This window comes from Microbulbifer elongatus (genome assembly GCF_020524885.1).
Taxonomy (GTDB): Bacteria; Pseudomonadota; Gammaproteobacteria; order Pseudomonadales; family Cellvibrionaceae; genus Microbulbifer; species Microbulbifer elongatus_A.
This window is the reverse complement of the sequence record NZ_JAIVKJ010000002.1, coordinates 57,672-288,357: the sequence shown is the minus strand read 5'-3', so window position 1 is coordinate 288,357 and position 230,686 is coordinate 57,672. Positions and strand designations below refer to the sequence as shown.

Below are 230,686 nucleotides of genomic sequence, written 5' to 3'. Positions count from 1 at the left end.
GCGCTCACTGGAACCGGAGCTGGATCACCCCATCTTCCATCCGGACGGATACTACAGCTATTTCTTCGATTCTGGCACACCCCACGAGAATGGTGTTGCCATCTATACCCGTGCCCAGCCCAAGGCGCTCATCTACGGCATGGGCTTCGCCAACGGCGTGGACATGTACGGCCGCTACCTGCAGGCAGACTTTGAGCGCCTCAGCGTCGGCTCCCTGCTGGCACCGGTAGCCACCGATGAAGCCTCTCTGGAGGTGAAGGTCCAGTTCTTTGACGACATGCAGGCGCACCTGGCAAAGATCAGCCGCAAGCGTCGCGACTTCATTTTCTGCGGTAACTGGGGCATGGCCCACCGCCGCGCCGACGTGCAGAACTGGCAGGACCACCAGGACACCCCCGGATTCATGCGTCACGAGCAACGCTGGCTCGACCAGCTGTTCAACGATATCGGCTATATCGACGCCTTCCGCCGCGTGGTCAAAGACGCCGACGAATTTACCTGGTGGCCAAGCGGCGAGCCGGGCAAAGGGGATGGCTGGCGCACCGACATGCAGATCGTGTCGCAGACGCTGAAAAACAAGATCGAATACGGTGCCATCAACAAGAACGTCAACTTCTCCAGCCACCTGCCATTGATCATGGATTACGACCTGGAAGTCTGACCTCAGGGCTGGCTGTGAATACGCAGCGGGCTTTCAAAAAAGGGCGCACTGACCTGTTCAGCGCGCCCTTTTTAGTTTGTGGTTGTCTTAACCAGCGAGGTTTCGCTAGTGGATACGCGAGGAAGTCAGCTTCACATCCGCGTCCCTCCAGGCCTTGGTAAAGCGCGCCTCGATCAATTTCGCCTTGTCGGTTTTATCCTGCTTTTTCAACGCTTCGGCCAGGCCAAAAAGCGCCCAGCCACTGTTGGGGTAGCGGTCGAGCACCTGCCAGTAAACCGTCTCTGCCTCGGCGGGACGGTCCGCATCCATTAACACTGCACCCAGAGCCAACCTCGGTGGATAGTGCCATTCTGTCGGTTCCGTATACACCAGCCCGTCCTCGAGTCGCACGGCCCGTGCCAGGTGCGCCGCCGCCTTTTCGTAATCACCCTTGGCCGCAGCCAGCTCACCGGCGAGCACTTCCGGGCCTATGGCGATGATGCCAGCCGCGGTATTGGGGGAAAACATCGGATAATCCAGCGCCGGGTTCACCGCGATCTTGTTCAGTGCTGCCAGTTCTTTTTCCGCAGCCCCGGTATCGCCCTTGCCGATAAACGCGAGGCCACGCACATAGTGCCAGGCGCCGGTCAGAAACAGGTCCTTTGCCGGCTTCGGCAGCGCCAGTATCTCGTCCCACTTGCCGAAGCGCGCCAGCGCCCAGTATTTCACGACACGGAAGCCCGCCAGCATTGGCATCTGCTCAAGGGCTTCGTCACTAATCTGTTCTCCGGTCTTGTTCGCCGCTTCAATCGCAGCTGCACTGCGCCCCTGCGCGGTAGTCGCAAACCAAAGGAAGTGGATATTGTGCGGGTAATACGCCATGGGATAGATACCCTGCGCACGGCACTGGCTGATATAACTTTCATCCGCGGCAATGGCGCGCACATTGGCTTTTGCCGAGTCGGCGTAGCGACCCACGCGCTGGTAGATGTGCGCCGGCATATGCACGATATGCCCGGCGCCCGGCATCAAGCCGGAGAGTGCGTCCGCCGCTTTTTCCGCGCGCTCTGGATTTTTTGTTGGTTCAATCAGGTGAATGTACAGATGCAGTGCGCCCGGATGTTTTGGGTTACGCGTCATCACCGATTCCAGCAGTGCGACGATTTCCTCAGTGCCCTCATAGGGCGTGCCATCACGCATCCAGTAATTCCACGGGCGCAGATCCATCATGGATTCGGCGTACAGGGTCGCGATATCGAGATCATCCGGAAACTGCTGAGCCACCTCTGCCATTGCCTGCGCGTATTCCTGATCTCGTGCCTTGCGATCTGCGGAGTCCCCCGAATAGCGCTTTGTCAGCGCTTCGATCAATGCCTTTTCGCGCGCACTCGCGCCCTTGCTTAACGACTTTGCTTTTTGTGCGAGCTCATAAGCCTGAGGTTCCGTATCCGGGTCCATCGGCGCATTGATATTGGGGCCCAATACCAGTGCCTGCCCCCAATACGTCATGGCGCAGTTGGGCGCGAGACGTGCGGCTTCACGGAAAGACCTGCCAGCCTCGGCGTGATTGAACGCGTACGCGAGGTTTACCCCCTGATTGATAAACGGCTGCGCCTTTTTCGACGCGCAGCTGACAGGGAATGTATGCTTGCCCAGGTCTTGCAGACGCGGCGCCAGGGCACCTGAAGGCGCGGGCTTGCGGGCCTCGGGGGATTCGCGGTAATGCTTGTGTTGCGGCTCGGACCCAACGTCGGCTTCCTGCGCGGCGACAAGCCCTGACATTGATAACAGAATCAGGCCGCTGATCAGCTGTCGGATTTCCATGCCGGTTTTCCTCACATGCATTTTTGTTGTGAGGAGTAGCTTATGCAGCCATGCTGCCAGCGCGCGCAATTACTGTGGTATTTGGTGCCTGTTTTGGAAAACAGAGGGAATCGCCCGCCGAAGCGAAAGGCTTTCGCTTCGGCGAGTGGCGGTTTACTCCGCCAGCGCTTTTTTCTGCAGCTCGATCAGTTCCCGGATCCCCGCCTTGCCCAGCGCCAGCATCTCGGCAAACTGATGCTCGGTGAAAGGCACGCCTTCCGCGGTACCCTGCACCTCGATCATGCCGCCGTCTTCTGCCATCACCAGATTCATATCGGTATCGGCATTGGAGTCCTCCGGATAATCCAGGTCCAGTACCGCCTCACCTTCATATATACCCACGGAGATCGCCGCCACCATATTGATCAGCGGATCGGTGGTAATCATTTTCTCCCGCTGCATGAAACGGATTGCGTCCACCAGTGCAACACAAGCACCGGTGATAGAGGCGGTACGCGTGCCGCCGTCTGCCTGGATCACGTCGCAGTCGAGGGTAATCTGGTTCTCACCCAACGCCTTGAGGTCTACCGCTGCGCGCAGGGAGCGACCTATAAGACGCTGGATTTCCACTGTACGCCCGCCTTGCTTGCCTCGCGCCGCCTCGCGTCCCATACGGGAGCCAGTGGAGCGGGGCAGCATACCGTACTCCGCAGTGATCCAGCCGCTGCCCTGGCCCCGCAGGAAACGCGGCACTTCCGCCGCCACCGAGGCATTACACAGCACCTTGGTGTCGCCGAACTCCACCAGGACAGAGCCCTCCGCGTGGCGCGTGTATTGGCGGGTAATGCGCACATCGCGCAGTTGTTCCGGTTTGCGGCCGCTGGGTCGCTGCATATTGCACCTCTATCGTTGATTCAGATTCCTTAAGGCCCGGCATTATAGCCGTCTAAACCGCAAATCACCCTGTGCTATGATTTGCCGCTGTTTTTTATCATCGAAAATTCATCACCCAGCGTTTGTGGAGCTCGGCAGTATGGCCAATAACAAAGTGCGCAGCATGACCGCCTTCGGGCGTGCAGAAGTCAATTACTCTACCGGCACCGCCGTATGGGAAATGCGCTCGGTCAATCATCGCTATCTGGAGCCCCACTTCCGTCTGCCGGAAGCCGGGCGTGCGCTCGAACCCAAACTCCGTGAGGTGCTGCGCAAAACCCTGAACCGCGGCAAGGTCGAAATGACCTTGAACCTCAAGGTCAACAGCGGCGAGGTAGCCGGCATCGAAGTCAACCAGGCACTAGTGAACGAACTGGTGAACGCGGCACAGAAAGTCGCGCCGGAGAGCCAGCCACTCAACCCGCTGGAGGTATTGAAGTGGCCAGGCGTGATCGCAGAGCCGGAAACCGATGCCGAAGAACAGGCTGGCGCAATTCTCGATGGCTTCAAGCAGGCGCTGAAACAGGTAGTGGATAACCGTGAGCGCGAGGGCGCAGAACTGGCTGGGTTTATCGAAGCCCGCCTCGCGGGCATCGACGAGCAGGTCACTACCGTGCGTGCTCTACTGCCGCAAATTTTGCAGAACCAGCGCGAGAAACTAAAAAACCGTCTGCTGGAACTGCTGGAAGAGATCGACAAGGACCGTGTTGAGCAGGAAATCGTTTTGCTCGCGCAGAAAGCCGACGTAGACGAGGAACTTGATCGACTGGAAGCCCATATCACCGAAACCCGCCGTGTACTCAAAAATGGAGGCCCCATCGGCCGCCGACTGGATTTCCTGATGCAGGAATTCAACCGCGAGGCGAACACGCTTTCATCAAAAGCAGTGGTCACAGATACAACGCAAGCAGCGGTGGAATTGAAGGTTTTGATCGAGCAGATGCGGGAACAGGTGCAGAACATCGAGTAATGTCTCAGGGTATTCTGGCCAATCTAAAGCAAAGCGCTGAATGCCCCGTCTTTCCTGACTTCCCGCCCAATTTCCCTCTAGACTAAGCTAACGCCAACTGGCGATAATCCAGCCTAATCTAAGCATAAGGTTGTACCAAAGCTTGTACCAAGTATTCTATCTTTGGTTTTGGTACAACTATTGGGCACTAGGCAAGGATCGCCATGGGAGCACTGAACGACGTGGATCTTCGGCGCAGGAAAGCGCAAGGGACCTACACGGAAGGCAAATCAGACCAACAGAACGGTCTGTACTGGGTCTTCCGTAAAACCTTCAAGAATCCCAAGTGGCGGCTGCGCTATAACTTTCGCGGTGCAGCCCGCACCATGTGGCTGGGCGATTACCCCGCCATGACTCTTGCTGAGGCTCGCAAGGAGGCTAAGCGTCTGCGTGCCCGAGTCACCTTGGGGCATGACGTCGCTCAGGAAAAGCAGGAGCGCATCCAGGAGAGCCGCGCCAAGGCTGAGGCCGATCGCCTGGCGATGACCTTCAGCCAGCTCGCCGACGACTGGTACGACCGTAATATCTGGCAGCGCCACCTCAAAGGTAACTACAAACATCCCCGGCCCGTTCGCCGGCAAATCGACCAGCGGCTGCTGCCATTTATCGGTCACCTAAAGGTCGAAGACGTTAAACCCCACCATATCGATGCCATTCTCACCAGTGCAGCCAAGGATGCCCCAACCGTCGCCAACCGTTTGTCCGGCATGCTCAAGGCAATATTCGACCACGCCATCAAGCGCCACATTGTCGATTCCAATCCCGCGCAACCGTTTGGTATCGAAGATGCTGGCGGCAAGCGAAGTGCTAGAAATCGCTGGCTGACTAAAGCGGAGCTAACTCAACTTTTCCAGGCTATGTATCGGACTGACAGCCTGGGCAGACAAAATGAGCTAGCCATCAAGCTATTGATCCTACTAGGTGGTCGGAAAATGGAGCTCCTAACCGCCCGCTGGGAGCACATCGACCTAGATGAAGGAGTTTGGCTTTTACAGGCGGGCAACAAGTCCAAGCGAAGTATTGCTATACCCCTACCTGAACTCGCCGTTGAATGGCTTACGGAATTAAAGCGCTATGCAGGCCGAAGTGGCTGGGTATTCCCCGCCCGCAAAATGCAGCAAAAAGGCACCCCGCATATTTCCTCTGACACCCTCAACCGGGCTCTGGACCGGATTAAAGCCAACCTGCCGGACATGGAGCACTTCACCATTCACGATCTGCGACGCACTACCCGAACGCATTTGGCCGGCCTAGGGGTGAAGAGGGATGTAGCTGAAATGTGCCTAAACCACGTAATTAAGGGTATCGAAGGCGTCTACAACCAATACACATATTTCAATGAGCGCTCAGAAGCTTTGGTGTCTTGGTCGCAAGTTTTGTCAGTACTCGATAACCGTTCATTAGATCAGGAGCACAGTTAATGCCTGAGATCCATCATTTGAGCCCGGTCCGTATTCGTGATGTTCATAACGATCAACCTGGATTTAACTTGCGCAAATTACTTGCGGCTCTGTGCGATAGCAAGATCAAGCTTTATCAGCTTATTCCGCCTGGCATCAGTGTTGATCAATATCCCAAAAAGGACACGATTATCGATATAACTGGTTTTCTTGGTGATGAGAATGTTCAGGAATGGCGCCGAACACCAACTCGAGTTTGGCCTGCTAGCGATCAACTACGGGACGGTCCTTTCGCTGTTCAGATTTCACCAAATAGCGTGGTGAATATGGCCAAAGAGGTACTCTATGAGTTGGTAGAGAAGGGATTAGCAGCACTTGAGATCAACGATTTTTTCGACCCATATTACGTTGCTGACAACGGATCAGAACTAATACTGGTTAAGACTTGCTACCCGATTCTTGACCTTGGACCAAACGATCCTGCTTTTCTGAGCCCCAATATGCTGAAGTTCGGCACAATTTACTTCGAGGCAGAGCGACTAGTGCCCACGTTCGGGGATCTCGTAATCTCTCAAAATGATCTCGACACGCTAATTCACTGTCCCGAAAGGCTAACTCCCAAAGAACTTACCGTCGAAACGCGAAACAAGAGCTCAATCAACCACCCAGCAAAGGATCCCTCTCTCGACATTTATGCACCAGAATTACGTCTGGCCCTAGAAATCTGGGAAGCTTTTTATCTGCGCCAAGAAAAGCCTGAGCATCTTGGTCATACACGGGCAGCCGTCAACTTCGTCAGAAAACAATTCCCAAGCATGGAAATCAGCGAACAATTAATCAAAGATAGAATTGGACCAGTAAGCAACATTAAAAAGAATAAAAGTTCCGGAAATCGAGGCAAGGGCCCTAACGGCCCAAAATGACGACTTATCTTGCTATCTAATCTCGGCGTGGTCGGACCAACATAGTGGGACCATTTTCTTAAGTCCCACCTCTGGACTCGGACCATAGCCTAGGCAATATCTTTGTAAGCCTTCAATCCAAGTAAGGCTTACACCATGCACCGAGATAACTACCCTTCCGAGCCGATCAACCCTGACGCCATGTACCGAGCACCAGCCTGTGCAAGGCTATTCGGAATTGGACTTTCAACCTGGTGGTACTGGGCCAAGATAGGAAAAGTCCAGCGCGGCCTACGGATAGGTCCGAAAATGACGGTTTGGCCTGGCGAGAGCCTTTTGGCGCTAAGGGCGAAACTTATCGAAGAAGCCGAATCTCTGGGGCATTGAACGTGTGCCCTCAAGATTCCACAGACATTTATGCTCCAGATCCCAGCTCTGTGACTCCGTTGCCCAATCCATCGATAGTGGCACGCTTGCTCTGTCGCGGCGATCGAATGGAAGTGGCTTGCGGTCGCCTCATGATTACTCCGTCGTCAGGCCAGCCGGTCCCTAGAAACTGGCTTAATCGACACTTTGAGCAGCTGGTGTCAGAGACTGCCCTTCAGCTGGGCGAAAGACTTTACATCTTTGAAAGCTACAGCACAGGTCGCTTCGACAAGGGTCGGTATAAGGGTGTGCAGCTGCAGCTCACCTGTGCCCTCACTGGAGCAAGCCGCTTCGTCATCTTCAATGCGGAGATTGAGCGGCAGCGTAAAACCAAGCACGGGCGGCCGGGATCAATTCTTCCCAACCATCAATTCAAAGCAGGCAAAAAAAGTGCCTTTGCGAAGTTTTGGCGAAATGCGGGACTCCCCAAGCCCCAGCGCAAGGGCTGGTATAGCAATCTAATGGGTAAGCTCAAGGGCGTGATCTTTACCGGTGCAGTGTTGACGGGAGAGAAGCTAGATAAACTGTCGTTGCTGCCACTAAATTTAGCTCATGGCGCGCTCTTAGAGCTTTTTGAGATCACCAAACCGAACATCTCTCAAGCAAGCCCCGAACAAAACCCAAGCAAATCCCAAACAGTTTTCCCAAACACAAGATTGCCGGAAACCCAGGTACAGCAACGTGTTCAGCTCGATAAAACTACGGGCGCTCCGAACTGCGGTAATACGGTAATCAGGCAATGCGGTCATCAGGGAAGTAGCAGGTCCCCTTATGAACAAACAGATGAGGAATGGCTGGCAGACTACAATCGCCACGACTCTAGAGCGGCGAACGTTGATGCTAAGCCACCCCAAAGCAAGGGGGTCATATTTTGATCAGGTGGAATTTTGGAGTCGTCGCTTCTGCGTTGTGCGCTATTTCAGCCATATTCACGGCGCTACTATGTATATCGTTTGCAAGCACGCCCTTTTTGACCGTGGTTAATGCTGCTGCCGGACTTGCGCTCGAGCTAATGAAATTCTCGCTATTTCCGGCGGCACTGACCCTTTGGCGGCACGGACGATCTCTCATTGCGCTACTTTGCTATACGCTAGGTTCAACGCTTGTCGCCGCTTCCTTAGCTGCATCGTGGGCTTATTTTTCAGAAGCGCAAGATACAAAGACGTCTGTGCAGCTCAGCAAGAGCATGAACTTTAAGATTTGGCAAGACCAAGTCTCAGCTGTTAGCAAGCAAATTTCCCTGCTACAGCAGTCCGCCTCAAAAGACCTGGAAAATGGCTACCGAGCACGCGCCAATAGTACTTTGGCGAAACTTCGGGAGCAGGATCGGCTGCGCTCTCAACATCTTGCAGGACGCCCTGAAAATATCGTGTCTAGCGCAATGCCAATCGAGCCAAAATTGATGTTTGCGATCCTGGCGACACTAATAGAACTTTGCGCCATTGCAGCACTGATGCTTCCTCGCTTGTTAAAGAGACACCAATCCACTGAAATTCGCCCCAGCGCCAACATCAAGCCTGATTCAGGAAGGAGCCACCCGGAAACTGGTCCGCCCAAAAAACCCTATAAAACTTTATCTTCCACTTATGGGTCGCCCGCCGCTCAATTACAGCTCAATATTTAGCCACCCACTATCCCTTGCCACAAAACCCACAGCTATTGTGGGTTTTTCTACTTTCTACTCTACAAATCAGTACATCGCTAATGCCTGTCGACTTGGGCGGCGTGAACTTCATCACGTTTGTCGGTAGTATCGTACGGTTGTCTTAGGTAGCCCTAAAAAGCAGGGAAGGCCATAAGCTCTAAGGGGGAATAGTGAAGGGCACTAACACTGCGCAGTCCGCAAACTTCGGTTTCCTGGCCGAACACGACGAGCTATTCGTTCAGCTGGCAAGCGCCGCCGAGCGATCCTTTTCCAGTGACCCCAATACCACGCTGATCAAGCTACGCCAGCTTGGCGAGGCCATAGCACAGCACATAGCTGCGCGTGTGGGCGTCGAGGTAGATGAGCAAACCAGCCAATCAGACCTGCTATACCGCCTTAATCGGGAAATACGCCTGGAGCCGGTGGTGAAAGAGCTGTTCCACACGCTGCGTATCGAAGGCAACAAGGCTACCCACGAATTCCGAACCCAGCACCGGGAAGCCCTGGACGGGCTGAAGGTCGCTCGAGCCCTGGCTATCTGGTTCCATCAGTCCTTCGGCGGCGCGGGCACCAAGTTCAAGCCCGGCCCCTTCGTCGCCCCTGCAGACCCCAGCAGCCATCTGCGTCAGCTTCAGAGCGAGATCGACAAGCTTAAGCACGATCTGCAGGAAGCCAACGTACAGCTCGACTCCAGCCAGCAACTAAACGACCTGATTGCCAAGGAAAAAGCCGAGTACGAGGCTTTGGCACTGGCCATGGACGAGGAATCTCGAGCAAAGGCCGAGGAGGCCGCGACGCACGAGCAGGCACTCACTGCACAGCGACAAGAGTACGAACAGAAGATCAAGGCCCTACAGCAGCAACTGGCCGATCAGGGTGACAAGACCGTCAGTGCCGAGCGCCAAAAGGTCGCTAAGCAGACCCAGGCCGCCGGTCAGCACATCGTACTGAACGAGGAGCTGACCCGCATCCTGATCGACCAGCAACTGGTGGAGAACGGCTGGGAGGCAGACAGCCAGGAGCTGACTTACCAGAAAGGGGCGCGGCCCGAGAAAGGCGTTAACCGCGCTATTGCAGAATGGCCCACCCAGAGAGGCCCCGCAGACTATGTGCTCTTCGCCGGCCTCACCCCCGTCGCAGTGGTGGAAGCCAAAAAAGAGAACACCAATGTCGCCGGCAAGATCCGCCAGGCGGAGCGCTATAGCCGGGGGCTTCAGATCGCCGCCCCGTTAATTGGCGCCTGGGAACTCGCTGGTCGCACCGTGGCCTGGCCAGACGAAGCTGACGGGTACTTCAAGGTGCCGTTTGTCTATTCCTGCAACGGTCGACCCTATATCCCGCAGCTGGCGGAACAATCCGGGACTTGGTTCCGGGATGTCCGTGAGCCAAGCAATATCCGCCGCGCACTGCAAAAGTTCCATACCCCGGCCGGTCTGCTCGACCTGTTGCAGCGCAGTAAAGAAAAAGCGGAACAACAACTGGAGCAGGAGCCGTTCGGCTACCTCAAGTTGCGTGACTATCAGCAAAAAGCCATTGTCGCTACCGAGAATGCGCTGGCTGCCGGTGTCCGACAGGCGCTGCTGGCCATGGCCACCGGCACCGGCAAGACCCGCACCATCATCGGCCTGATGTACCGGTTCCTGAAAGCCGAGCGTTTCAAGCGCATCCTGTTTCTGGTGGACCGCACCGCCCTGGGCCAGCAGGCAATCGATGCCTTTAACGAGGCGCCACTGGAACAGAATCACACCCTGTCCAAGATTTACAATGTAGCCGAGCTCGGCGATATGGCCGCCGAAGCGGAAACCCGCGTCCAGGTGGCCACCGTGCAGGCGATGGTTGCGCGAGTATTCAGAAGCGACACGCCACCGCCGGTGGACCAGTTCGACTGCATCATCATCGATGAAGCCCACCGCGGTTATACCCTCGACCAAGAGATGACCGAGGGCGAGCTGGCCACCCGCGATGCCAGCCAGTACCTATCCAGCTATCGACGCGTACTGGACTACTTCGATGCGGTAAAGGTGGGGCTCACCGCGACGCCCGCCAAGCACACCAGCGAAATCTTCGGCAAGCCGGTGTACACCTACTCCTACCGTGAGGCGGTGGCCGATGACTGGCTGATCGACCATGAGCCGCCCATCCGTTATGAAACCCTGCTAACCCAAAAGGGTATCCAGTTCGAGAAGGGTTCCGCGGTACAGGCCATCAACACCCAGACCGGTGCCGTAGAAACCGCAGAACTGGAAGACGAACTGAACTTCGAGGTGGAAGCTTTTAACCGCCGCGTGATCAACGAGAACTTCAACCGGGTGATCTGCGAACAGCTGGTACAGGAGCTGGACCCCTTCGGGGATGAGAAGACCATGATCTTCTGCGCCACCGACCTGCACGCCGACATGGTCAAACGATTGCTGGATGAAGCCTTCAAAGACCTCTACAACGGCGAGTACAACCAGGCCGCCGTGGCCAAGATCACAGGCCAAAGCGACAAGGTGAGCCAGCTGATCCGCGAGTACAAGAACGAGCGCTACCCCAATATCGCCATCACCGTGGATCTGCTCACCACCGGCATCGACGTACCCAAAATCTGCAATCTGGTGTTCCTGCGTCGCGTTCGCTCTCGCATCCTGTACGAACAGATGATCGGCCGCGCCACCCGCCGCTGCGATGAGATCGGCAAGACTGTATTCCGCATCTACGACCCGGTGGATATCTATGCGGCGCTGCAGGATGTAAACACCATGAAGCCGCTGGTGAAGGACCCCAATATCAGCCTCGAACAGCTGGTGGACGAGCTCACCGATCCGGAGCAGCTGGAACGGGCCCTGAACAGCCCCGGCGAGCAACAAGGGGAAACCCATGCCGACGCCGTGCTGAGCCAGCTCAGCCAGAAACTGATGCGGGTGCTGCGCAAAGCGGACAACAAGGCCGACAGCAAACCGGCACTCAAGCAAAAGCTGGGCGAGCTCGAGCAACAGTGGGGCGTCGCACCCAAGTCACTGCACAAGCACCTGCACGACCTCGGGCCCAGCCAGGCAGCCGAATTCATCCGCCAGCACGCCGGCTTGCTACATCAGCTCACCGAGGTCAAAACCCTACTCGGCAGTGACAAGATTCCGCTGATCTCGGAACACGAGGATGAAATCCGCGAGCGCACCCAGAGCTATGGCGCACACAAACGGCCTGATGACTACCTGGATAGTTTCAATCAATTCATCAAGGAACAGCTCAACCAGTCCGCTGCCCTGGCAGTGGTGGTGAACCGACCCCGAGACCTCACGCGGGAGCAGCTGAAGGAAGTGAAGCTGCTGCTGGACAATCACGGCTACTCGGAAGCGAACCTGCAAAGCGCGGTGCGCAACCAAACCAACCAGGATATCGCCGCCAGCATTATCGGCCATATACGCCGTGCAGCGCTTGGGGAGGCGCTGGTGCCGTTCGAGCAGCGGGTTGCCAAAGCCATGGACAGGATCTTCACCCAACACCCCTGGACCCCTGCCCAGCGTAAATGGCTGCAGCGCCTCGCCAAGCAGCTGACCCATGAAGTGGTTATTGATCGCGAAGCCATCAACCAGATGCCCGCCTTCGAGGGTGGCGCCCGCCGGCTGGATAAAATTTTGAACGATCAGCTGGATACCGTACTGGAAGAATTCAAAGCGGCACTCTGGCCTGCCGCCCAGACCGCATAACAATTTAGATGTAAGGAAGTACCATGAACAACAACGACATCGTGCAGAAACTCTGGAACCTCTGCGACGTGCTGCGCGACGACGGTATCAACTACTCGGACTACGTCACCGAGCTGGTGCTGCTGCTGTTTATCAAGATGGTGCACGAGAACACCGAGGCTGGCACCCTGCAGAAGCACCCGCTGCCAGAGGGTTGCCGCTGGAGCGACCTTAACGGCAAGTCCGGCATTAACCTGCTGGACGACTACAAGCGCATCCTGCTGACCCTCTCCACCGGCAAGGACGGCGACGGCAATATCGTGCACGAGGACCCGCTGATCAGTGCCGTCTATGCCGACGCCCAGACCCGTCTTAGAGAACCGCGCCATTTGGAGCAGATGGTCAAAACCTTGGACCAGATCGACTGGTTCAGCGCGCAGAAAGATGGCCTCGGCGACCTGTACGAGGGCCTACTGCAGAAAAACGCCAACGAGACCAAGTCCGGTGCCGGCCAGTACTTCACCCCGCGCGCGCTGATCAACTCCATGGTGCGCTGTATCCAGCCGCAGCCGGGCGAGGTGATCCAGGACCCCGCCGCGGGCACCGCGGGTTTCCTAATCGCCGCCGACCAGTACATCAAGGAGCAGACCGACGACCTGTTCGACCTCACCGCCAAACAGCAGGCGTTCCAGAAAAGCCAAGCGTTTGTCGGTATCGAACTGGTACCCGGTACCCGCCGCCTGGCGTTGATGAACTGTCTGCTGCACGGCATGGAAGGGGACGACGAGGGCGTGGTGCACTTGGGCAACGCCCTCGGCCAGGCCGGCGCCAGCCTCGCCAAGGCGGACATCATCCTCGCCAATCCACCGTTCGGTACCGCCAAGGGCGGCGAGGCCAGCATCACCCGCGACGACCTCACCTATAAGACCAGCAACAAGCAGCTGGCCTTCCTGCAGCATATCTACCGCAACCTGAAGCCCGGCGGCCGCGCCGCGGTGGTACTGCCGGACAACGTACTGTTCGAAGCCGGCGTCGGCACTGAGGTACGCCGCGACCTGATGCACAAGTGCAACCTGCACACCATCCTGCGCCTGCCCACCGGCATCTTCTATGCCCAGGGGGTGAAGACCAATGTGCTGCTCTTCACCAAGGGAAGCGCCAAGGACAAACTGCAGGAAGAAAACTGTACCGAGAATGTGTGGGTCTACGACCTGCGCACCAATATGCCCAGCTTCGGCAAGCGCACCCCATTCGGTGAGCAGCACCTGAAGCCGTTCGAAGAGGTCTACGGCAAACAGGCAGACGGCACCAGTAAACGCAACGAGGGCGAATGGAGCTTCGGCGCCGAGGAGATCGACCTGGCACCGGAAGCGAAAAAGGCCGATGAGAATCAGGATGTGGACGAACGCCTGACCCACAGCCGCTGGCGCTGTTTTACCAGAGAGTGGATCGCCGAACACAAAGGCGATTCGCTGGATATCAGCTGGCTCAAGGATGCAGATAGTGTGGATGCGGCCAACCTGCCGGAACCCAGTGTACTGGCCGCGGAGGCGATGGGTGAGCTGGTGCAGGCGCTGGGGGAACTAGACGGGTTGATGCGGGAGCTGGGTGCCGGAGATGAGGCCGACGCTCAAAAAACCTTACTGAAAGAATTCTTTGGTGAGGTGCAGTAATGAGTCTTGGCTATATTGGTGACTCTTTACCTAGTGAATGGAGCAAACCGCTCCTGATCGAGTTAGTAACACCTAAACAGTGGAAAACGATCCCGACAAAAAAACTGATTGATGAAGGGTATGTCGTTTATGGGGCAAACGGGAAGATCGGATTCTACGACTCATATACTCACCCGAACCCTACGGTAATGATCACCTGTCGCGGCGCAACTTGCGGCAACCTGCACATTTCAGAGCCATTTTCCTATATCAATGGCAACGCAATGGCTTTAGATCATCACCCTACAAATCTAGTTGGGCTTAAGTTTCTTTATTACGCTTTAGCAGCCCGTGGCTTAGAAGACACGATATCGGGGTCAGCCCAACCTCAGATCACCGGCAAAGGCCTTTCTGGAGTAAGGGTTCCGCTACCTCCAATCGCCGAACAAAAAGTCATCGCCGACAAACTCGATACACTTCTGGCCCAGGTAGAAAACACCAAAGCCCGCCTCGAGCGCATCCCCCAAATCCTCAAGCGCTTCCGGCAGTCTATTATCGCCGCAGCCACTAACGGAGATTTAGGTGGATTTGGCGTCGACTCTTGGGAATCGGTAAAGCTTGTTGATGTAGTGAAAGAAAAACCGAGGAATGGAAAATCGCCAAAAGGAGTGGATCAGGAAACAGTCTTTAAAAACTTAACTCTTTCGGCCACAACGAGTGGAAAATTCAAAGAAAATTGCTTCAAATACGTTGAGCTAGATATTGACCACAGCTCATACCTCTGGGTAATGAATGGGGACATCCTAATTCAACGCGCAAATACGCTTGAATATGTTGGCGTTAGTGCCCTTTATGAAGGGCCAGACCGCCGGTATGTATATCCCGACCTCATGATGAAATGCACTCCAAATGAGAGGGTTCTTGGCAAGTTTCTGCATTTATCCCTTCTGTCAGAAAAATCCAGAAAATATTTCAGGGATAATGCCACTGGCACCGCAGGAAACATGCCAAAAATCAATCAGAAAACTGTCTCTGATCTAAATATTTCACTGCCAAGTATTCAAGAACAAATTGAAATTGTTCGCCGCGCAGAGCAACTCTTTTCCTACGCCGACACCATTGAAAAACAGGCCAACAACGCCCTGGCGCGGGTCGAGCACCTCACCCAGTCCATTCTCGCCAAAGCCTTCCGCGGCGAACTCACCCAACAGTGGCGAGTGGAAAACCCGGATCTGATCAGCGGCGACAACAGCGCCCAGGCGCTGCTCGAGCGCATTCAGGCCGAGCGGGCCGCGGCCAAACCGGCGAAGCGCACCCGCAAGAAGAAAGCAGGAGCCTAAGTCTGCCACCTGTTAGTAGTGTGAAATATATAATAAGTGATACCACATGAAGATTCTGGAGAAGCTATTCGCCAATACCAACGCCCACACCGCCGAGGATGAACTGATCTACAGTCTGGTGGCGCAGGAACTCGAGCAGGGTTCCTTGCTGCAGGGATTGTGGGCCAGGGCAAACGCGCACTGTGACTTTGACGAAGCCAAGGCCAAAGGCTACTACATGCGCCGACGCGCCGAGCAGCTGTCGGACAACCGCGACAAGATTGCCCTGTACCTGAAGACCAGTGCCGAGCTCGCTGACCTGCGGGTACAGCTGGCGAAGTTTGACCAGAGCGAATTGCACTCCATCAAACGCGACCTCGCCGCGGCTGACGACAAGCTGAATGATATTCAGCGACAGGCAACACAGGCCGGCGACACCGCGCGCGCTCACGCCATCGCCCGCGCACAGAAGACCCGCAAGTACGTGCTGCTGACTACCGCTTTCCTAGTGCCCTTCGCATTTCTGGCACCTTTTAGTGCCGAAACCGCATCGGCACTAAAAAGTTTCGCGGTGCTCACGACAATCGCCGTGGGAATATACTGGAACATCTCAAGGAAAGCCCAAGGAGATAGCGCCGCCTTTGATGCCCGACACGAAGCTATGCGAACGCTCGGACACAGCAAGGTAAAAGAGAGAGCAGACCAGCTGCAGCAGCGCCTCAAGGAGCTTTTCGGCAAAAATGGAAATCTCGAAGAACAGATCAACGTATTACGCCAACGTCAACAACAAGTAATACAGGAGCTGGGCCCACTGTTCCCCTACCTAGAGCCAGAACTTGTGTAACTATTTCACGGTCGACTCGCATATCAAGCGTAAAAATAACTGCGAGCAAATTCTTCACACTACATATTGAGAACTAATAAGATCCTAAGTCATATCAAAACTTAAAAATGAAACATTGATCCCTTGTGCTTATGACAGATGAAGAAGAGCAAATTCAGGCAAGAGCGATAACCTTTGCGAAGGCTAACAAAACGCAAATAGCCAGAAAATTAACTTGCAAAGAGGAGTACCCCAGGAGCCCTGTAGCGACCTCCGTGTTCATGGCTGGCTCCCCAGGGGCTGGTAAAACCGAAACGGCCACTGAAATGGCGGCAATGGCGATGTCGAAAGGAGCGCCAAGCATCCATATCGATACTGATGCTATGCGGCCTTACTTCAGTGAATACAACGGGGCTAATAGCTGGCTATTCCAGTACCCAGCATCGATTCTAGTAGACAAGATTCATGATCTTGCGTTAAAAAATGGTCAGAACTTCTTCTTTGATAGCACTTTCTCAAATTTTGAGAGAGCCAAGAAGAATATTGCTCGCTCCATCAGGAAGAACCGAGTAGTCATCATTCTTTATGTCTACCTAGACCCCAAAGTTGCTTGGAATTTCGTCTTAAAACGAGAAAAAGCAGAGGGGAGAAACATCCCAAAAGAGAGCTTTATTGAGCAATATTTTAACGCAAAGGACACGGTTAATAGGATAAAGCAGGAGTTTGGCAAGAAAATCATCGTGGAACTCCTCCACAAAAAAGAGGATTTCAGCCCCAAAAGCACCAAATTCAATATTGACCAGATTGACAATCATATTGGCGAAAAATACACTCGCGCCGGCTTGTTGGAGCTGTTACCGTCCAACTACACTTAAGGGGATGAAGAAAATGTTTAGCTCAGGAGCAACTGCTTCCGCTTCACTGGCGGATATTCTTACCGCATCTTCCAAAGAGAAGAAGCGACTCTATGAGCGCGTCCTGCAAAAGGCTGCTGAGCGCCAAAGAGCAGTGCTTATTGAAGCCGAAAAAGCTGCGGCTCATAAACACAAAGAATCGCTCGAGTAATCAAAAAGGCAGCGTGTCGCTGCCTTTTCTGAGTCCCTTTGCGCCCCTACTGCCCGCCCACTCTACGGCCTCCCTTAAGGCGACGATCTGAACTCGAATTCAAGTCAGCTGTATTAGCTCGTGGCACAAAAGCCTCTTCAGTTATTTTATCTCGCCGCTGAAATGTGAGGCCCTCTCTAACTGTCAATTTCAGTAAGCCCTACCTCTTCTCTTCTCTGCCTAGCTGCCTTTTTTTCTGATAATCGTGAAAAAAACCCTACGAGCAGGCAAAGTAAAGATGCACCTACGATCAATACTTCTTTTCCATCTCGGTACATCATTGCAATAAGTGCGACCCAGAAAAAGGGAGCTACGCCGATTACTCCGGACTTAAGGATACGACGGGTTTCAACATCTACCCTTGCACGCTGACTCTCTTGTTGCCTCTTTGCAGCAGCCTCTGCATTCCTGTCATTTCTCTGGCGGGTATTCTCTTCGTCTAGCAACTGAGCCGTTATTAAATCACCAGAGGCGGATCTATCAAAATCACGTAAATTTGGCCAATGAGGGAAATAGGCAATATTACTCTTTGACAGGCTCTCAATGGCCCTAACGCCTTCTTCTGGGTCGACCTTAAAGAGCTCCCTTCCCCTTATCGGTCGGTTTTGACTAAGCGAGCGGTGGACAGCTTGCTCTACCACATCACATTGCGGGACCAACCTCTGATGGTGGACCTTCCAATACCCCGGCACGCCGGAAGTCGAGAGTTCTTTAGCTCTTATTGCGGGATCCCGATGTGTTTTTCCGATCTTTACGTAACCTGGTATCTCTGGATTCACCAGTAGATATACGTAGCCAACATCTAGGCTATTCATACTCCAAGACCAACCTCAGGGTGCTTAATTATGTGTCCGAAAAATCATAGTCCACCCGCGAGCGCTCTCTGCGCATTCGACAAAGACCCGACACCTGTGTGTTAACCAATCAACATACGTGTCGGGCTGATATAGAATTGGAAGGTATGAGATTTAGCGGCGAAACTGGCATCCTCACAAAACGCGTACAGCGCCAGCACATTAATGACCTAGATATGTCTGGAGTTAGAGTTGTACCAAAGCTTGTACCAAGTGATTTTAGCCACCTAATGCATACCAAGAAAATCAAGGGCTTAGCAGCCCTTGTCCGCATTTAGGTGCAGAACATCGAGTAGCCGCGACCGGCAAGTCCACAAAAAGGTATCTCTGTGCCTTCAGTTACATGCATCCGGCAAGGTGTACACAATATCCCGTACAAACAGCCATTGACTGGAGGCCGACTCGCATACTATATAGCCGCGCAGTTCAAGCACATACGCGGATATATAGTGAATTGCTGATGGCAATATCACCACTAAAACCAGCCCCAAAAAAATTACTTTACCCATTTGTCGTTTTAGGCTTTCAGGAACGGGGCGGTGAAGCAAGGCGTTATAGCTACCATCCACCAGTAAACCCGATAGCGCGACGCCCACGCCAAAAAGATAAAAAACACCTTTGTTAATCAGAACGGCGTCTGCAGTTCCAGATATCTGCCCAGCCATCTCTAAAAAAGAGGCAACCGGCAATAGCATACAGACCACTGCCACAGCCAAAAATATGGATAAGATCAAGACTGCAGCTGGGCGCGATACTGGCGTTATAGTTTCCACCTTATCTACCATTGTGGAATTCTCTTCGGTAAGTAGTGCCTAGCGGTATTTATCAGGATACGCCTTGCTTCATCCACCGCATAATCGATAGCACCACCCACGAGCTCGCCGGAGAAATCAACGGTGTTTTTTTGTAACTTTTCTAAACCGACGTTTTTCCGTTGCTCTAACTCATCTAGCGCTGCGATCAACTTCGTGGTTATCTCGTAATGGTCATCCAGCTTCGATAGCCCGTAAGAAACCAGCAATCCGACTCCAATTGCTGCAATCGTAGGGCCTATTGCCACAGTAAAAACCGCAGCAGCCCCGACCGCTGCGACAATAGACGCACCGGTCGCAATGCCGATTTTCACGACATCTGTCGCTAAAGTACCAACCAGTTGATTCAGTGTCATCTGGTCGGTAAGGATGTAATCCGCGATTCTAAATGCACTGACGAGAATGATGGTTAGAATGCCACCACTTCTCGCAGCAGTGACAGCGCCACTACGGCCGATACCCATCTGGACAACTTTAGCGTTTTGAAGCCCATATCGCGTGCCAGTGAAAATTTTACGCAAAGCGGGACTCCCCTTAAAAATCACGTATGGGCGTCCTTTATAGTATTTTATATACGCCTTGGTTCCTGAAAAGCCAAGATCTGCGAATAACTTCGTTAGCGTGCCCACATCTTTACCGGTCGCTGTGTAATTCGCGCCAACCTCCACACCGCGCTTAAGAGCCTCCCAGGTCGATCGCTGTGATGCGTATTTATCGGACTCAGCCATAACTTTAAAAGTACGGTCAAATTCCTCTAACGATAGGGCGTATAACTCATGGGAGTTGTGACGAATAGTATTTCGCGTTAATGACTGATCCGCTTGATTCATTACCCTGCTCTTCCGTGACTACCAGTTGGAACTCGCCCGCCGTTATTTCGGCCGCTCGCTTGAGAATATGAAAAGCAATTCGCCTGTACAACCAAATATCGAGGCACGGTGGTACCAACTGGACTGGCCAGTACAACTGCAAGGTCATGGTGGTTTCAATCACTATACGTTTATACGCAGCCCAAATGTTGTAACAGCTCCAGATCTCCATGGATCAGCCGCAAATGATCAACTGTGTGGTATCGAGGCGACGCAAAAAGAGAGGCTGCGTGTTTCAGCTTCTTTTCGCACACCTCGTTGAACAGTATTTGAACAGCTTTTCTTGGCTTGCGGCTTAACTGCTTGAAAAGTATTACCTCACCAATGAACGCCGCCCCAGAACGGCGTGAGCTTCATCGCATTTGTCGGTAATATCGTAGGATTGTCTAACACACCGCTGAGAAAGAAAGGAAGCCTCGGATCTCAAAGAGGGACTAGTGAAGGGCACTAACACTGCGCATTACGCAAACTTCGGTTTCCTTGCCGAACACGACAAGCTATTCGTTCAGCCGGTAAGTGCCGCCGAGCGAGCCTTTTCCAGTGACCCCAGTACCACCCCGTACAAGGGACTTGGGTACCGTAGGTACAAGCCTGCCCCCTTTTGTCGCCCTTCTTTTGCGGGTAACCAAGAGCCAAAATCTTAAGCTTGATTGGAGCCAAAAATTACGCTTTACCAAAGGTTGTACTAAGTGATTCTAGTCAACTCAATCTTTTCCCAAATTTAAATGCCTAAAGAAGCCAGTTCGGTATTTAGGCTCAAAACATCGAGCAACCCACAATGTCCCGCGATACACACAGAAAGTGCGCGCTACTCATCGCCAAGCAGTGGCCCGAGCCCGCCTCTACGGCTGCCGGACGGCGCACCCTGGATATCCTCGACCTGCTCGCCGAGGCGGGCTACCGGATCGAGATCGCGAGCCCGGCACAGCCAACACCATTCCAGGCCAAAACCGGTTACGGTGAACACCAGATCAAAGTGAACGAATCCAGTTTTGATGATTGGGTGCGTGCACTCGATCCTTCGCTGGTGATCTACGACCGTTTTATGGTGGAAGAGCAGTTTGGCTGGCGAGTGCGAGAGCAGTGTCCGGGAGCGGTTACGCTGCTGGATACAAGCGATTTCCACAGCCTCCGGGACGCGCGCCATCAGGCGCTGAAAAGCGGCCAGCCACTCAATCTTTTTCAACCCGTTGCCGAGCGCGAAGTGGCAGCCATAGCGCGCTGCGATCTCACCATCATGATCTCCCAGGTCGAGGTGGATCTGCTGAAGCAACACTTCTGCCTGCCGGACTGGCAACTGCACTATCTGCCTTTTCTGGTTAAGGAAATACCCGCCCCAGGTTCCACACCCGGTTTTGGTGAGCGCCAAAATTTGGCCATGATCGGCGGTTTCAAACACGCGCCAAATCGCGATGCGGTTGTCTGGCTGGCAGAAGCTATCTGGCCGAAGCTGCGCGCTCTGCTGCCCGGTGTCGAATGCCACGTGTACGGCGCTTATGCAGATCACGCCATGCAGCGCTTCCACAATCCCAAACAGGGACTGCGCATTATCGGCCGCACCGACGATGCGCTCGCCACGCTCTCACGCTACCGAGTGAACTTAGCGCCGCTGCGTTTTGGCGCCGGGCAAAAAGGAAAGGTGCTCGATGGCTGGCTCTCTGGCACCCCAACGATTACAACACCCATAGGTGCGGAATCGATGGCAGAAGCGGAAGCCTGGGGATATCCCCTGACAGATGATGCCGGTCAGCTTGCAGAAATTGCGGCACAGGTTTACCGGAATGAAGCTGACTGGACGACGGTGCGGGATGCCAGCCTGTCAGCGCTGGCATCCGGCTTTTCCTACCGACCACACGCCGAAGCGCTTATCGAGAGACTGGATTCCATTGCACGCGACCTCGATACACACCGCAATCGCAATATCTGGGGACGCATCCTGCGGCGTACAGAGCACCGCGCGGAAGAGTTTATGAGTCGCTGGATCGAGGCAAAAAACAAGCTGGCGGGCAGCTAGCGCGCTGCCGTCAAGCCACAGTTACTTAAATCCAATGTAACTAGAAACCAAAGTAACTAGAAACCAAAGTAACTCAAAACCAAAATAACTACGACCCGCTATCCTTTTTCGGGTCTTGCGCCTCGAGCAGGGATACAAAGGATCGGAAGCGCGCTTCGATCTTGCGGACATAATCTACCGGCTCCTGGCCGCGCGCATAGCCGTACTGTGCTTTTTTATAGTAATTGGGGTCGGAGAGAAGGAGCATCGCCCGCTCCACATTTTCGAACCAGACGTTGCGATCCCAGCCTTTTTTCTCTGCGAGATTCTGTGCATCGTACACATGCCCGAGACCGGCGTTGTAGGATGCCAGGGTAAACCACATTCTGTTATCCGGCGTTATTCCCTTGTCTTCGAATTTCGCGTACAGCCACCGCATATATTTTACACCTGCTCGCACGCTGGTTTCCGGGTCTTCCAGATCCGTTTCACCTACCTGTTTGCCGGTATCCGGCATGACTTGCATCAGGCCCCGCGCGCCCACCCAGGATCGCGCCTTGGGATCAAAGTTGCTCTCCTGATACATCTGAGCAACTAACAAGCGCCAGTCAAAACCATGTTCTTGCGCGTAACGACGCACATATTCATCAAACGGGGAAATTTCCCCGGCCTCTGCCAACTCTTCAATTTCCGGTCGCGTGCGCTTTGGTGTTTTAAAATAGCGCGCTAGCAGTTGTGGCAAAGCCTTGTCTGTTTCATTTTTGTCAAAAAACTGGTTGATCGCTTCAAGTAACTTCGGGTTTCCATCCCGCACCATCCACGCGTAGCGACTGCTTTTATCCGGCAGGTCAAAGGCAAAAGTCACATCATCCCGCCATGTCTGCTCCAACTTTACAGAAACTTCATCCGCAATTGCCAGGTCGCATTGCTGCTCCACCACCAGATCGATGACACTCTGGATATCCAGGCTACTGTCCACCTCCTGAATCTTCAGTCTCGGAATGTTCTGCTGAAGTTTTTGTGCGACCTGGTACTGGCTGCTTGCAGGGCGAACACACACCGTGCGACCAGACAGGTCCTGCTCGTCATTGATCTTCTCGCCCTTGCGCCCCACGATACCGGTACTGCTTTCCAGGTAAGGCGAGGAAAAGGCCATCCCCGATGCCTTCCTCTCATCGGTGATTGCGAGGAGGCTTGCAGAGACATCGGCGTCGCCATTTTCGAGAAGCCTTACAAAATCTTCGTGGGTTTCTGCCACGGTAATGGCTAGGCGCACATCGAGGCTGGCGGCAAATTTTTCCAGAAGGCTGAACTCAAACCCGAGCAGCTGTCCTTTCCACATAAAAAATGTGCCGGGGTGATTGCGCGTCACAGCGCGCAGCACACCGCGCTCCTTTATCGCATCCAGATCACCAATGGAACGCTGCTCGGGACGAGTAAGGCGTATCAGCTGCACCTGTTTTTCGAGGGCCTCACGCAATTTTGGCGAATTCTTGCGAAGTGCCCATGCGAGAGCAAATTCTCCCTCGAAAATATGATTGGCTTTTATGTCATCGCGAAACTGTTTTACCAGGTCCAAGACTTCTTGGTCGACAATCGTAAAGTCAATGTTCCCATCGGCCACTTTAACCAGCAGATCCACGTAGTTATCACGAGTCAGCTCAATGTTAAGCCCTGGGTTACTTTCCCCCAGCGTGCGCGCCTGCTGTTCAAACGCCGTGCCTTCGGTGACCACCAAAGTCTTGCCCTTGAGGTTGCGCGCTCCGCCTGTGTCGGGTGTATCGACAGCTGAGACAAGAACAATTCGCGTCTCTGCTGTTGGCGATGTGAAGTCGACCTTCTGTTTGCGCGCGTCTGTGACTACCAGGTTGTTTGCAATCAAGTCACCTTTGCCCGCATTGAGTGTGGGAATCAGATCCGGGAATGCGTCGACTTCCAGCACCACCAGGGTCAGGCCCAGGGCTTTGGCCATCCGCTCGGCATGGGATATTTCCACATCCTGTTGCGTGGCGGCGCGATGTAAAGCACTGGCACGGCTGGGGTCTACCAATAAACGCAGTTTGCCGCGCTTGCGGATCGCATCCAGGTCACCGGTTTCGACATAATTCTCAAACTGGGCAATTGGCGTGACGTCAAAGTTATTTACCCCTGCATCAGTCAGGGTTTCTTGTTGAGTCGCTTCAGGCTGCCGACCTCTTTCCTGGCCACAGCCAGCAGTAAGAAACTGCGCCAACAAAATGAAAAGTACGGAAACTTTCCCGGGTTTTCCCATGCTCTTTCACACATCTGCAGATTAAATTTGTGCTGAAAGACTAGCTCCAAAATGGGAAACTACCGGGTTTATGCGCCGCGATTGCCGTTAACATCCATGCGATTTTTTAGCCCCATTACCATTATTGCCGCAGCACAACTTCTTGGCACTTCCCTTTGGTTCAGCGCCAACAGCGCAGCTGATGGACTTGCGCTGAGCTGGCAGGTTACGGCCACCGACATCGGCTGGCTGACCAACGCGGTTCAGGGCGGGTTTATTCTGGGTACCCTGGTGCTCGCCCTCGGCGACGTCGCCGACCGCTATCGCGCAAGCCATATCTTTATTGTCAGTGCCCTTGCGGGAGCGTTTTTCAATGGATGCTTCGCCTGGTTTTCCGAAGGCTTGACCAGTGCATTGGTATACCGCTTTATGGTGGGTCTATGTCTTGCGGGCATCTATCCAATGGGGATGAAACTGGTGGTGAGCTGGGAACCGGAGCGCGCCGGTGCCGCACTGGCGCAGCTGGTGGCGATGCTCACCCTGGGAACCGCTCTACCACACGGCCTGCGGGAAATTGGCGCGGGGTTGCCATGGCAGTGGGTGATCTTCGCGTCTTCGGTGTTGGCGGTGGCTGCCGCAGGGTTGATTTACCGTCTCGGGGACGGTCCGCATCTGCCGCGCCCCGTAACCAGAACACCACATAGCACCACACGCCGCCTTTTCACGCAGCCCGCTGTTTTCCAGGTATTTCGCATTCCGCAGTTTCGCGCGGCCGCCTTTGGATATTTCGGGCATATGTGGGAGCTCTATGCGTTCTGGGCGATAGTGCCGCTATTGGTTTCAGGCACTTCGCTGTTCGAAGAGAGCTCTGCCCTGGGCGTTCCGGGTTTGTCATTTGCGATTATCGCTATCGGCGCGCTGGGCTGTATTGTTGGCGGTTTGTTGTCTCGAAAAATGGGTAGTGGCCCGGTTGCTCTGGGCGCGCTGGCGGCCTCCGGCAGCTGCGCACTGATTTTCGTTTTGTTCTGGGAGACATTGCCAAGCATCTGGTTGTTAGTACTGCTTCTGGTTTGGGGGGCAACGGTAATCGCAGACTCCCCGCAATTTTCTGCTCTTTCTGCCGCCGCGTGCCCACGGGAAATTGTGGGCGCAGCACTGGCGATCCAGAATTCCATTGGCTTCTCGATCACCCTCGTTTCAATTGCTGGTATCAGTGCGCTGTTTGAGCTGACGGGTCCGGCCTCGGTCTGGCTACTACTGCCCGGCCCGATATTCGGTCTGCTTGGTTTTATCTTAACCACGCGCGGTTTTACGCCCGCCCGAGAGCAACAAAGTTAAACACTCGCCTCAAAATTAAATCGGTGCCACTCGCCGAGACTTCTGTCACACGCGGTTTTTGATGTGTGACGAACGTACCAGTCATAAACTAAATTTGGCGCAGATTCCAAAGAGTTGTCCCGCTTTTCCTTTGCGGGCGCAATGAAACTTCTCGTTAAACAAGAACCTTGGGAAATAAATCCGCAACAAAATTGCGCGACCTGTCCCGGGGGTGCCGCGCAGGAGTTCCGCGGTGGTTTAACGGCGGCTCTACCCAGCTCCGTCGATAAAAATAAATATGGAGAAATTCGCAACAATGAAATTATCAGCATTATTGAAAGCCGGGCCCGGCTCTGTTCTGGGCACCGCGACACTGCTGCTTAGCGCTACTTTCGGCGCGAGCTTTTCTGCACATGCGGTCGAGCCGGAACTGTCGGCCATGTCAGTGGCAGCAGAAGAAGTAGTGACCGATCGCATTATCGTGAAGTACAAAAGCACCCTCGCCGGTGCAAATTCCATGGCCATGTCGCAAACCGCTATTGACCGCATTGCACAGACCGCCGGCCACCGCTTCAAGCATATGCGCCGCCTGGCCACCGGTGCGCAATTGATGAAACTGGAAAAGCGCGCGAGCAAAGTGGAACTGGATGCGATTATTGCGCGCCTGCAGCAGGATCCGCAGGTTGAGTACGCGGAGCCCGACCGCTTGATGCAACCCATGGCCACCCCCAACGACAGCAACTACAACCAGCAGTGGCATTACTTTGAGGCCACCGGCGGCCTGAATCTGCCAGCGGCGTGGGATGTGACTCAGGGGGAGGGCGTTGTAGTGGGTGTGATCGACACCGGTTATCGCCCACATGCCGACCTGAACGCCAACCTGCTGCCAGGCTATGACATGATCTCCGATACCACGGTCGCCCAGGACGGTAACGGCCGTGACAGTGATGCCAGTGATCCTGGTGACTGGTCGCCGGCGGGCGCCTGTGGTGCCGGGCAACCTGCGCGCAATAGCAGCTGGCATGGTACCCATGTGGCCGGCACCATCGCCGCGGTAACCAACAATGGTACCGGTGTGGCCGGCGTTGCCTATAAATCAAAAATTGTCCCCATCCGTGTACTCGGCCGCTGTGGCGGTTATACCTCGGATATTGCGGACGGCATTATCTGGGGTGCGGGCGGTAACGTCAGCGGCGTACCAGCCAATGCCAACCCGGCGCAGGTATTGAACCTGAGTCTCGGCGGTGGCGGGAGTTGTGACACAACCACACAGAATGCGATCAATACCGCGCGCAGCCTCGGTACCACCGTGGTGGTGGCCGCAGGTAACTCCAATGCCAACGCCAGCAATTACAGCCCGGCAAGCTGTAACGGCGTAATTACCGTAGCCTCCACCAATCGCGCCGGCAGTCGCGCCTATTACTCCAACTACGGTAGCGTGGTGGATGTCGCAGCTCCCGGTGGCGAAACTTCAGTAAGTTCCAACGGCGTTCTTTCCACTCTGAACAGTGGTACCCAAGGCCCGGGCAGCGACAACTACGCCTTCTACCAGGGCACCAGTATGGCTGCACCTCATGTCGCCGGCGCTGCGGCACTGCTGTATGCGGTGGACAGTAGCATTACCCCCGATGAAGTGGAATCCAACCTGAAGAGCACTGCGCGCAGCTTCCCCGGCTCCTGCAGCCAGTGCGGTAGCGGTATCGTTGATGCAGCGGCGGCGGTCGACGCTGCCAATGGCGGCGGCGGTGGTGATCCGACTCCGGGCGATGGTGAACTGACCAACGGCGTTGCTGAGTCCGGTCTTTCCGCCAGTACTGGACAGGAACTGCGCTTTACTTTGGAAGTGCCTGCTGGCGCCAGCAATCTGAGCTTCCAGATCTCCGGCGGCAGTGGTGATGCGGACCTTTATGTGCGGTATGGCAGCCAGCCTACAACCAGCAGCTATGAATGCCGCCCGTATCTGAACGGCAACAATGAAACCTGCTCTATCAGCAATGTGCAGGCTGGCACTTACCATGTGATGGTGCGCGCCTACAGCAGCTTCTCGAACGTGAGCCTGGTTGGCAGCTTCGACGAGGGTGGCAGCGGCGGCGGTGGTGCGACCGGCTGGACTGAGAGTAACCTCTCCGGCAATAGTGGCAGCTGGCAGCATTTCACACTTGATGTGAACAGCGGCATGGGGTCACTGGAAGTACTCATGAGTGGTGGCAGCGGCGACGGCGACCTGTACGTGCGCTACGGCAGCCAGCCCACCACCAGCAGCTACAATTGTCGCCCCTATCGCTACGGCAACAACGAGAGCTGCAGCTTCAGCAATCCGCAAGCGGGAACCTGGTATATCAGCATCCGCGGATACAGCGCCTACTCTGGTGTGACTCTGCAGGCCGAAGCGGCCCCCTGATACAAAAGGTAAGAAGCAATCCCTCCTTGATTGGCCGGCATTTGCCGGCCTTTTTTGTTTGACAGCGAGGACGACGGCGACGATTCACCCAGCAAGCTGTGCCTGTTGTTAGCTACAGATCCAACGGATCAGCCTTGTAATGGCGATCGCGACACTTTGGAGGCGCGAACGAACAACATTTTGACGCCCACAGGAGTTGATAGGACTCCTCGACGATCAATCCTCAAATTCCACTTCTGCGCAAGGAACGCCATTGACATCAACAATGTGAACGACATCAACGGGGGTGCCAGTAATTGTTGCGGAAAATTCTGCGTACAGCACTTCCAGCCCAGGGGGGAGCAGCCCCTCTCTAAACGGATATCGCAGTGGAAGCTCCTCCAGCGGAATGGACGTATTCCGTTGTTGATCAGCCACTTCTTTACACAATGGCAACAGGTGCGAGTAGACGCCCAGCGCATCATTGGCGGGGTCAATGTTGTTCAGCACAAATGCCTCCAGGCTTTTGGCATCGCGCGCAAGCTTTTTGGGGTCAATATCAATAAACCTTCCGCTTGCCGGATCAATGCGAACGAGTTTTTTCATTTAGGGAAACTTCCTGCCGGTCGCTTTCGGTTGTGAAAATTTAGTGCGGTTAATAATCAAGGTTTGCCTTCCCCCGCCAGGCTGGGAGTATCCGTTTTGCGTCGTCGGCGCTATGGTAGATTGATACACGGTGACGTCCTCCAACGCTTCCACTTCCATCAAATCAAACTTCAGGGTTTGCTGACTTTCGAGCGGGATACCAATGGCATCGGTGATCTCGTCGTAACTCACGCCTTCAAAACCATGGATATCCCGAGCCTCGGCAAAGTAAGCAGAATATGGTCCCGGCTCCTCTCCCGCGGGGACCAATTTGTAGAGCTTTTGCCCTTTTTTATTTGTTTTTTTCACCGGAAGCTCACTTCCGGACGCAAGGAATTCCTGGGCTTTCATCACCGCCTGGGTACGAGACATCCCCTGCGACTCCAACACGGCAACCATTTCCCTACCGACTTCGCTCGCCATAGGTGTTTGCACAACACCGTGGGTTTTATAGGTCTGCCAGTTGTCCGGTTCCGGTCTCGACCTTTTAGGGGTTTCTGAGCGGTTGTTTACTGGCGCTTTCGCTGTGCGCTTCTCAGGTGTGGCTTTGGCCTGTGGTGGATCATTCACGGGGGTGGTTCTGGTCTCGACCACTACCTCATCCCGCGGCAATATTGTGAAATCGTTTGCTCCTGCACCGCTACCCACGCCGGTTCTGCGTTTTCTCTTTGCAGCTTCGGCCACTTCGCGCGCATAGCGTTTTAGAAGGTCTCCGACTTTGCGGAACCTGACCAAGTGGCGCGCTTGACCAGTGACCCCAGCTGCCGCCCCAATACCTGCCGTTACTGCTGCCAGCACAAGGGTAAACAACACTTCAAATACCGCTGCACCGGAAAACTCGGCCAATTCCAGCGTGTGCTGGGCCCTTACGTAATCCACCGAAAACCGGCGAATATCATCCTGCAGTGTCGGGTCCTGCCAGATCAGATCGGCAATTTCCAGGGCGTTATCGAATTGCGCGCGGGTAATGCCGGACGGATCAAACCCAAGTGCTTCCACCAGCTGCCGCTTCTCTGCGGTCAACTGTTCGGCGGCGAAGGCTTTCAGATAGTTCTCACCGGTTTGGCTACTGCGCTCGCCGGCACGAATACTGATCTGAAGGCTGCGCAAAATCCGCTGGGTGGGATTTACCACATCATTGACTTGTTTGAGCCACCGGGCGAAATCTACACCAGCGCCCCACAACCCGTTGAAGAAGGCACCGGTGTAGATGAGCCCTCGTGTTATCCCTGCCTCGCTTGCAATAAGTTGTGCGTGACCTGAGGCTTCCGCGCGCTCCTGAGCAACGATCTCGGCGAGCGCCAGGCGGATTTTCACCCGCAAGGCATTACGCTCATCTACGGGTTGACTGCGCACCGCCGACTCGAGTGCCTCCAGCTTCAATTCACCTGCGCGAATCGCTTCCAACAAAATTTGTCCGGAATCCGGCGGGGCGGCAACCGAAAGGCCGGGCCGAGTGCAGGAAGACTCTGGTGCACCGCGGTGCAAATAGGGGTAGGCGCCGGTACCAGAACCAGAACCAACACCAAAAAAATGGTGCTCGGCCAAAAACAGCTGGTGAGCTTCCGTATTCGCAAGCAAATTTTCGGCACGCAAAAGCTGGTGCGGATCTACCCAGGGGGCAGAAAAGCAGATATCTGCGGTCAGGCGATAGCGCTTTCCCTGCCGGTCGCTGAGATCAAAGTAGGGCATTTCCCTGTCCCGTTCATGTGGTTGGGTCAAATGCTACCGAAAACAGAAATCATCAGAAAGCGCCAACAAAGGTACGCCCGTGCCAGTCTCACTACGGGTGGTTGGGCTTCGCCATTATTTGCCGGCTTCCAGCACGATGCGGTATCGCGCCTCACCGCTCTCCAGTCGCCTGAACGCATCATTAACCTTGCTCATCGGAAAATGCTCCACCTTGGGCGCAATATTGTGGCGCGCAGCGAATTCCAGCATATCGGCAATGGTGGCCGGGCTTCCCACCGGGGAGCCTGAAACCTGGCGCTGGGCCATCAGCAGATTGAAGACATTGAGATCCAACGGTGCAGTGGTGGCGCCGACAAAATGCAGGCGACCGCGGGGCTTGAGGGTGGTGAGATAGGTATTCCAGTCGAGCTTCACATTGACCGTGGAAATAATCAGGTCGAAGCTGCCGGCGGCGGCTTCCAGTGCTGCCGGGTCACGGCTGTTCAAGGTGTGATGTGCCCCCAGCTCCTGCGCCTCCTGTTTTTTGCTGTCGCTCGAGGTAAAAGCGGTCACCTCGCAACCCCAGGCATTCAGGAACTGAAGCGCCAGATGGCCAAGACCGCCAATACCGATAACCGCGACGCGGCTGTTGGGCTTGATGCCGAACTGCACCAGTGGGTTATACACGGTGATACCTGCGCAGAACATCGGGCCCACTACCTTGGGATCGAGGCCGTCGGGAATCGGCACCACACTGTCTGCACTGGCGCGCACTTTGTCGGCAAAGCCGCCGTGGTGGCCAATAATCGTGGGCTGGGCCTCGGCGCAGAGATTCTGGTTGCCGGTATCGCACTCGCCGCAATGCCCACAGAATCCCGAATGCCAGCCAAGGCCGACGCGCTGGCCTTTCTCGAGATGAGTTACGCCGTCCCCCATCGCGCTCAAACGACCGACGACCTCATGGCCCGGGACCACCGGAAAGGCAGTCATACCCCATTCGTCGTTCACCACACTCAGGTCACTGTGGCACAGACCGCAGTATTCGACATCGATTTCCACCTGCCCCGGCGGCAGTTCACCCGGGTCGTAGCTGAAAGGTTTCAGTTCGGCGCCGGCACTGTCGGCGGCGTAGGCGTTGATCATGTTGACTCCCGATGGATGACTATTGGTACAGATACGTCGACAAAAAGCTCACGGATTTCGGAATCCGGTCTCCCAGGACATTGTTCACGTCGCGGCCTGTGGCAACATTACCCGGGAGGTCAGAACAAAAACATATAGACAATTTCCGAGGTGCCCGTGGGCCTAGTCACTGCCGCCATTCCCTTTTTCCTGCTCGCCGTGCTGATCGAACTGGCGCTCGACCGCTGGCGTGGCTGGGGCCTTTACCGCCTGAACGACGCCATCGGCAGTCTCGGCGCCGGTATTCTGAGTCGTATTCTCGGGCTGGTCAGAGTCGGCATACTGATGCTGCTGTATATCCCGCTGTATCAATGGCTGGAGCCTACCTACCAGAACCTCGGGATCCACTGGTCGCTGGAAAATCCCTGGCACCTGATCGTTGCCGTGATCGCCTACGATTTCTGCTACTACTGGAAGCACCGTATCAGTCACGAGATCAATATTTTCTGGGCCGAACATCTGGTGCACCACCAGAGCGAGGACTACAACCTCACCACCGCCCTGCGCCAGTCCAGTGACCTGGTGCCACTGGGCTGGGTTTTTTACCTGCCACTACTGCTGATCGGCATGCCTCCAGAGGTGCTGATCACTGCCGGAGCCATCGACCTGATCTACCAGTTCTGGGTGCACACACAGAAGTTTCCCAAGGTGCGCTGGATGGAGTGGATCTTGGTGACTCCGTCCAACCACCGGGTGCATCACGCCCAGAACAAGGTATACGTAGACCGCAATTACGGGGGTGTGCTGATTGTGTGGGACCGCCTGTTCGGCACCTACCAGGAAGAGCTCGAGGACGAGCCCTGTATCTACGGCGTGCGCAAACCTCTGAACACCTTCGACCCGCTCGCGGCCAACTTGCAGCACTTCAAGCGCATGTGGCTGGACGCGCTTTACACAAAAAGCTGGAAGGAAAAACTTACTTTGTGGTTCCGCGCCACCGGCTACCGACCGGCAGATGCCGAGGCGGCAATGCCTGTACCGAGTAGCGATCTCGAAGACTTTCACCGCTTTGACCCGCAGATTAGCCGCGGCCAACGCTGGTACGCACTGACCCAGCACGTGATCTTCTCTGGCGCTACGCTCGCGCTACTGGGAAGTGCCAGCGATCTTTCCTACGGTGTGCTCTCGGTCCTGGTGCTTATGCTGGTGATCGGCCTGGTGGTCAATGGCCGCATTCTGGATGGCGAGTTGCGCAGCCGACACTGGGAACTCGCGCGCCTGGCACTGCTGGCGGCGGCACTCCCGGTTCTGCCAGCGGCCATTTGGCTCCCGGTCATTGGCTACTGCCTGGCCAGCGGTTTCGTCTGGTGGGTGTTGGTTTTTGGCAGCAAAGACGCTACAGTCAGCCACGTTCGCGATTAGCAACTGGAATCCGCGGTAGCCCGAGCCCTCCCCAAGGGCGAAGGGTTGAGATTCCGCAGGTACTCCCGGCCGGGTTCGGGACGCCTGCCTCCCCGAGGCAGGCCGACCGGAAAAGCCCAACACTTTGCCCCCAGCACCGGCCGGGGGACTGCCTGTCTTCCTTTCGTTATAATCCCCGCCCACGACTCTCACTCACCAACACAGCAGCAGGGTTCGCCGTGTCTACAGGTACTCTTTATACGGTCTCCGCGCCCTCCGGCGCCGGCAAAACCAGTCTCGTCAAAGCGCTGATCGAGGCGGACACCCAGGTCACCGTATCCGTGTCCCACACCACCCGCCCCATGCGCCCCGGTGAGATCGAGGGCATCAACTATCATTTTGTGGATCGCGACGAGTTCGTGGCGATGCTCGGGCAGGATGCGTTTCTGGAGCACGCCCAGGTGTTCGACAACTTCTACGGCACCTCGAAAGCCTGGGTGCAGGAAACCCTCGCCAGCGGCCGCGATGTGATCCTGGAGATCGACTGGCAGGGCGCGGCACAGGTACGCAAGCTGATGCCGGAGACCGTGGGAATTTTCATTCTGCCGCCGTCCCAGCAGGCACTACTGGAGCGCCTGACCGGGCGCGGCCAGGACGACCAGGCGGTGATCGACAAGCGCATGGCGCAGGCGATCGATGAAATGTCCCACTATGTGGAGACCGATTTCCTGGTGATCAATGACGACTTCACCACCGCACTGAATGAACTACGCGCCATTATGGTGGCGGAGCGGCAGCGCCTGACTCGGCAGCAGGAGCAACACAGCGCCTTGCTGCAATCGTTGCTTCGCAGCCAGTAAAGGCCTGAACAGACCCTGTGGCGGTGGCGCTACCGGGTATGGGTTCGTGAGACACGGGCTAGGCGCCCCCCCGTTAACCCATCCATGGGGGCTCGGCTGCGGCCGTCCTGGCCGCAGACGGTCTCACAAACCCATACCCGGTATCACCACCTTCGCATCTCAGTTCGAGCGCGTTAAGCCACTGTTCGATTTGCGTACACCGCGCGGTCCGGTAGAATAGAGGGTCCCCGTCTGTGCAGGTACTGACCGCTCAGACAACAGAATTTGCCAATCCTCGCCCAGCCGGGCGAACTTACACACTGGAACAGAAGATTTATGGCACGTATTACCGTTGAAGATTGCCTCGACCACGTAGACAACCGCTTTGAGCTGGTAATTGTGGGCAGCAAGCGCGCCCGCCAGATCGCCACCGGCGGCCGCGACCCGATGGTTGCGGAAGAAAACGACAAGCCCACCGTAATCGCCCTGCGCGAGATCGAAGAAGGCTTCGTTGATGCCAGCATCCTGGACGAGCCGGAAGAAGAGCCGGTACAGCACTCCGCACCTGCGCCGGTATTCCTGTCCGAACAGGATATGTAATCCCGGTTGATCGACAGATTCAGGAACTGCTGGAAATTTAAGAGGCGAGCGCGGCTTTGCACACCATAGACAGTCTGGCCCATCGCCTCTCGTCCTACCTTCCTCCCGATCAGATCCAGTTCGTCCGCCGCGCATACTTTTATGCGGAACAGGCCCACGAGGGCCAGAAACGGCGTTCGGGCGAGCCCTATATCACCCATCCCCTCGCGGTTGCCACCGTCCTGGCCGGCATGCATATGGACGCCCAGAGCCTGGCCGCGGCCATGCTCCACGACGTCATCGAAGACACCGGCATCCCAAAAGCGGCGCTGGCGGAACAGTTTGGCGAGGAAATCGCGGATCTGGTGGACGGCGTCTCCAAGCTGACCCAGTTCGAGACCGACAGCCCGGCGGAAAAGCAGGCGGAAAACTTCCAGAAAATGGCCCTGGCGATGGCGCGGGATATCCGCGTGATCCTGGTGAAGCTCGCCGACCGCCTGCACAACATGCGCACCCTCGGTTCACTGAAGCCGGAAAAGCGCGCGCGTATCGCCCGCGAGACCCTGGAAATCTACGCACCTATTGCCAACCGCCTGGGCATGAACGATGTGCGGATCGAATTTGAAGACCGGGCCTTTTTTGCGATTTATCCACTGCGCGCCAGCCGCTTGCGCGCAGCGCTGGTGGCCGCCAGAGGCAATCGCAAAGAGCTGCTGGAGAAGATCCAGAATGCCATCGAGCTTCGCCTGGACCGGGAAAATATCGACGCGCTGGTAATCGGCCGCGAAAAACACCTGTACAGCATTTACCAGAAGATGCGCTCGAAGAAGAAGTCGTTCCGGGAAATCATGGACGTCTACGCCTTCCGCATCATCGTCGACAGCGTGGACACCTGTTACCGGACCTTCGGGGTTATCCACAACCTGTACAAGCCGGTGATCAGCGAATTCAAAGACTATATCGCCATCCCGAAATCCAACGGCTACCAGTCCCTGCACACCGTATTGCTCGGTATGCACGGGGTGCCGATCGAGGTGCAGATCCGCACCAAGGAAATGGACGAGATGGCCAACAGCGGTATCGCCGCCCACTGGCTGTACAAGTCATCCGGAGATGAAGTACTGAACACCGGCGGCACCAGCCAGGTGCGCGCGCGCCGCTGGGTGCAAGGCCTGCTGGAGATGCAGCAGCGCGCCGGCGACTCGCTGGAATTTATCGAAAACGTGAAGATCGATCTGTTCCCGGACGAGGTTTACGTATTTACCCCCAAGGGCAAGATTATCGACTTGCCGGCAGGTGCCACTGCGGTGGATTTCGCCTATTCGGTACACACCGACGTGGGCAACTCCTGTGTGGCGGTGCGCATCAACCAGCGGCTGGCGCCGCTGTCGCAACCGCTGGAAAGCGGTCAGAAGGTCGAAATCCTTACCAGCAAGAATGTGCAGCCAAATCCAAACTGGCTCAATTTTGTGGTCACCGCGAAAGCGCGTAGCGCGATTCGTCATTACCTGAAACACCAGCGTCATCACGACTCCATTGAACTGGGACGCCGGTTGCTGGAAAAGGCGCTGGTCAAATTCCACCTGAAAATATCTGAGCTGGACGAGGCGCAGATTCAGCGCGGCGTAAAAGAGGCCCGGTGCGAGAGCTTTGACAACCTGCTGGAAGAGATTGGCCTCGGCAACCGCGCGGCATTCTCTGCGGCAAAGCTGTTGATACCTCCGGGTACTGTGGAAACCGAGGCGAGCAATATCTCGTCACCGCTGACCATCGACGCCCAGGAGGGCATGATGATCAGCTTCGCGCGCTGCTGCCGGCCAATTCCCGGCGATGCCATCATGGGGCATATCAGCTCCGGCAAGGGTGTGGTGGTACACCGGGATACCTGCCGCAATGCGGCGGAACTGCGGGAACACCCGGAGAACATCATGGCGGTAGCCTGGTCCCCAGACGTGAAAGGCGAGTTCCTCGGCGATGTGCGGGTGGAGGTGGAATCCGAGCGCGGCATCATTGCTCGCCTGGCCACCCGCATCACAGAAGAGGGCGCCAGCATCGAACAGATACACGTGGACGAGAAAGATGCGCAACACAGCGTGATTGCGCTGACCCTGGAAGTGACCAATCGTGTGCACCTGGCTCAGGTCATGAAGCGCCTGCGCAACCTGCCGGCCGTTATCAAGATCGCCCGTCCCTGATCCAACAGCGACATACCGCGTCCCGTCTCATCGATCGTTCTGACCCCGATGTTTTTGCGGACGCAAATTTCGACAATACAGTGAAAGCCGATAGGGTTTTGCTGGAAAATTTCCAGATTGTGGACAGGCTCCGCATATCGTTAATGCGCCCTTGCCGCCGCTCCCCAAACTCCGAAAACCGCGCTATATTCTCCCGCTTTCTTTTTCAGTAAGCAGGCCGTATCAGGCCCGGAGAGAAGTAACCATGCCCAATCGCGCCGTGATAAAAACCGATAAGGCACCGGCTGCAATCGGCAGCTACTCGCAAGCCGTGAAAGTGGACAACACCATTTACCTTTCTGGCCAGATTCCTCTGGTACCGGAAACAATGGAACTGGTTTCCGACGATTTTCGCGAGCAAGCGGTACAGGTGTTCAAGAACCTGCAGGCGGTCTGTGAAGCAGCCAATGGTAGCCTCGATGATCTGGTGAAATTGAATCTTTACCTGACCGACCTGAGCAACTTCGCCATCGTTAACGAAGTGATGGAGGAGATGTTTACCAAGCCATTTCCGGCCCGCGCTGCTGTAGGCGTGAGCCAGTTACCCAAAGGTGCTCAGTTTGAAGCTGAAGGGGTGTTGGTGATTTAAGCGGGTCACTGCTTACACCGATTGCTAAGGCGCCGCCTGTGAATGGCGGCGCGAACAGAACGGCTTTTGCTGTTCAGTCGTTTTCCAGCAGGGTGCTGTAGCCAGCGCGGTAGTCGGGGTACAGCATTTCATAACCGCTATCCAGCATGCGCTTGTTGCTCATTTTCTTGGAGCGGCGCTCGCTGGTAGCCACTTCCTCGCGCAGATGTGCGCTGGTGTATCCCATCGACTTGGCCAGCCAGCTCTGCAATTCATACATCGGCACCGGCGTGCAGTCCGCACCGATATACAGCTTCTCCAGCGGCATTCCCTTCTTCTGCCCCTCGATCAGGTGCGCCAGGAACCCGACGGCATCGTCCACATGAATGCGGTTGCTGAATTGCGGTGGAGAGGGCGGTGCGCAGCGGCCGGCGCGCACCTGAGACAGTAGGCGATCACGCCCCGGGCCATAAATGCCCGCAAATCGCACCACGCAGGATTCTGTAGCCGAGGATTGAATAATCTTTTCTGCAGCGAGCAAGGCTTCGCCCTGGTAACTGCCGGGCAGGGGCTGAGAGCGCTCATCCAGCCACTGGTCGCCACTTTGGCCATAGACACGGGTTGAGGATATCCACAGCAACAGGCGAGGAGGTTTTTCCATGGCCGCCAGGGCATCACGCAGGGTGGAGGCGGTTTCGACGTAGGCGCGCTGGTAGGCCTGAGGCGTACTCGCCCCGGGCGTGAAGGTGGCTATGACAATATCGGCACCGTTACTGAGATGCCGCTGGATGTCTTCGAGTTTGGTGGCATCGCCGCGGCGCCAGTTGACCACGTCTGCACGGCGCTTGCGCGAAAGTGCCTGCAGTGGATTGCGTCGCACACCAAATACATCGTATGCCTTGCGATCCAGCTTCAATGCCAGACGAGTCCCCAGATCGCCACAACCGAAGATCCAGACTTTTTCCTTTGCCATAACTGCTCGAGTCAACCCCCGGGTACCGCAACTGGCCCCACAATACACGATGCCCGGACAAAAAAGCATCGCGTCCAAAAAGTTTTATGAATTACTGCGAATTATCAGTCAGCAACAGTGTTTATAACCTGTTTGCCAACCATATTCTGTGAACAGGGCCCACAGAAGCTGCGGGCCCCTGCAACCGAAGTGCAATCAGGCGACGTCAGCTGCGAGATTTCACCATACGGTAAATAAACAGCAGGACGACGGCACCAACCACGGCGGTGAGAATGTCTCCGAGCGAAAAGCCGGTGACCGGACCACCAATACCCACCAGGGAGCCCAACCAGCCGCCGATGAACGCACCGACGATACCGATAACCATGGTCACGATCCAGCCACCCGGATCTGGGCCGGGCATGATCCATTTGGCCAGTGCACCTGCAATCAGGCCAAGAATAATCCAAGACAAGATACCCATAGAGCGTTTCTCCGCTTTGCATGTTTTGAACACTTGCCCTTACACGTATAGCAAAAAAAGCGCCACACCACCGCCTGCGCCGGCATGTTAATAGCAAATTTTACTAACTATAAGCCTTGTTAATAGCATTTTTTGTCGGATTGAGACATTCATACGCGGTATCCCCAGTTTTACTGGCCGCCCGGGGGTGTTTATGAATAAACTCTATCGCCAAGTTTTTTCTAATTGCGTTTGCCATGACACTGAACGAATTGCGCTACATCGTCACCCTGGCCCAGGAACAGCACTTTGGCCGCGCCGCCGAGCGCTGTTTTGTCAGTCAGCCGACCCTTTCCATCGCCGTGAAAAAGCTCGAAAAAGAGTTGGGCGTGGCGCTGTTCGAGCGCTCGAAAACCCGGGTGCAGGCTACCCCGCTGGGTGAACGCATTGTGGCGCAAGCACAGCTGGTGCTTGAGCAATCCGCGGCGATCAAAGACATCGCCAGTGCCGGCAAGGACCAGCTGAGCAGCCCGCTGTCGGTGGGTGCCATCTTCACCATCGGCCCCTATCTGTTCCCGCACTTTATTCCCCAGTTGCAACAGCGCGCACCGCAGATGCCGCTGTACGTGGAGGAGGGCTACACCTCCACCCTGCGTGCGCGCCTGCGCAAGGGCGAGCTGGATGCTGTGATCCTCGCGCTGCCGTTTACCGAGCCAGACGTGGTTACCCAGCCCCTGTACGACGAACCGTTTGTGGTACTGATGCCTTCGGACCACCCGCTCGCGCAATACGAGGCACTGACACCAGACCAGTTGTGCGAGGACAATGTGCTGCTACTGGGCGAAGGTCACTGTTTCCGCGACCAGGTTCTGGAAGCCTGCCCGCAACTGCAGCAGTCCATCGAGAAAGAAGCCGGCAGCGGGCATATTCGCACCGCCGCGGACGGCAGCTCCCTGGAAACCCTGCGCCATATGGTTGCCTCGCGTCTTGGCATTACCGTGCTGCCACTGTCTGCGGCCGCCGCCTCCCAATACGCTACCGGCGTGCTGGTCACCCGCCCGTTTGTGGCCCCAGCCCCGCAACGCACCGTAGCACTGGCATGGCGCGCCAGCTTTCCGAGACACCGCGCAATCGATATGCTGCGCGACGCTATTAACCAGTGCCAACTTCAGAGTCCGTGAAGCAGACACACAAACAACCCCAAAAAGCCCTGGCAGAAATCCCCGTCACCGCCCTGAAAGGGGTAGGGGCAAAACTGGCGGAAACACTCGCCAAACTGCACATCAGCTCCCTGCAGGACCTGCTATTCCACCTGCCTGCGCGCTACCAGGATCGCACCAGAGTCATTCCCCTTGCGGGCCTTCGGCCCGGAATGGACGCGGTCATTGAGGGGGAGGTGCGCGCCGCCGATGTAGCCTTCGGGCGACGCCGCAGCCTCGCAGTGCGCCTGCAGGACAGCACCGGCAGCATCACCCTGCGTTTCTTTCATTTCACCGCAGCACAGAAAAACCGCCTCGCACCTGGCACCCGGGTACGTTGCTATGGCGAAGCCCGCCGGGGCAGTGCCGGCATTGAACTCTATCACCCGGAAACCGAGATTTTGGGTGAAGGAATTTCTCCCGTAGCGGACACGCTCACACCGATATATCCCCTCACGGAAGGTCTGGGACAGGGGCGCCTGCGCGCGCTGATCGGCCAGGGGCTGGACTGGCTGGCCGAGGGAAATGTCACCGAGCTGCTCCCCACAGAGTTATTGCCACGCGCGCTTCAAATGCCACTAGCAGGCGCCCTCATGTACCTGCACCGGCCGCCGGCCGACGCGGATCTGTCACAATTGGCCGAAGGGCAGCACCCCGCACAACAACGCCTGGCAGTGGAAGAGCTTCTCGCCCACCACCTGAGCTTGCTGGAATTGCGCCGCAACGCATCCGCGGTTGCCGCGCCGCCACTGCAGGCAAGCGCTGCTCTGGAACGGGACTTTCTCGCCCGTCTGCCTTTTGCCCCCACCGGTGCGCAGCAACGGGTGGGCAAAGAAATTGCCAGTGACCTCGCCAGCTCAGCCCCCATGATGCGCCTGCTGCAGGGCGATGTCGGCGCCGGTAAAACCCTGGTGGCCGCGCGCGCCGCGCTACAGGCTATCGGCGCTGGCTTTCAGTGTGCGGTAATGGCGCCCACGGAAATTCTCGCGGAGCAGCACCGCATCAACTTCTGCGGTTGGCTGGAACCCCTCGGCATCAGCGTCGCCTGGCTAACCGGCAGCATGAAAGTGGCGGAGCGTCGCGCGCAACTGGAGGCGATCAAAAACGGCGATGCACAGCTGATTGTAGGGACCCACGCCCTGTTCCAAGAGGGGGTGGAATTCCATCGTCTGGCGCTGGTGATCATCGACGAGCAACATCGTTTCGGGGTGGCCCAGCGCCTGCAGTTGCGAGAGAAGGGCGCTCAGGAGGGAGCTCCTGGCAAACAGCAGCGCACACAGCCCCACCAGCTGATCATGACCGCGACCCCAATCCCCCGCACCCTTGCCATGTCCGCCTTTGCCGACCTCGACTGCTCGGTGATCGACGAACTGCCCCCCGGACGCCAGCCCATCAATACCGTAGCCATCTCCAATGAGCGCCGCTATGACGTGATGGAGCGAGTGCAGAGTGCGGTGAGGGAAGGGCGCCAGGCCTATTGGGTGTGCACCCTGATTGAGGAGTCGGAGACCCTGCAGGCTCAGGCCGCGGAGTCTACCGCAGCGGAGCTGGCAGACACCCTGGACGGCGTGCGCGTGGCACTGGTCCACGGGCGCATGAAGCCCGACGCCAAGGAACTGGTAATGAAGGCTTTCAAGGCCGGCGAGGTGGACCTGCTGGTGGCTACGACCGTGATCGAGGTCGGCGTAGACGTGCCCAATGCCAGCCTGATGATCATCGAAAACCCCGAGCGCCTGGGGCTCGCCCAGCTGCACCAGTTAAGGGGGCGCGTCGGCAGGGGTAGTATCGCCAGCCACTGTGTCTTGATGTACTCCACACCACTTTCCGCCAATGGTCGCGCGCGCCTGCAGGCCCTGCGCAGTCATTCCGATGGATTCGCCATTGCCGAAGAGGACCTTCGCCTGCGCGGTCCAGGAGAAATCCTCGGTACCCGCCAGACCGGCGAGATACAGCACCGCATTGCCGACCTGCAACGGGATGCCCACCTTCTGCCACAGGTCCAGAAAATTGCCGCATCCCCGCAACTCACCGCAGAGTCTCGGGCCGCGCTGGTGCGCCGCTGGCTGCACAACAAACCCCGCTTTGCCGAAGCCTGAGCACGCTTCACAGGTTTGCACCTCCCCGGGCAGCCGGCCCCCGGAAATTTCGGACATCTCGAGGAATTTGCGAACTGCTGCCCGAATTTAAGTGGCGCCCTACATTGTCAAGACCAATTGGTCACTGGCGGTCACTAATAATTTTGCACTCCTGATCGCGCGGTGGCAGCCTCACTAAAGAGAGCTAATTGCACCTGCAGTTGCGGCCACCCCGCGGCTCGCAAAAGGGCGCACCAACATCAAGAGCGAACATCAACGGAAGATCCCTTGAACAGACATATCAAGCACACACTGGCCCTGATCGGGCTGTTGCTCGCCACCCCCGGATGGGCACAGGGCCTGTTTGGTGGCAGCGATACCCCCGCCCCCCATATCACCCTCGCCCACACCGAAATTACCGCAGAAATCCCCACGCCCCTTGAGGGCAACGACTTCGATGCCCTGCTGGCACAGGCAACCTCCGACGAGGGCCTCAGCGCCACTCGCGAGAAAGCCATCAGCGCCTTCAGCGATCAGTTGCGAGCGAAGCTGAACTTTGCACTGCGAGAATTCTTCACCGACGAGGATGTGCCACTGATTACCGACAACAGCTCACTGACCCTGCACAACAGCATCGATATTTCCGTGGTGAAACAGTTGAGTGGGCTGAAAAACAGCGGAAGCTATGAGGTGGAGCGCGGCAACCTGACCGCCAGTGGCAGCTACGGGTTTCGGCTGAATGCCCCCGATGGACGCGTATTGAAAGAGCAGCGCCTGGACATTGCCGAACTGCGTCTGAAAGGCAAGTACCAGATCAAAACCCCCCTCGGCAACGGGGAAGCGGAAGACAACACTAACGAGCAGCTTCAGAAAATGGTCGATCAGCTGGTGGTGCGGATCATCGATCGTGTCGAAGACGACCTGGAAGCAGACAGCCTGCGGGAGCTTTCCGGACGGGGCTGATTTCCCCCTGGCAATAACAGCGATCATTCAGGGGGCTGGTCCGGCCCCCCGTCACCACATTTTTAGCCCGCCTGCTGATTCCCCAGCCAAACCGTCGACGCTTACCTCAATAAAACGGCCTACGCCGAGACCAATTTCACAAAAAAGACTGCTACTGACGCACAGGTCACGGAATTTTTTTGCTCTCCGCTCTAATAAGTGGCAGCCTGTCACAGTAATTTCATAAATATAGAGCGAACCCATTCGCCGCTGATTTACGAATATCCCGGTATAAAAAAGAAAACAGGGAATAGATGAATGAGAACTTCAAAGTTACGCCGACTGGCCCTGGCCGGTCTGCTGGGTATTGGTATGTGCGCGCAGGCCAAGGCCCAGTTTTGGGGAGGTGACGAGCACACCCCCAGCCTGGTCATTGCGCCCTCCAATATCCAGTTAGATGTACCGATGCCGGTTTCCAGTGGCAACCTGCAGCTGATGCTTGCCCAGGCCACCAGTGGCGGCGGGCTCGCAGAACTCAAGCAGCAGGCGGTACGCAACTATACCCAGCACCTGCACAGTGAATTCGCGCGCGAGCTTTATGAACACCTCGAAGACGAAAAAGTACCGTTAGTAGAAAGTGAGGGCGTGCTTACCCTGCAGAACGCCCTCGATCTCAAGGTAATCAAACACCTGAGCTCCATGAAACCGAAAGGTGACTACGATATCGAACAGGGCGAGGTGGCCCTGAGCGGAGAGTTCCGCTACACGCTTTCAAATCGCGGTGGTACCCCCCTGCGCGAACAGCGTATCGATATCAGCGAGCTGGATATCCAGGAAAAGTATCTGGTGCGCACCTATCACGACGGACGCGCTACCGAAGACACTACGGAAGAAGCCATCAAGGACGCACTCAGCGAGTTGGCGGAAGCGCTACTGCAAACGATGGAAGACAATCTGGAAGCAGATCAATTGCGGGAAATGGCGTCTCTCTGACGCCCGCTATCGTTGCGATCCACACCAACAAAAAAAGGGCGAGCTGTCACCAGCTCGCCCTTTTCTGTTTATCGTTTCTTGTTAGTTCTTATTGTTTCGCGATGCGAATCCGGTCAGGAGGTAGCCCGCCGACCTTCACCGTTGTCCACCACGCTGTTGTAGTTGTCGTCTTTGAAGGTATCCATATGCAGCGCGCCTTCACTCTTCGCCACAATGGTACTTACCACCGAGTCCCCGGTGATATTCACCGCCGTGCGCACCATATCCAGCAGACGATCCACACCCATCACAATGGCGATACCCTCAAGCGGCAAACCGACCTGTTGCAGCACCATTGCCAGCATGATCAGGCCAACCCCGGGAACCCCGGCAGTACCGATGGAGGCAAGGGTCGCGGTCAGGATTACCGTGAGGTAGCCCATCAGGCCAATCTCGATACCATACAGCTGGGAGATGAAGACCGTAGCCACCCCCTGCATGATCGCCGTGCCATCCATATTGATGGTGGCTCCCAGGGGAACGGTAAACGACGCCACCTTGTTATCTACACCCAGACGCTTCTCCACCGTCTGCAGGGTGACCGGTATGGTGGCCGCAGAAGACGCCGTACTGAAAGCAAACACCATCGCCGGGCGCATCTTCTTAAACAGCTTCAGCGGGCTCAGGCCAGAAAGCAGCTTCAGCAGCAGCGAATAGACACCGAAGGCGTGCAACAACAGCGCACCCAGCACCACCAGGAAGTATTTCAGCAGCAACAGGATCGTATCGAAGCCAAGCTGCGCAATCTTGTTCGCCAGCAGTGCAAACACACCGTAGGGTGCAAACACCATCAGCACACTCACCATGCGCAGGATCACTTCATTCAGGTCGTTGAAAAACCCTGCAACGCGCTGGCCCGGCTTGCCACTGCGGGAAATGGCATAGCCCATCAGCAGCGCAAACACGATGATCTGCAGCATATTGCCCTTGGCCATCGCATCCACCGGGTTGGTGGGGAAGATGTTCACCAGCACCTCTGACAGCGGTGGCGACGGCTTCGGATCAAAACTCGCGTCCCCCGCAATCGCTTCCATACCCACCCCGGGCTGGAACACGATGGCCAGCAACAGTGCCAGCGAAATCGCTGCCGCGGTCGTAACCAGGTACAGCAGCACCGTCTTGCCCGCCAGCACCCCGACCCGGCTGCCCTCGGAAAGCGCACAGGCACCACAGATCAGCGACACCAGTACCAGCGGTACCACCATCAGCTTCAGCGACGCGATAAAAATCCGCCCGACGATATCGAACAGGCCATTGGTCAGGTAACTGTTTATAAAGCTGGTCACCCGAGCTCCCAGCACCTGGCTGGTATCGAGGAAATTAAAAATCAGGCCAACTGCGATGCCCGCAATCATGGCCAGTACAATTTTTTTGGTGAGCCCCATGGTCTGTCCTGTTGTTATCTACCTGCACCCGGTAGCGGCACCGCCACCTGATATTTTTCAGCGTCACTATATCCGCAGCACGGGAGCGGGGCAAAAATCCCCCGGTTTCCCCCTGCCGCCGGTCAGGTACAATGCGGCTATTTGAACCTGCGCGGAGTCTGCGTTGTACCACCCCCAGCACCCGTCCCAGTACCATTCACCTTACGAGTCACCCTTCCTGACTATCGGCGACTGGCAACCGCTGGAGAGTCTCCACGGACACGCGCCCCCGGAGCGCCTGCTGCCCTGGCTTTTGCACCCCGGCTCCCTTACCGCCGCCCTCAAACACCTCAGCAACGGCGAGTTTAGCGTACAGATCCTCAGCCAGGGCTGGCAGCAACCACACCTGGAAGAGCGCCGCGCCCTCAACCTGAAAGAGAGAACCCGCGCACTGGTGAGGGAAGTTCTGCTCTACGGCAGTGACGAAAACCCCTGGGTCTACGCCCGCAGCGTACTGCCCGAGCGTACCCTCGCCGGCAAATCCCGCTACCTGCGCACCCTCGACAACCGACCCCTGGGCGAACTGCTGTTCAGCCAGCCCGACATCCGCCGAGGCCCTATCGTTCTCAACCGTCTCGAGCGCAACCCGCGCTGCCGACAGACCGAGCTGGACGCCATCGAACCCAGCGCCTGGGGTCGCCGCTCCACTTTCTGGCTGCACGACAAGCCGCTACTGGTTGCAGAGACCTTTCTCAGCAGTTTCAATCCACATAAACCGCCCCTGACCTGAGTAAACCACACGGCGTATCACAAGAGAAAAGCCATGATCAGCCAACAGATCCAGCAGCGCTGGCCCGCCGCACTCCCGTACTGGCAACTTGCGCGGCTGGACAGACCCATCGGCTCACTGCTTTTACTTTGGCCCACCTGGTGGGCACTGTGGATCGCCGCCAACGGCTGGCCGGGACTGCACCTGTTTGTGGTGTTCACCCTAGGTGTCATCCTGACCCGCGCCGCCGGCTGCGCCGTCAACGACTTCGCCGACCGCAATATCGACGGCCACGTAAAACGTACCAAACAGCGTCCACTGGCCACCGGCGCCGCCACACCTAAAGGCGCCATGCTGCTGTTCGCCGGGCTGATGCTGCTGGCCTTCTTGCTGGTTCTGACCACCAACAGGCTCACCATCCTGCTGTCACTGCCGGCACTCGCGCTGGCCTTCTGCTACCCCTTCGCCAAACGCTATACCCATCTGCCACAGGTCGTGCTGGGCGCGGCATTCAGCATGGGCATCCCCATGGCATTTGCCGCGGTCACCGGAGAGGTGCCCGCAGTTGCCTGGCTGCTGTTCACTGCCAACCTGCTATGGACGGTGGCCTACGATACGTTTTACGCCATGGTGGACCGAGACGACGACCTCAAGATCGGAGTCAAATCCACGGCAATCCTGTTTGGGGACATGGACCGGGTGATGACCGCCAGCCTCCAGGTGATGGTGATTCTGGCGCTGCTGATGCTCGGCAGTCGCGTTGAGCTGGGCGCCCTCTACTACGGCGGTGTCGCCGCGGCAGCGTGCCTGTTCAGCTATCAGCAGTGGCTGGTGCGGGATCGGCAACGGGACAACTGCTTTAAAGCGTTTTTGAACAATAACTGGGTCGGCGCGGCGGTTTTTTGCGGACTATTTTTCCATTTCCTGACCAGCTGACTGGCGAGTGGCCGCGCCGGATTCGCGATCGTCGGGCGCCTGTCATATATTTGTCACCAAAGTGACGTTAAATGGCCACTCTAAGAAGGAAGTGTCAGCGGAGTGACACGCTCATCAGTTAGGGTACGGCAGGCAGATGCACAACAAAACGATTCTCATCGTCGACGACGAAGCCCCGGTAAGGGACATGTTGCGAATAGCCCTGGAGATGGCGGATTACCGCTGCCTGGAGGCGGAGAATGCCCAGGCGGCACACGCACTGGTCATCGATGAGAAGCCGGACCTGATTCTGCTGGACTGGATGTTACCGGATGTCTCCGGAGTCGAGCTGGCCCGCCGCCTGAAACGGGATGAGCTGACCGCTGCCATTCCAATCATTATGCTGACCGCGAAAGGCGAGGAAGACCATAAGATCAAAGGGCTGGAGACCGGTGCGGACGATTACATCACCAAACCATTTTCTCCCCGTGAGCTGGTCGCGCGCCTGAAGGCCGTACTGCGTCGCGCGGGACCGAGCACGCCGGAAGAACCTCTGACAGCAGGTGGTCTGGTGCTGGACCCGATCAGTCACCGGGTGACGATCAATGGCAACCCGGTAGATATGGGGCCGACGGAGTTCCGGCTACTGACCTTTTTCCTCTCGCACCAGGAGCGCGCCTATACCCGCACCCAGTTGCTGGATCACGTCTGGGGCGGCAACGTGTATGTCGAAGAACGCACCGTAGACGTACATATCCGCCGCCTGCGCAAAGCGCTGACTGTGGACGGCCACGAGCGCTACATCCAGACCGTGCGCGGGACCGGCTACCGTTTTTCTGTACAGACCGCAGAAAGGGTGTAACCTAACAACCTATCGAATTTAGCGCTGCTAGCCCTCAAAACAAGATGGCCCAACCATCATGCTCGATCGCAGTATTGGCGAGTTCTCGCGTTTTATCGTTATCGCCCTCGGCACCACAATTTTCGGCTTTACCACCAATCACTGGTGGCTGGCACTTTGTGCCGGCCTAATCACCTATCTGTTCTGGCTGCTGTATCAGCAGAGTCAATTCGATCGCTGGCTCTCCAACGGCCGCCGTGGCCCCGCGCCGACCAGCTTCGGCGTGTGGGGTGATATTTCCGACGATTTCTACCGCCTACAGCGCCGCCACCGCAAGGAGAAACAGAAACTGCACTCCATGTTGCGGCGGGTACAGGACAGTACCAGCGCGCTGCGTGAGGGCATTGTCGCGCTGGAAGACGAAGGCAACCTGGCCTGGTGGAACCCGGCCGCTGGGCAGATGTTGCGCCTACAGGCCGACGACGCCGGCCAACCGATCGTGAATTTTGTGCGCGATCCGCGCTTTGTCGAACACATGTACCAGCGCATGCTGGAGCGAAACAACAAAACCCAGGAGCCGATCACCTTGCCGGCACCGGGAGACGATTCGCGTATTCTGCAGATGGAAGTCACCCGCTTCGGGCAGGATGAGGCGCTGGTGATCGTTCGGGATATTACACGCCTGCACAACCTGGAACAGATGCGCAGGGATTTTGTGGCGAATGTCTCCCACGAGCTGCGCACACCGCTGACGGTCATCGCCGGCTATCTGGAAACCCTGCAACTCAGCGGTCAGGCTCCGCAGAACTGGGGTCGACCGCTGGCACAGATGAGCGACCAGACGGTGCGAATGACCAGCCTGGTAAACGACCTGTTGTTGCTGGCGCGACTGGAGACATCCGAGCGGGACAGCGGCCGCGACAAGGTTTCGGTGCGCGAACTGATGGAGCGTGTAGCCGGGGAAGCGCGCTCACTGAGCAGCGGCCACCACGAAATTTCCGTGCACTGTGAAGACGACAGCATCATTACCGGGGATGCCGGCGAGCTACACAGCGCCTTCGCCAACCTGGCCTTCAACGCAGTGAAATACAGCCCCGACGGCGGACCTATCGAGCTGCGCTGGAAAATCGATTCCGCTGGCGGCCACTACTCGGTGAAGGACTCCGGCATCGGTATCGACCCGCTGCATATTCCGCGTCTGACCGAGCGCTTTTACCGGGTGGATGCCGGGCGTTCGCGGGAGAGCGGCGGCACCGGGCTGGGCCTGGCCATCGTCAAACACGTGCTGTTACGACACAGCGCCAACATGAGCGTTGCCAGTGTGCCCGGCCGCGGCAGCACCTTTACCCTCAATTTCCCCACCCAGAAACTGGCCCTCGCCAGCTCCGCCTGAGCAGGAAATCTGGCTGGGCCAAAATAACGGAATCAAAAAAGGAGTTGGACCGGGGCCGCCGATCAGATAAAAACAAAAAAGCGGATGTCGTTATTCCAGTTCCTGCAGACGGCGCTCTTCGCCAGCCGCACAATAGTTCACCACCGCATCTTCTGTTACCGGCTCTGCGGTTTTCTGCACAGTGATATGCACAAGCTTGCGCCCGCTGTCGCGGATCAGTAAGTGCTCACGCCCCTCATCGTCTACGGGCAGGTTGCGCTCACCAATAAGCCCGTCACGCAAGGCGCGCAGCTGGGGTACATCGCGATAGCGGTTCAGGTCTTTCGACAACTTGTGTTTCATCCGCTCGGACTCGTGCAATGCCGCTTTGGTCTCGCGGTACTTGCCGAAGAAAAATACCGCGGCAATAGCAGCGAGGATCGCGAGAGTGGTTTCAAACCATGGGGGCATAGTGCTCTCCTGTTTTACGTCTTTGTCAGGCAGGCTGTTCGTCGCGCAGGAACACCCAGTCGTTGCCTTTTGAGTGCTCTTCGCTGTAATAATATCCAGCCACGTCAAAGCCTTTCAGCTCATCCGCCTTTTTCACCCGGTTGTCGATCGCCCAGCGACTCATCATGCCGCGGGCTTTCTTGGCAAAGAAGCTGATCATCTTGTACTGGCCGTTTTTCCAGTCCTTGAAGTGTGGAGTAACGACCTCTGCTTCCAGGTTTTTCGGCTGTACGGACTTGAAGTACTCATTGGAAGCGAGGTTCACCAACTCGCGGCTTTTCAGTGCCTTGAGCTGCGCGTTTAGCGCATCGGTAATCTTGCCATCCCAGAATTCGTACAGATTCTTGCCACCCGCATTGGCAAACCTGGTGCCCATTTCCAGTCGGTAGGGCTGCATCAGGTCCAGAGGGCGCAACAGACCATAGAGACCCGAAAGCATACGCAAATGCTTTTGCGCAAAGGCAAAATCCCGCTTGCCCAGAGTTTCCGCCTCGAGCCCGGTGTACACATCGCCCTTGAACGCCAGCAGCGCGGGGCGCGCATTTTTGTCGGTGAACGGACGCTTCCAACTGTGGAAGCGATCGTAGTTGAGCACACCCAGCTTGTCAGAGATCTTCATCAGGCTGGAAATGTCTTGCGGGCTGAGTGACTTCAGCTCCTTGATAAGGGCCGCGGATTCCTTGAGGAAATCCGGCTGGGTGGTCTCCAGCGCGGGGATCTCGCTCTCGTAATCGAGGGTTTTGGCGGGGGAGATGACAATCAACATACTGCAAACTCTATCGAACTAAATACAGAAGCGCGGGCTTATTCTGGTTTAAGGATGTCTTGCCACCAGTTGAGCGGCGTCTGGCCATCCACCGGATCGTACACATTGCCGTAATACCAGACACTGTTGGCACCATCACATACGCCGTTAAGGATCTTCTCGATCTCCTCAAAACCGCAGCTCACGTGGATGCTGTACACCAGCAGGCGTGGACTCTCCATATCCAGCTCGCCGCCCAGCTTTTCCAGCTGCGGGGTCAGCTGGTCAGAAAGCTTGGTGCTGTCGCCACGACAGAACACCCGCACCGCCAGATTGCCGGAGCGCTTGATCAGCTCGAAGCTGGGCTTTTCCGGATCTTCCCGGTTGACCTTGATGGTATCGCCACTGGCAAGGCCCTTGATAAAGGCGGGCGAACGCACCAGCTGTACGCTGTCATCCTCGTTGACGCGCACCTGCATACGCTCCACCACCGGCTCGCCGTCCGGGTTGGTGCCAGCGAAAAGTTCGATAATCTGCAGTGCGGTCGTCATAACCTCGGTCTCCGGACTGTGTAAAATAACCGTTCGCCGCGGCGCAGGCAGAAGATGCCCCGTGCGGCAATGAATCGAACATTATACAGGGAGAGACCCATGATTCCGCGTTCAATCTCTAACCGCCTGCTGGCTGCGGCGATCGCAGCCTCTGTGACCGCGGGTATCGCCGGCTGTGCGGTCAACCCGGTCACCGGCAAGAAAGAGTTGTCCCTGATGTCCCAGGGGCAGGAAGTTGCCCTCGGAGAACAGCAGTACCCCCAGGCCCAGCAGACCCAGGGTGGGGAATACCTGATCGACCCCTCCCTGCAGAGCTACGTCAGCCGCGTGGGTCAGAAGCTCGCCAGGGTTTCTGACCAGCCGCAACTACCCTACGAGTTCGTGGTGCTGAACAACTCCACGCCCAATGCCTGGGCGCTACCCGGGGGCAAAATCGCGGTCAACCGCGGGCTGCTGGTGCTGCTGGAGGATGAAGCAGAGCTGGCAGCGGTGCTCGGCCACGAGATCGTACACGCGGCCGCGCGACACTCCGCCGCGGCCATGTCCCAGCAGCAAATCCTCGGGGCGGGCATCGCCATTCTTGGTGCCACCACCCAAGATACCGCCTATGGCGACCTGGTTTCCCTCGGCAGCCAGTTCGGCGGCTCCGCCTATATTGCCAAGTACGGCCGCGACAATGAGCTGGAATCCGACCAGTACGGGATGAAATATATGGCCGCCGCGGGTTACGACCCCTACGGCGCGGTACGCCTGCAGAAGAAATTCGTCGAACTGTCCAAAGGCAAGCAGGCTGGCGCCCTGGAGGCTCTGTTTGCCAGCCACCCACCGTCACAGTCGCGGGTGGATGCCAATATCGAGCACGCCAAGCAGCTACCTCAGGGCACAGCCAACCGCAGCCAGTACCAGCAGGCAATCTCACAACTGAAAAGGGATGCAGATGCCTACAAAAGCTATGACGATGCCGTCGCTGCGGTAAAAAACAAGCAGTTCGACCGCGCGCTGACCTTGGCCCGTCAGGCACAAAAACAACAGCCTAAAGAAGCGGCCTTCTATGCGCTGGAAGGGGACCTGCTGGCACAGAAAAAGCAGTATCAATCCGCGCTACAGTCTTATGAAACCGCGGTGCAAAAAAACCCGACACTATTTTCCAACTGGCTGATGCGCGGCATGCTCAATGCACAACTGAAAAACTACACAGCGGCGGAGCGGGATCTGCAACGCTCTACCCGTTATCTCGAAACGCCTCACGCGCACTATTACCTGGGCCAGGTGTACGAGCAGCAGGGCAACACCAAGAATGCGGTAAGCCATTACCAGATTGCCGCCAAAGATAGTGGTGATATCGGCACCAAGGCGCAGGCACGCGTACAGGCGCTGGGGAATCAGGGATAGCGGTTTTTAAACTCTGAAAAATAAAAAAAGCGGGCGAATTTCTTCGCCCGCTTTTTTATGGGTAATTTCCGGGGTAGAAATTACAACTGCACGGTTACGCCGATGCTGAACACGTCCAGCTCGCTCAAATCGCGATTAGAGGCGTATCCGATCTTGCCGGCCACATTGCGATTAAAGAAATGGGTCGCATCAAGGAAATAAGATTCATTTTCTGCGTAACCACCACCAATGGAGGTGTTTTCGTTGAAATAGAACTCGAGTTCACCCTGCCAATAGAGGTCACTGAAATCTGTGTCGATAAGGCTCAACTGAGCCGTCAGGTACTGTCCACCGGACAAGGCGGTGAAGTACTTTGTAGAAACGCTTCGGTAATCGAAATCATCATCCACTTCAGCGGTAAAACCAATGTAATCGGTGCCAGTCAGCTGGTGGTTATATTTACCGCGAATAAGCAAAGTTGTGTCGGAATTGTCCGAATCGCGTACTTCTGCTTCGGCGAGCAGATTCGGTGTAAACAGGAAGCCAGCACCGGCACGGTACAGGGTGTCCGAATCTGAGTCCGAAAGCCCTCCAAACAGCTTCCACTGGCCGGTGTAGTATTCACCGCCGAGATTCACGTTATCACTGTCGCCGCCGTCGTAATCGACATACTCAAAGCCACCGTAGATATTGGAAACCGGCAGGATATAGTTGAATTCCTTGCGCGGACCCAACGTGTTCAGTGCACCGAAGTAGTACTGCGAGTTAAAGCCCAGAGTATCAACATCGAAATTGCCGTAATCAGCAGAGGTGTAATCAACGTCGGTGAAAGAATTGTACTGCTCTGCAGAAACAACAGCAGAGGCCAGCATAAGAGGAAGTGCGGCAAACTTGAACTTCATGGAAGTGTTCCCTGTTTAATTTACATCTGTACCCTTGGTACCCGTCCGAACTGCCTGGCGGTTCATGGTGAACCATATTAGTGCTTGGCAAATTCGGCGCGGATTCTAAGCGCAGGAAAATTTATGTGCAACGAAAAGCGGTAGTTGTGACGAACGTCCCAAGTAGCATGATACGTTGGTCATTCAACCACATTCGCCGAGGTAGTTTGAGGTAGGGGAACTGAACAGAAACTGAATTAAAACCGACAAATATAAAAAGGCCGCTTCGGCGGCCTTTTTATAGAAAAAATCATGCCGGGAAAGCTTCCGTTTCCCCGACATAATATTCACTCAGCGCATATTTTTTTCATTTCCGTGACGGATATCCGCGCCCTTCACCAGATACACCACCTGCTCACAGATATTCTTGGCGTGATCACCAATACGCTCCAGTGAACGCAAGGTCCAGAGCACATTCATAACCCGCGAGATACTGCGAGGATCTTCCATCATGTAGGTGATCATCTCGCGCACAGCACTACGGTAGTCCATGTCCACCTGCTCGTCCTCCGCCAGGGTTTCCATGGCAGACTTGACGTCAAAACGGGTGTAGGCGTCGAGAGCATCGTTGAGCATCTTGCGCACTGCATTGGCAATGTGACGGATCTCGGTATAGCCGCGCGGTGCGGTGCCCTCGTCGGTCAGTGCGATGGCCATCTTGGCGACTTTACTGGCCTCGTCGCCAACGCGCTCAAGATCGCGGGCGATACGAATGACAGACATCACCATACGCAGGTCGGATGCCGCAGGCTGGCGCTTGGCGATGATCAGGGTCGCGTGCTCGTCCACCTCCATTTCGCAGCGGTCGATTTCCTCTTCCACCTGCAGGACTTTTTCTGCCAGCTCGCTGTCGGCGTTGGCCAGCGCTTCTACCGCGTCGGCTACCTGACGGGTAACCAGGCCACCCATTTCCAGCATTTCCGTCTTGAGGGATTCAAGATCTTCGTTGAACTGGCGGGAGATGTGTTGATCGAAATGCATTTCCATAATTCTTTGTAGGCTCTCCCCAACCTTAGCCGAAACGGCCGGTAATGTAGGCTTCTGTAAGTTCGTGTTGCGGATTGGTGAACACGGTCTCGGTGTCGTTCACCTCCACCAGCTTGCCCAGGTGGAAGTAGGCAGTACGCTGGCTTACGCGCGCGGCCTGCTGCATGGAGTGGGTAACGATGGCGATGGTGTAGTTCTCGCGCAACTCGTCAATTAGCTCCTCAATGCGTGCGGTGGCAATCGGGTCCAACGCAGAGCAGGGCTCATCCATCAGGATTACTTCCGGGTTTACAGCAATAGCGCGGGCGATACACAGACGCTGTTGCTGACCACCGGACAGGCCTGTGCCCGGCTTGTCCAGGCGATCCTTGACTTCGTTCCACAGGCCCGCGCGGCGCAGGCTGTTTTCCACAACCTCGTCCAGCTCGGCACGGCGGCTGGCAATACCGTGGATTTTGGGGCCGTAGGCAACGTTATCGTAGATGGACTTGGGGAAGGGGTTCGGCTTCTGGAACACCATGCCCACCCGGGCGCGCAGGGGCACCACATCCACCTTGGAGCCGTAGATGGCTTCGCCATCCAGAGTCAGCTCACCTTCCACACGACAACCTTCGATGGTGTCGTTCATGCGGTTAAGGCAGCGCAGAAAAGTGGATTTACCACAGCCGGAAGGGCCGATCATGGCCACCACCTGGTTGCGGCCGATATCCAGGCTAACGTCGTGAATGGCCTGGGTTTCGCCGTAGAACACGTTGACATTGCGCATGCGCAACTTGGCTTCATCGCAGAACGGGCTGCCTACGGTGCCGGCGATTTCCTCGGGTTTCTTCACGGCCTGGTTTTTCACTGAAGGGGGCTCCGCTGCCAGTTTGGTGGCTTTGTTTTCCGCCGGTACAGCTTCGCCGGCGTTCAGGGTCATGGTATTCATGGCTCTTTCTCGATTCGCAATCTTAGCATTCACAGGCTGCGCAACGCGTTACCAGCGGCGCTCAAGTTTTTTGCGCAGCCACACTGCGCAGGTATTCATGGTGATCAGTACCGCGAGCAAGACCATGATCGCGGCGGAGGTACGCTCGACAAAGGCGCGCTCCGGGCTGTCTGCCCACAGGAAAATCTGCACCGGCAGTACCGTGGACGGGTCGGTGATACCGCCAGGCACATCCACGATAAATGCCACCATGCCGATCATCAGCAGGGGTGCGGTCTCACCCAGGGCCTGTGCCATGCCGATAATCGCACCGGTCAGCATGCCCGGCATGGCCAGCGGCAACACATGGTGCAACACCACCTGCATCCGCGAGGCGCCCATACCCATGGCCGCCTCGCGGATGGATGGTGGCACGGACTTGAGCGAGGCACGACTGGAAATAATGATCGTCGGCAAGGTCATCAAGGTCAGTACCAGGCCGCCTACCAGCGGTGCGGAACGTGGCATTTCAAAAAAGTTGATAAAAATAGCCAGGCCCAGCAGACCGAACACGATGGACGGTACCGCCGCGAGGTTGTTGATGTTTACCTCGATCAGGTCGGTCCAGCGGTTCTTCGGTGCGAACTCTTCCAGGTAAATGGCCGCGGCCACACCAATGGGGAACGACAATGTCAGCGTCACCAGCAGCGTGAACAGGGAGCCCACCAGCGCCGCGCGAATGCCGGCCTGTTCTGGTTCACGAGAGTCACCATTGGTAAAAAACGTGGTGTTGAAACGCTTCTCCAGTTCACCGCTTTCACGCAGTGACTGTATCCACTCCGCCTTCTGTTCGGAGGTCCGCCCAAGGAAGCCGTCTTCGGATTTCGACAGGCTCTTCACGTAAGTGTCCACGTCGTCATCGGCGTTGAACCACAGGGTCTCGGACTTCCCAAGCAGCTCCGGGTTCTGTGCCAGACGTTCACGCAGTGCAAAACCGGCACCAGTGGAGACCAGCGAGTAAAGTTCCCGCTTGTCGCGACGCCCGGTCACATCCGGAAAACGCTCGCGCAAGGCTTCGCGGATAACACCGTCGAAATTGGCCCAGGCCAGGCTCTCTTGGTCCACGGTTTCGATACCCAGGACGGCCGGATCGTAGGTTACTTCCAGCTGAATGTCCGTCTGCACGAAGGCGCTGCTGCCCTTGCTGATAATGTCGGTGAAGAGCACCAGTACCGCCAGCACGCCGAATGCGATACTCGCGATACCAAAACCGCGGAAGATTTTTTCCTTGCGGTGGCGGCTGGCGAGCCGCGATTCGATACGCTCGCGCACCTCTTTCTGGGTCAAGGTGGATTGAGTCAGATCAGTCATACTGTTCCCGGTATTTTTTCACGACGTGCAGGGCGATAAAGTTCAGAATCAGGGTGCTGATAAACAGCATCAGACCGAGGGCGAAAGCGGCGAGGGTTTTCGGACTGTCGAATTCCTGGTCGCCCACCAGCAGAGTCACGATTTGCACCGTTACGGTGGTAACCGATTCCAGCGGGTTCGCGGTGAGGTTGGCGGCGAGGCCCGCGGCCATCACCACAATCATGGTCTCGCCAATCGCGCGCGACACCGCCAGCAACACGCCACCGACGATGCCGGGCAGGGCAGCGGGGATCACCACCTTGCGCACGGTTTCGGATTTGGTGGAGCCGAGGCCGAGGGCGCCGTCGCGCAGGGACTGCGGCACTGCATTGATCACGTCGTCGGAGAGAGACGACACGAACGGAATAATCATCACGCCCATTACCAGGCCCGCCGCCAGTGCACTTTCACTGGACGCCTCCAGGCCGATGGACTGGGCCACCTCTCGCACAAACGGTGCCACGGTAAGCGCGGCAAAGAAGCCGTATACGACGGTGGGTACACCGGCGAGGATCTCGATCAGCGGCTTGGCGAAAGCACGCACTTTCTTGCCCGCATATTCGGCGAGGTAAATCGCGGACATCAGCCCAACCGGCACCGCCACAAACATGGCGATCGCGGAAACCATCAGTGTGCCGGTGAACAGGGGCACCGCACCAAAGGCGCCACTGGAACCAACCTGATCCTCGCGCAGCGCCATCTGTGGACTCCAGTGCAGGCCGAACAGGAATTCGGTCACCGGCACTGTCTGGAAAAAGCGCAGGGATTCAAACAGCACCGACAGCAGGATGCCAACGGTGGTGAAGATGGCAGCGCAGGCACACAGCAACAGGATCGCGCGCAGCACTTTCTCCACTTTCTCCCGCGCGCGCATTTCCGGTGAAATCTGCAACAGGGCAAATGCGCCTAGGCCAATAGAAAGAATCAGTATCAGCGCGGTCTGCAGCCACTGACCGCTCTGGCGCAGGCTGGTCAGATGTTCGGCCGCTGCCGTCAGCTGCGGTGTCGCTTCGCCAACCAGATTGCCCGCGGCCATATTCTGGATCTGCGCGTACAACAGGTTCTGCCCGGAAATGGACTCCGGCTTTGCGCTGAGCCCACCCATCACCAGAGTGCGGATAATGGAATCATCAAAAGCCAGCCAGAAGCCCAGAATGATCAGGGCCGGTAGTCCGCACCAGAGCGCGGTGTGCACTCCGTAGTAACTGGGCAGGGAGGCAAGGCTGCGGATTCCGCCGCGGCTGCGGGCGGCTCCCACGGCGCGGCTGAAGCCGGTGCCGTAGGCAACCAGGATCAGCAGCAACAGCAGGGCGAAGAGAGTGGGGGTCTGCATCGATTCGCTCGGGTTTATCTCAAATGAATTGTGAATCTGCGATGAAAGGCGCGGGCCATTATGCGGACTTCACAAGTTTTTGCATGTATTGGATATGAGAACGGCCAAGCCCCTGTTTTGTGGGAGGCTTGGCCGGTAATTCCATCTACCTGCTAGAAGTGGATCGGGGCAGCGCCGCAGCGTACCCCAATCTCTCCTGATTATTTTGCAGCCAGATTGGTCAGCGCGTTCAGCTTGCGAACGTTGATGGCAACTTCCTGACGCTTGGAAGTGGGCAGCGGGATCATGCCCTTGTCTGCCAGATAGCCTTCATCACCCCAGGCGCGTTCATTGGTGAACTCGGCCATGAACTGCTTGATACCGGGCACCACGTCCACGTGCGCTTTCTTCACGTAGATGAACAGCGGGCGGGAAACCGGGTAGCTGTTATCGGCGATGGATTCGAACGTCGGCTCCTGGCCTTCGATCAGGGAACCCTGCACCTTGTCCGCATTCTGATCGAGGAAGCTGAAACCGAAGATGCCCAGGGCATTCGGGTTGGCGGCCAGCTTGTTCACGATCAGGTTGTCGTTCTCACCGGCTTCCACGTAGGCACCGTCTTCGCGCACATTGTGGCAAATGGCTTTATAGGCATTCTTGTCGGAAGACTTCTTGGCCGCGATCCAGTCAAACTTCTTACAACCACCTTCCATCGCCAGCTCGGCAAACGCGTCGCGGGTACCGGAAGTCGGGGGCGGGCCCAGCACTTCAATTTTGGTGTCCGGAAGCGTCGGGTTTACTTGCTTCCAGGTTTTGTACGGGTTGGCGACCAGCGTCTCGGAGCCATCCGGGTTGGGTACGTCTTTGGCCAGGGCGAGGAAGATGTCCTTGCGGCTCAGTTCGAAGGCCTTGGCGGTCTTGGCGTTGGCCAGCACGATGCCGTCAAAGCCGATCTGTACTTCCACCACGTCCACGCCGTTGCCGTTACACATCTCCAGCTCGGACTGCTTGATACGACGGGAAGCACCGGTGATGTCGGCAGTGTTCTCACCCACACCCTGGCAGAACAGCTTCATGCCACCGCCGGTACCCGTGGATTCGACAACCGGAGTCTTGAACTGGGTGGCGCGGCTGAAGCGCTCGGCCACTACCGTGGTGAACGGGTAGACGGTAGATGAGCCAACGATGCTGATGTGATCGCGCGCGGCCAGGGCGGCGCTGGAAGCCGCGATGGTCAGAGCGGCCAGGGCCGAAGCCAGGGCTTTTTTGCTCGCAGAACGGTTGTTCATGGATATCTCCAAAAAGTGGTCGCTAAATTGGTCGAAATGTCTGCACGCGACGCATGTTATGTCTAACTAGTGACGATTCTATGAATGAAAAGTTACAAACAGATTACAGTGAACAGCACAGTTTATGACCGGAAAACTCAGTGCGGTCATAATCACCCTGCTGTATCCGGCGCTGGCGCAACTTCTGACCAGCAGGTAGGCTCTTCATCCTAGATAACAGAACAATAACGATGATTTGAGAGACCTCCCATGAAGTTTCTGCCGCGAATCGCCAGTGCCCTCGACCGCTTTGCCAGCGGTTGCGGGCGCTTTCTGGGGTGGTTCACCCTCGCCATGGTACTGATACAGAGCCTGGTGGTTGCCCTGCGCTACGGCTTCGATGGCGGCTCGCTGGCACTGCAGGACGCTGTGGTTTACCTGCATGGAGCCGCCTTTATGCTCGGTCTCGCCTATGCCCTGCAGGCCGGTGCCCACGTGCGCGTCGATGTCTTCTATCGCACCATGTCCGCCAGAGGTAAGGCCTGGGTGGACGCGGTGGGCTGCCTCATCTTCCTGCTACCCGTTTGCATTTTTATTGCAGTGGGCAGTTTGCAGTTTGCCGCCTCCAGTTGGGCGGTGTGGGAGTCCAGTGCCAGCGCCGATGGTCTCGGTGGCGTTTACCTACTGAAAAGCCTGATCCCACTGGCGGCCGCGACTCTCGCGCTACAGGGTATTGCCCAGTTCGCGCGCGCCCTGAACACATTGATGCAGGTTGAAACCAGCCCCGCCAGCTCAGGGGCCCCCGCACCGCAGGTCGCCGAGGCATCAACACAGCCGGCGCCGCTGATTCGGGAAGCGGCCGGGGAGGCCAGCGCATGATGGAATTGATCCCACTTCTGATGTTTCTGGCCGTGTGCGCGGCACTGATGTTCGGTTACCCGGTGGCCTTCACCCTGGGCGGCACGGCTCTGATCGCCGCCGGTCTTGGTATTGTCGGCGGCGTGTTTGATGCGGAATTGCTCAGGGCGTTTCCAGACCGCCTTTTCGGAATCATGCAGAACGGCACCCTGATGGCGGTTCCGCTGTTCGTTCTGATGGGTGTCATGCTGGAGCGTGCGCGCATTGCCGAGGAGCTGCTGGTCAATCTGGCACGTGTTTTCTCCGGTATTCCCGCCGGTATGGCGGTCTCCGTGGTGGTGGTGGGTGCACTGCTTGCCGCCAGCACCGGTATCGTCGGCGCCACGGTGGTGACCATGGGCCTGATGTCCCTGCCTACCATGCTAAAACGCGGCTACTCGCCGAAGCTCGCTACCGGAACCATCTGCGCCACCGGCACCCTCGGCCAGATCATTCCGCCGTCCATCGCGCTGGTCCTGCTCGGTGACACCTTGTCCAATGCGTACCAGCAGGCGCAGCTGTCCCAGGGGATCTTCAACCCAAAGCCCGTGAGTGTGGGCGACCTGTTTGTGGGCGCGATCATTCCGGGCCTGATATTGGTAGCCGCCTACATTCTCTACCTGCTGTTTATTGCTCGCCGCGAACCCTCGGTCGCCCGTGACAAACGCGAAGAAGTCGAGCTGCTGCAGACCCTGAAAAGCCTGGTTCCGCCGATTGCGCTGATGCTGCTGGTGCTCGGCTCCATCATTACCGGCGCCGCCACCCCCACCGAAGCCGCCGCGGTCGGCGCGCTGGGTGCGGGGATCCTGGCGTGGGGACGAGGCGCACTAAACTGGAGCCGTGCCGGAGAAGTGGGGCAGAGCACCCTGCAGGTCACGGCGATGGTATTCGCGATCCTGATCGGCGCCTCGCTGTTTTCGCTGGTATTCCGTGGTTTTGGTGGTGAGGAAGTGGTTACCCACTTCTTCGAAAGCCTGCCCGGTGGCGTGATCGGGGCGACCCTGCTGGTGATGCTGGTGATCTTCCTGCTGGGATTTATCCTCGACTTTATCGAGATCACTTTCGTGGTGGTGCCCATTGTCGGCCCGGTGCTGCTGGCCATGGGGCTGGATCCCGTATGGCTGGGTGTGATGATTGCGCTGAACCTGCAGACCTCTTTCCTTACCCCACCCTTTGGCTTTGCGCTGTTTTACCTGCGTGGGGTCGCACCGGTCGAAGTGTCCACCGGCGCAATTTACAGCGGCGTAGTGCCATTTATCGGGATTCAGTTGCTGGTGATGCTGTTGCTGGCGGCATGGCCCGCGCTGGCGACCTGGTTGCCCGCTTATTTAGCGGGATAACCGATAGCGGGATGATTCTTCGCAAGCGCCGCACCAGAGCCGATGCGCCTGCCGCGATACAAGTCAGGTAGCCGGCACCGGATCATAGGGGCTTTCGGAACCATCCGGCCGAGAGCAGAACCAGCGGAAGGTCCACAAGTATTGCTCCGGGGCTTTACGGATCATGGTTTCCATGGCGCTGCAGATGGCTTTGGCATCCGCCACCGGGTCTTCCCCTTTGACCTCTGTCAGTGGTGGTGTGAAGGTGCAGATATATTTGCCGGTGGTTGGGTCCAGGCGTGAGGTGCAGAGAGTCACAGCCGCACCGGTGGCCTTGGCAATACGGCCCGGCGTCGTGACCATGGCGCGGGGCACGCCGAAAAACGGTACATAAACCACATCCCCACCGCGGAAGCCAAAGTCTTCGTCCGGCAACAGAATGCACTGCCTTCCCGATTTCAAGCCCTTGATCAGTGGGCGGATACCCGCCTCTCGGTTCATCAACTTTAGATCCGATAAATGTCCGCGCCCGCGGGCGACTACCCAGGTCAGCAACGGGTTTTTCAAGGACTTCATCATCGAAACCGTTGGGCCAGCCATAGTCATCAACAGGCCGGTCAGCTCAAGGGTAGTCAGGTGCCAGGTGATGGCCAGTACGTTCTTTTCCGCTACCAGCTTTTGCTGCTCCTCGAAGCCTTCCAGCTCCACCAGTTTCTTCAGCTTTTTTTCGCTGCCCCACAGTGTCAGGCCCATATCCAGCAAGCTGCGCCCGTAGGCCCGGAAGTGATCTACCAATAGCACCTGACGCTGCTCCGGTGACATTTCCGGGAAGCACAGTTCAAAGTTGACCTCGGCGATACGCCGCCGCTTCTCATTGGAGCAGCGGAAGATATCGCCGAACCGCGCCCCCAGGAACATGACCCAGCTTCTTGGCAATACGGTCATCAGGCGCAGAAAGCCCAGTAACAGCCAGGTTCCCCAGAAGCGAGGCGCGAGAAAAGACAGTTCAAATTTAGCCGGTACAGCACCGGAGGGTTTTTTATTTTTCATTGCAGGTCTTACAGCTAATCAACAGGGGCACCCCACTCGCAAGCGATCATTTCTTCGACGGGCGCCCTGCAAGGGAATGCTAGGTTGCGGCGGCCAGACTGCGCCCTTTCCACAACCGGTACACTGCCGGCAATACCATCAGCGTCAACAGCATGGCACTAACCATACCACCAACCATGGGCGCGGCAATGCGCTGCATGACTTCCGAGCCAACGCCACTACCCAGCATGACCGGTATCAAGCCGATAAAAACGGTGGACGTGGTCATCAACACCGGGCGCATGCGCTGACCGGCACCGCTGCGGATCGCCTCACGCAGGTCCGCCACGGTGGGCTTGCGGTCGTCGGCTTCGCACTCTGCCTGCGCCTGATGCCAAGCCTGGTTGAGATACACGAGCATGATTACTCCGATCTCCACAGCCACCCCGGCCAGTGCAATAAAGCCCACGCCCACCGCCACCGACAGGTTGTAATCGAGCCAGTACAACAGCCACAGACCGCCGATCAGCGCCAGCGGCAGGGTGCCCATGATCACCAGCACCTCACCCCAGTGGCGGAAGCTGAAGTACAGCAACAGGACGATGATGCCGAGGGTCACCGGCAACAGCAGACCCAGGCGCTCGCGCGCGCGCTCCATGTATTCGTACTGGCCGGACCACGCCAGGGAATAGCCCGGTGGCAGCTCCAGTTGGTCCGCCACCAGCTGCTGCGCCTCCGCCACCCACGAGCCCAGGTCGCGGTTGGCGATATCGATATAGATCCAGCCATTGGGGCGGGCGTTCTCGGTCTTGATCATCGGCGGACCGCTCTGCACCTCAATGGTCGCCACATCGCCGAGGCTTAGGTGGGTACCGTTAGGGGCCACCAGCGGCAGGCCGCGCAGGCTTTCCGGCGAGTCGCGCCAGGCCTGTGGGTAACGCACATTGATCGGATAGCGCTCCAGGCCTTCGGTGGTCTCACCCACCTTCTTGCCGCCCACCGCGGTGTCGATCACCGTCTGCACGTCCTGGATATTCAGGCCGTAGCGCGCCGCGGCACTGCGGTCGATGTCGATATCGATATAGCGGCCGCCCTCGACGCGCTCGGCAAATACCGACGCGGTACCTGGCACATTCTTGAGCAGGGACTCCAGTTGGGTACCGATCTGCTCGATCTGGTACAGGTCAGCACCGGCAACCTTGATGCCCACCGGGGTCTTGATGCCGGTGGCGAGCATGTCGATACGGGTCTTGATCGGCATCACCCAGGCGTTGGTGACCCCGGGCAACTGCACCGCGGCATCGAGCTCCGCGCGCAGTTTTTCCGGGGTCATCCCCGGCCGCCACTGGTCGCGGGGCTTGAAGCGGATAATCGTCTCCACCATGGTCAGCGGCGCCGGGTCGGTGGCGGTTTCGGCGCGGCCCATCTTGCCCCACACCTGCGCCACTTCCGGTACCTGCATGATCATCTTGTCGGTCTGCTGCAGCAGCTCGCGGGCCTTGCCGATGGAAATGCCGGGATGGGTGCTGGGCATATACATCAGGTCGCCTTCATCCAGCGGCGGCATGAATTCACTGCCGGTGCGCGACAGCGGATACAGGCTGCTGGCGAGCAACAACAGGGCGGTGATGACGACGAGCAGCGGATGGCGGATCGCCAGTTCCAGCGCCGGGCGGTAGGCGGCAGTAAAAGCGCGATTGATTGGGTTGGCCTGTTCCGGCTTCACTTCGCCGCGCACTAGGTAGCCCATCAGCACCGGCACCAGGGTGATGGCGAGGCCGGCGGCCACTGCCATGGCGTAGGTCTTGGTATAGGCCAGCGGCGCGAACAGCCGCCCCTCCTGGCCTTCCAGCGCGAATACCGGCAGGAAACTCAGGGTGATGATCAGCAAGCTGAAGAACAGCGGCGGCCCCACCTCACTGGCCGCTTCACCGACAATCTTCCATCTGTTCTCCTCAGTGAGCGGGGTGCGCTCCATATGCTTGTGCAGGTTCTCGATCATCACGATGGCGCCGTCTACCATAGCGCCGATGGCGATGGCGATGCCGCCCAGGCTCATGATGTTGGCGTTGATGCCCTGCAGGCGCATCACGATAAAGGCACCGATAATCCCCAGCGGCAGGCTGATGGCGATCACCAGCGACGAACGCAGGTGGTACAGGAACAGAGCGCACACCAGTGCCACCACGATGAACTCCTGCAGCAGCTTGTGCCACAGGTTGTCCACCGCGCTGTCGATCAGCTCGCTGCGGTCGTAGGTGGGCACGATTTCCACACCCGCCGGCAGGCTGCGCTGCAATTCTTGCAGTCGCTCACGCACGCGGTCGATCACCGCGCGCGCGTTCTCACCGAAGCGCATCACAATCACACCACCCACGGCCTCGCCCTCGCCATCCAGCTCGGAGAGGCCGCGCCGCATCTGCGGCCCCAGGTGTACATCTGCCACATCCCGCAGCAACAGCGGGGTGCCGGCGGCATTGACCAGCAGCGGCAGCTGGCGCAGGTCTTCCACGCTCTGGATGTAGCCGCTGGCGCGCACCATGTATTCGGCTTCCGCCATCTCCACCACCGAGGCACCGGATTCGCGGTTGCCGCGCTCTATCGCCGCCTGCACCTGGGCCAGGGTCAGGTCGTAGGCGCGCAGCCGCAGGGGGTCCACCTGCACCTGGTACTGTTTGACCATGCCCCCCACGGTGGCCACCTCGGACACCCCGGGCAGGGTCTGCAGCTCGTATTTCAGGAACCAGTCCTGCAGTGAGCGCAGCTGCGCCAGGTCGTGTTTGCCGGTGGGGTCCACCAGGGTGTAGCTGTAGATCCAGCCCACGCCAGTGGCATCCGGCCCCAGTTCCGAGCGCGCGGCACTGGGCAGGCGCGGGGCCACCTGGCTCAGGTATTCAAGTACACGGGATCTGGCCCAGTAGAGGTCGACATCGTCGTCGAAAATAACGTAAACGTAGGAATCGCCGAAAAATGAATAACCGCGCACCGTATGCGCGCCGGGTACACTCAGCATGGCGGTGGTGAGGGGGTAGGTAACCTGGTCCTCCACCACCTGCGGTGCCTGGCCCGGGTAGCTGGTCTTGACGATCACCTGCACGTCGGAAAGGTCCGGCAGGGCATCCACCGGCGTATTGCGCAGGCTGTAGAGGCCGGCAAGGGTCAGCACCACCGCGCCGATCAATACCAGCGCGCGGTTGTGCAGGGACCAGTGGATGATACGCGCGATCATTTCACCGGCTCCTGCGGTCCGGAGTGATCCATGTCACCGTGGTCCATCTCGCCGTGATCCATCTGCGAGTGGTCCATTTGCTCGTGGCCTTCGTGTCCCGGCATCAGGGAATCATCGGCCAAGGCGTGAGCGGCGATCACCTCGTATTTACCGTCGTCGCGCTGGCGCATCTGCACCCGCAGCGGCGCGCCGCTTTCCAGCGCATCGCGTAATGCCTGCTGCCCGCCTTCCGCCACATGGAATCCCATCACCATACCGGGCCAGTCCCATTCCGGCACCGGGCCGTGCTCGAGGCGCGCGTAGTGGTTGTCGTCGGGCATGCTGAGCACCGTGGCCTCGGCCCAGGCGGTATCGGCTTTTGCTGACTTTTTACTGCTGTTCGCGTCACCTTCGCCCTCGATGCGCTGCAGATCGGCGCTAATGCTGGACTCGGAATCCAGCAGGAACTGGGCCGAGGTGACGACCTCGGTACCGGGTTCGAGTCCGGCGAGGATTTCCACTCGCTTGCCCAGCTCGCGGCCCACCCGCACGCGCACCGAGCGATAACGGCCGCCACCCTCGGCGATCACCAGCCGGTCCATATCACCGGTGCGGATCAGGGCGCTGCGCGGTACGGTCAACGTATCCACCTGCTGGCCGCCCAGCTGCAGGCGCACAAACATGCCCGGACGCAGGGTTTTATCGGCGTTTTCCACAAGCACCCGCACGCGCAGGGTGCGGGTCTTGGGGTCGAGATCCGGGAGAATGTGCACTAGCTCGCCGGTCCAGCTGCGGCCCGGGGCAAACTCCCCCTGCAGGGTGGCGGTATCGCCCACGCGTACCTGGGCGCCCTGTTTCGGGAACAGCTCGCCTTCCACCCACACGGTGTCCAGCGGGCCAATGCTCATCAGGGTGGTGGCGGGGGTGATATACATACCGTCGCGGGCGGCGAATTCATTTACGTAGCCATCGGTGGGCGAGTAGAGGGTGATGGTCTGGTTCACCTGACGGGATTTATCCAGCGCGCGCACCTGCTCGGCAGGCACCCCAAGGCTGTTCAGGCGCTCGCGGGTGGCCTCGATCAGGGTGCGGTTGCCGCTTTCCAGGGCCGCTACCAGTTCACTCTGAGCCTTGACGAGCTCCGGCGAGTAGATCGCCACCAGCGGCTGCCCCTTGCGCACACGATCCCCCACGGCCTTGACCCAGCTCTTGTGCACCCAACCGCTCAGGCGGGTGTGCACGTGGTGCAGCTTGTCTTCATCCAGCTGCACCAGGCCCACGGTGTCGACCTCTATGGTCACCGGGCCTTTCTCCGCTACCGCGGTGCGCACACCCAGGTTGTTTTCCACCTGGGAGGAGATGGATACGGTGCCTGGCTTGGCCTCACCTTCCTCGCCCTCGTAGACCGGCACCAGGTCCATGCCCATGGGCGATTTGCCGGGGCCGTCGCGACGGTAGTTGGGGTCCATGGGCGCGACCCAGTAGAGGATTTTCTTTTCGCCGCTGCCTCCCTGCGCGGTGTCGTCACCGCCGGACAGGCCGCGCCCCACAAGAATTCCCACCACCAGGGCGATGATGGCGAGCACGACTATCAATATTTTGTTCATAACGTTGCAGATCGCTGATTATTTGAAGTTGGCGTCGAGCTCGACGGCGCGGAAATAACGGATGCGCGCGACGGCGCGGAAGTAGCCATAGGTGAGGCGCGCGGCACTGATCTGGGTCTCGATGTCGTCCATGCGCGCGGCAATGGCCGCTTCCAGATCCGCGGTATTGCTGGCGTAGCCCCGCAGTACCGCATCGGCGGTAGCGTCTGCCTGCGGCAGCAAGTACTCCCGGTACTCCGCGCGACGGCGATCGAGTGTCTGGGCCATGGCCACGGCACCATTGAGCTCGGCGTGCAACTGCTGCAGTAGGTTCTGTCGCTGCAGGATGCCAGCGCTTTCGCGCGCGCGGCTGGCGGCAAGGCGGCGGTCCTGGCGATCCTGGCGGAACAGGGGCAGGTCGAACGACACCATCACGCTGGCAAAGTCCGAGCCATCACTCATTGGAGTCCGGTCGCGCTGGCCGTAACTGAAATCGACACCGAACTGCGGCTTGTAGGCCTCCTGGGCCAGTGCCACATTGGCCCGCTCTGCAGCCACGCGGGCACTGCTGGCAGCCACGGCGGGGTGCTGCTCCACAAGCGCCATCGGGACCGGAAGGGACTGCCCAACCAGCCAGTCGCGGGTATCCCGCCAGGCCGGCGGCGTTGCATCCAGCACGCCCCAGGCGGCGCCGCCGATCCAGCGGCTGAGCGTGCCGCGGGCGCGATTGATCTCGCCATCCACCGCGGCAATGCGGTCGTCCAGTCGCGCCAGTGCCAGCTGCGACTGCAACAGCTGCTGGGAATGGATCTGCGCACTGGCGAGGCGCGCGCGGTTGTACCCCACCAGCTCCTGCATCCAGCGACGGTTCTCCGCCAGCAGTTCGCGCACCCGCAGCTGCTCCGCCACGCTGAGGTAGGCCAGCGCCACGTCCCGCGCCAGCGCCAGTTCCAGATCCGCGGCACCGGCATAGCCCGCCTCCGCAGTGTGGGCGCCGCGCTCACCGGCGAGTGCCGCGGAATCCCCGCGGGGCAGCTTCTGGCTAATGCCGATCACTTTCTGGGTCATTGGCTGGTCGTCAAAGGCGAAAGTGTCGGTGGGCAGGTTAGCCACACCCAGCTTTACCATGGGGTCGGCCCACTGGGCGTCCGCCACGGCGGTTTCCGTCGCCGCGTCGGCGGCGGCCAGGGCAGCCGCCGTTTGGGGATCCTGGTCCAGTGCCAGCTGAATCGCGCTGTCGAGGGTCAATTGCGCCGAGGCGGGACCGGTAAATGTGGCAATCAGCAGCGCCGGCGCCAGCTTGCCGAGGGCGCGCGTAACAATTCCCATGGATAAATCCTGTATGACTGATGCTGGATCGCGACGGCGTCTGCCGTTGCGGTCGTCGATTTATGCGTCAGGCAAGACGCAAATTAGCTGTGCATCAGGCGCCGATGGGTGGGCGCAACAGGTTTCGCTGCGAAGCAGCAAGGGGGGAGGGGTCAATTGGCACTAGCGGGGCCGAGACGGGCAGGGCGTTGATCTGCCACTCCTGGTCAACAACAACCGCGGCACTGCAGCCGCCAACCGCACAGGTCAGCTGACAGAGATCCTGATGGGATGCATCTGCGGAGTCCTGACAGCAGGGCATATCGCCATGGCCATCGCTATGCATATCGTTTCCGGCATCGGACTCCATCATCATGGCCCCGTGCTCGGCGTGAGGATCTGCACCCGGATCACAGGCAGGGGTGACCGCCAGAGCCAGGCTCTGGGCAGCAAAACACCACAAGATCAGGGTCATAATCAACGTACGCATGCCGCGCAGTCTAGGAGATGTGCGAAAAGCAGACAAGTCGGCGCGGAACCTGCTAGCAGGAATTGATGAATTTAACGCGACCAGGACTGGCTAATTAGTACCCAGTTTGTGTTAGAATGCGCCACCGGAGCTGGCAGCCGTTTACGCGCCACCGGTCAATAAATCTAAAAATGTGAGCACCTGCGATGTCCGCCATAGATGAAGAGCCGCAACCCAGCGGTACCCTGACCCTACAGACCCAATCCATGCCCCGGGACACCAACCCCCAGGGTGACGTCTTTGCTGGCTGGCTGATGTCACAAATGGATGTGGCCGGTGCCATCCTCGCCCAGAGTATTGCCCGTGGTCGCGTCACCACTGTTGCCGTTGGCAGCATGGTGTTTCTGCGCCCGGTGCCCGTCGGCTCCACCGTCAGTTGCTATGCGGAAACCCTGGAAGTGGGCCGCTCCTCCATCAAGACCCTGGTGGAAGTCTGGTTGACCCGTGTGGATACCGGAGAGCAGGTGAAAGTCACCGAGGGTGAATTCGTATTCGTCGCCATCGACGACCGCGGGCGCACTCGACCGCTGCCCTGATTCCCCCCAGAGCTACTCGCATTGGGGCCTCAGCCTCAATGCGCGCCACACACTTCGACCCCACTCGGACAACCTGGCGCTACATCTCCATCGCCTGGTATACCGCCGACACCACTTCACCATACCGCCCGGTTGCAAAGTAATCCCCGATAAACCTACCGGCGTTGCTTCCGGTCGCAATCACTGGGGAATGTTTTTTGTTGGTTAGCAGTACGATTCCAAGATCGTATGCGGGATCAATAACGGTCAGGGTGCCGGTCCAACCGGTGTGTCCATATGCCTTATCGCTGGCGAATTCGCCGAACATCCACTGCATATTTTCATTCCCATTGATCCGCCAACCGAGTGCAAAGGTAGGATCGCGCTCGGAGGGCTGGGTGAATGCACTGATGGACTTGCTATCAAATAGTGAGAACTGGCCGTAGCCACCGTCATTGAGCATCACCTGCAGCAGTACTGCCAGATCCGTAGAGGTGGAAAACAAACCAGCGTGGCCAGATACACCTGCCATTGCATAATAAGCTTTCTCATCGTGTACCTGACCCTGTAGCGTTGCGGTGCGCACATTGGGAAACGAGACGATACCACCACGCGTGTTACCCTGGAGTTCGGTGGCTGCGAATTGCGCACGCGCGAAACCCTTTTGCAATGGATTGAAGTGGGTATGCGTCAGCCCCAGCGGGGCGTAAATGGCACCCTCTGTATAGTCGTCCAGCCTTTGGCCGGTGATCCGCTCAATGATCAGCCCGAGCAACATATAGTCCACGTCACTATAAATAGTGTCGGTGCGCGGTGGGTAAACCAACGGCGTTTGTACAATCATTTTATGCGTAAGGTCTCTCACCTGAGAATACAGACCTTTTGCAACCTTCTGGTTGTGATATTGCGGATCGGCCGTAAAGCCGGCTCGGTGGCGCAGCACATCCTCCACCGTCAGGTCATCTTTACCACGAATTTCGTCGTTATCACGATCGCGGAATTCCGGCAGGTAATCGCGCACGCGCGCTTGCAGGTCCAGTCTGCCCTCGCTCACCAGCTTCTGTAGTGCAAAATTGGTTGCATACATCTTGGTATTGGAGGCCAGATCGAAGAGGGTACTGGTTGTCATCGGCAGGAAGTCTTGTAGCGGCGCCGCGCCATCAAACTTCTGTCGATAACCGTAACTGGTGTTCTTGACGATTTTTCCGTCGCGAATGATTAGCAACACCGCGCCGGGAAAGCCGGCAGCGACATCGCGGGAAATCAGGGCATCTACCTCTCCTAGCCCCCGCGCAGAAAACCCGGCCTCCTCGGGCGAGATGGCCGGGCGCAATACCGGATAGTTGAGCTCCGGCGTCGAGTCGGCAAATACCGGCCACGCGACGGATATCAGTACAACGCTAATGACCCAGTATTGAAACTGCTTCACCAGATCCTTCATCTGTTCCTCTCCGGGTTGATCAACCACGATTCCAGCGATATGTCAAAACGGATATGTGCGTTTTAATGCGCGCCTAAATCTCGCGTTTGATAGTACGCTTCCTCGCTGATCCGGTGGTACGGAATCACCTGGGATTCGAATTCTTTAAATGCGTTATAGACGCGACTGAACTGGGGATCTTCAGCCGCAGTTTTTTCCATGATGCCGGTATTGATTGCCTTCAGGTGCGCGATCACCTCATCTGGCAGCTTGCGCAATTCCACACCGTGCTCTTCCACCAGTTCTTTCAGCGCGCGATTGTTGCGTGCGGTGTATTCGTCGAGCATGTCTTGGTTGGCATCGCGGGCGGCGGTGCGCACGATGGCTTGCAGGTCCTGCGGCAATTTCTCGAACGCTGTTTTGTTGATGATGATTTCGAGAACCGAGCCGGGCTCGTGCCATCCGGGGTAGTAATAGTATTTGGCGATCTGGTGGAAGCCGAAGGCGAGATCGTTGTAGGGCCCGACCCATTCGGTGGCGTCAATCACGCCGGTCTGCAGTGCGGTGTAGAGTTCGCCACCGGGGATGGTGACTGCGGTTCCTCCGGCCCGGTTGAGCACTTCACCGCCGAGGCCGGGAATACGCATCTTGAGACCCTTGAGGTCTTCGACAGAATTGATTTCCTTGTTGAACCAGCCGGCCATCTGTACACCGGTGGAGCCACCGGCCATCGGAATCAGGTCAAAGGGGGCGTAAAGTTCTTCCCACAGTTCCAGGCCGCCACCGTAGTGCAGCCAGCCGTTCATTTCCTGGGCATTTAACCCAAACGGCACCGCGGTAAAGAACTGTGCGGCGGGCACCTTGCCCTTCCAGTAATAGGCTGCGCCGTGGCCTACCTGGGCAGCACCGCTGGAAACCGCACCGAACACACCCATCGCAGGTACCAGTTCACCGGCTCCGAACACCTTGATCTTCAATCGGCCATTGGACATTTCCGCCACGTTTCTGGCGAAGCGCTCCGGGGCGCTGCCCAGGCCGGGGAAATTTTTTGGCCATGTAGTGACGAGCTTCCACTCGAAAGTCTGCTGGCCCGAATTTTTCAGGTGAGAGTTTTCGATCGAGGTGACCGTCTGCACCTGATCGGAACGCGAGACCACCAGGGCACCGAAGGTGAGTACCAATAGTGCGAGCAGTCCGAGAATAACGGGGGGGTACCAGTTTATTTTTTTCATGTCCGTTTGTTTTTTTATTGTTTTGCCCGCCCGTTCAGGGCGGGGTTCGGCTTCGAGCAGACGCTCACAGGCTATGGTTCAAATTAAAGAGGCTGCAGCTTGGCCATCGATACTACCAGCCATTTGCTGCCGGCGTCGTCGAAGTTGACCTGCACGCGGGCGCGCGGGCCACTGCCCTCGAACTGTGTCACGGTGCCCTCGCCGAATTTTGGGTGGTCTACGCGTCCACCCAGCGCCAGGGGTGGCAGGTCATCGTCAAAGTCCGGGGCAGCGTCAGAGTAGGGGTTTATGCCACCACCAAACTTGCCCCAATCCTTTCCAAAAGAGTTCGGTTGGAATAGCGGCTTGGAGACTTCAGTTTTCAGCCGCACCTCGTGGATATATTCCACCGGGATCTCACTGACGAACCGCGAGGGCTTGTTGTAGGTCTCGCTGCCAAACAGGCGTCGGCTTTCCGCGTAGGTGATATACAGTTTCTGCATGGCGCGGGTGATGCCCACGTAGCACAGCCGGCGCTCTTCCTCCATGCGTCCGGGTTCCTGCGCGGACATCTTGTGCGGAAACAGGTTTTCTTCCACACCCGCCATAAACACCAGCGGGAATTCCAGGCCCTTGGCCGAGTGCAGGGTCATCAGCTGCACCGCATCTTCAAACTCGTCCGCCTGACCCTCGCCGGCGTCCAGCGCGGCACTGTCGAGGAACTGGTTAATCAGCGGTATTTCTTCTTCATCTACCGCCTCGCCATCGGGATCGACAGTGGGGATGCCGTCAAAGCCGCGGCATGCGCTCACCAATTCCTGCAGGTTTTCCACCCGGGTCTGGCCCTTCTCGCCCTTTTCCTTGCCGTGGAATTCGATAAGGCCGGTCTGCTCGATGGCCAGCTCGGCGATATGGTCGAGGGTTTTGTCGGTACTCTCTTCGTCCAGCGCGTCGATCAGACTGAGGAAGTTGGCCAGCGCATTGCCGGCGCGGGCAGTGAGGACTTTCTGCTGTAGCATCTTGGCGGCGGCGTCCCACATGGAACAGCCGTGCTCGCGAGCAAATTCGCGCACGGCATCCACGGTACGCGCACCGATGCCGCGGGTGGGGGTATTCACTACCCGCTCGAATGAGGTGTCGTCGTGACGGTTGGTAATCAGCCGCATGTAAGACAGCGCGTTCTTGATCTCCATGCGCTCGTAGAAGCGCTGGCCGCCGTAGATGCGGTAGGGCACCTGCTCCCGCAGCAGGCCTTCTTCCAGCACCCGCGACTGGGCATTGGAGCGATACAGAATCGCGATGCTGTCGCGACGGTTGCCGTCGCGCACCCAGTCCTGGATACGCTCGACGATAAAGCGTGCCTCGTCCTGTTCGTTATAGGCGGAGTAGAGCGAGATGGGCTCACCCTTGTCACCCTCGGTCCACAGTTCCTTGCCGAGGCGACCAGAGTTGTGGGCGATAACCGCGTTGGCAGCGTTGAGGATGGTACTGGTAGAGCGGTAGTTCTGCTCCAGACGCACCGTCTGCACGTCCTTCAGGTCCGCCTCGAAATGCTGGATATTCTCGATCTTGGCGCCGCGCCAGCCGTAAATAGACTGGTCATCGTCACCTACCGCAGTAATTGCACACTGGTCACCGGCCAGCAGGCGCAGCCAGGCGTATTGAATGGTGTTGGTGTCCTGGAACTCGTCGACCAGGATAAACGGGAAGCGGCGGCGGTAGTGGGCGAGGATACTGTCATTGTTCAGCAGTAGCTCGTGGGCGCGCAGCAGCAGCTCACCAAAATCCACCACGCCCGCACGCTGGCAGGCTTCTTCGTAGCTGCTGTAGATCCGCACCATGGTGGCGAGCCAGGGATCGCCGGTGAGCTGGATATACTGGGGACGGATGCCCTCATCCTTCTGTGCGCCGATCCACCACTGGGTCTCCCGCGGCGACCACTTCTTTTCATCCAGCCCCAGCTCGTTCTGCACCCGCTTGATCAGGCGCAGCTGGTCATCGCTGTCGAGGATCTGGAAATTCTGCGGCAGCTTCGCCTCCTGCCAGTGCGCGCGCAGCAAGCGGTGAGCGAGACCGTGGAAGGTGCCCACCCACATGCCGAAGGTATTTACCCCCAGCAGTTCCTCGATGCGCCCGCGCATCTCGCGCGCGGCCTTGTTGGTAAAGGTCACTGCCATAATGGAGTAGGGCGACGCCCCCTCCACCTGCATCAGCCAGGCGATACGGTGCACCAGCACACGGGTCTTGCCCGAGCCGGCGCCAGCCAGAACCAGTTGATTGCCCGGCGGCGCCGCTACGGCTTCGCGCTGGGGGTCGTTGAGGGGGTCTAAGAGTTCAGATACGTCCATGGGGCGGATTGTATCAGGGGTGAGGGAAGAACTGGGTATATAAACAGGGTTTTGTAAGCGGTCTTTTTCCACTGCCGTGGCGGACCTGCTACCGGGTATTGCCTTGCGGGACACGCCGTAAACCCATCCATGGGGGCTCGGCTGCGGCCGTCCTGGCCGCAGACGGTCCCGCAAGGCAATACCCGGTATCAGGCCCTTCGCGCGGGGCTTCGTGGCACCAACACTCGCCAGCACAGAGCCATGCCGCTAAACTGCACAGCTTGAACCAGAGAAGGTGTTGTCGTGAAGCCAGCGGAAGTCACGCAGAAGATCAGCGAACAGCTGAGTTCCATGCGCAAATCTGAGCGCAAGGTTGCGGAATATATCCTCGCCAATCCCGGCGAAATCATACATATGCGTATCGTCGATCTCGCCACCGAGGCCCAGGTGAGCGAGCCAACCGTGGTGCGTTTCTGTCGTGCGGTGGGTTGTTCCGGATTCCAGGAATTCAAGCTCAGCCTCGCGCAGCAGCTGGCGTCCAGCCCGAGCTTCGGCCAGATCGCGGTTACCGAAACAGACACCATCGCCGAATACAAGCGCAAGGTCTTCGACTCCACCGTCGACACCCTGCTCAACGTGCGCGACAAGATCGACGGCCGCGCTCTGGAGGCCGCCGTGGCCGCTATCGCCGCCGCCAAGCGGGTGGAATTCTTCGGTTTTGGTGCCTCCGGTGCCGTGGCCGCCGATGCCCAGCACAAGTTTTTCCGCCTGCAGATGGCCACCGCAGCGCACTCCGACCACCATATGCAGAGCATGTCGGCGATGAGCATGCAGCCCGGCGATGTCGTGGTCGCCATCTCCCAGAGCGGCCGCACTTCCTCGCTGTTGCGCTCCATGGAAATGGCCAAGCAGCAGGGCGCCACGGTCATCGGACTCGGCCCCAGCGGCTCTCCCATGACACGCCAGTCCAGTATTCCGCTGGAAGTGGATGTGGAAGAAGATATCGAGCTGTATACGCCACTCTCCTCCCGCATCGCCCATCTGGTGGTGATCGATGTGCTTGCCATCGGTGTCGCCCAGCGCAAAGGCCCACAGCTGCAGGAGCACCTGCTGAAACTGAAGAAAGGTCTCTACAATCTCCGGGAAGAAAAGCACTAACTTCCCCTAAAAGACCCGAACAGGACGCAAAATGCACGGAAGCAGCGGCCAAGATGCGGAAAGCCCCACCGAAGTACAAAGTCTTGGCACCCCGCAAAAGCGCCTGATCCTGATCGCGGCCCTGATCCAGGGGCTCGCGCTTTACGCTCTCAAGTTCTTCGACGCCGTCGAGCAATGGTCTGCGGTGTGGCAGTTCCTCTGCTACACCGTGGTGATTGCCATTCCACCGCTGGTGATCGTTACCATCGCGCCGCGACTGGCGCGGGGTTACTGGTGGATTGTTGGCGGCTACACCGTATTACTTGCACTGGTCGCCAGCTACCGGGGTTTCCAGTGCACCCCCGCGGACACAATCAATTGTGGCTGGCCCTACGACTTTTGCATCGCGGTAGTTATTGCCACTTTTGTTGTCTCCTTTCTGTTGCGCGCCAGTGCCACCAGTGCAAAAAAGCTTCAGCAACCAAGCTATCCCGCACAGTTTCACTACTCATGGGATACCGCACTGACGGCTTGCCTGACCATCGTATTCACCGGAATTTTCTGGCTGATCCTTATCTTGTGGAAGTCCCTGTTCACACTGGTGGGCGTGGATTTTTTCAAGATACTGTTTGAAAAGGACTGGTTCTTCTATCCCGTCACCTGGCTGGTCGCCGGCTGTGGTGCCATTCTGTTCCGCTCCCAGCAAAGCTTTGTACTGACGCTGAAGCGCCTGCTGCGCACCATGCTGGTGGCGCTGTTGCCTCTGCTAGCGGTACTCACCATCGTGTTTCTGGCGACTCTGCCATTCACCGGTCTGCAACCGATCTGGGATACCGGACGTGGCAGTGCACTGCTGCTGTGGCTGGTCGCGTTGCTACTGTTCTTTACCAATGGGGTGATCCAGGATGAATACCCCTTTTCCCGTTATCCCAGGTGGATAAATGGGGTACTGCTGCTGGCATTGATCGTGGCGCCGTTTTACACCGCGTTTGCGCTCTACGGGCTGACCCTGCGAGTCCAGCAATACGGCTGGACCCCCGAGCGGCTGTGGGGCGGTGTGGTAACGCTGACCCTGGCACTACTCGCGATCAGTTACAGCATTTCGATCCTGTACCGGCGGGGTCACTGGGCGGACCTGTTGGCGCGGATCAATACCGGGCTAGCACTGTGGGTGCTGGCGGTGTGCCTTATAACCCAGTCGCCACTGGCCAACTTCTGGCGTATCAGCGCTGATAACCAGTTGGCGCGGCTGCAAGATGGGCGTGTTGAGCTGGGGGAGTTTGATTTCTTTTTCCTGCGCCAGAAGCTGGGGCGCCCGGGACTTGAAGCACTGCAGCGAGCGAAGGAGTTGCCTTCCGTTAAACGGGACACCACTGTCACAAGCTACCTGGATGGTCTCATTGCAAAAAAAGTGGAGCACCATTGGCGCCTTCAGGAAAACCCGCTGCGGGAAGTCGAACGACAAAAAACACTGAAGGATTTGGAAGTGCTGCCTGCGGGCAAGTCGCTGGCAACGGACTTTACCTTCGATGCTCGTCACCATGAATGCCTACAGGAGAACCGCCAGTGTTTCTGGCTCGCGCAGGATATTGATGGCGACGGCAGCGATGAATACCTGCTGTTCATCCACAGCGGAGAACGTGTTGAACACCGGGATAACCAGTACCTGTTGGATATCGCTCTCTATGGCACCGTCGACAGCGAGTGGCGCTTGATTCACAAAAAACACCGTCAAACCGACGAGGATGTCGCCACACTGAAAAGCAAACTTTCGAAAGGCCCGCGCAACCTGCGCCCACCCCGCTGGCAGAGCTTGTATATAGGCGATGAACTGCTGTTCGACCCTACCCAATAGGTGGATGACCACAAATTCGACAACTGCCATGGAAACTGAAGGCTGCCCCCGTTACCATGCCGGCGCCCGCCGGTGGACAGCGCCGATTTGACTGCCCGAAGCCGGGATTGCCCGACCTTACCCCTGTACCCGAGTTTGTATGCCCCCGAATTTCTTCGACGCCGAAGGCAAGCCACCCCGCTGGCTCGCCCCCTGTCTCGCCGCGCTGGTGGCGCTGACGCCCTTTGCCATCGATACCTACCTGCCGGCGATTCCGGCGATGGCGGCGGCACTGGGAGTCGAGGTGGCGCAGGTGCAGCACTCGGTATCCAGCTACCTGCTGGGTTTTGCGGTGGGGCAGATCTTCGGCGGGCCACTGTCAGACCGCTGGGGACGTATCCTGGTGGGCACCATCGGCCTTAGCATCTTTATCGCCAGCACCGCCCTGATCCTGTTTGCCAACAACGTGGAAGTGCTGGTGGCACTGCGCTTCTGCCAGGCGGTGGGCGGCGGCTTTGCCACAGTGATCTGCGGCGCCATTGTGCGCGACCTCTACCATGGCCGCGAGGCGGCGCGGATCATGTCGATGATCGCTACCATGATGCTGATCGCCCCCATGGTCGCGCCGGTGATTGGCGCCACCCTGCTGACCTTTGGCGACTGGCACGCGATCTTTATCTTCCTGCTGGTGTACGGCCTGCTGATGATGGTGCTGGTGCGGGGCATTTTGCCGGAGACGGTTTCCCGCTTCCGCCGCGCCAAGCGTCAGCGGCAGTCGCGGCGCAGCATGCTCAAAGGCTACGTACAAATTTTCCGCTGCCGGCGCGCGCTGGGCTTCCTGTTCGGGCAGGCATTTGTGAGTGGCTGCATGTTTATCTACATCACCACCGCGCCCTTTGTGTTTATGGAGCACTTTGGCGTTAGCTCGCAGCACTTTCCGCTACTGTTTGGGAGCTGTGTGCTGGGGCTGGTGATTCTGGTGCAGCTGAACATCCGCCTCCTCAAAGTATTTGAGCCGCGGCAGATTCTGGCGGTGGGTATCAGCCTACAGGCGCTGTCCTGCGTACTGTTGCTGGCCAGCACCCTGTATTTTGGCGACCAGCAGCCACTGCTGGCGTGGATGATCCCGCTGGTGATGGCAATGGGCGTGATCGGCATCATCACCCCGAATTCCGCCGCCTGTTATCTGGAGTTTTTCCCCAATATCAGTGGCACCGCCAATGCGCTGTACGGCGCTTCGCTGTTTATTTTTGGCGGAGTACTGGGCGGCGCGGTAAATGCGGTACATACCGGCACCCTGGTGCCGATCGCGGCGGGTATGCTGTGCTGCTCGGCCGCCGCGCTGTGCCTGGTACTGTTCGTCGCCAGGGCGCGACAGCCGATCGGGATCGAGGAACGGGTAAAGTAGGAGAAAACTAGAGCAGCCCCTCTGCCTTCATCGCCTTCTGTACTCCTTCACGCTGGCCCATGCGCTCGACAAACGCCCTGAGCTTGGGCCAGCCGCTTGTTGACACATCTACCTTGCTGCACCAGCTGTACAGGGTGAACAGGTAGGCGTCTACGATGCAGAAATCGTCGCCCATCAGGTAGTCTCCACCCATGCTGTCTTCGAGGTACTGGAAGCGTTTCACCAGCCTTTCCTTGGCCTCCGCTTTTTCCTCGTCGCTGCCGCCCCAGAACAGGGGTACGAAGGATTTGTGTACCTCGGTGGAAAGGTAGTTCAGCCACTCCAGTACCCGGTAGTGATCCAGTGAGCCCTGCTCCGGTGCCAGCTTTTTCTCCGGCTTCTGTTCCGCCAGGAACTGCACGATCGCCGGCCCCTCCGTCAGGACCTCACCCCCCTCCAGCTGAAGCGCGGGTACATAGCCCTTGGGGTTCACTTCCCTGTAGTCACCGCCACTCTCGGTTTCCTTGGTCTTCAGATTGACCTTGCACAGCTCCAGATCAATTCCCGCCTCGCAGGCGACGATGTGCGGCGACAGGGAACAGGCGCCGGGGGCGTAAAACAGCTTCATTGCTTTCTCCGTGATGTGAAATTAGCCGCGACCGTGAGGCGCGCTGTAATCCAGTTCCGGGCCCACCGGCACGATACCGGTGGGATTGATATTGCGGTGGCTGGCGTAGTAGTGGGTCTTGATATGGTGGAAGTCCACCGTATCGGCGACCCCTTCCCACTGGTACAGCTCACGCACATAGCCCCAAAGGTTGGAGTAGTCCGCAAGCCGCTGTTTGTTGCACTTGAAGTGGCCGTGGTACACCGCATCAAAGCGGATCAGTGTGGTGAACAGCCGCCAGTCCGCCTCGGTAATACTTTCACCGGTGAGGTAGCGGTTGTCACCCAGTCGCTGCTCCAGTTGCTCCATTACCTCGAACAGGCGGTGGTAGGCGGACTCGTAGGCCTCCTTGCTGGTCGCGAAACCTGCACGATAAACGCCATTGTTAACGTTTTCGTAAACCAGGGCGTTGGTGGCATCGATATCGCCGTGTAGATCCTGTGGATAAAAGTCCTGCTGGTCGCCAGTGAGCTCGTTGAACGCCGTGTTGAACATGCGGATGATTTCCGCAGACTCGTTGCTGACGATGCACTCGCGCTGTTTGTCCCACAACACCGGCACGGTAACCCGCCCGGAGTAATCGGAGCGATTGCGGGTGTAGATCTGGTGCAGGAACTCGCTGCCGTACAGGTCGTCACCGGTGCTGCCTTCCTCCTTATCGAAGGTCCAGCCGTTTTCCATCATGTAGGGACTGACCACCGACACAGTGATGTAGTCATTGAGTCCCTTGAGCTCGCGGAAGATCAGTGTTCGGTGCGCCCAAGGGCAGGCGAGGGAGACATACAGGTGATAGCGACCTTTTTCTGCCGCGAACCCGCCTTCACCACTGGGACCGGCACTGCCGTCGGCGGTGATCCAGTTGCGCAACTGCGCCGCCTCCCGCTCGAATTCGCCGCCGCTCTTGTCGGTGTCATACCACTGATCTTTCCATTCGCCTTTTACCAGCAATCCCATCGAACGATCCCCTTACTTGCTCTTCACTTTGGCCATGGCGTGGTCGAAACTGAATCTGCCCGCTCCGGCACAGGCCAGGATCAGGAAGCCACCGGCGATGGTGATGTTTTTCATAAACATGATCTGTTGCATCTGATCACCGGGGACGTTGTGGAACATCCAGGCGCTGATCACACAGAAGGCGGCAAAAGCCACTGCCACCCAGCGGGTGAAGAAACCGAAGAGAATTGCCAGGCCGCCACCCAGCTCCAGCAGGATGACCAGTGGCAGGAAAAATCCGGGAACGCCAGCGGCCGCCATATATTCCTGGGTACCAGCGTAGGCGCCGATCTTGCTGTAGCCGGCGACAATAAACATGATCGACATCAGAATGCGCGCCACCAGTTTGGTGAAGTCGCAAAGTACACCGTTGTTCATAGCGAAGTCCTCATTGGGCACCCTTTAAAAAAACCGGGAAAGCGGGGTTTAAGGGTGGAAGTGTAGAAAGTGACAACGCTGTTCAGTGTAATTCGGAATTTCGAAACAAAAATCGCAGATATTCGACGGAATAGACCCAATTTTTAGGAATGAAGGCGGGTTATTTGCGGAACCCCGCCAGTATCTGGTCCATCACCTGCGAAACTTTCGCGCCCTCACTTCCGGCTGCCGGATGATGGCCCCGGCCGTTCAGGTGTTTGACCATGTTTTCGATATGGAAGTACTGGATGTTCTCCGGATGGGCGATTTCGACGGTTTCCAAACCTTCATCGGTTTCGAGCACCAGCGGTTGGTCGGCAAACACGGAAAAGCGGATGTTGCCCTCGCTGCCGTAAATCACCACTTCGTCCGCGTATGTATTGGCGCCGAAGTTCCAGAAGCCGGCACCGGTGGAGCCACTGCCAAACACCCAGCAGGCGGAGACCGCATCTTCGGCGTCGTAAAGGTTCTGCTGATTCACTGCGATTCCCCTGGCCTCCGAGATATCCCCAGCCAGGTGGATAAACAGGTCGAGACCATGGCAGGCCAGGTCGACGAAATGCCCGCCGCCGGCAACCGCCGGATCGGTGCGCCAGTCGTATTCCGGCGACAGGTCCGCGGCGGAGGGCGCGCGGGAATAGCTCCAGTTGATATGGCGAATGGCACCGACTCTGCCGCTGTCTATCCACGCCTTAACCTGGTTGAAGCGGGGCAGGGAGCGGCGGTAGTAGGCCACAAACAGCTGTGCGTCCTTACCTTCAAAAGCCTCGGCTATCTCCTGGCACTCGGTGAAATTAAGCGCCATCGGCTTTTCCAGGCAGCAATGTTTGTTAGCGCCCGCCACCTTCAGCGCGTACTCGCGGTGGCTGCCGGGAGGTGTTGCCACGTAAATAGCATCGATCTCCGGGTCGTTTATCAGCTCGTCGGCGCTTTGGTAGGTTTTCGGCACATCGTGGCGTGCGGCGTAGTCCTTGAGCTTTTCCCGGTCCCGGCGCATCACCGCCAGCAGCCTGGAGCCCGGCACCTTGTTGAAGGCGGGGCCACTTTTTACCTCGGTGACATTACCGCAGCCGATAATGCCCCAGTTGATTACTTGCATGTCCTGCATCATTTGCTTTGCCGCCCCGGTCGAGAATTGAGTGGTAGTAGCAGGCTGAACGGGGTATGAGTACTCACTCCAACGGAGGCAGCCCCTCGCGCAGCGCGCGCAGTAGTAGGCAGGCAGCGGGGCCGGCACGATCGCGATCGGCGTACACGAGATAAACGGTTACATCCCGCTCCCAGGGTTCTTCGGTGCGCAGCGGCAATAGCCGGTCGGCAGATAGGGAATCGCGAATGCGGGTCTGTGGCAGCCAGGCAAAGCCGAGGCCGCGCTCAATCAAGTCGATGGAGGTGTGTACGTTGGTGACGGTGATACGCTGATCAGAACCGAGCCAACCCGCATCTTGGCGATTTTTCAGCGCGGAGTCCCGCATCACGATTTGACGCGCCGCTTTCAGATCCTCCCGGTTCACCGCACGCCCCAGCTGGTGCAGCGGATGATCCGGGTGCGCCACCGGGACAAACTTCACCCGCGACACCGGCTCACCCACGAAGCCCTGGGGCACCCGTGCTGTGAGGATAAAATCCACCTCCTGTTGCAACAACAGCTCCTCGCCACCGGACAATACGGTCTCGCGGATTTCCAGGCGGGTGTGGGGATATTCGACAGCGAAGCGCTCCACCGCATTGAACAGCGCCTCGTAATCGAACAGTACATCCACCGCCAGTCTCAATTGCGCCTCGGTGCCCTCGGCGAGGCTCGCGGCAACCGACTCCAGTGCCTCCGCTTCGTCCAGCAGGCCACCGGCACGATTCAGCAATACGCGACCGGCGTCAGTCAGCTCGGCCTTGCGCCCGCGCACTTCCAGCAGGGAGACCCCGAGGCTTTCCTGCAACTTGTGCACCGCGTGATTGATGGAGGACTGGCTCTTGTGCACCGCCTCTGCGGCCTGGGAAAAACCACCGTGCTCCACCACTGCCTGAAACATTCGCCACTGTTCCAGTGTTACCTTGGCCATGGACTGTCCTTTGTCTGCTCCGGATATCGTATTTCGATTTGTAATACGGAGTATGGATTGATCTATCGAGCCGTTCGAATATTAGCTGCGATTATTTGCCATTTTCTGGCGATTTTATCGGCCTATACTGCCGGAAATGGAGGAACAGAACCATGTCAAAAGTCACATCAGATAGCGCAACCAACGCCAGCATCCGCCCCGCAGCACGTGTGGTGGCGGGACATCCCTCCGCCGATGGCGCAGGGGTCAAGATTCACCGGGTGGCGGGCTTCCAGTCCCAGGACTTCAGCCCGTTCCTGATGATCGACGAGATCCGCTCGGAAAACCCGGATGACTATATCGCCGGATTTCCCCCGCACCCGCACCGGGGTATCGAGACCCTCACCTATATGTTGAGTGGCGAATTCGAGCACCAGGATCACCTGGGTAACCGCGGTGCCATCAATGAAGGCGGCGCCCAGTGGATGCGCGCCGGTCGCGGCATCATCCATTCGGAGATGCCGTCCCAGGGCGAGGGCGGTATGCACGGCTTCCAGCTGTGGATCAACATGGCGGCCAAGGACAAAATGAACAAGCCGGACTGGCGGGATATTCAACCCGAGCAGGTGCGGGAAGTATCTCTGGATGATCGCGGTTCCCTGATTCGCCTGATCGCGGGCCAGTGGCAAGTGGCGGGTGAGCCCCAAAGCGCACCGCTGCTGGACGCCGCAGCGGCCGCCTCGGTTGCCGACTTGCGACTCGCACCCGGTGCCGAAACCACTCTGGAACTACCTCCGGAGCACACCGCGCTGGTGTATATCTACCGCGGCGCCCTGCAAACAGAGCGCGGAATCGTGAATCGCGGCAATTTGGTGTTGTTTGGAACTGGTCAGTCGCTACAATTGCGCGCGCCCGAGGGTGAGCCAGGTGAAAGCACTGGCTTGCTGATACTGCACGGGCAACCTCTAAACGAGCCAGTAGTGCATTACGGACCCTTCGTGATGAATACCCGCGAGCAAATCGAGCAAACCTTGCGCGACTACAATAACGGCACGCTGACGGATTGAGCACGGATTAAACAGAGTGCGCACCGACCACACCCGGCGCGCACATTATTTTTTGAGGTACCCCCTTGGGCATGGACGTCTATTACATCTTCTGTTTTCTCGCCGCTGTCTCCGTGTTCCTCGGGTTCCTCAATCAATACGTGCTGCGCACCCAGACCACCATCGCCATCACCGCAGGCTCTCTGGCGCTGTCGCTGATTGTTACCGGTCTCGGCAAGATGGAAGTGGTGGAATTGCGCGACTGGATATCGCAGCTGCTGCCGCTGATGAACCTGCAAGACCTGCTGCTGAAAGGCATGCTGGGCTTCCTTCTGTTTGCCGGCAGCCTGCACATCGACCTGTTGATGCTGCGCAACCAGAAAATCGAGATTACCGTGCTGGCAATTGTCGGCACTCTGATTTCAACGTTTGCCGTGGGCTACCTGCTGTACGGGTTCCTCGCCCTGATCGGTATACCGGCGAACCTGGTGTACTGCCTGCTGTTCGGCGCGCTGATTTCTCCCACCGACCCGATTGCGGTGCTCGCCATCATAAAAAGCCTGAAGGCACCGGAGCAGATCTCGATCCAGGTGGAAGGCGAGTCGCTGTTCAACGACGGCTTCGGCATGGTGGTTTTTGCAGTGATCTACGCGCTGGCCTTTCAGGGTGCGGACCCCACGCTGCCTGCCATCAGCCACCTGTTCTTGGTGGAAGCCCTGGGCGGTATCGCACTGGGGCTCGCCATCGGCGGGCTGTTTCACTGGCTAATCTGCTCCACCAACGAGCACAGCCTGGAACTGCTGCTAACCCTGGTTATCCCCACCGCGGGCTTTGCCACCGCCAATATTCTCGGTGTGTCAGGGGCCCTGGCAATGGTGGTGGCGGGGATCATCATCGGCAACTTTACCCGCGAGCGCGGCTTCTCGCGGGTGAGCCAGCACGAACTGGACAACTTCTGGACCATTACCGAAGAGTTTCTCAACGGTATCCTGTTCCTGCTGGTGGGCCTGTTCCTGATCACCATCGACTTCCAGCCCATCGACTATGTGCTGATCATTGCGGCCATTGTGATCGTGCTGATTGGCCGCGTCCTGGCGGTGGGCGTGCCTTTCCAGTTTCTCAAGCGGCACCGCAGTTACCACCCCTACACGGAGCGCATCCTGATCTGGGGCGGGTTGCGCGGCGGCCTGGCGCTGGCGCTGGCGATGTCGATACCGGCGGGGTACGCCGTCGGCGGCAATGCCGACGACAGCAACCAAGACCTGCGACACCTGTGGGTGGTGATGACCTACGGCGTGGTAGTCTTTTCCATCGTGGTGCAGGGCTCGACCATCGCCCCGCTGATTCGCCGCAGTCGCGCCGCGATCAGCCCCGAGACCGGCGGCCCAAGCCCGCAACCCGACTGACACTGCCGCTCCAGCGGCATACTTTGTACAAACACAAGAACAGGCCATGCCGCACGATAACTACCTCCTGCAGACCGTCATTTTTCTCGCCGCCGCTGTTTTCTCCGTACCCCTGGCCAAACGCCTGGGGTTTGGTTCTGTGCTGGGCTACCTGGTAGCGGGCGTTCTGATTGGCCCGCACGCCTTCGGTCTGGTCGGCGATACCAGTGACGAGTTGCACTTCGCCGAATTCGGCGTGGCATTGATGCTGTTCCTGATCGGGCTCGAACTGCAACCGCGTAAGCTATGGGCACTTCGCGGATCCATTTTCGGCACTGGCGGCGCCCAGGTAGTGCTCACCGCGACAGCGGTCGCGCTGATTGCCATTTACGCCTTTGGTAACAGCGTCCGTGCCGGTATCGCCATTGGCCTGATCCTCGCGCTGTCATCGACCGCTATCGTGCTGCAGTCGCTCTCGGAGAAAAACCTGCTCAATACCGAGGGCGGGCGCAATGCCTTCAGCGTACTGCTGTTTCAGGATATCGCGGTCATCCCTATCCTCGCGCTGTTGCCACTGCTGGCGACCGTCGAAATCGCCCAGGACCCCGATGACCTGCAGGGCTGGGCCTATGCCCTGGCGGTGCTCGGCGCGGTTACCGGGCTGGTGCTGGCCGGGCGTTACCTGCTGACCCCGTTACTGCGGCTGGTCGTGGGTTCACGTACCCGCGAGCTGTTCACCGCCTGCTCGCTGCTGATTGTGCTCAGCGCCGCGGCGATCATGAGCTGGCTGGAACTGTCCCCAGCACTCGGCACCTTCATTGCTGGCGTAGTGCTGGCGGACAGCGAGTTCCGCCACGAACTGGAAGCGGATATCCAGCCATTCAAAGGCCTGTTGCTGGGTCTGTTTTTCCTCGCCGTAGGGGCCAATCTGGATCTCGCGCTGGTGATGGCCAAGCCACTACTGCTGCTGGCGCTGCTGGCTCTACTGGTAACGGTGAAATTTGTCATCCTGTATGCACTGGCGCGGTTTCGCGGCATGGCGAGAGGCGAGGACTGGCTGTTTGCGCTGTCGCTCGCCCAGGCCGGTGAGTTTGGCTTTGTGTTGCTGGCCTATGCCAGCCAGAACCACGTGCTGCCTAGCGATGTGAGCAGTGTGCTGATTGCGCTGATCGCCCTGTCCATGGCATTCACGCCATTGCTGCTGCTCGCCTACGAGCGACTCATTCAGCCGCGCTTCTTTACCGGTCCGCGGCAACCGGACCTGCCAGAAACCGATCCACACGACGACGGATCCCCGGTAATCATTATTGGCTATGGCCGCTACGGCCAGATTGCCGGTCGTCTGCTCAATGCCAGCGGCTTTGACACCACGCTGCTGGAACACAACGCGGAACAGCTGGAGCTGGTGCGCCGTTACGGTATCAAGGCGTACTACGGTGATGCCTCTCGCGAGGATCTGCTGCACGCGGCGGGTGCGGAGAACGCGAAAATCGTGATCCTGACCCTCAGCGACCAGGCCGCTTCCCTGGAAATCGTCAGCCGCATCCAGAAACACTTCCCACACGTCACCATCCTGGCGCGCGCCCGCAACCGCATGCACCAGTATGCGCTGATGGAAGCGGGGGTGAAGTACATCTACCGGGAAACCGTCGACAGCGCCCTGGAAATCGGCGCTGGAGCGCTGCAGTTACTGGGCCTGTCAAAGCACCAGGCCCAGCGCGCCGCGCGCAAGTTCAAACAGCATGACCAACGTATGCTGGAATCCCTGTTTCCCTACTGGCGCGACGAATCCCAGCATGTGGCGCAGACCAAGATTTACCGCGAGCAGCTATTACAGGCGCTGAGGGAGGATCGGCGGGATCCAGACCTGCATCTGGACCACCACTGGAAAGACAGCGGGCACCACCAGGAAAAGACCAAGGACTCCACAGGAGGTAAGAAGGTGCAGCCCGGTCTGTGAACCGGGCTGTCAAAAGTCAGTTGTCCCGAGGGACGCTGCCCTGTTCAGGATGAGCGGCAAACTGCCTGCGCAGATATTCCAGCAGCTTTTCCAGTTCCGTTTTGCTTAGGTGCCGGGCAAAGCTCGGCATCATTTTGACCTCACCGGCGGTTTCCCGGTGTACTCCTTCGAGTATCACTTGCCGAAGGTTGTGATTACTCCGCGCGCCAACAGTACTGTTGTATACCAGCGAGGGATAGTAGCCATCTCGGCTGCCAGTGCCATCCACGCCGTGGCAGGTCGCACACAGCCCCAGGTAGAGGCGCGCTCCGTCCGACGTGGCTTTCAGGTTTTGCGGTTCTGCATCTCGCCGGATCAGGTTTCCGCGCTTAATGACAACATCTGTCGCCGGGTTGCCGCGGCGCTGCCGCGGTATCCGTTCGCGCCCCCGCACCGGGGGGATGCTTCTCAGGTAGGTAACGATTGCGGCAATGTCTTCGTCTTGCCACTGGGAGAAGCTGTTCTCAATCGCCTCCGCCATAGTGCCACCCGCCTGTGCCAGCCGGTTTACATGGCCGGTGGTCAGATATTGGATCAGCTGCGCTTCAGTCCACAGTCCGATTCCGTTGTCCGGATCCGGGGTGATGTTATAGGCCTGCCAACCGTCCAGTACCGGACCGCCGCCAAGAAATCCTTTTTCAGTTTCATCGTAAGCCTTGTCCTGAAACGCGATACCGCGGGGCGAGTGGCATTCGCCACAGTGGGCCAACCCCTGCACCAGATAAGCGCCGCGATTCCAGGTTGCGCTCTGCTGTGGATCTGGCGCAAACGGCTCGTCGGGTACGAACAGGAAATTCCAGACCTTGAGAGGCCAGCGCGGACTCATGGTGCGCCGGATTTTGTTCTCTGGCGGCTTCTCATGTACCGCTGCGACCCCGAACAGGAAGTAGGCGTAGAGCGCGCGAATATCCTCATCGGTAATCTTGGAATAGGCATCGTAGGGCATGGCCGGATAGAGATTGCGACCATCGCGGCCGATACCATGACGCAGCGCTTGCTCGAACTCCTCCAGTTTCCAGGCGCCGATACCGGTGTGGATATCCGGGGTGATATTGCTGGTGTAAACGATACCGAGTTTGGGCATCTCCATCGCTCTGCCACCCGCATACAGCGCGCCGCCCGGGGCGGTATGGCAGGCCCTGCAGTCTCCCAGTACCGCGAGATAGCGTCCCTTTTCGATCAGCGCTGGTCTATTCAGCTCCGTGTTTACTTCTACCGCCGCGGCCTCGTCCCACACCTCCTGCGCCAGTGCAAACCCGGCTGCAAGTAGCAGCGGGAGAAACACAGCAACAACCTTAGAGAGGATCGCAGCTCGCCACATCATACTCACGCTTCCTGCAACAGGGTGTCTGCCAGGCGCAGGGCGAGGGCGGCAATGGTGAGGGTGACGTTGACTGTGCCCACGGTGGGCATCACGGAGCTGCCGGCAATAAACAGGTTGGGATGGTCGAAGGTGCGGCAGTCCTTGTCCACCACCGAGTCCGCGGCGCTTTCACCCATGATGGTGGTGCCGGTGATGTGGTTGTTGGGGGCAAAGGTGTCAGAAAACTCCACTTCGGTACCACCCATTACCTTGGCAATCTCGCCATAGAGCTCGCGGGTGTGCGCCGCGCTTTTCTTCACATAGTCATCGATGGCATAGGTGATTTCCGGCTTGGGGATACCGCTGGCATCTTTTTCCGACGTGCTGGGGCGAACGCGATTTTCCGGTTGTGGGAGAATTTCGTGGAAGCTGGAAAATTCCGCATGGCGTGCGGCGCGGTCGCGCAGCGCGTTGGTGAGCTCTGCTGCGGACAGGGGCGCTTCACCGGCAATTAGCTGGCGGGTAACCCTTTCCAGTGGCGAGATGTTCGACTGGTTGATCTTCTTACCGGCGTAGTCTGCGCGAAAATCACCATCCCGATAGCCCACCAGCGAGGTCATCTCCTGGGGACCGCGTCCGGCCCACAGCGGCTCGTCCGCGTAAAAGCGCACACTGGTGCCCGGGTGGTCCATCAGGTTGCGGCCCACCATATCCGAGCTATTTCCCACCCCGGTAGGATTGTGGCGCCCACGTGACATCAGCATCAGTTTCGGGGTTTCGATACCGTTAGCGGCAAGAATGAAGTTTTTACCGGAAATACGGTGGCTTTCGCCGGCCGGATCCTTGTATTCGGCGGCCACAATACGATCGCCCTCAGACACAAGGGTGTTAACCACCGCGCTGTGGACAAGCACCGCGCCGTTAGCCTCCGCCTTATCCACGTGCACAATCGCGTTGTACATGGCACCGGTGGGGCATATGGGCATGCAGTTGTTGTTGCCGCAGCAAATGGGGCGATCATCGTAGACGCGACTGTTGCGCGCTGCTGGCTCGGTCACCACCTTCCACGCCGGGCTGTGCTGGTTCAGACGCGCGGCGGTGCGTTGCTCGCTGTAGGAGAGCGGTAGTGGTTCCATCGGGTAGGGCGCCGAGCGGGGTGAACCAAGATCCTGATCACCAGGCCCCCAGACCCCGAGCTCCTGCTCTGCGCGCTGGTACCACGGCTCAAGGTCATCGTATTCAATCGGCCAATCCCGGCCCACGCCGTACAGGCTGTTCATCTTGAAATCGTTGGGCAGGTAACGCCAGCAGCAGCCAGCCCAGTGCCAGGTAGTGCCACCCACAGCACGAATATATTGGGATTCGAACTTGTCCGGCCCCTTGAACTGCATGTAATCGTTGGCAAGGTCGCCGTATTGCGGATGGGGGGCCCATGGCGCAGAGGGGTAGGGCGCCATCCAGTCCAGCTTGTTCGGCTGATTGCGGAAGCGCTCCACCGTCTGCCAGCGGGGTATGCGGGGCCCGGCTTCCAGAATCACTACGGACCGTCCCGCCTTGGCCAGGGTGTTTGCCACCAGTGCCCCGGCCACGCCGGAACCGATCACCACAAACTCGGCTTCCTTGCCTGCCACCAATTTACACCCTCCCGAATTTTGCTTGCGGGGCACTGGCCCAGGAGCCGGGCTTACCCGCGCAGTATGAGCGCACCGGGAATAGATCCGCAGTCAGCCGGTTCATCAGCGCGCGCTCATAGGTCACCAGGGTCTTGCCCACCACCCCGAGAAACCACGCGGCGACGATCAGCTTTGCCACCGGCGAGCGCTTGTCGGCTTCACCGGGGCTGTCCGGGAATATATCTAGCTGTTGGGGGAAACTCGGATATTCACTGTTAAGCGCGGCGAGCAAACGTACCGCCACCCGCTCGTCCAGGCGGGTATTCAGGGGTAGCGGGGCGAGGAGCTTCTGCGACACACTGAAAAACTTGCCGAGGCGCTGCCTTGCATCCTTCACAGGCTGAGGCTGGGCCTGCAACAGCGCTGCTGGGGAAACCGCCAGCCCCCCGCCAACCAGCAACTGGTTGCGCAGAAAACGGCGCCGCGCCGGTGAGTAGTGCTCAGCAGGAATGTGCTGGCGCGGATAACCTCGCCCGCGATTGGGACCGCCTGAACTCACACACCACCTCCCGCCTGCAATTTGACCCGCTAAAGGCAGTATAGAAAAGGCTGGCGAGCTACAAGGCGAGGGAATATAGACACAAAGTTTTGGCCATACGCTCCGGCAACGGGCCGAGGTGTTTACGCTGTCAGGTATTTACTCTTGCGGTTGCTGGTCGACGAAAATCAGCGCATCGGTGTCAAATCCGAGTTCACCCGCGCGCTTAATAAACCGCGCTTTTACTGCTTTACTCACAGTGGGCGTACGCGACAGCAGCCACAGGTAGGACTTGCTAGGGCCTGCAACCATGGCATAGCGGTAGCTCTCATCCAGTTCGAAAATAATGTAAGAGCCATAGAAGGGCCCGAAAAACGACACCTTGAGATGCCCTACATTGGGTGCGCCGATAAAATAGGCTTTCCCCTCAGCCTCTTGCCACTCGGACTTCTCCGCAGCAAAGCCCCGGTTCAGTACCCTCACGCCACCGTCATCGCGCAGGGTGTAATCTGCCGTCACGCGGCTCAGCCCCCGCTCGAAGGAATGGTCGAGGCGCGCGATTTCATACCACTTGCCGAGGTAACGATTGAGCTCAAAATCATTGATTGGCTCCACCCCTTCCGGTATTCCGGTACAGGCGGAAAGCAACCCGAACGCACCAATCAGCAGGGTCTTCAGCAAAAGGTTACACACTTCAAACACTCTCACTTGATCACTTGTGCCATGGATTCCTGTCACTGAAGGTGGCGACATAAAGCGACTCCACCTTCTCTCTCGCCCACGGGGTCTTACGCAGGAATTTCAGGCTGGATTTCACGGAAGGGTCATTCCTGAAACAGTTCACAGGTACCCGCTCGGCAAGCCCATCCCAGCCGTAGTGCTGCTCTAGCTGCTCCACGATGGTTTGCAACTTGACCCCATGCAAAGGGTTGTTGGGCTGTTCATGATGCATAACGGGAGCTCACACAATTAGTCTAGTGATTACTTACCATATCAAACCGGCACCCCTGTTCTGCGATCATCTCTCGCACACCTTATCGCACACCTTATCGCGTACTTTTCAGTCTAAACGGTAAGTCTGGGGTTGGCGGGGAAGAATACCCGGTCTCTTTTCCACGAATAGACTGCACAGTCCTTTAGCTAGCAGTTTCACTATCTTGAAAGACAACGTGGGTAGCACCTGCCTGTGACCCTACACTCCCCCGAAGCTCAGCGAGGCCGCCATACAGGCGACGCCTTGTCTTGGAGCGCGTTCTAACCTGGAGGTAATTTCATGACTTCATTGACTACTTCTCTTGCCCGCTTCCTATTTGCCCCACTTTTGACGGCGGCGGTATTCGTGGCACCACTTCAAGTGCAGGCTGACGAGAGTAAGACAATTGCAGAGAATGCAGCGGCTACCGAAGCATTATCCACCCTGGTTGCCGCGGTAAAAGCAGCGGAGCTCGTCGACACCCTCAAGGGGGATGGCCCGTTTACCGTATTCGCGCCCACAGATGATGCCTTCGCTGCACTGCCTGCCGGTACTGTCGAGATGCTGCTAAAACCCGAAAACAAGGCGAAATTACAGAGTATTCTCACCTACCATGTGGTGCCGAGCAAAGCTACTGCCGAAGCGGTAGTGGGACTAATCAAGCAGGGCGGTGGTCACACCAAAGTCAAAACCGTCCAGGGCGACGAACTCACTCTGAAATTGGCGGGCGACAAGGTAACGGTGACCGATGCCAAGGGCAATACTGCCACCGTGGTCCAGGCGGATGTAATGAACTCTAATGGAGTGGTTCATGTAATCGATGCTGTATTGATGCCCAGCAAATAAAACACGGAAATTGCATATTTCTGCGTGTGCGCTGGCGGCCCTATGGGTCGCCAGCTTTATATTTGGCGCATTACAAAAAACTGGTTAACCAATTTTCACTTAAACATTCGATAGTGCGGGCAATCGATACGGTTTCTTGTCAGAATAATTTCGACTATCTGAGTTTACGATCGATTTTCCGGACAACATGCACGCTCAAGAACCCCTTAAAACCTCTCGTACCTTTCGCTGTAAATACTTCGTTCTCATGATTTCCTCCGTATGGCTTGCGGCATGTCAGGGCGGAGCGGAGACGTTTGCTCAAAACGAGAAAAGTCCAGCAGGCTCCACGGTCATTGTGCCCGGCTCACTGGTGGATTTAAGCCGCTGGAAAATTACCCTGCCGATGGACAGCAATGGCGACGGTAAAATTGACGAGGTTTCACCGCCACAGATTTCCCGCCTGTATGAGCCACGCTTTTTTTACGGCAATGAAAAAGGTGAGGTGGTCTTTACCGCACCCAACAAGGCGATCACTACCGCGAACTCGACCAACACACGCAGTGAACTGCGACAAATGATCGATCCGGTAAAATCCAGGACCAAGGCACCGGGTAATAATTTCGTTCTCGCTGCACACCCCAATGCAAATCGTTTCGGCGCAATTGGCGGACAACTCTCGGCCTCGCTTGCGGTCAACCATGTCGCCGTGAAAGCGGCACACCCGGATAAGAAACCGGCATTTTCGGTGGTCGTCGGGCAGATTCATGCGGGAAAGGAAGAGCGCATTTTCGGCAATGGTTTTGGCTATGGTTTTGGCTATGGCAACGAGCCATTAAAGATCTATTACAAAAAATTGCCTGACCATGAGTATGGTTCTGTCTTCTGGACTTACGAGCGAAACCTCGAGAAAAACGATCCCAACCGTACAGATATTGCATACCCGGTTTGGGGAAACACCTGGGAGTCGACAGAGAATCCCGGTACAAACGGGGTCAGACTTAATGAAGAGTTCAGCTACACCGTCACGGTAGACGGCAATACGATGCACCTTACTTTCACGGCAACAGACAAACCCCGTATAGAATATTCGGTCGATCTGGCGAGCAACGTGAATCCTTACGGGGAGCCAGATGTACTGGATAACCCAGCGAGCTACGCCGGAGACTGGTTCTACTTCAAGGCCGGTGCTTACAATCAGTGCAGCAGTAAGAATCAGGAAGGTATGTGGTATGCCGGTTGCGCGGGATCCGGCAACTGGGAAGAGGACTACCGAGAGGGCAATTACGCTCAGGTAAGTTTTTCTTCCATCATCTTGAATTAATCAAACTTGCAGGCCGGCGGCCTGGCGCGCTTGTCAGGGCGCCAGCCACCACTTCAACAACATCGATAGACAGCCAAGCGCAGCCACGCTCATCAGCCAGATGGCGATCATCCAGCCCAGCCGCTTCCACGCAGCTGCCTCGATCTTCATCAGTGATACCCCTCGGTGCCGACCTTGCCGCGGAATACCCAGTACGCCCATCCGGTATAACCCAGAATGAGCGGGATAATGAATACCGCACCCACCAACAAGAACAACTGACTATCACGCGGCGCGGCGGCCTCCCAGAGAGAGATGGATGGCGGAACCATATTGGGGAAGATGCTAATGCAGAGCCCGATAAACCCCAACAGAAACAGGGCCAACGCCATCAAGAATGGCATCAACTCATGACCTTTTTTCAGGCTCCAAAAAAGCACGCCGGTGCAGATGGCAACCAGTAGCGGAACCTGGGCGGTCCACAGCACCTGGGGCATTTCAAACCAGCGGTACCAGTAGTCTGTGTATAAAAATGGCGTAGCGGCACTTACCGCAACCAGTGCCAACACCGTCGCGATGGCCAGCCAATACGCCAGACGGTGCGCATGACGCTGACACCCACCTTCGGTTTTCCGGATCAACCAGGTGGCGCCCAGCAGTGCATAACCGATCACCACCGAAATGCCAGTAAGGATACTGAACGGACTCAGCCAGTCTAACCAACCTCCAGCGTAAGCGTTGTTCTCCACCTCAATACCTTGCAGGATCGCGCCAATGGTGATGCCTTGGGCCAGGGCTGCCACCGTGGACCCCACGGTAATCACCAGATCCCACAGTGGTTGATGCGCAGGATCGCGCCAGCGGAATTCGAATGCAGCGCCGCGGAATACCAGCCCAAGCAACATGGCAATCATCAACGGGTAGGTCGCCGGCAGAATAATGGCGTACGCGAGGGGGAATACTGCCAGTAGTCCTCCTCCACCCATTACCAGCCAGGTCTCATTACCATCCCAGAAAGGCGCAATAGAGTTGATAGCCTGATCCCGTTCCACACCCGGCTCCAGTACCGGGGAGAGGATGCCCACCCCAAGATCGAAGCCATCAAGAACCACATAGGCGAAGATTGCAAAGCAAATGAGCCCGGCCCAGATTAGCGGCAGATCAAGATTTTCCATGGGCACCTCCATCCTGATTCAGGTCGGTCGCTTCCAGGCTGGACGCCGGCGTGATACCCGCCGCATGACTGGGCACATTGGGGGGCGTTGTCTCGCCGCGGTGTGGTGGATTCGCCATCAGGCGCAGCAGGTAATAAATACCCATCCCGAATACCGCGGAATACACCACAATAAACGCAATCAAGGAGGCTGCAACTGCCGGCGCGTCCAGCGGCGATGCGGATTCCGCCGTCTTCAGCAACCCGTACACGGTATATGGCTGGCGGCCGACCTCGGTGGTGATCCAGCCGGCGATGACCGCTACGAAACCCGCCGGCCCCATCAATACCGCGGCCCGGTGTAGTGCCCGCGACTCGTACAGCCGCTTTCGGTGCCGTGCGAGCAAACTCCACAAACCGAGTCCCAGCATGGCAAAGCCGATCGCCACCATTATGCGGAAAGACCAGAACACTACTGCCACCGGCGGCCATTCCTCACGAGGATAATCCTCCAGACCCGGAAGCGGTGCATTCGGGTCATGCCGCAAAATCAGCGAGCCCAGCTTCGGAATCGCCACCTTGAAATGCACCGTCGCCGCCTCTTCATCCGGCAGGCCAAACAGAATGAGGGGCGCGCCATTCGGACTGCGCTCAAAGTCCCCCTCCATGGCGAGAACCTTAACCGGCTGATGCTCAAGAGTGTTCAACCCGTGCAAATCACCGGCGAAGATTTGGACAGGCGTCACCAGCACTGCCATCCACATGGCCATCGAGAACATTTTCCGTGCCCCGACGTTGGAGCGATCTTTCAGAAGGTGCCAGGCACCGACACCGCCGACCGCGAATGCCGTGGTGAGATAGGCGGCGGTCACGGTATGCACCAGACGATAGGGGAAACTCGGATTGAAAATTACATCCCACCAGGAGCTGCCAACAATAAACTGGCCCTGGGCATTTATTTCGAATCCCGCCGGCGTCTGCATCCACGAGTTGACCGACAGAATCCAGAACGCAGATACGAAGGTACCGAGCGCCACCATGCAGGTAGCGAAAAAATGCAAGCGCTTGCCCACCTTGTTGATGCCAAACAGCATCACGCCAAGAAATCCCGCCTCCAGAAAGAATGCCGTGATGACCTCATAGCCCATGAGTGGCCCGATCACAGGTCCGGCCTTGTGGGAAAACTCTGACCAGTTGGTGCCAAACTGGTACGACAGTACAATGCCCGAAACGACCCCCATCCCGAACCCCACCGCGAAAATTTTCAGCCAGTAGCGATACAGGTTGGCATAGACGCCGCGACCGGTTTTCAACCACAGTCCTTCGAGCACCATCAGGTAACTGGCCAGCCCGATGGAAAATGCGGGAAAAATGAAATGGAACGACACGGTAAATGCGAATTGCACCCGTGCGAGGAAAACGGCGTCTAGATGTTCGAACAAAACCTGTGTACCCCAGTGACTGGTTTTATTTGTCCCGATAAAAGTAGTCGCCTATGGGTCGCTGTACAGCAAAGACCGGGATGTTTTGCTTGCCTAATGCTCAGACGAGGGAGATTATCGCGGAATCGCTATTTACGAAGGGGATATACCAGACTGGACACTCTGGATCGCCGTATCAGCAATCACGTGCGTCCTGTTCATAGCAAAGAGGGCTGGCTGATGGATGCTTTTACTAGTTTGACGGCTTCTCTCCCGATTGACGAGCGAAAAACTCCAGCATATCCCTTTCAACCGGCGCCTTGTAATCCAATAACCAGCTGAGAGAGCCGATGATGTCGATATGATCAACATCTTCATAGACTTTGGCTTCGACCACTCCACCCGATTTTTCAATTTTGGCTCTCAACCGATTCAGATTGCGCTGAATCACGTCAGTATCGTCGGCGCCATGCAATAAAAGCATGGGCGGTTCATCACCGCGTACAAAGGTTGGCACCTGCATATTTGGATAATTTTCCGGCGGACCGAAAATGATTTTCAGATCCTCCGCTTCCGGAATGAAGTCGTAGGGCCCGGCCAGTCCGGCAAAGGCGGTGACGATGGATAGTGTCTTACCCTCCGCTTTCAGGTACTCGGGATTGGCTGAGACTAACGCCCCCATATGCGCACCGGATGAATGGCCCGAAATATAAAAGCGTGCGGGATCCCCACCATACGTCCCTATGTGATCGTGGGTCCAGGCAACGGCCTTGGCAGCATCTTCGACAAACACCGGGAATTTTACCGCGGGATATTTGGAATAATCCGGCAAAACCACCACGTAGCCAGCATCAGAAAATGTTTTGGCGACGAACGCGTACTGTTCTTTTTTACCGAAGGTCCAGCGGCCACCGTAAAAAAATACAAGAACCGGGGCTGGAGCGCTTGTTTCTTCCGGTAGGTAGATATCCAGCTTGTGCCACGGCTTGGGACCATAGCTGACATCCCGGCGTGTCTCGGGGCCCGCGAATTTCACCGGCAGATTCGCTAGAAAAAAGGCGCCGGAGGAACAGGCCGACAAAAACACCACAGATATTCCTGCAAACAACACCTGAGTCAGTCTGCGTAACACCGGCTTCCTCCTGATCGAACAACCATTACCAATAGTGCCGGGGCGGCAACCTGGCAAACATCACTCACAGCGTTTGCCAGAATATCTAGGATAGCCCAGAGCAATGAAAAAGCCGGCGGGGTTACCGCCGGCGTCTTCGTTACTTGTGCTCACCATTAACAAGCTACTCTCCGGCGCCACAGACCACCGAGCGCCAGCAGGCAAAGCAGCCCGAATCCAACACTACCGCCACTGGATCCTCCCGAGCTGCTACCACCGGAGCTCACCGGGGTCTGGCCGCCATCACCATCACCATCACCATCACCATCACCATCACCATCACCATCACCATCAGAAGTATCTTCTTCTTTGAGCGTGAAACCGAAAGTGATCTCCTCAGACGAAAGCATCGGATTGCCATCATCGGTGACGACGATACTCACGCTGTATTCACCTGGAGGCATAAATTGTGGGTCAAAAGTGAAACTCGACTGATCACCCGGGGTTACCGGCAGCTCGCTGGTATACCACTGGTAGCTGTGGCTATCGCCGCCGTTTACGTCGGTTACTTCTGCGCTCAGCGTGATTTCACCCGCCCCAATTTCGAATTCGGTCTTAGTCTCACCGCCTTGTGTGGCACTGATGCTTGCCTCTGGAGCGATATTGGTTTCGGTAATCGTTAACTGGTGACGCTGCTGCTCTTCGTCAATGGTCATCGCAAACAGGGTTCCGGTACCGGCGCCAGCGGAGGCCAGTTCGAGAATCAGGCGCTCATCTGCCTCAGTGGACTCGTCCGCGGCGATTGGAAGCTGCAGCGCTGCATCGTTTATCGCCTCTGCCGTGGCGATGGTCAGGGTCAAAGCGTTCAGGTCGACACCGGCATCCCCTTCGGTAACCACATCGTCCGCCGTGGCATCACTCTCCGACGGTATCCAGTGAACCAGTATGCTAATCGGATACTCTGGCGAGGGACCGGACAGGCTGACGCGCACCGAGGCCACGCGGTCTTCGCCGGTTATGGACTCGGTGTCCGTGAAGCGCACCTGCGGGTAGACATTGACCTGTTGTGCCATTGGCTCGGAACGGTTGCCCGCGTCGTCTACTGCAATCCATTGCAAAGTCAGGGCTCCGCTGGGCAGGGATACCTGTTGCTCTTCATTGCGCGCCAGAAGTTGACCGTCCAGCTGTACTTCGAAGTCCAGTTCATTATCAAAGTTATCGATTGCCTGGGCTTGCATGACATCCAGGGTAACCAGAGTGAAGTCACCGGTCGCTGCAATGCTGATGGCTTGCGGGGCCTGCAGCATTTCCGGGGCGTCCTCGTCTTCGGTGCGGCCCGGGTCGGACGGGTAGGGATCCTCACTGTTCACCAGACCATCGTTGTCGGTATCGTTCAGTGATTCATCCAGTGTCAGTCCGGATTCGGACTGGCAGTCGCTATCACAATCGTCATGCCAGGCATCGGGCAACCCGTCATTATCGGCATCCACAGATGCGGCACTGTTGGTTGCAAACGCATCCTCCTCATTCACCACACGATCGTTGTCGGTGTCATTCAGAGAGGCGTCCAGTGTCAGGCCAGAGGCAGACTGGCAATCGCTATCGCAATCGTCGAGCCATGCATCCGGAAGACCATCGCCATCCGCATCGACTGCCGCAGCGGCATTGGCTACGAACGCATCGCTGCCGTTATCGACACCATCGTTGTCGGTGTCATTCAGGGAAGTATCCAGTGTAAGCCCGGATTCAGATTGGCAATCAATGTCGCAGTCGGCAAGCCAGGCATCGGGAAAACCATCGTTATCAACGTCTACGGATGCGGCTTGATTGGCCGGGAAGGCATCGTCTTCGTTGGCAACACCATCATTGTCGTTGTCACCATCAAGGGTCAATCCCGACGAGGCCTGGCAGGCGCTATCGCAATCATTGTTCCACTGGTCAGGCATGCCATCCAGATCGGTGTCCAGTGCAGCCGCTGGATTATTGGGAAACTGATCCAGCACCAGACCACTTACGATACGGAAATAGGGGCTACCACCGACTTTCCAGACATCCGGTGCGCCATCCCCGTCACTATCGACGCTTGCGGCAAATTGTGTGGGAAAAGCATCGCGCTCATCCAGGGTGCCATCGCCATCCCCGTCCCGGTGCAAACGCCCGTGTAAACGCAATCCCGGTAATTCGCTGTCGCTGCCGAAATCCCAGTAGGGGTTACCTTGGGCATCTACATGGCTGGACCATCCATCAAACAGCGGGTATGGCGCACAGGCGGTGTCGTCTGCGCTGGTAGGACACTGAAGGTCGGCCAGTACAGATATGGTCCCGCCATAACTTCCAAGCTTGGTCGATGTATCCACAGCCCAGTAGCTTGCGATGACTTCACCAGCATCGCCACCCACACCATAGCCAATCAACCCACCGCTATCACCGCTCAGCACATATGCGGTGGACATGCTTGCGATGACATCCGCACCCAGTTGATAGCCAACCAGTCCACCGACGTGGCGATTTCCTTCCGAGGTCACTATTCCTGTGACATAACTGGCGATAATCGGAGATCCGAATGCGGTGCCCACCAGACCACCGACTTCGCTCCCTTTAGCATCGACAATTCCACTGACAAAAGTCGCGATAATCGCGGTTTCCTGTGCCCAACCTACCAGGCCACCCACTTCATGAAAGCCCTGAATTTTCATTAGAGGTCCGGATAAACCAACTTCTTTAAGAACAGCGTTTTCCGTATAACCAAACAACCCCTGGAAAGATTCCTCAGGGCGCGCCGTCATCAGGTTTAGGATAAGGTGGCCATTTCCATGAAATTCACCACTAAATCCAAAATCTGGTCGGACACCAATGGGTTCCCAGCCTTCCCCTTCGTTCCAATAGGCATCACTGCTGTTCAGCTCGCCATCCCCATTGGTGTCAAAGTCGAGACTGGTGGTGAGTTCAAAACCAATACAACCTTCCGCGGGGCAGCCCGCACTGCTTCCATAGAGGCTCGAACCATCCAGGTTGTTACGGATTTCATTCAGGTCTTCCCAATCGTCAATTTCGATCAGACCGTCGCCATCCAGATCGTAATCCGCTCGGCCATCGGCCGCCCAGGAATACTGCGCTGAAAGTATAAAAATAAAGAATAAGAATAAAGCACGCGGCATAGCACTCTCCATGTAATTGGCGTTTGGGTATCCGACCCGCCAACTAATCGAATAGACACGATTAGTATTCGGTTTTGTGAATACGGAACGGGCGGCGACCTTAACAGATACATTGGCCACGCAGTGGTATTTACGTCACTAAAAAGGGGAGAGTATTGGAAATACCTTATTAAATAGTACGTTCGTAAAACTTAGAAAGTGTTTCGAATTTATGTTTACCAATAAATGAAACGATGGTTCCAAGAAATTTGAGTAAGAGGTTTCGTTAACTGGAACATTTGTTCTAAAAATTATAGAAGTCGCAGTTTGAGTGGCTAGAACATAAAGGGATTATTTAAAAATGGATAAGTTCGGTATCAATCATATAAATTGAATACCGCAATAAAAAAATGGGCCGCATTAGCGGCCCATTTTTTACTTTAATGCCAAGGTTTATTCTACGGTGACCGACTTCGCCAGGTTGCGAGGCTGATCGACATCGGTGCCTTTCAGCAGCGCGACATGATAGCTCAGTAGCTGTAGTGGTACCGTGTACAGGATTGGCTGCAAGCTCTCCGGCGCATCCGGGACTTCAACAACCGTAAGCCCTGATTCGCTTTTGAATCCCGCTTGTGGACTGGCAAAGACAAACAGTTCGCCACCGCGCGCGCGCACTTCCTGCAGGTTGGATTTCAGTTTCTCCAACAATTCATTATTGGGGGCAACAACGATGACCGGCATATCTGCATCCACCAGTGCCAGCGGACCGTGCTTCAGTTCGCCGGCGGGGTAGGCTTCGGCGTGAATGTAGGAGATTTCCTTCAGCTTGAGCGCACCTTCCAGCGCAATCGGGTACTCGACGCCGCGACCTAAAAAGAGCGCGTGATTTTTTTCCGCGAAAGCCTCGCTGGTGGCTTTCACCAGGGCATCCAGACCGGTGAATTTTTCCATCAAGGAAGGGAGCTGGTGCAGCGCAGTCACCAGTCCTGCTTCTGTTTCAGCATCCATACCGTTGGCTTTGGCCAACGCGATGCAGAACAGTTGCAGGGCTACCAGCTGGGTGGTGAAGGCCTTGGTAGAGGCGACACCGATTTCCGGGCCAGCTTCCGTCATCAGGTGCAGTTCGGACTCGCGCACTAGTGAGCTGTTGGGCACGTTGCAGATCGTCATGGAGGCCAGATACCCCAGTTCCTTGGCCTGGCGCAATGCTGCCAGAGTATCCGCGGTTTCACCGGACTGGGAAATTGTGACAAACAGGGTCCCCGGACGCACCGCGGTTTTGCGATAGCGGATTTCGCTGGCCACTTCGACCGAGCAGGGCACCCCGGCCCAGTCTTCGATCCAATAGCGCGCGACCAGGCCGGCGTGATAGCTGGTACCACAAGCGACGATCTGTACCTGTTTTACCTTGGGCAGGATTTCATTGGCTGCGGTACCCAGCGCCTGAGAAAGTACCGAGTGCTCACCAATGCGGCCGGCCATAGTGGCTTCGACCACTTTCGGCTGTTCAAAGATTTCTTTCTGCATGTAATGGCGATAGCGCCCCTTGTCGGCGGCGTCATGACCGCCCTGCAGTTTGTTTACCGGGCGGCTCACTTCAGCACCGGTCTTGTCCCAGATGGCAATGCCGTCGCGAGTGACTTCGGCGATGTCACCTTCTTCGAGGAAAATAAAGCGGTCGGTAACCTGCTGCAGGGCCATGGGGTCGGAGGCGATAAAGTTTTCGTCATAGCCGACGCCGATAACCAGAGGGCTGCCGAGACGGGCGCATACCAGGCGCTCGGGTTCGGTGGCGCAGACGACGCCAAGAGCGTAGGCGCCGTGCAGTTTTTGAGTGGCAGCGGAGACAGCCTGAAGCAGATCGCGGTTGTCTTTGGCGAGGTCGTGGATCAGGTGGACCACGACTTCGGTGTCGGTTTCGGACTGGAATTCGTAGCCTTTGGCGACAAGTTCGTCGCGCAATTCTTGATAGTTTTCGATGATGCCATTGTGCACTAGGGCGAAATTACCGGAGACGTGCGGGTGCGAGTTTTTGTCCGACGGTACACCGTGGGTGGCCCAGCGGGTGTGGGCAATACCAAGCTGGCCTACGGTGGGGTTATCGTCGAGGGCGGATTCAAGGTCGGCAACCTTGCCCTGGGTTTTACGCAGTTGCAGTTTTTCGTCGCCGTTGACAAGGCACACGCCAGCGGAGTCATAGCCGCGGTATTCCAGACGGCGGAGACCTTCGAGCAAGATTCCAGTTACATTGCGTTGGCCCAGGGCGCCTACGATTCCACACATGTTGTCTTACCTCGGTAATTCTTAAGTTTCTAATTCTTTAATTCACTTCTGCGCAGATAACCCGCAGGCCTCTGCTTTCAAGCTGCGCACAGACCTTGTCTTCGATACCGGTATCGGTCACCAGGGTGCCGAACATTTCCCAGCTCAACTCCAGATTGGGAATACGTCTCCCCACCTTGCTGGACTCGGCCATCACTACCACTTCGCGAGCGACATCGGCCATGACGCGGGACAGGCCGATTTGCTCATTGAAGGTGCAGGTACCGCGTTCCAAGTCGATGCCATCGGCACCAATAAATGCCTGGTCGAAGTCGTAGCCCCGCAGTACCTGCTCGGCGACCTGGCCCTGGAAGGCTTCGAAGTGGGGATCCCAGGTGCCGCCGGTCATCAGCAATGTAGGTTCGTTTTCCAGCTCCCGCAGCTGGTTGGCGACGTGCAGGGAGTTGGTCATGACTACGAGTCCACGCTTGTGGTTGAGTTCGGGGATCAGTCCGGTGGTGGTACGGCCGTAGTCGATGACGATGCGGTTGTGGTCGCGGATGAGTTCAGCAGCGGCGCGGCCAATGGCACGCTTGGTCTGGGACAGGGCATCTTCGGCGACCAGTTCCCTGGGCAGGGGGATAGCTCCGCCGTGCCTACGCAGCAGCAGGCCGCTGTCTTCCATCGCCGCCAAATCCTTTCGGATCGTAACCTCAGAGGTTTCGAACTGGCGCGCCAGTTCTTCAACACTGCCCTCACCGGCTTCATTGATGAGGCTTAGTATCTGGTGACGTCTTTGCTGGGTATTGCGTTTGGACATGCTGGCATAACTTTCGTTTCGAAAGATAAGCATAGCAAAATGAAACCTGAGATCACACCCCGGATCGCCTGCCAGAGTTATTCGAGGTGATGCTTCAGGGCCTTGAGAAATCTGGCGAGTTCGCCACCAGTGACGGCGCGATGATCGGCGGTGACAGACAGAGGGAGCAGTTTGCGCACGCGGGCCTTGCCCTTGTGAGGCAGCACGGCCTTGTGGCTGCGGCCGGCACCGACGATGCATACCAGCGGTGGCACCACAACCGGGGTGGCGAATCGGCCGGCGAAACTGCCGAAATTGGAAAGGTGGATGGTGGCCCCCTGAAGGTCTTGCTGTGGGATGGCGCCTTCGGACGCTTGCTGTTTAAAACGGGCGATCGAAGCCAGTAGTGATTCATCCGAGTGGGCACCAACATCTTTGAGCACCGGAACGAACAGGCCTCTGGGGGCATCCACCGCCAGGCCCACATTGACCGGGGTTTTCGGTTCCAAGACTTCGCTTTCAAAGTGCGCATTTAGATTCGGCTCGTCAACCGCGGCCCTCGCGATGGCCTTGAGCAGGCGCAGGGTGACGCTTGTGTCCTTGGGCCAACCGGAGATGTCCACCTCGTCGAACAGGGTCATGGGGCAGACCTGGTCGCGGGCACGGTTCATGGCAACTGTCATAGCGCGACGGACGGACGCCATTTCACTGGAGGCGGGTGAGGATGGCTTGTCTTTCCCCTCGCGAACCGGGTGTTCGCTACTTTTCGCTGGCTTTTCGCTCCACCTGGGCAGGTTTTCGCCACGAGCCGCGGCGCGCACTTCCTGTTCGCTGAAACGGGCACCGGATGGATGCAGGCTTTCCAGGTCGACACCGAGGCGGCGGGCGAGGGCACGGATGGCAGGCGTGGCGCTGCGGGGACGGTGGGTTACCGGTCGTTGTTCAACGGCGAGGGCCTCGCTGCCCTGCTCGATTTTGCCAACCACGGTGCCACTGTCACTTACGTCTTTGGGAGCGGGTTTGTCATGGGCTTGTCGCGCTTCCGTCGAACTGTCGCCCGCAAAACCGATCAGCGGCTGTCCGGTTTCCAGTGTCTCGCCTTGTTTGGCAAACAGGCGCTCCACGGTACCGGAATACGGTGAGGGCACTTCCACCAGCGCCTTGGCGGTTTCCACCGTGACCAGGGTCTGGTCGGCAGTGACGCGATCACCTTCTCCCACGTGCCACTCCCGGATCACGGCGTCCGGCAGGCCTTCCCCCAGGTCGGGCAGTTTAAAGGTCTTCATTTTCTGCCCTCCCGCCCAGATTGCCGGGCATAGTCGAGGGCGACCCGGGCGCCTGCCAGTATCCGCTCGACGCCAGGCAGGTAGGCTGTCTCCAGTTGGTAGTAGGGCATCACCGTGTCGTAGCCAGTGACCCGCTGAACCGGGGCATCCAGCAGGTCGAAGGCATACTCCTGTATCTGCGCGGCAATCTCCGCACCGAGACCACCGAAGCGTGCGGCCTCGTGGATTACCACGCAGCGGCGGGTTTTCTCCAGGGAGTCGATAATGCTGTGGATATCCAAAGGCTTGAGGGTGGCGGGATCGATAACTTCCGCCTCGATGCCCTGTGTCGCCAGCCGCTCTGCGGCGGCGAGGGTTTCCTTGATACTGGCGCCCCACGCAACCAGGGTGAGATCTCGGCCTTCGCGCAGTACGAATGCACTGTCCAGGGGGAGGGCTTCGCCGTTGTCTGGAACCGGCTGTCTGGCGGCGCGGTATATCCGCTTGGGCTCGAGGAACAGTACCGGATCCGGGTCGCGGATGGCGGCAAGCAACAGCCCATAGGCGCGCGCCGGGGAGGAGGGGACCACCACGCGCAAGCCGGGAATATGCGCGAACATCGCCTCGGTGCTTTCGCTGTGATGCTCCGGTGCGTGAATTCCACCGCCGTAGGGCGCTCTATAAACAATGGGACAACTGAGCCGTCCTCGGGTGCGATTGCGCATGCGCGCAGCGTGACTGAGGATGTGGTCCAGCCCCGGGTAAATGAACCCCATAAACTGGAATTCCGCGACTGGCTTCATGCCCTGCGTCGCCATGCCCACGGCGATGCCGGCGATCATGTTTTCCGCCAATGGCGTGTCCAGTACACGGTCCGTGCCAAAGCTGCTCTGCAAACCATCGGTTGCGCGGAATACACCACCATTCGCGCCGATATCCTGCCCAAATACCACCACATCCGGGTCGTGCTTCAGCTCGTACGCCAGTGCCTGGGTGACCGCCTCCACCAGGGTAATCGGACTGGATTGTTCTCCCGCCTTCGCGTGCTCACTCATTGGCGCTCCACCCCCGCCTGCTCATCCCGCAGCTGGTCATACTGTTCGTACAGCCCCTCCGGTAATTGCGCGTAGAGATGATCGAAAATGGCGGTCGACGGCTCCGGCGCGCGGGACTCCCAGTTGTTTAGCGCCGCTTCCATAGTCTGCGCCAGCTCCCGCTCCATATCCTGCTGGTTGGCGTCGCTCCACAGATTCTGATTACGCAGGTAAGTTTCCAACCGCCTTATCGGCTCCCACTGCCACGCCTGCTCCAGTTCTTCCGCGCTTCGATATCGACTGGCGTCATCGGCAGTGGTGTGGTCGCAGAGTCGGTAGCTAAGGGCCTCGATTAGTGCCGGTCCGTCCCCGCACCGGGCCCGCATCATGGCATCGCGCACAGCCCAGGCCACGGCGACGATGTCGTTGCCATCCACCTGCAGGGCGGGCATGCCGGCGGCGATGGCTTTCTGGGCAATGGTTTGAGTGGCGGTCTGCGCAGTTCTCGGCACTGAGATGGCCCATTGATTGTTATTCACCACAAACACCATCGGCAATTTCCACACCCCGGCGAGGTTCATGGCCTCGTAAAAATCACCCTTGGATGTGGCACCTTCACCGGAGCTGGCGACAGCCACCTGTAACGGTTCCCCCCGTTGTTGGTGGCGGTGCCTGAGGGCAAAGGCTACACCGGCGGCGTGCAGCATCTGGGTGGCAATGGGCACGCAGATCGGCAGATCCTTGCGCGCGTGCTCAAAGTTTTGCCCGCGCTCGTCACCACCCCAGATGGCGAGAATCTCCTCGATCTCCACACCGCGCTCCAGTAAAGCACCGGTTTCGCGGTAATAGGGGCAATAGATATCTTCAGCCATCAGGGCGTTACCGGTGGCGACGCCAATGGCTTCCTGGCCAAGAGTGGAGGGGTAGGTGCCGAGGCGGCCGGTGCGCTGCAGTTTGACCGCGCGATCGTCTACCAGCCGGGCCAGCTGCATCTGGCGGAGACAGTAGGTGAGCCAGTCGGGCGTGGCAAAGTCAGGCAGGGGCTGAGTAGCCCGGCCCTGTTGATCCAGATACTGGAGATAGGCGATATCGAAGGAAGCCTGGAGCTGCAGGCGGGGTTTGTGCATCGGCGGGTTTCCTGGGATTCCGATGCTTTTAGTGTAGTTGGGGGAGATAGGTGGATGCGCATGGCGCATCCACTTAAAAAGGGATGGATCAGCTTTTCTTGGTCGGTCGCTGCCAGCCGGAGATATTGCGCTGCTTGCCGCGGGCCACAGCCAGTTCGTCAGCGCTCACTTCACGGGTAATGGTTGAACCAGCACCAATCGTTGCGCCGGCACCTATTTCCACCGGGGCCACCAGGGCAGAGTTGGAACCGATAAAGGCGCCGTTACCGATGACGGTTTTGGATTTGTTTACACCGTCGTAGTTACAGGTAATGGTGCCGGCGCCAATATTAACGCCTTCACCCACCTCGGCATCGCCGATGTAAGACAGGTGGTTCACCTTGCTGCCGAGACCGATCTTGGCTTTCTTGGTCTCTACGAAGTTGCCCACCTTGGCACCATTGGCCAACTCGGTACCCGGGCGCAGGCGGGCGAAGGGACCGACTGTACAGGCTTCACCAAGGATTGCCTCCTCAATAATGGTATTAGCCTCCACTAAGGTGCCTGCGGCCAGCTGGCAGTTCTTCAGCAGGCAGTTGGGGCCAATTCGAACATTGTCGCCGAGGGTGACCTCACCTTCGAAGATACAGTTGATATCAATGGAGACGTCGGAGCCGCAAGTCAGGGTGCCGCGCACATCAATGCGCGCCGGATCCAGCAGCGTGACACCGGCGGTCATCAGAGCATCGGCGATATCGGCCTGCAGTGCGCGTTCCAGCTCTGCCTGTTGCGCTCGGCTGTTTACGCCGGCGACTTCGTTGGGATCGTCAGCGATCACACCGGTAACAGCGATGTTTTCGCTGACCGAGCGCGAGATCACGTCGGTCAGGTAGTACTCACCCTGAGCATTGTTATTCGAAAGTTCCGGCAGCCATTGGGCCAGCAAATTGGCGGGAGCCGCCAGGATGCCGGTATTGATTTCGGTGATTTTCAGGGCCTCGGCATCTGCATCTTTCTGCTCGACGATAGCCTGTACCTGTCCCGCGTCGTCGCGCACGATGCGACCATAGCCTGCAGGATCATCCATCATCACCGACAGCAGAGCCGGGCCGCTTGCGGAAGCCTTGAGCAGATCCTGCAGGGTTGAGGTTTTCACCAGTGGCACGTCGCCGTAGAGAACCAGCACGGTGGCGCCTTCGCGGAAATTTGGAATCGCCTGGGCCACCGCGTGACCAGTTCCCAGCTGCTCAGTCTGCTCCACAAACTTGACGCCGCTGTCGGCAAAGCGCTCGCGCACCAGCTCTGCACCGTGGCCGATGACCACGGTGGTCTCGACGTCACCCAGCGCCTGGGCCGCGCCGATCACCCGCCCCAGCATGGGCACACCACCAATGGGGTGCAGGACTTTGGGCAAGTCGGAGCGCATGCGGGTGCCTTTGCCGGCGGCGAGGATTACTACGTCGATCGTCATGTGGGTACCTAGATGGGGGCTAGTTCGGTTAAACCGGGAGCGAATTGTCACGAGTTGAACCAATTACCGCAAGCCAGGAGGAAATTTCGGGGAAGTGCGTTAGTGGCTGTTGCGGATGGAGCTGTATTTTACCCGACCGACAAATACCGAACCGCCGATGATATTGCCCGCCGTGGCAAAGGCGAGGAACTGCAACACATCTGCCAGCCCCACGGTGGTGTCTTTCGCAAACCAGGCACAAAACATCCCCACGGCGCCGGCGATACAGTGCGGCAGGCCGCCCAGCCCAATCACAAAAGTGATGATCGCGACCACCGTGATACGGCTGATGGTTTCGGCGGACGAGGTCACCATCCAGGCCAGCTGCCCCATCAGCCAACCGGCAAAAATGGCACCGAGAAACTGCCCGGATAAGCCGTCGGCGACCATTTTCTGCCCGTAATAGGAAAATACGGATTCATCGAAACGGTCTGTCATCCCGACGAACTGGACGAACAGGGCGCTGAACACGATGGCCCCGAGCATGTTGCCCGCATAGATAACCCCCCATACCCGTAACAACTGGGGCAAGGTTTTCCTCCCATCCAGTACCGGCAAGATTGCCAGGGTGGTGTGTTCGGTAAATAGGTCCGAGCGGCCGATGATCACCAGCATAAAACCCACCGGGTAGCTGAGTGCAGCAAGCAGGTACATTAGCTGATGGGAGATACTGGCGTGAAAGTGGCTGTAAAACGCCGCTATCAGAAACACACTGAAGCCGATCTCCATGCCCGCCGCCATGGATGAGAGCAGCAGTGACCGATTGTTGCGTTGGTATTCCCGCAGACTCTCATCCATCTGTTCAGACAGAATCTGGCGATCACTCTTGGGCCTGTCGTGACGCTTGTGGTGACTCATGGGGTGATCCGCGGTTGACCAGGTGTGCAGTTGCAGCACCCTTTTATCTCATTCTAGTCACGGCCTCGCGGGGTCTCGGACAATGTCATGCCCGTTCATGGTCCTGGAAAACGCAGGCAAAAATCCTGCAGCCGCTGGATTTGCCGAGTTTTATCCCGTTCGGCGCAGTTTTGTTGCCTATCCGCTGTATTTCGGTAATTTGACTGCAGATTACTCTTCGGCGCCGCTCGACCCGGGCGCGACCGATCCGTACTTCAACTCCAGTAACTCCAATTACCCCGGGGAGCCCACATGATAAAAACCAGAATGCGCAAGCTCGCACGCCTGATCGGCGGCGCCAGTCTTGCCCTGACCCTGCCGCTGGCCGCGGCGGCGGAGGAAGCCAAGAAGGAAGCGGAAAAATGGGATGTGAACAAGCCGCCCTTCGAGTTCAAGGCCATACCCCTGGACACCCGCGAGACCACCTGGAGCAACCTGGACATCAGCCCGGACGGCGAGACCATCGTCTTCGACATGTTGGGCGACATCTATGAAATGTCGATAAATGGTGGCGAAGCTAAGGCGATCACCAGCGAAATTGCATGGAACATCCAGCCGCGCTTTAGCCCGGACGGCAAGTCCATCGTATTTGTCAGCGACCGCGACGGCGCCGACAATCTCTGGATCATGGACCGCAATGGAGAAAACCTGCGCCAGCTGACCACCGAGCGAGAAAACCTGGTACACGCCCCCAACTTCAGCCCTGACGGCCAGTATCTGGTTGCGCGCAAGGGCTTTATGAGTGGCCGCAGTATCCCCGCCGGCGAAATCTGGATGTACCACTACGGCGGCGGTGAAGGACGCCAGATCAAGGCACGCATTGGCGGTGACATTGCACAAAAGAACATCTCCGATGCGGTCTTTTCGCCGGACGGCCGCTACATCTATTACGCCATCGACACCACCCCGGGCACGGTATGGGAGTACAACAAAAACTCCACCCAGCAGATCTTCGCCATCAATCGCTACGACCTACAGGATGGCAAGGAAGAGACCTTCGTTTCCGGCCCCGGGGGTTCTATCGCCCCGGTGCCGTCCCCAGACGGTGAGAAACTGGCATTTATTCGCCGCCAGGACGACCAGACCTCCCTGTTCGTCAAAGACCTGAACAGCGGCCTGGAAGAGCCCATCTTCACCGGCCTCGAACGGGACCTGCAGGAAACCTTCGGCTCCCACGGTAACTACGTGCACTACGACTGGATGCCGGACGGCAAATCCCTGATCGTGTGGAGTGGCGGCAAGTTCCTGCGCATCAACGCCGACGGCAGCAGCCTGGAGAGCGGCGCGCGGGAAATCGTTGCACACATCAAGACCGAGAAGAAAGTCGCCGACGCGGTGCGCTTCCCGGTGGATGTGGCCCCGGAACAGTTCGATGTGAAGATGATTCGCTGGGCGCAGAAATCCCCGGACGGCAAGCAGATCGCCTTCCAGGCTCTGGGTAAAATCTACGTTCAAGACGTGAAAAGTGGCGAACGTCGTCGACTGACCCGCCAGGATGAGTACTTCGAGTTCTACCCGAACTGGTCCCGCGATGGCAAGCAGATCACTTACGTGACCTGGGACGACGAGAAACTCGGCCAGGTGCGGGTTGTTTCCGCGCGCAGTGGTCGGGGCAAAACCATCACCAGTGAACCCGGCCTGTATGTAGAGCCGAGCTTCTCCCCGGATGGTGAAACCGTGGCCTTCCGCCGCTTTACCGGCGGCTACCTGCTGAGCCCGGAGTACTCTCTCGAGCCGGGTATCTACCTGGCCGATGCAGACGGCGACTGGCAGCGCCGCATCAGCAAGTCCGGCTACGAGCCGCACTTCGGTGCCGACGACGACCGCATCTACTTCTCCGAGTACGTATATGGCGACGGCGGCAAGCGCTTGTTCAAGAGCGTCGACGCCAACGGCAAGGACGAGCGCGAGCACTTGCACGGTGCCGAGATCACCTCCTTCCGTCTGTCACCGGACGGCCGCTGGGTGGCCTTCACCCAGGACTTCAAAGCCTTTGCCGCACCGTTTATGCACACCGGTAAATCCGAGTCCATCGGCCCAAAGGCCAGTGCGGTAAAAGTCACCCAGGTGTCCAAGCGCGCCGGCGAGAACCTGCACTGGTCCGGCGACAGCCAGACCCTGGGCTGGGCCCACGGCCCGAAGCTGTACGAGCGCGAACTAAAAGACGCATTTGATTTTGTTGCCGGCGCCCCGGAACAACTGCCGGAGCCGGTAAGCGAGGGTATCGACCTCAGCTTCAAACAGCAGTTCGCCAACAGCGACAAGCTGGTGGCGCTGACCGGCGGCACCGTGGTGACCATGCGCGACGCGGAATCCGCTCAGGAAGTGATTGAAAACGGTGTGGTGCTGTTCCGCGGCAACCGCATCGTTGCAGTAGGGGCACACAACGAGGTGGAAATCCCCACCGGTGCGCAGCGCATCGATGTCACCGGCAAAACCGTACTGCCGGGGCTGGTGGACGCCCACGCCCACGGCGCCCAGGGCCGCGAGGAGATCATCCCGCAGCAGAACTGGAACCTGTACTCCAGCCTGGCGTTTGGTGTGACCACCATTCACGATCCTTCCAATGACAGCAGTGAGATTTTCTCTGCGGCGGAAATGCAGAAGGCGGGCATCATCAACGGCCCGCGTATCTTCTCCACCGGTACCATTCTTTATGGCGCCAAGGGCCCCGGCTACAAGGCCAAGATCAACAGCCTTGAAGACGCCGAGTTCCATGTGGGCCGCCTGAAGGAAATGGGCGCGATTTCAGTGAAGAGCTACAACCAGCCGCGCCGTGAGCAGCGCCAGCAGGTGCTGGAGGCGGGTCGCAAGCACGGCATCATGGTGGTGCCTGAAGGCGGTGGTAAGTACCAGCACAATATGAACATGATTGTGGACGGTCACACCGGTGTTGAACACTCGCTGCCCATCGCCAATATTTACTCGGATGTGCAGCAAATGTGGGGACAAACGAGCGTTGGCTACACCCCGACTTTCGTGGTGGCCTACGGCGGTCTCTCCGGCGAGTACTACTGGTACGACCGCACTGAGGTGTGGAAGAACGAGCGCCTGACCAGCTTCACACCGGACTTTATCGTCAACCCGCGCTCCATCCGCCGCCCCACCGCGCCGGACCATCACTACAACCACGTGAACGTGGCCAGCCACGCAAAACAACTTCGCGAAAAAGGCGTTACCGTGCATATCGGTGCCCACGGCCAACGCGAAGGTCTCGGCGCCCACTGGGAGATGTGGATGATGGCGCAAGGGGGCTTCACACCCTGGGAAGCCTTCCGTGCCGGCACGATCGACGGTGCCCGCTACCTGGGAATGGACAACGACATCGGCAGTCTGGAGCCGGGCAAACTGGCGGACATCATTGTGGTGGACGGCAACCCGCTGGAAGACCTTCGCCTGTCCGAGAAGGTGAAATACACCGTGATCAACGGCAAGGTATTCGACGCAGCCACCATGAACGAGGTGCAAGGCGAGGAGCGCCTGGCGTTTTTCCACGAGCGTTTGCCGGTCAGCGCCATGCCGACGCCAACGGCAGAAGCGATTCAGGAGAAGCAGGAGCGCCATCACTGGGTGCACTGATTTTTCTGATTGGTTTGTAAAACAGAAAGCCCGCCGTTTTCACGGCGGGCTTTTTTTATTTGGTGAACACCCGGAAGTTTACTTTCTCCCCTCGAGCATCGCCTCCGCACGCGCGCGAAGATCTTCCGAGTGACTCCAGGCCACCACCCGCTCGAGATATTCCCGTGCCAATGCATCTTTTCCCAGATGGGCAAGATAAAACCCAATGGTGGCATTCAGGTTCAGGTGATTGGGATCCTGATGGTAAGCCGCCAGCATGACCTGTATGGCTTCTTCACTTTTTCCTTTTAGCTGGTAGGTGGTCCACAGGGCGCGATAAGCGGGAAGATAGTCCGGGCCCATCTGTACAGCGTTTTTCCCGTATTTCAACGCGGCTTCGTAAAAATAGTCATCCCATTTTCGCGTGAGCGTCAGAGCCTGCAAACGCAACAGATAGAAATTTGCGAGATTAGCGGCGGTGAGGTGGCTGAGCTGGCCGTGCTCACCGATGTCCTTAGCGACTTCTTCACCCAGTGTGTAATTCTTCCTCTGCGCCTCTATTACCGCCATCGCGGTAAGATTTTCCCGCCAGCCGAGACCTTGTTGCTCACTGCGCTCAAGGTACTTCATCGCCAGCTGCGGCTTACCGAAATCCACTGCCTCGTTGGCGAGTAAATGCAAGCGTTCGTTTTCGTTGAGTTTACGACGCGGGATGGAATAGGTGTATTCGGGGATATCCAGTTCGTGGCGGTGAATATCGTCGCGCATATAAGCGCGCATTCCCCGCTCCATTTCCTGTATGGTTTTTCCAAAATGCTCCTCGAATACCTTATGCGGATTTTCCCCCGCAGCCACCGCCTTCAGGTAAGTGCTGGTGGCCGCGCGAAAGTCCGGATGGCCTGCATTGTGCCCCAGCTGCAAGTAGTGGGTGAGCAACCAGGCGCTAGCGTAATAATTATTCCAGTAGCGGCTGTCGCCTTCGTCGTTTTGCGATGCAAGCGGGGGAGGGGAGAGCAATTGCTCGATACCAAGTGGCTCATCTTCGGCCCAGGCGCTCAATCGCCATTCCGGCAATCCGCCCACAAGCACGGTTTTTTTTCGCAATTCGGCGCTGGCCAGTAACTCGGCAAAACCCTCTGAATACCAGCGCGGGTAAGTAATGCCGCTGCGTTCGCGCATCAGGTGGTGGACGTATTCGTGGAAGATAAGGCCGGAACCAGAGATACCGTGGTCGCCATCACGGGAAAAGATGATCGGGCCTTCCCAGGTTTCTCGATAGAGCCCGGCGATCTTGCGGTCACCGGTAAATTTGCCGAACTCACGGGATTCGCGAAAGTGAAATACTCGCAGCTTTTTGTTTTCCGGCGTTTCCTCCTGACCGGTGAAGCGGATGGCCGTTCGGCGAAACCGTTCGAGATCGCGCATCAATGCATTAACACGTGGCTCGGGAACATCGGAATAGACGGTGAAGTTTTCCGACTGGTATTCGTACCAGTCATTGGCGGATGCACTACCGCACCCGATGGCAAAAATTACAAAAAGGGTTCTGAGCAAAACGCTTGTCTGCCGGAAGCGCTGCATGTCGCTAACTCGGGCTCACCATATCTTCTATCCATGTGCGCAGGCGGTAGGTTTCTTTTTCCCCCAGCTCGATTGCTTCTGCAGCGCGCGCATATTCATTGCCACCGATATCGCCTACCTTCGGTAGAATCAGCACATCCGGTGGCGATCCCATCATGCGCACGCGTTTGTGGCGCCGTTCAAGGATTTCCATGGCCTGCCGCATGGTGTCGAACATACCTGGCGGTGTCGCTCTCGCTTCGTGCCGATGGCGGAGATGGTGGAGTTGCTCACGTCCCTGTTCTACAAGGCGAGACAGACTGGCTCCGACACCGTTGCCGTTGGTTTTTTCATCTTCCGTTGTCACTTGGCGCTCAGTGTCGGTGGAACCACCCTCTGCTTGCGCAATGGATTCTTTTTCCGCTTCCAGCACCCGCTCGTCAAACTCCGTGGACTTTTCACTGACGACGCTGCGTACTTCACCTCGCTCTTGTTCCAGCAGGGGAGGCTTGTCTTCTGTTACGTCTACCGCGATTACCGTTGTGGCACCCATGGCTCGGCACACATCTACCGGCACCGGATTCACCACGGCGCCATCCACCAGCCAGCGCCCGGCAAGAGACTTTGGGGAAAGCAGGCCGGGAATGGAGCAGGAGGCGCTCACCGCGTCCTGTAAATTTCCCTGTTGTAGCCAGATCTCCTGGCCGCTGTGCAAATCGGTCGCCACAGCGGTAAAGGGCAGGGGAAGGTCTTCAATGTTTTCAAACTCGAAGCCATCAAAGAATTCACGGAAAGGCTTTATGCCGCCGATCACACCACCGCTCAGTGACCAGTTGATATCGAGCAGGGAGAACACCTTCCAGTTATCCAGCAGGCGCACCCAGTCTTCGAGCTTGCCGAGGTGACCGGCGGAATAGGCGGCACCAACAAAAGCACCCATGGAGGTACCGACGACAACATCCGGGCGCACACCCATTTCATTCAGCGCTTTCAATACGCCGATATGGGCAAAACCCTTGGCGGCGCCACTGCCAAGCGCAATGCCGATACGCGGTTTTCCGTTAATGGCATCCTGTGTCTTCATAATTTCCCGTTGCACTCCAACTTGCTCACCAATAATGGCCTGCCGCGTTGAAAAGTTAAATCGCGGGCACAAAAAAAGCAGCCGAAGCTGCTTTTTGTGACCTGCAGGAAAGCAGGTTGGTTCTCCACGCGATTACTTGCCAGCAGCCCTGCGGATCGCCTGCATGGTACGCAGACGGGCTTCGGCTTCGGCGAGTTGTGCGGAGATACGGGCGTAGTCGATATCTGCCGGAGCGCTGCGCAGGGCGTGTTCCGCCTCTTCGCGCGCCTTCTTGGCGGCTTCTTCGTCGATTTCGCGCTCGGCGAGATCGGCGAGGATGGTCACCATGTTCGGCTGGATTTCGGCATAGCCCCCGCTCAGGAACAGCACCTCTTCATCACCATTGTCTTTGATGATGCGTACCGGGCCAGGCTTGAGGTGGGTGAGCAGCTGTGCGTGACCGTAGGAGATACCGAGTTCCCCTTCCACGCCGCTGACAATCACCATCTTCACCAGACCCGAGAAGAGGGATTCCTCTGCGCTAACAATGTCGCAATGTACAGTCATAGCCATAAGGCTACCTCATTCTCAGCTGTTTGCCTTATAGCGCCGGAAAGCCTTCCGGCGCTACGCGCGTGCCTTACTTCTTGTTGGCTTTCTCGACGGCTTCGTCGATGGTGCCGACCATGTAGAAGGCCTGCTCTGGCAGGTGGTCGTAGTCGCCGTTCAGGATGCCCTGGAAGCCACGGATGGTTTCTTTCAGGGATACGTATTTGCCCGGTGCACCGGTAAATACTTCGGCTACGTGGAACGGCTGAGACAGGAAGCGCTCAATCTTACGCGCGCGGGCTACGATCTGCTTGTCTTCTTCAGACAGCTCGTCCATACCCAGGATCGCGATGATGTCCTTCAGCTCTTTGTAGCGCTGCAGTACAGACTGAACACCGCGGGCACAGTCGTAGTGCTCCTGACCAATTACCAGCGGATCCAGCTGACGAGAGGTGGAGTCCAGCGGGTCAACAGCCGGGTAGATACCCTTGGCGGCGATGTCACGGCTCAGTACTACGGTGGAGTCCAGGTGCGCGAAGGTGGTTGCCGGAGACGGGTCGGTCAAGTCATCCGCCGGTACGTATACCGCCTGGATAGAGGTGATGGAGCCAGTCTTGGTGGAGGTAATACGCTCCTGCAGAACACCCATCTCTTCCGCCAGGGTCGGCTGGTAACCTACCGCAGACGGCATACGGCCGAGCAGTGCGGATACTTCGGTACCGGCCAGGGTGTAACGGTAGATGTTGTCAACGAACAACAGTACGTCACGACCTTCGTCACGGAATTTTTCGGCCATGGTCAGGCCGGTCAGGGCGACACGCAGACGGTTACCGGGCGGCTCATTCATCTGGCCGTAAACCATCGCTACCTTGGACTTGGAAAACTCTTCGACGTTTACAACGCCAGCTTCCTGCATCTCGTGGTAGAAGTCGTTACCTTCACGAGTACGCTCACCTACACCCGCGAACACGGACAGACCGCTGTGCTCGGTAGCGATGTTGTTGATGAGCTCCATCATGTTTACGGTTTTACCTACACCGGCACCACCGAACAGACCAACCTTACCACCCTTGGCGAACGGACATACCAGGTCGATTACCTTGATGCCGGTCTCCAGCAGTTCAGTGGAGCTGGACTGCTCTTCATAGGTAGGCGCCGCGCGGTGGATAGAGGAACGCTCTTTCTCACCGATCGGACCACATTCGTCGATTGGGTTGCCCAGTACGTCCATGATACGGCCCAAGGTTTCGGTACCTACCGGTACGGAAACTGGAGCGCCGGTGTTTTTTACCGGCAGACCGCGGGAGATACCCTCGGAAGAACCCATGGCGATAGCACGTACAATGCCGTCGCCCAGCTGCTGCTGCACTTCCATGGTGAGGTCTTTACCCTCAACCACGAGTGCATCGTATACATTCGGTACGGCGTCGCGCGGGAATTCCACGTCGATGACCGCGCCGATAACTTGCACAATTTGCCCGTTACTCATTTCCCGATCCTCAAAGTTCAAATCTTTCGGCGGTCTGCTTAGACCGCTGCGGCGCCGCCAACAATCTCAGACAGCTCTTGCGTAATCGCTGCCTGGCGCGCCTTGTTGTAAACCAGCTGCAGTGCGTCGATCAGCTCACCGGCGTTATCGGTGGCGCTCTTCATCGCAATCATACGTGCCGCTTGTTCACAGGCCTTGTTTTCAACCACCGCCTGATACACCTGGGATTCGATGTAACGGGTCAGCAGACCGTCGAGAAGCTCGACCGGTTCTGGCTCGTACAGGTAGTCCCACTCGTGCTGCAGTTGCTCGTCTTCGTCTTTTTTCAACGGAAGCAGCTGTTCAATCTGCGGCTTCTGGGTCATGGTGTTCACGAATTCGTTGGACACCAGGAAAAGACGGTCGATTTCGCCATCGGCGAATTTGTCGAGCATTACCTTGACGGAGCCGATCAGCTGCTTGGCCTGAGGCTGGTCGCCCAGGTCGCGTACTGCGGCTACGACGTTGCCGCCGATGTTGTTGAAAAAGCTGGCCGCCTTGTTGCCGACTGCACAGATATCCACGCCCACACCCTGCTTGTCCCAGGAGTGCATATCGCGGATCGCTGCCTTGAACACGTTAATGTTCAAGCCACCGCAAAGACCGCGATCGGTAGATACCAGGATGTAGCCCACACGCTTGACTTCGCGTTCCTGCATGTAGGTGTGCTGGTATTCCGCACTGGCGTTGGCCACGTGGCCAATCACCGCGCGAATGCGGCTTGCGTAAGGGCGCCCCAGTGCCATGCGATCCTGAGCTTTGCGCATCTTGCTCGCCGCAACCATTTCCATGGCCGAGGTGATCTTCTGCGTGCTCTTGATACTGGCAATTTTTGTGCGTACTTCTTTTCCGCCTGCCATAGTCAGTTACCTTTTTGCCGGAAGTTAACCTGCAGGAACAAATCGCCAGACCTGTTCCTGCACATGGGTACTTACCAGCTACCGGTAGCGACGAACTTCTCGATCGCGGCCTTGAAGGCGTTGTCGATTTCGTCGTTGTAGTTACCGGTGCTGTTTACTTGCTCCATCAGCTCTGCGTGTTCGCTGTTCATGTAAGCGAGCAGGGCGGATTCGAAGTCCAGCACTTTGTTAACTTCTACGTCGTTCAGGTAACCCTTGTCAGCGGCGTAAACGGAAACAGCCATGTCCGCGATAGACAGCGGAGAGTACTGCTTCTGCTTCATCAGCTCGGTTACGCGCTCACCGTGATCCAGCTGAGCTTTGGTAGCTTCGTCCAGGTCAGATGCGAACTGGGAGAAAGCCGCAAGCTCGCGGTACTGGGCCAGGGCGGTACGGATACCACCAGACAGCTTCTTGATGATCTTGGTCTGGGCGGAACCACCAACACGGGATACGGAGATACCCGGGTTGATCGCCGGACGTACACCGGCGTTGAACAGGTCGGTTTCCAGGAAGATCTGACCATCGGTAATGGAGATTACGTTGGTCGGTACGAATGCGGAAACGTCACCCGCCTGGGTCTCAATGATTGGCAGTGCAGTCAGAGAACCGGTTTTGCCTTTCACTTCACCGTTGGTGAATTTCTCCACGTACTCGGCGTTTACACGCGCGGCGCGCTCCAGCAGACGGGAGTGCAGGTAGAAAACGTCACCCGGGTAAGCTTCACGGCCCGGAGGACGCTTCAGCAGCAGGGAGATCTGACGGTAGGCCCAGGCCTGCTTGGTCAGGTCATCGTAAATGATCAGGGCGTCTTCACCGCGGTCGCGGAAGTACTCACCCATGGTGCAGCCTACGTACGGGGCCAGGAACTGCATCGCAGCCGGGTCAGCAGCGCCAGCGGCAACCACGATGGTGTGGTCCATTGCGCCGTGCTCTTCCAGCTTGCGTACAACGTTGGCAATAGAGGACTGCTTCTGACCTACGGCAACGTAGACACACTTAATGCCAGTGCCTTTCTGGTTGATGATCGCATCGATCGCAACCGCAGTTTTACCGATCTGGCGGTCGCCGATGATCAGCTCACGCTGGCCACGACCAATCGGGATCATGGTGTCGACCGCTTTCAGACCGGTTTGTACCGGCTGATCAACGGACTGACGGGCGATTACGCCGGGGGCTACTTTCTCAACGGCGTCGGTCAGCTTGTTGTTCAGCGGACCTTTACCGTCAATCGGGTTACCCAGTGCGTCGACCACGCGACCCAGCAGCTCCGGACCAACCGGGGCCTCCAGGATGCGGCCGGTACAACGGCACTTCTGGCCTTCGGCCAGGGATTTGTAGTCACCGAGTACGATGGCACCAACGGAGTCGCGCTCCAGGTTCAGTGCCATACCGGTAACGCCGCCTTCGAACTCGATCATCTCACCGTACATTACGTCGGCCAGGCCGTGGATGCGGATGATACCGTCGGAAACGGAAACAATGGTGCCCTCGTTCTGGGCTTCGGTGCTCACATCGAGATTGTCGATGCGGCTCTTGATAATTTCACTGATCTCAGAGGGATTCAGTTGCTGCATGCTCTGTTCCTCGAATTCCCTTCCACCGCCGGAGCAGTAGAAGGGACGATAATTTAGGAGTTCATCGCCTCGGCGAGTTTGGCCAGTCGACCGCGCACGGTACCGTCGATCACCGTGTCGCCAGCGCGAATGATTGCGCCGCCCAGCAGGTTTTCATCCACCGCGCTGTGCAGGTGCACCTCGCGGGAAAATTTCTTGCTGAGAGCCTGGGTGAGGCGCTGGGACTGTTCGTCGCTGAGCGGGCGGGCAGAAACAACTTCCACTTCGAGAGTGGCTTCTGCCTGGGCCTTCAGGTCTTCGAACAGTTCGGAAATTTCCGGCAGCAGCGGCAGGCGGTGGTTTTCCGCCAGCAGCTTGATGAAGTTCTGCTGGGACGCGTTGAAATCGCCACAAACAGACAGGAATTTTTCCGCGCGCACTTCACTGGTCAGCTGCGGGTTATCCAGCAGCTCGCCAACTTTTTCGTTCTGGCTGACCGCCGCTGCGGTTGCCAACGCCTGGCTCCAACCGGAAAGGTCGGAGGCCTGTTGGGCGTGGGCAAAGGCCGCTTTTGCGTAGGGCCGGGCCAGAGTGCTGAGTTCCGCCATGGGTTCCTCGCTTACAGCTCGGCTGCCAGTTTCTCGATCATGTCATCGTGCGCTTTGGCATCGATGTTGACCGAGAGGATTTTCTCGGCGCCGGCAACAGACAGGGCAGCGATACGCGAGCGAAGCTGTTCTTTCGCACGGTTTACTTCCTGTTCGATTTCCGCCTGGGCGGCAGCTTTCAGGCGGTCGCCTTCGCTGCGCGCGGCTTCTTTGGCTTCATCAACGATCTGATTGGCGCGCTTGTTGGCACCATCGATGATTTCTGCAGCCTGAGCCTTGGCTTCTTTCAGTTGCTCGGCAGCTTTGCGCTGCGCCAGTTCAAGATCTTTTCCCGCGCGCTCGGCTTCTTGCAGACCGGTAGCAATTTTTTGCTCACGTTCCTGCATTACACCCAGCAAGGCCGGCCAGACATACTTCCAGCAGAACCATACAAAGGCGAAAAAGGTGATCGACTGGCCGATCAGAGTCAGGTTGATATTCACACCGACACCTCTTGCTCTTTCAAAAATGGGTTAAAGGGCAATTGGAACGGGGAATTAACCAGCCAGACCAGGAGCTACCGCGAAAATCAGGTACATAGCGATACCAACACCGATCATCGGTACGGCGTCGAGCAGACCAGCCATCAGGAACATTTTGCCCTGCAGAGCCGGAGCCTGTTCCGGCTGACGCGCAGAACCTTCCAGCAGCTTGCCACCCAGGGTGCCGAAACCGATAGCAGTACCCAGTGCGCCCAGACCGATCAGCAGTGCAGCAGCTACGTATACCAGACCTAATGCTTCCATTGTTTTCTCCAAAAGTAAGTTGAGAGTTGTTGAAGTTGATAGTGAGTGAAAAAAGTCAGTAAACCGACAAAACTTTTACATCCCCGGCAACAGGGGGCACGACCTTACTGGTCGTGCGCGTGCTCCTCTTCCCGGTCGTGCGCCATGGACATGTACACGGTGGTCAGCACCATGAATACAAATGCCTGCAAGGTAATAACCAGGATGTGGAAAATGGCCCAGCCCATCTGCAGCAGACCGGCACCGATAAAGCCCAGAGCGCCAACACCGAACACGATGGCGATCAGGATAAAGATCATTTCGCCCGCGTAGAGGTTACCGAACAGACGCAGACCGAGAGAAACCGGCTTGGCGATCAGGGAAACCGCTTCCAGCAGGAAGTTGAACGGAATCAGGAAAATATCGATGTACCACTTGCCGGAGTGGAAAGGGTGCAGGGTCAGCTCTTTGACGAAGCCCAGCAGGCCCTTCTCTTTGACACTGAAGCAGATCATCAGCGCAAATACCGCCAGCGCCATACCCAGGGTGGCATTCAGGTCGGTGGTGGGAACAACCTTGAAGTAGACGTGATGCGGATCCGCGCCGGTGATGGCAGAAGTACCGTGGGCGAAAGCCAGCGGCAACCAGTCAACCGGGATCAGGTCCATCAGGTTCATCAGGAACACCCACACGAAGATAGTCAGCGCCATAGGGGCGACCATACTGTTGCGGTGCGGGAAAGTATCTTTGACGGTCTTGTCGATGAACTCGGTAACCAGCTCAACGAAGCTCTGGAACCCCGTGGGGACGCCGGCGGTTGCCTTTCTCGCAGCGCGTGCGAACAGCAGACAGAAGATCAGGCCCAGGCCGATAGACCAGCCCAGGGTGTCCAGGTGCACAGCCCAAAAGCCCATGTCGGCAGCTTCCTGCGAGCTGTGGGCAATGGTCCAGGTGGATTCGGAAAGCACTGTTCCATCGGCACGGGTGTAGCCGGCAGGAAGTTTACCGTATGCAAGATTTTGCAGGTGGTGCTGGATATAACCCGTCGCGGTTTGTTCGGCAGCCATAGTTCCTCAACACGTTCTAAGATAAAAAATCTGCTTCGCGGAACCCCTGGTCTGCGCCGCGGCCGCATATGTTTCGGCTCGCTCAATCCGCGCAGACCCATCCAGAGGTTCCCCGCCCCCTGCTACTTCGCGGTATGCAGGCGGGCCACGAGAATCCATTGCAAAATCACGCACAAGCCGTAGCTGATAAACAGCACCGCGGGGTTCAGCGTTTTGACGCTGGCAAACACCGCCGCGAACCCAACCAGGGTCATTACGAACTTGCCGGTTTCGGCACGGTAGAAACTTCCCACCGCTCGCTGGCTCGCGCGCGCACCGCGTACTTTTCCGCGGTTTGGCCCCAAAAGTTCAAAAGCGCGCAGGCCGAAATACAGATTGGGCAGCACACACAGGGCGCCGCCGAGCAGGGCGGAGAGGGCGATCACTCGTCCCAGGGTGAATTCGAGCGCCAGTACAGCGAGCACAACGACAGCCAGCTGGATCAGCGAAATCTTAACTACTGGGGGATTACGCATAGGCGGGAACAGACCGGCCAAATATTCTTCTCCGCCCAAAATTTGGGCGTGCGAATTATGTCTGAACCGGCTTGCCGGTTCAACTGCCAAATCTAGTCAGTTGGTATGGCTTTCGCGTTCTTTCGCAACAGGATAGCGCGATAGTAAACACTTACTTTTTATGCGTATGCATAACGGTCAGAAGACAAAAATGCGCCAAAACACCGCACTATTTTGGCGCATTTTTTACAGAAACGTTGCAGTGGTAACGGTTTCCGGGGGGTGGGGGCGGAATGGGCTCAGTCTTCGCTATAGCCCATATGGGCTAGAATGCCGTCCAGCTCATCGAGACTGGTGTACTTGAGGACCAGTTTGCCAGCCCCTTTTTCTCCGTGGTCAATCGTGACAGGCACGCCTATTTTTTCGGCCAGGCGCTCACTCAGGCGGCGGATATTCGGGTCCACTTCGATTTTTCTCGGCTTGGGCTTGCCCGCCTGCTCCTGAATCTTGCGCACCAGGGCTTCGGTTTGGCGCACAGTCAGACCGCGATCCACCACCTGGCGAGCAGCTTCCCGCTGTCCGTCGCCAGACAGGCCAAGCAACGCCTTGGCGTGGCCGGTTTCAATGTCGCCGCGCTCGAGGAAGGTGCGCACTTCATCGGTCAGGCTCAACAAGCGCAACAGGTTGGTCACCGCGGTACGGGATTTACCGACTGCTTCGGCCACCTGCTGCTGGGTAAGCTCAAATTCGTCCTGCAGACGTTTCAGCGCGATGGCTTCTTCCACCGGATTCAGGTCTTCGCGCTGGATGTTCTCGATCAGCGCCATGGCGATGGCAGCTTCGTCGGCCACATCGCGAATCAGCGCAGGGACTTTTTCCAGCTCTGCCAGTTGCGCGGCGCGCCAGCGGCGCTCACCGGCAATGATCTCGTACTTACGCTCGCCAATCGGGCGCACCACGATCGGCTGCATGATGCCCTGAGCGCGAATGGAGTCAGCCAGCTCCTGCAGGGATTCCTGCGGGAAGTCCCGGCGCGGCTGGTAACGGCCGCGCTGCAGGTATTCGATGGGCAGCTCTTTGAGTTCGCCATCGACGCGCTCGACGATATCGCCATTGCGCTCACCGGTGGCCACAGCAATGGCTTCACTGGCGTTATTGCTGATCAGGTGGGAAAGCCCTTTCCCGAGGCCCTTGCGTTTCGCGGCCATAAGTCTTTTACCTCAGTCTTAAACCGCTTCTGCTACCGGACGGGATCCGCTGCTTTGGGTGTTCTGTTTGGCCGCGGAATCGCGGCGGGTAATCTCACCCGCGAGGGCCAGATAGGCGATGGCGCCTTTTGAGCTGCGATCGTAGTCCAGCGCCGGCTTGCCAAAACTGGGAGCCTCCGCCAGGCGCACATTGCGCGGAATACAGGTGCGATACAGGCGCTCGCCAAAGTACTCGTTCAGTTGCTCGGAAACATCGCCGGTCAGACTGTTGCGCGGGTCGTACATGGTGCGCAGGATGCCTTCGATACGCAGGTTCGGGTTTGCCGCCTGCTGCACCTGGGTGATGGTATCGATCAGGGAGGAGAGGCCCTCCAGTGCGTAGTACTCACACTGCATCGGGATCAGCACACCGCCGGCCGCACACAGGGCATTGACGGTAAGCATGTTAAGCGAGGGCGGGCAGTCGATGATGATGTAATCGTAGTCGCCTGCAATCTGCTCCAATGCCTGGCGCAGACGGGATTCGCGGCCATCCATTTCCAGCAGTTCAACTTCCGCAGCAGAGAGGTCGATATTCGCCGGCATCAGGTCATAGCCGCTGGCTGTGGGCACGATCGCCTTGCGCGGCGGCAGCAAGCTGGCGAGCACGTCGTAGCTTGAAAGTTGCAACTCGCTCTTGTCGACACCACTGCCCATGGTGGCGTTGCCCTGGGGGTCCAGGTCAATCAGCAGCACCCGACGCTTGTTGGCGACGAGGGAAGCAGAGAGGTTGACACAGGTGGTGGTCTTACCGACTCCACCTTTCTGGTTAGCTACCGCAAAAATTTTGCTCAAGGTTCTGGTCCTGTTATTCCCGGAGGCGCACTGTCCCGTGGCCTGCCGGGCTCGCCGCTAGGCCGGATTCACCGGAAGGCGCGGCAGCAAAAGTGCACTCGCGAACATTGGCCCGGTGCACTGGTGTCGTAAACAATTAAGTGTTCTGGCCGTGCCAGATGGTGCAATCGCGACGGCAAACCCGACAAACTTGCGGTTCACACCTCGCGAGCGAGGACGATCAGGTGACGCTCGGCATCACACCCCGGCACTCGCAGGGCGTGCACCTGTTCGACCTTAATGCCTTTTGGCAATGCACTCAACTCATCTTCCGGAATCTTGCCCTTCATCGCATAAAACCTGCCCTGCAGGGCGAGCAAGTGCTCACTTCCAGAGATCATATCCTGCAGCGAGGCAAATGCTCTGGAAACCACGCCCGCGTATAGGTTTTCGGGCCGGTAGGCCTCCACCCGCTGGTTGACCACGTTGATGTTGGCGAGCTTCAGCTGGCTGGCAACCTGGAACTGGAAGCGGGATTTTTTGCCATTGCTGTCCAGCAGGCTGACGGGGCGGTCGGGGTGGATAATCGCCAGTGGAATGCCGGGCAGGCCACCGCCAGACCCCACATCGATCAGCGGAGACTGATCATCCGGGCTGGTGCCACACAGGTTCACCACGCTCAGGCTGTCGATAATATGCCGCTCCAGCATTTCCGCGGGGTCACGTACGGCGGAAAGGTTGTAGGCGGCATTCCAGCGCGCAAACAGATCGAGGTACGCCAGCAGTTTGTCCTGCTGCTCCGCGGTAAGCGCCAAACCAAGTTGTTCAGCCGCCTGCAGCAGGCGGGGGCGATACTGCTCCATCGGCTCAGACCGCCTTCTTGCGGCTCAGCAAGCCACGTTTTTTAAGCTGGATCAGCAGCAGGGATACCGCCGCCGGGGTAACGCCGGGTACCCGACCGGCGCGGGCCAGAGTGTCCGGGCGCGCGTCGCTCAACTTTTGGATTACCTCGTTGGACAGACCGGAAACCGCTGAGTAGTCGAAGTCTACAGGCAGCGGGGTGTCCTCGTACGCCTGCAAACGCTCGATCTCGTCGCGCTGACGATCGATATATCCCGCGTACTTGGCCGAGATTTCCACCTGTTCCGCAACCCGTTCATCGCTGACAGCTTCACCACTGAGGCCGGCGACATCCGCGTATTCGAGCTCCGGACGTTTCAACAGGTCCTGCAGGCTGTACTCGCGGGCGAGCGGCTGAGGCAATTTCTGCTCGACGGCTGTGGCCGCGTCGGTCCCCGGCTGAATCCAGGTTTCCCTGAGGCGCTGCTGCTCGCGCTCGATGGACTCGCGCTTTTCACAGAAGGCCTGCCAGCGCTCGTCGTCCACCAGGCCCAGTTCGCGGCCTTTTTCCGTCAGGCGCAGGTCTGCATTGTCTTCACGCAGCAGCAGGCGGTATTCCGCGCGGCTGGTGAACATGCGGTAGGGCTCCTTGGTGCCGCTGGTGATCAGGTCGTCGACCAGCACACCCAGATAGGCCTCGTCGCGGCGCGGCGACCAGGCTTCCTTGTCCTGCGCCTGCAGGGCGGCGTTGGCACCCGCTAACAGCCCCTGGGCCGCGGCTTCCTCGTAGCCAGTGGTGCCGTTGATCTGGCCGGCGAAATACAGCCCGCCGATAAATTTGGTTTCGAGCGACGGCAGCAGGTCCCGCGGATCGAAGAAGTCGTATTCGATGGCGTAGCCGGGACGGGTGATGTGGGCGTTCTCAAAGCCCTTGATCGAGCGCACCAGGTTCATCTGCACGTCGAACGGCAAGCTGGTGGAGATACCGTTAGGGTAGAGCTCGTTGGTCGTCAGCCCCTCCGGCTCGATAAAGATCTGGTGGCTATTCTTGTCCGCAAAACGATGGACCTTGTCCTCGATGGACGGACAGTAGCGGGGGCCAATGCCCTCAATCACCCCGGAGTACATGGGCGAGCGGTCCAGTCCACCGCGGATGATGTCGTGGGTGTTCTGGTTGGTGTGGGTAATCCAGCAGCATACCTGGCGCGGGTGCTGTTCGCGGTTACCCAGGTAGGACATCACAGGCAGTGGCTCATCTCCCCACTGCTCCTCCAGCCCGGAAAAATCCACGGAGCGCGCATCGATACGTGGCGGGGTGCCGGTCTTGAGGCGCTCCACCCGGAAAGGCAGGGCGCGCAGGCGCTGCGCGAGGGCGATGGAGGGTGGATCCCCAGCACGGCCACCGGAATGGTTATCGAGGCCGATATGAATGCGACCGCCGAGGAAAGTACCAGCGGTGATTACCACGGTCTTGCCCAGGAAACGCAGCCCGGCATTGGTCACCACGCCGGTTACGCGGTCATTTTCGACGATCAGGTCATCGGCAGCCTGCTGGAAGATATCCAGATTCGGCTGGTTCTCCAGGATATGGCGAATGGCGGCCTTGTACAGGGCACGGTCGGCCTGGGCGCGGGTAGCGCGAACCGCCGGCCCCTTACGCGCGTTCAGCACACGGAACTGGATACCCCCCAGGTCGGTGGCTGTGGCCATAGCTCCACCCAGCGCATCGACTTCTTTGACCAGGTGGCTCTTGCCAATACCACCAATGGCGGGATTACAGGACATCTGGCCCAGAGTCTCGATGTTGTGGGTCAACAGCAGGGTGCGACTTCCCATACGCGCTGCCGCCAGGCACGCCTCGGTGCCAGCGTGTCCGCCGCCAATCACGATCACATCATACTGTGTGGGGTAGTCCATACGGTCGAGCTCTAGATACCTGTGGTGCCCGGCCGGCAGAAGGTGACTGTACCAGGTGGGCAAAAATTCGGCCGCACATTATAGGCACCTTCAGCTGTGCAAAAAAGCGGCACGTTGAAAATTCTTTTCTGCTTTCTTTTCTTATACATAAATAAAGTTATACATACCTTACGTATAAGTACGTGTTTATATTTAATGTTGTTATATAGGGCAGCCATTTTTATGTATAGATACTAAAAAACTAACAAAAACAGATACTTACGTTGATGATAAGTACCCCCCGAACCCCTGCCTTTAGAGGGGTAAAACCGCGGTACAGCAATGTGGACAGACGGGATAACTTTTCCTGTTTTGCCCCTGGTCCCGGTTTGTACCCGGTTGCGTACCGGTTTTCGCACCCCTTTTCCCAAAGGTTTGTCCACACAACGTGAATTTGCGGCGTATCGATAGCTTTACTGTGGGTAACTCTGTGAGTTCTCGGGATAATTTACTGTGTGGGAATCTTGGATAAGCGGTCCATCTGGATAACCTTGTGGATGGCTGTGAGCAACTCCTGTGGCTGGGGTGGGGAGTCCCTGTAGTTGATTGCCAGCCTTCACACAATTTTCACGCTCTTTTGACGCGCTCCTGATGCGGTACTGGCCAGTATCGTGACACCAACACAACAGGAGAGCCTCATGAGAACCTCGAATTTAGGGAATTTTTCGAAGCTGGCATTGGCGCTACCGCTCGCGGTACTGATCGCCGGTTGCTCGGATGATGGTGATGACAACGTAGTGCAGTTCCCGGGGCCAGTGGAAGAGCCCCCCGCTAGCGGGTTTATCCAGGTGGTTCATGCGTCACCGGATGCGCCGGCGGTGAATGTGCTGGTTAATGGCAGTGTGGCCATTGAAGGACTGGATTATGCCGAAACCAGCGGATTTACTGAGCTGGATGCTGGTAGCTATGACATTTCCGTGGAGGGAATCCTCCCGGGCGAAACCGCGAGTGTCATAGAGGTGGCCGGCTTCAGCCTTGAGGAGAACGCGCGTCCTACCGTATTCGCCGTCGGCAATGTTGCTGATATAGCGCCGCTAGTTGTTAACGAGTCTGCGACTGACCCGTCGGAGGGGGAGGTTGCGCTCACCGTGACCCATGCGGCCCCGGATGCCCCGGGGGTAGATGTTTACCTCAGTGCGCCGGAAGATGATTTTGCCAGCCTTTCAGCGGCTTTTACCTTTGAATTTGGGGAGTCGATCGATGCGGGGGCGGTTACTGCCGAGCCTGTGCGCATTCGTGTAGGGGTTGAAGAAGACGTGGTGTACGACTCAGGTACCGTGGACCTCACTGCGTTTGCAGGTCAGAAGTTACTGGTGACCGCAATCGCCACAGAGAACAGCACCGAGGCGGCAGCTTCGCCAGTCAAGCTATTGGTCACTACCGAGGGCGGTGACGCGGTCGAGCTGCTCGACGCTGATACCAATGCCGGAGTGCGGGTAGTGCACCTGTCTCCTGATGCGAATGCTGCGGCTGGCGGTCCCGTGGAGGTATTTGCCACCAGTGAGGCCCTGGGCATGGATCCAGTTGAGCTCATTCCCAGCTTCGATTATCTGGAGCAGTTCCCCGGCGAGAGCGCCTATTACGGTGTACCCGCGGCAAGCTACGTGTTTGATGTGGCCCCCGATACCGACATGATCGGCGACAGTGTGTTCATGTCAGATGAACTCGCGGTGGAAGCCGGCATGGAGTACACGGTGATAGCAGCGGGTCGTGTACTGAGTAGCCCGGCGTTCAGCTTGCTCGCGACTGGTGACGCCAACCGCTCAGTGGCGACCGAAGCTTCCGTCAAAGTAATCCACGGTGCGCCGGCAGCCGGTGCCGTTGATGTCTATGTGACCCCCGCGGGCGAATTCACCGCGGCGGATGTTGAAGGTGGCCTGGCCGGCATGCCGCTGCTGGACGACTTCGCCTTTGGTGATATCACCGACTACGTGACGGTCGCGCCCGGTGCCTACGATATACGGGTGGTGGCTGGTGGTATGGTAGCGATCAATGTGGAGAGCTTTGAACTCGGTGGTGGTGTGGTCGCCAGCGTGCTGGCCTACGGTCCGAGTGAGCAGGGGGGCACTGTTGATGACTTTGGCGTCGTGGTGCTTACAAACTGATTTACGTATTATTTCGTAGAGAGGTATGCGGGCCCACGATGGGCCCGCATTTTTTGTTTTTGGCAATCTGGCGGGGGCAGTGGTCATGCAAGGGAATGGCACGGTTTTGCTCATTGAAGACCATCGGGATATCGCGGAGATGATTGCCTCCTATTTAGAGGGGCGTGGTTTTGCGGTGGATTATGCTGCTGACGGTGTGACCGGATTGCATCTGGCCACCACCAAGCCGGTAGACCTGATTGTGCTGGACCTTTCCCTGCCCGGTATCGACGGGCTGGATATTTGCCGGGCTATCCGGGAACAGGCCAAGCTCGACACGCCGATCATCATGCTGACCGCACGCGACACCCTTGATGAGAAAGTCGCAGGGCTCAATGCCGGCGCTGACGATTACCTGGTCAAGCCGTTCGCCATCCGTGAACTGGCGGCGCGCGTGAATGCGCAGCTGCGGCGCAACCGTTCCGAATTGACGCGGGAAAAACTGGTAGTGGGCAAACTTGTTCTGGACAAAAGCACTCTACAGGTGCAACGGGAGGGGCAGGATATCCGGCTACCTCCCACCGGTCTGCGTTTACTCGAAGTGCTGATGCGCAGCTCACCGGCCGTGATGAGTCGCGCGGAACTGGAGCGCAAGGTGTGGGGAGATGTGTTGCCAGACAGTGACACCCTGCGCAGCCATATGTACAGCCTGCGCAAAAAAATCGATAAACCTTTTGCCCAGCATATGATCCTGAACCACCCCGGCAGTGGTTATCAGCTGGTGGTGCCCGATGAGAAATAATCGCCTGCAGGACAAAATCCTACGGACCTTTGTGCTGCAGGGGCTGTTAATTGGGGTTGCCGTCATACTCGGGATCCTGTTGACGAACTGGCTGTTGTCGAACCTGCTGGTGCAAGAGGCCATGGAGAGGGAGACCGCACACTATTGGACGCTGGTCGATAAAAACCCTTCGGTGCAGTTGTCCAATTCCCTGAACCTCCGTGGCTACCTTTTTCCCCGCGATGAGGGCCTATTTCCCTGGCAGATGCCTGAGAGTATTGCGGACGGTTATCACGAGGTGAGAGCGGATGTATTCAACTCGCTGTATGTGAGTTCCCGCGGTGGCCAGCGCATGTTCCTGTTTTTCAATCGCTCCGGTGTTCAGAGCCTGATCTCGCTTTATGGACTTGTTCCGCTGGCGGTTGTGCTGTCGCTGCTGTACCTGGTGCTTTGGTTTAGCTACCTGCGTGCGCGTCGTGCGGTTTCCCCGACCATTGAGCTTGCGCGGATCATGAAGACGTTGCCGGAGGAAAAAGGCGAGGCGGACCTTGGGGACCTGTTGCCTGCGAGCCTCGACACCGAGGTTGCGATGCTGGTGGATGCTATTGAGCACTATCGCAGCCGGATCACGCGCTTCGTGGATCGGGAGAGAGCCTTCACACGCGACGCGAGCCATGAATTGCGCACCCCGATCACGGTCATTGCCATGTCGGCAGAACTGCTCGCGGCAAGGGGCGAGCTCGCGTCCGAGGATGCCAAACTGGTGGGCAGAATCCAGCGCGCTTGCCACGACACGCAGGAGTTGATTGACGCCTTCCTGGTGCTTTCCCGCGAGCAGGACGATGGTCTGCGAACGGAAAGCGTGGATGTCTGCGAGTTGGTGGCTGGGGAACTGGATGGGGTCGCCGAGTTGGCCGAGCAAAAGGGCATTGCGATAGAGCTGGAGCGTGACACGAGCCTGTCGCTGAATGCGAACAAACGCGTGTTATCAATCCTGGTGAGTAACCTGATTCGCAACGCGGTGAATTATACCGATAGCGGCAAGGTGGTTGTCAGGGTCGGGGACGGTCAGGTGCAGGTGATCGACAGTGGATACGGGATCAGCGAGGAAAAACTGGCCAGCATATACAAGCCTCATGTACGTGGTACTGAGCAGTCGCGCTCCGGTTACGGGGTGGGTTTGGCGATTGTTAAGCGCCTTTGTGAGCAGAATGGCTGGCGGGTATCGCTGGTGAGCGAAGAGGGTGCGGGCACTACGGCGACGCTCACGTTTGCTTGAGCCGTCGGTAGAGTCTGCGCCTTACGTTCAGGGAACTGGCTGCGGCAACAGCCAGTGTCGTCTCCATTTAAACTCTCGATTATTTTCCGATGCAGAAACTGCCAAAAATTTTGCCGAGTAGTTCGTCTGCCGTCATCGCACCGGTGATTTCTCCCAGAGCCTGCTGGGCCTGGCGCAGGTCTTCCGCCAGCAGCTCGCCGGCGCCGCTCGCGTGCAACTGGGCCTGTCCGGTGACGATAAAGGCCCGCGCCCTGGCCAGCGCATCCAGGTGGCGCCGACGGGCGCTGAAGGTTCCTTCGTTGCCAGCCTGATACCCCATACACTGCTTTAGGTGCTGTTGCAGTGCTTCAATGCCGGCGCCAGTCATGGCGCTAATGGCTACGATCGGCACACCATCGCTGTGCGCCTGGAGCCCCGGTGTGTAGTCGGTGAGGTCGATCTTGTTGACCACCAGGGTGAGTTTTTCTGGATCCGGCAGCTGGCGGGTAAAGTCTGGCCAGGCCTGATCCGGGTCAAGACTGTGCAGTTCTGCGGCATCGACCACCAGCAGTACCCGGTCTGCGCTGCGGATCTCATTCCAGGCGCGCTGCATTCCGATCTGCTCTACCTGGTCCGGTGACTCGCGCAGCCCTGCGGTGTCGGCGATGTGCAAGGGCATACCCTCGATGTGAATATGCTCCCGCAATACATCGCGGGTGGTACCGGCAATGTCGGTCACGATTGCAGTTTCTTTCCCCGCCAGTGCATTGAGCAGGCTGGACTTGCCGGCGTTCGGTTTGCCCGCAATTGCCACCTGCATTCCCTCGCGCATGATGGTGCCCTGGCGCGCCTGAGCCTCCACACGGTCAAGTTGTGCAAGTAGTGCCTCAATATCCGCCGCAACCTTGCCATCGGCCAGAAAATCGATTTCCTCTTCTGGAAAATCGATCGATGCTTCGACATAGATGCGCAAATGAGTCAGTTTAGTAGCTAACTCTTCGATTTTTTCGGAGAAGACGCCCTGCAATGACCGCAGTGCGTTCTGAGCCGCCTGCGTACTTCCGGCGTCAATCAGGTCTGCGATGGCCTCCGCCTGTGCGAGATCCAGCTTGTCATTGAGAAAGGCGCGCTCGGAGAACTCGCCGGGACGCGCCTGTCGCGCACCCAGTTCCAGTAGTGCGGACATCAACGTATCCAGAATCACTGGCCCGCCATGCCCCTGTAGTTCCACCACGTCTTCACCGGTAAAGGAATTGGGTCCGGGGAAGAACAATGCCAGTCCCTGGTCCAGCAACTGTGCATTGTGGGTGAAATCGCAGTAGTGGGCGAAGCGGGGCTTAAAAGGTTTTCCGGCCATGGATTCACCAATCTCCCGCGCTTTTGGTCCGGACAGGCGGATTACCCCAATCCCCCCACGTCCTGGAGGAGTGGCAACGGCGGCGATGGTGTCTTTGCTGAGGCTTTGTTGGGACATGTCTTGAGTTTATCCAAAAGTCAGATAAAGGAAGGGCCGCATGCTGCGGCCCTTTGTCTTCCAGATACTATCCAGATACTCGGTGGTGTGCTTTGAGACTGACCTGCCACCCAGGTATCCAGCGTTGCTCTATTTGGTAGCGCTCGCCGCCTCCACCTGCTTGTTGATAAACCAGGTCTGGGCGATGGAGATCAGGTTGTTCGCGATCCAGTACAGAACCAGGCCTGCGGGGAACCACAGGAAGAAGAAGGTCATCATGACGGGCATTAACTGCATGATCTTCGCCTGAGTCGGATCTGTGGGTTGCGGTTGCAGCTTTTGCATCAGCCACATGGAAGCACCCATGATCACCGGCAGGATAAAGTAGGGGTCTTTTACCGACAGGTCGTGAATCCACAGGATCCAGGGCGCGTGGCGCAATTCCACGGTCTCCATCAGCATCCAGTAGAGGCCGATAAACACCGGCATCTGCAGCAATATTGGCAGACAGCCGCCCACCGGGTTGATCTTCTCCCGGCGATAAAGCTTCATCGTCTCTTCCGCCAGCTTCTGGCGATTGTCCTTGTACTGCTCCTGCAGCTTTTTCATCTGCGGCGCGAATTTGCGCATGCGAGCCATCGAGCGCAGGCCTGCGGCGGACAGCGGGTAGAGCAGAGCCTTGATGAACACGGTCAGCAGGATGATGGACCAGCCCCAGTTGTCGACGATATGTTCGTGAATCCAGTTGAGAACGCGGAACATGGGCTTGGCCAGCCACCACAGCCAGCCGTAATCCACAGTGAGGTCCAGGTAGGGAGAGATTTTCTCCAGGCTGAATACATCTTTCGGACCCGCATAGAAGGCCGCTTCAACGGAACCTTGCTGGCCCGGCTCGATGCGTAGCTGCGGGCTGGTAAAGCCCATGCTGTACAGGCCGTTACCAATGGGCTGCAGGGTAAAGGTATTGCGCTCTTCCTGGTTGGGTACCCAGGCACTCAGGAAATAGTGCTGTACCATCGCAACCCAGCCGCCCTCAATGGTCTCGGTGGTGGGCTTTTTGGCGATGTCTTCGAAATCCTGCTTGAAGTAGTTTTCTTCACTGGTATGCAAGGCCGCGCCGAGGAAAGGCGCCATGCCGATGCCTACATCCACCGGTGGCTCCAGGCTGTCGCGCACGATATCGCCGCAAATACCCGCCAGTAGAGGCTTGCTGCGACCATTGTCTACGAGATACGAAACCTTAATGAGGTAGTTGCCGCGAGTGAAGGTAAAGCGCTTGGTGAAGCCGATTCCGTTCTGCGATTGCTTCAGGTCCACGGTCAGTGTGTCACTCCCTTCCTTCAGGGCGTACTCACTGGCATCGCTGGTGAACGCTGGGCGACCGGCGGAGCAGTTGCCCTGGCCGCCGACCAGTCCGCTCTTGGCCACGTAGGTGTGGCTGCGCGTTTGGTTCAGCAGGATCAGCGGGCGGTCCGGTGTGTCAATTTTTTCGTAGAACTTGCGCAGTGCAACCTTGACGATGTCACCGCCGTTCGGGTCAATCAGCAGACTGAGGGTATCGGTCTTTACACTGATCAATTGAGGTTGGCTGGTCGCGCCCACTTCGGGGATAGCGCCTTCCGGGAGTTCGTTGCCGCTAGTGCCGCCCTGAGCCGGTGTACTGGCCTGGGCCTGACTGCTTGGCAGTGTCTCAGAGTCTGTGGACTGCTGGTGTACCACAGTTTTCTGATCGAGGGCCGGGGCGTGCTCCTCCTTGAAAGCGTTCCACTGATAAATCAGTGCCAGGAGGACGGCGGCGATGCCGCCGACCAGCGTGTAGCGTTGCCAATCCATTATTTCGATAGCCTTATTGCGGTGGCGGAGTCTCGTCGACCGCCTGAGTTTTCGATTTTTCGGGTGCGGGGGGAACGTGATCCAGACCGCCGGGATGCCAAGGGTGGCATTTTATAAGGCGGCGCAGGGTTAAATAACCCCCTTTGCAGAATCCATGGTTTTTTAATGCATCTTCAGCATAACGGGAGCAGGTGGGGTAGAAGCGGCACTGGTTGCCGACCCACGGACTAGCGATTAGCCGGTATAGGTGGATCAGCTTGATCGCTAGCCAGGTCACGACTGCTCCCGGGGTGCGGAGGGTTTGTTTCCGCTTCTGCCTGCGTTCTTTTTCTTTCCCCTTTGCTGTCCGCGTTGCTTGCCTGCCTGTGGATTTTCCGGTTGTGGGTTGCGCGCGCGCTGATCCAGTTTTCGCCAAAGCTTGCTAAATATTTTCGTCAGTGCGGCGTTGTCGAGTTCACCGGCGCCGCCCCGTGCGAGGACGATGGCATCCAGGGGGAAGAGTTCGTGTTGTCGCAGGCGAAAGGTTTCCCGGGCAATGCGCTTGATGCGATTGCGGTCGGTGGCGTTGCGGACATGTTTTTTGGCAATGACGAGACCGAGTCTGGGGTGTTCCAGCTCGTTCGGGCGGGCGAGGATCAGGAATTGGGGTTGCGCGGCGCGAACCGGCGCAGAATCAAAAACGGCGCGATATTGCGCCGCATTGAGCAGCCGCAGCGGCTTTGCGAATGCGAAGTCGCTGCGTAGGCACTGCATAATGATTCAGTGGCAATTATAAGGTTGCTCGCAAAGCGGCAATCTTAGGCGCACAGAACCTTACGGCCTTTGGCGCGACGACGAGCAAGAATCTTGCGGCCGTTCTTGGTGGCCATACGGGCACGGAAGCCGTGGTTGCGCTTGCGCTTCAAGTTGCTGGGCTGAAATGTACGTTTCATGGTGTTACTACCTGGAGTTATGTCCGGGAGTGGTGTCCTGGAGTTTGCCTAATTCGGTACCGCTTGCGGCAATAGCCCGTTGCGGCTTGCCCATTTGGGCAGACTTCGGAGCGGGCTATGCGCTGCGAAGGCGGCGGATTGTATAGAAAGAAGCCAGCCAAAGCAACGGGATAGGTGATTTCCCGCGTAGGAAAATCGCAATTTTAGTCAGTGGTTCCCGTGGTGGTAGCCTGCCGCTCAGCGGGTCAACGCTTCCTTTTATATATAGGTTGTCCCCGCTGGTGGTGCATCGGGAACCGGGGTTGATTTTCGCGTCATTCCCTCAAGCCCTTGTATTGGTTGGGGTATTTGCGGAAGTGCACCGGTTGACCCCAAGGTATCCACAGGTTGCTGTGGATAACCTCAGCGTGCGGTGTTGGCATTCTCGTTTAATTTCTGCACAAGTGTTTGATATTACAGGGCTTTCCATAGAAAAAGTTGTCCCCAATCAGGGGTTATTTGTGGATAACCCGCAGAGCAACCGATATACTAGCCGCCTTCTTTTGAGGTGTAGCCCGGTACCTTTTGGGGCCGCAAATTGCTGGCAGGTTTATCCGGGCGCAGTCGCACCTCGATCCGTCTTTTAGGGGGTTCCTTGTCTGATTCCGTTTGGAAGCAGTGCGCCGCTTGTTTGCAGGATGAGCTGCCGCCGCAGCAGTTCAGCACCTGGATTAGGCCGCTGCGCGTCAGCGATGACAGTTCAGAGGGTGAGCTGCGTCTTGTGGCGCCCAACCGTTTTATTCTCAATTGGGTGAGCGATAAGTTTCTTGATCGCATTCGCGAACTGGTGCAACAGTTTGCCGGCCGTTCTCTCCTTGTTGAGGTGGTAGCGCTCGATCGTCGCACCTCTCGTTTCCGTCGCAATCTTGGCGGTACTGAACAAGTTTCAGAGCCTTCTTCCCAGTCTGGCAGTTATCAGCGTCAAGTATCTCAACCTGCACATGGAGCCTCTCATCCGACGGCTGGCGCGCATGCCAACGTCGCCGTTAATAGCTCCGGTCATTCCCGCGGGCCAGCGGCCACACCGGCTTCCGGGGTGCGCAGTAATGAGGCAAGTGCGGCTTCTAGGTACGGTGGTTTTCGTGATTCGGGCGCGCAGTCGCGCGCCTTCGGTGGTACGGCTCGCGCGACAGTAGATGCACAGAATGTTGCTGCGGAGGAGGCTGGCGTAGATGCGCTGACACCGGCAGAGCGGCTCCCGGCGGATTTGTTTTCCGGCAGGGAGGTTGCGCCACCGGTGCAGAGCACTGGCGGGCAGCGCAAGGTGGAAGTTGAGGGTGCGATCAAGCACGGCAGCTCGCTGAATCGCGGTTTCACGTTTGCTTCCTTTGTTGAGGGCAAGTCCAACCAGCTGGGGCTTGCCGCGGCTCAGCAGATCGCCGACAACCCGGGCGGTGCTTACAACCCGTTGTTTATATACGGCGGTGTGGGCTTGGGTAAGACCCACCTTATGCACGCGGTAGGTAATGCCTTGGTCGATCGCAATCCGAATGCGAAGGTAGTGTACCTGCACTCTGAGCGCTTCGTGGCGGACATGGTGAAGGCGCTGCAGCTGAACGCCATCAGTGATTTCAAGCGTTACTACCGCTCCGTGGATGCGCTGCTGATTGATGATATTCAATTCTTTGCCGGCAAAGAGCGCTCGCAGGAGGAGTTCTTTCACACCTTCAATGCGCTGCTCGAAGGTGGTCAGCAAATCATTCTCACTTGTGACCGCTACCCCAAGGAGATCGACGGCCTTGAGGAGCGTCTGAAGTCCCGTTTTGGCTGGGGTCTCACCGTTGCAGTGGAGCCACCAGAGCTCGAAACCCGTGTGGCCATTTTGATGAAAAAGGCCGAACAGGTCGGCGTCGAGTTACCCCACGATTCCGCGTTTTTTATTGCCCAGCGTATTCGCTCCAATGTGCGTGAGCTGGAAGGTGCTTTGCGCAGGGTGATTGCGAATGCGCAGTTCACCGGTCGCGCGATTGACGATATTCTGGTGCGTGAAGCGCTGAAGGATTTGCTTGCGCTGCAAGATCGCCTGGTCAGCGTCGATAATATCCAGCGAGTGGTGGCCGAGTACTACAAGATAAAGGTGGCGGATCTTTTGTCCAAGCGCCGCAGCCGCTCGGTGGCGCGTCCCCGGCAGGTTGCCATGTCACTAGCGAAAGAGCTGACCAACCACAGTCTTCCAGAGATCGGCGATGCCTTTGGCGGTCGTGATCACACGACGGTGTTGCACGCCTGCCGCAAGATCCGCGAGCTGCAGGAGTCCGACGGTGATATTCGTGAAGATGTGCGTTTGCTTACCCGTTCGTTGACCACCTGATGTCGATAACAGACTGATAGATAAAGACTTTTTGCGCGAGCGGAGCTTTTGCCGTTGCGCTGAAACAACCAGAAAGACCTAACTGAAATCAAGGCAATAACTATGAAATTCAGCGTAAGCCGCGATGCCCTGGTAAAACCGCTACAGTTGGTGGCGGGCGTGGTTGAAAAGCGTCAGACCTTGCCGGTGCTGGCGAATGTGCTTCTGCAATTGCAGGGGCAGGAACTCTCTCTGACCGGTACCGATCTTGAGGTTGAGATTGTCGGCCGACTGCAGCTGGACCAGCCTGCGGAAATGGAAGGTGAGGTGACTGTCCCCGCGCGTAAGTTGCTGGATATCTGTCGCTCGCTGCCAGATGGTTCCGAGCTTAAGTTCGAGCGCGACGGCGAGCGCCTGATCCTGCGCAGCGGTCGCAGCCGTTTCCAGTTGTCCACGTTGCCCGCGAGCGACTTCCCCAACCAGGAAGAGACCAGCGCGCAAAGCCGCTTCAATATTTCCCAGCGCGAAATTCGCCGCTTGATTGAGGCTACCGGCTTCGCGATGGCGCAGCAGGATGTACGCTACTACCTGAATGGTTTGCTGCTGGAGTGTCGTCCTCAGCAGTTGCGCGCCGTAGCCACCGACGGCCATCGTTTGGCACTGTGCGATCGCGATGCGCCGGGTCTCAACGTAGAGTCCCCGATTCAGGCGATTGTGCCGCGCAAAGGTGTTTTGGAGTTGGGCCGTCTGTTGGAAGATACGGACGCGACTGCTGAGGTGGTGCTCGGCAACAACCATATTCGAGTTAACAGTGGGCCTTTTACCTTCACCTCCAAGTTGGTGGACGGAAAGTTCCCGGATTACGAGCGGGTTCTGCCCCGTGGTACTGGAAACGAAGTATTTGCGGATCGATTGGCTCTTCGTCAGGCTTTCCAGCGCGCGGCGATTCTTTCCAATGAAAAGTATCGTGGAGTTCGCCTGCAACTTTCCGAGGGCTTGCTGCAGATAGTGGCGAATAACCCGGAGCAGGAAGAAGCGGAAGAACAGTTGGTGGTGGATTACCACGGCGATCCACTGGAGATTGGTTTTAATGTGGGGTATCTGCTGGATGTAACGGCGGCTATTCACAGTGACCAGATCCGTATTGGTCTGGGCGATGCCAACAGCAGTGCGCTGTTGCAGCAGCCGGAAGAGGGCGATTCTGTTTACGTCATCATGCCGATGCGCTTGTGATCGCGGTTTTCCAGGGCTAGGCGGCGCATATCTGGGGGGGCAGATCTTGAGTCGCCGCGCTGATAGTAAATCTAGCTGTGCTAAGGCCGTCACCCTGCGGGGGTGGCGGTTTTTTCGTATATGGCGCTTACGCATGTCTTTCGGAGTTTTGCTTAAGAGCTATGTTTTGTCTCCTGTGCGCGCCGGGCGAGGGGGTTCATCGTGGCACTAAGTCGACTGGCGCTTTCCAATTTCCGCAATATCTCCCATGCTGACCTCCAGTTGTCTCCCGCGGTGAACCTTTTCTGTGGCGCAAATGGCAGTGGCAAGACGTCGTTGTTGGAGGCGGTACACATGCTCGGTACTGGACGCTCGTTTCGTTCCCGGCAGAATCAGAGCGTTATCCAGTACGACAAGGAAACGCTTACGGTGTTTGCGAGACTATCGGGCGGCGCCACCCTTGGCGTGGAGAAGCGTCGAGACGGGCAGGGCCGCATACGGGTAAACCAGGCACCCGCGGAGAGCAGTTCCCAGCTGGCCGCTTGTCTCCCGCTACAGGTTATTAACAGTGAAAGCTTCGCGGCGCTAGATGGTGGTCCTGGGGTCAGGCGTCAGTTGCTGGATTGGACAGTGTTCCACGTGGAACATTCTTTTGCTTCTCACTGGAAGGCGTATCAAGGCGCACTCAAGCAGCGCAATGCGCTGCTCCGTCGTGGTAAAATCGACTCTAACTCCCTGGTCCCCTGGGAGCAGCAGCTGGTTAAAAACGGCATGCTAGTGGATTCACTTCGTCGTGCGGTATTTGAGAGGCTGTACGGTCTCTTCAAAGAGCGTCTTGGGGATCTTCCTGAGGCAGTGTTTGGTGAGCTTGATATTCACTACCGTAGCGGCTGGAAGAAAGAGTTAAGCCTCGCAGACGCTCTGCAGGCGTCGCTTGAGGGTGATATGGCACAAGGATTTACACGTGTTGGGCCGCACCGCGCAGACATCCGGTTTGTAATCCACGGTCAGCCCGCACATGCGGTTTTGTCTCGGGGGCAGCAGAAAATGGCGGTGTGCGCCTTGCGCACAGCAATGGCGGCGGCGGTAGAAGGGCGGCAGCGCCCAGTGTTTCTGGTGGATGATCTTCCTTCGGAGCTCGATGAGTCAAATCAGGCACTTTTTGCCCGCTGGGTTAGTAATTGTGCCAGCCAGGTAATGGTTACCGGTATCGACCATCCTGTCACAGCACGCCCTTGGCTTGGATTGTCATCACCATGGTGTGAACCAAAAGTGTTCCACGTGGAACATGGGGCGGTGAGTGCAGCGGAAATCGAACGCTAAGTACTGCCCCTAAAAGAATTTAATAGTCAGAAGAGAAGGCCGGGCTAAAGCCTGCCGTTAATGGAGCAACAGAATGTCGGAAGAGAATAACTACGATTCCAGTAGCATCAAGGTACTGAAGGGCCTGGATGCGGTGCGCAAGCGCCCGGGAATGTATATCGGCGATACAGACGACGGCACTGGTCTCCACCACATGGTCTTCGAGGTGGTGGATAACTCCATTGACGAAGCGTTGGCAGGTCACTGTGACGAGATCCGGGTCACCATCCACCCTGACGAATCCGTCAGTGTTTCCGACAACGGTCGCGGTATCCCCACAGAGATGCACTCGGAAGAGGGCGTTTCGGCCGCCGAGGTAATCATGACTGTGCTCCACGCCGGTGGTAAGTTCGACGACAATACTTATAAGGTCTCGGGTGGCCTACATGGTGTGGGTGTATCCGTAGTTAACGCGCTGTCGGAAGAACTGAAGCTCACCATCCGTCGCGGTGGCAAAATCCACGAACAGGTCTACCGCCACGGTGTGCCCGACGCGCCACTGGCCGTTGTGGGGGACAGCGAATCCACCGGTACCGCCGTCCATTTCAAGCCGTCAGCCGATACCTTTTCCAACATTGAGTTTCACTTCGAACAGCTGGCCAAACGCTTGCGCGAACTCTCCTTCCTGAATTCCGGGGTGCGCATCGTGCTGCGCGATGAGCGCACGGGCAAAGAAGAAATCTACGAATACGAGGGTGGCCTGCGTGCATTCGTGGAGTTTCTGAACCAGAACAAGACGCCGATCAACAAGGTATTGCACTTCCAGAACCAGCGTGAAGACGGTATCGCAGTGGAAGTGGCGCTGCAGTGGAATGACTCTTTCCAGGAAAACATCTATTGCTACACCAACAACATCCCGCAGCGGGATGGTGGCACCCACCTGGCGGGCTTCCGCGCCGCACTGACTCGCGGCCTGAATAACTACATCGAAAAAGAGGGTGTAGGCAAGAAGGACAAGGTTAGCACCACCGGTGACGATGCGCGTGAAGGTCTGACCGCCATCATTTCCGTAAAAGTGCCGGACCCGAAATTCTCTTCCCAGACCAAGGACAAGCTGGTTTCTTCCGAGGTTAAGCCAGCGGTCGAGCAGGAGATGGGCCAGTCTTTCAACGACTACCTGCTGGAAAATCCGCAGGAAGCCAAGGCCGTAGTGGGTAAGATGATCGATGCCGCACGCGCCCGTGAGGCTGCCCGTAAGGCCCGTGAAATGACCCGTCGCAAGGGTGCCCTGGACATCGCCGGCCTCCCAGGAAAGCTCGCAGACTGCCAGCAGAAAGACCCTGCGCTATCCGAACTTTACCTGGTGGAGGGTGACTCCGCCGGCGGCTCTGCCAAGCAGGGCCGCGACCGTCGTACCCAGGCCATTCTGCCGCTGAAAGGTAAGATCCTGAACGTGGAAAAGGCCCGTTTCGACAAGATGCTGTCCAGTGCGGAAGTCGGCACCCTGATCACCGCCCTCGGCTGCGGTATCGGCAAGAGTGAGTTCAACCCGGACAAGCTGCGTTATCACTCCATCATCATCATGACGGACGCCGACGTGGACGGTGCGCATATCCGTACCCTGTTGCTCACCTTCTTCTTCCGCCAGATGCCGGAGCTGATCGAGCGTGGACACGTGTTTATTGCCCAGCCTCCGCTGTACAAAATTGGCAAAGGCAAACAGGAGCAGTACCTGAAGGACGAGGCCGCACTGACCCAGTTCCTGACTAACGCGGCCCTGGAAAGCGCCACCCTGTACGTCAATCCGGAAGCCCCGGGCCTGTCTGGAACTGCCCTGGAGTCGCTGGTGAAGGAGTATCGCGCGGTAATGGCGACCATCGACCGCCTGTCGCGCCTGTATCCGGAAGAGCTTCTCCAGAGCATGGTGTACCTGCCCAGCATCAAGCCTGAAGAACTGCAATCGGCTGATGCGATGAACCAGTGGAGCCAGAAGCTGCAAGAGCGACTGGAACAGGAAGGAGAGGGCGGTGGCCGCCGCCATGCAGTGCGTGTTTCAGAGGATACCGAGCGCAACCTGTACCTGCCCACCGTTGATATTGTCGCTCACGGCGTCAGCAGCAGCTATACGGTCAACCACGAATTCTTCGAATCCGCGGAGTACCGTGCGATCTGTCAGCTGGGTGAAAAGCTGCAGGACCTGCTGGAAGAGGGCGCTTACATCCAGCGCGGCGAAAAGCAGCAACCGGTTCACAGCTTCCCGGAAGCACTGGGTTGGTTGATGAACGAGAGCCGCCGCGGCTACAGTATCCAGCGCTATAAGGGGCTTGGTGAAATGAACCCGGAGCAGCTGTGGGATACCACCATGAATCCGGAGACTCGCCGCATGCTGCAAGTAACCGTGGAGGATGCAATTGCCGCCGACCAGATCTTCACCACTCTGATGGGGGATCAGGTAGAACCGCGTCGCGAGTTTATCGAAAGCAACGCCCTGTCGGTGGAAAACCTCGACGTATAAACGGGGAATCCTCCCCTCCCAGAAAGGTTCAGGTGTTAAAAAGAAGCCCGGCGTATGCAAGTACGCCGGGCTTCTTCTTGCAGGTAAAAAAATGTTCAGGCAACGCGACAATTCATCACGATTTCATCCTGATTCGCCGCCTGATTGAATTGCCTTTCGGTCTCCGCAAACCCGTGTTGTTGAAGAAAATAGCGGCCGCGCAGATTCTCTTCGAGAACCCGTGCCTCCAGCTGAATACGCCCGAACTTCGCCTGCTCCATTAATTCACTCCCGACACCATGACCCTGTTCACCAGGGGACACAAAAATAGTCTCCACACGCAGGTTATCGCTGATGGTAACCAGCCCCTCCGCCGTGTCACTCCCCGGCCGGGTATAAACCCAGTGATTGATAGTGCCCGGGACTTCATCATTTGATAGCGCTTTGCGGGCGCGGTGCTGGGCGGTCAACTGCCGCCTTAGTTCTTTTGCCCTGGCCATCCAGAACGTCACTGGCAGGCTGGGGTGGTGGCTACAGGCGAGATGCAGCCAAAGTTGAGCGAGCCGTTCTATATCGGGCTCCTGCAGTGGTCTCAGCATAAACGCTCCGAAATACTACGGGTGTAACGGCCCATAGTAGGCTCGCTCTACCTTGCCTCAAACTGATACTCCCACGCCCATCTTGAACCTCAGCCCGACATCTCAATTATCGTCGACCCTGTTCTTGCACATACGTACAAGTAAAAGTCCAGAGTTATCGTGACAGAAGTAGATTGAAGAATTATAATCGTTCTCATTAAAAATATTGATGACTGCTTTGGACCAAGGAGCACCAATGGCCCGTTTTGCCCTCAATCCTCTTTCCATCGCCCTGCTTGCAGGCCTGAGCGCCAACGCTTTTGCGGCGGAAAAATATGAGCCCCTGGAAACGATCTCTGTACTGGGTAACAGTGAAAAACTGACCAAGCTGCCGGGTTCCGCGCACCTGGTCAGTGCTGAAGAACTGGAAAAGTTTGAGTTTGTCGATATCAACCGCATGATGCGCAACGTACCAGGTGTCTACCTGCGGGAAGAAGACGGCTACGGCCTTCGCCCAAATATCGGTATCCGCGGTGCCTTTGGTGAGCGCTCGGGCAAGATCTCATTGCTGGAAGACGGCGTTTTGGTGGCACCGGCCCCTTATTCCGCCCCCGAAGCCTATTACTTCCCAACCGCAGGTCGGCTGCAGGCCATTGAGGTTCTGAAGGGCCCCGGCACTCTCAAGTACGGTCCTTTCACCGTAGGTGGTGCGGTGAATATGGTAAGCACCCAGATCCCCGAAGACAGCGCCGGGAAAGTACAGCTGGAAGCGGGTCAATTCGGTGAAACCCGCTTGCATACCTACTACGGCAGCAGCACCGACACGAGCGGTTGGTTGATCGAGACTCACCAGCAGCAGGCTGACGGCTTCCGCGATATCGATCGCGCCGACAGTGCTGATATTGCGAAACAAGACTATCTGGTGAAAGGCCGCCTGAACTCCGCACAAGGTGCCAAATACGCCCAGCAGCTGGATATCAAGCTGCAGTACTCTGAAGAAGAGTCTGGCATGAGCTATCTCGGGCTGACGGATGCCGATCTCGCGAAAGACCCCAATCGCCGCTACGGCATCAGCGCCCTGGATAAGATGGACAATCGCCACAGCACGGTGCAGCTGAACCACAGTATTGCATTGAGCGACAGCTTCAGCCTGAATACCCAGGCCTACTACAACAAGTTCAAGCGCGACTGGTTCAAGGTAAGCCTGGGCGGTTTGATCGACGCCGCCAATTCTGGTGACGCTGATGCCCAGGCCGTACTCGACGGCACCATGGATTACGATAACGTCGGTATCAAGCACAATGACCGCACCTACGTTTCCCGCGGTGTGCAAGTAAGCGCTAACTGGCAGCTGCAGACCGGTGGCATCGCCCACGATCTGGAGTTTGGCGTGCGCGACCACTACGACGATGTCGATCGTTTTCAGCCGGTAGACAACTACAGTCAGGTAAATGGTGAACTGGTATTCCAGGGGGTCAGCGACCCCAGCGCCAGCAATAACCGTATTGGCAAAGCGGACGCCACCTCGGTATTCGTGTATGACCAGATCCAGGTAACCGATGCGCTGGCACTGACCGCCGCTCTGCGCTACGAAGACATGGAAACTCACCAGCAGCGTTATGAGAACAATGACCGCACCGAAGAAGGTAGCAGCCGCGAAAACTCCCTGAGCGAGTGGCTGCCCGGGCTGGGTATCACTTATACCGTGAACGAAACGTTCACCTTATTGGCTGGTGTCCACCGCGGCTTCGCACCTCCCGGTAGTGGTTCTTCCGAAGGCGAAGCAGGCGATCTGTCCACCAATTACGAAAGCGGATTCCGTTTCGACAACGGCAACCTGCAACTGGAGCTGATCGGCTTCTACAGCGACTATGAAAGCACCGTACAAAACTGCTCTGTGGCACAGCCCTGCGTGAATGGCCAGGACAGCGGAAATTATGCCCTCGGCAAGTCTGAGATCCGCGGCCTCGAAGCGAGCATCGGCAGCGAGTGGTCCCTGCAGAACGGTTGGTTGATCCCCCTGCAGGCGAGCTACACCTACACCGATGCGGAAATCAGCGAAGATAGTCTGGAATATATTGAATCCGATGGACTGAACGGACTGGCGAATGGCGACAACTTTGCCTACCTGCCGGAAAATGTCTTTGCGATTACCACCGGTATCGATAGCGGTGCTGCCTGGCGGGTAAACCTGACTGCGGCCTACCAGGATGATATGTGCATCGACAACTACTGCAACCGTGGTGATGCCGACAAGTTCGATGTTACCGAATCGCTGTGGGTAATGGATGCGGCTGCCCACTACGACTTCAGTGCAGATCTGTCCGGTTATGTAAAAGTGGATAACCTGCTCGATAAGCAGGCCATTATCAACCGCGCACCAGATGGTGCTCGTGTTAACCGTCCACGCACCGCTTCCGTGGGCGTTACCTACCAGTTCTGATTTTTATAGGTGAGATCTCGCGAAGACCTTGCGGGGGTCGGCCATCGCCTTATCGCGCTGGCCGACTCAACCACGCTACCGCCCAGTGCTCGTTCCGGTTCCGGAGCGGCAAAATAGGGCGGTTTACAAACAAGTTAGATTAGAAAGAAACAGATCCTGACAGGTGCACAAAATGTGCCTTCAGATAACGGGTTTCCGGAATTGCCGGGTGTATCGGGTGGTCGGCTCCCTGACCGCCACTGCCGATAATACTGATGGCTTTATCCAGGTGACGACCAGCGCCGCGCAATATCTCAAGCAGAGTATCTGACTCCAGGTGCATGGAGCAGGAAGCACTCACTAACAGGCCATCCTTTTCTAGCAGGCGCAGCGCGAGTTCGTTGATGTGCCGGTAGGCGGATTCGCCAGATTTCTGATCCTTGCGCCTTTTGATAAATGCGGGCGGGTCCAGCACGATGGCATCGTAGCGATGCCCCTCGGCAATCAGCTCCTTCATCGCATCGACGGCCTTGCCCTGAATGGTAACCAGGTCATTCTGGCGATTGTTCAACGCGGCGTTTTCCTCGCACCAGTCCAGCGCCTGCCCCGAGGCGTCCACGCAAGTGACCTCTCTCGCTCCGTTAGCGAGTGCTTGCACACCCCAGCCGCCAGCATAGGAAAAAAGATCCAGCACCTTGCGCCCGTCAACCCATTGATTCAGGCGCGCCCGATTTTCCCGGTGATCGTAGAACCAGCCCGCTTTTTGTCCCTCGTAAACGGGCGCCAGCAGCGGCACACCATTTTCTTCGAAGGGTGCCATCTGTGGCACTTCGCCGTGGGCCACTTCGCACACTGCCGGCAACTCTTCCACCTTGCGACCCTGGTGATCGTTGCGCAGCAGAATACCGGTAGGCTTCACTAGTGCCACCAGCGCATCGACAATTTCCTGCACAAGATTTTCCATACCCCAGCTACTGATCTGCACCACCAGATAGTCCCCGAAACGGTCCACGACCAGACCAGGCAGCCCATCGGAATCGCCGTAGACCATGCGGTAACTGGGATGTGGAAAATACTTTTCGCGCAGCGCCAGTGCAGACTCCAGTCGGCGCTTGAGCAGCTTGCCGGTAAACGGGCCCTTCCGTGAAACCAGACGCGCACAGATCAGCTGGTTCGGGTTGGCGAGAGCGAAGCCCAGACTCTTGCCTTTGCTATCAAGAATTTCGCACTGACTCCCGGGCTCCAAACCCTTGAGGGGACTACGCGCAGTATCCACTTCATTACTGTAGATCCACAGGTGACCGAGTTTCAGACGACGCTCGGCGCGGGGGTTCAGAATCAGTTGTTGCACGGGGGAACTCCAGGTTTCAGGTTTGCTCGGGGGCGCCATTGTTGGTATCTGTCGGGTGGAATACAAGCGTTAAAAAACTCGGACACCTATCGGCTAACCATAGCGAAGATGGGCACAAACTGCGGACATAAAAAAGCCCGGCAGCGACAACGCTACCGGACTTATATGCAGAACTGCATGAACGCTATCGGGATAAATCAGCGAGTGTTGATAGAAACTTCCGTCGTCGCGATCACGCCGGATTCGTTCTGGTGTTGAATGATGCCAAGAGCGCGAGTGCCAGGGTTCAGGCCCATCCATTCCATATGCAGCATGCCAGTTCCGCCCACGGTTGCCGCCGCAGGAGCGTCGAGCTGGGTGTTGCTGGCGTCGCCCTGCAGGTTGAAATTGAACAGGGTAAAGGGCGTAGCTCCTGGGGCGGAAGCGTAATCGATCACGAACACCGCATAGAGTCCGGGCTGCGGATTTGCCATGTCCACCTGTTCCGCGGAAGTGGGTGTGCCACTGGAGCCCACAAGCGGCCAGCCTGCGACATCCGGGCCAAGAACCTGGAGGTCCAGATCGTCGGCGCCATCGCCAGCACCCACGTCGCCATCGAACAGCGCAAAGCGGCTGAAACTGGTGCCCGCGGGAACCTCAAAGAAGATGAGACTATCGCCGCCATCCTCCACTGCGTCGGCGTAGGGTAGGCCTTCCACAATGCCATTGACGGTAGCGCTGTAGGTGCCTTCATAACCAAACGCCAGCGGAATCTGCAGGCTGCCTTCGGTGCCGGAACCAGCCATTGTGGAGTCTACGGATATTGCTACTGGTTTGACCGCGATGGGACTGCGCACCTCGCGGAAGCCCTGGGACCAGGTCAGGGAACCGAATGCCCACTCGTCTACAGTCGCCTCTGAAGTCGCGGTAAAAGTGACCTCAAAACTGGCAGTCTCCCCCTCGTTTAAGCGAAGGATGCGCGGCGAAACCGATACGTGGATGCCCGCAGGAGCTTCCACATCTGCCCAATACCACTGGGTGCCTTTGCCGACGCTGGTCACGCGACGGGTGACGGTCTGGCTGCCCACAAGTTCAGCGATGCCAATTGACGGAAGGTTGAGGTCCGACGAGTCGAGTGAGTAGCCGAAGCCCTGAAGCGCTTGGCACTCTGATGATGGCAGCAGCGCTGGCTGGTTCTCCGCACCACAGAGGAATGCAAAGTAATCCAGCAGGTCGGCATCGTAGACCAGCCCGGGGAAGAAAGCGTTGGCTGGTTGCACCATGCCTGCGCCAATATCGAACGGGTCCGCCGCTTCATCCCCGAAGGACTTTTTCATGTTCTGCCGCGCGGTGGTCATCAATGCCGAGCGCGCCATGGCGGGGGTCCAGTCCGGGTGGACTTGTTTGAGTAACGCCATCACTCCGGCGATATGTGGGCTCGCCATGGAGGTACCGCTCAGGGCCCCAAAGGTTTCGCCACTGCCCACCGGAGAAATACCCGCAACAATGCCGACGCCCGGCGCAGCGATATCCGGCTTAATGATATCTGGTGCGCCCGCATTGGCGCCGCGTGAAGAGAAACCGGCAATGCGGTTGTCGCGGGAAACCTGGATGTCCGGACTGAGGCTGCCAACCGCACCGGTGGTCGACACCAGCGCTGCACCGTCCGGGTAGCGGATCATGATCCCGGGGATGGTTGTGCCGGGAGCGGACATGGTGATGGGGTCGATGCGATCCGGCGTCGCGCCATCGTTGAAGACAACGATTGCGCTGGCACCTGCGCCTGCTGCCTGGTTGTACTTTTCACTAAATGCACAGGCACCGCGAATCACCAGCGCGATTTTGCCGTCCATGTCAGCGGCGTTGGTCAGGGGGGTACAGGCATTCAGCGGGTCGGCGCTTACTACATCGGCGACCATGGCGCCGCTATCGGCGAGCTGCACCGGACCGGAACCTTGCAGACCTTCGAGAATACCCGCGAGCTCGGAAGGTGCGGTTACTTCCAGCCCAGTACCGAAACTCTGGTTATCTTCGGTGGCACCGACCGCAGTAATCCAGGGCACCCCGGAAGGCGTGCCGATGGTTTGATTTCCCGGGCCAGAGTTGCCCGCAGAAGTTGCAACAAAAACGCCCGCGTCAGCGGCAAACAGGAAGGCGATATCATCCGGGCCATTAAACAGGGTGCTAGAGCCACCAACGGAGAAGTTGATAACATCCACACCATCGGCAACCGCCTGATCGATGGCCGCCATGGAGTCCGAAGAGAAACAGCCGCTATCATCAGGGTCGGGAGCATCCCAGCAAACCTTGTACACCGCTACGCGCGCCCGTGGCGCAACGCCGCTTAGTGTACCGGTCGCCTCGCCATTCATGATTCCTTCGACACCATAGTTACCCGCAGCCGTTGTTGCAGTGTGGGTACCATGGCCATCCGCATCCCGCGCCGAAAGAAACTCGTAATCAGCAAGGGTATTAACGGAAAGGAAACCGTCGGAAAATGACTGCGCTTTGACAAGTTTATTGTTGCATTCGAACGGTAGGTCGTCAGGATTAACTTCGGTATTGCCGAATTCACAACCGGTACCGGTAAACCCTTCGGGTACCGCATCATAGATAATCCGCCGACCATGATGACCCCGTTTCGGAGTGCGGGTGTCCTCAAGGCTGGGGTGTTCCGGATTAATGCCGGAGTCGATGACCCCGATAACCACATCTTCACCGGTGGCTCCGAGCAACCAGGGGCCGGGTGTCTTGTCGAGGCCAAGATAACCGTAAGTGGAGTTGGTCTGGGTTTTCATCAATTGATCTTCCCAGACCCCGAGCACGTCTTTGCGATTGCGCAAGGCCTCCGCCTGTTTGGCGGTCATCTGCGCGGCAAAGCCGTTAAACGCAACCTGGTAGTCGTGGACCTTGCGTGCACCCGGTACAGAATCCAAAGCCTGCTGTCTTCGTTCCGAGAGAAAGCTGCGATAGCTTTTATTCGCGCTGCTGGAAAGATCCAGCTTTTTATTGCGCGCCGGTTTTGTCGCCGCGAGCCCCTGAATATTTCCTTCGTAGGCAATCAATGGCTTGTCGGCCAGTTGCACGATGTAGGTTTTTTTCTTTGTTTCGACAGTTGTCGTCAGGCTGCTCTGGTCGTTGGCGAATGCGTGAATGGAGAGAGTTGTGAGTGCGGTAATAAATACTGCAGAAAAATCCAATGAGAAACGTCTGCCAATAGGCTTCCCCCCGAGAGGTCTCGCACGAGACCCGGGTGTACGCAAAAAACTCATAAATTTGCCCCGTAAAAAGTAAACCGGCACCAGGTTTGCTTGTGGCAATTGGTGGCCAGTAATTCCGTTAGATGGTCGGAAAAGATCGCGACGTACCGAACTCGAAGGGGATGTCTTTGATGGTAACCAATACTGCCAAGCCCTTTACCTCAAGGTCGTTCCGTCAACCTCTGATCCTGTCTTGTCGTTAAAGAAAGGAGTGTGTCGCGCGGCTCGGCTTCTTCCGTGAACTACGCGGCACTAGATCCCTCGTAACGGTTTCTACGGAAACCAAATACAGGAGGCAATACGCTGGCGGCAATTGGATTGAATGGCAGAAAAAAAGCGGTTTGTTTCACAAACTCGTCGCATAACGCCTTGTGAAATTGGCTGTGGGACTGGCACGTCTGTGCAGATTAGTGAAGCAGGAAGTCAGTAAATTGCGACAGATCGTCGAAAACTGCCGTCGTAACCAGTGTGGGGTCCGGCGTTTCAATCAACGCCTGTAACGTCTGTCCGCCGCGCCCGGATTTCACCAGTACTGGCTTACACCCCTTGGCCACGGCGCACTGCAAATCCTTGCGTTGATCACCGACGAAATAGCAGTCGTGCAGGCTGGTATCGAATTCCGCTTCGATGGCGTCGAGCAAACCGGTTTTAGGCTTGCGACAGCGACAGTGGTCATCGTCACTGTGCGGACAGTAAAAAATGCCGGCGACTTCACCGCCGGCATCCTCCACCAATGCGCGCAGCTTTGCGTGCATCGCTTCCAGGTCATCCAGGTCGAACAACCCGAGGGCGAGACCGCTCTGGTTGGTGGCGATTACCAACTGGTGCCCCGCCTGGCTCAGCCGCGCCATGGCCTCAATGCTCCCCTCGACAGGGATCCACTCATCGACACTGGTCACATGACCATCGGGCTGATGATTGATAACTCCGTCGCGGTCGAGAACGATGATGGCCATGGCGCGCTTCTCTTACTGGGCCTTACTTGGCCGGCGCCAGTAGAGAAATATCCGCAGCTTCCAGGAACAATGCACGCAACTGCGCCAGTAGTGCCAAGCGGTTGTTGCGCAGCTGTTCGTCCTCGGCCATGACCATTACACCGTCGAAGAAGTTGTCCACCGTCTCGCGCAGACCGGAGAGACCCGCGAGGCCTTCTTCGAAGCGCGCTTGTGCGTACAGGGGGGCAACCGCCTCCTCGGCATCGCAAATGGCCAGATACAAGGCTTTCTCTGCCTCTTCCTGCAGCAGTGACTGATCCACTTCGCTCGGCGCGGGACCGTCCAGCTTGGCGAGAATATTGGACACGCGCTTGTTGGCCGCAGCCAACGCTTCCGCTTCCGGCAACTGGCTGAAGCTGTGCACGGCCTTTACCCGGTTGTCGATATCCAGCGGGCGGGACAGTTTGCGCGCGGATACTGCGAGGAAAACCTCTGCCTTGATGCCGGCATCTTCGAAGCGCGCGCGGAAGCGCTCAATCATATACGCCAGTGTCTGCTCGACCACGGTATCGTGTTCCGCTAGCGCGGTACGCGGGTAACCATCGCGGGCCAGGGTCAACAGTTCGCGCAGATCCAGGTCGATATTTTTTTCCACTAGGATACGCAGCACACCCAGGCTCGCACGACGCAGTGCGAACGGATCCCGGGAGCCGCTCGGCGGCTGGCCGATACCGAATATACCTACAAGAGTGTCGATACGATCGGCGAGGGCGATAATGGTTCCGGTTTCGCTGACCGGCAGCTCATCGCCGGCAAACTTCGGCATGTACTGTTCGTACATGGCCTTGGCTACATCCAGAGGTTCGCCGTCATTTTCCGCATAGTAATAACCGGCGATACCCTGCATATCCGCAAACTCGAATACCATTTCGGTAACCAGGTCGGACTTGCACAGCTGTGCAGCGCGTTGTGCAAGCGCCGCATCACCACCAGTTTTTTCTGCGATCGCGGCCGCCAGTTTGGCGAGGCGCTCGGTCTTGTCGTACACGGTACCCAGCTTCTGCTGGAACACGATGGACTTGAGTTTTTCCCGACGTGCTTCGAGGCTGGTTTTTTTGTCGGTCTCAAAGAAGAAAGCGGCATCGGACAGGCGCGGACGGATTACCCGTTCGTTGCCTTCGATGACCTGCTTGGCATCTTTGCTCTCAATATTTGAGACGGTAATGAAAAACGGCATCAGGTTGCCGTCTTCGTCCACCACGTGGAAATATTTCTGGTGCTCCTTCATGGAGGAGATCAGCGCTTCGGCAGGTACTTCGAGGAAGCGTTTTTCAAAACGCCCGGTCAGGGCCACCGGCCACTCTACCAGTGCCGTCACTTCATCCAGCAGATCTTCGTCGATGACGGCTTCGCCGTTGACGTTATTCGCCTCGGCCTGCACCTGCTCGCGAATCATCTCGCGGCGCTCGGCGAAGTCCACCACCACGAAACCCGGTTCGCGCAGTTGCTGCACATAATCATTGGCCGACGACACGGTCAGCTCGCGATTACAGTGGAAGCGGTGACCGCGCGTGGTGTTTCCGGCTGTCAGGCCGAGCACCTCGGCACTTACCACATCATTGCCGAACAGCATCAGTAGCCAGTGTACCGGGCGCACAAATTCTTCCTTGCGAGCGCCCCAGCGCATGCGCTTGGGAATCGGTAATTGCGCCAGTGAGCCAGCAACAATGTCGCCCAGCAGGTTTTTGGTCGCTTCACCTTTTTGCTCACTAATAAATGCGAGGCGCTCGCCCTTGTCGGTCTGCACCCGCGCCAGTTCATCGACGCTGATACCGGCACCACGGGCAAAGCCCTGTGCGGCCTTGGTGGGATTGCCGTCTTTATCAAATGCAGCGGCAACGGCGGGGCCGTGCTTTTCTATCTGTTTGTCCTGTTGCTGTTCGGCCAGGTCACTCACCGCCACCGCGAGGCGGCGCGGGCTGGCATAGGCCTTGACGGAACCATAGGAAAGCTCGGCGTTTTTAAGACCCTGCTCGATACCGTCGGCGAAGGCCTGCATCAGTGTGTGCAGGGCTTTGGGGGGCAGCTCTTCGGTGCCCAGCTCAACCAGAAAATCCTGAGCCATTACTTCTTCTCCTTCTTCGCTTTGGCCTTGGCCTCGGCGGACTCCGCCTGGGCGAGTACCTCGTTGCGGATCTGTTCATTGGCCATCGGGAAGCCGAGCGCCTTGCGCGCGTCAAAATAGGCCTGGGCGACGGCGCGCGCCAGAGTGCGCACGCGCAGAATGAAACGCTGGCGCTCAGTGACAGAAATTGCGTGGCGCGCGTCCAGCAGGTTGAACGCGTGGGACGCTTTCATTACCTGCTCGTAGGCGGGCAATGGCAGGCCAAGCTCGATCAGGCGCTGACTGTCGCGCTCGCAGTGATCGAAGGTGGCGAACAGGAATTCAACGTCCGCATGTTCGAAGTTGTAGTGGGACATCTCCACTTCGTTCTGGTGGAATACATCGCCGTAGGTAACCGGGGTACCGTCCGCATTGCGGGTCCACACCAGGTCGTAGATGGATTCAACGCCCTGCAGGTACATGGCGATACGCTCGATGCCGTAGGTGATCTCACCAGTAACCGGGTAGCATTCGAGGCCGCCGACCTGCTGGAAATAAGTGAACTGGGTCACTTCCATACCGTTCAGCCAGACTTCCCAGCCCAGACCCCAGGCGCCCAGGGTGGGGGATTCCCAGTTGTCTTCCACGAAGCGGATGTCGTGCACCGCCGGGTCGATACCCAGTGCGCGCAGGCTGTCCAGGTACAGTTCCTGGATATTGCTGGGGGAGGGCTTCATCACCACCTGGTACTGATAGTAATGCTGCAGGCGGTTGGGGTTTTCGCCGTAGCGGCCGTCGGTGGGGCGGCGGCAGGGCTGCACATAGGCGGCGTTCCAGGTTTCCGGGCCGATGGCGCGCAGGAAAGTAGCCGGGTGAAAGGTGCCGGCGCCCACTTCCATATCCAGAGGCTGTAGAATGACGCACCCCTGGCGCGCCCAGTATTCCTGCAGGGTAAAAATCAGTCCCTGGAAGGTGCTCAGGTCCTGCGCGGGGGCAGAACGGCTGGTTTGTTGCTCGGACACCACAATCTCCGGTTTCAGCTGGGTGAAAAGACAAGGGGCGCAATTATAGCGGCAGCGGGTTGCGCGCTAAACCGCGCAACGGGCATTGTCAGTAAATTGATGGCCATAAAACGGTCATACTGCTAAGAATTCGAAGCATCCAGAATCCTTTCGACAGATTGTGGACGCTTGCGGGCCCCGTGGCCCACACAGAAGGAAGTATCGCTTGGATATAAAAGGGCAAATGGCGGCGGGTGCATTGAAGCTGATCGGTAGCCTGCCACTGGGATGGTCGCGACGCCTGGGTAAGCTGGTGGGTTACGGCGCCTCGGCTGCCGGCGGAAAAAGCCTGCGTATCAGCAGAATCAACCTGGCGCGCTGCTTCCCTGAAATGCCGGAGAAAGAGCGCGAGAGGCTGGCCAGATCCAGTGTCGTGAACACAGTGACTACCGGGTTTGAGATGGCGACCCTGTGGCGCAAGCCCTGGAGTGACGCAGAAGACAGCATCGCGCGGATACGCAATCAGCAGCTGCTCACCGATGGAGTGGAGGAGGGCCGCGGCGTTCTCGTATTGGCGCCGCATATCGGCAACTGGGAGATCTTTGGCCAGTATCTGGCGACGGTGGGTCCGACCACCAGCCTGTATGCACCACCAAAAATTGAAGCCCTGGATCCATTGATCCGCGACGGACGCGAGGCGACCGGTGCCAAGCTGGTGCCCACCAACGTGCGTGGCGTGCGTGCGTTGCTCAAGGCCCTGAGGGACGGCGGCATTGTAGGTGTGCTGCCGGACCAGGAGCCGGATCTTTCCGGGGGCGATTTCGCGCCGTTTTTCGGCCATCCGGCCCTCACCATGACCCTCGCTTACAACCTGATTCAGCGCACCGGCTGCAAGGTGGTGTTTGGCTTTGCCAAGCGTGTGGAGGAGGGCTTTGAACTGGTGTTGCTGCCGGCGGAACAGGCGATCTACAGCGAAGAGGTCAAGGTGTCACTGGCCGCGCTCAACCGCGGGGTGGAATCCTGCATCGCCGAAGCACCGGAACAGTATCAGTGGGAATACAAGCGATTCCGCCGGGCACCGGAGGGCAAGACCGGGCTCTATCGAAAGCGTTGATTAATCGCTGCACTGCAAGGGTGCGAGGGAGTGAGGGTGCGAGGGAGTAAGGTGCGATGCGCGCGTGGATGGTGGTGACGCATAGGCTATGGTTGTACAGGGCCTTGAAGTTGCGGCTCCCGAACTTTGAATCCGATGCCAGAACTCTCAGCGCGCCATCACCATGTACAGAAAACGGAAAACCGAAGCGCCGGTGTACGAGGTCCGCTCGCGCTCACCCTTGCGCCACTTACCCAACCTGCTGTCCTTCATCCGCATTGCGCTGATCCCGCTGATCATCTGGCTGTCATTGACCGATGAACATCTGTGGGCGCTGGCGGTTTTCTGCTTCTGCGCAGTGACGGATTTACTGGATGGGCTTCTCGCGCATGCGTTTGGCTGGAGTACCCGGTTCGGGGCATTGCTTGATCCAGTGGCCGATAGGGTTTTTGTCTTCAGCCTGATCCCGTTGCTTTGGTATTTGGGGTCGATCAACTCGATCTATACATTGCTGGTGGTGGCCCGCTTCTCAATCCAGCTGAGTGCTTTCCCGGTGTTACTCTGGTGGCTGAAAAAGCAGGTGCATGTGGTGCCCGGGGTGCTGTCGAGAATCGCGATGGCGGTGGCGTTTCTGGTGCTGGGCATGGGGTTTGCCGAACAGGTGGCAATCGAAATGATCCCGGGGGATTCAGGTGCGGAGGTGATGTTTGAACACACCCTGGACGCCATCACCGTGATCGGGTGTCTGCTGGAGGTTTGGATGCTGGCGAAGTTTGTCCCGCGCTACTGGGACATCATCCGCGGCCGCGCCGATACGATTGAGTAGGGCGCATCAGAGACAGCAACGTAAAGCCTCAGTGTCTCCAGAAGGCCGGGGTCAGCAGCACCAGCAGGGTGAAGATTTCCAGACGCCCCATCAGCATCGCCAGAATCAGGAAGCATTTTGCCACTTCATTGACCTCACCGTAGTGTGCCGCCGCATCCCCCAGTGCCGGGCCGATATTACTGAGGCAGGAGGCCACGGTGGAAAAGGAAGTGACGAAGTTTTCCCCGGTTGCCATAACCACAATGGTGAGCACGAAAAAGGACAAAATATAAATCGCAAAAAATCCCCAAACCGCATCGGTCACCCGCGGCGGCACGATTTTTCGATTTACTTTGATCGGCACCACCGCATTGGGGTGTACCAGCCGGTTCAATTCCCGCAGACCGGACTTCACGATCAACATTACCCGAACCGCTTTGATGCCCCCGGAGGTGGAACCGGCACAGGCGCCCATAATGCCGAGTAGCAGCAGAATATAGGGCAGGAAAGCCGGCCACAGCGCAAAACTTTCCGACGCAAAACCGGCCGTGGTTCCGATCGAGACCACCTGGAAAATCCCGTGCAGAACACTGCCGCGCATATCGAAGGTGCCCGACATATACAGGTAGCCGATAATGATTGCGCTGGCACCGAAGGTGACCATCACATAAAAGCGGAACTCGGAATCTTTCCAGTAGTGTTTTAGTGTTCTGTTGCCCAGCGCATAAAAATGCAGGCCGAAGTTGATCGCGGCGGTGAGCATGAAAATGATCGCAATGGCCATGATGCCATTGTTGTGCGCGTAAAATCCCATGCTGGCATCGTGGGTCGAAAAACCGCCGTTGGCCACGGTGGAAAAGGCGTGGCCTACCGCATCGAACACGGTCATGCCTGCCCACCAGTAACCGATGCCACACAAGATGGTGAGGACGATATAAATCACGAACAGTGCACGTGCCGTTTCTGCAATACGCGGCGTGAGCTTGGTGTCCTTTACCGGGCCGGGCATTTCCGCCTTATAGAGCTGCATCCCCCCGATACCGAGCATCGGCAAAATTGCCAGTGCGATAACAATTACCCCGATACCTCCGAACCACTGTAATTGTTGGCGGTAATAGAGAATGGCCGGCGGCAGCGTGTCCAGACCGGTAATAGTGGTGGCGCCGGTGGTGGTGAGGCCGGAAATAGATTCAAAAATGGAATCCACCACACTCAGGTCGGGCTGCGGGCTGATGATAAAGGGCAGGGAACCGAAGCTGCCAAGAATCAGCCAGAACAGCGAGGTCACCACGAAGCCGTCGCGGGTGCGCAGGTCCTGCTTGAGGTCGTGCACCGGCAGCCACATAAACAGCCCGGTGAGCAGGGTAATGGCGAAGGCCACCGCAAAGGCGATATGTGTACCATCCTCGTACCACAGTGACACGCCGATGGGCGGCAGCAGCGTAAGGCTGAACACTGTCAGCAGTATGCCGAAAACCCGCGATATGACCGAAAATCGCATTAATCCGGTTCCCGACGTCAGAAGAAGCTGAAGCCAACCTGGAACAATTGCTCCACGTGGCGGGTGTGGCGGCGGTCGACGAGAAACACGATCACGTGATCGTCGGTCTCCACAATAATATTGTCGTGGGCGATGAGCACCTGGCTCTCGCCCTCTCGTTCACGCACGATGGCGCCGATGCTGGCACCTTCCGGCAGGTCGATATCCTCGATTTTCCTTCCCACCACCTTTGAGGTGCGTTTGTCGCCGTGGGCGATCACCTCGATGGCTTCCGCCGCACCGCGTCGCAGCTGGTGCACATTTACCATATCCCCGCGGCGCACATGGGTAAGCAGGCTACCGATGGTGTTCTGCTGTGGTGAGATAGCAATGTCGATTTCGCCTCCCTGTACCAGGTCCACGTAGGCGCGGTTATTGATCAGGGTCATCACCTTGCGGGTGCCGAGGCGCTTGGCCAGCAGCGACGACATGATATTGGCTTCGTCGTCGTTGGTCAGGGCAAGGAATACATCGGTGTCTTCGATGTTTTCTTCCAGCAGCAGGTCCTGGTCGGAGGCGCTGCCGTGAAGCACGATACTGTTGCTGAGCTCTTCCGACAGGAAAATACAGCGGTCGTGGCTCTGTTCGATGATTTTTACCGAGTAGCGGTTTTCCAGCTTGTGCGCGAGGCGCAGCCCGATGTTGCCGCCGCCGGCAATGGTGATGCGCTTGTAGCCCTGCTCGAGACGGCGTAGCTCGCTCATGACGGCGCGAATGTCCTGTCTGGCGGCGATAAAAAAGACTTCGTCGCCGGCTTCGATCACCGTGGATCCCTGGGGAATTATGGGGCTGTTACGCCGGTAAATGGCGGCAACCCGGGTATCCACCTTGGGCATATGCTCGCGCAGGTAGCGAAGCTGGTGGCCTACCAGTGGCCCGCCCTGTACCGCACGCACGGCAACCAGCTGTACGCGGCCATCGGCGAAGTCGAGTACCTGCAGTGCACCGGGGTGTTCAATCAGCCGGGCAATATATTCCGAGACGATCTGCTCCGGGCTGATCAGTACGTCGATGGGGATCGATTCGATGGAGAAGAGCTCCGGGTATTGCAGGTAGGCGGCGGCGCGGACGCGGGCGATCTTGGTGGTCACCCGGAACAGGGAGTGGGCGATCTGGCAGGCGGCCATGTTGGTTTCGTCATTGTTGGTGACGGCTACCAGTATATCGGCGTCCTCGATGCCGGCTTCCTGCAAGATGTCCGGGTGGGAGGCGTGGCCGACGACCACGCCGATGTCGATGCGGTCGCGCAGTTCGCGCAGGGTCTTCTCGTTGCTGTCTACCAGAACAATGTCGTTGCGTTCCGAGGCCAGGCTTTCTGCCAGTGATCCACCGACCTGGCCGGCGCCGAGAATGATGATTTTCATAAATGCGATTGGGCCTGTGGTTTCTGGCCTTTGTGCCGAGCCCGGTAGTACTTCTTATGCGGGCGCGGTGGCGTCAGGGCACCGGGTGGGGATTTTCAGGACCGGGCTAGGCGCCCCCCTGTGAACCCATCGCTGGGCGCTTCGGCACAAACATCCTGTTTGTGACGATCCTGAAAATCCCCACCCGGCACCCAGACTTCAATTCTTACTTTTGTACTTCGTACTAATTTGGGTTGCCGATTTAAGCAGGCTCTTAAACTGTCTTTTCCAGTTTTGCGTAATAGAACCCATCGCCTGCGTGAATCCCGGGCAGCAACTGCATACCGGCTTCCTGCGGCAGCCCCCAAGGCTGCTCATTCAGCAATTGCGGCGTATTGTCCCTCGCATCCGGTGTCTCCGCAACGAAACGCGCCACTTGAGCGCTGTTTTCCTCGGGGAGTATGGAACAGGTAGCGTAGAGGAGGGTGCCGCCGGGTTTTAAAAGGCGCCACATTGCGCGCAGGATTTTGCCCTGTAATTGGGCAAGTTCGGCGATATCTTCGGGGCGGCGCAGGAGTTTGATGTCCGGGTTGCGGCGGATGACGCCGGTAGCGGAGCAGGGGGCGTCGAGGAGGATGCGGTCGAACGGTTCGCCGTCCCACCAGTGCTCCGGTTCAGAGGCGTCCGCACATATCAGTTGGGCGCCAACGCCCAGGCGCTCGAGGTTTTCGATGACGCGGTCGAGGCGCTCTTCTTCGATATCAAGGGCGCTGAGGTCGAGATCCGGTTGAATTTCGAGCAGATGACAGGTCTTGCCACCGGGGGCGGCGCAGGCGTCGAGGATTTTTTCACCGGGCTGCGGGTCGAGCAGGGGGCCTGCAAGTTGCGCGGACTGGTCCTGAACGCTGACGAGACCGTCGTCAAACCCGGGCAGGCGGCTGACAGCAACCGGGCTTTCCAGCACCAGGCCCGCAGCGGAGAATTCACAAGTCTTCGCCGGGATGCCCGCTTCCTTGAGCTTTGCGAGATAGTCGTCACGGCTGTTTCTCGAAAGGTTCACCCGCAGGGTCATGGGTGGGTTCTCGTTGTTGGCGGTGAATACGGTTCGTGCCTCGCTGCCCCAGGCGGCTTTGATGGCCTGTTGCAGCCACTCGGGGTGGGCGGAGCTGAACTGGGGGTTGCCGGAAAGCTTGCGAGTGAGCATTTCCTTGTTGCGCAGGGCATTGCGCAGCACGCCGTTGACCACGCCGGTGGCATGGCCCAGTTTGAGTGCCCGCGCAGCTTCCACGGTGGCGCCGATGGCGGCGTGGTCTGGAATACGGGTGTATTCCAACTGGTAAAGGCCCACCAGCATCAGTGCAGCGAGCTCTTCATCTTTGATGGGTTTTTTCGACAGTTTGCCGAGGATCAGCTCTAATCGCGGCGCGAAGCGGGCGGTACCGTAACAAAGTTCGCGCAGCAAAGATCGGTCCTTGCCGTTTCCTTGAGAGTCATCGACCTGCTTTTCCGCCCACGGCAGTAACCGCTGCAGCGAGCCGCGGTCCTGATACAGGCGGGCGATAACGCGTGCCGCCAGCGCGCGGGGATCATTCATTGCCAGTACCCAGTGTGGAGCCTGCGGCGAACAGATCGCGGTAGCCCTTCAGGATCTCCGCCACCGGCAGTGCCTTCTTGCCCGGCAATTGTAGTTGAGTCAGGCGCAACGCCTCGCGTCCACAGGCAACCAGGATACCTTCGTCGTCTGCACTTAAAATTGTCCCCGGCACATCGGTGTGACAGCCCTGCTCGTGCCTGGCCGCATAAACCCGCAAACGCTGTGGTTTACCCTTGCCGTCGAGGTGCTCCGTCCAGCACACCGGAAACGGATTGAACGCGCGGATCAGCCGCTCCAGCTCCGCCGCGGGTCGCGACCAGTCCAGCCGAGCCTCTTCTTTGGAGATCTTGCCTGCGTAATTTGCCAGCGTCTCGTCCTGAACCCGCGGTTGTGCAGTGCCGCTTTCCAGCAGCGCAAGCGCCTCCAGCAACGCCGGCCCGCCAAGCCCGGCCAGCTTGTCGTGCAGGCTGCCACCGGTCTCATTCGCGGTGATTCGCGTGCGCGCCTCCACCAGTACCGGCCCGGTATCCAGCCCCGCTTCCATCTGCATAATCGCCACGCCACTCTCGGCATCGCCCGCTTCCACCGCCCGCTGAATCGGCGCCGCACCGCGCCAGCGCGGCAGCAGGGATGCGTGAACGTTCACACACCCGAGGCGCGGCGTATCCAGTACCACCTGCGGCAGAATCAGCCCATAGGCCACCACCACCATCACATCGGCATTCAGTGCCGCCAACGCCTTCTGCGCGTCTTCATCCCGTAGCGACAGCGGCTGGTACACCGGAATATCGTGTTCCAGCGCGAGCTGTTTCACCGGGCTCGCCAACAGCTTCTTGCCGCGCCCCGCGGGGCGGTCTGGCTGGCTGTAGACCGCGATTACATTGTGTTCACTCTCGAGCAGCGTTTGCAGGTGTACGGCGGCAAAGTCGGGGGTGCCGGCAAAAATGATGTTCAGGCTCATGAAAATACTTTCAGGTAAAAAGAGGCGGACTCGAAAACGAAGTCCGAGAAGTAGGATGCGAAGGCAGGGTGCCGGGGAGTTGCTTTCAGAAGCGTCGGCGACAGGGACGTCGCCGACGCAGCGTACAGGGATGTATTCACAGTGGTTCTGAAAGCAACTCCCCGGTGCCCTGCCGCCCAAGGACTGGCTTCAAAAGCGCCATCCTTGAGGGGGTCAAGCTCTCTGGCGATGCGCCTTTTCAAGCTTGGAGCGAATACGATTGCGCTTGAGCGGCGAAATGTAATCCACAAACAGCTTTCCATCGAGATGGTCGATCTCGTGCTGGATGCATACCGCCAGCAGCCCCTCGGCTTCCAGCGCGTAGGTCTCGCCGTCGCGATCCAGCGCCTTCAGGCGGATCTTGCGCGGGCGCTGCACCGTCTCATAGAACCCGGGCACCGACAGGCAGCCCTCGTCGTACTTGTGAATCTCCGGATCCAGTACCTCAACCTCCGGGTTGATCAGCACCAGCGGCTCACTCTGATCTTCCGATACATCAATTACCACAATGCGCTCATGCACATTGATTTGCGTTGCCGCCAGGCCCACGCCCGGCGCCTCATACATCGTTTCGAACATATCATCGATCAACGTACGGTGCGCATCCGTGACTTCGGAAACGGGCTCCGCAATCTTGCGCAGACGTGGATCGGGAAATTCCAGGATATCCAGTTTGGCCATAACACCTGTGACAAACTTCTAGTCTTAGTGGAACTTGCGCTGATAACATAATGATCGCGCTTGAAATTTGCTGAATTGGGGGGCTGTTTCCGCGCGCCGGCCAACGGGCCAGATGGCGCTCTTTTCGCTTCCCACCCCGGCGACGTCAGCCGCCACCGGTTCAGCGCTGTGAGATTATAGCGATATAAGCCAGCAGTGATAGCCGTATAAAGAATCAGCAGACTCGAAGGCCAATAGCGTTAGCGACAAAAAAAGCATAGGAATGCTTCCATGAAAAAAATAATCCTGGCCGCCGCCGCAACCCTGCTGGCGACCTTTGGCCTGCAGGCGCAAGACGCGCGCCTCAAGCCCGACCATCCGGACACCTATGTTGTTCAGAAAGGCGACACCCTTTGGGACATCTCCGGCACCTTCCTCTCCCAGCCCTGGTACTGGCCAGAGATCTGGCAGGTGAACCCACAGGTGGAAAACCCACATCTTATTTACCCCGGCGACCGCCTGAACCTCGTTTATATCGATGGTCAGCCTCGCCTACAGCTTGATCGCGCACCCACCGCCTACAAGCTGAGTCCGACGAGCAACAACCGCCTCGGTCCCGCCGTGCGCCGCGAGCCCATTGGCTCCGCCATCCCCGCGATTCCGCTGGACGCCATTAACGCCTTCCTGTCGCGCACCCGCATCGTCGGCCCGGGCGCCTTCCAGGGCGTGCCTTACGTGATCTCCGGGCAGGACCAGCGCATCCTCATGGGTGCAGGTGAAAAGATTTATGCCCGCGGCGACTTCCGCGAGCCCCTCGCCTCCTATGGCATTTACCGTCCGGGTCCGGTCTACGCCGACCCCTACACCGGTGAAGAACTGGGCCAGCAGGCGTTGGACGTGGGTTCTGTTGATCTGCGCCAGCTGGATGCGGACAACGCCAATACCGAATTTGCCGTTGCCACCCTCGACGTGACCCGCACCAGCCGCGATATCCGCCTGCAGGATCGCCTGCTGCCGGTTGAAGAACGCGCTATTGCGGCTCTGTTCCAGCCCGGTGCGCCATCTGTACCGGTGGATGGCGTCATCCTCGGTGTGGAAGAGGGCGTGACCCAAGTGGCCAAGTACGACGTGGTTGCCATTAACCGCGGCCTGCGCGAAGGCCTGGAGCCCGGTCACGTACTCGCCATTTACAAGCGCGGTGCCACCGTGCGCGATCAGCTGGCCCGCCAGAACGTCAAACTGCCGGACGAGCGCGCCGGTGTGATGATGGTCTTCCGCAGCTTCGAAAAAATGAGCCTCGGCCTGGTGCTGGAAGCCGACAAGCCGCTGGCAGTGATGGATCTGGTTAGAAACCCTTAAAAAAGGGAAGTGAGCACGGCTAACGGACGTTCATCGATCCAATAGCTGCGCTCACGCAAACACCATGGAGGTACCGGACGCATGGATGCGTTGACCGCTACTCTTTCTCTTCTTCGCCTCGAAGGCATCGGTCTCGGCAACTACTGGCAACTGCTAGAACGCTTCGACTCCGCTCAGTCCGCGCTCCAGCAACCTCCTGAACGGCTCACCCGCAAATTGCCCGATCGCGCCCGCACCCAGCTGGCGGAATTTCAACGTCTGGAACTGGACAGCGAGCTTGGCCAGTGGGCCCTGGCCGAACGCCAGCGTTGTGCCGAAGAATGCATTTACCTGCTGCACTGGGACGACGAAGACTATCCGGCGCTGCTGAAAGAAATCCCGCGACCACCTCCGTTACTGTATGTTCGGGGCAACCCGGATGCACTCTCGCTGCCTCAAGTGGCCGTCGTCGGTGCCCGCCGTGCGTCGCAGGCGGGGCTCGACAACGCCAAAGCCTTCTCCGCCGATCTCGCCTCTGCCGGCTTTGCGATCACTTCCGGTCTGGCTCTCGGTGTTGATGCCGCTGCCCATTGGGGCGCGCTGCAGGGCCAGGGGAAAACCATTGCGGTGTTGGGCACCGGGGTAAACCGGCTGTATCCACACCGCAACTTGGCACTCGCCGAGCAGATACTCGCCGCTGACGGCGTCATTGTCAGTGAAATGCCGTTGGACACGGCCCCGGAAGCGGCCAATTTCCCCCGCCGCAACCGTATTATTTCTGGCTTAAGTCTCGGCACGCTGCTGGTGGAGGCGGCGGTCCGCTCCGGCTCACTGATTACCGCGCGCCTTGCGCTGGAACAGAATCGTGAGGTGTTCGCCATCCCCGGTTCAATCCATAACCCCATGGCCCGCGGCTGCCACCATATGATCAAGAATGGCGCACATCTTGTGGAGACCAGCGCGGATATCGTCGACGACCTAGGCGGCCTGCTGTCCGGACTGTGTGCCAGTGCCGTCCAGCAGCCGGGGCTGTTCGACGAGAGCTCCGGGGAATCGTCGCCACTGCCCGATGAGCAGCGCGCAATCATTTGCGCACTGGGGGGCGATCCGCGCAGTATCGAGCAGCTGGCAAAAGACACCGACGGCGAAACCGGCGCGCTGATGGCCTGCCTGCTACAGCTGGAACTCGAGGGGCTGGTGGAGCAGTTGCCGGGAGGTTATCAACTGACCGGCAGTGGCAGCAAAGCACTTCTTGCGCTGGCCGAATAAGCAAAAAGCCGCTACGGTCACCCCTGAAAATCTCAGGGAGTTCAATTTATGGGTCTGCTCACCAGGCTGTACCACCACAGCGTTTTCCGCTGCGCACTTGCCGGCGCGGCGCTGACTTTTTCCTTTTCCGCCGCAACCCATGCTGCCAAGGGCGATATCTATCTCGACAAGCTGAATCTGCCGGAGGGGTTCAAAATCGAGGTGTACGCGGAGGATGTCCCAAACGCTCGCCATATGGTGCGCAGCGAGAATGGGACCCTGTTCGTCGGTTCCATGGGTGAGGGCAAGGTCTACGCGGTACTGGATAAAGATGGTGACCAGAAGGCGGACGAGGTGAAAGTGATCGCCGAAGGGCTGAAGCGCCCGACCGGCGTCGCACTCAAAGATGGGGACCTGTATGTCAGTGCAATTACCAGCATCCTGCGCTTTGATGATATCGAAGCCAATCTCGACAACCCGCCGCAACCGGTCACCATTACCGACCAGTTCCCGGAAAAACACCACGGCTGGAAATACATCGCCTTTGGGCCGGATGGCTGGCTGTATGTACCCATTGGTGCACCGTGCAATATCTGCGATGAAAAAGGCTACTCCAATATCCAGCGCCTGAAGATTGAAGGCGACAAGGTGGCCAAAACCGAGACCTGGGCAGAGGGTGTGCGCAATACCGTAGGCTTTACCTGGCACCCGGAGACCCGGGACTTGTGGTTTACCGACAACGGCCGCGACATGATGGGCGACGACATTCCCCCCTGTGAACTGAATACCGCGCCGGTGGCGGGCAAACATTTCGGTTTCCCATACTGTCACGGCGGCGACATTCTCGATCCCGAATTCGGTGAAGGGAAGCAGTGCAGCGCTTATGTACCACCTGTGCAGAAGTTGGGTCCGCACGTCGCCCCGCTGGGCGTCAAGTTTTACACCGGCGACCAGTTCCCGGCGGCGTACAAAAACCAGGTACTCATCGCCGAGCACGGCTCCTGGAACCGCAGCAAGAAAATCGGTTATCGGGTAACCATGGTGACCTTGAATGACCAAGGAGAAGCCACCGCTTACGAACCGTTTATCGACGGCTGGTTGCAAGGGGAGGAGGCCTGGGGGCGTCCGGTGGATGTGCTGGTAATGCCAGACGGTGCGCTGCTGGTGTCCGACGACTATGCCGGTGCCATTTACCGGGTCAGCTACGAGCAGTAGGCAGCTTGTGACTGCCTTGTCTAGGCTGGGAGTATCCGCTAATGTGCGGCGCTCCCATTCCCATTAGAGAGATGCGGCGGCTGCTTTAGTCGCATCGCAAGGCCGAGAGAGTTCCCACCCTTGCCTGAGCAACAAGATCCAATTGTGCAGAGTAGACACCTGAGCATTGCCAGCGCAGTACGCGTTTTGGCTGCCGGTGGCGTGATTGCCCACCCCACCGAGTCTGTCTGGGGGTTGGCGTGTGATCCGTTCAACCCGGAGGCGGTCAGCCGCCTGGTGAAACTGAAAAATCGGCCTCTGGAGAAAGGGCTGATCCTGGTTTCCGGTGATGCCGCTGATTTCGGCGGCCTGCTGCACAACCTCACGGGCGACCAGCGTGCCCGCATCGACGCCACCTGGCCGGGGCCGGTTACCTGGCTGGTGCCGCACTTCGACCAGATTCCGCCCTGGGTCAGCGGAGTTCATCACAGTGTGGCCCTGCGTCACACCGCGCACCCATTTACCGCGGCGTTAACCCGCGCATTCGGGGGCGCCATCGTATCGACATCCGCCAACCCGACAGGTTGCCAGCCGGCGCGACACAAATTCCAGGTGTTGCGTTATTTCGGTAACGAGCTGGATTTCGTCGGCGGCGGTAATACCGGTGGGCGCAGCTCCCCCAGTGAAATTCGCGATGCCGCCAGCGGTCGTATAGTGCGCGCGGGCTGACGCGCGCCTGCCCTCGACCCCGGCCAGCACCCCGAGCCCAGCCAACAGAAAAACACGAGCACCTCATGAGTGACGCCCATACCGAAATCGATATTCAGTCTGTAAAAGATTACCTGCTGAACCTGCAGGACCGCATCTGCGCCGCGCTGGAGGAGGTGGATGGTTGTCCGTTTCTGGAAGACTCGTGGGATCGCGAAGCTGGCGGCGGCGGTCGCACCCGAGTGCTGGAAAACGGTAATGTCATCGAAAAGGGAGGAGTAAATTTCTCCCACGTATTCGGCGAAAAGTTGCCACCCTCGGCCACCGCAGCGCGACCGGAGCTTGCCGGGCGCTCTTTCCAGGCAATGGGTGTCAGCCTGGTGATTCACCCGAAAAATCCCTTTGCGCCGACCAGCCACGCCAATGTGCGTTTTTTCGTGGCGGAAAAAGAGGGCGCCGAGCCGGTCTGGTGGTTTGGTGGTGGCTACGACCTGACCCCTTACTACGGTTTTGAAGAAGATGTAGTGCACTGGCACCAGACCGCAAAAAATGCCTGTGCGCCTTTTGGTGAGGATATTTATCCACGCTTTAAGAAGTGGTGCGATGAGTATTTCTATTTGAAGCATCGCGACGAGGCGCGCGGTGTGGGCGGTTTGTTTTTTGATGACTTCAGCGAGGGCGGTTTTGACAATGCCTTCGCGTTTATGCAGGCGGTGGGCGACTCGTATGTGGACGCTTATCTGCCGATCCTGAAAAAGCGCAAGGACACCGAGTACACTGAGCGCGAGCGGGATTTCCAGCTGTACCGTCGCGGTCGCTATGTGGAGTTCAATCTGGTTTTTGACCGCGGAACACTGTTCGGCCTGCAGAGTGGCGGCCGCACCGAATCGATCCTGATGTCACTGCCCTCGGAAGTGCGCTGGCGTTACAACTGGCAGCCGGAGCCTGGCAGCTCGGAAGAAAAACTCTATACGGATTTTCTGCCGCACCGGGATTGGGTTTAATCGCAATAGGAAATCGCCATGCACAAGGCACGCCTGGAAGACATCAATAAACTGTTTCTGGAATACCGCCGTCTGTTCGAAGCGCGCGATGCGGAGCAGATCGCCGATTTTTATCGCTTTCCGATCCATTACTATTTTTCCAACGGCAAAAAGTCCGAACTCAGTCGCGACTATTTTATCGGCCGCGTCAAAAAACTGTTGAAGCTTTATGAAAAACTGGGCGTGAGCCAGATTGTGGGTGCGGTAACCGATGTGATCGAGTTGAATGAAAATACCAGTCTGGCGACCCTGAACTGGGTGCTGCTGGATAGCACCGGCGAGAAGCCGCGGCAGATTTACAGCGCAATCACGCGGTATCTGGTTTGTGACGTCGAAGGCGAGCTAAAAATTGACGGCCTTATTGGGGTCAATGAAACCCAGCAGTTGAAAGTCGCTCTGCGCGAGCAATAGTCAAACATTCAGGAAGAGCCCCGGCCGCAAATGGATAAATACGCAGTAATCGGCAATCCCATTAAACAATCCATGTCTCCGGATATTCACGGTGCTTTTGCCCGCGAGACCGGTCAGGAAATCGCGTACGGAAAACTGTTTGCGGAGGTGGATGGTTTCAAGGCGGCGGCGGATGCTTTTTTTGCCGCTGGCGCGAAGGGATTGAATGTTACTGCCCCGTTCAAGCTCGACGCGTTCGACTACGCGGATGAACTCACCGAGCGTGCGCGCACCGCGGGCGCAGTGAACACGCTGGCGCGGCAGCCAGACGGCACTTTCCTTGGGGATAACACCGACGGCCCGGGTCTCGTTTCCGATATCAAACACCATCTCGGTTGGCCAATACGTGGCAAGCGGGTGCTGATCCTCGGTGCCGGCGGCGCGACCCGTGGCACCTTGCTGCCACTGCTGGAAGAAAAGCCTGCGACGCTGCATATCGCCAATCGCACCGCGCACAAAGCGCAGCAGCTGGCGGAGGACTTTGCGAAATACGGCCACATTACCGCCAGCGGGCTGGATGCGGTGCCGGATGAATTTGATCTGATCATCAATGCCAGTGCCGCAAGCCTGTCCGGTGAACTGCCGCCGCTATCGCCCCGGGCACTGGCCGACGGCTGCCGCGCCTACGATATGGTGTATGGCGCCCAGCCGACGCCATTTATGCACTGGGCCACCGGTCTCGGCGCCGAGGTCTCCGACGGCCTCGGAATGCTGGTGGGGCAGGCGGCTGAGTCGTTCGCGTTGTGGCGCGGGGTGCGCCCGCAGGTTGCCCCGGTGCTGGCGATGCTGCGCGAGCGATTGCAGCAAAAATCTTCGTGAAAAAATTCAGGATCCGGTCACATCTTCTGTTCTGCTGTCTTCTGCCCCCCGCGCGATCGCGCAGAGGCATGCCGTGACCACTTCGCCACACTACTGTTAATCATCGGAAAAGGCGGCTTTAGGGTGCCATTCCCTCGGGTTCATCGCGTCCACCCCGGAAAATCGCCGTGAAAACCGGCGGAAAGCCCCGTATGACGTGCTTTCTCGCTGAGTTTTGGTATCCTCTCCGCCCTAAATTTGGGGGCGGTAGTTGTCGTTCCCCGGTGTGCGCGTAACTCTGGAGTTAACAGCTAGTGAATCAGCTTCCGTTTGAAAAAGTCACCATCGTGATGGGCTCCCAGTCCGACTGGCCGACCATGGAAATGGCGACCAAGCCCCTCACCGAGCTGGGTGTACCCTTTGCCACGGCAGTTGTCTCTGCCCACCGCACACCGGCGCGCATGACAGAATTTGCCACCACGGCCCACGAGCGCGGTACCCAGGTCATCATCGCCGGCGCCGGCGGCTCCGCCCATTTGCCGGGTATGATCGCGGCCATGACGCCGCTGCCGGTGATCGGCGTACCGGTGGCGAGCAAGTTCATGACCGGTATGGACAGCCTGCTGTCCATCGTACAAATGCCCAAGGGTGTTGCGGTTGCCACCCAGGCGGTCGGCGCCTCCGGCGCGTTCAATGCGGGACTGATGGCGGCACAGATGCTGTCCCTGACCGATCCGGAGCTGCAAAAGCGCCTGATCGCCTGGCGCGAGAAGCAGAGCGCTAGTGTCCCGTTCGAAGTTCAATAAGCCGAGTTTGAAATCACTGAACGTTTACGAGGTGTAGCGGAAAATGACGGTCAGACGCGTTGGTATTGTCGGTTGCGGTCAGTTGGCCCAGATGATGGCTCAGGAAGCCCGCCCGCTGGGTATTGAATTCAGTTTCCTCGCCGAGGGTGGTGAGAACACCACCTGTGTGGAAGGCCTGGGCACTATCGTAGATGCCGGTGATGGCAAAGACATCGAGGCGCTCTACAAGGCCATGGGCAGCCCGGAAGTGATCACTGCCGAGCGCGAAGGTGTGGATGCAGGCCTGCTGCGCGCACTGGAAAAATTCTGCCCGGTGTATCCGCGCCCGGACGCGTTTGAGAAAACCCAGCACCGCGTACGTGAAAAAACCGCTATCAACGATGCCGGCCTGCCGGTAGCGCCTTTCCGCGCCGCTAACAATTACGACGAAATCTGCGCGGCCGTGAAAGAACTGGGTTACCCCTCGTTCATCAAAAGCTGCGAGCACGGCTATGACGGCAAGAACCAGTGGCGCGTGAATAGCGATGAAGACCTTGTGGCCATCGCCAGCGAAGTACCCGAATCCGAGTATGTGGTGGAGAAGGGCATTAACTTCTCCCGCGAAGTATCCCTGATCGGCGCGCGCACTGCCGACGGCAATGTGGTGACCTATCCGCTGGCGGAGAACGATCACTACAACGGCACGTTGCTGGTTTCCACCGCGCCTGCGCCGCATGTGGATGAAAAACTGCAGACTACCGCTGAAGAGTATCTGTCGACGTTAATGAACGCCTGGGATTATGTGGGCGTACTGGCGATGGAGTGTTTTGTTACCGACGATGGCCTGTTGATCAATGAACTGGCACCGCGGGTACACAACAGCGGTCACTGGACTCTCGCCGGTTCGAAAACCAGTCAGTTTGCCAACCATGTGCGCGCAATTCTCGGTATGGCGCTGGGGGACACCCACGCGGCACGCCCGGCGGTGATGATCAATATGCTCGGTGTGGACAAAAAACCCGCACTGCAGAATGAGGGTGTCTGGTCCTATGGCAAGGGTCTGCGCCCGGGCCGCAAAATGGGCCACGTGATCCTGCTGGACGACTCCCAGGACGCACTCGCAAGCCGCATCGACAGCATGCTGGAAGAGCTCTACGGCCCCGGCAAGCGCCCCGCCTGATTTATAAACCGGTTAGCGGTCTTTCCCTCCAGTTCTGGCATACTTTCCCCATTGCCCCGTCAGGCACCTTCCTGACGGGGCGCAAAAAAACCGGGGGGACACACATGCGAGAATTTATAAAAAACCTTTCCATCTGTTTTGCCGCTGGCGGTATTGCCGGTCTGGCGTATGCGCTCGGCCTGTGGGCACTGGGCCATTACGGTATTACCCGCGCGATGTCGGTCGACATAGCGCCACATCTTTCCAATGCTTACATCTACCAGCGTGTTGTATGGGGCGGAATCTGTGGGCTGATTTTCCTGCTGCCGTGGCGCAAGAGCTGGATTACCCGTGGCTTCCTGCTGTCACTGATTCCAGCGGGAATTCTATTGCTGGTGCTTCTGCCCATGCGTGGATTTGGCGTGGGCGCGCTGGCGCTGGGTACGCTGACGCCGCTAATTATCATTCTGGCCTGTGCTGCGGGTGGTATTGCAGGCTCCGGCTGGCTGCGCGCGCAGGGAAAATAACTTCGTATAATTTACTGGCAAGAGGATGCATTGCATGAAACGCACACTTTCCGTCGGAACACTGTTTGCAACGCTCTCGCTGGGGGCGGTCGCTTCAGAGCAGGAGACCCGTGACCTGATTGGCTTTGGTGCCCTTACCTTTGCCGACAATTGTATGAAGTGTCACAAGATAGACGGCTATGGGGAGGAGGCGTTGTACCCGTCTCTGCACGATCCCGCGTTGCTGGCGAATAAAAAACTGCTGGTCGAGACGCTGCTGCACGGGCGGTCGGCACCGCGTCGCAATGGCGGTGAAGAGGATCTGATGCCGGCACTGGAGTTTCTGACCGACCGCGAGATCTCGGCGATCATCGCGTTTATTAGCAATACCTGGGGTGATGAGGTGTTGCTGGTGAGTGAAGAGGAAATTAAGGCGGCTCGCTGAATGGAATCTTCGAATGAAGAAAGGGCGGCCATTGGCCGCCCTTTTTATTGCCCTTTTGTTTATGCAGGCTTGCGCGCCAGCGGCTGACACATGCAGTGCACGCCGCCACCACCGGCGGTGATCATGGATATATCCGGGTCGATCACGTCCAGGCCGTGGGCGCGGCACTTTTCTTTCAGCTCGGTGTTGTCGGACGGCAGCATCACGCGGTCATTGCCGAGCGCCACTACGTTCACACCCAGTTCCATCACCTGCGGGTAGGAGATGTCGATAATCTCGAAGTTGCGGGATTTGAACCATTGCACCAGTTCAGGCTCCACGGCGTCCACACAGACTGCGACGAGTTTTTCTGCCAGCGCGGCTACAAGCACGTCGATGTGCAGGAAGTAGGGATCGAATTCGTAGCCTTTTACTTCCCAGCCTTCTTTTTCGATCCAGCTTTTCATTTGGTTGAAGCCCTGGGGTGAGGTGCGTTCACCGCTGTAGCCGCACAGGATCACATCGGGTTCCAGCACCATGAAGTCACCACCTTCCAGGCTGCCGGCGGTGATGATGTCGTAAATGGGGATGTCGAGTTTCTGGTAGGTCTTTACCACGTCTACCCATTCGCCGCGGCGCCATGGGGAGTACATTTGGGTAACGATCGGTCCCCAGGGTGTCATGACGCTGCTGTCGCGGGCGTAAAGTTGGTAGGGCAGGTTGCTGTCTGCGGGCAGCAGGTGGGTGGTGACGCCGGCGTGTTTGTAGGCGTCGAGCATTTCCTGGTGCTGGCGCTTGGCGACGGCGGCGTCGAACTGGCGGCCGAGGCGCACGGAGCGGCGGGAAGCAGCATTGCCCATCTGCCAGGTGTAGTTGTCGATCGGGCCCACGAGCAGGTCGGTGAGCACACCGTATTCGGAGTCGATACCCCAGTTTTTCAACGGCGCGGTGTTGCCGTCTTCGTTGCGGTGTTTGTAGGTAAATTCAGTCATCTTTTTTCTCGAATCTTTTTTAGTCCGGCCCTGTTATGGGTCTGGTGGCGCCGCCACTGACGGTAACCCTTCGCGCGACACGCCGTTAACCCATCCCTGGGGGCTCGGCTGCGGCCGTCCTGGCCGCAGACGGTCGCGCGAAGGGTTACCGTCAGCGGCGGCTTCGCATTGAGTTTCTGTGCTTTGTCAGCTGGCGTTGTTTGCCATCTTCAGCATCGCTTGCAGCAGCACGTTTGCGCCTGCTTCCAGATCTTCCGGTTCCGCATTTTCCGCTTCGTTGTGGCTCAACCCTTTTTCGCAGGGTACGAAGATCATGCTGGTGGGCGCTACGCGGGAGATGTACACGGAGTCGTGGCCGGCACCGGAGACCATTTCCTTGTTGCTGTAACCGAGTTCGGCCACAGCGCTACGCACTGCCTCCACGCACTTGGTGTCGAAGGCGACGGCAGGGGAGCGCCATTCGTTGCGAATATCGTGCTCGAGACCGATCTCATCGGCGACGCGGGCGGCGATTTCGCGGAAGCGCTGGTCCATGGCGTCGAGGATTTTCTGGTCCGGGTGGCGCAGGTCGACGGCGAGAACGAGTTTTTCTGGCACGGTGTTGCGGCTGCCGGGCTCGACGCGGATGTCGCCGAAGGTGGCGCGGGCCCAGGGGGCGTGCTCGGCGGCGAGTTTGTAGAGTTCGTCGAGGATGCGGTGCAGTCCCATGAACGGATCGCGGCGAGATTCCATGGGGCTGGGGCCGGCGTGGCAGGGCTGGCCGATGAGGGTCAGGTCGTACCAGTACATGCCCTGTACCCCGGAGAGTACGCCGATCTGCTTCTGCTCGGCTTCGAGGATCGGGCCTTGTTCGATATGCACTTCAAATGCGGCGGCCAGTGGGCGCGGTTTGGCCGGGGTTTCGCCCTTGTAGCCGATACGCGCGAGTTCTTCGCCGAAGGTTTTACCTTCCTTGTCGGTGCGCGCGTAGGCGTAGTCGAGGTCGAACTCACCGCTCCAAACGCCGGATCCGATCATGGCGGGCGAGAAGCGGGCACCTTCCTCGTTGGTCCACACGGCGATCTCCAGCGGTGCTTCGGTTTCGACGCCGGCGTCGTTCAGGCTGCGGATCACTTCGAGGCCAGCGAGCACACCATACACGCCGTCGAACTTGCCGCCGGTGGGCTGGGTGTCGAGGTGTGAGCCCGTCAGTACTGGCGGCAGATCCGGGTTTTTACCGGGACGTTGGGCGAAGATATTGCCCATTTCATCGAAGGTCACGGCGCAGCCGGCGTCTTCGCACCACTGTACGAAGAGGTCGCGGCCCTGTTTGTCGAGGTCTGTGAGGGCCTGGCGGTTGCAGCCGCCTTTGTCGGTGGCACCGATTTGGGCCATCTCCATCAGGGAGTCCCACAGGCGTCGACCATTGATGCGAACTTGAGGGATACGGACTTGGCTGGTATCAGTCATGGAATGGATCCGGACTTTTGTTGTTGATTTGGATTTATAGGGTTTAGCACAAGTCTATGGTTTGCTATTGCGAACACAATTAACATTTAATTGCCATCTTGGTGCCTAAAAGGCACCGAAAGATCTCTCAGAGAGTTACGCCATGGCCGCCGAGCTTCGAAACCTGTCCCTGACCTCCCTGCGTAGCTTCCACGCGGTGGGCCGCCATTGCCACTTGCGGCGGGCGGCGGAGGAGCTGCATGTCTCGCACCCGGCCCTCAGCCGGCAGATCCGCGAGCTGGAGGAGCGTTTGGGGACGCCGCTGTTCCTGCGCACCGGCAATCGGCTGTCACTGACCGCTGCCGGCAAGCGCCTACATCGCGCAGTGTCTGAAGCCTTCGGCCGCCTCGAGCAGGGGCTGGTGACCCTGGACCCGGGCAACCTGTCCGGCGAGGTGGTGATTGCCACCACCGCGACCATCGCCACCCGCTGGCTGCTGCGGAGTCTTGCGGAGGTGCAGCAGCGCTATCCGGAAATCCGTCTGCGTGTCACCACCATCGAGCCGCGTGCGCGGCGCCTGGACGATGAAGCGGATATCGCCATCTGCCTGGGGGAGCCGGAAGCGCCGGGCCGTGATGTAACGCCCCTTTATCAGGAACATTATCTACCTGTGGCCAGCCCGCAGCTGCTGCAGGCGCGGCCGGATTTGAGCCGCGCGCTGCGCCCCGTGGACCTGCTTGCATTACCGCTGCTGCATGATCGCCAGCAGCAGTGGCCCGGATGGTTTACCGCCCAGGGTGTGGACTACGCGCCGGCGGCGCACGGAATTTCCGTGGATTACGCCTACCAGGCCATCGAGGCGGCGCGCCTGGGTATGGGGGTAGCGCTGGCGGACCGCCTGGAGGTGAGCGAAGACCTGAAAAGCGGGCGCCTGGCGACGGTGATTGAGCGGCCCTATACCATCGGCCAGTTCCTGTACCTGGTGAATGATCACCGCGCAGCGGTCAACGACCGCACGCGGCTGGTGCTGGAGCGGGTATTTCGCTGGCTGGAAAGCCGCGGCGCTCCACTGGCTCCGGAAGCTCAGGCCCTGCAGCAGGCTTGGGCGACGGCAGCGACCAGTTACTCGGACACTGCTCCCGATTAATCGACCACCTTTCTGCGCTGCCTTGCCATTCCGTTCCCGCCTGGCCCCTGAGTCTCACATCACCTGTTCAGGTGATACAGGGGTACGCGACCTTGCCGCATACTGAATAATCATTCGAATAAGTCTAACTATTGCGCAGATTGTCCGTTTGATGGACGATGCACGTCCGTCTTCGTTGTTGAAAACGGCGCCATTCGTCGCGCGGGCTCAATCGCGCCGCAATACTGCAGCAGGCAGGTCGAGCAAGATGGAAAACCATAACAAGATCTATATCGATGGCCAGTGGACAGAGTCCACTTCTGGCGAGTGGCTGGAGGTCATCAACCCCGCCACCGAATCCCCAATCACGCGCGTGCCTGCCGGCAGTGCCGCCGATGTAGATCGTGCGGTAGAGGCTGCTGCACGCGCTTTTGATGCCTGGGCCAATACGCCTGCCAGCGAGCGCCGTCTATTGTTGCTGCGCGCCGCCGACCTGATGGAAGCGCGTAAGGACGCGCTGATCGCTGCGGTGTCCGACAGCATGGGCTGTCCACGCCATATTGCCGGCTGGCTGCAGGTTGAAGGCCCCATCGAGGCCATGCGCCTGTTTGCCGAACACACCGGCGTCACCGAAGAAACCGCTGAACACGGCCACTCCCTGGTTTGGCGGGAAGCGGTGGGCGTCTGTGGTTTTATCAATCCCTGGAATTACCCGCTGCACCAGTTCGTGGGCAAGGTCGGCGCGGCCCTGGCCGCCGGTTGCACCATGGTCGTCAAACCCTCCGAGCAGACGCCGCTGCAGGATTACCTGATGGCGGAAGTCTTCCACGAGGCAGGGCTGCCGGCGGGCGTGTTCAACCTGGTCCCCGGTCGCGGTGCCGAGGTGGGTAAGGCGCTGTGCGAGCACCCGCGGGTGGATATGCTGTCGTTCACCGGCTCTACCCGCGCAGGCATCGAAATTGCCAAAGCCTGTGCGCCCACCGTTAAACGCGTAACCCAGGAACTGGGAGGCAAGTCCCCCTACATCATCACCGCGGACAGTGACTTTACCGCGGCGGTGCGTTACGGCGTCGACGATGTGATGATCAACACCGGGCAGACCTGTACCGCGCTCACGCGCATGCTGGTTCCGCAAAGTCGCTACGACGAGGCGCTGGAAATCATCCGCGCGCGCGTCGCCGAAATTGAAGTGGGCATGGATGAAAACGCTTTCATGGGCCCGCTGTCGTCCCAGCGCCAGTGGCAACAAGTACAGGACTATATTCAGATCGGCCTCGACGAGGGCGCGACCCTGCTGTGCGGCGGTGCGGGAAAACCGGAAGGACTGGATCAGGGCTTCTATGCGCGCCCAACGGTGTTCGCGCACGTGAGTAACAGCATGCGTATCGCGCGCGAGGAAATATTCGGTCCGGTGCTGTGTGTCATTGCCTACGACGATATCGAGCAGGCGTTGGCCATCGCCAACGATACCCCCTACGGACTTTCCTCCGGCGTCTACGCCAGGGATCACAAGGACGCGCTGGCAATTGTGCGGCGCATTCGCGCCGGACTGTGTTTCGTCAACGGTGGCGAGTTCAACTATCAAGCGCCGTTCGGCGGCTACAAACAGAGCGGCAACGGCCGCGAGTTTTCACACCACGGCGTCGAAGAATTTACCGAAATCAAATCCGCTCAACTGGGTGCGCCTTAACCGGATGCCGCGCACCGGCTCAAACTGAAAAAACAAAATAATCAACGCGGGAGAATCTCCGTGACAGAAGTTGCAGTCAAAAAGAATCTCGGTAAACGGGACATGATCCTGTTTACCGTGTCCGCAATTTTGCTGGTGGACACCCTGGCGGCCACCGCCGCGATCGGTACCTCGAGTATTTTCTGGTGGCTGTTCCTCGGCCTGTTTTTCTTTGTACCCTTCGCACTGGTATCCGCGGAACTCGGTTGCGCCTATCCGGAAAAGGGCGGTATTTACGCCTGGGTGCGCGATGCGTTTGGCGGCCGCTGGGCGTCGCGTATCAGCTGGAGCTACTGGGTTAACGTAGCGATCTGGATGCCGGCAATCTTCATTCTTTTTGCCGGCGTGGCCAAACAGCTTTTCTGGCCGGACATGGGCGTCGCAGGGCAGATTGGCCTCGGTATTGCACTTACCTGGGTTGCGGTGATCGCCAACGTAGTGACCCTTAATGTGGGCAAATGGGTGCCCAACATCGGTGCCATCTTCAAGATAGTGATCTTTCTTGCGATCATTATCGGCGCCGTGTTCTATGCCGGTGAAAATGGCCTCGCCAATTCGATCACCTTTGAAAGCATCAAACCGAATCTCAGCGACAGCCTGCAGTACATCCCAGCGATCATTTACGGCATGCTCGGCTTCGAGCTGATCAGCTCGAGTAGTGAGGAAATGCGCAACCCGCAGAGGGACGTACCGCGCTCCATTCTTGTGTCCGGTGCCATCATTCTCGCCCTGTACACCCTCGGCACCACGGCTATTCTGGCGGCCATCCCCGCTGGCGAAATTGATCTCGTCGAGGGGCTGGTAGACACCCTGCGGCTGTTCTTCGCGCAGCTGCCGTTTGGCAACGCGCTGGTAATGGCGCTCGGTATCGCCGCGCTGTATACCTTTTTCTCCAACGGCGTCACCTGGGCGATCGGCGGCAACCGCGCGGCGGCGGAAGCGGCGGAAGAGGGCGAGCTGCCCAAAGCATTTGCGATCAAAAGCCGCAGCCGTAACACCCCGGTGGGCGCCGCAGTACTGATGGGCGCAATGAGCACGCTGATCCTGGTACTGTACGGTTTCCTGGTGAACTCCAACGAAGACCTGTTCTGGTCGCTGTTCGCCTTCAGCGGGGTGATTTTCCTCTTGCCCTATGTAGGGATGTTCCTGGCATTTCTGAAGATGCGCCGTGTTGACGGTGCCCGTGCGCGTCCTTTCCGCGTGCCTGGTGGCGAAAGCTTTGTGCGTGTGCTGACCTATTTCTGCGTAGCGATACTCGCCGGCAGTATTTTCCTGTTTATTTACACCCCGGGTGAGGGCGTGCAGTGGCCGGTGCTGATCGGTTCCATCGTCACTCTGTTGCTGGGTGAGTTGGCAATCCTGTGGGCCGAAAAACAAAACTGTGAGGGTAAAGTACCGGAAGAAACCTCTGGAGCCCTCGCTGCGCAATAAACTTTCGAGAGAAGGGCGCGAACAAGCACTCTGGCAGATCCGTGCCGTCGATATAGATTGAGGCGGTACCGCTACCGGGTGTTGCTTTGTGAGACACGCCGTAAACCCATCCATGGGGGCTCGGCTGCGGCCGTCCTGGCCGCAGACGGTCTCACAAAGCAACACCCGGTATCGGTCCCTTCGCCGATAGCTTAATGAGTAAAACAGCATCGCTGAATTAACCCGCTCCTGCGGGTTTTCGTGTTTGCCAATAAAGTCGAAGGAAAATTCGGTTTCCTCACCCGTTGGGGTGATACCTGAATTTTGATTCGGTTTTTATAGTCTCCCTCAACATAAAACAGATAATTGAATCAGAGGGATATCGTCATGGGATTCTCGGGCTATACCAGCCGACGCTTTAGCAAGAACTCGCTTGCCGTCGCCGTTACCGGCGCATTCCTGTCCACCATGGGAATGTCATCCGGCGCCTTCGCCAACCAGATAGAAGAAGTCGCGGTCACCGCGCAGAAGCGTGAGCAGTCCGTGAATGACATCGGCGTGTCCGCCAATGCCTTCAGCGGCGAAATGATGCAGAACCTGGGCATCGACAGTGCCGTTGACCTGGGTGCGCACACCCCGGGCCTGGTCACCGTCAACAGCACCTCTGGCGGTACTCCGGTATTCGCCATCCGCGGTATCGGCCTCGATGATTTCAGCCCCAACAACAGCAGCGGTGTGGGCATCTACACCGACGAAGTGTTTGCCAGTAACCCGTCCTTCCTTGGTGGCCAGCTGTTCGATATCGAGCGGGTGGAAGTACTGAAAGGCCCCCAGGGCACCCTGTACGGCAAGAACACCACCGGTGGCGCGATCAATTTCATCAGCGCCAAACCCTCTAGCGAATTTGAAGCGTTTGTGGACGCCGGCATCGGCAACTACGGTGCACAGGAACTGACCGGCGTGGTCAGCGGTGAGATCAGCGGTGAAGTACTGGGCCGGCTGAGCCTGAACATGTCCAAGGCCGATGGCTGGCAGGAAGATCCGCAGACCGGGCGCGAGTTCGGCAGTGTGGACCGCTCGGCGGGTCGCGGCCAGGTGTCCTTCCCAATCGCCGATAACGGCGAGGCGCTGGTCAAGGTCTACTTCAGTTCCGACAAGTCCACCCCGGTATCCCCGCAGGTCAGCGGACTTGGCGACGCCTTTGGCGATCCCTCGTTTGATGTGCTCAACAGCAGCGACGATGCATCCATCGTCAACGTTGGTGACCTGAAGGTGGCTCGCGATGAGTCCGGTCACGGTGCGTCCGTGAACCTGAGTTATGGTTTCGAGACTTTTGATGTGATCTCCATCAGCGCGATCGACGCTTACGACCGCGAGGTGGTGGACAACTACGGCGGCTCTTCAGCGGCGATTCTCGACCTGTACCAGGACAATGAGATCAGCCAGTGGTCCCAGGAATTCCGCGTGGTCAGCAACGGCGACGGCGCCACCACCTGGGTAGCCGGGGTAAACATTTCTGAAGACACGGTAAAAGTGCGCGATGTGTTCGACGACTCCTTCTTCGTCACCGATTCCGTTGCCAGCACCTTTGTACTCGACCCGGCGGATGTTTCCGTTCAGGGCTGGGATCTGCTTACCGCAGAATACGAGCAGGTCACCCAATCCTGGGGTGCCTACCTGCACACCGAAACCGCGCTGGGTGATTCCTTCAACCTGATCGCCGGTATCCGCTACAGCGCGGACGACCGCACCTTCGACGGTATCTCCACCAACCACGATGATATCTACTCGTTCAACGACACCATTGCCGAACTGAACGACAGCAGCAGCGAAAACGCGGTGACCGGCAAGCTGGGTCTCGACCGGCAGCTGCACGACGACCTGCTGCTATACGCAAACGTGTCCAACAGCTACAAAGCCGGTGCCTATTACGGCGCGGCGATTCTCGACGACGCCAGCTGGGCCTATGTGGAGCCGGAAAAAGTCCTGTCTTTTGAAGCGGGCTTCAAGGCCACCATGTTCGATGCGTCGCTGCAGTTGAACGGGGCTGTGTTCAGTCTCGACTACACCGATCGCCAGTCCCTGGTGACCATCATCGTCGACGACTTCAGTAACTACCTGGAATTCCCGGTGGCGGATACCACCCTGGTCAACGTGCCGGAATCCAAAACCAACGGCTTCGAGCTCGACCTGCACTGGCTTCCCAGCGACAACCTGACCGTGATGGCCGGTGTGGCTTACCTGGATAGCGAAGTCACCAGAGCGCCGACTACTGCCGACATGCGCGGTATCGCCGCCGATCCATCGGTGAACGACAACGCCGATGGCGTGAGCCAGCTGTTCGTCGACGCACTGGCCGCACCACTGCCCGCCGGGGCCTCACTGTCGCAAGCACCGGAGTGGAGCTACAACAGCCTGCTGGCCTACGACCTGCCGCTCGCGGACTACAACCTGCGCCTGCAAACCAGCTACACCTACAGCGATGAGATGACCGCGCAGCTGGCGGACGATAACGCCCTGTCTGGGCCGGTGCACTCCTGGGATGCGGAAGCCTCGCTGAGTGACGCCGACGAGCGCTGGGAAGTCAGCGGCTGGATTAAAAACATTGAGGACAGCAGCGCGGAGACCTATGCCTTCTCCAGCTTTGCTGGCCGCTCCTACTATCGCCAGGCGCCGACCACCTTCGGGGTATCGGTTCGCTACAACATTTTCTAATTGCGCGCCGGCGATAACGCGATGATGAAGAGGTAATCATGTGTGACCCACAGACCAGGGCGGATGCCCTGGAAGCACTACAGAAAACGACCTTTTTCCCTTATTGGCTGGATGCGCCGCAGCGTCCGGGCGATGAGCCTGCGCTGCAGCGTCCGCTTAACTGCGACCTGCTGATTGTCGGCGGCGGATTTACCGGCCTCTGGGCCGCGGTGCAGGCCAAGGAAACCAATCCCGAGCGCGATGTTGTGCTGATCGAGGCCAACAGTATTGCCATCGGCGCTTCCGGGCGCCCGGCCGCAATCCTGTCCACTTCCGTCATGCACGGCCTGGCCAATGCGCAGCGCTTGTTTCCCGAAGATATGGAAATGCTGGAGCAACTGGGTAAAGAAAACCTTGACGGTTTCCGCGAAACCATCGAGCGCTATGGTATCGACTGCGACCTCGAGTGGGGGGGCGAGCTGACCGTTGCGGTCGGTGATGAAGGTATCGAGGATATCGAAAAGGAATACGAGCTTTACCGTCACTATGGCCATGACGCGCACCTGCTGGATAGAGAGGCGGTGCAGCAGGAAGTGAAGTCACCGTTATTCAATGGCGGTCTCTGGTCAAAACAACGTAGCGGCACCGTGCACCCGGCAAAACTCGCCTGGGGCCTGAAAAAAGTGGCGACGGATCTGGGCGTGAAGATCTACGAAAATACACCGATGGTCAGTAATGCCAAAAACCGCAAAGGCGTACTGGTGAAAACACCCAAAGGCCGTGTGCAGGCGAACAAAGTGCTGCTCGCGACCAATGCATTTGCTTCCGGCAACAAGAAAATCCGCAACCGGGTCGCCGCAATCCGCGACCGTATTGTGGTGACCGAGCCGTTGAGTGATGAGCAATTAGCAAGTATCGGCTGGAAAAACCGCCAGGGTATCTACGATACCCGCACCCAGCTGAATTACATGCGCCTGACTGCGGACAATCGCATTCTGTTTGGCGGCCGTCTGGATTACTTCTTCGGCAATAACACCGATCCGGAGGACGACAAGGCACCGGAACCGTATGTGCGCCTGATCGAAAATTTCTACCGTACCTTCCCGTCACTGCGTGGGATTACATTCAGTCACGCCTGGAGCGGTCCGATCGCACTGACCACGCGGATGGCGGTGCATTACCAGCACTACCACGGCGGCAAAATGTTGTATGCGGGGGGCTACTCCGGGTTCGGTGTGACGGCTACGCGCTTCGGCGCCCGTGTTGCCCTGGCAATTCTGGACGATAAAAAAGTACCAGAGCGCTCGCTGAATTTTGCCTGCTCACAACCCGCATACATTCCACCGGAACCTTTCCGCTGGATCGGTGCAAAGATCACCATGTATGCGCTGGACACCCTCGACGAAAAGCGCGGCTGGCGTATTCCCTGGGTGCGCATGGTAGAGAAAATGGGCTTTCCCATTACCCAGAAATAATCCTGTTGTGATTGTTGTCCTGTCTTGATTCCCGACTTGTGGACGTTCGCCCGCCCTGTTGCTCCGGTACCTACCTCACCGGGACGATTGGCCGCGGGCTTTTTTTTAAATCGCCATTTTTCATGGCTATTCAAGACTTGTTAGGGGGTCTGGGTCGGTACCGGAGTGGTGGCGCAGGGCACTGATAAATAGATAAAACAGCTCGGATTGGGAAGTAACGTCGAGTTTGGAATAGATATGTTTGCGGTGGGTCTTAATGGTATCCACACTGGCATCAAGCCTGTCTGCCATCGACTTGATGGAGTGTCCGCGCATCGTCATATGTAGCACTTCACATTCGCGCTTGGTCAGCAGCGAACTGCCAAAATTTTCCAGCGCACTGTCGAGGCGCTTGCCAAAGGATTCGGTCTGATCACCAGAGCGATTTTGGCTTTTAACCCACTTACGCAAAATGTTTTCTACAACTGGCAGCAAAGATTTCAGCAGCGAAATTTCATTTGGGGAAAACCGTCCGCTGCCGATATCAGAGGCACGTCCGATGGAAAGGCTGGCCACAGTGCCGTCTTCACCACGTAACAGGTAACAGGCCTCATCCCCGAGATTAGCGTCACGATAATAGCGCCGGAAATATTCGGTCTGAGTGAATGCGTCCGGCGCTACTTCACGCAGCATGAAAAGTCCTTCGAGGTTTTCATCCACAGCCGCGCGATAGAACGGATCCAGCAGATAGGCACCTTCCACATAGCGACCGACCTGTGTACCCGGGTGCTCATTGGCCAGCAGGCGGTGATGGGTAATTTCTGGCGCGCCACCTGGCGGGTAGAGGATTGCCATGCTGCTATTGCCGCGCACCAATTGCTCGGCGCCACGCAGTAATTCATAGATGCGCTCTTCATCCGAATCGCTATCCAGCAAATTGGCAACGCATTGATGCCAGCTAGTGAGGTTTCGAGTAAAGCTCATACTGATTGCTTGTTACCTAGCTGGGACAGGCGCCTTTTCAGGCGTCACTTCACAGGCTTTTCCGACTAATGGTGAGGCCAGAGATTTTATCAAAAAGCCATGGATATAAGGGGTTTTTGTGTGACTTTCTGCATGGTGAATCGGGCTTAATCTGGTGGGCCGAAGTGAACCTGTGTGGCCGAGTCTAGCCTTTGCGTCTTTCGGCCTTACGGTCGCGCGCGACCACTTACAGATAGGTACGTTCTGCAAAGGGAAAAGCCATAAGTCGGCAATTTCCTATGATAATTCCTCCGCCAAGATGTTACTCTCAGGGTGTCCAATAACGCGAAATATAATGGAGGATATGGCGGTGAAACGGATTTTTTTCGGGATCTTTATGAGTCTCGCGGGGGCTGCCCTGCCCGTGGAGGCAAATTTTGACAAGGCCATGCAGGATTACACCGCGGGCAACTTCACCGAAGCCTATCGCAGCTTTGATGCCTTGGCCGCAATTGGCGACTATAGCTCGGCGTTCAATATCGGTGTTATGTACTACCGAGGTGAGCATGTAGAGCCCGACCCGCTGGAAGCCTGGGCGTGGATGCAGCTAGCCGCGTCTCAATCCGGGGAAGAAAGTATGGCGGCCACCGCCAGCAAAATCCGCGCCCGTTTCACCCCTGAGCAGCAGGAAGCGGCACAGCGTCGCTACGATGCGCTACTACATAGTCACGGCAAGGAGCGGGTTATGAAAGACCTGAATCCTGTGCTGCTCGCAGATGAAGAATGCGAAGTGGATCGCACGCCGATAGCCAAGAATCCCCCCAGATACCCGCCAGTGGAGCTGCAGCGGGGCCGGTTCGGAAGGGTGGTTCTGGAATACTCGGTAATGCCCGGGGGGCATGTGCGCGACATTACTGTCGTACAGTCCAATGAGCCGAGTTTCACTCGCGCCGCAGCCAAGTCGGCATTGTCCTACCGCTATGAACCTGCCCCGGTCAGCGAGCCTACCATTGGCGTAAAAACGGCTGTTATCTTTAGTATTCGTGGGCCTGTGAATAATGAGCGCGAACTGGTTGCCGAGCTGAACGAATGGAAAGGCAAGGCGGAATCCGGTGATGCGGTTGCACAGTATATATATGCCTATCGGCTTGGTGTGTTTCGCTCCTTCCGCAAGTACATGAAGAGTACAGACCTGGAATACCAGACCGCCAACAAGTGGTATCTGGAGGCCGCCCAGCAGGGGATTCCACAGGCCCAGTTCGAAATTGGACGAAACATGGTTGTGGGAAGGGGTTGTGAGGCGGATGTCAAAAACGGCATGAAGTGGATCAGTGCCGCGGCTGTAGCCGGTATTCCAGAGGCGCAGAACTACCTTGCCACTAGTGCCGGTTCGCTTTCGGAGGAAGACCGTCGCGAACACGCGATTCGCTGGTTGAAAAACGCCGCGGTGAATGGCCACTATTTTTCTGGTTTGCTACTGGCGTGGGAGCTGGTATCCGGTCCGGGCCCGGCAACCGACGAAGAATTGTCAATGGCGCAGGAACTCGTGGAGGCCAAACCGGTGGATTATTTTGACGAGGTCCGCATTCTGGAGACGCGGGCCGCAGTAGCGGCGGCGCAGACGGATTTTAAGTCCGCTCAACGCCTGCAGAAGCGAGCGATCAAACTCGCCGGTCGGCTGGAGTGGGATTTGCGCGATGCTAAACACCGGCAGGAAGCATACCAGCGTGGTGAGAAATGGAGCGGTCCCTACTTTTACGACATCGAGCTGGAGCCGCTACCGTTACAAGCCTCCATACACTGAAGGCTTGCGGTATGCAGCTGACGCTGTGATTGAAGATCAGTTATCGAGATATTCGTTTTTCAATTTTACGTAATTGCCGGCGGTGTAAGTAAAGAACTTGCGCTCCTTTTCTGACAGGGGGCGTGCCTGTTTCGCCGGTGAGCCCACATACAGAAAGCCGCTTTGCAGTCGTTTGCCGGGCGGCACCAGGGCGCCGGCCGCCAGTACCACCTCATCCTCGATCACCGCGCCGTCCAGCACGATGGCGCCAATCCCGATCAATACGCGATTGCCCACAGTACAGCCGTGCAGGCAGGCCTTGTGGCCGATGGTGACATCCTCACCGATGGTCAGCGGCCAGCCGCCTTCATTGAAGTCACTGGCGTGCGTGATGTGCAGCACCGAGCCGTCCTGAACACTGGTGCGCGCACCGATACGCACCCGGTGCATATCGCCGCGGATTACCGTCATTGGCCACACGGAGCAGTCGTCACCCAGCACCACATCGCCAATCACCGTACACTGGGGGTCGATATAGACACGCTCGCCCAACCTGGGACTTTGGTTACGGTGTTCACGCAGGGTGTGAGGGGGTTGTGTGTTGTGGGGTGAGTCGGGCTTCGACAAGGCTGACCTCCGGGGTCTGGTGCAACGAACTAGTTCAATCCACTAGAATACTGGGCATATGTTAACCCGTCCCCGCGATCCATGCCCCGCCGTGGGTCGCCCATCGACAAGGAATTCCGATGTCTGACACTTCCTCCGTCAATCCGCTGCTGAGCGCGCCGGTGCTGCCCCCATTTGATAGCGTCAAACCGCAACACGCTGAGCCCGCCATCAGTAAACTCATTGCAAAATGTCGCGAACAGCTGCAAACGTGCCTCCAAAATGCGGGTGAAAGCCCAACATGGGAAGAGACCATGGCGCCGTTGGAAGAGGCGCAGGACATGCTAAGCAAGGCGTTCTCGCCGGTTTCACACCTGAACAGCGTGCTCAGTGGCGACTGGCGTGCGCCCTATGAAGCCTGTCTTGCGCAGGTGACCGAGTACTGGACAGAGCTGGGCCAGAATCCGGAGCTGTATGCGGTGTATCGCGCGCTGGCCAAATCTCCGGATTTCCCCGGTTGGCCCCAGGCTCGCAAACAGGCGGTGCGTCACGGCCTGAGGGATATGCATCTCGGGGGTGTCGCCCTGGAAGGGGAAAAGCGCGAGCGCTACGCCACCATCAGCAAGCGCCTGGCGGAGCTGAAGAGCAAGTTTGCCAACAACGTGCTCGACGCCACCAATGCCTGGAGCCTGAACATAACCGATGAAGGGGAGCTGCAAGGGATTCCGGAATCCGCCCTGGCGACCGCCAGTGCACTGGCGGAATCCAAGGGCAAGAAGGGCTGGCTGCTCACCCTGGATGGCCCGTGTTTTCTCGCGGTGATGACCCATGCGGAGAACCGCGAACTGCGCCACAAGATGCACTATGCATTCATTACCCGCGCATCCGATGTGGGGCCTAATGCAGGCGAGTTCGACAACGCCAATGTGATGGCGGAAATCCTGGCACTGCGCTCCGAGCAGGCCCACTTGCTGGGTATGGCCAATTACGCCGAACGCTCGCTGGCCAGCAAGATGGCGGGCTCTACCGAAGAGGTCGAGACTTTCCTGCGGGACCTGGCCAAGCGTGCCAAGCCCGCGGCAGTGAAAGAGTTTGCCGAACTGCAGGCGTTCGCCGCCGATGAACTGGGTCTCGACAAGCTACAGCCCTGGGACGTGGCCTGGGCCGCGGAGAAACTCAAGCAGTCGCGCTACGCAGTGAGTCAGGAAGATCTGCGCCCCTATTTCCCCTACCCGAAGGTGCTCTCCGGCATGTTTGCGGTGGCGGAGAAGCTGTTTGGCGTGGTGGCGGAGCGCGACGACAGCGTCCCCAGTTACCATCAAGACGTGCACTTCTATTGGCTCAAACGCAGTGGCGAGCCCATCGCCGGCTTCTATCTCGACCCCTACGCCCGTGAGAAAAAGCGCGGCGGCGCCTGGATGGATGATGCGCGTGTGCGCAGACAGACAGTTGCCGGCTTGCAGTTGCCAGTTGCCTATCTGGTCTGCAACTTTAGTTCTCCAACCGCCGCAGGCGCTTCCAGCCCCGGCAAGGACCGGCCGGCGTTGCTGACCCATTACGAGGTCACCACCCTGTTCCACGAATTCGGTCACGGGCTGCACCACATGCTTACCCAGGTGGACGTGGCGGCAGTGTCCGGTATCAATGGTGTGGCCTGGGATGCGGTCGAGTTGCCCAGCCAGTTCCTGGAAAATTGGTGCTGGGAACCGGAAGCGCTGGCAATGATTTCCGGGCATTTTGAGACCGGGGACCCCCTGCCGCAGGTGTTATTGGATAAAATGCTTGCCGCGAAGAACTTTCAGTCCGCCATGTTCACCGTCCGCCAACTGGAGTTTGCCCTGTTTGATTTCCTGCTGCATTCGCGGCCGGAGGGGGCCAATGCGGACGAGATCCAGCGCCTCATCAACGAGGTGCGGGCCAAGGTGTCGGTCGTGCCGGTATCCCCGGACAACCGCTTCCAGAACAGTTTCAGCCATATTTTTGCCGGCGGTTATGCGGCGGGCTACTACAGCTATAAGTGGGCGGAAGTGCTAAGTGCGGATGCGTTCTCCCTGTTTGAGGAGACGGGCATTTTCGACCCCGCGACAGGTAACCTTTTCCTGACCACGGTGCTGGAGCAGGGGGGTAGCCGCGATGCACAGGACCTGTTTGCGGAATTTCGCGGGAGAGCCCCCCAAATTGATGCGCTGCTGCGCCACTCGGGCATCGAGTAAAAACGAGTTACAGAGGTAGTCCTTGAACGACGAACATCACAAGCCCGTAAAGCGCCGGTTTATTGCCGGCGCCGTTTGTCCACGCTGCAGCGAAATGGACAAGATCGTCAATTACAAACTGGGCGATAAGAATTATCGTGAATGTGTGGCTTGCGGATTCAAAGATGAAATTCGCCTGCAATCTACACAGCGGGAACTGGATACCCGCGTCAACAATACCGATGACAGGGAAGTGGAAGAAACCGCAGTCAAAATACTGCAGCCGCCTTCGGGACCGGCCGATAAAAAATAATCCACTGACAGTATTATTTTGAAAAAAATTTATCCCCTGATTGCCCTGGCGATCGTTATCACTATTGCTGCGTTTTACGGCCTGGATCACTACCGTGAAGTGCGCGCACAACAGCAAGCTCATGCTGCGCATCTGATTACCCGCTGTGTCAATCAGGGGCTGCTGTCTCTGTTTACGTTGCAAGCGAACGACTGGGCCAAAAACCCGAAACAACTGGAAAAGGAAGACAGGCGTCTCCGGGAGCGTGTGGCAGCACTGCCGGACGCAGTGTACGAAGATAAACCCTTTGCGGACTGGCAGGGTGCCCTGGAGGTGTGTGATCGCCTTACGGTAAATACCAGTCGCCAGCATAAAACCATATTTCGACCGCTGGCTGAAATGGCCAAGAAAGAAATCTGGAGCCTGGAAACCGCGAAAAGTGAACAATTTCAAACTCGACGCAAGAAGGCCATTTACCGCACCAAGGTAGCCGCGGAAGCCGCAGACCGTTACCTGGACGACCTGCGGGTAGATGTAAACAGGCTGTTGGATGTGAGCCGGATTTCACCCGAAGCGCGTGCACTGACCCAGCAGCAGCTGCAGGAAAGAATTTTCCAAAAATACCGCAAGGGGCGCTTCAGCAAGCGGCGCGTGCTGCAATATCTGGAGCGTCAGAAAGAGTTCTATCAGTTACTGACGGACAACCCGAAAGGGTTCTCTCTGCGCGGCGGCAGCCTGTATTTTTACAATAAAAAAATGCATCGCAAGGCCGACGACCTGAATCGCAACCTTCTACAGGGTGAGGTGGATTTTTTCAGTAACTGGCGTCAGATTGTAGAGCAGTGATCTGAATCTGGCGGGCGGCCGTGAGGCCGCTCGCGAGTGCGACACACTAATGCGATACATCCAAATGCCGCGACAAGGACGGAGTGCGCAGTTCGATGTGCATGTGGCGTGCAAAGTCCGGCCATGCCCCCGGGGCATCGTCGTAGCGCTGTTTGTGCAGGATCATCGATACCAGTCTCGCAGGATCCAGCTCCGCTGGCTCAAAGCGCTGCAACAACACTTCCGCCAGGTCATCCAGCTGGCAAGCCAGAGCTTCCCCAAGTAATTCCCGTACCACCAAATTGGCCACCATGGGATCCATCGGCAACAGGTGCGTGCCACACAGGGGCTGTAGCAGGTCGTTGATTTCTTCCATGGTACGGTGAGCCAAGTAGGCCTCGTCCAGAATTGAGCCCAGGCCGTGTTCGTGGGGTTGGTGCTCGGGCACTTCGCTAAAGCTGTGCACTATCAATTCCCGCACAGGGTGAAAATTCAGCCCCCCCGCATCACACATCTCATCCAGCCTTTGCAGCCAGAGGGGAATTGCCTGGATATAGCGAATGACGAAACAGGTAATATGGAGTGGGGCATCCCGCTGCGGCAATTGGATGCTGCGATGCAGGCTGGGCAGGGTGTCGTGCAGGCTGCGACGGAAACGCCCGCGCGCCTGTTCGGCGGCGACAGCGCGGTCGATACACAATTGAATCAGTTGATAGTGATCAGGCATACATCAAAACAAAAAGGGCGAAACCGCCTCCCCGTTTCTTTGTCTGCTGAACCCCCGTTGCCCCACTGATGGAGCGCTGCTCAAGAGAGCGGACAAGATTGCTTAACGCCGGAAGAGGAATCGGTACCGTTGCTCCAATTACATCCAATAGTTTTTTTTAGTGTAGTTATAAAAGTAGACCAATAATCCGGCCGAGCGTGCGCCAAACCACAAAAATAGGCTGAACCAGATGCCATTGTTGTCCCACTGGCGGGTAAACCACCAGCAAGGTAAAAATACCAACACAGTTGCGATAAACATGGTGTCGCGCATTTGCCGGCTTTTCCCCGCGCCGATGAAAACGCCGTCGAGTTGATAACTCCATACCGCTACCAGCGGAAGGGCGCACAACCAGGGGTAAAACGTGGCAGATGCGGCCAGAACGGCGGGAATACCGGTAAACAGTGGCAAGATCCAGTTTTTCCCTGTGATCAGCACCACCGTGATCGCTACCGCGGAGGCCAGGGCCCATACTGCAGCTGCGGTATTGGTACGCCTGAACTGGGTCATTGAGCCCCGATTCACGGCGTGGCCGACCAGCGACTCGGTGGCGTGGGCGAAGCCATCCAGCGCGTAGGAGGTCATCATCAGGAGTTGCAGCAGGATGGCGTTGGCCGCCAGCACCGTATCTCCTTGTGCCGCACCCTGGGCAGTGAAAAATGTCAGGGTAAACAGCAGCAGACTGGTGCGAATAAACAGGTCCGTATTGATTCTCAGCAGTTCCTTCCACGGTGCGCTGCGCTGCCACGGCCAGAAATCGGCGCGCTGCAATATCGTGTGCATCTCCTGAAGCGCATTCCGGTGGCGTCGCCCCAGCAGCCAGAACCCCATGGAGAAACCGCAGATATCCGCACTGACCGACGCCCAGGCAGCGCCGCGCGCGCCCATATCCAGGCCGAGAATCAGTATCAGGTCCAGCAGGATATTGAGCAGGTTGGCGGTTACCAGTATCGCCAGTGGCGCTCGGCTGTCGCGGCGACCGATAAAAAACCCCAGCAGCGCGAAATTCGCCAGCGCCAGTGGTGCGCTCAGCAGGCGTATCTGCAAGTAATCCCTCGCGTGGGGGCTGGCCTCAGCACTGGCGTTCATCCACTGAGTGATGAGAGGCAGCAGTGGTGACGCGAGCAGCAGTAGCAGCGCACCCAGCAGTGCCGCCAGGCTGAGCGCACGCAAAAGCCAGGCGGCGCCCTCGCGATCGTCACCGGCGCGAGCCACCAACCCGGTGGTGCCCATACGCAGAAATCCAAACGCCCACAGCAGCATGGACACAACACTGGCGCCAATGGCGACACCGGAAAGGTATTCCGGGCTGGGCAGGTGACCGAGCACGGCTGTATCCACTGCGCCCAATAAGGGCACCGTGATGTTGCTCAGGATCATCGGCCAGGCAAGTTGCCAAACCCGTACGTAGGGCGCGGTAAAACGGCGTGAAAAGGCACTGCGGTGCGCCGGTGAATCTTTCATGTAAGTTGGCGTTTTAATTGACTTTCTTCTGGCGATGTGTTTCTTTTGAAACTGCTAGATGCGACAGAAAGACACAGGTTGTTGGTTGTACCTTCCGGGCGACGACATCTGAAGTAAAAATAACAAGTTGCACTGATAAGCAGTATCGCGCAGTCGAGGTCCTCGCCCGGTGTGCGAACAGTGTATGTAGTCTTGGTTTACTACAGCATGTCCACATGATGATGTGTGGAACATAACCCGATCTTCGGATCGGGGCAGACTCCAGTCCTCCGAACAGCCAGCCGCTGTTACAGGGTTTTGCTATTTTGCGGCTCGCAACGCAGCGACCTGCCACGGGTGTTTCCCGCGGTTGGCCCGCAGCAATGTGAGCGCAGAAGGCGGCCCGCGAGAATAACAAACATGGAGATCTGCAGGCGATGTTGATGGGCTTAAAACGGCTGTTCGCCTTCCTGACCCTCTCGGTTCTCGCTCCCGGTGCTTTCGCCCAACAGGCGGCAGAAAAAGCACAGGAAGGCGTAGAGCGCTGGGGGGTCAATATGACCCAGGGGGTAACCGAAGTTTCCCGCACCACTTACGATTTGCACATGCTGATTTTCTGGATCTGCGTGGCGATCGGTGTCGTGGTGTTCAGTGTGATGTTCTACAGCATGTGGCGTCACCGCAAAAGCAAGGGCTACAAGGCGGCGCAGTTTCACGAGAGTACGCTGGTGGAGCTGGCCTGGACCATCGTCCCCACCCTGATTCTTGTCGGCATGGCGATCCCCGCCACCAAAACCCTCTACGATATCTACGACACCAAGGAAGCCGATCTGGACATCATGATCACTGGCTACCAGTGGAAGTGGAAATACGATTATCTGGGTTCCGATGTCTCCTTCTTCTCCAACCTGTCCACCCCCGCTTCCCAGATCAACAACCAGCAGCCGAAAACGGAAAACTATCTGCTGGAAGTGGATGAGCCAATGGTGGTGCCCACCAACAAAAAGATCCGCTTCCTGATTACTGCCAACGATGTGATCCACGCCTGGTGGGTGCCTGAGCTGGCGGTGAAAAAGGATGCAATCCCCGGCTTTGTCAATGAATCCTGGACCCGTATCGAAGAGCCCGGCATTTACCGCGGCCAGTGTGCGGAGCTCTGTGGTAAGGACCACGGCTTTATGCCCATCGTGGTCAAGGCTGTGCCGGAGGATGAATATCACTCCTGGCTGAGTGAGCGTGCCGAGCAGGCAGCACTCATCAAGGAGCTGACCAACAAGACCTTCACCTTTGACGAACTCTACGAGCGCGGCAAGAAGGTTTACAACAGTTCCTGTGCCGCCTGTCACCAGCCAAACGGCCAGGGTGTGCCCGGCGCCTTCCCGGCGATTGCGGGATCCAAAATTGCCACTGGCGGTATGGATAGCCACCTGAGCATGGTGGTGAACGGATCGCCCAGTAACCCGGCGATGCAGGCCTTTGGTGCACAGTTGAATGAAGTGGATCTGGCCGCGGTCATCACTTATCAGCGCAATGCCTTCGGCAACAATATGGGCGACACCGTGCAGCCCATCGACATTCTCAATTTCAAGAATAAGTAAGCAGGAGCCGAGAGGAGTTTAGTTATGGCACACGGTCCGAAACCCGGTTTTACCCGCTGGCTCTACACGACTAATCACAAGGACATCGGCTCGATGTATCTGTGGTTCAGTTTTGCGATGTTCCTGCTAGGGGGTTGTATGGCGCTGGTAATCCGCGCCGAATTGTTCCAGCCCGGTCTGCAGATAGTGCAGCCGGAATTTTTCAACCAGATGACTACCATGCACGGCCTGATCATGGTGTTCGGTGCGGTGATGCCGGCATTCGTTGGCCTGGCCAACTGGATGGTGCCGATGATGATCGGCGCTCCGGATATGGCGCTCCCGCGCATGAACAACTGGAGCTTCTGGATTTTGCCTTTCGCCTTCGCGATGCTGGCATCCACACTGTTTATGGAAGGTGGAGCACCGAATTTCGGCTGGACCTTCTATGCTCCGTTGTCCACCGAATACGCGCCGCCCAGCGTGACTTTCTTTATCTTCTCCATCCATATCATGGGCGCATCCTCAATCATGGGGGCAATCAATATCGTTGCCACCATTCTGAATATGCGCGCACCGGGTATGACCCTGATGAAGATGCCACTGTTCGTGTGGACCTGGCTGATTACCGCCTACCTGCTGATCGCGGTAATGCCGGTACTGGCGGGTGTGGTCACGATGATGCTGATGGATATTCACTTCGGCACCAGTTTCTTCAGCGCCGCCGGTGGTGGTGACCCGGTACTCTTCCAGCACGTATTCTGGTTCTTCGGTCACCCCGAGGTGTACATCATGATTCTGCCGGCGTTCGGTATCGTGTCGGCAATCATTCCCACCTTCGCGCGCAAGCCGCTGTTTGGTTACAGCTCGATGGTATACGCCACCGCAAGTATCGCCTTCCTGAGCTTCATCGTGTGGGCGCACCATATGTTTACCGTGGGTATGCCGATCGCCGGTGAGCTGTTCTTTATGTACGCCACCATGCTGATTGCGGTACCCACCGGGGTGAAGGTGTTCAACTGGGTAACGACCATGTTCCGCGGGTCGATGACCTTCGAGACCCCGATGTTGTTCTCCATCGCCTTCGTGATCCTGTTTACCCTGGGTGGTTTCTCCGGCCTGATGCTCGCCATTGCTCCGGCGGACTTCCAGTATCACGATACCTACTTCGTGGTGGCACATTTCCACTATGTACTGGTGCCGGGTGCGATCTTCTCGATCACTGCCGGTGTCTACTACTGGTTGCCGAAGTGGACCGGCAATATGTACAACGAAACCATGGGCAAGGTGCATTTCTGGATGGCGTTTGTCGGCCTGAACGTCACCTTCTTCCCGATGCACTTTGTTGGTCTCGCCGGGATGCCGCGCCGGATTCCGGATTACGCGCTGCAGTTTGCCGACTTCAACCAGATTGCCAGCGTTGGTGCCTTCCTGTTCGGTGCGGCGCAGATCGTGTTCTTGTTTAACGTGATTCGCACCGTCAAGGGCGGCAAAAAGGCGACCGACGAGGTGTGGGAAAACCCGGAAGGACTGGAGTGGAGTGTGCCTTCCCCCGCGCCTTACCACACCTTCAGCACACCTCCGGTCGTGCGCTGATTAAGCAATCGAGCAGTCGTCATGTCTATGAGTGCAAACGCAAAAACCACTGCCAAGCTGCTGACCCTCGCGGTCGGCATGCTCGGCTTTGCGTTGTTCATCATGCCGCCGCTATACGACGCCTTCTGTGAAATCACCGGCCTGAACGGAAAAACCGGCGACCGCTACGAAGCGGTGCCGGCCGCGGTGGATACTGAGCGCACGGTGAAAGTGCAGTTTGTTGCCAGCAACAATGAGAACATGCCGTGGAAATTCACACCTGGCGTGGTGGAAATGAAAGTGCATCCGGGAGAAGCCGTGGACACGGTTTTCCTTGCCTACAACCCCACCGACCGCGACATGGTAGGTCAGGCTATTCCCAGCCTGGTGCCCTTCAAGGCCGCCAGTTATTTTCACAAAACCGAGTGTTTCTGCTTTAACCAGCAGGCACTCGCCGCCGGCGAATCCGCTGAACTGGGTCTGCGTTTTATCGTCGACCCGGATCTGCCTGCCGGGGTAAATACCATTACGCTTTCCTACACGCTGTTTGATGTCACGGAAAGAATTGCCAAACAAGCGAACAACAAAAATACCGACTCCGAGCGAGAGGGATAAAAAATATGGCCACCGAAAGCAGCTACTATGTGCCCGAGCAGTCCCGGCTGCCTATCTTCGCCACCATCGGCATATTCCTGACGGCCTTTGGCGCCGCCAGCTGGGTCAACGGAGGCAGCTCGTATATTTTCTTTGCCGGCGCACTGTCCATGGCTACCGTGCTTTGGTTCTGGTTTGCCGCTGTGATCAAGGAGAACATGCAGGGGCTCAACAGCGACCAGCTCAAGCGTTCCTATGTCTGGGGAATGGGTTGGTTCATTTTTTCGGAGGTGATGTTCTTCGCGGCATTCTTCGGTGCTCTGTACTACATTCGCACCTTTACGCTGCCGTGGCTCGGCGGTGAGGGTGATCGCGGCTCCTCCAATATGCTGTGGGAAGGCTTCCAGAACACCTGGCCGCTGATGGTGACCCCGGAACAGGCGGTAGCTGGCGATGCGGCGAAAGTGGTAGGACCCAAAGGCATCATCGATCCCTGGCACCTGCCGCTGCTGAACACCGTGTTACTGTTGGCTTCCAGTGTCACCGTGCATATTGCCCATGTATACCTGAAAAAGGGCAAGCGCCAGGGGTTCAACCTGTGGCTCGGCGCTACCGTGGTATTGGGTGCTGCCTTCCTGTTCTTCCAGGTAGAAGAATACTTGGAGGCTTATCAGCATCTGGGACTGACGCTGGAATCCGGCATTTACGGCACTACCTTCTTTATGCTCACCGGCTTCCACGGTGCCCATGTGACCCTGGGTACCATCATGCTGTTGATCATGCTTTTGCGGTCGGTGATTGCTCATCACTTCAAGCCTGACGATCATTTCGGTTTTGAGGCGGCCAGCTGGTATTGGCACTTTGTGGATGTGGTGTGGGTAGGACTGTTTATCTTTGTCTACGTTCTGGGCGCTTAAGCCACGAACAATTGGTGGATGCACTAAGCATCCACCGCTAGTGCACCAATCAATATTTGTTTGCCCAGGGCGCGGTATTGGAAAGAATTCCACTGTCGAAGCCATACCAGATGGCAATCAGCAGCAACGCAGCCAGGGATATGCGCACACCGAGAGCATAAAGGGTGCGCTTGGACTCGGGTGCGCCCATGTCGCGCAATAAAAAAAGCAGAGCGCTGGTCAGACTGGCCAGCACGGCGAGAAACAGCAACACGATAATCGCTTTTAGCCACATAATAGAACGCCACTAATAGAAGTAATCAGAAGTAGAAGTATTGTTGGCATGACAGTTCCGAAAAGGTCACCTCAAACTGGTGATAACGCATTATCTACCGGGACCCGAACACCCTCCACGGAAGCCGGAGAACCATCGCGAGCAGCCAGTGTAGCATTTATACGCAGCTGGCCACTCAGCATCTTGTGCCTGTGCATATTTCCGCTTTTGCTCTGGCTCGGCAACTGGCAGCTGCAGCGAGCAGAAGAAAAACAACAAATACTCGATAAAGTAGACGCGCGACTGTCATCACAGCCGGTAAATCTTTCCGGGCTCGGTGAGCCGCAAGCCTATACCCCGGTGCGCCTCCTGGGCTTCTATACCGATGAATATTTTTATCTCGATAATCGCACGCGCTCCGGCCGCGTGGGTTACGAAATATTGCAGGTATTCGAGACCGGAGACAGCCGCAGTGGCAAAGCGCGCTGGCTGATCAATCGCGGTTGGATTCCGGCCGGTAGCGATCGCACCCGCTTGCCCGAGGTGACCTATCCGCTGGCAGCCAAGGTGATTACCGGCTTTGTATATCCCGGTGGTGCCACTGCGGAGCCGGCAAAAGCGGTGCCCCCCCAAATTTCCGGGCAATCCCCCTCTAATCACATGCCGGAGTCGCACAAGCGTATTCAGCGACTCGATGACTTAAACGGCAGCCAGCTGAATCTGCAACACGCTAAGTGGCACATTCGTCTGAGCGCAGATTCCGATACCGCCTTGCTCACAGACTGGCAATTGGTCAGCACAAAACCGCAGAAGCACCGGGGATATGCAGTACAGTGGTTCTCTATGGCCGCGGCCCTGTTTGTCTTGTGGCTACTCGGAGCGACCAATTTCCGGCAAATTCTCCGCGACAAGTGGTTTAAAAAAGCGACGGAACAGAGATAATCAACCGATAACAATAATGATCCTGCGCGACCGGATCACCGGCTCTCGAATGAGCAAAGTCAGAGTTGACCGCTGCGCAACAGTGAGGTGCAAACCGTGACCGAGACAACCCTTTCCGAAACTTCAGCCCTGAAGGCTGGTAAAAACAACGAGCGGAAACCATCGGGTATTGGCCGCTGGACCGGTATTATCGTTTTTGCCTCGGTCGCGCTGCCGATCCTGGCCGCATACATCGTGTTTTACACCGGCGCAGGCATGCCCTCGGGTACCGTAAACCAGGGCGAATTGCTCATCCCCGCGCAACAAGTAGGCGAGCTCGAGCTGCTGGATCGCAGTGGCAATCCAATTGAGCTGGCGAGCGAGGATCCCAAATGGCGCTTCCTGATCATTGGCGATCAGTCCTGTGTGGAAGAATGCGAAAAACTGCTGTACACCACCCGTCAGGTACATATTCGTCTCAGCGAAAAAGCCTCCAGGGTCGAGCGTTTACTGATTACTGGTGGGTCGCTGGAGGAGCCGCTGCACAGCGATCTGGCGGCCCGATACCCGCTACTGCGATACGCCACCGCGGACCAGAAGCAGCTAGATCATTGGTTGGCCGAGAGCAATCACGCGCAACTGCCGCGGCCAAGTGTGCTGCTGGTAGATCAAAACGGCTTTGCCATGATGGTTTACGGCAGCCAGCACAGCGGTAACCAGGTACTTAAGGATATCAAGCGACTGCTGAAGTACTCCTACGAAAAGTAGAGGTCCCTGAAGGCCTTCCGGTGCGACAAACAGACAAAATAAACTGGGGAGAGAGCGGAATGGATGTGGAATCCGACATCACCGAATTGCGAAAGAACTACAAAAAAGACTGGCGCTTCCGGCTGGCCCTGATCGGTACTGCTCTCGCGGTGGTAGTGGTAGTACTGGGTGCGTTTACCCGCCTTACCCACGCGGGGCTGGGTTGTCCGGACTGGCCGGGCTGTTACGGGCACCTGCTGTGGCCGAATGAGGGGCACGAAATCGCTGCTGCCAACCTGGCATTCCCGGATACCCCGGTGGAAACCGACAAGACCTGGCCTGAGATGGTCCATCGCTACTTTGCCGGGACCCTGCTGCTACTCGTGGTGGGTATGACCTACATGTTCTGGCGCCGTCGCGGACACCGCGGGTTTATCCAGAGCCACATTTTACTGGGGATTATTATTCTGCAGGCGGCGTTCGGCATGTGGACCGTCACCCTGAAGCTGTGGCCCCAAGTGGTTACCGCGCATCTGTTGGGTGGTATGGCGACTCTGTCGGTACTGTGGATGCTTGCAGAACGATTGCGGTATCGAAAACGACTGGTGCCCGCACACGAATTTACCGCCTTGCAAAAACTCCGCCCACTTGCGGTGACGGCGGTAATTGTTGTCGGTCTACAGATTGCCCTTGGCGGCTGGACCAGCTCCAACTATGCAGCGCTCGCCTGTCCAGATTTTCCGACCTGCCACGGTGAATGGTGGCCTGCAACTGATTTTAGCCAGGGGTTCAATGTAGCCCAGCAGATAGGCCCCAATTATCTCGGTGGCGCACTGGAGGGGGATGCGCGCACGGCGATTCACCTCACTCACCGGATTGGCGCCATAATCGTTACGATGCTGGTCGGGCTGCTGGCGATACTAGCCTGGCGCGCTGGCTCCCGCCGCTGGGCGCAGGGCCTGTTCGCGGTATTGTGCTTGCAAGTAGGGTTGGGAATTGCGAATGTGGTGATGTCACTGCCACTGCCCATTGCGGTAGCGCACAATGCAGGTGCGGCACTTTTGCTGCTGAGCCTGCTGACCTTCTGCTACCGAATCAATACAGTGCAGCCGACGATCAAGAATTTTGCGTAAGAAATTTCGAGTGATTGTGCAGGAAGATGTTTGATATTGAGGGTTGAGTAGTACCTCACATAATAATGACAACGAGGTGGTAACCATGAGTACCCAGGCAGTAAATGTCCAACGCGCCGGATGGCGCGACTACTATGAACTCACCAAGCCGCGCGTGGTGATGTTGATGATTCTCACCTCGGTGATAGGCATGCTGCTGGCGGTCCCGGGTATGGTGCCATTGGATATTCTGATCCTGGGCAATATTGGTATCGCCCTTTGTGCTGGTGGCGCCGCCGCCGTGAACCATCTGGTTGATCGCCATATCGATATCAAAATGGCACGCACTACCAATCGCCCGGTAGCACGTGGTCGGGTAGAACCACAGAAGGCGCTACTGTTCGCGATGCTTCTCGGTTGCAGCGGTATGGCGATTCTTCTCGCCTTTATCAACCCGCTCACCGCGTGGCTCACACTGTTCTCGCTGTTGGGCTATGCCGTTGTCTACACGATGTTCCTCAAGCGCGCCACGCCACAAAATATTGTGATTGGCGGTCTCGCCGGCGCGGCACCGCCGCTGCTGGGCTGGGTGGCGGTTACCGGAGAGATACACGGCCACGGTCTGCTGCTCGCATTGATTATTTTTGCGTGGACGCCGCCGCACTTCTGGGCTCTGGCCGTGCACCGCCGCGACGATTATGCAAAAGCGGAAATCCCCATGCTGCCCATCACTCATGGCGTGGGCTACACCAAAATCCATATCCTGCTGTACACCATCATTCTGTTTGCTGTAACTCTGCTTCCTTTTGCCACTGCCATGTTGGGCTGGCTATACCTGCTCGGTGCAGTCGTGCTGGGTGTTGGGTTTCTCTACTGGGCTGTGGAAATGCTGCGCAATAAGAACCCGAATGCGGGGATGGAAACCTTCAGGTATTCAATCATCTATCTGATGGCACTGTTCTGCATCATGCTGCTGGATCACTACCTGATCGCACTGCCCACCAGTGGAGTCTGACCATGGGAGAGAATGCGTTACAAACCCCCGAACAGAAGCGTGGTATCTATCTCACCGTTGTGATCATGGTGCTGTTCATGGTCGCGGTTATTGCAGGCTTCCTTAATAAAATGAATCAGCCCCGGGTTATTACTGATGCGGAACTCAGGGCGAATGGAGCGATAAAACTGGAGCGCCCGCGGATTCTGGATGAGTTTAAACTGATCGCAGACACTGGGAGCGAATTCAAAACGACTGAGCTCGCGGGGCGCTGGACTCTGGTATTTTTTGGTTTTACCCATTGTCCGGATGTGTGCCCTACGACCCTGGCGACACTGAACAATTTTTATCAAACCCTGGATGCTGACACCCGGAAGGATACCGATGTTTTGCTGGTATCCGTCGATCCGCAACGAGACAAGCCAGAACAGCTCCACGATTATGTACGCTACTTCAACCCGGAATTTTACGGAGTAACCGGCGAGTTCCTGAATCTAAAACGATTCGCTAATCAGTTGAATGTGCCTTTTAACAAGGTGCCTCTGGATGATGGCAATTACACGGTGGATCACGGCTCCCAGGTGGTACTGATAAATCCTCGAGGTCACTACCACGGGTTTTTCAAGGCGCCCTTGGATCCGGCAAAAATGAAACTCACCTATCGGTCTATGCGCGCTACTTACAATGGTTGAATGACAACAGCTAACCGGTATCGGTTAATGGGCAAGCCCCAGCGGGTATCCCGTCACTGAATTGATCACCAACAGGCGCTAAGATGGCGCCTGTTCTCGTATGATAAAACTGAAAATGGACTTTCTATGTTTTCATTACATGTCCAACAGGGCGCACCGGTGATTCGCGCGATAGAACCTTTCACTGGTAAAACCCAATGGCTACCTGCTGCACTTCTTTGCCTACTGGTTTTTCCCTTTGGGTGGGTCGGGGTATTTGCACCGGCTATCTGGTTGGGGCTGGTAGCCATTGAGAGCACGCAGGGGTGGAAGAAAGCCAGCAGCTTTTTGATTTCCGGTCTCCTGATGCTTGCCGTCAACAGCGGTGTTATTCCCGGCAATGAACACATCACCGTACTACCGCCATACAGCGACGATAGTGGTAACCTGATCTACGCCAGCTTTCGCCCGGCCAAGGCGGTCATCGCCCTGACCCTGGTGATCTTTATGTTGCTGCGTCCGCAGCCTCTCAAGCGCGCCGATTTACCCGTAATCGCGGCCGCCATCGCCGTACCAGTTGTCCTGGGAGCATTTCTATTGGGGGTTTTCCCCAAACTTACCGCCGCGATCGCCATCGCCGCCTTGATCAACCTGCTGGTGGTGTGTATCGCGGAGGAGGGGTTCTTTCGCTGGATAATGCAGCGCGGCCTGGGCGAATGGTTGACCGGTAAATGGCGGTGGTTGCCGACCTTTCTCGTTGCGATACTGTTTACGACACTACACACCGGTTGGGCGGCATCCCCCAAGCTCCTCGCGCTGGTAGGCGTTGCCGGATTGGGGTATGCGCTGGTGTGGCAACTGCGCGGCAGCTTCTGGGCCTGTGTGTTTACGCACTGGGGGGTAAATTTGCTGCATATGACGTTGCTGCGGTATCCCGTCTAAAGGTCCCAGACAGCTCTAATGAATTATTTCCGGGCGGTTTTTTCATTACCGCCTTAGTTCTCCTTCCAGTTTGTCTATTTTGCATTTCCTTACCTGTTAAGACAGTGTGCGCTGCCATCGGCTAGTCGGGCAGCCTTGAGCTAGTCTGTTAGTAGGCTGAATCACGCTGAAGATGCCACAGGAGTTGAAGGTGCAAGCTGCGATACAAGCGGATGGGAATGGCCAGTAAGCGACGCTGGCTGGGCTATCTGGGAATCGCCCTGGTCCTGCCGTGGGTTATCTGGTTCCTGCTGGGGCTGGTGGGTGTGGTGCCCTCGCTGGTTTCGGTGTTCGGTATCCCCGGTTTGCGTATTCCAGCCTCGTTTGCCATCGCCGGCCTGTTGATTGCCGCTATCGGCTTCTACCACGACTAACCATACCAAGGACACGGAGGCGCCAATGTTCCAGCTCTCGGACTTGTTTATCTTTCTCGCCGTTGGGATTTCCTTTGCCCTGTCGGGATACCTCTGGTTCAACGGCTACCGCGAGCAGGGCGTATTTACCGCGCTGTGGGTGCCGACCATTCTCGCCTTTGGTATCTACGTCAAAGTCTCTGCGCTGTTGGCTCGTCGCGATTAGGTGCGCAAAGAGCTATGTCAGATCAACTGATTCTTTTTGTCGGCGTCGGGGTGTTCGTACTGATGATGATCGGTATCGGACTCACCATATATGGCTTTCACCGCGCCGGGAGTGAGCCGGTCCACTCGCACCAAAGTCGTGGTGGCAAGAGACGTTTCCTCGGCCGCCAAAGGGGGGATTAGCTGAGTGCTATTGCTCGCTGCGCCGCAGCTGACCGAGTAGGAAGAGTGCGCCCGCCGCAAGTACGATCGATGGACCCGCCGGGGTGTTCCACAGCACGGAAGCGGCGAGTCCGAGCAGTACGGAGGTGGCACCAATCAGCGCGGCAAAACCGGCCATTTGTTCCGGGGTAGTGGAAAGTCGGCGAGCAGTGGCCGCGGGAATAATCAGCAGGGCAGTGATGAGCAGCACGCCAACGACTTTCATGGCGATGGCGATCAACAGCGCCAGCATCAACATGAGTGCCAGCCTGATGCGCTCTATCGGTACTCCTTCCACCGCCGCCAGCTCTTCGTGCAGGGTGAACGCCAGCAATTTCGGCCAAAGAAATACCAGAAGCAGGCCGATAGCAAATGCCGCCACCGTCATCAAAACCAGGTCCTGGGTCGACACTGCCAGCAGGTCCCCCAAAAGCAGGGACAGCAGATCCACATTGATATCCAGCAGGCTGATGGTGATGATCCCCAGCGCCAGCATGGTATGGGAGAGAATCCCGAGCAGGGTGTCCACGGACAGGTTCTGTCGGCGCTGGAAATACACCAGCAACAGGGCCATCAGACAGCTGCTCGCGCCCACCGCAAGCGTGGGCTGGATATGCAGTAAAAAGCCGAGGGTTACACCGAGCAGCGCGGAGTGGGCGAGGGTATCGCCAAAGTAGGCCATACGGCGCCACACGGCAAAGCATCCCAGAGGACCACTGACCAGGGCCACCAGCAGGCCGGCCGCCAGCGCATACCAGAGAAATGTGCTGTGCAAAAGCTGCGATAAATCGTTCACTGGTCGCTTCCACTCCCGGAATTCGGCGGCTGTGTGCTGGATGGAGGTGGGGTTACTGCGTGGGCATGGTCGTGGTCGCAGCAGTCGTCTACTACCTCGCCGCTGAGGTCGTGGTGATGATTGTGCTGGTGGGTATAGAGTGCGAGTTTGTCGCCGAACATTTCCAGGTACACCGGGTCCTTGCTGACTTGTTCCGGGTGGCCGTGACAGCAGATATGCTGGTTCACGCACAGCACGCGGTCGGTGGCAGCCATCACCAGGTGCAGGTCGTGGGAAACCAGCAAGACGCCGCACTGCAGTTCGTCGCGCAACTGCGCAATCAGTTGATACACCTCACTCTGGCCACCCAGATCGACACCCTGCGTTGGCTCGTCGAGCACCAGCAACTGCGGTTTGCGCGCCGCGGCGCGGGCCAGCAGCACACGTTGCATCTCGCCACCGGACAGGTCCGCCAGACGCGTGCCGGCGAGGTGCGGTGCGGCAACCCGCGCCAGTGCCTGTTCTACGTTCACCCCATCGATACCCAGTTGCAGAAAGCGGCCGACGGTCATTGGCATGGTCGCGTCTATCTGCAAGCGCTGCGGCATATATCCCAGGCGCAGCCCCGGCTGGCGCTCAACGCTGCCCGTAGTGGGGCGGCTGAGCCCCAGTAGTAAACGCAGCAGGGTGGTTTTGCCTGCGCCATTCGGGCCAATCACGGTAACGATTTCCGCCGGGTGCAATTCCAGGGAAATATCCCGCAGCAGTTGCCGTCCGGCGATTTCCAGACCGAGGTTGTGGGCGCGAATGAGCGGTGCTGAAGGACTCAGGAGACACTCCAATAAGACTGACCGTCTGACATCAGATGGTTTCGAATGGGCGGATATGGCTGGCGAGTGTAAGCCGGGTGTGATTATATCGCACCCCCTTTCGGGCGTTGGCGGCAGCTATTGTTACAGTTTCCCTCTAGAGGGGCGTCGTGCTGGCTATGCTTTCGCGCTCTTGAGGTTATATGTTGAAGCGCAGTTTATGCGCACTTTGTTCCGGTCAGGCTGTCTTTCCATGTCCCATCAACCACTTCGCACCGCTTTGTTCATGCTGCTTACTCTGCTGGCCGTATTGCTTGCGGGCTGCGGCACTGGTGATTCACCGCGGGAGAATGAGAGTAGTGGCGCCGACAAGCCGCTGCTAGTGGCCAGCATCGGCCCCGTGGCCTTGATTGCCAGGGAAGTCGCGGGCAATGATCTCGAGGTGCGGCAACTAATCCGCAATGGCGACCCCCACCACTACGCGCCAAAAGTAGCCGACCGCCTGTCGATGGAGCGGGCGCAACTGGTGATCTGGCTGGGGCCGGAGATGGAATCGGTTCTGGCGCGACAAATGGCGCTGCTACCGGCGAATAAGCAGCTGGGGCTGCTGGCAGCCGACGGCTATGAGTTCGAGGGCTCGGAAAGCGGCGACCCGCATATCTGGCTGCGCCCGCGCAATGCTGCGGTCATGGCCGCCCATATTGCGACCCGTTTGGCGGAGATGAATCCCGGTAAGGCGGAGGCGTTTCGCTCCCGCGCGCGCGACTTCTCCCGTGCCATGGCTAATCTGCAGAAGGTTCAGGACCGGGCATTGTGGGCCTACCGCGGGGTGCCGATCGTTTCGACGCACACCGCCTACAGCCAGTTCTTCGGTCCGGCGGGTGTGAAGGTGGAGAGTCTCCGCACTTCTGCCAGCCACCAGCACGGTGCCCGCACCATGCTGGAAAAACTGGACGTTGCGAAAAATGGCCAGCTGCGAGGATGTCTGTTTGGCGAGGTGCCCGGCAATGATCGGGATCGGCAAACAGCCGAGCATATGAATCTGGGTTACGTACCTCTCGATCCTCTTGGCACCGGCCTGCCTGAGGAGGCGGATTACGCCGCCCTGATGGCGCAGTTACTGGCGGACGCACGCAAATGCCTGGGAGAGATCCCGGATACCGACAACTGACGCAGCAAGCAAAAGGTGCGGCGTCCGGTCGGGTCCGGCCTGGCGACATTTGGTGTGAATGACTTCAGGCGCCTTAGGAAGGTTCCTGAAGTGCCTCTTCTTCTGCTTGATTATCCGGTGCCGGCTCTATGGCGGTTGCTTCTTCTTCAAGCTCCGTATCTGCTTCAATGGTCAGTGCGGCGGGCTTCAACTCTTCCAGCGGCTGCACCGGTTGTGCTTGCACCTCCTGCGCCACTTCTTCGCTGTCCTGGCCCTCGCCGGCTATACGAAATGCCTCAAGCTGCTGCAATTGCTGGTGGCGAATAGCGCTCATCAGTTCGCGCCGATTGTGTTCCTGCAGCAGGTCCTGCCGGAGCTCCTCGCGAAACTGTTCGGCGATCAGGGGCTTGTCGGCCTCGTCCTCGCGGGTTAAGACTTCCGGAACCGGGTAGCCGATCACTTCCACATGCTCCATAGTCTCGGGCCCGGCGTCCGCAGTACCCTGTTCATTGTTGGCTTCCTCCGCGGCCACGGTTGCGCAGCACAGTACGCAGGCCAGTAGCCCCGGCAGTAAAAAGCGGGGTTCCATCACGATTACCTCTCCTTTATTTCCCTAATACCAAGCCTAGAAGGTAGTGGGAAAAGGGGGGCGAGCGTGCGATGACTGGCGCGGCGGTATCGATGGAGCGAAAGACACTGACAGGATGTCGATGGGAGAGGTGTCGACGAGAACAAGCTGCCAGAGGGAGCCAAAAGATTCGATCGCGGTTATCCTGTCGCCCAACCAAAGATCTGAAATTGAAACCTGGCTTCCTACTGTTTATGAGTAAAGACACGACTGCTTCCGCGCCACTGATTCTGGTGGACGGCTCCTCCTACCTGTATCGCGCGTTTCATGCCCTGCCACCGCTGGCCACGAGCAAAGGCCAGCCCACCGGTGCTGTGCGCGGGGTCATATCCATGCTGCGCAAGCACCTTAAGGAGCATCCGGATAGTCCGGTAGTGGTCGTGTTCGACGCCAAGGGAAAGACTTTCCGCGACGAGCTGTTCGAAGAGTACAAATCCCACCGCCCGCCCATGCCGGACGACCTGCGCGCACAGATTCAGCCGATCCACGACATCATCGACGCCATGGGCCTGCCGCGGCTGGTAATCGATGGGGTAGAGGCGGACGACGTCATTGGCACCCTGGCGCTGCAGGCGGCGGACAAGGGCATCGACGTGATTATCTCCACCGGCGACAAGGACATGGCCCAACTGGTCCGCCCCGGTGTGACCCTGGTCAATACCATGTCGAATACCGTGCTGGACGTGGATGGGGTGAAGGAAAAGTTCGGGGTGGGCCCGGAGCTGATCATCGACTTTCTTGCCCTGATGGGGGACAAGGCCGACAACATTCCTGGTGTTCCCGGCGTCGGGGAAAAAACCGCTCTGGCACTGCTGCAGGGCATCGGCAGTTTGAAGGATATTTACGCGGACCTGGATGCCATCGCACCGCTCGGTTTCCGCGGTTCCAAGACCCTGGCCAAGAAAATGGAAGAGCACAAGGACGCGGCCGACATGTCCTACGTACTCGCGACCATCAAGACCGATGTGGATATGGACTACAAGCCGGAGTCACTGGCCAACAGCGAACCGGATACCGACAAGCTGCGCGAGATGTTTAGCGAGCTGGAATTCCGCAGTTGGGTCGACGAGCTGGGCGGTAGCGAAGACGCGGATTCTGCGGCGGAAGCGCTGGCCGTGGAGCGCAACTACAGCATTATTCTCGATGAAAAAACGCTGGATAACTGGCTGGAAAAGCTGAAAAGCGCGGACATATTTGCCTTCGACACGGAAACCACCAGCCTCAACTATATGCAGGCCAAGCTGGTGGGCGTGAGTTTTGCGGTGGAAGCGGGGGAGGCCGCCTACTTGCCGCTGGCCCACGACTATATGGGAGCGCCGGCGCAGGTCGACTTCGACACCGCGCTGACAAAGCTGAGACCGCTGCTGGAAAACAACAAGATCAAGAAAGTCGGCCAGAACCTGAAGTACGACAGCCACATTCTCGCCAACTACGATATCGAACTGCGCGGCATCGCCCGCGATACCATGCTGGAATCCTACGTGCTGAACAGCACCGCGAGCCGCCACGATATGGACAGCCTTGCGCAGAAATATCTGGGCGAATCCACGGTCAAGTTCGAGGACATCGCCGGCAAGGGCGCCAAGCAACTCACCTTTAACCAGATCGAGCTGGACAAGGCGGGCCCCTATGCGGCGGAGGACGCGGACATCACCCTGCGCCTGCATCGGGAACTGAGCGGTCGCCTGGCCAAGGAACCCAGCCTGGAAAAAGTCCTCGACGAAATCGAAATGCCGCTGGTGCCAGTGCTTACCCGTATCGAGCGCAACGGTGCCTACATCGATGCGGCCATGCTGAAAGCGCAATCCGGTGAGCTCGAGCAGAAAATGCGTGAGCTGGAACAGCAGGCGTACGAGGAAGCGGGGGAGGAGTTTAATCTCGGATCCACCAAGCAGCTGGGCACCATCCTGTTTGAAAAACTGGAAATCCCGGTGATCAAGAAAACCCCCAAGGGCGCGCCTTCTACTGCAGAGCCCGTACTGCAGGAGCTGGCGCTGTCGCACAAGCTGCCGGCGCTGATCATGCAGTACCGGGGCATGGCTAAGCTGAAAAATACCTACACCGACAAGCTGCCGCTGATGATCGATCCGACCACTGGCCGCGTGCATACCTCTTACCACCAGGCGGTGGCGGCCACCGGGCGCCTGTCTTCCAGTGACCCCAATCTGCAGAACATCCCGATCCGCACCGAAGAGGGCCGCCGCATCCGCCAGGCATTTGTGGCCGACCCGCGCATCAACGGAGGCAGTGTGATCGTCGCTGCGGACTACTCACAAATCGAGCTGCGCATCATGGCGCACCTGTCCGGGGACAAGGGCCTACTGGATGCCTTCGCCCACGGTGAAGATATTCACCGCGCGACGGCTGCGGAAGTGTTCGAGGTGCCGCTGGAAGAGGTCAGCGATGAACAGCGCCGACGTGCCAAGGCGATCAACTTCGGCCTGATCTACGGCATGAGCGCTTTTGGCCTCGCCAAGCAGCTGGACATTCCCCGCGCGGATGCTCAGACCTATATCGACCGCTATTTCGAGCGCTACCCAGGCGTGCTCCAGTATATGGAAAACACCCGCAAGCAGGCCGCGGATAAAGGCTATGTGGAAACCCTGTTCGGCCGCCGGCTGTACCTGCCGGAGATCAACTCCCGTAACGGCATGCAGCGGCAGGCCGCCGAGCGCACCGCGATCAATGCTCCAATGCAGGGCACCGCGGCGGATATCATCAAGCGCGCGATGATTGCGGTGGACGCCTGGCTGCGGGAAGAACAGCTCAGTTCGCGGCTGATCATGCAGGTGCACGATGAACTGGTGCTGGAAGTGCCGGCGGATGAGCGGGATCTGGTGGTCAAGCGAATACCGGAGCTGATGCAGGCCGCTGCGGATCTCGATGTGCCGCTGATCGCGGATCTCGGTGAGGGTATTAACTGGGACGAGGCGCACTGAGAAAAATTTTTTTAAAATTTTCGCGAACTCGCGGAACTACCCGAACAGGGGGCTCTCTAACTAAGCAAGATCGTTGGATTGCAACATCATCCCCCAAAGCTTAGTCAGAAGCCCCTCGCCCCGAAGCTACCCCCGTCGGGGCTTTTTTTTGTCCAAATTTCGCCCAGATGCCAATAATCACATCGATGGTGATTGATCGAGGATTAATCACCGCTGATGGCAAATTGCTCGAATCAGGAAAAATTTAGACTTGGGCAGGGAATAAAGTCTCAATAACAGAATTTAATGTCCCATCCCGTGAGGTATGTGGGATACATTTCCCCTATCCGAGTAACGGAAAGCAACGCGAAGAAAATACAGTGGGGAACCCTGGCGGCCCAGCTTAGTCTTTGTATTGAAGGAAACGCATCGGATGCAGTGGAATTTGGGTGAGAACCCAAGGGCACGCCCGTCCCCCTGGGCGTGTTCCCCAAGTGCCCATCCCCAAGGGCACTGACCCCTAGCCGGCAGCTGCAATCTGCCGGCTTTTTTTTGCCTTCATTTTGGGCTTTTCTCTGCCCGGCTCACCGCACGCACATCCGGCCACCTGCGGCTAACCCTGGTGGCACTGGATAGGCGGGTTTTTCACCGCGGATACTTCCAGTCTAGCTCAAATCTGGCGGCTTATTTTGCACCTTGATACACGGCCTATCGCAAGAGCACTGGCACCCCCGCGCGAGAGTGTGAGCGGTTACTTACTGCTCGTCGCCCGCAACGTGGTTGTCACCTTCATCGCCGCTGACATCTTCGCCGTCCTGGGGCGCGACGGGCGGTGCCAGCGACAACCACTGGTTCAATCGCGCCTCCAGCTTTTCCAGTCCCTTGCGCTTGGGTGCGGAGAAGGTCTGCACTGTGACATTGCGGTCCAGTTCCAGCGCCTTCAATTCCTTTTCCACGGCAAAGCGCGCGTTGTTGGCAGGGCCGTTCTTCAGCTTGTCTGCCTTGGTCAGCAAAATGTGGGTCGGCAGGCCCGACTTTACCGCCCAGCTCAGCATCTGCAGGTCGAATTCCTTTAGTGGCTGGCGGATATCCATCAGCAGTACCAGGCCCTTGAGGCACTGGCGCTGCTCCAGATAGGAGGCGAGGTGCCGCTGCCACTCGTCTTTCATGGAGCGCGCTACCTTGGCATAGCCGTAGCCGGGCAGGTCCACCAGGCGCTGCTGCTCACTCAGGCGGAAGAAATTGATCAGCTGGGTGCGCCCCGGTGTCTTGGAGGTGCGCGCCAGCTTACCGTTGCCGGTAAGCGCGTTGATGGCGCTGGACTTGCCGGCATTGGAGCGGCCGGCAAAGGCCACCTCTGCCCCGGAATCCTCCGGACACTCCGCCAGAGTTGGTGCGCTGATTAAAAATTCCGCACGGCGGAAATTGATTCGTTCTACATTGGATTCAGACATGAGTCTTCCCGGTACACTCAGATGGCGCGCAAGTATATAATGCCGCGGTTTTAACGTCGCTGATGGCTGCCGGGCGTATGGTTTGCCGCCAGCAACGTAGATCGGATGCACAATTTCAGCGCGCAACAGGACGACGTATGAACAGCATTATAAAAAAGGCCGCTCTGGCTTTGGGGATGGTGGCGTTTGCCCAGGTAGGGTATGCCGCCGGTGACGCCAGTGCGGGGCAAACCAAGGCAGCGATGTGTGTTGCTTGCCACGGTGCGGACGGCAACAGCCCGGCACCGACCTTCCCAAAACTCGCCGGTCTCGGCGAAAAATACCTGCTCAAGCAGATGCACGACGTCAAGAATGGTGACCGTGTGGTGCCCGAAATGACCGGTATGCTGGACAACATGAATGACCAGGACCTGGAAGACATCGCGGCGTTCTTCGCCTCGCAGAATATCCAGATCTCCGGTTCCGAGGCCTTCTCGGTGATGCTGAACAACGGCGATAACGTCGACGGACTGGAGCTCGGCCGCAAGATCTACCGCGCGGGCAACGCTTCCAGCGGCGTTCCGGCCTGCATGGGTTGCCACTCTCCCACCGGCCAGGGCAATGCGCCGGCGGGCTATCCGCGTCTGTCCGGCCAGTACGCCGAGTATGTGGAAAAGCAGCTGAAGGCTTTCCGCACCGGTACCCGTGCCAACGATGGCGATGCTCGCACCATGCGCACGGTTGCCCGACAGCTGTCTGACGCTGAGATCAAGGCGGTGGCCAATTACGTTGCAGGCTTGACCGAGTAACTGCAGGCTTGACCGAGTAACGGCACGCCTGACCGAGTTTCGGCAGCCCAGATCAAGCAAGAACGGCCCCTGCCGACCGCTCGGTGCGCGAGCCAGTTCACAAAAGGCCGGTCTTTGACCGGCCTTTTGCTTCCGGCCGCCGCACCCGGGTTGCGCCCGGCTTGCGGAACTTCAATAATTTCCGCGGTCTATATTCAGCCGGGCGACAGGTAACCCGAAATACCATTCACCCGAATTGCAGGGGAGCGAAAAGCCCCCGTCACCCAGAATAAGAGTTTGGAGTAAGTCCCATGAGAGCTGTTGTCGCCCTGTTTACCATGCTGCTGAGCCTTGCAGCCTGCGCCCAGGATACCCCAGGGAAATTCAAAGCAGGCCAGCACTACGAAGTGCTGCCGCAGGCCGTCGCTCAGGACGACGATAGCAAGATCGAGGTGACCGAACTCTTCTGGTACGGCTGTGGCCACTGCTACCACTTCGAGGCGCCGCTGAAAAAATGGCAGAAAACCATGCCCGCCGATGTGGCCCTTAAGAAGATCCCCGCTATCTGGCAGCCCGTGATGGAAGTGCACGCGCGTATGTTCTACGTGGCAGATGCCCTGGGTGCGCTGGACAAGGTCCACGACCCCATCTTTGGTGCCATCGCCCAGCAGCGCAAAATGTTCGCAGACCGCGACGGCCGCAACTGGAATCCGGACGATGCCGCGATTGCTGCGATCTTCACCGACAACGGTGCTGATGGTGAGAAAGCCGTCAAGCTGCTCAACTCCTTTGCCATCAACAGCAAGGTAAAGCAGGGCCAGGCAAAGCAGCGCGCGTACAACCTGAGCGGTACCCCGGAAATGGTTGTCGCCGGCAAGTACCGTGTCAGCACTTCACTGCCCGGCCTCAAAGGTAAATCCAATGGCCAGCAGCTGATGCTGGACGTGGTGGACTTCCTGATCGAGAAAGAGCGCGCCGAAAAGGGCTGATCTAGCCCGGCCAAGAAACCCCGCCCACGCGGGGTTTTTTTATGCCCGTCGGTTTGTAATGACGATTGGCACCCCACCGGGTTTGGCCTTGGGTACTGTCCTGTGGCTTGCATCGCCCAGGGTACTGCTAGGCTAAAACGGGATACCGCAAAAATTTCCGCCACTGCCAAAATGCCAAGAAAAGCGCCGTGCCTGTTTCGTATGTTCTCGCTCGTCCTTGCCCTTTGCTGGGTGAGTGCGCTGACGTGGGCACAACCGAGCGTCGACCAGGAAAACCGCGACACAGCTGCGCGGGCGGTCAACCTGCTTTCTTTTGTCGCCGTGGATTACGCAGAGGCCGTGGACTCAGGTGAGATCCGTGACCGCAGCCTGTATCGCGCGCAACAGGGCAATGTTCAGGTGGCGACGTCACTGTTGGAAAAGCTTCCGGATAGACCCGGACGTACCCAGCTACAGGACAATCTGCGAGCCCTCGCCGGCGCTATCGACAAGCGAGCACCCGCCGCGGAGGTGCGCCAGCGCGCCAACGGGGCAGCGGACCGCTTCGCCGCGCTTTACCAGTTACCGCGCTCACCGGCGGAGCCGTTGCCTCCGCCCTGCGAAGCGCGGGCCCTGTATCAGGATCGCTGCCAACACTGTCACGGAGAGCAGGGCGACGCTCCCCAGGCTGAGCGGAAACTGAATGACCCGGCGCGCATGGCCAACTTAAGCCTGTATGACTTTTACAACGTTCTGGAACCGACGCGCAGCGACGCCCACGACAATGCCGTGGATGGTGACCTGAGCAGCCGCGAACGCTGGGCTTTGGCCGTCTTGGTGGCCGGGTTTGCAGCCCCCGACATTGCCCCGGAGCAGAAGCGTGCCCAGGAGTTCCCGGCGCTGGTGGGGCTTCCGGGCGCCGCCATTCTGCGCCCGGCGGAGCTGCCCCCGGAAGCCCGTGATGCGCTGATGTGGTGGCGCGCTCACCCACAGGAAACTGCACACCTGCAACACCCGCTGGCGCGGGCTGCCGGTCTTCTTTACCTTGCCCAGAACGCTTACCGCGGCGGGGATACCGCCAGTGCCTACCATCAGCTGATGCTTGGCCTGCGCGACGGCTACGCAATGGCTCGGCCAAAACTGGTCGAGCGCGACCCGGCGCTCACCGCACAGCTGGATCAGCAGTGGCAGGAACTGCGCCAGTCCATCCTCGACCGTGCGCCCAGCAACGAAGTCATCGATAAATTCCAGCGTCTGCAAGCCAATGTTGTGCGGGCGCGGGAGCAATTGCAGCCGTCTACAGGCAGCGCCATCTATTTTCTGGCGGTGCTACTTTTCTTCGCCGCCATCTGTGTTGGGGCCCTGCTGTGGTACGGGTTGCGCCGGCCGCGCAAAAAACCGAACTCTTAGTGTGCTCTGGCGCGAAATCAAAGAAATTTGTCGCTTCCGCTGCCACTGTTGAGATTTACGACTAGGCTTTTAATTAGGTTGATCAAATAACCGCCAGTCGTTGAACCCAACAGAGAAGAGTGCCGCATGAAGTTGTTGCGTCAGTTGTCCTTCCATCCTGTTTTCCTTTCCCTGCTACAGGCCTACGCCCTGGTGCTTGTGGTGTTTTTCCTTGTGCCCGTGATTGCCTCCGCCCAGGAACAGACCCGGGATCAGGCCAGCGCCCGCCAGTGGGCGGGAAACTGGCTGGTCGTGGGGCAGGGGGATGAGCAGCTGGTGTGGCAGCTCAAGTCCGATGGCACCGGGTTTGCCCACGGCTTTCGCAAGGACGGCCAGCTCACCCACGGATTTGCCATCTCATGGCGCATCGAGGGTGACACCGTGCGCATCCGCACTGGCGGAACACTGCACTGCAATAGCGGCATGGTGTACGCGCAATTTACCGGTTGGAGCCCGGTCACCTTAGACTTCAACGTGATCGACGGTCGTCACTGGCGCCAGCACAACGGCGGCATACTGGCCTTCCAGCGCCGCCTGCCCAACTGGGAAACCCCCAACCACGGCGCCGAGTGCCCAAATCTCTACGACAGTGAGAGCAAGGAACGCCAGCAGACTGCCTCAACAGGCAGCTGAGAGCGCAGCCTTGCCAGTGAAAACGGTGCCGGATCTAGCACCCAGTGGTCGAACAGCTCGGGATTGCCCTGGAGTTGATTCCAGCAGGGCCAATTCCGTTCAGTGGCCAGCCTTTCAGGGACGAATAAAGCGCAAGCGGAGACGAGCCGTGAAGCAGCAACGCTTTATTCCCACAGGATTGTTAAGGCCCGTATTGTGGGCGGGAATCGCCGCTATAGTCGGTTTCTGCCTGCATGCGGAAGCCGATGACAAGCGCCCGGCAAAGCCAACCGTCGAAGACAAAACCGAAATCAGCGAGGACGCCCAATACCCGGGCTGGAGCACGGAGTCACGCCTCAAGGCCGAGCAGTGGGTGGGCAATTGGTTGATTTCCAGGGACGGCGAAGCACAACACGTGTGGAGCCTGAACAAAGACGGCACTGGCCGCTCTTACGCCTTTAGCCGGCACGGCGACAAAATGAAGTTCGCCTACGGATACGATATCCGCTGGTACTTCGACCCCTTTACCCAGATGGCCAATATCAAGACCGAGCGTCGGATTGTGTGTCGCGGCGGCCGTTTGTATCCCTATTTTCTCACCCTCAAGTCCTACGAAAGCGATTACGCGGTCAAGGGCAAGTACGCCTGGCAGACCACCTGGACCGAAGCCAGTATCGGCCGCAATTACCTGCACAAATCCCTGGTGGTGTTTGTCGCCCCTTTGTCCGGTTGGCATAACCCGGGAAAAGATGCGCCCTGCCCAAAATTCCCGCGCATGGACATCGAGAAGGATATCGACATCGCGCTGGATCGCTGGGACATGGAAGCCGAGGTAAAAGAGGATCTGGTCGATACCTCGCCGGTGGAGGGGGAACCCGAATTTGAAGGTGAAGAGTTCGGCCCGGCCCCCAAAGAACCAAAGGGCAAATCACCGCAGCAACGCAAAAACTCGGCGAAAGCGCGCGTGAAAGATAAATCCACAAAACCGAAAAGATCGCCGAGAGAGCGTCGCCAGAATTGAGCGATTCCCTTACCAGACTGGAGACAAAATCATCATGAATGCCCAGGTAAAAATCGACCAGCTACTCCAGCGTATGACCCCGATTCTGAACCGAGAGCAGCTGGTGATGTGCCAGCTGGAAGAAGCCCAATTGCAGACGCTGCTTCGGGAGTGTTTGTGTGTATTCCGCGAGCGCGAGGGTATCTGCGCCCTGTTGCCGAAAGCGGTTGCTGAGCGCGAGTCACTGCCGGATGAGGGTGGCTACCGCCAGATCACCCTGCAGTATTCCGCCTGTCTGCAGGTCCCGGGCCTGAGTGCCACCATCGTGCGCGAGCTGGCGGATACCGGTATTCAGGCCAATGTGGTGTCCGCACGCCATCACGAACACTTGCTGGTGAGCGAGCACGATGCCGCCCAGGCCATGCAGGTTCTGTACGGCATCAGCAACCGCCTGCAGTACAGCTGACAAGCGCAGCAGGCTTAACTCTCGAAGAGAACAGATACCGGCAGGGAGCGCCGCTAAGGAGCCTCCCGAGACCATGCATATTGCCTACCCGGCACCTCTACCACACGGCCACATCCATCAGGTGCTGCCGGATTTTTTTGTGGTGCGCGGCACCGCCCGTATAGCCCCACGGGTGGTGGTCAACCGCAATATGGGCATAGTGCGCAGCGGCGACGACTTGTTACTGGTGAACCCGGTGCGGTTGCGCAGGCTCGAAGAAGAGCGGCTGTGTGAACTCGGCCGCGTGCGCCAGGCCGTGCGGCTTGGTTACTACCATGGCTGCGACGACCTCTACTATCGCGATCGCTTTAACGTCTTCTTCTGGCGCCAGGCGCACTCCGATCATTACCCCCTGCCCCCCGCAGACCAGCTTCTCGCGGAAGGTGGCGCTTGCCCGGTTACCGGTGGCCAAGTGTTCGAGTTCAGTAACAGCCAGGTACCGGAGGCCGCCTTGTTGCTTCCGTTGTCCGGGGGGCTTTTGCTCACGTGTGATGCACTGCAGTTCTGGAGCGGATGGACCGGATGCAGCTGGGCCGGCAAGTGGATGCTGCGCCTGAGCGGCGTGCACCAGGGTATGCAAGTGGCACCGGCCTGGTGCCGTCGCGCTACACCGGATCATGAAAATAACCAGCGCTGGCTGGCGGCAGACTTCCAACGTCTTTTGAATCTACCGTTTTTCCACCTGTTGGGGGGGCACGGAGATTTTTGTGCAGATCGCGCCCACGAACTGGCAGAGAACGCCGTTGCCAGCAGCTTTATGAGACTTGCCCCACGCCATTGATGCCCGCCAATCGCCGGTGTGGAGCGCGATGTCCGTGATAAGCTCGTGCAGAACCTCGATCAATCTGAACCAATAATCTGAAATAACGATCCTGACGAGCCCTGAATGAGAATAAAAACCTTGGCCGGCCGCACCTTTGCGGCAGCGATCCTCGCGATGCTGATTGGCGCCGGTATCAGTTCCTGTAGCAACCTTCGCGGGCTGCTGCCGATACCCACCGCGGATATACAGAAGATGCGTGCGGACGTGGATTACCTGTCTGCCGACGCACTCGCGGGGCGCCAGACTGGCTCCGAGGGTTACAGGCAGGCTGCCGACTACGTCGCCACCCGGTTTGCCGCGCTCGGGCTGCAGTCGATCACCGGAAGTGATTATTATCAGCCGGTGCCTTTTCGCGAGGCGCGCTGGGGTGAACATCGGGCAACGCTGATGCTGCACGGGCGCGACGGCGATATTACCTTCGAACTGGGAGAGGACTTTCATGCATCGCCTCCCACCATTGGCGAAGACACCGCGACCTCCGCCGGCCTGGTGTTTGTCGGTTACGGTATCGAGGCACCGGAATATGGGATCGATGATTACGCAGGACTGGATGTGCAGGGAAAGATCGTCGTGCTCCTCGATGGCCGCCCCGCAAAGATGCCAAATGAAGTGGGCGCACACTACGCCTCAGGTCGCAGTAAGCGTGAGACTGCTGCCCGACACGGGGCTGTGGGCTATATCAGCCTAAACACCCCGGCCCGCGAAGCCCGCCGCCCGTTCGCTCGTTCTGTCGAACACATAAACGACCCCAGCTTTGACTGGCTGCGCGCCGACGACATACCGGGTAATGCCATTCCGGGTATGCACCCCGGAGTGGTACTGGATATTCCGGCGGCAAAGCAGCTGTTTATGGGGGCACCTCGAAGCCTGGACACCGTGTTTACCGAAATGGAAAACGGGGTAATACCCAAGGGGTTTTCGCTGCCCTATAGCGCGACGCTAACCAGCAGCGCCGAGCACCGCAAGATTATCAGCCCTAATGTGGTGGGACTGTTGCCGGGCACTGACCCGAAACTAAAAGATGAGTACGTGATCTTTTCCGCGCACCTCGATCACATCGGCGTGACTGGGGGTGGCCATGCTATCGCCAGCCAGGAAGGTCAGCACGACAAGACAAGTTCTGACCAAATTAATAACGGCGCCCAGGACAATGCCGCCGGTATTGCGGTGATGCTGGAGGTGGCAAGACTGTTTGCCGAATCAGGCCACGCGCCCCGCCGCTCAATTCTGTTTGTGGCAGTGACCGCCGAGGAAGAGGGGTTGCTCGGCTCCGACTATTTTGCCCAGCACCCACCGGTACCGCCGAAAGCGATAGTGGCAAACATCAATCTCGACATGCCCATGCTGCTGTATCCGTTCCGGGATGTGATCGCCTTCGGTGCGGAGCATTCCAGTCTGGGTAAAACCGCCGCCCGTGCCGCCGAACGACTCGGTCTGAAATTGAGCCCGGATCCAATGCCGGAGCAGGTGATTTTCGTGCGCAGTGACCACTACAGTTTCGTACGCCAGGGCGTGCCGGCGATTTACCTGATTACCGGCCGCGAGGCCATCGACCCGAATATCGACGGTACCCAGGCCCAGGTTGAATTCCTGCGCACCCGCTATCATCAGCCCAGTGACGAAGCCGACCAACAGATCAACTACATCGCTGCGGAGCAGTTTGCGGAGGTGAATTACGCGATCGCGCGGGAGGTTGCGGATGGGGATAACAAGCCGCGCTGGAACCGAGGGGACTTTTTTGGAGAACTGTATTCAGGCGATTGATTTCGAAAGGCACTAACTAGTATTACAGACGAATCGTTCATCGCTTATGGTGTAATGGCGTGTAATCTGGTTTTGCTCCCGCATGTTGATTTACGTGATAAGCGTCCGCGCCGCTGGCGGTGAAGTAATCCGACGGCGTACACAATCACAAAAATAGTTTCAAGGTTTCAACATGCTGAATAAGTTGACTTTAGGGGTAGCCATTGTAGGGCTGGGGCTGGTATCGGGTTGTGCGAGCATCGTGAGCGATAGTAATTATCCAGTAACGATCAGCAGTAATCCCGCAGGGGCCAATTTTGTTGTAATGAATGAATCTGGCTTCGATGTACACAGCGGTATTACACCCGACACCATTACCCTCTCAGCTTCCGACGGATTCTTTTCTTCCGCCAACTACACCGTTAAGTTCCAGATGGCAGGGTTTCAGGAGCAGAGTTTCCAGCTGCGCGCTGGAATGGACGGCTGGTATATCGGTAATATTTTGCTGGGTGGCCTGATCGGTATGCTGATCGTCGATCCGGCAACAGGTGCCATGTGGAAGCTGCCTGAAACAGCGAATGTGTCCCTTCAGCCGGTTACCGCAGCTACCGGTCTTGATTCCTTGAAAATTGCATCAGTACACCAGTTGACTGAAGAAGCGAAAGCTCAATTAGTACCGCTAAATTGATCTTGCTTTCGCCATGACAGGGGGTGTCCGCAAACCTGGTTTGCGGACACATGTCTATGGAATATAGCTAGTTAGCGCTCTAGTAATTTCGCAACAAGTAAATATTCCATGAATACCTATAAAAATATTGGAATAAAATATGAAAATTATCGCTCGAATCGCTTTGTTGCTAACGATGGTTGTCTTTGCTGGTTGTGCCAGCGTAAGCAAAATGCCGCTGAACGATAAAGTCACCGAGGTTGACACTTCGCAAAAAAGTATCCTCGTTGGAAAGCTCTCAATTCGTAATGATAACAAGCCCAGTCACCAGCCTAACCTGCTGGCGGTTTTCGTAAATCAAAACGAAAAAGACTTTTCGTTTACGAAGCCCACCCTCGTGGCTGACCTTGATAAAGGTGGTAAAGAGTACTTCATCAGCATGGCCGTAGAGCCGGGTAAGGCCAAGTTGAAACTGGCGCGCTTTATGCGTCAGGTCCCACTGCTGCTGAATGCCATGGCGGATCTGCCGTTCGAATATGAAATCGACGTGCCGGCGAATCAGGTGGTTTACATTGGCAATATCAACGCAATCATCAAGCCGCGAGAAGATGATCAGCCCAGAGCTGGCCAGGTAATACCCCTGATCGATCAGGCTGTGGCCGGATTTTCCAATGGCACTTTTGGGGTAAGCATTACCGACAACTATGCCGAAGATATGAAAGCCCTGGAAGAAAAGTACCCTTTCATTGCCAACCAGACATTGGCTAAAAATCTTTTGCCGAGTTGGACGCACCCGGAGCATCGGGAAGACGAGCCCACGATCCTTGCTGAGAAGGCCGAAGAGTAAGGCCCTGTTCGGTAAAGAAAAGCGGGCATTTGCCCGCTTTTTTGATTTTCAAAGAGCCAAAGATTTCACCATGAGACCTTTTTGCTTGACGATCACCCGGGCTTTCTAATGACCACCGCGGTACGTAACCGCTCCTTCCCGAACAGCGACATTCTCGCGAAATCTTCCCGCGCGATCGGCAGATATTGGCTGTCGAGCGGATTGTCCTCATCGTCGACATCCGGGTCGTGTACATAAAAACACTCGTCGTCCATTCCTGTTAGGGTGACCCAATGGGGCACCTTCTTGCCGTCCAGGCGATAGGTGCTGATCAGCAGTAGTACCAGTGCACCCTGTTCGAGCCACTGCTGACACTGTTGCTGGGTGAATTCCTCCGCTATGACCGGTATCCCGGCGTCTCTTGCCCGCTCACGGAAATCCTCATCGACTTCCTCTATCACGCGTTTCTTTTCTTCGCTGCGCACGCCACTTACAAAAAGAGGACCCTGCTGGTTGAGGTAGATTTCACAGTCGAAGCTGCGTTTTTGTAACGCCAGTGCCAGTCCGATCGGGTGGCAGCCGCCATGGCCGGAAGTCATGAAGATGGTGGTTGCCTCCCGCCACAGCGCCAGTTCGTCGCTACCATTGGGTTCATAGGCTGCGTCCAGCCCCGCCATTGCCATCATCGCCGCGGCGGGCCCGCAGGTGAACTCGGTGCGCTGGCCGTACCAGGGCACGTTCAATGTATGCAGGTTTTCCGGGCGGTAGCGGATACGCTTTTGCATGCGCAGAGCATTACTGGCGTCCTCGTAATAATTGGAGTAACTACCGAAAGTCCGGTAACCCAGCTGGCGGTACAGGGCAATGGCGGCGGTGTTGGATTCGGCCACTTCCAGACGCATATACAGGCGGCCGCTGCGGCTACTGGCGTCTTCCGCAGCGCTGAGCAGTGCTTTGCCAATTCCTCTTCCGCGTCCGGCCGGACCGACCGCGAGTGAGTAGAGGCGCGCAAGGCGGGTGCCGCGGCGCAGCAGCACGAGCGTATAGCCCAGCAACTCGCCGTCGGCCTCGGCCACCAGAAATACCCGGTTGTCGGTCTTGAGCCAGTGGCGGAAGCGCCGGCGGCTCAGCCGGTCGCCACTAAAGCTGGCGTCTTCCAGCAGGCATAGCTGGTCCAGGTCGCCGGCGGTCGCGGGGCGAAGGGTGTAGTCGGGGGTAATTTTAAGACTGGCTTTTGGAGTGGTTTCTGGGGGCATCGGGTGGGTACAGACCGGTCACTGACGGACCGGGGAGGTTGTGTAGATGGTGCGATTAAAGCGCTGTTGGCCCCAGTGAGCAATGCCTCAAATCTGGAAAATGAAAAAAATTCGTCGCTAGCCATCCAGGCTGCAGGCCCGCCGGCTTATTGGCGCACGGCGCGGAGATCGATGTGTTGGGCACCCTGCTGGCAGCGCTAACAAAAGTTGCGTGGTGGATGCCCCGCCAACCGGGCGCTGGGGCCACTTTTAGCCTGCTAAAGTGCAAAAAATTATTAGGCAGAAACTAAAAATTCTTCTATCTTTCGCATTTCCCGCGGCCCAGCCCTGGATCGCGGACTAGGCCTTACCGACAGCGCCACTTCTTTCCCGGCGCGAACTTCTCTCCTACCTAGGCAGACCACCGATACATGTCCCAGATCCTGATTGTGATCGATGAGCCCGACGACTGGGCTCCCTACTATCCGAGCGAGCGGGTAATCACCTTTGCCGACTATCTGGCACTCCCGGCCCGGTCCCAGCGGGTGCGGGTCATCAACCTGTGTGCGGATTATGACTACCGCAGCGAGGGCTACTATTGCTCATTGCTGGCAGAGGCGCGCAATCACAATGTGCTGCCGAGTGTGCGGACGTTGAACGACCTGGCGCTGCCGCAGCTGTACAAGTTGCAACTGTCCCAGGCGATCCCGGCGCTGGCCAGGCTGCCGCAGCCGGAGCCGGGTAGCGAAAAGGTGGTGAAGTCCTACTTCGGCCGCTGTGCGGACCCGGCGCTACAACCATTGGCGCGGGCGCTTTTCGACCGTTTTGCCTGCCCGGTACTGGAGATCCACCTGCAGGCGAATCCGCAGTGGGAAATCGTCGAACTGAAAGTATGCTCCCACCGCGATTTGAGTGAGGCGGAAGAAACCGAGTTTGCCGAGGCGCTGGACAATTTCAGCAACAAAGTATGGCGCCAGCACAAGAAACCCAGTAACAGTCGCTATGACCTGGCGATTCTGGTAAATCCGGAAGAAAAGCTGCCGCCGTCTGACGGGGCCGCGATCAAGAAGTTTGTCAGCGCTGGGCGCGAGCTGGGCCTGTCCGTGGAACTGATCGGTCCCGGCGACTATATGCGCCTGTCGGAATTCGACGGTCTCTTTATCCGCGAGACCACAGCCATCGACCACCATACTTACCGCTTTGCCAAAAAAGCAGAAGCGGAAGGTTTAGTGGTACTGGATGACCCCACCAGTATCCTGCGCTGTACCAACAAGATCTACCTGGCGGACCTGTTCAACACCCACAAGGTGCCGGCACCGCGCACGCGTATTTTACGCCGCGGGGACGAAGAGAGTTTAAAACAGGCGATGGACCAGCTCGGGCTGCCGATGGTGGTAAAAATCCCCGACGGTTCTTTCTCCCGCGGAGTGGTGAAGGTCAACTCCGCAGACGAGCTGCACGAAAAACTGGAAGAGCTTTTTGCTGAGTCCAGTCTGTTACTGGCCCAGGAGTTCCTATATACGGAATTCGACTGGCGCATCGGTGTATTGGACAATAAGCCGCTGTATGCCTGTCGCTATTACATGGCGAAGAATCACTGGCAGATCTATAACCACGGGAGCAAGAAAACCGTCAGCGGTGGTTTTACCACTCTGCCGACGTTTGAGGTACCGAAACCAGTATTACAGGCCGCATTAAAAGCGACGAAGCCTATCGGGCGCGGTTTCTACGGTGTGGACGTAAAGGAGTCGGCCGGTAAGGGCTATGTCATCGAGGTAAATGACAACCCGTCGATCGATAGTGGCGTGGAAGACAAGTATCTGGGGAAAGAACTGTACCGATTGATCCTGCAGGAGTTTATTCGTCGCCTGGATGCGCGCAAGGCGGGGCAGGAGTAAGTATTTGTCACGCAGCATATCGTAGGAGTCTGCCCTGGCGGGTAATTTATTGCGCTTCTCTCCGATTAGGCTGTGTGGCAGGCATCCATAATGGTTAAAGGCTCAGGGCGCTTGCCGGCAAAGCTCCAACCAGCGCTCAATTCCTGAGCTGCGATATTTCTGTCGGTGTAAGGCGAAGTAAAACTCGCGGCTGAAGTCACGCTGCGGTACCGGCAGCTCAACCAATGTGCCGCGGCGGAACGCATCGGTCAGCGATACCCTGGAAAGACAACTAATACCGAGTCCTGCCTCCACTGCGCGCTTGATTGCCTCAGTGTGCTGTAACTCCAGTCTTACATTTAGCTCCGGAAGCAGTCCCGCCATTGCGCGCTCAAAGGTCTGGCGGGTGCCGGAACCGGTTTCCCGCAGAATCCACGTCGCCTCCCGAAGCTCGTCATCGGTCAATTGTGCACGTTTTGCAAATGGGTGGTCCGGAGCGCAGAACACTACCTGCTCGTCGTCTCGCCAGGGAATCATTTCAAGATCCGGGTGATTGAGTTCGCCCTCGATTAACCCCAGGTCCAATTCGAAATTGAGCACCCCCTGGGCGATGGCCGCGGTATTTGCCACTTCCAGCTCGACCCGTGCCCCCGGTTGTTCCTCCATATAGCGGGCCATGATCCCCGCCGCCATATAGTTGCCAATGGTCAGCGTAGCGCCGATCTTCAGTCGCCCCAGGTCGCTGTGTACCAGCAGCGTGGATTCCAGCTCGCGAGCCCGTTCCAGTAGTTCCTCCGCCCTTGGCCAGAGCTGCCGCCCCAGTTCGTTCAGCCGCAACCGTTTACCGGTGCGCTCGAACAGGCGCAGGTCGAACTGCTGCTCGAACTCCTTCAGCGCTGTGGAGGCTGCGGACTGCGACATATTCAGGCTCTCGGCCGCGCGGCTCACGTTCTGGTGGTGGGCGCAGGCGAGGAATACCTCCAACTGCCGCAGGGTATAGCGCATGACAACTATCCAAAAAATTGATAAAGAATATCGAAATATCCCATTTTGCCAATAGATGCGTCAGCGTTAAACTTCCTGCAGCAAAGAACTCTGGAATAATTTCTTATTTTGTTATGTCAAATTTGAATAAAGAAACGGTGCTCGAGGTCCATCACTGGAACGACACCCTGTTCAGCTTCAAGACCAGCCGCGATCCCGGCTTTCGCTTCGAAAATGGCCACTTCACCATGATCGGCCTGGAGCAGCCTAACGGCCGCCCGCTGCTGCGTGCTTACTCTATTGCCAGCGCCAACTACGAGGACGAACTAGAGTTCTTCAGTATCAAGGTCCCCGATGGCCCCTTGACCTCCCAATTGCAGAAGATCAAGCCAGGCGACGAGATCTTTGTCAGCCGCAAGCCTACGGGCACCTTGGTCGCGGATCATCTGCTGCCTGGCAAACGCCTGTGGTTATTGTCGACAGGCACCGGTCTGGCACCTTTTATGAGCATTATCAAAGATCCGGACGTCTACGAACGCTTCGATCAGGTGATCTTGACCCACGGTGTGCGATTCAAGTCAGAACTGGCCTATCAGGAATACATCGAGACCGAACTCCCGGCACACGAATATTTTGGTGAGATGGTAAAGCAGGGCTTGCTGTACTACCCCACCGTAACGCGCGAGCCTTATCGGAATAATGGCCGCCTGACGGACTTGATGCTGTCGGGCAAGATATTCAGCGATCTAGAACTACCCGAGCCGAATGTGGAAGAAGACCGCTTTATGCTGTGCGGGTCCCCCGCCATGCTCAAGGACCTAACCAAGATTCTCGATAATTGGGGCTTCAAGGAAACCCGCGCCGGTGTTCCACACGAATACGTAATTGAGCGGGCCTTTGTTGAGAAATGAACCGAATACCTGTTGAGACAAAGAGCCGCCCGCTGGGCGGCTTTTTGCGTTTCTGGGATTGGCACATTTTGTATCTATTGTGACGGCGCAATTCAAATGATATTGACGCAATGTGAGTTACTTACGCCAGCCGTAGCGTGAGAAATATAAAACAACAGCAGAACACAATAAATTGGCGCAGGGTTTTTGATTTTTATAGAACCCTGATAAAGTGTGATCAATGTCTCGAGTCATTTACCTGCCAGATGCCCGCAGGATGAAATTAGCGACAGACTGTTGTTTTTCGTGCCATTTTCTCCAAAATTTTCCGGATAAGCTTGGCGCCGGTGCAAGGATTGCATGCAGTAAAATAGGGATAGGCCGCGGGACACCTCGTTGTTCTGCAATTTTCAATTTTTTATCCCCTCATTCAATCCTCCTTGATTGTCACATTTGCGGTGATCTCTGAAGCGTCAATCGGTGAGCGCCCAACCGGTTTGGCACCTGAAGTCAAGATGAATATCGTGTCTGCCGCATCACAGCACCTAGGCGCGCAACCGCAAAGCGCGGCAGAAAACCAACAGGAAACGGCTCGCCAGTCAGGCACAGAGTTAAGAGCGATGGGAAGGACGCAGGGAAATGCCAAACACCATTAATCATCCGCATCAAGAAGTGCTGGAGAGCCCGCTGTTTGTGGTGGGGCCGCTGCGTTCTGGCTCCACGCTACTGCGGCTACTCCTTGATCATCACTCGGAAGTTAACCTGTTCGGGGAATTTGAAGGTGCGGTATGTGAGGCGCGTGGAAACGAGTGGCCCCCTCTGTCGAGTTATCACCGGTTTGTTCGCACTGACCGACAAACCGGCGCACTTAACTTGAATGTCGACCCGGCACTGCCCTACGAGCCTTTGGTAAGAGACTTTTTGCGTCAAATTCATCTGCGCAATCCTCGCAGCATCGTCGGTGCCTCGGTGCATTCTCGTATCGATTTGCTCCCCCGGATCTGGCCCAAAGCGCGATTTATCAATCTGGTTCGAGATCCAAGAGATGTGGCGCGATCCTGTATTGGCATGGGTTGGGCTGGCAATACCTATGAGGGCGCTTACTTTTGGGAAAAAGTGGAGCGCCACCGGAAAATACTGAACGCACAGGTGCCTGAAAGCCAGCGTATCGATATCCGCTATGAAGATCTGGTCTGTGAGTCTGAGGCGACACTGCGAAAAATCTGTGACTTTCTGGGTATTGGTTATCAGACACAGATGCTGCAAATTGAGCGTGATACCAGTTACGGGTTCCCTTCCGCGAGATACGCCAATCAGTGGAAGCGGAAAATGGCAGACAGGGATGTGCGCTGGGTAGAGTTACGCCTGGGTAAGCAGATAGACGAGCTCGGTTACACCCGTGTAGTGGATACACAGCCGCCCCTGACACTTTCCGAGCGACTGTATATCAAGGTCCAAAATCGACTGTTTAAAGCCAAATTTCATATTCGAAGATGGGGGCTAGGGTTGTGGCTGCAACAGCTACTGGCCCGTCGCTTCAGGCTAAGCGCCTGGTCAGACCGGATTCGGGAAAAAACCAATGTAATCGATACACGCTACCTAAAGTAGTTCTTTCGATTAGTTCGACAGTATCTGAAACCGTATTGCCAATAGGCTTCAAAAGGAATAACTGAAGTCGGCCACCACCAAACGTAGAAGCTATGGACAGCCAACAGCAAGACATCACGCTCAGTATCGTTATCGTCAATTACAAAACGCCACAGCTGGTAATAGATTGTCTGGAAAGCCTTTTGCCAGAACTTGAGCTACTGGCAGAGAAGTCGGCAGAACCGCGGGTTGTTGTGGTGGACAATGCCTCTGGTGATGAGTCAATGCTGCAACTGCAGCAGTGGTGGCAGCGACAATCCGAGAGGGCGCGCAATCGCATTCATTTGCAGCAATCTCCGATCAACGGCGGTTTTGCAGCAGGTAATAATCTCGGTATCTCCACGCAGCCCGCAAAATTCTATCTTCTGCTCAATAGCGACACGATCGTCCGCCCGAATAGTATTTATCAGCTTTTGTATAGCATGCAGGAACAAGGGGATGTTGGGCTTATGGGGCCTCGCCTCGAATTCCTCGATGGGCATCCCCAGGAAAGCTGTTTCAGGGATCAGGGGGCCATCAGTGAATTTCTGCGTGGAGCACAGCTCACCCTGGCCGCACGAATTTTCAAGCACAAAGTGGTAGCAATTCCCATAGGGGATTCCAAATCAACCATCCACTGGACCAGTTTCGCCTGCGTAATGATCCGTAGTGAGGTCTTCAAAAAAGTTGGCCTGATGGACGAGAAGTACTTTATGTATTTCGAGGATTCCGAATTCTGCGCAAGAGCGCGTAAGGCAGGATGGCAAATAGGACACGAACCCCGGGCGCGTGTGGTGCACCTTCGTGGGGGAAGCTCCAGTGTCAAGCGCAGAGCGATACAGAAGAAGCGGCTCCCGGCGTACTTTTACCAGTCCAGAGCGCGATATCTTATTCATCGGGGCGGTTGGCTGAAGCTGGCAGCGGCCAATTGTCTGTGGCTGGTTGGGAGAGCCTTATGTCAGAGCAAACGCCTGTTCGGGAAAACCGCCGATGGAGCCGCCGAGCGCGAGTGGCGTGATCTATGGACCATGCCTGAGTAGTCCTCAAAGTAAGCAGCAAATAGCAATTCAAATGTAGAATTATGGGATCCCCAAAAAGCATGAGCAGCAAACGCCCCAGCTTTCTCATTATTGGCGCCATGAAATGCGCCACCACTAGTCTGTACGATCAATTGAAGTCACAGCCCGGCATTTTTATGCCAGAGCTGAAAGAACCAAATTTTTTTAGTGACGATGAAAATTACCAGGCGGGCCTCGATTGGTACCTGAATCTGTTTGCCAGTGCGGACGCAGAAGATATATGTGGCGAAGCAAGCACTCACTACACAAAGTTGCCAACCTATCCAGAGGCTGTCGAGAGAATCGCTTCCGCTTTGGGTAAGCCCAAGTTGATTTACGTTGTCCGCCACCCGATTGAAAGGCTGGTGTCGCAATATATTCACGAGTGGAGTCAGGGGGTGATTTCGGCGCCCGTTGATGAGGCGATCTCCAGCCATCCGGAGCTGGTTGACTACAGCCGGTACGGAATGCAGTTGGCCCCATTTGAAGCGATGTTTGGACGTGAAAACATTCTGGTTGTGCAGTACGAGCACATCAAACTGATGCCAGATCAGGTATTGCAGGAGGTGTGCGATTTCATTGGTTATAAGGCACCGGTAGCCTGGCAGCGAGAGATAGCTCCGAGAAATATTTCCAGTCAGAGAATTCGTCGATTTCCAATGGATCGGTTTCTTATTGATAACCCCTTGCTTCAATTCTTACGTCGTAGCCTGGTTCCGCGTAAATTGCGTGACTGGGTAAAGGGCGAGCTGACCATGCAGCAACGTCCGAAGCTGTCGAAAGAAAATATCCTGATGCTATCAAAAGAATTTGACAAAGACATGCAAGTGCTTTCTTCCTATCTGGGCGCCAAACTTACTTGCGAGAACTATCACCAGGTGAGTGCTGCTCGTATTGAGCGCCCCGTTAACGAGACTAAGGCAATACCGGTAGGGAATTTGGGGGCGGTATCGTGAACGCCACGCCCCGGTATACTGATGCAAAAATAGGTCTCGTGGTGATTGGTCGAAACGAGGGGCTGCGCCTCGTCAACTGTCTGGCTTCAATTGATGTTGAAAAAATGCCCGTGGTGTATGTGGACTCTGGGTCTACAGATGGTAGCAAAGCCGCGGCGAAAGATGCTGGATGCACGGTGGTAGATTTGGATTTGAGCCAGCCATTTACCGCAGGAAGAGCGCGCAATGAGGGGTTTGAAAAGTTGATAGGTCTGCATCCGGATCTGACATATGTGCAGTTTCTTGATGGAGATTGCCAGCTGCACTCCGGTTGGCTAGAAATGGCGAGCCGACACCTGACGGAAAATCCCCAGGTTGCTATTGCCTGTGGGCGTCGTAGAGAAACCTATCCGCACGTCAGTATCTACAATCGCCTTTGTGATATTGAGTGGAATACTCCAGTGGGTGATGCAGCAGCCTGTGGAGGCGATTTTATGGTACGAAAAGACGCATTTCAAAATGCCGGTGGATTTAACCCGATTGTGATTGCCGGTGAAGAGCCCGAGATGTGTCTGCGTTTGCGTCGCTCTGGTTGGCGAATTTCCCGTATTGATGGTGATATGACATTACATGATGCAGATATGCACCGGTTTTCCCAGTACGCGCGCAGAGCAGAACGCTGTGGTCATGCATACGCGCAGGCCGCCGCTATGCATGGACGAAGCGAGGAAAAATATCAGGTTAGAGAATTAGTCGGGATCCTGTTTTGGGGTCTGGTATTTCCGGTCGGTTGCCTGCTGAGCGGATTACTGGTGAACCCGTTAGCCCTGGTCCTCTTTCTCGCTTACCCGATGCAGTGGGCAAAAATTACAATGTTCTGTGTACGTCGAACAAAAATACCGTTTTCACTGGCGGCCAGCTATGCAGGGTTTCTAATGGCGGCGAAATTCTTCCAAGTGTATGGAGCGCTAAAATATTTCTCCCGCAGCGTTTTTTCCAGGGATCTGACAATCATCGAATATAAATAAGCGCGTCCTTTATCCAGGTAAATAGATCCAGATATTTCATGAAAATTGCGTACTTTATCAATCAATATCCTGCCGTCAGCCACAGCTTTATTCGCAGAGAAATAGCCGCCCTTGAAGACCGGGGTGTTGAGGTGCTTCGTATTGCCCTGCGGGTAGATGAACCGAATCTGGCTGACTCGGCGGACAAACAGGAAGTCGGTAAAACACGCTATATCTTGCGAATCTCAAAGGTGGCATTGCTCTGTGTGCTGGCGCGGATGCTTGCCTCCAGTCCCATACATTTTTTCGGCGTGTTGATCAGGGCCATTCAAATCGGTATCACATCCGAGCGCGGTGCCCTTCGCCACCTGGCATATTTTGCTGAAGCGGTGGTGTTGAATCGATGGAT

General features: G+C 57.6%; 198 protein-coding genes (2 of these 198 only partly in view). 103 read left to right on the top strand and 95 right to left on the bottom strand.

Annotation, left to right across the window (positions count from 1 at the left end):
• Nucleotides 1-661 carry the 3' portion of an exodeoxyribonuclease III gene (locus tag LC059_RS08570; protein WP_226703434.1) on the top strand. The gene continues 107 nt to the left of window position 1, outside the view, so the window shows 661 of its 768 coding nt (coding positions 108-768); its start codon lies beyond the left edge, outside the window; its stop codon occupies nt 659-661.
• Between the two features lie 105 nt (nt 662-766).
• On the opposite strand, the gene LC059_RS08565 is transcribed toward LC059_RS08570, so the two are convergent.
• Together LC059_RS08565 and rph are read right to left on the bottom strand one after the other, a co-directional pair.
• Entirely contained in the window at nt 767-2,464 is a 1,698-nt protein-coding gene (locus tag LC059_RS08565) for a tetratricopeptide repeat protein (RefSeq protein ID WP_226703433.1), read from the bottom strand.
• 153 nt (nt 2,465-2,617) lie between these two features.
• On the bottom strand, nt 2,618-3,337 hold the full coding sequence (gene rph / locus LC059_RS08560) for a ribonuclease PH (protein ID WP_226703432.1): 720 nt from the start codon (nt 3,335-3,337) through the stop codon (nt 2,618-2,620).
• Nucleotides 3,338-3,476: 139 nt separating this feature from the next.
• Here rph and LC059_RS08555 point away from each other — a divergent pair, with 139 nt between their 5' ends.
• The 11 genes from LC059_RS08555 (at nt 3,477) to LC059_RS08505 (ending at nt 17,285) form a co-directional block, all read left to right on the top strand.
• A complete protein-coding gene (locus LC059_RS08555; protein WP_226703431.1) occupies nt 3,477-4,346 on the top strand; it encodes a YicC/YloC family endoribonuclease in 870 nt (289 codons plus the stop codon).
• Between the two features lie 203 nt (nt 4,347-4,549).
• A complete protein-coding gene (locus LC059_RS08550; RefSeq protein ID WP_226703430.1) occupies nt 4,550-5,806 on the top strand; it encodes a tyrosine-type recombinase/integrase in 1,257 nt (418 codons plus the stop codon).
• Complete coding sequence (locus LC059_RS08545) at nt 5,806-6,708, top strand: hypothetical protein (protein ID WP_226703429.1); 903 nt, start codon at nt 5,806-5,808, stop codon at nt 6,706-6,708. Before LC059_RS08550 ends, LC059_RS08545 begins: the two co-directional genes overlap by 1 nt.
• 563 nt (nt 6,709-7,271) lie before the next feature.
• Nucleotides 7,272-7,988 (top strand): hypothetical protein, encoded by a 717-nt coding sequence (locus tag LC059_RS08540; RefSeq protein ID WP_226703428.1) that lies wholly within the window; start codon nt 7,272-7,274, stop codon nt 7,986-7,988.
• Between the two features lie 95 nt (nt 7,989-8,083).
• A complete protein-coding gene (locus LC059_RS08535) occupies nt 8,084-8,737 on the top strand; it encodes a hypothetical protein (RefSeq protein WP_226703427.1) in 654 nt (217 codons plus the stop codon).
• Nucleotides 8,738-8,928: 191 nt separating this feature from the next.
• On the top strand, nt 8,929-12,447 hold the full coding sequence (gene hsdR, locus LC059_RS08530) for a type I restriction-modification system endonuclease (protein ID WP_226703426.1): 3,519 nt from the start codon (nt 8,929-8,931) through the stop codon (nt 12,445-12,447).
• A 23-nt stretch (nt 12,448-12,470) separates the two neighbouring features.
• On the top strand, nt 12,471-14,099 hold the full coding sequence (locus LC059_RS08525) for an N-6 DNA methylase (RefSeq protein ID WP_226703425.1): 1,629 nt from the start codon (nt 12,471-12,473) through the stop codon (nt 14,097-14,099).
• Nucleotides 14,099-15,418, top strand: a complete 1,320-nt coding sequence (locus LC059_RS08520; protein WP_226703424.1) for a restriction endonuclease subunit S — start codon at nt 14,099-14,101, stop codon at nt 15,416-15,418. Before LC059_RS08525 ends, LC059_RS08520 begins: the two co-directional genes overlap by 1 nt.
• Nucleotides 15,419-15,464: 46 nt before the next feature.
• Nucleotides 15,465-16,241 carry a hypothetical protein gene (locus LC059_RS08515; protein WP_226703423.1) on the top strand — a complete coding sequence of 259 codons (777 nt, stop codon included), beginning with the start codon at nt 15,465-15,467 and terminating at the stop codon, nt 16,239-16,241.
• Nucleotides 16,242-16,372: 131 nt separating this feature from the next.
• Nucleotides 16,373-17,095 carry a zeta toxin family protein gene (locus tag LC059_RS08510; RefSeq protein WP_226703422.1) on the top strand — a complete coding sequence of 241 codons (723 nt, stop codon included), beginning with the start codon at nt 16,373-16,375 and terminating at the stop codon, nt 17,093-17,095.
• Nucleotides 17,096-17,108: 13 nt separating this feature from the next.
• Nucleotides 17,109-17,285, top strand: a complete 177-nt coding sequence (locus LC059_RS08505) for a hypothetical protein (RefSeq protein ID WP_226703421.1) — start codon at nt 17,109-17,111, stop codon at nt 17,283-17,285.
• Nucleotides 17,286-17,461: 176 nt separating this feature from the next.
• On the opposite strand, the gene LC059_RS08500 is transcribed toward LC059_RS08505, so the two are convergent.
• From LC059_RS08500 to LC059_RS08490, 3 genes are all read right to left on the bottom strand, one after another.
• On the bottom strand, nt 17,462-18,139 hold the full coding sequence (locus tag LC059_RS08500) for a GIY-YIG nuclease family protein (protein ID WP_226703420.1): 678 nt from the start codon (nt 18,137-18,139) through the stop codon (nt 17,462-17,464).
• A gap of 374 nt (nt 18,140-18,513) precedes the next feature.
• The gene (locus LC059_RS08495; RefSeq protein WP_226703419.1) at nt 18,514-18,963 is read right to left on the bottom strand and encodes a hypothetical protein; all 450 of its coding nucleotides are present in this window, start codon (nt 18,961-18,963) and stop codon (nt 18,514-18,516) included.
• Nucleotides 18,957-19,820: a hypothetical protein gene (locus tag LC059_RS08490; RefSeq protein WP_226703418.1), complete on the bottom strand. Its 864-nt coding sequence runs from the start codon at nt 19,818-19,820 to the stop codon at nt 18,957-18,959. Before LC059_RS08490 ends, LC059_RS08495 begins: the two co-directional genes overlap by 7 nt.
• 817 nt (nt 19,821-20,637) lie before the next feature.
• Here LC059_RS08490 and LC059_RS08485 point away from each other — a divergent pair.
• Complete coding sequence (locus tag LC059_RS08485; protein ID WP_226703417.1) at nt 20,638-21,873, top strand: glycosyltransferase; 1,236 nt, start codon at nt 20,638-20,640, stop codon at nt 21,871-21,873.
• 88 nt (nt 21,874-21,961) lie between these two features.
• Here LC059_RS08485 and LC059_RS08480 read toward each other — a convergent pair whose 3' ends face one another.
• Nucleotides 21,962-24,124 carry a transporter substrate-binding domain-containing protein gene (locus LC059_RS08480; protein WP_226703416.1) on the bottom strand — a complete coding sequence of 721 codons (2,163 nt, stop codon included), beginning with the start codon at nt 24,122-24,124 and terminating at the stop codon, nt 21,962-21,964.
• 96 nt (nt 24,125-24,220) lie between these two features.
• Here LC059_RS08480 and LC059_RS08475 point away from each other — a divergent pair, with 96 nt between their 5' ends.
• Together LC059_RS08475 and LC059_RS08470 are read left to right on the top strand one after the other, a co-directional pair.
• Entirely contained in the window at nt 24,221-25,441 is a 1,221-nt protein-coding gene (locus tag LC059_RS08475) for an MFS transporter (RefSeq protein WP_226703415.1), read from the top strand.
• Between the two features lie 295 nt (nt 25,442-25,736).
• Nucleotides 25,737-27,821 (top strand): S8 family peptidase, encoded by a 2,085-nt coding sequence (locus LC059_RS08470; RefSeq protein ID WP_226703414.1) that lies wholly within the window; start codon nt 25,737-25,739, stop codon nt 27,819-27,821.
• A gap of 216 nt (nt 27,822-28,037) precedes the next feature.
• Here LC059_RS08470 and LC059_RS08465 read toward each other — a convergent pair whose 3' ends face one another.
• From LC059_RS08465 to ahr, 3 genes are all read right to left on the bottom strand, one after another.
• The gene (locus tag LC059_RS08465; RefSeq protein WP_226703413.1) at nt 28,038-28,406 is read right to left on the bottom strand and encodes a hypothetical protein; all 369 of its coding nucleotides are present in this window, start codon (nt 28,404-28,406) and stop codon (nt 28,038-28,040) included.
• Nucleotides 28,407-30,041, bottom strand: a complete 1,635-nt coding sequence (locus tag LC059_RS08460; RefSeq protein WP_226703412.1) for a hypothetical protein — start codon at nt 30,039-30,041, stop codon at nt 28,407-28,409.
• Between the two features lie 210 nt (nt 30,042-30,251).
• Nucleotides 30,252-31,259: an NADPH-dependent aldehyde reductase Ahr gene (gene ahr / locus LC059_RS08455; protein WP_226703411.1), complete on the bottom strand. Its 1,008-nt coding sequence runs from the start codon at nt 31,257-31,259 to the stop codon at nt 30,252-30,254.
• A 156-nt stretch (nt 31,260-31,415) separates the two neighbouring features.
• Here ahr and LC059_RS08450 point away from each other — a divergent pair, with 156 nt between their 5' ends.
• The 5 genes from LC059_RS08450 to LC059_RS08430 all read left to right on the top strand — a co-directional run bounded on the left by LC059_RS08450 (nt 31,416) and on the right by LC059_RS08430 (nt 36,880).
• The gene (locus LC059_RS08450; protein ID WP_226703410.1) at nt 31,416-32,660 is read left to right on the top strand and encodes a sterol desaturase family protein; all 1,245 of its coding nucleotides are present in this window, start codon (nt 31,416-31,418) and stop codon (nt 32,658-32,660) included.
• 218 nt (nt 32,661-32,878) lie between these two features.
• Nucleotides 32,879-33,499, top strand: a complete 621-nt coding sequence (gene gmk, locus LC059_RS08445; protein WP_226703409.1) for a guanylate kinase — start codon at nt 32,879-32,881, stop codon at nt 33,497-33,499.
• 315 nt (nt 33,500-33,814) lie between these two features.
• Entirely contained in the window at nt 33,815-34,078 is a 264-nt protein-coding gene (rpoZ, locus tag LC059_RS08440) for a DNA-directed RNA polymerase subunit omega (RefSeq protein ID WP_181254876.1), read from the top strand.
• Nucleotides 34,079-34,134: 56 nt separating this feature from the next.
• Nucleotides 34,135-36,252: a RelA/SpoT family protein gene (locus LC059_RS08435; protein ID WP_226703408.1), complete on the top strand. Its 2,118-nt coding sequence runs from the start codon at nt 34,135-34,137 to the stop codon at nt 36,250-36,252.
• Between the two features lie 244 nt (nt 36,253-36,496).
• Nucleotides 36,497-36,880, top strand: coding sequence for a RidA family protein (locus tag LC059_RS08430; RefSeq protein WP_226703407.1), 384 nt, complete (start codon nt 36,497-36,499; stop codon nt 36,878-36,880).
• Between the two features lie 73 nt (nt 36,881-36,953).
• Here the strand turns inward: LC059_RS08430 and LC059_RS08425 are convergent, their stop codons facing one another.
• Nucleotides 36,954-37,832 (bottom strand): NAD-dependent epimerase/dehydratase family protein, encoded by an 879-nt coding sequence (locus LC059_RS08425; RefSeq protein ID WP_226703406.1) that lies wholly within the window; start codon nt 37,830-37,832, stop codon nt 36,954-36,956.
• 205 nt (nt 37,833-38,037) lie between these two features.
• Nucleotides 38,038-38,295, bottom strand: a complete 258-nt coding sequence (locus LC059_RS08420) for a GlsB/YeaQ/YmgE family stress response membrane protein (RefSeq protein WP_226703405.1) — start codon at nt 38,293-38,295, stop codon at nt 38,038-38,040.
• A gap of 236 nt (nt 38,296-38,531) precedes the next feature.
• Here LC059_RS08420 and LC059_RS08415 point away from each other — a divergent pair, with 236 nt between their 5' ends.
• From LC059_RS08415 to LC059_RS08400, 4 genes are all read left to right on the top strand, one after another.
• Entirely contained in the window at nt 38,532-39,455 is a 924-nt protein-coding gene (locus LC059_RS08415) for a hydrogen peroxide-inducible genes activator (RefSeq protein WP_226703404.1), read from the top strand.
• A complete protein-coding gene (gene recG, locus LC059_RS08410; protein WP_226703403.1) occupies nt 39,452-41,569 on the top strand; it encodes an ATP-dependent DNA helicase RecG in 2,118 nt (705 codons plus the stop codon). Before LC059_RS08415 ends, recG begins: the two co-directional genes overlap by 4 nt.
• A gap of 267 nt (nt 41,570-41,836) precedes the next feature.
• Nucleotides 41,837-42,511: a hypothetical protein gene (locus tag LC059_RS08405; RefSeq protein ID WP_226703402.1), complete on the top strand. Its 675-nt coding sequence runs from the start codon at nt 41,837-41,839 to the stop codon at nt 42,509-42,511.
• Nucleotides 42,512-42,808: 297 nt separating this feature from the next.
• A complete protein-coding gene (locus LC059_RS08400) occupies nt 42,809-43,483 on the top strand; it encodes a hypothetical protein (RefSeq protein WP_226703401.1) in 675 nt (224 codons plus the stop codon).
• A gap of 113 nt (nt 43,484-43,596) precedes the next feature.
• On the opposite strand, the gene LC059_RS08395 is transcribed toward LC059_RS08400, so the two are convergent.
• Entirely contained in the window at nt 43,597-44,907 is a 1,311-nt protein-coding gene (locus tag LC059_RS08395; RefSeq protein WP_226703400.1) for a dicarboxylate/amino acid:cation symporter, read from the bottom strand.
• A 163-nt stretch (nt 44,908-45,070) separates the two neighbouring features.
• On the opposite strand from LC059_RS08395, the gene LC059_RS08390 reads away from it, so the two are divergent.
• The 4 genes from LC059_RS08390 (at nt 45,071) to phoR (ending at nt 48,804) form a co-directional block, all read left to right on the top strand.
• Nucleotides 45,071-45,676, top strand: coding sequence for a chorismate--pyruvate lyase family protein (locus tag LC059_RS08390; RefSeq protein WP_226703399.1), 606 nt, complete (start codon nt 45,071-45,073; stop codon nt 45,674-45,676).
• Between the two features lie 33 nt (nt 45,677-45,709).
• The gene (gene ubiA, locus LC059_RS08385; RefSeq protein ID WP_226703398.1) at nt 45,710-46,591 is read left to right on the top strand and encodes a 4-hydroxybenzoate octaprenyltransferase; all 882 of its coding nucleotides are present in this window, start codon (nt 45,710-45,712) and stop codon (nt 46,589-46,591) included.
• Nucleotides 46,592-46,727: 136 nt separating this feature from the next.
• Nucleotides 46,728-47,432 (top strand): phosphate regulon transcriptional regulator PhoB, encoded by a 705-nt coding sequence (gene phoB, locus LC059_RS08380; protein WP_226703397.1) that lies wholly within the window; start codon nt 46,728-46,730, stop codon nt 47,430-47,432.
• Between the two features lie 58 nt (nt 47,433-47,490).
• Nucleotides 47,491-48,804, top strand: coding sequence for a phosphate regulon sensor histidine kinase PhoR (gene phoR / locus LC059_RS08375; RefSeq protein WP_226703396.1), 1,314 nt, complete (start codon nt 47,491-47,493; stop codon nt 48,802-48,804).
• Between the two features lie 90 nt (nt 48,805-48,894).
• Here the strand turns inward: phoR and LC059_RS08370 are convergent, their stop codons facing one another.
• Genes LC059_RS08370 through LC059_RS08360 form a run of 3 tightly spaced genes read right to left on the bottom strand, consistent with a single transcriptional unit; the run spans nt 48,895 to nt 50,589 of the window.
• A complete protein-coding gene (locus LC059_RS08370) occupies nt 48,895-49,254 on the bottom strand; it encodes a hypothetical protein (RefSeq protein ID WP_226703395.1) in 360 nt (119 codons plus the stop codon).
• A gap of 25 nt (nt 49,255-49,279) precedes the next feature.
• Nucleotides 49,280-50,059, bottom strand: coding sequence for a peroxide stress protein YaaA (yaaA, locus tag LC059_RS08365; protein ID WP_226703394.1), 780 nt, complete (start codon nt 50,057-50,059; stop codon nt 49,280-49,282).
• A gap of 38 nt (nt 50,060-50,097) precedes the next feature.
• Entirely contained in the window at nt 50,098-50,589 is a 492-nt protein-coding gene (locus tag LC059_RS08360) for a DUF4265 domain-containing protein (protein ID WP_226703393.1), read from the bottom strand.
• A gap of 99 nt (nt 50,590-50,688) precedes the next feature.
• Here LC059_RS08360 and LC059_RS08355 point away from each other — a divergent pair, with 99 nt between their 5' ends.
• Nucleotides 50,689-51,981 carry a M48 family metalloprotease gene (locus tag LC059_RS08355; protein WP_226703392.1) on the top strand — a complete coding sequence of 431 codons (1,293 nt, stop codon included), beginning with the start codon at nt 50,689-50,691 and terminating at the stop codon, nt 51,979-51,981.
• Between the two features lie 80 nt (nt 51,982-52,061).
• Here LC059_RS08355 and LC059_RS08350 read toward each other — a convergent pair whose 3' ends face one another.
• The 6 genes from LC059_RS08350 to LC059_RS08325 form a co-directional block, all read right to left on the bottom strand.
• On the bottom strand, nt 52,062-52,862 hold the full coding sequence (locus tag LC059_RS08350; protein WP_226703391.1) for a putative porin: 801 nt from the start codon (nt 52,860-52,862) through the stop codon (nt 52,062-52,064).
• Nucleotides 52,863-53,192: 330 nt separating this feature from the next.
• Nucleotides 53,193-53,888 carry a phosphate signaling complex protein PhoU gene (phoU, locus tag LC059_RS08345; protein ID WP_226703390.1) on the bottom strand — a complete coding sequence of 232 codons (696 nt, stop codon included), beginning with the start codon at nt 53,886-53,888 and terminating at the stop codon, nt 53,193-53,195.
• A 25-nt stretch (nt 53,889-53,913) separates the two neighbouring features.
• Entirely contained in the window at nt 53,914-54,816 is a 903-nt protein-coding gene (gene pstB / locus LC059_RS08340; protein ID WP_413231550.1) for a phosphate ABC transporter ATP-binding protein PstB, read from the bottom strand.
• A 48-nt stretch (nt 54,817-54,864) separates the two neighbouring features.
• Entirely contained in the window at nt 54,865-56,166 is a 1,302-nt protein-coding gene (gene pstA / locus LC059_RS08335) for a phosphate ABC transporter permease PstA (RefSeq protein WP_226703389.1), read from the bottom strand.
• A complete protein-coding gene (gene pstC, locus LC059_RS08330) occupies nt 56,159-57,538 on the bottom strand; it encodes a phosphate ABC transporter permease subunit PstC (protein ID WP_226703388.1) in 1,380 nt (459 codons plus the stop codon). The genes pstA and pstC overlap by 8 nt, the downstream gene beginning before the upstream one ends.
• Before the next feature lie 200 nt (nt 57,539-57,738).
• On the bottom strand, nt 57,739-58,806 hold the full coding sequence (locus LC059_RS08325; RefSeq protein ID WP_226703387.1) for a PstS family phosphate ABC transporter substrate-binding protein: 1,068 nt from the start codon (nt 58,804-58,806) through the stop codon (nt 57,739-57,741).
• A 249-nt stretch (nt 58,807-59,055) separates the two neighbouring features.
• Between LC059_RS08325 and LC059_RS08320 the strand changes: the two genes are divergently transcribed.
• Both LC059_RS08320 and LC059_RS08315 read left to right on the top strand, forming a co-directional pair.
• Nucleotides 59,056-59,664, top strand: coding sequence for a TRAP transporter small permease subunit (locus LC059_RS08320; RefSeq protein ID WP_226703386.1), 609 nt, complete (start codon nt 59,056-59,058; stop codon nt 59,662-59,664).
• Nucleotides 59,661-61,022, top strand: coding sequence for a TRAP transporter large permease (locus tag LC059_RS08315; protein WP_226703385.1), 1,362 nt, complete (start codon nt 59,661-59,663; stop codon nt 61,020-61,022). The genes LC059_RS08320 and LC059_RS08315 overlap by 4 nt, the downstream gene beginning before the upstream one ends.
• A 63-nt stretch (nt 61,023-61,085) precedes the next feature.
• Here LC059_RS08315 and LC059_RS08310 read toward each other — a convergent pair whose 3' ends face one another.
• The 5 genes from LC059_RS08310 to LC059_RS08290 all read right to left on the bottom strand — a co-directional run bounded on the left by LC059_RS08310 (nt 61,086) and on the right by LC059_RS08290 (nt 68,622).
• Nucleotides 61,086-62,051: a lysophospholipid acyltransferase family protein gene (locus LC059_RS08310; RefSeq protein ID WP_226703384.1), complete on the bottom strand. Its 966-nt coding sequence runs from the start codon at nt 62,049-62,051 to the stop codon at nt 61,086-61,088.
• A 79-nt stretch (nt 62,052-62,130) separates the two neighbouring features.
• Entirely contained in the window at nt 62,131-65,259 is a 3,129-nt protein-coding gene (locus LC059_RS08305) for an efflux RND transporter permease subunit (RefSeq protein ID WP_226703383.1), read from the bottom strand.
• Complete coding sequence (locus tag LC059_RS08300; RefSeq protein WP_226703382.1) at nt 65,256-66,845, bottom strand: efflux RND transporter periplasmic adaptor subunit; 1,590 nt, start codon at nt 66,843-66,845, stop codon at nt 65,256-65,258. Before LC059_RS08300 ends, LC059_RS08305 begins: the two co-directional genes overlap by 4 nt.
• Before the next feature lie 18 nt (nt 66,846-66,863).
• Nucleotides 66,864-68,153, bottom strand: a complete 1,290-nt coding sequence (locus LC059_RS08295; protein ID WP_226703381.1) for a TolC family protein — start codon at nt 68,151-68,153, stop codon at nt 66,864-66,866.
• 94 nt (nt 68,154-68,247) lie between these two features.
• Nucleotides 68,248-68,622 (bottom strand): hypothetical protein, encoded by a 375-nt coding sequence (locus tag LC059_RS08290; protein ID WP_226703380.1) that lies wholly within the window; start codon nt 68,620-68,622, stop codon nt 68,248-68,250.
• Nucleotides 68,623-68,807: 185 nt separating this feature from the next.
• Between LC059_RS08290 and LC059_RS08285 the strand changes: the two genes are divergently transcribed.
• Entirely contained in the window at nt 68,808-69,197 is a 390-nt protein-coding gene (locus LC059_RS08285) for an acyl-CoA thioesterase (protein WP_226703379.1), read from the top strand.
• A 79-nt stretch (nt 69,198-69,276) separates the two neighbouring features.
• Here LC059_RS08285 and pbp4b read toward each other — a convergent pair whose 3' ends face one another.
• The 3 genes from pbp4b to uvrD form a co-directional block, all read right to left on the bottom strand.
• On the bottom strand, nt 69,277-70,617 hold the full coding sequence (pbp4b, locus tag LC059_RS08280) for a penicillin binding protein PBP4B (protein ID WP_226703378.1): 1,341 nt from the start codon (nt 70,615-70,617) through the stop codon (nt 69,277-69,279).
• Between the two features lie 62 nt (nt 70,618-70,679).
• Nucleotides 70,680-71,828 (bottom strand): TRAP transporter substrate-binding protein, encoded by a 1,149-nt coding sequence (locus LC059_RS08275; protein WP_226703377.1) that lies wholly within the window; start codon nt 71,826-71,828, stop codon nt 70,680-70,682.
• Between the two features lie 83 nt (nt 71,829-71,911).
• A complete protein-coding gene (uvrD, locus tag LC059_RS08270) occupies nt 71,912-74,155 on the bottom strand; it encodes a DNA helicase II (RefSeq protein ID WP_226703376.1) in 2,244 nt (747 codons plus the stop codon).
• 282 nt (nt 74,156-74,437) lie between these two features.
• Here uvrD and hexR point away from each other — a divergent pair, with 282 nt between their 5' ends.
• The 3 genes from hexR to LC059_RS08255 all read left to right on the top strand — a co-directional run bounded on the left by hexR (nt 74,438) and on the right by LC059_RS08255 (nt 78,513).
• Nucleotides 74,438-75,292, top strand: coding sequence for a transcriptional regulator HexR (hexR, locus tag LC059_RS08265; protein ID WP_226703375.1), 855 nt, complete (start codon nt 74,438-74,440; stop codon nt 75,290-75,292).
• Between the two features lie 31 nt (nt 75,293-75,323).
• Nucleotides 75,324-77,126 (top strand): DUF4153 domain-containing protein, encoded by a 1,803-nt coding sequence (locus tag LC059_RS08260; RefSeq protein WP_226703374.1) that lies wholly within the window; start codon nt 75,324-75,326, stop codon nt 77,124-77,126.
• A 139-nt stretch (nt 77,127-77,265) separates the two neighbouring features.
• Nucleotides 77,266-78,513: a multidrug effflux MFS transporter gene (locus LC059_RS08255; protein WP_226703373.1), complete on the top strand. Its 1,248-nt coding sequence runs from the start codon at nt 77,266-77,268 to the stop codon at nt 78,511-78,513.
• A gap of 7 nt (nt 78,514-78,520) precedes the next feature.
• Here the strand turns inward: LC059_RS08255 and gstA are convergent, their stop codons facing one another.
• The 5 genes from gstA to LC059_RS08230 form a co-directional block, all read right to left on the bottom strand.
• A complete protein-coding gene (gstA, locus tag LC059_RS08250) occupies nt 78,521-79,120 on the bottom strand; it encodes a glutathione transferase GstA (protein ID WP_226703372.1) in 600 nt (199 codons plus the stop codon).
• A gap of 21 nt (nt 79,121-79,141) precedes the next feature.
• Nucleotides 79,142-80,113, bottom strand: a complete 972-nt coding sequence (locus tag LC059_RS08245; protein ID WP_226703371.1) for a glutathione S-transferase family protein — start codon at nt 80,111-80,113, stop codon at nt 79,142-79,144.
• A gap of 12 nt (nt 80,114-80,125) precedes the next feature.
• Nucleotides 80,126-80,530, bottom strand: coding sequence for a DoxX family protein (locus tag LC059_RS08240; protein ID WP_226703370.1), 405 nt, complete (start codon nt 80,528-80,530; stop codon nt 80,126-80,128).
• Between the two features lie 160 nt (nt 80,531-80,690).
• Nucleotides 80,691-81,668: a Gfo/Idh/MocA family protein gene (locus LC059_RS08235; protein ID WP_226703369.1), complete on the bottom strand. Its 978-nt coding sequence runs from the start codon at nt 81,666-81,668 to the stop codon at nt 80,691-80,693.
• A gap of 73 nt (nt 81,669-81,741) precedes the next feature.
• A complete protein-coding gene (locus tag LC059_RS08230; RefSeq protein WP_226703368.1) occupies nt 81,742-82,629 on the bottom strand; it encodes a LysR family transcriptional regulator in 888 nt (295 codons plus the stop codon).
• Between the two features lie 152 nt (nt 82,630-82,781).
• Between LC059_RS08230 and LC059_RS08225 the strand changes: the two genes are divergently transcribed.
• The 3 genes from LC059_RS08225 to LC059_RS08215 all read left to right on the top strand — a co-directional run bounded on the left by LC059_RS08225 (nt 82,782) and on the right by LC059_RS08215 (nt 86,999).
• Complete coding sequence (locus tag LC059_RS08225; protein ID WP_226703367.1) at nt 82,782-83,675, top strand: pirin family protein; 894 nt, start codon at nt 82,782-82,784, stop codon at nt 83,673-83,675.
• 71 nt (nt 83,676-83,746) lie between these two features.
• The gene (locus LC059_RS08220) at nt 83,747-85,060 is read left to right on the top strand and encodes a cation:proton antiporter (protein ID WP_226703366.1); all 1,314 of its coding nucleotides are present in this window, start codon (nt 83,747-83,749) and stop codon (nt 85,058-85,060) included.
• 46 nt (nt 85,061-85,106) lie between these two features.
• Entirely contained in the window at nt 85,107-86,999 is a 1,893-nt protein-coding gene (locus LC059_RS08215) for a monovalent cation:proton antiporter-2 (CPA2) family protein (RefSeq protein ID WP_226703365.1), read from the top strand.
• Nucleotides 87,000-87,015: 16 nt separating this feature from the next.
• Here LC059_RS08215 and LC059_RS08210 read toward each other — a convergent pair whose 3' ends face one another.
• The 5 genes from LC059_RS08210 to LC059_RS08190 form a co-directional block, all read right to left on the bottom strand.
• Nucleotides 87,016-88,362: a cytochrome c gene (locus tag LC059_RS08210; RefSeq protein ID WP_226703364.1), complete on the bottom strand. Its 1,347-nt coding sequence runs from the start codon at nt 88,360-88,362 to the stop codon at nt 87,016-87,018.
• Between the two features lie 2 nt (nt 88,363-88,364).
• A complete protein-coding gene (locus LC059_RS08205) occupies nt 88,365-89,972 on the bottom strand; it encodes a GMC family oxidoreductase (protein ID WP_226703363.1) in 1,608 nt (535 codons plus the stop codon).
• A gap of 4 nt (nt 89,973-89,976) precedes the next feature.
• The gene (locus LC059_RS08200) at nt 89,977-90,513 is read right to left on the bottom strand and encodes a sorbitol dehydrogenase family protein (RefSeq protein ID WP_226703362.1); all 537 of its coding nucleotides are present in this window, start codon (nt 90,511-90,513) and stop codon (nt 89,977-89,979) included.
• 138 nt (nt 90,514-90,651) lie between these two features.
• Entirely contained in the window at nt 90,652-91,185 is a 534-nt protein-coding gene (locus LC059_RS08195) for a lipocalin family protein (RefSeq protein ID WP_226703361.1), read from the bottom strand.
• A 19-nt stretch (nt 91,186-91,204) separates the two neighbouring features.
• A complete protein-coding gene (locus LC059_RS08190) occupies nt 91,205-91,444 on the bottom strand; it encodes a VF530 family DNA-binding protein (protein WP_226703360.1) in 240 nt (79 codons plus the stop codon).
• Between the two features lie 321 nt (nt 91,445-91,765).
• On the opposite strand from LC059_RS08190, the gene LC059_RS08185 reads away from it, so the two are divergent.
• Together LC059_RS08185 and LC059_RS08180 are read left to right on the top strand one after the other, a co-directional pair.
• On the top strand, nt 91,766-92,311 hold the full coding sequence (locus LC059_RS08185; protein ID WP_226703359.1) for a fasciclin domain-containing protein: 546 nt from the start codon (nt 91,766-91,768) through the stop codon (nt 92,309-92,311).
• 247 nt (nt 92,312-92,558) lie between these two features.
• Nucleotides 92,559-93,614, top strand: a complete 1,056-nt coding sequence (locus LC059_RS08180) for a polysaccharide lyase family 7 protein (RefSeq protein ID WP_226703358.1) — start codon at nt 92,559-92,561, stop codon at nt 93,612-93,614.
• A 33-nt stretch (nt 93,615-93,647) separates the two neighbouring features.
• Here LC059_RS08180 and LC059_RS08175 read toward each other — a convergent pair whose 3' ends face one another.
• The 12 genes from LC059_RS08175 to LC059_RS08120 form a co-directional block, all read right to left on the bottom strand.
• Entirely contained in the window at nt 93,648-93,764 is a 117-nt protein-coding gene (locus LC059_RS08175) for a DUF2474 family protein (protein WP_226703357.1), read from the bottom strand.
• Entirely contained in the window at nt 93,764-94,768 is a 1,005-nt protein-coding gene (gene cydB, locus LC059_RS08170) for a cytochrome d ubiquinol oxidase subunit II (protein ID WP_226703356.1), read from the bottom strand. The genes LC059_RS08175 and cydB overlap by 1 nt, the downstream gene beginning before the upstream one ends.
• Nucleotides 94,755-96,188 (bottom strand): cytochrome ubiquinol oxidase subunit I, encoded by a 1,434-nt coding sequence (locus LC059_RS08165; RefSeq protein ID WP_226703355.1) that lies wholly within the window; start codon nt 96,186-96,188, stop codon nt 94,755-94,757. Before LC059_RS08165 ends, cydB begins: the two co-directional genes overlap by 14 nt.
• A 232-nt stretch (nt 96,189-96,420) precedes the next feature.
• The gene (locus tag LC059_RS08160; RefSeq protein WP_226703354.1) at nt 96,421-97,299 is read right to left on the bottom strand and encodes an alpha/beta hydrolase; all 879 of its coding nucleotides are present in this window, start codon (nt 97,297-97,299) and stop codon (nt 96,421-96,423) included.
• 155 nt (nt 97,300-97,454) lie between these two features.
• Nucleotides 97,455-100,436, bottom strand: coding sequence for a hypothetical protein (locus LC059_RS08155; protein WP_226703353.1), 2,982 nt, complete (start codon nt 100,434-100,436; stop codon nt 97,455-97,457).
• A 432-nt stretch (nt 100,437-100,868) separates the two neighbouring features.
• Nucleotides 100,869-102,698, bottom strand: a complete 1,830-nt coding sequence (glmS, locus tag LC059_RS08150; RefSeq protein WP_226703352.1) for a glutamine--fructose-6-phosphate transaminase (isomerizing) — start codon at nt 102,696-102,698, stop codon at nt 100,869-100,871.
• A 37-nt stretch (nt 102,699-102,735) separates the two neighbouring features.
• The gene (locus tag LC059_RS08145; protein WP_226703351.1) at nt 102,736-103,497 is read right to left on the bottom strand and encodes a DeoR/GlpR family DNA-binding transcription regulator; all 762 of its coding nucleotides are present in this window, start codon (nt 103,495-103,497) and stop codon (nt 102,736-102,738) included.
• Nucleotides 103,498-103,574: 77 nt separating this feature from the next.
• Nucleotides 103,575-104,762 carry a dihydrolipoamide acetyltransferase family protein gene (locus LC059_RS08140; RefSeq protein WP_226703350.1) on the bottom strand — a complete coding sequence of 396 codons (1,188 nt, stop codon included), beginning with the start codon at nt 104,760-104,762 and terminating at the stop codon, nt 103,575-103,577.
• Nucleotides 104,759-105,796, bottom strand: coding sequence for an alpha-ketoacid dehydrogenase subunit beta (locus LC059_RS08135; protein WP_226703349.1), 1,038 nt, complete (start codon nt 105,794-105,796; stop codon nt 104,759-104,761). Before LC059_RS08135 ends, LC059_RS08140 begins: the two co-directional genes overlap by 4 nt.
• Nucleotides 105,793-106,902, bottom strand: a complete 1,110-nt coding sequence (gene pdhA / locus LC059_RS08130) for a pyruvate dehydrogenase (acetyl-transferring) E1 component subunit alpha (protein WP_226703348.1) — start codon at nt 106,900-106,902, stop codon at nt 105,793-105,795. The genes LC059_RS08135 and pdhA overlap by 4 nt, the downstream gene beginning before the upstream one ends.
• Nucleotides 106,903-106,990: 88 nt before the next feature.
• Nucleotides 106,991-108,352 (bottom strand): bifunctional UDP-N-acetylglucosamine diphosphorylase/glucosamine-1-phosphate N-acetyltransferase GlmU, encoded by a 1,362-nt coding sequence (gene glmU / locus LC059_RS08125; RefSeq protein ID WP_226703347.1) that lies wholly within the window; start codon nt 108,350-108,352, stop codon nt 106,991-106,993.
• Nucleotides 108,353-108,451: 99 nt separating this feature from the next.
• Nucleotides 108,452-109,249: a formate/nitrite transporter family protein gene (locus tag LC059_RS08120; protein ID WP_226703346.1), complete on the bottom strand. Its 798-nt coding sequence runs from the start codon at nt 109,247-109,249 to the stop codon at nt 108,452-108,454.
• 291 nt (nt 109,250-109,540) lie between these two features.
• Here LC059_RS08120 and LC059_RS08115 point away from each other — a divergent pair, with 291 nt between their 5' ends.
• Complete coding sequence (locus tag LC059_RS08115; protein WP_226703345.1) at nt 109,541-112,867, top strand: amidohydrolase family protein; 3,327 nt, start codon at nt 109,541-109,543, stop codon at nt 112,865-112,867.
• 78 nt (nt 112,868-112,945) lie between these two features.
• Here the strand turns inward: LC059_RS08115 and LC059_RS08110 are convergent, their stop codons facing one another.
• From LC059_RS08110 to mnmG, 15 genes are all read right to left on the bottom strand, one after another.
• On the bottom strand, nt 112,946-114,400 hold the full coding sequence (locus tag LC059_RS08110; RefSeq protein ID WP_226703344.1) for a tetratricopeptide repeat protein: 1,455 nt from the start codon (nt 114,398-114,400) through the stop codon (nt 112,946-112,948).
• 31 nt (nt 114,401-114,431) lie between these two features.
• Nucleotides 114,432-115,490 (bottom strand): patatin-like phospholipase family protein, encoded by a 1,059-nt coding sequence (locus tag LC059_RS08105; protein WP_226703343.1) that lies wholly within the window; start codon nt 115,488-115,490, stop codon nt 114,432-114,434.
• Nucleotides 115,491-115,622: 132 nt separating this feature from the next.
• A complete protein-coding gene (locus LC059_RS08100; RefSeq protein ID WP_226703342.1) occupies nt 115,623-116,042 on the bottom strand; it encodes a F0F1 ATP synthase subunit epsilon in 420 nt (139 codons plus the stop codon).
• 67 nt (nt 116,043-116,109) lie between these two features.
• Nucleotides 116,110-117,507 carry a F0F1 ATP synthase subunit beta gene (atpD, locus tag LC059_RS08095; RefSeq protein WP_226703341.1) on the bottom strand — a complete coding sequence of 466 codons (1,398 nt, stop codon included), beginning with the start codon at nt 117,505-117,507 and terminating at the stop codon, nt 116,110-116,112.
• Nucleotides 117,508-117,545: 38 nt separating this feature from the next.
• Nucleotides 117,546-118,406 carry a F0F1 ATP synthase subunit gamma gene (gene atpG, locus LC059_RS08090; protein ID WP_226703340.1) on the bottom strand — a complete coding sequence of 287 codons (861 nt, stop codon included), beginning with the start codon at nt 118,404-118,406 and terminating at the stop codon, nt 117,546-117,548.
• 71 nt (nt 118,407-118,477) lie between these two features.
• Nucleotides 118,478-120,022 carry a F0F1 ATP synthase subunit alpha gene (gene atpA, locus LC059_RS08085; protein WP_226703339.1) on the bottom strand — a complete coding sequence of 515 codons (1,545 nt, stop codon included), beginning with the start codon at nt 120,020-120,022 and terminating at the stop codon, nt 118,478-118,480.
• Between the two features lie 53 nt (nt 120,023-120,075).
• Nucleotides 120,076-120,609: a F0F1 ATP synthase subunit delta gene (locus LC059_RS08080; protein ID WP_226703338.1), complete on the bottom strand. Its 534-nt coding sequence runs from the start codon at nt 120,607-120,609 to the stop codon at nt 120,076-120,078.
• An 11-nt stretch (nt 120,610-120,620) separates the two neighbouring features.
• Nucleotides 120,621-121,091 carry a F0F1 ATP synthase subunit B gene (locus LC059_RS08075; protein WP_226703337.1) on the bottom strand — a complete coding sequence of 157 codons (471 nt, stop codon included), beginning with the start codon at nt 121,089-121,091 and terminating at the stop codon, nt 120,621-120,623.
• A gap of 54 nt (nt 121,092-121,145) precedes the next feature.
• Nucleotides 121,146-121,394, bottom strand: a complete 249-nt coding sequence (gene atpE / locus LC059_RS08070) for a F0F1 ATP synthase subunit C (protein WP_010131056.1) — start codon at nt 121,392-121,394, stop codon at nt 121,146-121,148.
• 104 nt (nt 121,395-121,498) lie between these two features.
• Nucleotides 121,499-122,440 carry a F0F1 ATP synthase subunit A gene (gene atpB, locus LC059_RS08065; protein WP_226703336.1) on the bottom strand — a complete coding sequence of 314 codons (942 nt, stop codon included), beginning with the start codon at nt 122,438-122,440 and terminating at the stop codon, nt 121,499-121,501.
• A 122-nt stretch (nt 122,441-122,562) separates the two neighbouring features.
• Nucleotides 122,563-123,045, bottom strand: coding sequence for an ATP synthase subunit I (locus LC059_RS08060; RefSeq protein ID WP_226703335.1), 483 nt, complete (start codon nt 123,043-123,045; stop codon nt 122,563-122,565).
• 188 nt (nt 123,046-123,233) lie between these two features.
• Nucleotides 123,234-124,142 (bottom strand): ParB/RepB/Spo0J family partition protein, encoded by a 909-nt coding sequence (locus tag LC059_RS08055; protein ID WP_226703334.1) that lies wholly within the window; start codon nt 124,140-124,142, stop codon nt 123,234-123,236.
• 18 nt (nt 124,143-124,160) lie between these two features.
• The gene (locus LC059_RS08050) at nt 124,161-124,976 is read right to left on the bottom strand and encodes a ParA family protein (protein ID WP_226703333.1); all 816 of its coding nucleotides are present in this window, start codon (nt 124,974-124,976) and stop codon (nt 124,161-124,163) included.
• A 197-nt stretch (nt 124,977-125,173) separates the two neighbouring features.
• The gene (gene rsmG / locus LC059_RS08045; protein WP_226703332.1) at nt 125,174-125,818 is read right to left on the bottom strand and encodes a 16S rRNA (guanine(527)-N(7))-methyltransferase RsmG; all 645 of its coding nucleotides are present in this window, start codon (nt 125,816-125,818) and stop codon (nt 125,174-125,176) included.
• Nucleotides 125,819-125,822: 4 nt separating this feature from the next.
• Nucleotides 125,823-127,712 (bottom strand): tRNA uridine-5-carboxymethylaminomethyl(34) synthesis enzyme MnmG, encoded by a 1,890-nt coding sequence (mnmG, locus tag LC059_RS08040; protein WP_226703331.1) that lies wholly within the window; start codon nt 127,710-127,712, stop codon nt 125,823-125,825.
• A gap of 677 nt (nt 127,713-128,389) precedes the next feature.
• Between mnmG and LC059_RS08035 the strand changes: the two genes are divergently transcribed.
• From LC059_RS08035 to LC059_RS08025, 3 genes are all read left to right on the top strand, one after another.
• Nucleotides 128,390-129,856 carry a DUF4397 domain-containing protein gene (locus tag LC059_RS08035; protein ID WP_226703330.1) on the top strand — a complete coding sequence of 489 codons (1,467 nt, stop codon included), beginning with the start codon at nt 128,390-128,392 and terminating at the stop codon, nt 129,854-129,856.
• Nucleotides 129,857-129,941: 85 nt separating this feature from the next.
• The gene (locus tag LC059_RS08030) at nt 129,942-130,637 is read left to right on the top strand and encodes a response regulator transcription factor (protein ID WP_226703329.1); all 696 of its coding nucleotides are present in this window, start codon (nt 129,942-129,944) and stop codon (nt 130,635-130,637) included.
• Nucleotides 130,627-131,895, top strand: coding sequence for a sensor histidine kinase (locus tag LC059_RS08025; RefSeq protein WP_226703328.1), 1,269 nt, complete (start codon nt 130,627-130,629; stop codon nt 131,893-131,895). The genes LC059_RS08030 and LC059_RS08025 overlap by 11 nt, the downstream gene beginning before the upstream one ends.
• A gap of 79 nt (nt 131,896-131,974) precedes the next feature.
• Here LC059_RS08025 and mnmE read toward each other — a convergent pair whose 3' ends face one another.
• From mnmE to rpmH, 5 genes are all read right to left on the bottom strand, one after another.
• A complete protein-coding gene (gene mnmE, locus LC059_RS08020; protein ID WP_226703327.1) occupies nt 131,975-133,348 on the bottom strand; it encodes a tRNA uridine-5-carboxymethylaminomethyl(34) synthesis GTPase MnmE in 1,374 nt (457 codons plus the stop codon).
• 129 nt (nt 133,349-133,477) lie between these two features.
• On the bottom strand, nt 133,478-135,160 hold the full coding sequence (gene yidC / locus LC059_RS08015) for a membrane protein insertase YidC (protein ID WP_226703326.1): 1,683 nt from the start codon (nt 135,158-135,160) through the stop codon (nt 133,478-133,480).
• Between the two features lie 13 nt (nt 135,161-135,173).
• The gene (gene yidD, locus LC059_RS08010) at nt 135,174-135,437 is read right to left on the bottom strand and encodes a membrane protein insertion efficiency factor YidD (RefSeq protein ID WP_226703325.1); all 264 of its coding nucleotides are present in this window, start codon (nt 135,435-135,437) and stop codon (nt 135,174-135,176) included.
• Nucleotides 135,434-135,913 carry a ribonuclease P protein component gene (gene rnpA, locus LC059_RS08005; protein ID WP_264189413.1) on the bottom strand — a complete coding sequence of 160 codons (480 nt, stop codon included), beginning with the start codon at nt 135,911-135,913 and terminating at the stop codon, nt 135,434-135,436. Before rnpA ends, yidD begins: the two co-directional genes overlap by 4 nt.
• A gap of 44 nt (nt 135,914-135,957) precedes the next feature.
• The gene (gene rpmH / locus LC059_RS08000; RefSeq protein WP_066959759.1) at nt 135,958-136,092 is read right to left on the bottom strand and encodes a 50S ribosomal protein L34; all 135 of its coding nucleotides are present in this window, start codon (nt 136,090-136,092) and stop codon (nt 135,958-135,960) included.
• A 634-nt stretch (nt 136,093-136,726) separates the two neighbouring features.
• Between rpmH and dnaA the strand changes: the two genes are divergently transcribed.
• The 4 genes from dnaA (at nt 136,727) to gyrB (ending at nt 143,450) form a co-directional block, all read left to right on the top strand.
• A complete protein-coding gene (dnaA, locus tag LC059_RS07995; RefSeq protein ID WP_226703324.1) occupies nt 136,727-138,442 on the top strand; it encodes a chromosomal replication initiator protein DnaA in 1,716 nt (571 codons plus the stop codon).
• A gap of 102 nt (nt 138,443-138,544) precedes the next feature.
• Nucleotides 138,545-139,654 (top strand): DNA polymerase III subunit beta, encoded by a 1,110-nt coding sequence (gene dnaN / locus LC059_RS07990; protein ID WP_226703323.1) that lies wholly within the window; start codon nt 138,545-138,547, stop codon nt 139,652-139,654.
• A 201-nt stretch (nt 139,655-139,855) separates the two neighbouring features.
• Nucleotides 139,856-140,956 carry a DNA replication/repair protein RecF gene (gene recF / locus LC059_RS07985; RefSeq protein WP_226703322.1) on the top strand — a complete coding sequence of 367 codons (1,101 nt, stop codon included), beginning with the start codon at nt 139,856-139,858 and terminating at the stop codon, nt 140,954-140,956.
• A gap of 73 nt (nt 140,957-141,029) precedes the next feature.
• Nucleotides 141,030-143,450, top strand: coding sequence for a DNA topoisomerase (ATP-hydrolyzing) subunit B (gene gyrB, locus LC059_RS07980; RefSeq protein WP_226703321.1), 2,421 nt, complete (start codon nt 141,030-141,032; stop codon nt 143,448-143,450).
• A 95-nt stretch (nt 143,451-143,545) separates the two neighbouring features.
• On the opposite strand, the gene LC059_RS07975 is transcribed toward gyrB, so the two are convergent.
• A complete protein-coding gene (locus LC059_RS07975) occupies nt 143,546-144,028 on the bottom strand; it encodes a GNAT family N-acetyltransferase (protein ID WP_226703320.1) in 483 nt (160 codons plus the stop codon).
• Between the two features lie 235 nt (nt 144,029-144,263).
• On the opposite strand from LC059_RS07975, the gene LC059_RS07970 reads away from it, so the two are divergent.
• Entirely contained in the window at nt 144,264-146,450 is a 2,187-nt protein-coding gene (locus LC059_RS07970) for a TonB-dependent receptor family protein (RefSeq protein ID WP_226703319.1), read from the top strand.
• A 139-nt stretch (nt 146,451-146,589) separates the two neighbouring features.
• Here the strand turns inward: LC059_RS07970 and LC059_RS07965 are convergent, their stop codons facing one another.
• The 5 genes from LC059_RS07965 to glyQ form a co-directional block, all read right to left on the bottom strand.
• Nucleotides 146,590-147,819, bottom strand: coding sequence for a class I SAM-dependent rRNA methyltransferase (locus LC059_RS07965; RefSeq protein ID WP_264189403.1), 1,230 nt, complete (start codon nt 147,817-147,819; stop codon nt 146,590-146,592).
• A 158-nt stretch (nt 147,820-147,977) separates the two neighbouring features.
• Nucleotides 147,978-150,959 carry a S8 family serine peptidase gene (locus LC059_RS07960; RefSeq protein ID WP_226703317.1) on the bottom strand — a complete coding sequence of 994 codons (2,982 nt, stop codon included), beginning with the start codon at nt 150,957-150,959 and terminating at the stop codon, nt 147,978-147,980.
• A 467-nt stretch (nt 150,960-151,426) separates the two neighbouring features.
• Entirely contained in the window at nt 151,427-151,975 is a 549-nt protein-coding gene (gmhB, locus tag LC059_RS07955) for a D-glycero-beta-D-manno-heptose 1,7-bisphosphate 7-phosphatase (protein ID WP_226703316.1), read from the bottom strand.
• A 22-nt stretch (nt 151,976-151,997) separates the two neighbouring features.
• Nucleotides 151,998-154,079 carry a glycine--tRNA ligase subunit beta gene (gene glyS / locus LC059_RS07950; protein ID WP_226703315.1) on the bottom strand — a complete coding sequence of 694 codons (2,082 nt, stop codon included), beginning with the start codon at nt 154,077-154,079 and terminating at the stop codon, nt 151,998-152,000.
• The gene (glyQ, locus tag LC059_RS07945) at nt 154,079-155,080 is read right to left on the bottom strand and encodes a glycine--tRNA ligase subunit alpha (RefSeq protein WP_226703314.1); all 1,002 of its coding nucleotides are present in this window, start codon (nt 155,078-155,080) and stop codon (nt 154,079-154,081) included. The genes glyS and glyQ overlap by 1 nt, the downstream gene beginning before the upstream one ends.
• A 205-nt stretch (nt 155,081-155,285) precedes the next feature.
• On the opposite strand from glyQ, the gene LC059_RS07940 reads away from it, so the two are divergent.
• Both LC059_RS07940 and LC059_RS07935 read left to right on the top strand, forming a co-directional pair.
• Nucleotides 155,286-156,173, top strand: coding sequence for a lysophospholipid acyltransferase family protein (locus LC059_RS07940; RefSeq protein WP_226703313.1), 888 nt, complete (start codon nt 155,286-155,288; stop codon nt 156,171-156,173).
• A gap of 193 nt (nt 156,174-156,366) precedes the next feature.
• Nucleotides 156,367-156,978: a CDP-alcohol phosphatidyltransferase family protein gene (locus LC059_RS07935; protein WP_226703312.1), complete on the top strand. Its 612-nt coding sequence runs from the start codon at nt 156,367-156,369 to the stop codon at nt 156,976-156,978.
• 28 nt (nt 156,979-157,006) lie between these two features.
• Here LC059_RS07935 and LC059_RS07930 read toward each other — a convergent pair whose 3' ends face one another.
• From LC059_RS07930 to def, 5 genes are all read right to left on the bottom strand, one after another.
• Nucleotides 157,007-158,458 (bottom strand): TrkH family potassium uptake protein, encoded by a 1,452-nt coding sequence (locus LC059_RS07930; protein ID WP_226703311.1) that lies wholly within the window; start codon nt 158,456-158,458, stop codon nt 157,007-157,009.
• A gap of 17 nt (nt 158,459-158,475) precedes the next feature.
• The gene (gene trkA, locus LC059_RS07925; protein ID WP_226703310.1) at nt 158,476-159,861 is read right to left on the bottom strand and encodes a Trk system potassium transporter TrkA; all 1,386 of its coding nucleotides are present in this window, start codon (nt 159,859-159,861) and stop codon (nt 158,476-158,478) included.
• Nucleotides 159,862-160,114: 253 nt separating this feature from the next.
• On the bottom strand, nt 160,115-161,434 hold the full coding sequence (gene rsmB, locus LC059_RS07920) for a 16S rRNA (cytosine(967)-C(5))-methyltransferase RsmB (RefSeq protein WP_226703309.1): 1,320 nt from the start codon (nt 161,432-161,434) through the stop codon (nt 160,115-160,117).
• Nucleotides 161,427-162,395, bottom strand: a complete 969-nt coding sequence (gene fmt, locus LC059_RS07915) for a methionyl-tRNA formyltransferase (protein ID WP_226703308.1) — start codon at nt 162,393-162,395, stop codon at nt 161,427-161,429. Before fmt ends, rsmB begins: the two co-directional genes overlap by 8 nt.
• Before the next feature lie 213 nt (nt 162,396-162,608).
• Nucleotides 162,609-163,115 carry a peptide deformylase gene (def, locus tag LC059_RS07910; protein WP_226703307.1) on the bottom strand — a complete coding sequence of 169 codons (507 nt, stop codon included), beginning with the start codon at nt 163,113-163,115 and terminating at the stop codon, nt 162,609-162,611.
• 270 nt (nt 163,116-163,385) lie between these two features.
• Between def and LC059_RS07905 the strand changes: the two genes are divergently transcribed.
• From LC059_RS07905 to LC059_RS07855, 11 genes are all read left to right on the top strand, one after another.
• Complete coding sequence (locus LC059_RS07905) at nt 163,386-164,453, top strand: LysM peptidoglycan-binding domain-containing protein (RefSeq protein ID WP_226703306.1); 1,068 nt, start codon at nt 163,386-163,388, stop codon at nt 164,451-164,453.
• A gap of 81 nt (nt 164,454-164,534) precedes the next feature.
• The gene (gene dprA / locus LC059_RS07900; RefSeq protein WP_226703305.1) at nt 164,535-165,701 is read left to right on the top strand and encodes a DNA-processing protein DprA; all 1,167 of its coding nucleotides are present in this window, start codon (nt 164,535-164,537) and stop codon (nt 165,699-165,701) included.
• A gap of 48 nt (nt 165,702-165,749) precedes the next feature.
• Nucleotides 165,750-166,895, top strand: coding sequence for a PQQ-dependent sugar dehydrogenase (locus LC059_RS07895; protein WP_226703304.1), 1,146 nt, complete (start codon nt 165,750-165,752; stop codon nt 166,893-166,895).
• A gap of 144 nt (nt 166,896-167,039) precedes the next feature.
• Complete coding sequence (locus tag LC059_RS07890) at nt 167,040-167,603, top strand: L-threonylcarbamoyladenylate synthase (RefSeq protein ID WP_226703303.1); 564 nt, start codon at nt 167,040-167,042, stop codon at nt 167,601-167,603.
• A gap of 65 nt (nt 167,604-167,668) precedes the next feature.
• Entirely contained in the window at nt 167,669-168,586 is a 918-nt protein-coding gene (hemF, locus tag LC059_RS07885; protein ID WP_226703302.1) for an oxygen-dependent coproporphyrinogen oxidase, read from the top strand.
• An 18-nt stretch (nt 168,587-168,604) separates the two neighbouring features.
• A complete protein-coding gene (locus LC059_RS07880; RefSeq protein WP_226703301.1) occupies nt 168,605-169,036 on the top strand; it encodes a hypothetical protein in 432 nt (143 codons plus the stop codon).
• Nucleotides 169,037-169,066: 30 nt separating this feature from the next.
• Nucleotides 169,067-169,894 carry a shikimate dehydrogenase gene (gene aroE / locus LC059_RS07875; protein ID WP_226703300.1) on the top strand — a complete coding sequence of 276 codons (828 nt, stop codon included), beginning with the start codon at nt 169,067-169,069 and terminating at the stop codon, nt 169,892-169,894.
• 293 nt (nt 169,895-170,187) lie between these two features.
• Nucleotides 170,188-170,679, top strand: a complete 492-nt coding sequence (gene purE / locus LC059_RS07870; RefSeq protein WP_226703299.1) for a 5-(carboxyamino)imidazole ribonucleotide mutase — start codon at nt 170,188-170,190, stop codon at nt 170,677-170,679.
• A 43-nt stretch (nt 170,680-170,722) separates the two neighbouring features.
• A complete protein-coding gene (locus LC059_RS07865; protein ID WP_226703298.1) occupies nt 170,723-171,838 on the top strand; it encodes a 5-(carboxyamino)imidazole ribonucleotide synthase in 1,116 nt (371 codons plus the stop codon).
• Nucleotides 171,839-171,942: 104 nt separating this feature from the next.
• On the top strand, nt 171,943-172,344 hold the full coding sequence (locus LC059_RS07860) for a hypothetical protein (protein WP_226703297.1): 402 nt from the start codon (nt 171,943-171,945) through the stop codon (nt 172,342-172,344).
• Nucleotides 172,345-172,378: 34 nt separating this feature from the next.
• Nucleotides 172,379-172,768: a c-type cytochrome gene (locus tag LC059_RS07855; RefSeq protein ID WP_226703296.1), complete on the top strand. Its 390-nt coding sequence runs from the start codon at nt 172,379-172,381 to the stop codon at nt 172,766-172,768.
• A 59-nt stretch (nt 172,769-172,827) separates the two neighbouring features.
• On the opposite strand, the gene LC059_RS07850 is transcribed toward LC059_RS07855, so the two are convergent.
• Both LC059_RS07850 and LC059_RS07845 read right to left on the bottom strand, forming a co-directional pair.
• Nucleotides 172,828-173,739 (bottom strand): dimethylarginine dimethylaminohydrolase family protein, encoded by a 912-nt coding sequence (locus tag LC059_RS07850; protein WP_226703295.1) that lies wholly within the window; start codon nt 173,737-173,739, stop codon nt 172,828-172,830.
• A gap of 186 nt (nt 173,740-173,925) precedes the next feature.
• Entirely contained in the window at nt 173,926-175,188 is a 1,263-nt protein-coding gene (locus LC059_RS07845) for a Zn-dependent hydrolase (protein ID WP_226703294.1), read from the bottom strand.
• Nucleotides 175,189-175,330: 142 nt separating this feature from the next.
• Between LC059_RS07845 and LC059_RS07840 the strand changes: the two genes are divergently transcribed.
• The 5 genes from LC059_RS07840 to LC059_RS07820 all read left to right on the top strand — a co-directional run bounded on the left by LC059_RS07840 (nt 175,331) and on the right by LC059_RS07820 (nt 183,601).
• Nucleotides 175,331-176,314 carry a LysR substrate-binding domain-containing protein gene (locus tag LC059_RS07840; protein ID WP_226703293.1) on the top strand — a complete coding sequence of 328 codons (984 nt, stop codon included), beginning with the start codon at nt 175,331-175,333 and terminating at the stop codon, nt 176,312-176,314.
• 247 nt (nt 176,315-176,561) lie between these two features.
• Nucleotides 176,562-177,983 (top strand): aldehyde dehydrogenase family protein, encoded by a 1,422-nt coding sequence (locus LC059_RS07835; RefSeq protein ID WP_226703292.1) that lies wholly within the window; start codon nt 176,562-176,564, stop codon nt 177,981-177,983.
• A gap of 60 nt (nt 177,984-178,043) precedes the next feature.
• Nucleotides 178,044-179,453: an APC family permease gene (locus LC059_RS07830; RefSeq protein ID WP_226703291.1), complete on the top strand. Its 1,410-nt coding sequence runs from the start codon at nt 178,044-178,046 to the stop codon at nt 179,451-179,453.
• A gap of 366 nt (nt 179,454-179,819) precedes the next feature.
• Nucleotides 179,820-182,147 carry a TonB-dependent receptor gene (locus tag LC059_RS07825; RefSeq protein ID WP_226703290.1) on the top strand — a complete coding sequence of 776 codons (2,328 nt, stop codon included), beginning with the start codon at nt 179,820-179,822 and terminating at the stop codon, nt 182,145-182,147.
• Between the two features lie 38 nt (nt 182,148-182,185).
• Nucleotides 182,186-183,601, top strand: a complete 1,416-nt coding sequence (locus LC059_RS07820) for an NAD(P)/FAD-dependent oxidoreductase (protein ID WP_226703289.1) — start codon at nt 182,186-182,188, stop codon at nt 183,599-183,601.
• Between the two features lie 126 nt (nt 183,602-183,727).
• On the opposite strand, the gene LC059_RS07815 is transcribed toward LC059_RS07820, so the two are convergent.
• The gene (locus LC059_RS07815; protein WP_226703288.1) at nt 183,728-184,564 is read right to left on the bottom strand and encodes a helix-turn-helix transcriptional regulator; all 837 of its coding nucleotides are present in this window, start codon (nt 184,562-184,564) and stop codon (nt 183,728-183,730) included.
• Between the two features lie 349 nt (nt 184,565-184,913).
• Here LC059_RS07815 and LC059_RS07810 point away from each other — a divergent pair, with 349 nt between their 5' ends.
• A complete protein-coding gene (locus tag LC059_RS07810; RefSeq protein ID WP_226703287.1) occupies nt 184,914-186,347 on the top strand; it encodes a TonB family protein in 1,434 nt (477 codons plus the stop codon).
• Between the two features lie 36 nt (nt 186,348-186,383).
• Here LC059_RS07810 and LC059_RS07805 read toward each other — a convergent pair whose 3' ends face one another.
• On the bottom strand, nt 186,384-186,908 hold the full coding sequence (locus tag LC059_RS07805) for a gamma carbonic anhydrase family protein (RefSeq protein WP_226704107.1): 525 nt from the start codon (nt 186,906-186,908) through the stop codon (nt 186,384-186,386).
• A 164-nt stretch (nt 186,909-187,072) separates the two neighbouring features.
• Between LC059_RS07805 and LC059_RS07800 the strand changes: the two genes are divergently transcribed.
• The 3 genes from LC059_RS07800 to LC059_RS07790 are packed head-to-tail and all read left to right on the top strand — an operon-like array spanning nt 187,073 to nt 190,262.
• Complete coding sequence (locus LC059_RS07800) at nt 187,073-189,145, top strand: M3 family metallopeptidase (protein ID WP_226703286.1); 2,073 nt, start codon at nt 187,073-187,075, stop codon at nt 189,143-189,145.
• Nucleotides 189,146-189,167: 22 nt separating this feature from the next.
• Nucleotides 189,168-189,437: a YheV family putative zinc ribbon protein gene (locus tag LC059_RS07795; RefSeq protein ID WP_226703285.1), complete on the top strand. Its 270-nt coding sequence runs from the start codon at nt 189,168-189,170 to the stop codon at nt 189,435-189,437.
• Nucleotides 189,438-189,455: 18 nt separating this feature from the next.
• Complete coding sequence (locus LC059_RS07790; RefSeq protein WP_226703284.1) at nt 189,456-190,262, top strand: hypothetical protein; 807 nt, start codon at nt 189,456-189,458, stop codon at nt 190,260-190,262.
• A 46-nt stretch (nt 190,263-190,308) separates the two neighbouring features.
• Here LC059_RS07790 and LC059_RS07785 read toward each other — a convergent pair whose 3' ends face one another.
• A complete protein-coding gene (locus LC059_RS07785) occupies nt 190,309-190,968 on the bottom strand; it encodes a hypothetical protein (RefSeq protein WP_226703283.1) in 660 nt (219 codons plus the stop codon).
• Between the two features lie 138 nt (nt 190,969-191,106).
• Nucleotides 191,107-192,471 (bottom strand): MATE family efflux transporter, encoded by a 1,365-nt coding sequence (locus LC059_RS07780; RefSeq protein ID WP_226703282.1) that lies wholly within the window; start codon nt 192,469-192,471, stop codon nt 191,107-191,109.
• Nucleotides 192,472-192,887: 416 nt separating this feature from the next.
• Between LC059_RS07780 and coxB the strand changes: the two genes are divergently transcribed.
• The 4 genes from coxB to LC059_RS07760 are packed head-to-tail and all read left to right on the top strand — an operon-like array spanning nt 192,888 to nt 197,113.
• Entirely contained in the window at nt 192,888-194,048 is a 1,161-nt protein-coding gene (gene coxB / locus LC059_RS07775) for a cytochrome c oxidase subunit II (RefSeq protein ID WP_226703281.1), read from the top strand.
• Nucleotides 194,049-194,072: 24 nt separating this feature from the next.
• Nucleotides 194,073-195,623: a cytochrome c oxidase subunit I gene (gene ctaD, locus LC059_RS07770; RefSeq protein WP_226703280.1), complete on the top strand. Its 1,551-nt coding sequence runs from the start codon at nt 194,073-194,075 to the stop codon at nt 195,621-195,623.
• A gap of 21 nt (nt 195,624-195,644) precedes the next feature.
• Nucleotides 195,645-196,217, top strand: a complete 573-nt coding sequence (locus LC059_RS07765; protein WP_226703279.1) for a cytochrome c oxidase assembly protein — start codon at nt 195,645-195,647, stop codon at nt 196,215-196,217.
• A 5-nt stretch (nt 196,218-196,222) separates the two neighbouring features.
• On the top strand, nt 196,223-197,113 hold the full coding sequence (locus LC059_RS07760; RefSeq protein ID WP_226703278.1) for a cytochrome c oxidase subunit 3: 891 nt from the start codon (nt 196,223-196,225) through the stop codon (nt 197,111-197,113).
• Nucleotides 197,114-197,162: 49 nt separating this feature from the next.
• Here the strand turns inward: LC059_RS07760 and LC059_RS07755 are convergent, their stop codons facing one another.
• Complete coding sequence (locus LC059_RS07755; protein ID WP_226703277.1) at nt 197,163-197,387, bottom strand: DUF2909 domain-containing protein; 225 nt, start codon at nt 197,385-197,387, stop codon at nt 197,163-197,165.
• 207 nt (nt 197,388-197,594) lie between these two features.
• Between LC059_RS07755 and LC059_RS07750 the strand changes: the two genes are divergently transcribed.
• The 9 genes from LC059_RS07750 (at nt 197,595) to LC059_RS07710 (ending at nt 203,553) form a co-directional block, all read left to right on the top strand.
• Nucleotides 197,595-198,308 carry an SURF1 family protein gene (locus tag LC059_RS07750; RefSeq protein ID WP_264189392.1) on the top strand — a complete coding sequence of 238 codons (714 nt, stop codon included), beginning with the start codon at nt 197,595-197,597 and terminating at the stop codon, nt 198,306-198,308.
• A gap of 96 nt (nt 198,309-198,404) precedes the next feature.
• Complete coding sequence (locus LC059_RS07745; protein WP_226703275.1) at nt 198,405-199,055, top strand: hypothetical protein; 651 nt, start codon at nt 198,405-198,407, stop codon at nt 199,053-199,055.
• Nucleotides 199,056-199,114: 59 nt separating this feature from the next.
• Nucleotides 199,115-200,167 (top strand): COX15/CtaA family protein, encoded by a 1,053-nt coding sequence (locus LC059_RS07740; protein ID WP_226703274.1) that lies wholly within the window; start codon nt 199,115-199,117, stop codon nt 200,165-200,167.
• 85 nt (nt 200,168-200,252) lie between these two features.
• Nucleotides 200,253-201,161, top strand: a complete 909-nt coding sequence (gene cyoE, locus LC059_RS07735) for a heme o synthase (protein ID WP_226703273.1) — start codon at nt 200,253-200,255, stop codon at nt 201,159-201,161.
• A gap of 2 nt (nt 201,162-201,163) precedes the next feature.
• A complete protein-coding gene (locus tag LC059_RS07730) occupies nt 201,164-201,832 on the top strand; it encodes an SCO family protein (protein WP_226703272.1) in 669 nt (222 codons plus the stop codon).
• A 126-nt stretch (nt 201,833-201,958) separates the two neighbouring features.
• Nucleotides 201,959-202,753, top strand: coding sequence for a CPBP family intramembrane glutamic endopeptidase (locus LC059_RS07725; protein WP_226703271.1), 795 nt, complete (start codon nt 201,959-201,961; stop codon nt 202,751-202,753).
• Nucleotides 202,754-202,971: 218 nt separating this feature from the next.
• Nucleotides 202,972-203,166 (top strand): hypothetical protein, encoded by a 195-nt coding sequence (locus LC059_RS07720; protein ID WP_226703270.1) that lies wholly within the window; start codon nt 202,972-202,974, stop codon nt 203,164-203,166.
• Between the two features lie 25 nt (nt 203,167-203,191).
• The gene (locus tag LC059_RS07715; RefSeq protein WP_226703269.1) at nt 203,192-203,371 is read left to right on the top strand and encodes a hypothetical protein; all 180 of its coding nucleotides are present in this window, start codon (nt 203,192-203,194) and stop codon (nt 203,369-203,371) included.
• A gap of 14 nt (nt 203,372-203,385) precedes the next feature.
• The gene (locus LC059_RS07710; RefSeq protein WP_226703268.1) at nt 203,386-203,553 is read left to right on the top strand and encodes a hypothetical protein; all 168 of its coding nucleotides are present in this window, start codon (nt 203,386-203,388) and stop codon (nt 203,551-203,553) included.
• 7 nt (nt 203,554-203,560) lie between these two features.
• On the opposite strand, the gene LC059_RS07705 is transcribed toward LC059_RS07710, so the two are convergent.
• Nucleotides 203,561-204,367, bottom strand: a complete 807-nt coding sequence (locus LC059_RS07705; protein ID WP_226703267.1) for an iron chelate uptake ABC transporter family permease subunit — start codon at nt 204,365-204,367, stop codon at nt 203,561-203,563.
• Nucleotides 204,364-205,188, bottom strand: coding sequence for a zinc ABC transporter ATP-binding protein ZnuC (znuC, locus tag LC059_RS07700; protein ID WP_226703266.1), 825 nt, complete (start codon nt 205,186-205,188; stop codon nt 204,364-204,366). Before znuC ends, LC059_RS07705 begins: the two co-directional genes overlap by 4 nt.
• A 220-nt stretch (nt 205,189-205,408) precedes the next feature.
• Between znuC and LC059_RS07695 the strand changes: the two genes are divergently transcribed.
• Nucleotides 205,409-206,326 carry a metal ABC transporter substrate-binding protein gene (locus LC059_RS07695; RefSeq protein ID WP_226703265.1) on the top strand — a complete coding sequence of 306 codons (918 nt, stop codon included), beginning with the start codon at nt 205,409-205,411 and terminating at the stop codon, nt 206,324-206,326.
• Nucleotides 206,327-206,399: 73 nt separating this feature from the next.
• Here LC059_RS07695 and LC059_RS07690 read toward each other — a convergent pair whose 3' ends face one another.
• Nucleotides 206,400-206,897 (bottom strand): hypothetical protein, encoded by a 498-nt coding sequence (locus LC059_RS07690; RefSeq protein ID WP_226703264.1) that lies wholly within the window; start codon nt 206,895-206,897, stop codon nt 206,400-206,402.
• Between the two features lie 230 nt (nt 206,898-207,127).
• Between LC059_RS07690 and polA the strand changes: the two genes are divergently transcribed.
• Nucleotides 207,128-209,872, top strand: a complete 2,745-nt coding sequence (gene polA / locus LC059_RS07685; RefSeq protein WP_226703263.1) for a DNA polymerase I — start codon at nt 207,128-207,130, stop codon at nt 209,870-209,872.
• A 734-nt stretch (nt 209,873-210,606) separates the two neighbouring features.
• Here polA and yihA read toward each other — a convergent pair.
• Nucleotides 210,607-211,305, bottom strand: coding sequence for a ribosome biogenesis GTP-binding protein YihA/YsxC (gene yihA, locus LC059_RS07680; protein ID WP_226703262.1), 699 nt, complete (start codon nt 211,303-211,305; stop codon nt 210,607-210,609).
• 137 nt (nt 211,306-211,442) lie between these two features.
• On the opposite strand from yihA, the gene LC059_RS07675 reads away from it, so the two are divergent.
• The 10 genes from LC059_RS07675 (at nt 211,443) to LC059_RS07630 (ending at nt 220,686) form a co-directional block, all read left to right on the top strand.
• Nucleotides 211,443-212,093, top strand: a complete 651-nt coding sequence (locus tag LC059_RS07675; RefSeq protein WP_226703261.1) for a c-type cytochrome — start codon at nt 211,443-211,445, stop codon at nt 212,091-212,093.
• 290 nt (nt 212,094-212,383) lie between these two features.
• Nucleotides 212,384-213,061, top strand: a complete 678-nt coding sequence (locus LC059_RS07670) for a thiol:disulfide interchange protein DsbA/DsbL (RefSeq protein WP_226703260.1) — start codon at nt 212,384-212,386, stop codon at nt 213,059-213,061.
• A 201-nt stretch (nt 213,062-213,262) separates the two neighbouring features.
• Nucleotides 213,263-214,450, top strand: coding sequence for a hypothetical protein (locus LC059_RS07665; RefSeq protein WP_226703259.1), 1,188 nt, complete (start codon nt 213,263-213,265; stop codon nt 214,448-214,450).
• A gap of 126 nt (nt 214,451-214,576) precedes the next feature.
• On the top strand, nt 214,577-215,122 hold the full coding sequence (locus LC059_RS07660) for a hypothetical protein (protein ID WP_226703258.1): 546 nt from the start codon (nt 214,577-214,579) through the stop codon (nt 215,120-215,122).
• Between the two features lie 148 nt (nt 215,123-215,270).
• Complete coding sequence (locus LC059_RS07655; protein WP_226703257.1) at nt 215,271-216,122, top strand: hypothetical protein; 852 nt, start codon at nt 215,271-215,273, stop codon at nt 216,120-216,122.
• A 34-nt stretch (nt 216,123-216,156) separates the two neighbouring features.
• Nucleotides 216,157-216,567, top strand: a complete 411-nt coding sequence (locus tag LC059_RS07650) for an ACT domain-containing protein (protein ID WP_226703256.1) — start codon at nt 216,157-216,159, stop codon at nt 216,565-216,567.
• 73 nt (nt 216,568-216,640) lie between these two features.
• Complete coding sequence (locus tag LC059_RS07645; protein WP_226703255.1) at nt 216,641-217,387, top strand: hypothetical protein; 747 nt, start codon at nt 216,641-216,643, stop codon at nt 217,385-217,387.
• A 105-nt stretch (nt 217,388-217,492) separates the two neighbouring features.
• Nucleotides 217,493-219,193, top strand: a complete 1,701-nt coding sequence (locus LC059_RS07640; protein ID WP_226703254.1) for a M28 family metallopeptidase — start codon at nt 217,493-217,495, stop codon at nt 219,191-219,193.
• A 172-nt stretch (nt 219,194-219,365) separates the two neighbouring features.
• Entirely contained in the window at nt 219,366-219,860 is a 495-nt protein-coding gene (locus tag LC059_RS07635; RefSeq protein ID WP_226703253.1) for a hypothetical protein, read from the top strand.
• Between the two features lie 139 nt (nt 219,861-219,999).
• Entirely contained in the window at nt 220,000-220,686 is a 687-nt protein-coding gene (locus LC059_RS07630; protein ID WP_226703252.1) for a hypothetical protein, read from the top strand.
• A 92-nt stretch (nt 220,687-220,778) separates the two neighbouring features.
• Here the strand turns inward: LC059_RS07630 and LC059_RS07625 are convergent, their stop codons facing one another.
• On the bottom strand, nt 220,779-221,921 hold the full coding sequence (locus LC059_RS07625; protein ID WP_226703251.1) for a GNAT family N-acetyltransferase/peptidase C39 family protein: 1,143 nt from the start codon (nt 221,919-221,921) through the stop codon (nt 220,779-220,781).
• A gap of 410 nt (nt 221,922-222,331) precedes the next feature.
• Between LC059_RS07625 and LC059_RS07620 the strand changes: the two genes are divergently transcribed.
• Complete coding sequence (locus LC059_RS07620) at nt 222,332-223,798, top strand: RimK family protein (protein ID WP_226703250.1); 1,467 nt, start codon at nt 222,332-222,334, stop codon at nt 223,796-223,798.
• A gap of 102 nt (nt 223,799-223,900) precedes the next feature.
• Here LC059_RS07620 and LC059_RS07615 read toward each other — a convergent pair whose 3' ends face one another.
• Entirely contained in the window at nt 223,901-224,782 is an 882-nt protein-coding gene (locus LC059_RS07615) for a LysR family transcriptional regulator (protein ID WP_226703249.1), read from the bottom strand.
• 113 nt (nt 224,783-224,895) lie between these two features.
• On the opposite strand from LC059_RS07615, the gene LC059_RS07610 reads away from it, so the two are divergent.
• From LC059_RS07610 to LC059_RS07585, 6 genes are all read left to right on the top strand, one after another.
• Nucleotides 224,896-225,672, top strand: a complete 777-nt coding sequence (locus tag LC059_RS07610; RefSeq protein WP_226703248.1) for a ferredoxin--NADP reductase — start codon at nt 224,896-224,898, stop codon at nt 225,670-225,672.
• 618 nt (nt 225,673-226,290) lie between these two features.
• Nucleotides 226,291-227,259 (top strand): sulfotransferase family protein, encoded by a 969-nt coding sequence (locus tag LC059_RS07605; RefSeq protein WP_226703247.1) that lies wholly within the window; start codon nt 226,291-226,293, stop codon nt 227,257-227,259.
• 92 nt (nt 227,260-227,351) lie between these two features.
• A complete protein-coding gene (locus LC059_RS07600) occupies nt 227,352-228,317 on the top strand; it encodes a glycosyltransferase family 2 protein (protein ID WP_226703246.1) in 966 nt (321 codons plus the stop codon).
• A gap of 59 nt (nt 228,318-228,376) precedes the next feature.
• Nucleotides 228,377-229,291 carry a sulfotransferase family protein gene (locus LC059_RS07595; RefSeq protein ID WP_226703245.1) on the top strand — a complete coding sequence of 305 codons (915 nt, stop codon included), beginning with the start codon at nt 228,377-228,379 and terminating at the stop codon, nt 229,289-229,291.
• On the top strand, nt 229,288-230,298 hold the full coding sequence (locus LC059_RS07590; RefSeq protein WP_226703244.1) for a glycosyltransferase: 1,011 nt from the start codon (nt 229,288-229,290) through the stop codon (nt 230,296-230,298). Before LC059_RS07595 ends, LC059_RS07590 begins: the two co-directional genes overlap by 4 nt.
• Before the next feature lie 38 nt (nt 230,299-230,336).
• Nucleotides 230,337-230,686 carry the start of a glycosyltransferase gene (locus tag LC059_RS07585; protein WP_226703243.1) on the top strand. 880 nt of this gene lie beyond the right edge of the window, so the window shows 350 of its 1,230 coding nt (coding positions 1-350); the start codon lies at nt 230,337-230,339; its stop codon lies off the right edge, out of view.

Coding starts and splice junctions, on each gene's coding strand:
- LC059_RS08565 (WP_226703433.1), bottom strand. CDS start 2,464: ATGGAAATCCGACAGCTGATCAGCGGCCTGATTCTGTTATCAATGTCA.
- rph (WP_226703432.1), bottom strand. CDS start 3,337: ATGCAGCGACCCAGCGGCCGCAAACCGGAACAACTGCGCGATGTGCGC.
- LC059_RS08555 (WP_226703431.1), top strand. CDS start 3,477: ATGGCCAATAACAAAGTGCGCAGCATGACCGCCTTCGGGCGTGCAGAA.
- LC059_RS08550 (WP_226703430.1), top strand. CDS start 4,550: ATGGGAGCACTGAACGACGTGGATCTTCGGCGCAGGAAAGCGCAAGGG.
- LC059_RS08545 (WP_226703429.1), top strand. CDS start 5,806: ATGCCTGAGATCCATCATTTGAGCCCGGTCCGTATTCGTGATGTTCAT.
- LC059_RS08525 (WP_226703425.1), top strand. CDS start 12,471: ATGAACAACAACGACATCGTGCAGAAACTCTGGAACCTCTGCGACGTG.
- LC059_RS08520 (WP_226703424.1), top strand. CDS start 14,099: ATGAGTCTTGGCTATATTGGTGACTCTTTACCTAGTGAATGGAGCAAA.
- LC059_RS08515 (WP_226703423.1), top strand. CDS start 15,465: ATGAAGATTCTGGAGAAGCTATTCGCCAATACCAACGCCCACACCGCC.
- LC059_RS08510 (WP_226703422.1), top strand. CDS start 16,373: ATGACAGATGAAGAAGAGCAAATTCAGGCAAGAGCGATAACCTTTGCG.
- LC059_RS08505 (WP_226703421.1), top strand. CDS start 17,109: ATGTTTAGCTCAGGAGCAACTGCTTCCGCTTCACTGGCGGATATTCTT.
- LC059_RS08500 (WP_226703420.1), bottom strand. CDS start 18,139: ATGAATAGCCTAGATGTTGGCTACGTATATCTACTGGTGAATCCAGAG.
- LC059_RS08495 (WP_226703419.1), bottom strand. CDS start 18,963: ATGGTAGATAAGGTGGAAACTATAACGCCAGTATCGCGCCCAGCTGCA.
- LC059_RS08490 (WP_226703418.1), bottom strand. CDS start 19,820: ATGAATCAAGCGGATCAGTCATTAACGCGAAATACTATTCGTCACAAC.
- LC059_RS08485 (WP_226703417.1), top strand. CDS start 20,638: ATGTCCCGCGATACACACAGAAAGTGCGCGCTACTCATCGCCAAGCAG.
- LC059_RS08480 (WP_226703416.1), bottom strand. CDS start 24,124: ATGGGAAAACCCGGGAAAGTTTCCGTACTTTTCATTTTGTTGGCGCAG.
- LC059_RS08475 (WP_226703415.1), top strand. CDS start 24,221: ATGCGATTTTTTAGCCCCATTACCATTATTGCCGCAGCACAACTTCTT.
- LC059_RS08470 (WP_226703414.1), top strand. CDS start 25,737: ATGAAATTATCAGCATTATTGAAAGCCGGGCCCGGCTCTGTTCTGGGC.
- LC059_RS08465 (WP_226703413.1), bottom strand. CDS start 28,406: ATGAAAAAACTCGTTCGCATTGATCCGGCAAGCGGAAGGTTTATTGAT.
- ahr (WP_226703411.1), bottom strand. CDS start 31,259: ATGATCAACGCCTACGCCGCCGACAGTGCCGGCGCCGAACTGAAACCT.
- rpoZ (WP_181254876.1), top strand. CDS start 33,815: ATGGCACGTATTACCGTTGAAGATTGCCTCGACCACGTAGACAACCGC.
- LC059_RS08430 (WP_226703407.1), top strand. CDS start 36,497: ATGCCCAATCGCGCCGTGATAAAAACCGATAAGGCACCGGCTGCAATC.
- LC059_RS08425 (WP_226703406.1), bottom strand. CDS start 37,832: ATGGCAAAGGAAAAAGTCTGGATCTTCGGTTGTGGCGATCTGGGGACT.
- LC059_RS08420 (WP_226703405.1), bottom strand. CDS start 38,295: ATGGGTATCTTGTCTTGGATTATTCTTGGCCTGATTGCAGGTGCACTG.
- LC059_RS08415 (WP_226703404.1), top strand. CDS start 38,532: ATGACACTGAACGAATTGCGCTACATCGTCACCCTGGCCCAGGAACAG.
- LC059_RS08400 (WP_226703401.1), top strand. CDS start 42,809: ATGAGAACTTCAAAGTTACGCCGACTGGCCCTGGCCGGTCTGCTGGGT.
- LC059_RS08395 (WP_226703400.1), bottom strand. CDS start 44,907: ATGGGGCTCACCAAAAAAATTGTACTGGCCATGATTGCGGGCATCGCA.
- ubiA (WP_226703398.1), top strand. CDS start 45,710: ATGATCAGCCAACAGATCCAGCAGCGCTGGCCCGCCGCACTCCCGTAC.
- phoB (WP_226703397.1), top strand. CDS start 46,728: ATGCACAACAAAACGATTCTCATCGTCGACGACGAAGCCCCGGTAAGG.
- phoR (WP_226703396.1), top strand. CDS start 47,491: ATGCTCGATCGCAGTATTGGCGAGTTCTCGCGTTTTATCGTTATCGCC.
- LC059_RS08370 (WP_226703395.1), bottom strand. CDS start 49,254: ATGCCCCCATGGTTTGAAACCACTCTCGCGATCCTCGCTGCTATTGCC.
- yaaA (WP_226703394.1), bottom strand. CDS start 50,059: ATGTTGATTGTCATCTCCCCCGCCAAAACCCTCGATTACGAGAGCGAG.
- LC059_RS08360 (WP_226703393.1), bottom strand. CDS start 50,589: ATGACGACCGCACTGCAGATTATCGAACTTTTCGCTGGCACCAACCCG.
- LC059_RS08355 (WP_226703392.1), top strand. CDS start 50,689: ATGATTCCGCGTTCAATCTCTAACCGCCTGCTGGCTGCGGCGATCGCA.
- LC059_RS08350 (WP_226703391.1), bottom strand. CDS start 52,862: ATGAAGTTCAAGTTTGCCGCACTTCCTCTTATGCTGGCCTCTGCTGTT.
- phoU (WP_226703390.1), bottom strand. CDS start 53,888: ATGGAAATGCATTTCGATCAACACATCTCCCGCCAGTTCAACGAAGAT.
- pstB (WP_413231550.1), bottom strand. CDS start 54,816: ATGAATACCATGACCCTGAACGCCGGCGAAGCTGTACCGGCGGAAAAC.
- pstA (WP_226703389.1), bottom strand. CDS start 56,166: ATGACTGATCTGACTCAATCCACCTTGACCCAGAAAGAGGTGCGCGAG.
- pstC (WP_226703388.1), bottom strand. CDS start 57,538: ATGCAGACCCCCACTCTCTTCGCCCTGCTGTTGCTGCTGATCCTGGTT.
- LC059_RS08325 (WP_226703387.1), bottom strand. CDS start 58,806: ATGAACAACCGTTCTGCGAGCAAAAAAGCCCTGGCTTCGGCCCTGGCC.
- LC059_RS08320 (WP_226703386.1), top strand. CDS start 59,056: ATGAAGTTTCTGCCGCGAATCGCCAGTGCCCTCGACCGCTTTGCCAGC.
- LC059_RS08315 (WP_226703385.1), top strand. CDS start 59,661: ATGATGGAATTGATCCCACTTCTGATGTTTCTGGCCGTGTGCGCGGCA.
- LC059_RS08310 (WP_226703384.1), bottom strand. CDS start 62,051: ATGAAAAATAAAAAACCCTCCGGTGCTGTACCGGCTAAATTTGAACTG.
- LC059_RS08305 (WP_226703383.1), bottom strand. CDS start 65,259: ATGATCGCGCGTATCATCCACTGGTCCCTGCACAACCGCGCGCTGGTA.
- LC059_RS08300 (WP_226703382.1), bottom strand. CDS start 66,845: ATGAACAAAATATTGATAGTCGTGCTCGCCATCATCGCCCTGGTGGTG.
- LC059_RS08295 (WP_226703381.1), bottom strand. CDS start 68,153: ATGGGAATTGTTACGCGCGCCCTCGGCAAGCTGGCGCCGGCGCTGCTG.
- LC059_RS08290 (WP_226703380.1), bottom strand. CDS start 68,622: ATGCGTACGTTGATTATGACCCTGATCTTGTGGTGTTTTGCTGCCCAG.
- LC059_RS08285 (WP_226703379.1), top strand. CDS start 68,808: ATGTCCGCCATAGATGAAGAGCCGCAACCCAGCGGTACCCTGACCCTA.
- pbp4b (WP_226703378.1), bottom strand. CDS start 70,617: ATGAAGGATCTGGTGAAGCAGTTTCAATACTGGGTCATTAGCGTTGTA.
- LC059_RS08275 (WP_226703377.1), bottom strand. CDS start 71,828: ATGAAAAAAATAAACTGGTACCCCCCCGTTATTCTCGGACTGCTCGCA.
- uvrD (WP_226703376.1), bottom strand. CDS start 74,155: ATGGACGTATCTGAACTCTTAGACCCCCTCAACGACCCCCAGCGCGAA.
- LC059_RS08260 (WP_226703374.1), top strand. CDS start 75,324: ATGCACGGAAGCAGCGGCCAAGATGCGGAAAGCCCCACCGAAGTACAA.
- LC059_RS08255 (WP_226703373.1), top strand. CDS start 77,266: ATGCCCCCGAATTTCTTCGACGCCGAAGGCAAGCCACCCCGCTGGCTC.
- gstA (WP_226703372.1), bottom strand. CDS start 79,120: ATGAAGCTGTTTTACGCCCCCGGCGCCTGTTCCCTGTCGCCGCACATC.
- LC059_RS08245 (WP_226703371.1), bottom strand. CDS start 80,113: ATGGGATTGCTGGTAAAAGGCGAATGGAAAGATCAGTGGTATGACACC.
- LC059_RS08240 (WP_226703370.1), bottom strand. CDS start 80,530: ATGAACAACGGTGTACTTTGCGACTTCACCAAACTGGTGGCGCGCATT.
- LC059_RS08235 (WP_226703369.1), bottom strand. CDS start 81,668: ATGCAAGTAATCAACTGGGGCATTATCGGCTGCGGTAATGTCACCGAG.
- LC059_RS08230 (WP_226703368.1), bottom strand. CDS start 82,629: ATGGCCAAGGTAACACTGGAACAGTGGCGAATGTTTCAGGCAGTGGTG.
- LC059_RS08225 (WP_226703367.1), top strand. CDS start 82,782: ATGTCAAAAGTCACATCAGATAGCGCAACCAACGCCAGCATCCGCCCC.
- LC059_RS08220 (WP_226703366.1), top strand. CDS start 83,747: ATGGACGTCTATTACATCTTCTGTTTTCTCGCCGCTGTCTCCGTGTTC.
- LC059_RS08215 (WP_226703365.1), top strand. CDS start 85,107: ATGCCGCACGATAACTACCTCCTGCAGACCGTCATTTTTCTCGCCGCC.
- LC059_RS08210 (WP_226703364.1), bottom strand. CDS start 88,362: ATGATGTGGCGAGCTGCGATCCTCTCTAAGGTTGTTGCTGTGTTTCTC.
- LC059_RS08190 (WP_226703360.1), bottom strand. CDS start 91,444: ATGCATCATGAACAGCCCAACAACCCTTTGCATGGGGTCAAGTTGCAA.
- LC059_RS08185 (WP_226703359.1), top strand. CDS start 91,766: ATGACTTCATTGACTACTTCTCTTGCCCGCTTCCTATTTGCCCCACTT.
- LC059_RS08180 (WP_226703358.1), top strand. CDS start 92,559: ATGATTTCCTCCGTATGGCTTGCGGCATGTCAGGGCGGAGCGGAGACG.
- LC059_RS08175 (WP_226703357.1), bottom strand. CDS start 93,764: ATGAAGATCGAGGCAGCTGCGTGGAAGCGGCTGGGCTGGATGATCGCC.
- cydB (WP_226703356.1), bottom strand. CDS start 94,768: ATGGAAAATCTTGATCTGCCGCTAATCTGGGCCGGGCTCATTTGCTTT.
- LC059_RS08155 (WP_226703353.1), bottom strand. CDS start 100,436: ATGCCGCGTGCTTTATTCTTATTCTTTATTTTTATACTTTCAGCGCAG.
- glmS (WP_226703352.1), bottom strand. CDS start 102,698: ATGTGTGGAATCGTAGGCGCCCTGGGCCAACGCAATGTAACTGGAATC.
- LC059_RS08145 (WP_226703351.1), bottom strand. CDS start 103,497: ATGTCCAAACGCAATACCCAGCAAAGACGTCACCAGATACTAAGCCTC.
- LC059_RS08140 (WP_226703350.1), bottom strand. CDS start 104,762: ATGAAGACCTTTAAACTGCCCGACCTGGGGGAAGGCCTGCCGGACGCC.
- LC059_RS08135 (WP_226703349.1), bottom strand. CDS start 105,796: ATGAGTGAGCACGCGAAGGCGGGAGAACAATCCAGTCCGATTACCCTG.
- pdhA (WP_226703348.1), bottom strand. CDS start 106,902: ATGCACAAACCCCGCCTGCAGCTCCAGGCTTCCTTCGATATCGCCTAT.
- glmU (WP_226703347.1), bottom strand. CDS start 108,352: ATGACGATCGACGTAGTAATCCTCGCCGCCGGCAAAGGCACCCGCATG.
- LC059_RS08120 (WP_226703346.1), bottom strand. CDS start 109,249: ATGAGTCACCACAAGCGTCACGACAGGCCCAAGAGTGATCGCCAGATT.
- LC059_RS08115 (WP_226703345.1), top strand. CDS start 109,541: ATGATAAAAACCAGAATGCGCAAGCTCGCACGCCTGATCGGCGGCGCC.
- LC059_RS08105 (WP_226703343.1), bottom strand. CDS start 115,490: ATGAAGACACAGGATGCCATTAACGGAAAACCGCGTATCGGCATTGCG.
- LC059_RS08100 (WP_226703342.1), bottom strand. CDS start 116,042: ATGGCTATGACTGTACATTGCGACATTGTTAGCGCAGAGGAATCCCTC.
- atpD (WP_226703341.1), bottom strand. CDS start 117,507: ATGAGTAACGGGCAAATTGTGCAAGTTATCGGCGCGGTCATCGACGTG.
- atpG (WP_226703340.1), bottom strand. CDS start 118,406: ATGGCAGGCGGAAAAGAAGTACGCACAAAAATTGCCAGTATCAAGAGC.
- atpA (WP_226703339.1), bottom strand. CDS start 120,022: ATGCAGCAACTGAATCCCTCTGAGATCAGTGAAATTATCAAGAGCCGC.
- LC059_RS08080 (WP_226703338.1), bottom strand. CDS start 120,609: ATGGCGGAACTCAGCACTCTGGCCCGGCCCTACGCAAAAGCGGCCTTT.
- atpE (WP_010131056.1), bottom strand. CDS start 121,394: ATGGAAGCATTAGGTCTGGTATACGTAGCTGCTGCACTGCTGATCGGT.
- atpB (WP_226703336.1), bottom strand. CDS start 122,440: ATGGCTGCCGAACAAACCGCGACGGGTTATATCCAGCACCACCTGCAA.
- LC059_RS08055 (WP_226703334.1), bottom strand. CDS start 124,142: ATGGCCGCGAAACGCAAGGGCCTCGGGAAAGGGCTTTCCCACCTGATC.
- rsmG (WP_226703332.1), bottom strand. CDS start 125,818: ATGGAGCAGTATCGCCCCCGCCTGCTGCAGGCGGCTGAACAACTTGGT.
- mnmG (WP_226703331.1), bottom strand. CDS start 127,712: ATGGACTACCCCACACAGTATGATGTGATCGTGATTGGCGGCGGACAC.
- LC059_RS08035 (WP_226703330.1), top strand. CDS start 128,390: ATGAGAACCTCGAATTTAGGGAATTTTTCGAAGCTGGCATTGGCGCTA.
- LC059_RS08030 (WP_226703329.1), top strand. CDS start 129,942: ATGCAAGGGAATGGCACGGTTTTGCTCATTGAAGACCATCGGGATATC.
- LC059_RS08025 (WP_226703328.1), top strand. CDS start 130,627: ATGAGAAATAATCGCCTGCAGGACAAAATCCTACGGACCTTTGTGCTG.
- mnmE (WP_226703327.1), bottom strand. CDS start 133,348: ATGTCCCAACAAAGCCTCAGCAAAGACACCATCGCCGCCGTTGCCACT.
- yidC (WP_226703326.1), bottom strand. CDS start 135,160: ATGGATTGGCAACGCTACACGCTGGTCGGCGGCATCGCCGCCGTCCTC.
- rnpA (WP_264189413.1), bottom strand. CDS start 135,913: ATGCAGTGCCTACGCAGCGACTTCGCATTCGCAAAGCCGCTGCGGCTG.
- rpmH (WP_066959759.1), bottom strand. CDS start 136,092: ATGAAACGTACATTTCAGCCCAGCAACTTGAAGCGCAAGCGCAACCAC.
- dnaN (WP_226703323.1), top strand. CDS start 138,545: ATGAAATTCAGCGTAAGCCGCGATGCCCTGGTAAAACCGCTACAGTTG.
- gyrB (WP_226703321.1), top strand. CDS start 141,030: ATGTCGGAAGAGAATAACTACGATTCCAGTAGCATCAAGGTACTGAAG.
- LC059_RS07975 (WP_226703320.1), bottom strand. CDS start 144,028: ATGCTGAGACCACTGCAGGAGCCCGATATAGAACGGCTCGCTCAACTT.
- LC059_RS07970 (WP_226703319.1), top strand. CDS start 144,264: ATGGCCCGTTTTGCCCTCAATCCTCTTTCCATCGCCCTGCTTGCAGGC.
- LC059_RS07965 (WP_264189403.1), bottom strand. CDS start 147,819: ATGGCGCCCCCGAGCAAACCTGAAACCTGGAGTTCCCCCGTGCAACAA.
- gmhB (WP_226703316.1), bottom strand. CDS start 151,975: ATGGCCATCATCGTTCTCGACCGCGACGGAGTTATCAATCATCAGCCC.
- glyS (WP_226703315.1), bottom strand. CDS start 154,079: ATGGCTCAGGATTTTCTGGTTGAGCTGGGCACCGAAGAGCTGCCCCCC.
- LC059_RS07930 (WP_226703311.1), bottom strand. CDS start 158,458: ATGCGATTTTCGGTCATATCGCGGGTTTTCGGCATACTGCTGACAGTG.
- trkA (WP_226703310.1), bottom strand. CDS start 159,861: ATGAAAATCATCATTCTCGGCGCCGGCCAGGTCGGTGGATCACTGGCA.
- rsmB (WP_226703309.1), bottom strand. CDS start 161,434: ATGAATGATCCCCGCGCGCTGGCGGCACGCGTTATCGCCCGCCTGTAT.
- fmt (WP_226703308.1), bottom strand. CDS start 162,395: ATGAGCCTGAACATCATTTTTGCCGGCACCCCCGACTTTGCCGCCGTA.
- def (WP_226703307.1), bottom strand. CDS start 163,115: ATGGCCAAACTGGATATCCTGGAATTTCCCGATCCACGTCTGCGCAAG.
- LC059_RS07905 (WP_226703306.1), top strand. CDS start 163,386: ATGAAAAAAATAATCCTGGCCGCCGCCGCAACCCTGCTGGCGACCTTT.
- dprA (WP_226703305.1), top strand. CDS start 164,535: ATGGATGCGTTGACCGCTACTCTTTCTCTTCTTCGCCTCGAAGGCATC.
- LC059_RS07895 (WP_226703304.1), top strand. CDS start 165,750: ATGGGTCTGCTCACCAGGCTGTACCACCACAGCGTTTTCCGCTGCGCA.
- hemF (WP_226703302.1), top strand. CDS start 167,669: ATGAGTGACGCCCATACCGAAATCGATATTCAGTCTGTAAAAGATTAC.
- LC059_RS07880 (WP_226703301.1), top strand. CDS start 168,605: ATGCACAAGGCACGCCTGGAAGACATCAATAAACTGTTTCTGGAATAC.
- aroE (WP_226703300.1), top strand. CDS start 169,067: ATGGATAAATACGCAGTAATCGGCAATCCCATTAAACAATCCATGTCT.
- LC059_RS07865 (WP_226703298.1), top strand. CDS start 170,723: ATGACGGTCAGACGCGTTGGTATTGTCGGTTGCGGTCAGTTGGCCCAG.
- LC059_RS07860 (WP_226703297.1), top strand. CDS start 171,943: ATGCGAGAATTTATAAAAAACCTTTCCATCTGTTTTGCCGCTGGCGGT.
- LC059_RS07855 (WP_226703296.1), top strand. CDS start 172,379: ATGAAACGCACACTTTCCGTCGGAACACTGTTTGCAACGCTCTCGCTG.
- LC059_RS07850 (WP_226703295.1), bottom strand. CDS start 173,739: ATGACTGAATTTACCTACAAACACCGCAACGAAGACGGCAACACCGCG.
- LC059_RS07845 (WP_226703294.1), bottom strand. CDS start 175,188: ATGACTGATACCAGCCAAGTCCGTATCCCTCAAGTTCGCATCAATGGT.
- LC059_RS07840 (WP_226703293.1), top strand. CDS start 175,331: ATGGCCGCCGAGCTTCGAAACCTGTCCCTGACCTCCCTGCGTAGCTTC.
- LC059_RS07835 (WP_226703292.1), top strand. CDS start 176,562: ATGGAAAACCATAACAAGATCTATATCGATGGCCAGTGGACAGAGTCC.
- LC059_RS07825 (WP_226703290.1), top strand. CDS start 179,820: ATGGGATTCTCGGGCTATACCAGCCGACGCTTTAGCAAGAACTCGCTT.
- LC059_RS07820 (WP_226703289.1), top strand. CDS start 182,186: ATGTGTGACCCACAGACCAGGGCGGATGCCCTGGAAGCACTACAGAAA.
- LC059_RS07815 (WP_226703288.1), bottom strand. CDS start 184,564: ATGAGCTTTACTCGAAACCTCACTAGCTGGCATCAATGCGTTGCCAAT.
- LC059_RS07800 (WP_226703286.1), top strand. CDS start 187,073: ATGTCTGACACTTCCTCCGTCAATCCGCTGCTGAGCGCGCCGGTGCTG.
- LC059_RS07785 (WP_226703283.1), bottom strand. CDS start 190,968: ATGCCTGATCACTATCAACTGATTCAATTGTGTATCGACCGCGCTGTC.
- LC059_RS07780 (WP_226703282.1), bottom strand. CDS start 192,471: ATGAAAGATTCACCGGCGCACCGCAGTGCCTTTTCACGCCGTTTTACC.
- coxB (WP_226703281.1), top strand. CDS start 192,888: ATGTTGATGGGCTTAAAACGGCTGTTCGCCTTCCTGACCCTCTCGGTT.
- ctaD (WP_226703280.1), top strand. CDS start 194,073: ATGGCACACGGTCCGAAACCCGGTTTTACCCGCTGGCTCTACACGACT.
- LC059_RS07765 (WP_226703279.1), top strand. CDS start 195,645: ATGTCTATGAGTGCAAACGCAAAAACCACTGCCAAGCTGCTGACCCTC.
- LC059_RS07760 (WP_226703278.1), top strand. CDS start 196,223: ATGGCCACCGAAAGCAGCTACTATGTGCCCGAGCAGTCCCGGCTGCCT.
- LC059_RS07755 (WP_226703277.1), bottom strand. CDS start 197,387: ATGTGGCTAAAAGCGATTATCGTGTTGCTGTTTCTCGCCGTGCTGGCC.
- LC059_RS07740 (WP_226703274.1), top strand. CDS start 199,115: ATGGATGTGGAATCCGACATCACCGAATTGCGAAAGAACTACAAAAAA.
- cyoE (WP_226703273.1), top strand. CDS start 200,253: ATGAGTACCCAGGCAGTAAATGTCCAACGCGCCGGATGGCGCGACTAC.
- LC059_RS07730 (WP_226703272.1), top strand. CDS start 201,164: ATGGGAGAGAATGCGTTACAAACCCCCGAACAGAAGCGTGGTATCTAT.
- LC059_RS07725 (WP_226703271.1), top strand. CDS start 201,959: ATGTTTTCATTACATGTCCAACAGGGCGCACCGGTGATTCGCGCGATA.
- LC059_RS07720 (WP_226703270.1), top strand. CDS start 202,972: ATGGCCAGTAAGCGACGCTGGCTGGGCTATCTGGGAATCGCCCTGGTC.
- LC059_RS07715 (WP_226703269.1), top strand. CDS start 203,192: ATGTTCCAGCTCTCGGACTTGTTTATCTTTCTCGCCGTTGGGATTTCC.
- LC059_RS07710 (WP_226703268.1), top strand. CDS start 203,386: ATGTCAGATCAACTGATTCTTTTTGTCGGCGTCGGGGTGTTCGTACTG.
- LC059_RS07695 (WP_226703265.1), top strand. CDS start 205,409: ATGTCCCATCAACCACTTCGCACCGCTTTGTTCATGCTGCTTACTCTG.
- polA (WP_226703263.1), top strand. CDS start 207,128: ATGAGTAAAGACACGACTGCTTCCGCGCCACTGATTCTGGTGGACGGC.
- yihA (WP_226703262.1), bottom strand. CDS start 211,305: ATGTCTGAATCCAATGTAGAACGAATCAATTTCCGCCGTGCGGAATTT.
- LC059_RS07675 (WP_226703261.1), top strand. CDS start 211,443: ATGAACAGCATTATAAAAAAGGCCGCTCTGGCTTTGGGGATGGTGGCG.
- LC059_RS07670 (WP_226703260.1), top strand. CDS start 212,384: ATGAGAGCTGTTGTCGCCCTGTTTACCATGCTGCTGAGCCTTGCAGCC.
- LC059_RS07665 (WP_226703259.1), top strand. CDS start 213,263: ATGTTCTCGCTCGTCCTTGCCCTTTGCTGGGTGAGTGCGCTGACGTGG.
- LC059_RS07660 (WP_226703258.1), top strand. CDS start 214,577: ATGAAGTTGTTGCGTCAGTTGTCCTTCCATCCTGTTTTCCTTTCCCTG.
- LC059_RS07650 (WP_226703256.1), top strand. CDS start 216,157: ATGAATGCCCAGGTAAAAATCGACCAGCTACTCCAGCGTATGACCCCG.
- LC059_RS07645 (WP_226703255.1), top strand. CDS start 216,641: ATGCATATTGCCTACCCGGCACCTCTACCACACGGCCACATCCATCAG.
- LC059_RS07640 (WP_226703254.1), top strand. CDS start 217,493: ATGAGAATAAAAACCTTGGCCGGCCGCACCTTTGCGGCAGCGATCCTC.
- LC059_RS07635 (WP_226703253.1), top strand. CDS start 219,366: ATGCTGAATAAGTTGACTTTAGGGGTAGCCATTGTAGGGCTGGGGCTG.
- LC059_RS07630 (WP_226703252.1), top strand. CDS start 220,000: ATGAAAATTATCGCTCGAATCGCTTTGTTGCTAACGATGGTTGTCTTT.
- LC059_RS07625 (WP_226703251.1), bottom strand. CDS start 221,921: ATGCCCCCAGAAACCACTCCAAAAGCCAGTCTTAAAATTACCCCCGAC.
- LC059_RS07620 (WP_226703250.1), top strand. CDS start 222,332: ATGTCCCAGATCCTGATTGTGATCGATGAGCCCGACGACTGGGCTCCC.
- LC059_RS07615 (WP_226703249.1), bottom strand. CDS start 224,782: ATGCGCTATACCCTGCGGCAGTTGGAGGTATTCCTCGCCTGCGCCCAC.
- LC059_RS07610 (WP_226703248.1), top strand. CDS start 224,896: ATGTCAAATTTGAATAAAGAAACGGTGCTCGAGGTCCATCACTGGAAC.
- LC059_RS07605 (WP_226703247.1), top strand. CDS start 226,291: ATGCCAAACACCATTAATCATCCGCATCAAGAAGTGCTGGAGAGCCCG.
- LC059_RS07600 (WP_226703246.1), top strand. CDS start 227,352: ATGGACAGCCAACAGCAAGACATCACGCTCAGTATCGTTATCGTCAAT.
- LC059_RS07595 (WP_226703245.1), top strand. CDS start 228,377: ATGAGCAGCAAACGCCCCAGCTTTCTCATTATTGGCGCCATGAAATGC.